Source organism: Pseudovibrio sp. Tun.PSC04-5.I4 (assembly GCF_900104145.1).
Taxonomy (GTDB): domain Bacteria; phylum Pseudomonadota; class Alphaproteobacteria; order Rhizobiales; family Stappiaceae; genus Pseudovibrio.
Map to the genome: position 1 here is coordinate 837,057 of NZ_FNLB01000006.1, position 230,686 is coordinate 1,067,742.

Annotated in this window: 205 protein-coding genes, 3 tRNA genes and 4 pseudogenes (2 of these 212 only partly in view); 124 read left to right on the top strand and 88 right to left on the bottom strand. The window is 49.4% G+C overall.

All coding sequences use genetic code 11. From position 1 onward, the window contains the following. The 3 genes in view from BLS62_RS08905 to BLS62_RS08915 are tightly spaced (at most 17 nt apart) and all read left to right on the top strand, a layout consistent with a single transcriptional unit that may run on beyond the window. Positions 1 to 619, top strand: the 3' portion of a protein-coding gene (locus BLS62_RS08905) for an ABC transporter permease (protein ID WP_093188658.1). The gene continues 377 nt to the left of window position 1, outside the view; the window shows 619 of its 996 coding nt (coding positions 378-996); the start codon falls outside the window, past its left edge; its stop codon occupies positions 617 to 619. Further along, the gene (locus BLS62_RS08910) at positions 616 to 1,788 is read left to right on the top strand and encodes an ABC transporter permease (RefSeq protein ID WP_093179548.1); all 1,173 of its coding nucleotides are present in this window, start codon (positions 616 to 618) and stop codon (positions 1,786 to 1,788) included. The genes BLS62_RS08905 and BLS62_RS08910 overlap by 4 nt, the downstream gene beginning before the upstream one ends. A gap of 17 nt (positions 1,789 to 1,805) precedes the next feature. Next, positions 1,806 to 2,399 (top strand): class I SAM-dependent methyltransferase, encoded by a 594-nt coding sequence (locus BLS62_RS08915; RefSeq protein WP_093179551.1) that lies wholly within the window; start codon positions 1,806 to 1,808, stop codon positions 2,397 to 2,399. On the opposite strand, the gene BLS62_RS08920 is transcribed toward BLS62_RS08915, so the two are convergent. From BLS62_RS08920 to BLS62_RS08940, 5 genes are read right to left on the bottom strand one after another with little or no spacing between them, the layout of a single operon-like run. Beyond that, complete coding sequence (locus tag BLS62_RS08920) at positions 2,383 to 3,231, bottom strand: polysaccharide deacetylase family protein (protein ID WP_208990765.1); 849 nt, start codon at positions 3,229 to 3,231, stop codon at positions 2,383 to 2,385. The genes BLS62_RS08915 and BLS62_RS08920 overlap by 17 nt on opposite strands. After that, positions 3,221 to 4,423, bottom strand: coding sequence for a glycosyltransferase family protein (locus BLS62_RS08925; protein WP_208990766.1), 1,203 nt, complete (start codon positions 4,421 to 4,423; stop codon positions 3,221 to 3,223). Before BLS62_RS08925 ends, BLS62_RS08920 begins: the two co-directional genes overlap by 11 nt. Then, a complete protein-coding gene (locus tag BLS62_RS08930; RefSeq protein ID WP_093179560.1) occupies positions 4,420 to 5,550 on the bottom strand; it encodes a glycosyltransferase family 4 protein in 1,131 nt (376 codons plus the stop codon). Before BLS62_RS08930 ends, BLS62_RS08925 begins: the two co-directional genes overlap by 4 nt. Continuing rightward, complete coding sequence (locus BLS62_RS08935) at positions 5,547 to 6,788, bottom strand: glycosyltransferase family 4 protein (RefSeq protein WP_093179563.1); 1,242 nt, start codon at positions 6,786 to 6,788, stop codon at positions 5,547 to 5,549. Before BLS62_RS08935 ends, BLS62_RS08930 begins: the two co-directional genes overlap by 4 nt. A gap of 2 nt (positions 6,789 to 6,790) precedes the next feature. Further along, on the bottom strand, positions 6,791 to 8,032 hold the full coding sequence (locus BLS62_RS08940; protein ID WP_208990767.1) for a glycosyltransferase family protein: 1,242 nt from the start codon (positions 8,030 to 8,032) through the stop codon (positions 6,791 to 6,793). Positions 8,033 to 8,290: 258 nt separating this feature from the next. Between BLS62_RS08940 and BLS62_RS08945 the strand changes: the two genes are divergently transcribed. The 8 genes from BLS62_RS08945 to ilvD all read left to right on the top strand — a co-directional run bounded on the left by BLS62_RS08945 (position 8,291) and on the right by ilvD (position 19,586). Beyond that, on the top strand, positions 8,291 to 10,882 hold the full coding sequence (locus BLS62_RS08945) for an ABC transporter ATP-binding protein/permease (RefSeq protein WP_093179566.1): 2,592 nt from the start codon (positions 8,291 to 8,293) through the stop codon (positions 10,880 to 10,882). A gap of 100 nt (positions 10,883 to 10,982) precedes the next feature. Then, on the top strand, positions 10,983 to 11,423 hold the full coding sequence (locus BLS62_RS08950) for a cyclic nucleotide-binding domain-containing protein (protein WP_208990768.1): 441 nt from the start codon (positions 10,983 to 10,985) through the stop codon (positions 11,421 to 11,423). Between the two features lie 13 nt (positions 11,424 to 11,436). Beyond that, positions 11,437 to 12,258, top strand: coding sequence for an MBL fold metallo-hydrolase (locus tag BLS62_RS08955; protein WP_093188665.1), 822 nt, complete (start codon positions 11,437 to 11,439; stop codon positions 12,256 to 12,258). A 93-nt stretch (positions 12,259 to 12,351) separates the two neighbouring features. After that, positions 12,352 to 13,821 carry an adenylate/guanylate cyclase domain-containing protein gene (locus BLS62_RS08960; protein WP_093179569.1) on the top strand — a complete coding sequence of 490 codons (1,470 nt, stop codon included), beginning with the start codon at positions 12,352 to 12,354 and terminating at the stop codon, positions 13,819 to 13,821. A gap of 111 nt (positions 13,822 to 13,932) precedes the next feature. After that, positions 13,933 to 14,700 (top strand): 3-hydroxyacyl-CoA dehydrogenase, encoded by a 768-nt coding sequence (locus BLS62_RS08965; RefSeq protein WP_093179572.1) that lies wholly within the window; start codon positions 13,933 to 13,935, stop codon positions 14,698 to 14,700. A 184-nt stretch (positions 14,701 to 14,884) separates the two neighbouring features. Then, positions 14,885 to 16,225 carry an NAD(P)/FAD-dependent oxidoreductase gene (locus BLS62_RS08970; RefSeq protein ID WP_093179575.1) on the top strand — a complete coding sequence of 447 codons (1,341 nt, stop codon included), beginning with the start codon at positions 14,885 to 14,887 and terminating at the stop codon, positions 16,223 to 16,225. An 18-nt stretch (positions 16,226 to 16,243) separates the two neighbouring features. Continuing rightward, a complete protein-coding gene (locus BLS62_RS08975) occupies positions 16,244 to 17,545 on the top strand; it encodes an NAD(P)/FAD-dependent oxidoreductase (RefSeq protein WP_093179578.1) in 1,302 nt (433 codons plus the stop codon). Positions 17,546 to 17,738: 193 nt separating this feature from the next. Further along, positions 17,739 to 19,586, top strand: coding sequence for a dihydroxy-acid dehydratase (gene ilvD, locus BLS62_RS08980; protein WP_093179581.1), 1,848 nt, complete (start codon positions 17,739 to 17,741; stop codon positions 19,584 to 19,586). A gap of 74 nt (positions 19,587 to 19,660) precedes the next feature. On the opposite strand, the gene BLS62_RS08985 is transcribed toward ilvD, so the two are convergent. The 11 genes from BLS62_RS08985 to BLS62_RS09035 form a co-directional block, all read right to left on the bottom strand. Further along, a complete protein-coding gene (locus BLS62_RS08985; RefSeq protein ID WP_093179584.1) occupies positions 19,661 to 20,485 on the bottom strand; it encodes an ABC transporter permease in 825 nt (274 codons plus the stop codon). Beyond that, positions 20,478 to 21,251, bottom strand: a complete 774-nt coding sequence (locus BLS62_RS08990; RefSeq protein ID WP_093179587.1) for an ABC transporter ATP-binding protein — start codon at positions 21,249 to 21,251, stop codon at positions 20,478 to 20,480. Before BLS62_RS08990 ends, BLS62_RS08985 begins: the two co-directional genes overlap by 8 nt. A 65-nt stretch (positions 21,252 to 21,316) precedes the next feature. Next, positions 21,317 to 22,336 (bottom strand): ABC transporter substrate-binding protein, encoded by a 1,020-nt coding sequence (locus BLS62_RS08995; RefSeq protein ID WP_093179590.1) that lies wholly within the window; start codon positions 22,334 to 22,336, stop codon positions 21,317 to 21,319. A 301-nt stretch (positions 22,337 to 22,637) separates the two neighbouring features. Continuing rightward, the gene (locus BLS62_RS09000; protein ID WP_093179593.1) at positions 22,638 to 24,806 is read right to left on the bottom strand and encodes an anthranilate synthase; all 2,169 of its coding nucleotides are present in this window, start codon (positions 24,804 to 24,806) and stop codon (positions 22,638 to 22,640) included. Positions 24,807 to 25,051: 245 nt separating this feature from the next. Next, positions 25,052 to 26,206, bottom strand: coding sequence for an acetylornithine deacetylase (argE, locus tag BLS62_RS09005; RefSeq protein WP_093179596.1), 1,155 nt, complete (start codon positions 26,204 to 26,206; stop codon positions 25,052 to 25,054). 72 nt (positions 26,207 to 26,278) lie between these two features. Further along, positions 26,279 to 27,211, bottom strand: a complete 933-nt coding sequence (locus BLS62_RS09010; protein ID WP_093179600.1) for an ROK family protein — start codon at positions 27,209 to 27,211, stop codon at positions 26,279 to 26,281. Positions 27,212 to 27,374: 163 nt separating this feature from the next. Next, positions 27,375 to 29,015: an ABC transporter ATP-binding protein gene (locus BLS62_RS09015; RefSeq protein ID WP_093179604.1), complete on the bottom strand. Its 1,641-nt coding sequence runs from the start codon at positions 29,013 to 29,015 to the stop codon at positions 27,375 to 27,377. Then, positions 29,015 to 29,899, bottom strand: coding sequence for an ABC transporter permease (locus BLS62_RS09020; RefSeq protein WP_093179607.1), 885 nt, complete (start codon positions 29,897 to 29,899; stop codon positions 29,015 to 29,017). The genes BLS62_RS09015 and BLS62_RS09020 overlap by 1 nt, the downstream gene beginning before the upstream one ends. After that, a complete protein-coding gene (locus BLS62_RS09025) occupies positions 29,896 to 30,843 on the bottom strand; it encodes an ABC transporter permease (RefSeq protein ID WP_093179610.1) in 948 nt (315 codons plus the stop codon). The genes BLS62_RS09020 and BLS62_RS09025 overlap by 4 nt, the downstream gene beginning before the upstream one ends. Positions 30,844 to 31,042: 199 nt before the next feature. Next, positions 31,043 to 32,554 carry an ABC transporter substrate-binding protein gene (locus tag BLS62_RS09030; RefSeq protein WP_093179614.1) on the bottom strand — a complete coding sequence of 504 codons (1,512 nt, stop codon included), beginning with the start codon at positions 32,552 to 32,554 and terminating at the stop codon, positions 31,043 to 31,045. Positions 32,555 to 32,571: 17 nt separating this feature from the next. Beyond that, positions 32,572 to 33,885, bottom strand: coding sequence for an acetylornithine deacetylase/succinyl-diaminopimelate desuccinylase family protein (locus BLS62_RS09035; RefSeq protein ID WP_093179617.1), 1,314 nt, complete (start codon positions 33,883 to 33,885; stop codon positions 32,572 to 32,574). 229 nt (positions 33,886 to 34,114) lie between these two features. Between BLS62_RS09035 and BLS62_RS09040 the strand changes: the two genes are divergently transcribed. Both BLS62_RS09040 and BLS62_RS09045 read left to right on the top strand, forming a co-directional pair. After that, positions 34,115 to 35,503: a mannose-1-phosphate guanylyltransferase/mannose-6-phosphate isomerase gene (locus BLS62_RS09040; protein ID WP_093179620.1), complete on the top strand. Its 1,389-nt coding sequence runs from the start codon at positions 34,115 to 34,117 to the stop codon at positions 35,501 to 35,503. A 117-nt stretch (positions 35,504 to 35,620) separates the two neighbouring features. Continuing rightward, on the top strand, positions 35,621 to 37,132 hold the full coding sequence (locus BLS62_RS09045; protein ID WP_093179623.1) for a phosphomannomutase/phosphoglucomutase: 1,512 nt from the start codon (positions 35,621 to 35,623) through the stop codon (positions 37,130 to 37,132). A gap of 209 nt (positions 37,133 to 37,341) precedes the next feature. Here BLS62_RS09045 and BLS62_RS09050 read toward each other — a convergent pair whose 3' ends face one another. Then, a complete protein-coding gene (locus BLS62_RS09050; RefSeq protein WP_093179627.1) occupies positions 37,342 to 38,067 on the bottom strand; it encodes a hypothetical protein in 726 nt (241 codons plus the stop codon). A gap of 109 nt (positions 38,068 to 38,176) precedes the next feature. Then, positions 38,177 to 39,067, bottom strand: coding sequence for a LysR family transcriptional regulator (locus BLS62_RS09055; RefSeq protein WP_093179631.1), 891 nt, complete (start codon positions 39,065 to 39,067; stop codon positions 38,177 to 38,179). Positions 39,068 to 39,260: 193 nt separating this feature from the next. Here BLS62_RS09055 and BLS62_RS09060 point away from each other — a divergent pair, with 193 nt between their 5' ends. Continuing rightward, positions 39,261 to 40,760: a CoA-acylating methylmalonate-semialdehyde dehydrogenase gene (locus BLS62_RS09060; RefSeq protein WP_093179633.1), complete on the top strand. Its 1,500-nt coding sequence runs from the start codon at positions 39,261 to 39,263 to the stop codon at positions 40,758 to 40,760. 57 nt (positions 40,761 to 40,817) lie between these two features. Here the strand turns inward: BLS62_RS09060 and BLS62_RS09065 are convergent, their stop codons facing one another. Continuing rightward, positions 40,818 to 41,318 (bottom strand): hypothetical protein, encoded by a 501-nt coding sequence (locus BLS62_RS09065; RefSeq protein WP_208990771.1) that lies wholly within the window; start codon positions 41,316 to 41,318, stop codon positions 40,818 to 40,820. A 452-nt stretch (positions 41,319 to 41,770) separates the two neighbouring features. Here BLS62_RS09065 and cydD point away from each other — a divergent pair, with 452 nt between their 5' ends. Both cydD and cydC read left to right on the top strand, forming a co-directional pair. Next, the gene (cydD, locus tag BLS62_RS09070) at positions 41,771 to 43,576 is read left to right on the top strand and encodes a thiol reductant ABC exporter subunit CydD (RefSeq protein WP_093179636.1); all 1,806 of its coding nucleotides are present in this window, start codon (positions 41,771 to 41,773) and stop codon (positions 43,574 to 43,576) included. After that, entirely contained in the window at positions 43,573 to 45,312 is a 1,740-nt protein-coding gene (cydC, locus tag BLS62_RS09075; RefSeq protein WP_093179638.1) for a thiol reductant ABC exporter subunit CydC, read from the top strand. Before cydD ends, cydC begins: the two co-directional genes overlap by 4 nt. A gap of 67 nt (positions 45,313 to 45,379) precedes the next feature. Here the strand turns inward: cydC and BLS62_RS09080 are convergent, their stop codons facing one another. Continuing rightward, on the bottom strand, positions 45,380 to 46,501 hold the full coding sequence (locus BLS62_RS09080; protein WP_093179641.1) for a saccharopine dehydrogenase family protein: 1,122 nt from the start codon (positions 46,499 to 46,501) through the stop codon (positions 45,380 to 45,382). A gap of 179 nt (positions 46,502 to 46,680) precedes the next feature. Then, a complete protein-coding gene (locus BLS62_RS09085; RefSeq protein ID WP_093179644.1) occupies positions 46,681 to 47,160 on the bottom strand; it encodes an Lrp/AsnC family transcriptional regulator in 480 nt (159 codons plus the stop codon). Between the two features lie 254 nt (positions 47,161 to 47,414). Between BLS62_RS09085 and BLS62_RS09090 the strand changes: the two genes are divergently transcribed. Further along, positions 47,415 to 48,371 (top strand): zinc ABC transporter substrate-binding protein ZnuA, encoded by a 957-nt coding sequence (locus tag BLS62_RS09090; RefSeq protein WP_093179646.1) that lies wholly within the window; start codon positions 47,415 to 47,417, stop codon positions 48,369 to 48,371. Between the two features lie 28 nt (positions 48,372 to 48,399). On the opposite strand, the gene BLS62_RS09095 is transcribed toward BLS62_RS09090, so the two are convergent. After that, a complete protein-coding gene (locus BLS62_RS09095; protein ID WP_093179649.1) occupies positions 48,400 to 48,900 on the bottom strand; it encodes a MarR family winged helix-turn-helix transcriptional regulator in 501 nt (166 codons plus the stop codon). Between the two features lie 149 nt (positions 48,901 to 49,049). Between BLS62_RS09095 and BLS62_RS09100 the strand changes: the two genes are divergently transcribed. Next, positions 49,050 to 49,928 (top strand): DMT family transporter, encoded by an 879-nt coding sequence (locus tag BLS62_RS09100; RefSeq protein ID WP_093179652.1) that lies wholly within the window; start codon positions 49,050 to 49,052, stop codon positions 49,926 to 49,928. A 14-nt stretch (positions 49,929 to 49,942) separates the two neighbouring features. Here BLS62_RS09100 and BLS62_RS09105 read toward each other — a convergent pair whose 3' ends face one another. The 5 genes and pseudogenes from BLS62_RS09105 to BLS62_RS09125 form a co-directional block, all read right to left on the bottom strand. Beyond that, positions 49,943 to 50,179, bottom strand: coding sequence for a hypothetical protein (locus tag BLS62_RS09105; RefSeq protein ID WP_093179655.1), 237 nt, complete (start codon positions 50,177 to 50,179; stop codon positions 49,943 to 49,945). 166 nt (positions 50,180 to 50,345) lie between these two features. Next, positions 50,346 to 50,492: pseudogene (locus tag BLS62_RS09110) on the bottom strand (crotonyl-CoA carboxylase/reductase); the annotation flags it as partial. 45 nt (positions 50,493 to 50,537) lie between these two features. Next, positions 50,538 to 51,572 carry an ABC transporter substrate-binding protein gene (locus BLS62_RS09115; RefSeq protein ID WP_093179660.1) on the bottom strand — a complete coding sequence of 345 codons (1,035 nt, stop codon included), beginning with the start codon at positions 51,570 to 51,572 and terminating at the stop codon, positions 50,538 to 50,540. A 306-nt stretch (positions 51,573 to 51,878) separates the two neighbouring features. Further along, positions 51,879 to 52,375, bottom strand: a pseudogene (locus BLS62_RS09120) (crotonyl-CoA carboxylase/reductase); the annotation flags it as partial. Between the two features lie 48 nt (positions 52,376 to 52,423). Further along, on the bottom strand, positions 52,424 to 52,660 hold the full coding sequence (locus BLS62_RS09125) for a hypothetical protein (protein ID WP_093179663.1): 237 nt from the start codon (positions 52,658 to 52,660) through the stop codon (positions 52,424 to 52,426). A 565-nt stretch (positions 52,661 to 53,225) separates the two neighbouring features. Between BLS62_RS09125 and BLS62_RS09130 the strand changes: the two genes are divergently transcribed. From BLS62_RS09130 to BLS62_RS09165, 7 genes are all read left to right on the top strand, one after another. Further along, positions 53,226 to 54,398, top strand: coding sequence for an amidohydrolase (locus tag BLS62_RS09130; RefSeq protein ID WP_244283569.1), 1,173 nt, complete (start codon positions 53,226 to 53,228; stop codon positions 54,396 to 54,398). Between the two features lie 32 nt (positions 54,399 to 54,430). Beyond that, complete coding sequence (locus tag BLS62_RS09135; protein WP_093179665.1) at positions 54,431 to 55,849, top strand: alanine/glycine:cation symporter family protein; 1,419 nt, start codon at positions 54,431 to 54,433, stop codon at positions 55,847 to 55,849. A gap of 284 nt (positions 55,850 to 56,133) precedes the next feature. Next, positions 56,134 to 56,832 (top strand): helix-turn-helix transcriptional regulator, encoded by a 699-nt coding sequence (locus BLS62_RS09140; protein WP_093179668.1) that lies wholly within the window; start codon positions 56,134 to 56,136, stop codon positions 56,830 to 56,832. A 6-nt stretch (positions 56,833 to 56,838) separates the two neighbouring features. Further along, positions 56,839 to 57,222 (top strand): RidA family protein, encoded by a 384-nt coding sequence (locus tag BLS62_RS09145; protein ID WP_093179670.1) that lies wholly within the window; start codon positions 56,839 to 56,841, stop codon positions 57,220 to 57,222. Positions 57,223 to 57,321: 99 nt separating this feature from the next. Beyond that, positions 57,322 to 58,503: a diaminopropionate ammonia-lyase gene (gene dpaL, locus BLS62_RS09150; protein ID WP_093179673.1), complete on the top strand. Its 1,182-nt coding sequence runs from the start codon at positions 57,322 to 57,324 to the stop codon at positions 58,501 to 58,503. Positions 58,504 to 59,227: 724 nt separating this feature from the next. Continuing rightward, complete coding sequence (gene dusA, locus BLS62_RS09160) at positions 59,228 to 60,274, top strand: tRNA dihydrouridine(20/20a) synthase DusA (RefSeq protein WP_093179678.1); 1,047 nt, start codon at positions 59,228 to 59,230, stop codon at positions 60,272 to 60,274. Positions 60,275 to 60,303: 29 nt separating this feature from the next. Then, positions 60,304 to 61,125, top strand: coding sequence for a sulfite exporter TauE/SafE family protein (locus tag BLS62_RS09165; protein WP_093179681.1), 822 nt, complete (start codon positions 60,304 to 60,306; stop codon positions 61,123 to 61,125). 73 nt (positions 61,126 to 61,198) lie between these two features. Here the strand turns inward: BLS62_RS09165 and BLS62_RS09170 are convergent, their stop codons facing one another. The 3 genes from BLS62_RS09170 to BLS62_RS09185 form a co-directional block, all read right to left on the bottom strand. Beyond that, positions 61,199 to 61,897 (bottom strand): retropepsin-like aspartic protease family protein, encoded by a 699-nt coding sequence (locus tag BLS62_RS09170; RefSeq protein ID WP_093179683.1) that lies wholly within the window; start codon positions 61,895 to 61,897, stop codon positions 61,199 to 61,201. A 246-nt stretch (positions 61,898 to 62,143) separates the two neighbouring features. Next, positions 62,144 to 63,316: an alpha/beta hydrolase gene (locus BLS62_RS09180; RefSeq protein ID WP_093179689.1), complete on the bottom strand. Its 1,173-nt coding sequence runs from the start codon at positions 63,314 to 63,316 to the stop codon at positions 62,144 to 62,146. Positions 63,317 to 63,443: 127 nt separating this feature from the next. After that, the gene (locus tag BLS62_RS09185) at positions 63,444 to 64,262 is read right to left on the bottom strand and encodes an adenosylcobinamide-GDP ribazoletransferase (RefSeq protein WP_093179691.1); all 819 of its coding nucleotides are present in this window, start codon (positions 64,260 to 64,262) and stop codon (positions 63,444 to 63,446) included. Between the two features lie 352 nt (positions 64,263 to 64,614). On the opposite strand from BLS62_RS09185, the gene cobT reads away from it, so the two are divergent. Continuing rightward, a complete protein-coding gene (cobT, locus tag BLS62_RS09190; RefSeq protein ID WP_093179693.1) occupies positions 64,615 to 65,643 on the top strand; it encodes a nicotinate-nucleotide--dimethylbenzimidazole phosphoribosyltransferase in 1,029 nt (342 codons plus the stop codon). A 220-nt stretch (positions 65,644 to 65,863) separates the two neighbouring features. Here cobT and BLS62_RS31660 read toward each other — a convergent pair whose 3' ends face one another. Together BLS62_RS31660 and BLS62_RS09200 are read right to left on the bottom strand one after the other, a co-directional pair. Further along, a complete protein-coding gene (locus BLS62_RS31660) occupies positions 65,864 to 66,220 on the bottom strand; it encodes a GFA family protein (RefSeq protein ID WP_208990772.1) in 357 nt (118 codons plus the stop codon). Positions 66,221 to 66,267: 47 nt separating this feature from the next. Beyond that, entirely contained in the window at positions 66,268 to 67,818 is a 1,551-nt protein-coding gene (locus tag BLS62_RS09200; protein WP_208990773.1) for a sensor histidine kinase, read from the bottom strand. A gap of 203 nt (positions 67,819 to 68,021) precedes the next feature. On the opposite strand from BLS62_RS09200, the gene BLS62_RS09205 reads away from it, so the two are divergent. The 3 genes from BLS62_RS09205 (at position 68,022) to BLS62_RS09215 (ending at position 70,008) form a co-directional block, all read left to right on the top strand. Beyond that, positions 68,022 to 68,666: a glutathione S-transferase family protein gene (locus BLS62_RS09205; RefSeq protein ID WP_093179695.1), complete on the top strand. Its 645-nt coding sequence runs from the start codon at positions 68,022 to 68,024 to the stop codon at positions 68,664 to 68,666. After that, on the top strand, positions 68,591 to 69,280 hold the full coding sequence (locus tag BLS62_RS09210; RefSeq protein WP_208990774.1) for a uracil-DNA glycosylase family protein: 690 nt from the start codon (positions 68,591 to 68,593) through the stop codon (positions 69,278 to 69,280). Before BLS62_RS09205 ends, BLS62_RS09210 begins: the two co-directional genes overlap by 76 nt. A gap of 239 nt (positions 69,281 to 69,519) precedes the next feature. Further along, positions 69,520 to 70,008: an Lrp/AsnC family transcriptional regulator gene (locus tag BLS62_RS09215; protein WP_208991138.1), complete on the top strand. Its 489-nt coding sequence runs from the start codon at positions 69,520 to 69,522 to the stop codon at positions 70,006 to 70,008. A 76-nt stretch (positions 70,009 to 70,084) separates the two neighbouring features. Here the strand turns inward: BLS62_RS09215 and BLS62_RS09220 are convergent, their stop codons facing one another. From BLS62_RS09220 to BLS62_RS09265, 10 genes are all read right to left on the bottom strand, one after another. Next, on the bottom strand, positions 70,085 to 70,966 hold the full coding sequence (locus tag BLS62_RS09220) for an NAD(P)-dependent oxidoreductase (protein WP_093179701.1): 882 nt from the start codon (positions 70,964 to 70,966) through the stop codon (positions 70,085 to 70,087). Between the two features lie 143 nt (positions 70,967 to 71,109). Continuing rightward, entirely contained in the window at positions 71,110 to 72,027 is a 918-nt protein-coding gene (locus tag BLS62_RS09225; RefSeq protein ID WP_093179704.1) for an ABC transporter permease, read from the bottom strand. Next, complete coding sequence (locus tag BLS62_RS09230; protein ID WP_093179707.1) at positions 72,024 to 72,734, bottom strand: ABC transporter permease; 711 nt, start codon at positions 72,732 to 72,734, stop codon at positions 72,024 to 72,026. Before BLS62_RS09230 ends, BLS62_RS09225 begins: the two co-directional genes overlap by 4 nt. A gap of 80 nt (positions 72,735 to 72,814) precedes the next feature. Next, complete coding sequence (locus BLS62_RS09235; protein WP_093179709.1) at positions 72,815 to 73,591, bottom strand: transporter substrate-binding domain-containing protein; 777 nt, start codon at positions 73,589 to 73,591, stop codon at positions 72,815 to 72,817. A gap of 255 nt (positions 73,592 to 73,846) precedes the next feature. Continuing rightward, positions 73,847 to 74,623, bottom strand: coding sequence for a transporter substrate-binding domain-containing protein (locus BLS62_RS09240; RefSeq protein ID WP_093188679.1), 777 nt, complete (start codon positions 74,621 to 74,623; stop codon positions 73,847 to 73,849). A gap of 432 nt (positions 74,624 to 75,055) precedes the next feature. Then, entirely contained in the window at positions 75,056 to 75,835 is a 780-nt protein-coding gene (locus BLS62_RS09245; protein WP_093179712.1) for a transporter substrate-binding domain-containing protein, read from the bottom strand. Between the two features lie 261 nt (positions 75,836 to 76,096). Further along, the gene (gene glp, locus BLS62_RS09250) at positions 76,097 to 77,341 is read right to left on the bottom strand and encodes a molybdopterin molybdotransferase MoeA (RefSeq protein ID WP_093179715.1); all 1,245 of its coding nucleotides are present in this window, start codon (positions 77,339 to 77,341) and stop codon (positions 76,097 to 76,099) included. A gap of 121 nt (positions 77,342 to 77,462) precedes the next feature. Next, positions 77,463 to 78,212, bottom strand: a complete 750-nt coding sequence (mobA, locus tag BLS62_RS09255) for a molybdenum cofactor guanylyltransferase MobA (protein ID WP_208990775.1) — start codon at positions 78,210 to 78,212, stop codon at positions 77,463 to 77,465. Positions 78,213 to 78,302: 90 nt separating this feature from the next. Beyond that, positions 78,303 to 78,761, bottom strand: coding sequence for a BLUF domain-containing protein (locus tag BLS62_RS09260; RefSeq protein WP_093179717.1), 459 nt, complete (start codon positions 78,759 to 78,761; stop codon positions 78,303 to 78,305). Positions 78,762 to 78,915: 154 nt separating this feature from the next. Continuing rightward, on the bottom strand, positions 78,916 to 80,850 hold the full coding sequence (locus tag BLS62_RS09265) for a bifunctional 2',3'-cyclic-nucleotide 2'-phosphodiesterase/3'-nucleotidase (RefSeq protein WP_093188686.1): 1,935 nt from the start codon (positions 80,848 to 80,850) through the stop codon (positions 78,916 to 78,918). Between the two features lie 657 nt (positions 80,851 to 81,507). Between BLS62_RS09265 and BLS62_RS09270 the strand changes: the two genes are divergently transcribed. The 3 genes from BLS62_RS09270 to BLS62_RS09280 all read left to right on the top strand — a co-directional run bounded on the left by BLS62_RS09270 (position 81,508) and on the right by BLS62_RS09280 (position 84,496). Next, positions 81,508 to 82,647 (top strand): Mrp/NBP35 family ATP-binding protein, encoded by a 1,140-nt coding sequence (locus BLS62_RS09270; protein ID WP_208991141.1) that lies wholly within the window; start codon positions 81,508 to 81,510, stop codon positions 82,645 to 82,647. Between the two features lie 148 nt (positions 82,648 to 82,795). Further along, a complete protein-coding gene (locus BLS62_RS09275) occupies positions 82,796 to 83,764 on the top strand; it encodes a DMT family transporter (RefSeq protein ID WP_093179723.1) in 969 nt (322 codons plus the stop codon). A 564-nt stretch (positions 83,765 to 84,328) separates the two neighbouring features. Next, positions 84,329 to 84,496 (top strand): Flp family type IVb pilin, encoded by a 168-nt coding sequence (locus BLS62_RS09280; RefSeq protein WP_093179726.1) that lies wholly within the window; start codon positions 84,329 to 84,331, stop codon positions 84,494 to 84,496. A gap of 80 nt (positions 84,497 to 84,576) precedes the next feature. On the opposite strand, the gene moaA is transcribed toward BLS62_RS09280, so the two are convergent. Then, positions 84,577 to 85,611 carry a GTP 3',8-cyclase MoaA gene (moaA, locus tag BLS62_RS09285; protein WP_093179729.1) on the bottom strand — a complete coding sequence of 345 codons (1,035 nt, stop codon included), beginning with the start codon at positions 85,609 to 85,611 and terminating at the stop codon, positions 84,577 to 84,579. A gap of 189 nt (positions 85,612 to 85,800) precedes the next feature. Here moaA and BLS62_RS09290 point away from each other — a divergent pair, with 189 nt between their 5' ends. Beyond that, positions 85,801 to 86,163: a gamma-butyrobetaine hydroxylase family protein gene (locus BLS62_RS09290; RefSeq protein WP_093179732.1), complete on the top strand. Its 363-nt coding sequence runs from the start codon at positions 85,801 to 85,803 to the stop codon at positions 86,161 to 86,163. Between the two features lie 29 nt (positions 86,164 to 86,192). On the opposite strand, the gene BLS62_RS09295 is transcribed toward BLS62_RS09290, so the two are convergent. The 7 genes from BLS62_RS09295 to BLS62_RS09325 form a co-directional block, all read right to left on the bottom strand. Then, positions 86,193 to 86,789, bottom strand: coding sequence for a L,D-transpeptidase (locus BLS62_RS09295; RefSeq protein ID WP_093179735.1), 597 nt, complete (start codon positions 86,787 to 86,789; stop codon positions 86,193 to 86,195). A 346-nt stretch (positions 86,790 to 87,135) separates the two neighbouring features. Further along, positions 87,136 to 88,770: a fumarate hydratase gene (locus BLS62_RS09300; RefSeq protein ID WP_093179738.1), complete on the bottom strand. Its 1,635-nt coding sequence runs from the start codon at positions 88,768 to 88,770 to the stop codon at positions 87,136 to 87,138. 184 nt (positions 88,771 to 88,954) lie between these two features. After that, a complete protein-coding gene (locus tag BLS62_RS09305) occupies positions 88,955 to 89,524 on the bottom strand; it encodes a YceI family protein (RefSeq protein WP_093179741.1) in 570 nt (189 codons plus the stop codon). 22 nt (positions 89,525 to 89,546) lie between these two features. Then, positions 89,547 to 90,116 (bottom strand): cytochrome b, encoded by a 570-nt coding sequence (locus tag BLS62_RS09310; protein ID WP_093179743.1) that lies wholly within the window; start codon positions 90,114 to 90,116, stop codon positions 89,547 to 89,549. Positions 90,117 to 90,216: 100 nt separating this feature from the next. Continuing rightward, the gene (locus tag BLS62_RS09315) at positions 90,217 to 90,795 is read right to left on the bottom strand and encodes a YceI family protein (protein ID WP_093179745.1); all 579 of its coding nucleotides are present in this window, start codon (positions 90,793 to 90,795) and stop codon (positions 90,217 to 90,219) included. 331 nt (positions 90,796 to 91,126) lie between these two features. Continuing rightward, entirely contained in the window at positions 91,127 to 91,630 is a 504-nt protein-coding gene (locus BLS62_RS09320) for a class I SAM-dependent methyltransferase (protein WP_093188689.1), read from the bottom strand. A 93-nt stretch (positions 91,631 to 91,723) separates the two neighbouring features. Beyond that, on the bottom strand, positions 91,724 to 92,272 hold the full coding sequence (locus tag BLS62_RS09325; protein ID WP_093179748.1) for a GNAT family N-acetyltransferase: 549 nt from the start codon (positions 92,270 to 92,272) through the stop codon (positions 91,724 to 91,726). A gap of 326 nt (positions 92,273 to 92,598) precedes the next feature. On the opposite strand from BLS62_RS09325, the gene BLS62_RS09330 reads away from it, so the two are divergent. Next, the gene (locus BLS62_RS09330; RefSeq protein WP_093179750.1) at positions 92,599 to 93,612 is read left to right on the top strand and encodes an Ldh family oxidoreductase; all 1,014 of its coding nucleotides are present in this window, start codon (positions 92,599 to 92,601) and stop codon (positions 93,610 to 93,612) included. A 1-nt stretch (position 93,613) separates the two neighbouring features. On the opposite strand, the gene BLS62_RS09335 is transcribed toward BLS62_RS09330, so the two are convergent. From BLS62_RS09335 to BLS62_RS09345, 3 genes are all read right to left on the bottom strand, one after another. Beyond that, entirely contained in the window at positions 93,614 to 98,020 is a 4,407-nt protein-coding gene (locus BLS62_RS09335) for a translocation/assembly module TamB domain-containing protein (protein WP_093179753.1), read from the bottom strand. Between the two features lie 52 nt (positions 98,021 to 98,072). Then, positions 98,073 to 100,016, bottom strand: coding sequence for an autotransporter assembly complex protein TamA (locus BLS62_RS09340; RefSeq protein ID WP_208990776.1), 1,944 nt, complete (start codon positions 100,014 to 100,016; stop codon positions 98,073 to 98,075). A 292-nt stretch (positions 100,017 to 100,308) separates the two neighbouring features. After that, complete coding sequence (locus BLS62_RS09345) at positions 100,309 to 101,625, bottom strand: UDP-glucose dehydrogenase family protein (RefSeq protein WP_093179759.1); 1,317 nt, start codon at positions 101,623 to 101,625, stop codon at positions 100,309 to 100,311. Between the two features lie 755 nt (positions 101,626 to 102,380). On the opposite strand from BLS62_RS09345, the gene BLS62_RS09350 reads away from it, so the two are divergent. Beyond that, a complete protein-coding gene (locus BLS62_RS09350; RefSeq protein ID WP_093179762.1) occupies positions 102,381 to 103,055 on the top strand; it encodes a response regulator transcription factor in 675 nt (224 codons plus the stop codon). Positions 103,056 to 103,118: 63 nt separating this feature from the next. Here the strand turns inward: BLS62_RS09350 and fliI are convergent, their stop codons facing one another. Genes fliI through BLS62_RS09370 form a run of 4 tightly spaced genes read right to left on the bottom strand, consistent with a single transcriptional unit; the run spans position 103,119 to position 106,653 of the window. Continuing rightward, a complete protein-coding gene (fliI, locus tag BLS62_RS09355) occupies positions 103,119 to 104,435 on the bottom strand; it encodes a flagellar protein export ATPase FliI (RefSeq protein ID WP_093179765.1) in 1,317 nt (438 codons plus the stop codon). Between the two features lie 18 nt (positions 104,436 to 104,453). Next, positions 104,454 to 105,152 carry a hypothetical protein gene (locus BLS62_RS09360; protein ID WP_093179770.1) on the bottom strand — a complete coding sequence of 233 codons (699 nt, stop codon included), beginning with the start codon at positions 105,150 to 105,152 and terminating at the stop codon, positions 104,454 to 104,456. Next, positions 105,152 to 105,877: a flagellar basal-body rod protein FlgF gene (gene flgF, locus BLS62_RS09365; protein ID WP_093179774.1), complete on the bottom strand. Its 726-nt coding sequence runs from the start codon at positions 105,875 to 105,877 to the stop codon at positions 105,152 to 105,154. The genes BLS62_RS09360 and flgF overlap by 1 nt, the downstream gene beginning before the upstream one ends. A 2-nt stretch (positions 105,878 to 105,879) precedes the next feature. Beyond that, the gene (locus BLS62_RS09370) at positions 105,880 to 106,653 is read right to left on the bottom strand and encodes a DUF1217 domain-containing protein (RefSeq protein WP_093179777.1); all 774 of its coding nucleotides are present in this window, start codon (positions 106,651 to 106,653) and stop codon (positions 105,880 to 105,882) included. A gap of 167 nt (positions 106,654 to 106,820) precedes the next feature. On the opposite strand from BLS62_RS09370, the gene motA reads away from it, so the two are divergent. The 39 genes and pseudogenes from motA to BLS62_RS09565 all read left to right on the top strand — a co-directional run bounded on the left by motA (position 106,821) and on the right by BLS62_RS09565 (position 138,642). Then, entirely contained in the window at positions 106,821 to 107,702 is an 882-nt protein-coding gene (gene motA, locus BLS62_RS09375) for a flagellar motor stator protein MotA (protein WP_093188692.1), read from the top strand. Then, positions 107,702 to 108,667: a flagellar motor switch protein FliM gene (locus BLS62_RS09380; protein WP_093179781.1), complete on the top strand. Its 966-nt coding sequence runs from the start codon at positions 107,702 to 107,704 to the stop codon at positions 108,665 to 108,667. The genes motA and BLS62_RS09380 overlap by 1 nt, the downstream gene beginning before the upstream one ends. Further along, positions 108,648 to 109,289, top strand: a complete 642-nt coding sequence (locus tag BLS62_RS09385) for a hypothetical protein (protein WP_093179784.1) — start codon at positions 108,648 to 108,650, stop codon at positions 109,287 to 109,289. The genes BLS62_RS09380 and BLS62_RS09385 overlap by 20 nt, the downstream gene beginning before the upstream one ends. Before the next feature lie 164 nt (positions 109,290 to 109,453). Beyond that, positions 109,454 to 109,708 (top strand): annotated as a pseudogene (gene fliN / locus BLS62_RS32820) (flagellar motor switch protein FliN); the annotation flags it as partial. A gap of 50 nt (positions 109,709 to 109,758) precedes the next feature. After that, a complete protein-coding gene (locus BLS62_RS09395) occupies positions 109,759 to 110,790 on the top strand; it encodes a flagellar motor switch protein FliG (protein ID WP_093179791.1) in 1,032 nt (343 codons plus the stop codon). A 56-nt stretch (positions 110,791 to 110,846) separates the two neighbouring features. After that, the gene (flhB, locus tag BLS62_RS09400) at positions 110,847 to 111,908 is read left to right on the top strand and encodes a flagellar biosynthesis protein FlhB (protein WP_093179794.1); all 1,062 of its coding nucleotides are present in this window, start codon (positions 110,847 to 110,849) and stop codon (positions 111,906 to 111,908) included. A gap of 41 nt (positions 111,909 to 111,949) precedes the next feature. After that, positions 111,950 to 112,405: a hypothetical protein gene (locus BLS62_RS09405; RefSeq protein ID WP_208990777.1), complete on the top strand. Its 456-nt coding sequence runs from the start codon at positions 111,950 to 111,952 to the stop codon at positions 112,403 to 112,405. 158 nt (positions 112,406 to 112,563) lie between these two features. Further along, entirely contained in the window at positions 112,564 to 112,944 is a 381-nt protein-coding gene (flgB, locus tag BLS62_RS09410; protein WP_093179797.1) for a flagellar basal body rod protein FlgB, read from the top strand. A 5-nt stretch (positions 112,945 to 112,949) separates the two neighbouring features. Next, complete coding sequence (gene flgC, locus BLS62_RS09415; RefSeq protein ID WP_093188698.1) at positions 112,950 to 113,369, top strand: flagellar basal body rod protein FlgC; 420 nt, start codon at positions 112,950 to 112,952, stop codon at positions 113,367 to 113,369. Next, on the top strand, positions 113,369 to 113,716 hold the full coding sequence (locus BLS62_RS09420; protein WP_093179800.1) for a flagellar hook-basal body complex protein FliE: 348 nt from the start codon (positions 113,369 to 113,371) through the stop codon (positions 113,714 to 113,716). The genes flgC and BLS62_RS09420 overlap by 1 nt, the downstream gene beginning before the upstream one ends. Positions 113,717 to 113,739: 23 nt before the next feature. Continuing rightward, positions 113,740 to 114,528, top strand: a complete 789-nt coding sequence (gene flgG, locus BLS62_RS09425; protein ID WP_093179803.1) for a flagellar basal-body rod protein FlgG — start codon at positions 113,740 to 113,742, stop codon at positions 114,526 to 114,528. Positions 114,529 to 114,603: 75 nt separating this feature from the next. Beyond that, positions 114,604 to 115,020, top strand: a complete 417-nt coding sequence (gene flgA, locus BLS62_RS09430; protein ID WP_208990778.1) for a flagellar basal body P-ring formation chaperone FlgA — start codon at positions 114,604 to 114,606, stop codon at positions 115,018 to 115,020. 70 nt (positions 115,021 to 115,090) lie between these two features. Beyond that, the gene (flgI, locus tag BLS62_RS09435; protein ID WP_244283631.1) at positions 115,091 to 116,152 is read left to right on the top strand and encodes a flagellar basal body P-ring protein FlgI; all 1,062 of its coding nucleotides are present in this window, start codon (positions 115,091 to 115,093) and stop codon (positions 116,150 to 116,152) included. 78 nt (positions 116,153 to 116,230) lie between these two features. Continuing rightward, on the top strand, positions 116,231 to 116,782 hold the full coding sequence (locus BLS62_RS09440) for a MotE family protein (RefSeq protein WP_093179807.1): 552 nt from the start codon (positions 116,231 to 116,233) through the stop codon (positions 116,780 to 116,782). Then, the gene (gene flgH, locus BLS62_RS09445) at positions 116,779 to 117,489 is read left to right on the top strand and encodes a flagellar basal body L-ring protein FlgH (protein WP_093179809.1); all 711 of its coding nucleotides are present in this window, start codon (positions 116,779 to 116,781) and stop codon (positions 117,487 to 117,489) included. The genes BLS62_RS09440 and flgH overlap by 4 nt, the downstream gene beginning before the upstream one ends. 11 nt (positions 117,490 to 117,500) lie before the next feature. After that, positions 117,501 to 117,995 (top strand): flagellar basal body-associated FliL family protein, encoded by a 495-nt coding sequence (locus tag BLS62_RS09450; protein WP_159436514.1) that lies wholly within the window; start codon positions 117,501 to 117,503, stop codon positions 117,993 to 117,995. Beyond that, positions 117,995 to 118,750: a flagellar type III secretion system pore protein FliP gene (gene fliP / locus BLS62_RS09455; protein WP_093179814.1), complete on the top strand. Its 756-nt coding sequence runs from the start codon at positions 117,995 to 117,997 to the stop codon at positions 118,748 to 118,750. The genes BLS62_RS09450 and fliP overlap by 1 nt, the downstream gene beginning before the upstream one ends. 193 nt (positions 118,751 to 118,943) lie before the next feature. Continuing rightward, positions 118,944 to 120,086 (top strand): flagellin N-terminal helical domain-containing protein, encoded by a 1,143-nt coding sequence (locus tag BLS62_RS09460; RefSeq protein WP_093179817.1) that lies wholly within the window; start codon positions 118,944 to 118,946, stop codon positions 120,084 to 120,086. A 196-nt stretch (positions 120,087 to 120,282) separates the two neighbouring features. Beyond that, positions 120,283 to 120,618 carry a hypothetical protein gene (locus tag BLS62_RS09465; RefSeq protein WP_093179820.1) on the top strand — a complete coding sequence of 112 codons (336 nt, stop codon included), beginning with the start codon at positions 120,283 to 120,285 and terminating at the stop codon, positions 120,616 to 120,618. A gap of 134 nt (positions 120,619 to 120,752) precedes the next feature. Continuing rightward, positions 120,753 to 122,450, top strand: a complete 1,698-nt coding sequence (fliF, locus tag BLS62_RS09470) for a flagellar basal-body MS-ring/collar protein FliF (protein ID WP_093179822.1) — start codon at positions 120,753 to 120,755, stop codon at positions 122,448 to 122,450. Next, positions 122,447 to 123,079 (top strand): FliH/SctL family protein, encoded by a 633-nt coding sequence (locus BLS62_RS09475; protein WP_093179825.1) that lies wholly within the window; start codon positions 122,447 to 122,449, stop codon positions 123,077 to 123,079. Before fliF ends, BLS62_RS09475 begins: the two co-directional genes overlap by 4 nt. A 5-nt stretch (positions 123,080 to 123,084) precedes the next feature. Next, positions 123,085 to 124,818, top strand: a complete 1,734-nt coding sequence (locus tag BLS62_RS09480) for a flagellar motor protein MotB (RefSeq protein ID WP_093179827.1) — start codon at positions 123,085 to 123,087, stop codon at positions 124,816 to 124,818. After that, the gene (locus tag BLS62_RS09485) at positions 124,818 to 126,059 is read left to right on the top strand and encodes a hypothetical protein (RefSeq protein WP_093179830.1); all 1,242 of its coding nucleotides are present in this window, start codon (positions 124,818 to 124,820) and stop codon (positions 126,057 to 126,059) included. Before BLS62_RS09480 ends, BLS62_RS09485 begins: the two co-directional genes overlap by 1 nt. After that, positions 126,056 to 127,432 carry a flagellar hook-length control protein FliK gene (locus tag BLS62_RS09490; protein WP_093179832.1) on the top strand — a complete coding sequence of 459 codons (1,377 nt, stop codon included), beginning with the start codon at positions 126,056 to 126,058 and terminating at the stop codon, positions 127,430 to 127,432. The genes BLS62_RS09485 and BLS62_RS09490 overlap by 4 nt, the downstream gene beginning before the upstream one ends. Before the next feature lie 4 nt (positions 127,433 to 127,436). Then, positions 127,437 to 127,964: a transglycosylase SLT domain-containing protein gene (locus tag BLS62_RS09495; RefSeq protein WP_244283632.1), complete on the top strand. Its 528-nt coding sequence runs from the start codon at positions 127,437 to 127,439 to the stop codon at positions 127,962 to 127,964. 89 nt (positions 127,965 to 128,053) lie between these two features. Further along, on the top strand, positions 128,054 to 129,289 hold the full coding sequence (locus BLS62_RS09500) for a flagellar hook protein FlgE (RefSeq protein WP_093179836.1): 1,236 nt from the start codon (positions 128,054 to 128,056) through the stop codon (positions 129,287 to 129,289). A gap of 11 nt (positions 129,290 to 129,300) precedes the next feature. Beyond that, a complete protein-coding gene (flgK, locus tag BLS62_RS09505) occupies positions 129,301 to 130,743 on the top strand; it encodes a flagellar hook-associated protein FlgK (protein WP_093179838.1) in 1,443 nt (480 codons plus the stop codon). A gap of 23 nt (positions 130,744 to 130,766) precedes the next feature. After that, positions 130,767 to 131,780, top strand: a complete 1,014-nt coding sequence (locus tag BLS62_RS09510) for a flagellar hook-associated family protein (RefSeq protein WP_208990781.1) — start codon at positions 130,767 to 130,769, stop codon at positions 131,778 to 131,780. A gap of 49 nt (positions 131,781 to 131,829) precedes the next feature. Then, positions 131,830 to 132,168: a flagellar biosynthesis regulator FlaF gene (gene flaF, locus BLS62_RS09515; RefSeq protein WP_244283571.1), complete on the top strand. Its 339-nt coding sequence runs from the start codon at positions 131,830 to 131,832 to the stop codon at positions 132,166 to 132,168. A 15-nt stretch (positions 132,169 to 132,183) separates the two neighbouring features. Continuing rightward, positions 132,184 to 132,609, top strand: a complete 426-nt coding sequence (locus BLS62_RS09520) for a flagellar biosynthesis repressor FlbT (protein WP_093179846.1) — start codon at positions 132,184 to 132,186, stop codon at positions 132,607 to 132,609. A 29-nt stretch (positions 132,610 to 132,638) separates the two neighbouring features. Next, the gene (gene flgD, locus BLS62_RS09525) at positions 132,639 to 133,118 is read left to right on the top strand and encodes a flagellar hook assembly protein FlgD (RefSeq protein WP_093179849.1); all 480 of its coding nucleotides are present in this window, start codon (positions 132,639 to 132,641) and stop codon (positions 133,116 to 133,118) included. Positions 133,119 to 133,136: 18 nt separating this feature from the next. Then, positions 133,137 to 133,403, top strand: coding sequence for a flagellar biosynthesis protein FliQ (fliQ, locus tag BLS62_RS09530; RefSeq protein ID WP_093179852.1), 267 nt, complete (start codon positions 133,137 to 133,139; stop codon positions 133,401 to 133,403). A 130-nt stretch (positions 133,404 to 133,533) separates the two neighbouring features. Continuing rightward, a complete protein-coding gene (gene flhA / locus BLS62_RS09535; RefSeq protein WP_093179854.1) occupies positions 133,534 to 135,615 on the top strand; it encodes a flagellar biosynthesis protein FlhA in 2,082 nt (693 codons plus the stop codon). Next, positions 135,612 to 136,367, top strand: coding sequence for a flagellar biosynthetic protein FliR (locus BLS62_RS09540; protein WP_208990783.1), 756 nt, complete (start codon positions 135,612 to 135,614; stop codon positions 136,365 to 136,367). Before flhA ends, BLS62_RS09540 begins: the two co-directional genes overlap by 4 nt. Positions 136,368 to 136,370: 3 nt before the next feature. Further along, positions 136,371 to 136,775 carry a hypothetical protein gene (locus BLS62_RS09545; protein WP_093179856.1) on the top strand — a complete coding sequence of 135 codons (405 nt, stop codon included), beginning with the start codon at positions 136,371 to 136,373 and terminating at the stop codon, positions 136,773 to 136,775. Positions 136,776 to 136,838: 63 nt separating this feature from the next. After that, entirely contained in the window at positions 136,839 to 137,336 is a 498-nt protein-coding gene (locus BLS62_RS09550; RefSeq protein WP_093179858.1) for a rod-binding protein, read from the top strand. Continuing rightward, a complete protein-coding gene (locus BLS62_RS09555) occupies positions 137,337 to 137,786 on the top strand; it encodes a hypothetical protein (RefSeq protein WP_093179860.1) in 450 nt (149 codons plus the stop codon). 6 nt (positions 137,787 to 137,792) lie between these two features. Continuing rightward, positions 137,793 to 138,281 carry a hypothetical protein gene (locus tag BLS62_RS09560; protein ID WP_093179862.1) on the top strand — a complete coding sequence of 163 codons (489 nt, stop codon included), beginning with the start codon at positions 137,793 to 137,795 and terminating at the stop codon, positions 138,279 to 138,281. 22 nt (positions 138,282 to 138,303) lie between these two features. Continuing rightward, entirely contained in the window at positions 138,304 to 138,642 is a 339-nt protein-coding gene (locus BLS62_RS09565; protein ID WP_093179864.1) for a hypothetical protein, read from the top strand. 50 nt (positions 138,643 to 138,692) lie between these two features. Here the strand turns inward: BLS62_RS09565 and BLS62_RS09570 are convergent, their stop codons facing one another. Together BLS62_RS09570 and BLS62_RS09575 are read right to left on the bottom strand one after the other, a co-directional pair. Next, entirely contained in the window at positions 138,693 to 139,373 is a 681-nt protein-coding gene (locus BLS62_RS09570) for a GntR family transcriptional regulator (RefSeq protein ID WP_093179866.1), read from the bottom strand. Positions 139,374 to 139,634: 261 nt separating this feature from the next. Then, the gene (locus tag BLS62_RS09575; protein ID WP_093179868.1) at positions 139,635 to 139,847 is read right to left on the bottom strand and encodes a SlyX family protein; all 213 of its coding nucleotides are present in this window, start codon (positions 139,845 to 139,847) and stop codon (positions 139,635 to 139,637) included. 363 nt (positions 139,848 to 140,210) lie between these two features. On the opposite strand from BLS62_RS09575, the gene BLS62_RS09580 reads away from it, so the two are divergent. The 8 genes and pseudogenes from BLS62_RS09580 (at position 140,211) to trpB (ending at position 149,941) form a co-directional block, all read left to right on the top strand. After that, positions 140,211 to 140,654, top strand: a complete 444-nt coding sequence (locus BLS62_RS09580; RefSeq protein WP_093179871.1) for a MerR family transcriptional regulator — start codon at positions 140,211 to 140,213, stop codon at positions 140,652 to 140,654. Positions 140,655 to 141,231: 577 nt separating this feature from the next. Continuing rightward, entirely contained in the window at positions 141,232 to 142,821 is a 1,590-nt protein-coding gene (locus tag BLS62_RS09585) for an ABC transporter substrate-binding protein (RefSeq protein ID WP_280141832.1), read from the top strand. A gap of 128 nt (positions 142,822 to 142,949) precedes the next feature. Further along, positions 142,950 to 143,960 (top strand): ABC transporter permease subunit, encoded by a 1,011-nt coding sequence (locus tag BLS62_RS09590; protein WP_093179873.1) that lies wholly within the window; start codon positions 142,950 to 142,952, stop codon positions 143,958 to 143,960. A gap of 3 nt (positions 143,961 to 143,963) precedes the next feature. Then, a complete protein-coding gene (locus BLS62_RS09595) occupies positions 143,964 to 144,863 on the top strand; it encodes an ABC transporter permease subunit (RefSeq protein WP_093179876.1) in 900 nt (299 codons plus the stop codon). A gap of 2 nt (positions 144,864 to 144,865) precedes the next feature. Further along, positions 144,866 to 145,708 carry an ABC transporter ATP-binding protein gene (locus BLS62_RS09600; RefSeq protein ID WP_093179878.1) on the top strand — a complete coding sequence of 281 codons (843 nt, stop codon included), beginning with the start codon at positions 144,866 to 144,868 and terminating at the stop codon, positions 145,706 to 145,708. Continuing rightward, positions 145,708 to 146,535, top strand: coding sequence for an ABC transporter ATP-binding protein (locus tag BLS62_RS09605; protein ID WP_093179881.1), 828 nt, complete (start codon positions 145,708 to 145,710; stop codon positions 146,533 to 146,535). The genes BLS62_RS09600 and BLS62_RS09605 overlap by 1 nt, the downstream gene beginning before the upstream one ends. A gap of 433 nt (positions 146,536 to 146,968) precedes the next feature. Next, positions 146,969 to 148,552, top strand: a pseudogene (locus BLS62_RS09610) (ABC transporter substrate-binding protein). A gap of 171 nt (positions 148,553 to 148,723) precedes the next feature. Continuing rightward, a complete protein-coding gene (gene trpB / locus BLS62_RS09615) occupies positions 148,724 to 149,941 on the top strand; it encodes a tryptophan synthase subunit beta (protein ID WP_093179883.1) in 1,218 nt (405 codons plus the stop codon). Between the two features lie 78 nt (positions 149,942 to 150,019). Here trpB and BLS62_RS09620 read toward each other — a convergent pair whose 3' ends face one another. The 4 genes from BLS62_RS09620 to BLS62_RS09635 all read right to left on the bottom strand — a co-directional run bounded on the left by BLS62_RS09620 (position 150,020) and on the right by BLS62_RS09635 (position 152,796). Beyond that, complete coding sequence (locus BLS62_RS09620; protein WP_093179885.1) at positions 150,020 to 150,202, bottom strand: hypothetical protein; 183 nt, start codon at positions 150,200 to 150,202, stop codon at positions 150,020 to 150,022. Positions 150,203 to 150,357: 155 nt separating this feature from the next. Then, a tRNA-Val gene (locus BLS62_RS09625) sits at positions 150,358 to 150,433 on the bottom strand. A 156-nt stretch (positions 150,434 to 150,589) separates the two neighbouring features. After that, positions 150,590 to 151,822 (bottom strand): MFS transporter, encoded by a 1,233-nt coding sequence (locus BLS62_RS09630; protein ID WP_208990784.1) that lies wholly within the window; start codon positions 151,820 to 151,822, stop codon positions 150,590 to 150,592. Positions 151,823 to 152,112: 290 nt separating this feature from the next. Then, positions 152,113 to 152,796: an HAD-IA family hydrolase gene (locus BLS62_RS09635; RefSeq protein ID WP_093179891.1), complete on the bottom strand. Its 684-nt coding sequence runs from the start codon at positions 152,794 to 152,796 to the stop codon at positions 152,113 to 152,115. Between the two features lie 240 nt (positions 152,797 to 153,036). On the opposite strand from BLS62_RS09635, the gene rpiA reads away from it, so the two are divergent. The 9 genes from rpiA (at position 153,037) to gltX (ending at position 163,654) form a co-directional block, all read left to right on the top strand. Further along, the gene (gene rpiA / locus BLS62_RS09640) at positions 153,037 to 153,726 is read left to right on the top strand and encodes a ribose-5-phosphate isomerase RpiA (RefSeq protein ID WP_093179894.1); all 690 of its coding nucleotides are present in this window, start codon (positions 153,037 to 153,039) and stop codon (positions 153,724 to 153,726) included. Between the two features lie 54 nt (positions 153,727 to 153,780). Beyond that, positions 153,781 to 154,296 carry a DUF2059 domain-containing protein gene (locus BLS62_RS09645; protein WP_093179896.1) on the top strand — a complete coding sequence of 172 codons (516 nt, stop codon included), beginning with the start codon at positions 153,781 to 153,783 and terminating at the stop codon, positions 154,294 to 154,296. Positions 154,297 to 154,455: 159 nt separating this feature from the next. Then, positions 154,456 to 155,835: a glutathione-disulfide reductase gene (gene gor, locus BLS62_RS09650; RefSeq protein ID WP_093179899.1), complete on the top strand. Its 1,380-nt coding sequence runs from the start codon at positions 154,456 to 154,458 to the stop codon at positions 155,833 to 155,835. 97 nt (positions 155,836 to 155,932) lie between these two features. Further along, positions 155,933 to 156,559: a gamma-glutamylcyclotransferase family protein gene (locus tag BLS62_RS09655; RefSeq protein ID WP_093188709.1), complete on the top strand. Its 627-nt coding sequence runs from the start codon at positions 155,933 to 155,935 to the stop codon at positions 156,557 to 156,559. 353 nt (positions 156,560 to 156,912) lie between these two features. Continuing rightward, on the top strand, positions 156,913 to 158,283 hold the full coding sequence (locus BLS62_RS09660; protein ID WP_093179902.1) for a class II 3-deoxy-7-phosphoheptulonate synthase: 1,371 nt from the start codon (positions 156,913 to 156,915) through the stop codon (positions 158,281 to 158,283). Between the two features lie 168 nt (positions 158,284 to 158,451). Then, the gene (locus BLS62_RS09665; protein ID WP_208990785.1) at positions 158,452 to 158,976 is read left to right on the top strand and encodes a response regulator; all 525 of its coding nucleotides are present in this window, start codon (positions 158,452 to 158,454) and stop codon (positions 158,974 to 158,976) included. Positions 158,977 to 159,131: 155 nt separating this feature from the next. Then, a complete protein-coding gene (locus tag BLS62_RS09670; RefSeq protein WP_093188715.1) occupies positions 159,132 to 160,799 on the top strand; it encodes an NAD+ synthase in 1,668 nt (555 codons plus the stop codon). 137 nt (positions 160,800 to 160,936) lie between these two features. Continuing rightward, positions 160,937 to 162,157 carry an MFS transporter gene (locus tag BLS62_RS09675; protein WP_093179904.1) on the top strand — a complete coding sequence of 407 codons (1,221 nt, stop codon included), beginning with the start codon at positions 160,937 to 160,939 and terminating at the stop codon, positions 162,155 to 162,157. Between the two features lie 132 nt (positions 162,158 to 162,289). Beyond that, positions 162,290 to 163,654, top strand: coding sequence for a glutamate--tRNA ligase (gene gltX / locus BLS62_RS09680; protein WP_093179907.1), 1,365 nt, complete (start codon positions 162,290 to 162,292; stop codon positions 163,652 to 163,654). On the opposite strand, the gene BLS62_RS09685 is transcribed toward gltX, so the two are convergent. Further along, entirely contained in the window at positions 163,617 to 164,687 is a 1,071-nt protein-coding gene (locus BLS62_RS09685; protein ID WP_093179909.1) for a DUF2865 domain-containing protein, read from the bottom strand. The genes gltX and BLS62_RS09685 overlap by 38 nt on opposite strands. Positions 164,688 to 164,958: 271 nt before the next feature. Here BLS62_RS09685 and BLS62_RS09690 point away from each other — a divergent pair, with 271 nt between their 5' ends. Further along, complete coding sequence (locus tag BLS62_RS09690) at positions 164,959 to 165,426, top strand: CreA family protein (RefSeq protein ID WP_208991145.1); 468 nt, start codon at positions 164,959 to 164,961, stop codon at positions 165,424 to 165,426. A 350-nt stretch (positions 165,427 to 165,776) separates the two neighbouring features. Here BLS62_RS09690 and BLS62_RS09695 read toward each other — a convergent pair whose 3' ends face one another. After that, the gene (locus BLS62_RS09695) at positions 165,777 to 167,669 is read right to left on the bottom strand and encodes a L,D-transpeptidase family protein (protein WP_093179913.1); all 1,893 of its coding nucleotides are present in this window, start codon (positions 167,667 to 167,669) and stop codon (positions 165,777 to 165,779) included. A 281-nt stretch (positions 167,670 to 167,950) separates the two neighbouring features. Here BLS62_RS09695 and cysS point away from each other — a divergent pair, with 281 nt between their 5' ends. The 3 genes from cysS to rarD all read left to right on the top strand — a co-directional run bounded on the left by cysS (position 167,951) and on the right by rarD (position 172,263). Then, positions 167,951 to 169,402, top strand: a complete 1,452-nt coding sequence (cysS, locus tag BLS62_RS09700) for a cysteine--tRNA ligase (protein WP_093179916.1) — start codon at positions 167,951 to 167,953, stop codon at positions 169,400 to 169,402. Between the two features lie 211 nt (positions 169,403 to 169,613). After that, entirely contained in the window at positions 169,614 to 171,218 is a 1,605-nt protein-coding gene (gene cimA / locus BLS62_RS09705) for a citramalate synthase (protein ID WP_093179919.1), read from the top strand. Positions 171,219 to 171,321: 103 nt separating this feature from the next. Beyond that, complete coding sequence (rarD, locus tag BLS62_RS09710; RefSeq protein WP_093179922.1) at positions 171,322 to 172,263, top strand: EamA family transporter RarD; 942 nt, start codon at positions 171,322 to 171,324, stop codon at positions 172,261 to 172,263. Between the two features lie 37 nt (positions 172,264 to 172,300). On the opposite strand, the gene BLS62_RS09715 is transcribed toward rarD, so the two are convergent. Then, entirely contained in the window at positions 172,301 to 172,891 is a 591-nt protein-coding gene (locus BLS62_RS09715; RefSeq protein ID WP_093179925.1) for an LOG family protein, read from the bottom strand. 251 nt (positions 172,892 to 173,142) lie between these two features. Between BLS62_RS09715 and BLS62_RS09720 the strand changes: the two genes are divergently transcribed. From BLS62_RS09720 to pssA, 4 genes are all read left to right on the top strand, one after another. Further along, positions 173,143 to 174,612 carry a LysM peptidoglycan-binding domain-containing protein gene (locus BLS62_RS09720; RefSeq protein WP_093179928.1) on the top strand — a complete coding sequence of 490 codons (1,470 nt, stop codon included), beginning with the start codon at positions 173,143 to 173,145 and terminating at the stop codon, positions 174,610 to 174,612. Positions 174,613 to 174,886: 274 nt separating this feature from the next. Next, positions 174,887 to 176,800, top strand: coding sequence for an ABCB family ABC transporter ATP-binding protein/permease (locus BLS62_RS09725; protein ID WP_208991146.1), 1,914 nt, complete (start codon positions 174,887 to 174,889; stop codon positions 176,798 to 176,800). Positions 176,801 to 176,948: 148 nt separating this feature from the next. Then, positions 176,949 to 177,659 (top strand): phosphatidylserine decarboxylase, encoded by a 711-nt coding sequence (locus BLS62_RS09730; protein ID WP_280141833.1) that lies wholly within the window; start codon positions 176,949 to 176,951, stop codon positions 177,657 to 177,659. Between the two features lie 11 nt (positions 177,660 to 177,670). Then, the gene (pssA, locus tag BLS62_RS09735; RefSeq protein WP_093179938.1) at positions 177,671 to 178,621 is read left to right on the top strand and encodes a CDP-diacylglycerol--serine O-phosphatidyltransferase; all 951 of its coding nucleotides are present in this window, start codon (positions 177,671 to 177,673) and stop codon (positions 178,619 to 178,621) included. Between the two features lie 339 nt (positions 178,622 to 178,960). Here the strand turns inward: pssA and BLS62_RS09745 are convergent, their stop codons facing one another. From BLS62_RS09745 to BLS62_RS09755, 3 genes are read right to left on the bottom strand one after another with little or no spacing between them, the layout of a single operon-like run. After that, the gene (locus BLS62_RS09745; protein WP_093179944.1) at positions 178,961 to 182,443 is read right to left on the bottom strand and encodes an efflux RND transporter permease subunit; all 3,483 of its coding nucleotides are present in this window, start codon (positions 182,441 to 182,443) and stop codon (positions 178,961 to 178,963) included. Beyond that, positions 182,440 to 183,543: an efflux RND transporter periplasmic adaptor subunit gene (locus tag BLS62_RS09750; RefSeq protein WP_093179947.1), complete on the bottom strand. Its 1,104-nt coding sequence runs from the start codon at positions 183,541 to 183,543 to the stop codon at positions 182,440 to 182,442. The genes BLS62_RS09745 and BLS62_RS09750 overlap by 4 nt, the downstream gene beginning before the upstream one ends. Before the next feature lie 25 nt (positions 183,544 to 183,568). Then, the gene (locus BLS62_RS09755; RefSeq protein ID WP_208990787.1) at positions 183,569 to 184,117 is read right to left on the bottom strand and encodes a PadR family transcriptional regulator; all 549 of its coding nucleotides are present in this window, start codon (positions 184,115 to 184,117) and stop codon (positions 183,569 to 183,571) included. Positions 184,118 to 184,533: 416 nt separating this feature from the next. Between BLS62_RS09755 and puuE the strand changes: the two genes are divergently transcribed. The 4 genes from puuE to BLS62_RS09775 all read left to right on the top strand — a co-directional run bounded on the left by puuE (position 184,534) and on the right by BLS62_RS09775 (position 191,330). After that, on the top strand, positions 184,534 to 185,439 hold the full coding sequence (puuE, locus tag BLS62_RS09760; protein ID WP_093179950.1) for an allantoinase PuuE: 906 nt from the start codon (positions 184,534 to 184,536) through the stop codon (positions 185,437 to 185,439). 316 nt (positions 185,440 to 185,755) lie between these two features. Beyond that, positions 185,756 to 186,490, top strand: coding sequence for a L,D-transpeptidase (locus tag BLS62_RS09765; protein WP_208990788.1), 735 nt, complete (start codon positions 185,756 to 185,758; stop codon positions 186,488 to 186,490). A 295-nt stretch (positions 186,491 to 186,785) separates the two neighbouring features. Further along, complete coding sequence (locus BLS62_RS09770; protein WP_093179953.1) at positions 186,786 to 188,147, top strand: efflux RND transporter periplasmic adaptor subunit; 1,362 nt, start codon at positions 186,786 to 186,788, stop codon at positions 188,145 to 188,147. Between the two features lie 24 nt (positions 188,148 to 188,171). After that, entirely contained in the window at positions 188,172 to 191,330 is a 3,159-nt protein-coding gene (locus BLS62_RS09775; RefSeq protein ID WP_093179956.1) for an efflux RND transporter permease subunit, read from the top strand. Between the two features lie 40 nt (positions 191,331 to 191,370). Here the strand turns inward: BLS62_RS09775 and BLS62_RS09780 are convergent, their stop codons facing one another. After that, complete coding sequence (locus BLS62_RS09780) at positions 191,371 to 191,718, bottom strand: hypothetical protein (protein ID WP_093179959.1); 348 nt, start codon at positions 191,716 to 191,718, stop codon at positions 191,371 to 191,373. Between the two features lie 238 nt (positions 191,719 to 191,956). On the opposite strand from BLS62_RS09780, the gene BLS62_RS09785 reads away from it, so the two are divergent. Beyond that, complete coding sequence (locus BLS62_RS09785; protein ID WP_208990789.1) at positions 191,957 to 192,187, top strand: hypothetical protein; 231 nt, start codon at positions 191,957 to 191,959, stop codon at positions 192,185 to 192,187. A gap of 107 nt (positions 192,188 to 192,294) precedes the next feature. Here the strand turns inward: BLS62_RS09785 and BLS62_RS09790 are convergent, their stop codons facing one another. Beyond that, a complete protein-coding gene (locus BLS62_RS09790) occupies positions 192,295 to 193,251 on the bottom strand; it encodes a nucleoside hydrolase (protein WP_093179962.1) in 957 nt (318 codons plus the stop codon). Positions 193,252 to 193,467: 216 nt separating this feature from the next. Here BLS62_RS09790 and BLS62_RS09795 point away from each other — a divergent pair, with 216 nt between their 5' ends. After that, complete coding sequence (locus BLS62_RS09795) at positions 193,468 to 194,499, top strand: DUF2817 domain-containing protein (RefSeq protein WP_093179965.1); 1,032 nt, start codon at positions 193,468 to 193,470, stop codon at positions 194,497 to 194,499. Here the strand turns inward: BLS62_RS09795 and BLS62_RS09800 are convergent, their stop codons facing one another. The 3 genes from BLS62_RS09800 to BLS62_RS09810 all read right to left on the bottom strand — a co-directional run bounded on the left by BLS62_RS09800 (position 194,500) and on the right by BLS62_RS09810 (position 195,583). Continuing rightward, positions 194,500 to 195,231, bottom strand: a complete 732-nt coding sequence (locus tag BLS62_RS09800) for an SDR family NAD(P)-dependent oxidoreductase (protein ID WP_093179968.1) — start codon at positions 195,229 to 195,231, stop codon at positions 194,500 to 194,502. 127 nt (positions 195,232 to 195,358) lie between these two features. Continuing rightward, a tRNA-Gln gene (locus BLS62_RS09805) sits at positions 195,359 to 195,432 on the bottom strand. 77 nt (positions 195,433 to 195,509) lie between these two features. Then, positions 195,510 to 195,583, bottom strand: a tRNA-Gln gene (locus BLS62_RS09810). Positions 195,584 to 196,115: 532 nt separating this feature from the next. On the opposite strand from BLS62_RS09810, the gene BLS62_RS09815 reads away from it, so the two are divergent. From BLS62_RS09815 to BLS62_RS09830, 4 genes are all read left to right on the top strand, one after another. Further along, on the top strand, positions 196,116 to 197,555 hold the full coding sequence (locus tag BLS62_RS09815) for a Ppx/GppA phosphatase family protein (RefSeq protein WP_244283634.1): 1,440 nt from the start codon (positions 196,116 to 196,118) through the stop codon (positions 197,553 to 197,555). Next, on the top strand, positions 197,552 to 198,256 hold the full coding sequence (locus BLS62_RS09820; RefSeq protein ID WP_093179975.1) for an RlmE family RNA methyltransferase: 705 nt from the start codon (positions 197,552 to 197,554) through the stop codon (positions 198,254 to 198,256). The genes BLS62_RS09815 and BLS62_RS09820 overlap by 4 nt, the downstream gene beginning before the upstream one ends. 318 nt (positions 198,257 to 198,574) lie before the next feature. After that, positions 198,575 to 200,077: an IMP dehydrogenase gene (gene guaB / locus BLS62_RS09825; protein WP_093179978.1), complete on the top strand. Its 1,503-nt coding sequence runs from the start codon at positions 198,575 to 198,577 to the stop codon at positions 200,075 to 200,077. Between the two features lie 349 nt (positions 200,078 to 200,426). Further along, positions 200,427 to 202,457: a methyl-accepting chemotaxis protein gene (locus BLS62_RS09830; RefSeq protein WP_093188723.1), complete on the top strand. Its 2,031-nt coding sequence runs from the start codon at positions 200,427 to 200,429 to the stop codon at positions 202,455 to 202,457. Between the two features lie 76 nt (positions 202,458 to 202,533). Here BLS62_RS09830 and BLS62_RS09835 read toward each other — a convergent pair whose 3' ends face one another. Then, complete coding sequence (locus BLS62_RS09835; RefSeq protein WP_208990790.1) at positions 202,534 to 202,872, bottom strand: hypothetical protein; 339 nt, start codon at positions 202,870 to 202,872, stop codon at positions 202,534 to 202,536. Positions 202,873 to 203,141: 269 nt separating this feature from the next. Between BLS62_RS09835 and BLS62_RS09840 the strand changes: the two genes are divergently transcribed. After that, a complete protein-coding gene (locus BLS62_RS09840; protein ID WP_093179980.1) occupies positions 203,142 to 204,434 on the top strand; it encodes an RsmB/NOP family class I SAM-dependent RNA methyltransferase in 1,293 nt (430 codons plus the stop codon). Positions 204,435 to 204,479: 45 nt separating this feature from the next. Here the strand turns inward: BLS62_RS09840 and BLS62_RS09845 are convergent, their stop codons facing one another. Continuing rightward, entirely contained in the window at positions 204,480 to 205,700 is a 1,221-nt protein-coding gene (locus BLS62_RS09845; protein WP_208990791.1) for a tetratricopeptide repeat protein, read from the bottom strand. A 310-nt stretch (positions 205,701 to 206,010) separates the two neighbouring features. Between BLS62_RS09845 and BLS62_RS09850 the strand changes: the two genes are divergently transcribed. From BLS62_RS09850 to BLS62_RS09860, 3 genes are all read left to right on the top strand, one after another. Beyond that, complete coding sequence (locus tag BLS62_RS09850; protein ID WP_093179983.1) at positions 206,011 to 206,505, top strand: MarR family winged helix-turn-helix transcriptional regulator; 495 nt, start codon at positions 206,011 to 206,013, stop codon at positions 206,503 to 206,505. Between the two features lie 114 nt (positions 206,506 to 206,619). Then, complete coding sequence (gene guaA, locus BLS62_RS09855) at positions 206,620 to 208,167, top strand: glutamine-hydrolyzing GMP synthase (RefSeq protein ID WP_093179986.1); 1,548 nt, start codon at positions 206,620 to 206,622, stop codon at positions 208,165 to 208,167. Positions 208,168 to 208,411: 244 nt separating this feature from the next. Next, positions 208,412 to 209,212: an FkbM family methyltransferase gene (locus BLS62_RS09860; RefSeq protein WP_093179989.1), complete on the top strand. Its 801-nt coding sequence runs from the start codon at positions 208,412 to 208,414 to the stop codon at positions 209,210 to 209,212. 69 nt (positions 209,213 to 209,281) lie between these two features. Here BLS62_RS09860 and BLS62_RS09865 read toward each other — a convergent pair whose 3' ends face one another. Beyond that, a complete protein-coding gene (locus BLS62_RS09865; RefSeq protein WP_208990792.1) occupies positions 209,282 to 209,557 on the bottom strand; it encodes a hypothetical protein in 276 nt (91 codons plus the stop codon). Between the two features lie 533 nt (positions 209,558 to 210,090). Between BLS62_RS09865 and BLS62_RS09875 the strand changes: the two genes are divergently transcribed. After that, entirely contained in the window at positions 210,091 to 210,729 is a 639-nt protein-coding gene (locus BLS62_RS09875) for a class I SAM-dependent methyltransferase (protein ID WP_093179995.1), read from the top strand. A 33-nt stretch (positions 210,730 to 210,762) separates the two neighbouring features. Here BLS62_RS09875 and BLS62_RS09880 read toward each other — a convergent pair whose 3' ends face one another. Together BLS62_RS09880 and BLS62_RS09885 are read right to left on the bottom strand one after the other, a co-directional pair. Further along, positions 210,763 to 211,104, bottom strand: a complete 342-nt coding sequence (locus BLS62_RS09880; protein ID WP_093179998.1) for a TraR/DksA family transcriptional regulator — start codon at positions 211,102 to 211,104, stop codon at positions 210,763 to 210,765. 101 nt (positions 211,105 to 211,205) lie between these two features. Further along, positions 211,206 to 211,514 (bottom strand): PilZ domain-containing protein, encoded by a 309-nt coding sequence (locus BLS62_RS09885; protein WP_093180001.1) that lies wholly within the window; start codon positions 211,512 to 211,514, stop codon positions 211,206 to 211,208. 279 nt (positions 211,515 to 211,793) lie between these two features. Between BLS62_RS09885 and BLS62_RS09890 the strand changes: the two genes are divergently transcribed. From BLS62_RS09890 to BLS62_RS09915, 6 genes are all read left to right on the top strand, one after another. Beyond that, positions 211,794 to 212,372 (top strand): NnrU family protein, encoded by a 579-nt coding sequence (locus BLS62_RS09890; protein WP_093180003.1) that lies wholly within the window; start codon positions 211,794 to 211,796, stop codon positions 212,370 to 212,372. Positions 212,373 to 212,683: 311 nt separating this feature from the next. Beyond that, entirely contained in the window at positions 212,684 to 213,262 is a 579-nt protein-coding gene (locus BLS62_RS09895) for an NnrU family protein (RefSeq protein ID WP_093180006.1), read from the top strand. Positions 213,263 to 213,491: 229 nt separating this feature from the next. Next, on the top strand, positions 213,492 to 214,166 hold the full coding sequence (locus tag BLS62_RS09900; protein WP_093180008.1) for a tetratricopeptide repeat protein: 675 nt from the start codon (positions 213,492 to 213,494) through the stop codon (positions 214,164 to 214,166). Continuing rightward, on the top strand, positions 214,163 to 215,509 hold the full coding sequence (locus tag BLS62_RS09905) for an outer membrane protein assembly factor BamB family protein (protein WP_093180011.1): 1,347 nt from the start codon (positions 214,163 to 214,165) through the stop codon (positions 215,507 to 215,509). Before BLS62_RS09900 ends, BLS62_RS09905 begins: the two co-directional genes overlap by 4 nt. 28 nt (positions 215,510 to 215,537) lie before the next feature. Beyond that, a complete protein-coding gene (gene der / locus BLS62_RS09910) occupies positions 215,538 to 216,944 on the top strand; it encodes a ribosome biogenesis GTPase Der (RefSeq protein WP_093180014.1) in 1,407 nt (468 codons plus the stop codon). Positions 216,945 to 217,239: 295 nt separating this feature from the next. Beyond that, positions 217,240 to 218,022 (top strand): inositol monophosphatase family protein, encoded by a 783-nt coding sequence (locus BLS62_RS09915; protein ID WP_093180017.1) that lies wholly within the window; start codon positions 217,240 to 217,242, stop codon positions 218,020 to 218,022. Between the two features lie 230 nt (positions 218,023 to 218,252). On the opposite strand, the gene BLS62_RS09920 is transcribed toward BLS62_RS09915, so the two are convergent. The 9 genes from BLS62_RS09920 to rpsF form a co-directional block, all read right to left on the bottom strand. Continuing rightward, positions 218,253 to 218,999 (bottom strand): SDR family NAD(P)-dependent oxidoreductase, encoded by a 747-nt coding sequence (locus BLS62_RS09920; protein ID WP_093180020.1) that lies wholly within the window; start codon positions 218,997 to 218,999, stop codon positions 218,253 to 218,255. Between the two features lie 5 nt (positions 219,000 to 219,004). Continuing rightward, complete coding sequence (purF, locus tag BLS62_RS09925) at positions 219,005 to 220,498, bottom strand: amidophosphoribosyltransferase (RefSeq protein ID WP_093180023.1); 1,494 nt, start codon at positions 220,496 to 220,498, stop codon at positions 219,005 to 219,007. 49 nt (positions 220,499 to 220,547) lie between these two features. Further along, positions 220,548 to 221,174, bottom strand: coding sequence for a CvpA family protein (locus BLS62_RS09930; RefSeq protein WP_093188729.1), 627 nt, complete (start codon positions 221,172 to 221,174; stop codon positions 220,548 to 220,550). 81 nt (positions 221,175 to 221,255) lie between these two features. Beyond that, a complete protein-coding gene (gene radA, locus BLS62_RS09935) occupies positions 221,256 to 222,659 on the bottom strand; it encodes a DNA repair protein RadA (RefSeq protein WP_093180026.1) in 1,404 nt (467 codons plus the stop codon). A gap of 33 nt (positions 222,660 to 222,692) precedes the next feature. Beyond that, positions 222,693 to 223,850, bottom strand: coding sequence for an alanine racemase (gene alr, locus BLS62_RS09940; protein WP_208990793.1), 1,158 nt, complete (start codon positions 223,848 to 223,850; stop codon positions 222,693 to 222,695). A 130-nt stretch (positions 223,851 to 223,980) separates the two neighbouring features. Beyond that, positions 223,981 to 225,468, bottom strand: coding sequence for a replicative DNA helicase (locus tag BLS62_RS09945; protein ID WP_093180028.1), 1,488 nt, complete (start codon positions 225,466 to 225,468; stop codon positions 223,981 to 223,983). 335 nt (positions 225,469 to 225,803) lie between these two features. Beyond that, on the bottom strand, positions 225,804 to 226,409 hold the full coding sequence (rplI, locus tag BLS62_RS09950) for a 50S ribosomal protein L9 (RefSeq protein ID WP_093180031.1): 606 nt from the start codon (positions 226,407 to 226,409) through the stop codon (positions 225,804 to 225,806). Between the two features lie 152 nt (positions 226,410 to 226,561). After that, positions 226,562 to 226,807, bottom strand: a complete 246-nt coding sequence (gene rpsR / locus BLS62_RS09955; RefSeq protein ID WP_093180034.1) for a 30S ribosomal protein S18 — start codon at positions 226,805 to 226,807, stop codon at positions 226,562 to 226,564. Positions 226,808 to 226,813: 6 nt separating this feature from the next. Further along, positions 226,814 to 227,266 carry a 30S ribosomal protein S6 gene (rpsF, locus tag BLS62_RS09960; RefSeq protein WP_093180037.1) on the bottom strand — a complete coding sequence of 151 codons (453 nt, stop codon included), beginning with the start codon at positions 227,264 to 227,266 and terminating at the stop codon, positions 226,814 to 226,816. Between the two features lie 513 nt (positions 227,267 to 227,779). Between rpsF and fabD the strand changes: the two genes are divergently transcribed. The 4 genes from fabD to fabF form a co-directional block, all read left to right on the top strand. Further along, complete coding sequence (gene fabD / locus BLS62_RS09965) at positions 227,780 to 228,733, top strand: ACP S-malonyltransferase (RefSeq protein WP_093180040.1); 954 nt, start codon at positions 227,780 to 227,782, stop codon at positions 228,731 to 228,733. Between the two features lie 115 nt (positions 228,734 to 228,848). Beyond that, complete coding sequence (gene fabG, locus BLS62_RS09970) at positions 228,849 to 229,586, top strand: 3-oxoacyl-[acyl-carrier-protein] reductase (protein WP_093180043.1); 738 nt, start codon at positions 228,849 to 228,851, stop codon at positions 229,584 to 229,586. Positions 229,587 to 229,863: 277 nt separating this feature from the next. Continuing rightward, complete coding sequence (locus BLS62_RS09975) at positions 229,864 to 230,100, top strand: acyl carrier protein (RefSeq protein ID WP_093180045.1); 237 nt, start codon at positions 229,864 to 229,866, stop codon at positions 230,098 to 230,100. A gap of 123 nt (positions 230,101 to 230,223) precedes the next feature. Continuing rightward, on the top strand, positions 230,224 to 230,686 hold the 5' portion of the coding sequence (fabF, locus tag BLS62_RS09980; RefSeq protein ID WP_093180048.1) for a beta-ketoacyl-ACP synthase II. Its footprint extends 803 nt past the window's final position; only the first 463 of its 1,266 coding nucleotides appear in the window; the start codon lies at positions 230,224 to 230,226; its stop codon lies off the right edge, out of view.

Below are 230,686 nucleotides of genomic sequence, written 5' to 3' on the forward strand. Positions count from 1 at the left end.
TCATCAATACTCTGTAGGAGATTATGGTTTTACGCTGGTCGGCTACCTCGGTCTTGCTACGCCTAACTTCCTGTTAGCATTGGTTTTAATGTATCTGGCAAATAGATGGTTTGGGCTGACGGTCGGGGGGATAATGCAAGAGCGCTACATAGACGAACCCATGAGCGGCGGCAAAGCAGCTTCCATTGTCGCGCATTTGGTCGTTCCGGTGATAGTAATAGGTACATCCGGCACAGCAGCGATGATACGTCGTTTGCGTGCAAACTTGTTGGACGAACTTTATAAACAATATGTGACCACTGCGCGCTCCAAAGGAATGCGAGAAAGCAAGCTGCTCGTCAAATACCCTTTGCGCGTTGCTCTCAATCCTTTCATCGCTGATATCGGCAATCTTATCCCCTCACTGGTCTCGGGCTCGGTGATCGTCTCGGTCGTCCTTAACCTCCCGACAGTAGGACCGGTTTTACTTGGTGCCTTGCAATCTCAGGATCAGTTTCTGGCAGGATTTATCCTCCTGTTCGTCTCCATTCTCACCTTGATAGGGATGTTGATATCCGATGTTCTACTGGGCTTCCTTGACCCACGCATTCGTCTTGGAAAAGAAGGGGCGAGACAATGAGCCCCAAGGACCGTGGTGACGACAAGGTCGAACATTACGTAAATCCAAAAGGGTTTAATCCCACGGATGTAGAGATCCTGACAAAGGCTCAGGAACGGTATTATCAGGCAGCGCAATGGAAGATCATCTGGTGGAAGTTTCGCAAACACAAACTAGCGGTTATCTCTGCTATCATATTGTTTTTCTTCTACCTTTGTGTGCCCTTTGCGGAAATGATAGCACCATACCCGGTAGCCAAGCGCAATGTAGACTACTTATATGCACCACCTCAGGCCATCCACTTCTTCCATGATGGAGCGCTGGTTGGCCCCTTCGTTTACGGCATCAATTCCTCAGTCGATTTGGAAAACCTGAAGTGGGTGTATGAGACCGACACATCGAAAGTCGAGAAACTCCGCTTCTTCTGTCTGGGAGAACCCTACAAGTTCTGGGCATTTATACCCGCAAGCTTCCACGTAATTTGCCCGGCCAAAGGGGGCACATTCTTTCTGGCAGGTACAGACCGGTTGGGGAGAGATCAATATTCCGGGCTGGTATATGGGGCCAGATTATCCCTGACTATTGGCTTGGTCGGGGTGAGTATCTCAATGTTCCTCGGTGTCCTTCTCGGGGGAATAGCTGGTTTTTTTGGCGGTTGGGTGGACAGTTCAATCCAAAGAGTGATTGAGATTATGCGATCCCTTCCGGAACTCCCGCTCTGGATGGCTTTGTCTGCGGCACTCCCTATCACGTGGTCGCCAGTCTGGATTTATTTCGGACTGACTGTGATTTTAGGGCTGCTGGATTGGCCAGGCCTTGCCCGTGCTGTGCGCTCTAAGTTGTTGTCTTTACGAGAAGAAGAGTACGCCAAGGCCGCAGCTCTTATGGGCGCCAGCCCAACCCGGATCATCTTCAGACATCTACTACCGGGGTTCACCAGCCATCTTGTAGCCTCCGCAACTCTGTCAGTTCCTGCCATGATCCTTGGAGAAACCGCTCTCTCGTTCCTCAACCTGGGACTGCGCCGGCCCGCGGTCTCTTGGGGGGTACTACTCAATGAGGCCCAGAACATTTCGGTGGTAACAATCTACCCTTGGCTGATGGCGCCGGTTATCCCTATTATCATCGTTGTCCTCGCTTTTAATTTCTTAGGCGATGGCCTAAGAGACGCGGCAGACCCTTACAAATAACGGGAGTACCTTGAGAAATGGAAGATACTTCCAGCAATTGGGATTGTGAATATCATGAAGGCCGTTGGCATTTTCTCAATGATATTAAGGAGGCCGCCCGTTACGGTATTCTCTCTGCATGGCTCAGCCAATGCGATGCGACGGATAAAGTGCTGGATGTCGGGTGCGGTGAAGCCATTTTCTATCATTATCTCAAGAGGTTAGGGCTTAAACATTATTGCGGTGTTGATCTTTCCGAAGCTGCTTTAGCAAGGGCGAAGGTTGACCCAAACCACGCAGAGCTCATTAAATCAGATCTTGAAAGTTACACCTGCAAACCCGATCAGCGATATTCTGCTATTATTTTCAATGAGGTACTCTATTTCTGCGAGAATCCTGAAACATTGCTGAAGAAGTATGCAAGCTACTTATCGAAAAACGGTGTGATCGCAATCTCAATGTATGCACCGGACCGGGAAACATCAGGCGCAAACAAGTCCATCAAAAAAGTATGGCAGGAAACTGATAATTCAAAACAATGGCGTGTACTGGATGATCTTGAATTGAAGTCTTCAGCGAAGAATGTCGGATGGAAACTGCGATTGGTCCAACCCATTAAGATATCTGATTAAATCTGTTCCACTCTTGTTCAAGAAGAGCACCAGAACTCAACCACTGTGCAGCTGGATGGGTTGTTGTTAACGAAAAAAATACCTCCAGAAACTCAGAGCATCCCTCTCCATGATCTAGATGGTGAGTGAGCAGACCTATTGGTTCGCAGGGATTGGTTCTTCGTCTGCACAGCTGTAAATCTAAACGTCGTGCTGCGGCGTCCCAACCAATAAATCTCTTATTTTTCTTCCACTTGATAATGTCCAGATGACTTTGCACCTGCGGTAAGTGAAAGGAACTTATCCAGGTAAAGGTTGAAAGCCCATATGGCCCCAACTCCCTTAGGAGGGGAATAGTTTCAGGTGCGATCCGGTTCCACGGAGGGACGAACAGGGGAATAAACTGATTGCCAAACAGCTCCTGCAAAATTGCCTGCCCATTAGCGAGTTCTTTTTCGATTTCTTGGATAGCTCTGCGTCGCCCGAACTCACTTGCCTTTTCTCCAAGAGCCTTGGATTGATAATTTTTGTGTTGCCAACCATGTTGGAGAATATTGATAAGGCTCATGTTTTCCAAACGCTGGGCAAGAGCTGCTGTTGCAAATTTAGGAATAACTGCCAGTGAAAGCGGAACTGAAAACTCAGCGGAAAACCCAAGTAACTCCTCCAATTCGGGGCTGGGTTCAATGGCATCGTCATCGCGCCACCAAAAAGAAATGGTCTGCTGTCGTTCATTAAACCAATTCAGATGGTCATTGAGAACACCCTCAAATTCCATTCTCGCTCTGGAAACGCTTGATTGAAAACCATCCGCCTGCATGGAACTAGAGCTGGGAGATGAATCAGAGATCACGTGAAATATTCCTCTCCCAAATAATGCCATGTGGTTCATTAATTTGAGGTTTTAATCCAAGGTCTTCTGCGAGGATTTGTGCCGATACCTCAGCTCCATTGAGGGCTGCATGAAGGTCTGAGGGAGCTAATGCCATCGCTTTTTGTGCTGCTTGAGCAAGAGTTTCCGGGGTCAATACATTTTCAGGAACGGCGACCACTCTGCCTCGTTTGAATAAACTAAGGGCCCGCTGGGTTTGTTCAGTCTCAGCAGCTTGCGCGAAAGGGACCAGCACAGCAGGGACGCCAGCCCGCAGGATATCGACAACAGTGTTGTAACCCGCCTGCGAAATAGAGAGTTTAGCTTTCTTGAGCAACGCAGGGAAATCTGGCCGTGCCCGTTCAACAATCATTTGTGCTGTTCTGTGGGATGCTAGGTGTTGGAACTGGTCCTCTGGATAGTCTTGTCCAACAAGTATCCGCCAGCGATCAGAAGACCCGATCGGCATGTGCGTATGAGTGGAGAGAGCGGCTTTTAAAAGGGCGGCTCCAACAGCCCCGCCACCGCAAGAGACTATAGTCTCATCCATCCCATCCGAAGAAGAGGATGAACTTTGACGATCATCACTGATGTAACCCGTATAGCGAACAAGTGAATTTACACGGTCAGCATACGGAAAGCTGTCTTCCATTGTGATGAGCTGAGGATCTGAATGGACCAGAATACGATCATAAAAAGCGGTGGCCTGTGAAGCCATCCATTCTTCTTTCCAGCTTGCATCCTTCCTAACGAGGATATCTCGAATGGAGCAGGTGATCCATGGCGGGGATAATTTGCTGCCTGCACATTCCAAAAGCCGTGTCATCTCGGCTGCAAACATTCTGCGCCCAAATGGGTAGGTTTCTGTTAGCAAAAGATCAAAATGTTCTGCAGAAAAGGCAGATAAAGTCGCAGAAATCCTCTGCTCCCACCAAACTGCATCAATTGGGTTATTGTACTCATCCAGCAGTACATCAAATCGTGCATTGGCAGCACGAACCACCGGGAGCTTTATAACCGTCAGCCCATCGCAATTAAGGGTATCGGGAATGTGGTTTCCTGTGGCTAACGTGACATCAAGGCCCATGCGGACAAGCGCTTTTGCAAGGGCAACCGCTCTGACGATATGCCCGGAACCAAGTAAATGTTGGACGTGGATGAATGCTTTCATCATGTCCCTCCGTGCATTCTCCGCTTGTATTGATGGTGCTCAACTGCGGCCTGCAATACTCTGTCCAAACCCTTCGCTCCTGTTGCTAAGCTATGGTTGTTACGGATGTTTTCAACGGCAGCCTGAGCCATATTCTGACGCTTATGGTTGTTTTTTATGAGTGACATGAGGTTTTGCGCCAGCGCAGAAGCATCGCCTTCATCTGAAAGCAACCCACTGGTTCCTTCCTCAACGATGTCCGGGACGCCGAAGACACGTCCTCCCACAACAGGCAGGCCGCAGGATTGCGCCTCCAAAAACACAAACCCAAAGGCTTCACGGACAGCAGGCCAGACAAATATGTCATGAGCGCGATATAGTCGTGGCATTTCCTGCCAGGGGATCAGACCTCGAAATTCTGTTCGGGATTTATCAAAAAGGGGTTCAATTTCAGCCCGAGCTGGTCCGTCGCCTGCAATGGTTAAGCGCCATGGCAAATCAGTGATTTGCTTCAGTGCAGCGGAAAGAACCATATAGGAGAACAACTTATCGCCTTCTCGCATCATTCCAGCGCATAACAGTCGGATGGTGCCATCAGCTGATCCCTTGGTCACACTATGATTCAGTTCGAATTTTGCTTCGTCCAGAAATGGCGGCAGAACGCTCAAAACATCAGCGTTGAGAACCTCTGAAAGGCATCGTGCATCAGAATTGGTGAGAGCAACGACCTGGCTGGCCTGAGACATAGCTGCATCAGCGGCATTAAATCCCAAGGCCCAGTTGCCTGACTGACGCTTTGGCGCACGGCTGGCCTCAACCACCACATAAGGGATGTTGAACTTGGCACACAGATACGGCCCAATCCAATCCGGAGCCTTATGGTAAAGGTGATAAGTGAGGAATATATCCGGCACCTCTCCACGTTTCATCCATTGGTCAGCTATGGTGTTTGCTTCTGACAGTGCCAGCTCTTTGACGTCCCTTGTGACATCCTCTCCACCTTCTGCTCGCCAGCTTCTGAAGGTTGAAGCCACCTCCACCTCATGCCCGGCGAGCTCAAGAGCTTGCACAATCAAACGCCCCATAGTGCGATCTCCGGAAGGAACCGGATCATCCAGAGGTTTCATCGGAGCGGTAAAGGCGACTCTCATGTGCAAGGCTCCAAATACGCATTGAACTTATCAGCAAGAAACTCAAGACCGGGTGATGCACTGAAGTTATGGTGCACGCTGTCAAATGCATTCTTCCCTATCCGCTCTCTATCTCCTACATTTGTGATGAGACCATGAAGAGCAGAGGTAAGCGCTGCTATGTCTTCACTTGGGCACAGTACGCCATTTTCCCCAGACTTAATGATCTCAGGAATTCCGGAAACATTGGTGGAAATGCACGGTAGAGACATTGCTTGCGCTTCCATAATAACGTTCGGCAATCCGTCTCGATCTCCTGTTTTGGAAACACGGCATGCCAATGCAAAGATGTCAGCTTGAGCCATCTTGTCCAACACCATGCGCCGTGGCTGCGGTCCCATCCAGTGTATGTGACCCTTCAGTCCCAGCTGAGTGCTTAGATCAGACAGTGATTGAGTAAGTTCACCTCCACCAATATGGGTCAGCTGCCAATTGAGGTCTTTGGGCAATTTGCTTAGGGCCTTCAACAAAACATCGTAGCCTTTTTTCTCCACCAGTCGTCCAACAGAAATAAGCTGAACGCTTTCTGCTCCCGTTCCGTTTCTCAACGTGGCAGGCTGTGCCGCGCTGGGAAATCCGCTAAAATCTAGACCATGATAAACAAGGTGGATTTTTTCTGGCTTTTGGCAAAGAGACTGAAGGTATTGCAAATTGGCTTGTGTACAAGTCACACCCCATTCCGCATCCTCAAGTTTGGTTGTAAGTTCCTGCGGGGCGGTGGTCCAGATGTCCTTGGCATGGGCAGAAAATGACCATTTTCGCCCAGAAAGTAAGGCCGCATAGCGTGCAACAGTGCAGGGACTGTGCAAGTAATGGGTGTGAATCCAGAGCACATCATCAGGCAATTCATGGGCCATGACACAAGCTTGGCCCCACCTGCGAAACTGCTCAGAGTTTTTCTTATGCTTCAAATCGGCTTCAAAACAGGCACGAGCAGTTGCGAAGGTTGGTTGATTTTCTGCCCACTTCATTGCTTGTTTTACGCGAGGCAGGTCGTCCTTCAGGTATTCCGTTAAGTATAAAAGTTCACTGGTGATCTTGCCGTGAACCTCATGCGTGTAGGGGTCGTAAGGGTGGCGGAGAGAAACGATAAGTTGTGGTATGCCTCGTTCTTGTAGCCCATACATTTCTTGGGCGATGAAGGTCTCAGAAAGGCGAGGGTAGCCCTTAACAACGACTGCAATACGTCCACGCGTCATAATCACCCCGTCCGACATGTATGATCTATGCCTTCAACTCTTGGTGTAGTCTTAGGAGGCAGCTGCCCTCCCAAGCCCAAAATTTCAGCGGTTCTCTGGTTGATCACATCCAACCCGCCCAGATAATTCTCAGAATGAGCATGAGATGGTGGAGAGATAAAGGGGAGATTTGCAAGAGCCTTGACCATTAGGTCTACGCTTGGATAGGCGTCAATCGGAAGCATCTGCACCAATCCGAGCCGCTGGGCTTGTTCTGCACGAATAGCTTGCTCTCGGCGAGGAACAATGCGCGGAACCAGAAGGGCGGGATTATCGAAGGATAAAATTTCACAGAAAGTATTGTAACCGCCCATGCCGACCACCGCAGTCGCTTGTACCATATATGGTTCAAGCTCTGGAGTGAAACGCAGCATCTCCACATCGCGTAAATGGGAAGCTCGCGTAGTGAAAGCATCTACATCCGCTTTGCTCATAAACGGGCCAAGCACAATGAGGGCGGGGAAAAGGGGCCGTAACCGAGCTTCATAAGCACGCATCACCCAATCAACCAGCTCAACGCCGTCACCTCCGCCTCCAGGTGTTACCAACACATAGGGCGCGCCATCAAAGGGAGCGGTGAAATCTTGCGCGGAACTTGGCAAAGTCCGCCGTAGATATCCAGTAAAGAGGGTCTTATCCATTACGGACTGGTCAAACCCTAACCCCTTCAGTGGGTTGCTCATGACTGAAGGTCCGTACACCCAAATTTCGTCATAAAGATCATTGACTGCTGGATAGGCTCGCTTACGCAGCCACTCTTCTTTCAACACCAGAGGATCATCCATTACATCGCGCAGACCTAAAACTAGTTGGGTCTTTTGCCCCTTGAGGTATTGAAGGGTCGGCAACACTTCTCCGCGTAAGCCCAAAGGTTCTTTGTCGACGATGAATATATCCGGCTTAAAGACCTTTGCTGTGTGTTCAATAATGGACGAGCGGATTGCTATGGTTTCATTGATGTCCAATTGAAGCGAGAGGGATGTGTATTCCCCGCTACGCAGTTTTATGACGCCGGGAATTCGGACAAAATCCACTCTGGAGCGAAACTCAAAGCTGCCAATGATGGGAGAGCCGGACAGGATCAGAACGGACATCTCCGCAAAAGAGCCAACCAGTGATTGAGCAATGGTTTGGCACCGTCGCAAGTGGCCCAAGCCAAATGTATCGTGGCTATAGATAAGTATTTTGGGCGAATTCACAGTCATGCGCTTCATGTTCCATCTGCTGCGCACGAACCCATATGCCAGACCCTATAAAAGATGACATTGGTAACCCGCAAATAGCCGCTTATTTGCCATTATGCGCATAACCTCAAACACCACCACCCCATAAAATTTAGGTAATACTGTCGCTTTATGCCGCTTTTTTAAGATCTGAAGCTTAGGGTCCCCTAGCGTCAGTTAAAGCTTAAATCGCATCGCCTCAGTTTGGGTCTGCCCTACCTGAGCCATATCGGAGTGGACATGGAAAAATCACTTTTCCAATTCATCTGGAAGAACTCGGCTCGGTATCAACTGGCGATTCTTCTCGTCACCTTATTGTCCTATCCGGTCAGTTACATCCTGCTGGATCTGCCTAAGACAATTACCAATGAAGCAATTCAAGGCAGTAATTTCCCGGTAGAATTTTTGGGGTACCAGCTCGGGCAAATTCAGTATTTGGCGGTGCTATGTATTTTGTTTTTGGTTCTTGTTGTTGTTAGCAACTGCATCAAACTCTACCTCAACATCTACAAAGGCCGACTGGGTGAACGGATGCTGCGCCAGTTGCGGTTTGAGCTGTTTCAACGCGTACTCCGCTTCCGCCTGCCTCATTTTAAGAAGGTCAGCTCCGGCGAAATCATACCAATGATTACTGCTGAGGTCGAGGACGTTGGTGGTTTTGTGGGTGAGGCGTTTGCTCTACCCGCCTATCAAGGTGGTCTGTTGGTTGTTCAGGTCGGCTTTATCTTCATGCAGGATCCACTTCTGGGGCTTGCCGCCATATCGCTGTATCCTATTCAGGGCTATATCATCCCGAAGCTTCAGCAGAAGGTGGTTCGCCTCTCGCGCCAGCGCGTTAAAAACGTGCGTGTGATAGCCGATAAAGTTGGCGAAACCATTTCTGGTATCTCTGAGATACATAGCAACGATACATCAGCCTGGCATTCTGCTGATCTCTCAGACCGTCTTTATCGCAATTTCCGTATCCGATTTGATATCTATAACCGCAAGTATTTCATTAAGTTCGTTAATAATTTTATGAACCAGCTCACCCCGTTTTTCTTCTACTTCATCGGCGGGTATCTGGTCATCAAAGGGCAGTTGAGTATTGGCGCACTGATTGCGGTCATAGCTGCTTATAAAGATCTGGCTGGCCCCTGGAAAGAACTGCTGCTTTACTACCAGATGACTGCGGATGTCTCAGTCAAATACCAAACGGTCGTTGAAAACTTCGATCCACCAGATCTCTATGAGAAACAACGTCTGCTTGATGATCAAGCACTTGCCTTCACCGGTCCTTTAGACATGGACAACCTCAGTTTTTCGGGCTCAGGCTCAGGACAGGAAATTCATGATGTTTCAATTCGGGTTGAAAAAGGCAAGCCGCTTGCTGTAACCGGTATTGATGGCTCAGGGCGTGCTGAGCTCCTGCAAATGGCAGCTGGTCTTCTCAGTCCGACATCTGGCTCTGTTAGCGTTAACAACTCAAACTTTGAAACTTTGGGAGAAGCAACGCTGGGCCGGCAAATAGCTTATGTCGGTGGGCATTTGCATGTCTGGACCGGGACGATCCGGGACAACTTGTTTTATGGCCTGCGCCATCGCCCGCAAGAAACCATAAAATATACTGGCAGTGAAATTGCCAAACGACAAACGCAACTGAAGGAAGCAGAGCTAACCCTCAGTCCTAGCTATGATCTAAAAGCGCGCTGGGATAATTATGAGCAGGCCAATTCGAGCTCCCTGCAAGAGCTGGAAGCCAAAGCCCTTGAGCTTTGTAAAGTAGCGGGTTTTTCGCGCGATCTGTATCTGCTGGGCGTCGAAACGGTCATTGATCAGCGCCATTTAAAGGAAATTAACGGCGGATTGATGCCCAAATTGGTTGAAGCGCGCAAAGCACTGCGGGAGAGTATTGAAGGCGATCCACGTCTCAAAAACCTGGTTGAGTTCTGGGATCCTGACAAATTCAATCTTTCAGCAAACCTCGCGCAAAACTTGTTTTTCGCAAGTCCCAAAGAGCAGTTCATGACCATTGAACGGGTGCCGCAAGACCCTCAAATACGAAGGTTTTTGAAAGCCACTGGGTTTGACATTCATCTGACAGATATAGGCCTGCAGATCGCAACCACGATGGTCGAATTGTTTGCTGATGTCAGTGCAGATAGTGACTTGCTCAACCGCTATTCTTTCATCAGCCGCGAAGATTTGCCGGAATTTGAACGTATTGTGCAAGATGCGCGAAACAAAAATCACACTAAACGTATCAAGGAGAATGACCGTGACCGTCTGATAGCACTGGCGTTGAAACTGGTCCCGGCAAAACATCGTCTGGGTGTCCTTGATGATGAAATGCAAGATAAGATTGTCGCGGCTCGCGCTCAGTTTATGGAGACAGTTGGAAAGGACAATGCCAGATTTGAGTTCTTTGATCCTGATACCTATTTGACCACTCTCAGCATCGAGGACAATCTTGTGTTTGGACACGCAAGGCTTGACCGCCGGGATGCACGTCAGAAAATACAACAAGTGTTGCAAGATTTAGTGCGCGAGCGGGATCTTATCGTACCTATCCGTCGTGCTGCATTTGATTTCCATGTGGGAGTGGCTGGCGCGAAGTTGTCGTCTCATCAACGTAGATTGGTATGCCTTGTTCGTGCCTTACTTAAAAATGCGTATATTTATGTGCTGGATGAAACTGCAAATAGTTTAAGTGAAACCGATAAGGCCTTGAGAGCTGACTTGCAGGAATTGCTGAGTGACAAAGTCCTGTTGTTTGGTGTCAATAATGAAACAGTGTCTGAGGAGTTTGAAAAAACGCTCCACCTGGAAAATGGGAGGGTTATCGAGAGGTAACCTATGGAACTATGGTGAGACAAAGGCGAATTGGTGTGAGATGTAACACAGTCTGGTGGAGCTCTATCAGGTATGGTCATCAAAGAATTGGGAGGGAAACGTGACAATTGATGCTGAAGTTCAAGCTTTAAGCCGGGTCCCTCTGTTCGCAGGGCTGGAGCCAAGTAAATTGCGCCTTCTGGCCTTCATAAGTGATCGTATGGAGTTTCAGGACGGGGAGCACCTGTGCCGTCAAGGAGACGACGGAGACAGCGCTTTTGTCGTGTTATCTGGAGAGGTTGCTGTGTTTGTTGATGAAAATGAGGTTGCGCGGGTAGGCCAATATGCCATCATAGGTGAAATTGCCATTTTGTGCGATGTGCCAAGAACTGCAACACTACGTTCTGTTGGCACTACTCATATATTGGCAATATCGAAAGATGATTTTCTGAAACTCATTGCAGAATTTCCGAAAGTCTCGCTAGAAATAATGCGTGTTTTGGCGTTGCGTTTGGAAAAAACGACTAGAGAGCTATCACAGGCTCGCCCAGCATCAACGTGAAAGGTTGGAAGACTTGAACGAGTTTTCTCTTAAAATTTGGGGTGTTCGTGGTTCAACAGCTGCTGCTGGTGCCGAAACACTTAGATATGGAGGGGAAACCACCTGTTTCGAAATACGGGCAGGGGATGCTCTTATTATGGTCGACTGTGGTTCCGGCGCCCGTAACCTTGGCCGCAAGATCATGAAAGGTCCCAACCGGGATATTGATCTCTTCTTCACGCACACGCATTTGGACCACATCTGCGGACTTCCTTTTTTTGAGCCCGCCTACGACCCTGATTTCAAAATCACCGCGATGGCAGGTCATTTCAAAGACCCTTGCTGTCTCCAAGAAATTATCTGTCGCATAATGTCTCCCCCGATATTTCCAGTTGGGGCGAATACACTTAGCGCTGTTTCCTTTAAAAGTTTCAAGGCTGGCGACACCCTGACGAAAGACAATGGGTTGATAATCAAAACCGTTGCGCTGAACCATCCGGGCGGCGCTTGCGGTTACCGGATGGAGTTCAATGGAAAGTCCATGTGCATCATCACGGATCACGAAATGGGGAACGCATCCTATGATGATGCTATCCAAGAGTTTATCCAGGATGCAGATGTTGTGATCCAAGACGGGATGTATACCCAAGCTGAATACACTAAGTATCAAGGCTGGGGACATTCCACATGGGAACATGTGGTCGGAATATGCCAGCGCGCCAACGTTAAAACGCCCGTGATTTTTCATCATGATCCACGGCGTACGGATGATGAACTAGATGAAATTGGTCTTGCCGCCCAGCAGATGCATCCACGCGCAATCGTGGCATCGGAAGGGATGGTCTTCAAGCCCTGAATCTTCTGTCACCCGTTCGCTCGTGATTGACCTGATGCAAAGCACGAGCAAACCGACGCCATCAAATAAGTGTGGCGTAATGGGAGACAAGTGGTGGCAGTTGGAAGTGGTCCAGAAAACTCCGATCCTTCAAATAATCGTGGCGCTGATCAAAAGCCTGCCGCGGATTTGAGTAAGAAGTTTCATGGAATCTCGTATGAGGACAAAACAAATCCCACATTATTTCAGCAAATAAAGAATGGTGTGCTTGGCCCCAAAGCCCCAGAGGGTGATCTTCCCCTCAGAGTCCGTAGAGAAATTGATCGGCAAGAAGCGGCATCAGAACGTCTAATAGGAATTGTACAACTCGGCGTCATTCTGTTCTTTGCCTTTTTGTATGCGCTTGCCCCCAGAGCCGAAGGCACTATGGGCTTTAATTTCGTGCCCTATGCCTTTTCGTTCTATCTGGTCTTCACCCTCATTCGCATCTACATTTCGTTCAAAATAACCCTGCCAGTCTGGTATCTCGTTTTGTCCATATTGATGGATGTGTCTTTACTGGTCGGGTTGATTTTCTCGTTCCACATTCAATACGCCCAGCATCCAACGTTTTACCTCAAAGCTCCAACCTTGATGTATTTGTTCCTGTTCATTTCTTTGAGAGCGCTGCGCTTTGATCCAAGATACGTTATTTTGACCGGGGTGTTTGGAGCGTTGGGTTGGCTGGGGCTCGTGTATTACGCATTGATGTATGAAGGGGGCTCAACACGGATCACCCGCAATTACATTGAATATCTGACAAGTGAGGCTGTTCTGATTGGCGCAGAGCTGGATAAGCTCATCATTATCCTATCTGTGACCGCGTTGTTGGCACTGTCGATTTACAGAGCGCGCCGGACATTTTTTGCAGCCATTCGTCAACAGAGTGCAGTAAAGGATCTCAGTCGCTTTTTTACGCCAGAAGTGGCCAATTCCATTGTTGAGTCAGAAAATCGCCTAAGAGCAGGGACGGGTGAAATCCGGGAGGTCGCTATCCTGTTGGTGGATATTCGCTCTTTCACCAAAACGGCTGCACAGTTGCCGCCTGAAACCACAATGCGTGTGCTCAGCCTTTATCAAAAGAAAGCTGCCAAGGCGATACTCGGAGAGGGCGGCAAAATCGATAAGTTCCTCGGAGATGGCATTCTCGCAACGTTCGGGGCCGTTTCAGATAGTGAAAGTTACGCCGCTGATGCGTTGAGAGCCGGAGTGGAGCTTGCTCACATACTGGAAGAAGAAAGCGCGGATCTGGAAGCTGCAGGCTGGCCTATGAAGTTTGAAATCGGGGTTGGTGTTGCGGCAGGCCCGGTCAGCGTTGGCGTGGTTGGAGTTCGGGACCGTCTGGAATTTACTGTCATTGGAGATGCCGTGAACCGTGCAGCAAAGCTGGAAGCGGCCAACAAGGTCCAAAAGACCCGGTTCCTGACAGATGGGGCAACATATTCAATGGCTCTACGACAAGGGTATAAGGGAAACATGCTAGAATTAAAGTCTGAGTGTGTTGCAGGAATCACCGGAAAAGTAGACCTTGTGGCCTTGGCATGAGAATGAGATTTCCCATGCCAACCCGTTGATAAGGCATTGAGCCTCTTTCTAAGTATTTGGCGGGAGCTTTGAAAGACGCGGGACACTCAAATTGAATCGGGATGGGATTCCATGCAACTTAATAGTGATATTGCAGCTGTCGTAACCGGTGGCTCATCTGGTCTTGGCGCTGCCACCGCACGTAAACTGGCGAGCCACGGTGTTAAAGTAACTTTGTTCGATATAAACGAAGAAGCAGGTCAGGCTGTCGCCGACGAAGTGGGCTGTCGCTTTGTGAAAGTGGACGTGACGAGTGATGAAAGCGTAACTGCAGGACTGGATGCCGCTGAAGCAGCGCACGGTCCGGCACGCATTCTCATCAACTGTGCTGGCATTGCGCCAGTTGCAAAAACCACTTCTCGTGGTGAGCCACACCCGATGGACATGTTCCAAAAGGTGATCAACGTGAATCTGGTTGGTACATTCCGTTGTACGACATTTGCAGCAACACGTATGGCAAAGCTTGATCCAATCACGGAAGACGGCGAACGCGGGGTGATTGTATCAACTGCATCCGTTGCAGCGTTTGACGGTCAGATCGGCCAAGTCGCTTATGCAGCGTCTAAAGGCGGCATTGCGGCTCTGACTTTGCCAGTCGCTCGTGATCTTTCAAAGTCTGGCATCCGCGTCATGACAGTCGCGCCTGGTATCTTTGAGACCCCAATGCTGCGCGGTCTGTCTCAGGAAGTTCAGGATTCACTCGGCCAGCAAGTTCCGTTCCCGTCCCGTTTGGGCCGTGGTGATGAATATGCACAACTGGTGGAAGTAATTCTTCAAAACCCAATGCTTAACGGCGAAACCATCCGTTTGGATGGCGCAATCCGCATGGCACCAAAATAATCTGATGCTTCGGCCTGAGGGGTACTTTTATCTCTCAGGCCATTTTTCTGCGTATTTCCAGAACCTACCAGAATGATCTAATCCAAAGGTCGACTAAGTGCTTAGGAAAGCGCTCGTGCGGTGATATCTTACTCCTGCTAGGTTTGCCGGATTGTTTCTGCAATTCTGATTCCTTGAGGCCAGCATGGCGACCTATACAAGTTCAACTCCACAACAGTTTTTTGGGCAATTACCAGAACAGACTGACGTCCTTATTATCGGTGGCGGTGTGATCGGCACCTGCACGGCTTATTGGCTGGCACAAAAAGGTGTGAGTGTCACGTTGTGTGAGAAGGGCCGCGTCGCTGGAGAACAATCCAGTCGCAACTGGGGCTGGATCCGCCAGCAAGGCAGAGATGCTGCCGAATTGCCGATCACCATGGAAAGCAATCGTCTCTGGAAACAGCTCACGGAAGAAACGGGCGAGGATCTTGGCTTCCGTCAGCAGGGCGTCTATTTCCTTGCTGAAAACGAAGAGGAACTCAAAAGCTATGAAGCTTTTCTGGAAATTGCCAAACAACATCAGCTGGATACTGAACTCTTAAGCGCAGAAGAAGTTTATGCGCAAATCCCGGGCCGCAAAGGCAAATGGGTTGGTGGAATGGTCACCCCAAGCGATGGCCGGGCTGAGCCGTGGGTAGCAGTTCCAGCTATTGGCCGTGCTGCGGAGCGCAATGGTGCAACAATTGTTGAAGAGTGTGCCGTCAGAACGTTGGAGTTTGAAGGTGGCAAACTCACCGGAGCTGTCACTGAAAAGGGCACAATCAAAGCTAATAGAGTGTTAATTGCAGCTGGCGCATGGTCCTCACTCTTTGCCCAAAACCTTGGCGTCTCCATGCCGCAACTATGTGTAAGGGCCACTGTAGCTGCAACACAGGTCGCTCCCGACATCTTTAAAGGCGACGCTGCGGATGGCACATTCGCTTTCCGCAAAAGAGAAGATGGTGGCTTCACCCTAGCTGTGAGTGATATTCATGATCACTACATTGGTAAGGACTCGTTCCGTCATCTTGCTAAATGGTTGCCAGCAGTGAAAGCGTCTTTCAAAGGCATTTCCTTTGGGCTGAACCCGCCGAAAAATTATCCGGATTCATGGGCTCATAGGCGTAGTTGGACTGGAGATGAAGTAACACCGTTCGAAAAGTGCCGTGTGCTTAACCCAGCACCAAACCCGCGCGCCATAAAACGTATTCAAGAGCGGCTCTACGACAGATTTCCGCAATTGCGGGGGCTAAAATTTGAGGAAACCTGGGCCGGTATGATTGATGCAATGCCGGATTTTGTACCAATCATGGATGAGGTCCCAACCCAGCAGGGTGTGTTTATCGCAACCGGTTTCTCCGGCCATGGCTTTGGTATAGGACCGGCAGCAGGTCGTATCATGGCGGATATGCTCATGGGTAAACCAGCAGGATATGATCTGACACGATTCAGGTATTCACGCTTCTCGGATGGCTCCAAAATTGAGCTCGGCCCCTTCATTTGATTTCATTGAGTTAGTCTAGTGATCTATACAGATAAAACACCACAGCAGTTCCATGGCGAACAGCCGCAAGAAACAGACGTGCTTATCATCGGTGGCGGCATTATTGGGGTGTGTACCGCGTACTACCTCGCAAAAAAGGGCGTAAACGTCACGCTTTGCGAGAAGGGCCGTGTTGCTGGCGAACAATCCAGCCGTAACTGGGGCTGGATTCGCCAACAAGGACGCGATGAACCAGAGATTCCTCTTTCCATAGAAGCGCGCCGTTTATGGGCGCAGCTCTGCGAAGAAACAGGAGAAGATCTGGGCTATCAAGCAAACGGTGTTTATTATCTGGCTGAAAAACCGGGTGATCTGGAGAGTTTCGAGACGTTTGTAAGCCTTGCTCAAAAATACGAGCTGGATACCTGCATGATCTCACGCGCTCAGGTACATGAGGATATTCAGGGCAAAGCCGGACGTTGGATTGGTGGTATGCACACGGCAAGTGATGGACGCGTCGAACCTGGGCAAGCCACCCTTGGTATCGCCAAAGCAGCCGAACGACTGGGCGCAGTCCTATGTGAGAATAACGCTGTTCGAACCTTGGTAAAAACTGGTGGTAAAATTACTGGCGCCGTTACTGAGCAAGGTGAAATCAAAGCGGCTCAAGTTGTTTTGGCAGGTGGAGCATGGTCCTCCCTGTTCGCATCCAACGCTGGCATTAAGCTGCCTCAGCTTTCCGTGGAGCTGACGGTAGCTGCCACACAAGCAGTGCCAGATATCTGCCCAGCCAACGCATCAGACAACACATTTGCACTTCGTAGACGTCAGGATGGCGGCTACACGGTTGCGCTAAAGAACAACCAAACCCATCATGTCGGTTTGGATTCCTTCAAGTTCTTGCGACAGTGGTTGCCAAATATGGCGGAGAATATGAAAGGCACCAGCGTTAAGCCGGCTGCTCCAAAGCATTATCCAGACCATTGGATGCAAAAGCGCAGCTGGAATGGGGATGAAACCTCTCCTTTTGAGAGAATGCGGGTTCTCAACTCAAAGCCCAACCAGAAAGAGCTGACTGCTCTGACAGCTGCCTTCGCAGATCGTTTCCCGCAATTAAAAGGCACCAAACTCCAAAGTGCGTGGGGCGGATTGATTGATGCTATGCCGGACTTTATGCCGGTGATTGATAAGGCTCCAAAACATGAAAACCTCCACATCGTAACAGGGTTCTCTGGTCATGGTTTTGGCATCGGCCCATCCGTTGGCCGGTTGATGGCAGATGTTCTGACGGGCAAACCTGCAGGTCATGACTTGTCCAGCTTTGCATTTGGTCGCTTTTAAAGTTTATTAGACTTGAGCCGCAAACAACAGACATGAGAGAAATGCTCAAGCTATCCAAAAGAAGAGAGGCGTACCCGTGGGTACTCTTTTCCCCTGCATTGGTGTAAGCTGAAGAAAAGTTGCCAAATTAACTCTTTAAAACTAGTTATGTAGCAACAATTAGATAACGCATATCGCCAGATCGGGGTTTCCAATGCCAAACTATCGTTCGCGCACTTCCACACATGGCCGCAATATGGCAGGCGCTCGCGGCCTGTGGCGGGCAACCGGTGTTAAAGAGGGTGACTTCGGCAAACCAATTATTGCTGTTGTAAATTCATTCACTCAGTTTGTGCCGGGTCATGTGCATTTGAAAGACCTTGGTCAGCTTGTCGCAAGAGAGATCGAGGCGGCAGGCGGTATTGCCAAAGAATTCAATACCATCGCTGTGGATGACGGCATCGCAATGGGGCATGATGGCATGCTCTATTCCTTGCCATCCCGCGAGCTGATTGCTGACTCCGTTGAATACATGGTCAACGCACATTGCGCCGATGCCATGGTGTGCATTTCCAACTGTGACAAGATCACTCCGGGTATGTTGATGGCCTCCCTGCGCCTCAATATCCCAACTGTGTTTGTATCTGGTGGACCTATGGAGGCCGGTAAGGTCGTTCTGGCCAACGGCGAAATGCGCAAGGTTGATCTTGTTGATGCCATGGTTGCTGCTGCTGATGATAACGTCTCCGATAGCGACGTTGAAGCCATCGAGCGCAGCGCTTGCCCGACTTGTGGGTCTTGTTCTGGCATGTTCACAGCCAACTCCATGAACTGCCTGATGGAAGCGCTGGGTCTGGCATTGCCGGGCAATGGTTCTACGCTCGCAACCCATGCCGACCGCAAACGCCTGTTTTTAGAGGCGGGTCATTTGATTGTTGATCTGGCAAAGCGCTACTACGAACAGAATGATGAAAATGTTTTGCCGCGGAACGTTGCCAACTTCAAAGCTTTTGAAAATGCGATGATCATGGATATCGCCATGGGCGGGTCCACCAATACAGTCTTGCATCTGCTGGCAGCAGCGCAGGAAGGTGAAGTGGACTTCACCATGGAAGACATTGATCGTCTTTCCCGCAGTGTTCCTGTTCTGTGTAAGGTTGCGCCATCTGTCGCTAACGTGCATATGGAAGACATCCACCGCGCTGGTGGCATCCTTGGTATTTTAGGCGAACTGGACCGCGCCGGTCTCATCGATACCTCGGCAAAGTCCGTCCATGCAAAAGATCTGGCCGACGCTCTTGAGCGCTGGGATATCAAACGCACAGACAGCAAAAGTGTTCGCGAGTTCTTCTCCGCAGCTCCCGGCGGTGTACCAACACAGGTCGCTTTTTCACAAAGCTCCCGTTATGCCGAGGGCGTGGATGATGACCGCGAAAACGGAGTTATCCGTTCCAAAGAACACGCATTCTCGCTGGATGGCGGTCTGGCTGTTCTTTACGGAAATCTCGCGGAAGATGGCTGTATCGTAAAAACAGCAGGGGTTGATGACAGCGTTCTTAAGTTCTCCGGTCCTGCCCGTATCTTTGAATCTCAGGATTCATCAGTAAGCGCGATCCTCACTGGCAAGGTGAAAGAGGGCGATATCGTTCTCATCCGTTATGAAGGTCCGCGCGGTGGTCCGGGTATGCAAGAAATGCTGTACCCAACCAGCTACCTCAAGTCCAAAGGGCTCGGCAAAGCTTGTGCGCTCATCACAGATGGTCGCTTCTCTGGTGGCTCTTCAGGCCTGTCTATTGGTCACGTCTCCCCAGAAGCAGCAGAAGGTGGCAACATCGGTCTGTTGGAAGAAGGCGACATAATCGACATCGACATTCCAAACCGCAAGATCGAAATCCGCGTGTCTGATGAAGTTCTCGCGACGCGTCGCGCGGCGATGGAAGCCAAAGGCAAAGACGCCTGGAAACCAGTTGAAAAGCGTAAACGCAAGGTCTCCACAGCACTGAAAGCTTATGCCGCGATGACAACCAGCGCAGCAAAAGGCGCGGTTAGGAAAGTCGACTAAGCATTCATTCTGCTATAGAATACAAAAAGGCTGCTCACAGGAGCGGCCTTTTTACATCGTGCCCATGAAAGCCTTTAGCCCCGCCAGCGCAGCAAAGACTTCTCTGCCCGCCCAATTAGCCAGCTCACGCAAAGGCCCAGCACAGAAAGCATAGCTACACCGGCAATCAGCTGGTCTGTTGCAAAAAGTGAACCTGCCATCAGCACATAAGCGCCAATGCCGTATTCTGCACCAATCATTTCAGCAGCAACCAACAAAATGATCGCTATGGAGGCTGAAATGCGTGTACCGGACAGAATTGCAGGGAGTGCGCCCGGCAGGATGATTTTCCAAACAATCGACGTCCATTTCATCCCGAACGACTGACCCATGCGGACCAAACCACGGTCCACATTGTCCACGCCGCCATAAGTCGCGATCACAGTGGGGAAGAAGGTACCAAACAAGATCGTGGCAACCTTTGAGCCTTCACCAATTCCAAACCAGATGATGAACAGCGGCAACAACGCGATCTTGGGTATGGGGAAGAAAGCAGAGGTCAGCGGCAACAAGCTGGACCGCGCCATGGAGAAGAGGCCGATCATCAGGCCAACAAAGATGCCAAGTGCTGTTCCAACGCTCCAACCTAAGATGAGGCGATACAAACTGGCACTCAAATGCTGCCAAAGACTACCGGAATTATACAGGTCTATGAAGGCATCAAGCGCTTCAGAAGGCGCAGGCAGAACAAGGTTGCTGATGATGCCATTGCGCGACCCAAACTCCCAGAACGCGACCAGCACAAAGAAAACCAGCGGTGCGACAAAGCGAACAGGTTGAGGTTTAAACCCACCACCACGAAACGGAACTTTTTTGCGTGGAACAGGTGTCTTCGTCACCACGGGTGTATCCTTAGACATCGACATTGGAAAGCTCCCTGTCAGCGGCAAGAGCCTCTTCGCGCATCATATGCCAGAGATTATGCTGGACCTCTTCAAGTTCAGCAGCACGGCTTGCACGTTCGTTCAGCGGTATATCGATAGAAACAATCGCACGAATTTTACCGGGCCTGCGGGACAGGACAATTACTTTGTGCCCAAGGCGTACGGCTTCCGCCAGATTATGCGTCACATAACAAGCTGAGAATTTTTCCCGGCTCCATAATTCAACCAGATCATCCATCAGCAGCTCGCGGGTCTGGCTATCCAATGCAGAAAGCGGCTCATCCATCAACAAAAAGGCAGGGCTTACCGCGAGCGCACGCGCAATAGCCACCCGTTGCTTCATGCCACCGGAAAGTTGGCGCGGCAGAGCATCATGGAATTCAGAAAGGTTGGTACGAGCCAAAACATCCTGAATAATCTCCTCACTGCGCGCTTTGCCAAGGCCATGATCTTCCAGCACCAGCGAGATGTTACCGGCAACAGAGCGCCAGGGCAGCAACGCAAAATCCTGAAAGATGTAGGTGAGGGGATTGAGAGAATTTTTGGGAGGTTCGCCCGCAATGTAAACGGCACCCTCTTCAGGTTGTTCCAATCCGCCCATTAAACGGAGAAGAGTGGATTTACCACAGCCGGAAGGGCCGATGATCACTGCGATCTCACCGGGCTCAAACACCAGAGAAATGTCTTTTAGAACCTCAACAGAGCCATAGGAATGGCAGAGGTTTTCTATAGAAATCTGCATTTAATCCAACCGGATTGCATGGGGAAGGCATTGCCCGAGAGGTTCGGGCAATGCGGAAGATTGGATTAGAGTGTTTCGACGAACTTTGTGTCAACAAGCTTGTCCAGCGTTACACCAGTGGGAACCAGATTTTCGCTTCTGAACCACTTCAGCTGATCCTCAATGCTTGCCATATTCAGCGCAGCACCTGCGTTCAGGCGCATAGCACCATTGCGGATAGAGGGAGCTGCTTTTTCAAAGGGACGATCAGCATAAACGTATTTGTGAATGAGTTTCACCATGTCTTCAGCTGCCGCATCACCTGCTGTTTTGTCAACAAGAGCTGCATTGAAATCTGCAACACCTTTTGAGTAAGCAGAAAGGAAAGTCTTCACCAGCTCAGGATTGTCTGTGGTGTTTTTGGTAGAGGTGAAGACCGTCGTGACCTGATAGTTTGGCACGTAGTCAGAAACTCTGCCGATCACTTCAATTTGAGGAGATTTGGAAAGACCTTTGGCAATGTGCGGTACAATGGACCACGCATCAATCTGACCGCTCTTGAGCGCACCAATAACCGCGCCAACCTTCTGGAGTGGACGGATCTTGATGTCTTTACGATCAAATCCTTCCTTATCAGCGATCTTGTGCGCCACGTAATGGAAGGAAGAACCAGCTGTCGTCACACCAAAGCTGTGACCCTTCAAATCCGCAGGGGATTTCATGCCAGCATCAAAGGCGGTTTTCGAGGCCAGAATCATCTGGCCATCAATGCCTTCTTCTTCCTGCAAAGCGCCGCCGATAACTTTCACAGCGCCTTTGTCTGCAAGGCTGATGAGACCGCCGGAAATTGCAGTCAACCCAAAGTCAACATCGCCAGAAGCGATCGCCATTGCTATAGGCTGTGCAGCTTGGAAGAACTTAAATTCTACTTCCAGACCAGCGTCTTTGAAATAACCTTTTTCAAATGCAACAAAGTTTGCAGCGTGAGACGTGAACCGCAGTGCACCCACTGTGATTTTCTCTGCTGCCAAAGCTGAAGAGGCAAATGTTCCGGTCAGAACCGTTGCACCCATCAAAACACCGCTTAAAATACCGCGTACTTTCATATCCATCCCCTCAAAACACCGGCAAACTATAAACTCACCAGCTTTTCATTCAATCTCGCGTAGATAAGTCTTTTACCGCAACCAAAGCCATTTCTGTCTTGCAATATTCTCAATGTTAACCTGCCTGCAAAAACACTGTGAGACCTGTTGTGCTCAAAAATGTGATTTTGGCGCCATATTGTGTCGTCACGGTGGTTTTTACTTACAAACGTGGATATTCCGCAAAAAGAAAGGCCAGAGTAGCTTTTGTCACTCTGGCCTCCCTATACGACTGATTGCTGAGTGAAACTAACTCAGAAGCTTATGTGTGGGCCTTTGCAATCAGCTTTGTCATCACATTCTCAATGATCTTGTGACCCGCATCCTGATCTAAAGACATGATAGATTCGGGATGGAACTGAACGGCACTGATTGGCTCACTCTTATGCTCAATTGCCATGATCACCCCGTCTTTGGTTTCTGAAGTCACCTCAAAACAATCTGGTAAGACATCTCGCTTTGCGAACAAGGAGTGGTAACGACCTACCGTAACAGGAGAGGCGAGGCCATCAAACAAGACCGAATTTGGATTGAAGGAAACCAGCGAAGGTTTACCATGCACTGGTACATCGAGCTGACCCAGCTCACCACCAAAGGCTTCCGTAAGAGCTTGAAGGCCCAGACACACACCAAACAGCGGTAGTTTGCGAGCACGAGCGCGTTCAATAGTTGCCTTGCAGTCAAAATCTGTCGGAGAACCCGGCCCCGGTGACAATACCACCAGATCAGGCAGCACACGGTCAAACACCTCATCAAGCACAGGACTGCGATAGGTCACAACCTCTGCCCCTGTTTGGCGGAAGTAGTTCGCCAGCGTATGCACAAAGCTGTCTTCATGGTCCACGAGCAGGATTTTCTTACCCTTACCCAGCTTGGCTTTTGGGGCTTGTTCGTCGGATTTTTGCGCAAGGCCAGCTTCCCGAATAGCCGTAATCATAGCCGATGCCTTCAGTTCGGTCTCGGCCTCTTCATCCTCGGGAACGCTATCATAAAGCAGCGTAGCCCCCGCACGGATCTGCGCCACTCCATCTTTGATGCGCACAGTACGAAGGGTCAGGCCCGTGTTCATGTCGCCGTTGAACAGCACAGCACCAATTGCACCGCCATACCATGCACGCGGGCTGCGCTCATGGTCCTCAATAAACTGCATAGCCCACCGCTTAGGTGCGCCGGTAACGGTCACAGCCCATGTATGAGACAGGAAGGCATCCAGCGCATCCTTGCCGTCCAAAAGTGTACCTTCAATGTGGTCAACCGTATGGATCAATCGGGAATACATCTCGATCTGGCGACGACCAATCACACGCACAGATTCCGGCACACAAATGCGGCTCTTATCGTTGCGGTCTACGTCAGAACACATGGTCAGCTCGGCTTCATCCTTGGCAGAATTCAGTAGCTTGCGGATCTGTGCTTCATCCTCAATCGCGTTTTTTCCACGGCGAATGGTGCCAGAGATCGGGCAAGTCTCAACCCGGCGACCACCCGTAATGCGAACATACATTTCTGGTGAAGCTCCAACCAAGTATTCGGAATGACCTAGGTTGATGAAGAAGGAATAAGGTGATGGATTGATCTGTTGCAATCGTCGGGAAACAGCGGACGGCGGATTGGTACAAGCCTCATAAAAAACTTGCCCAGGAACAGTCTCAAACAGATCACCGCGTTTGAAGTAATCTACCGCAGAGCGCACCAGATCAGCGTATTCACCCGGCTCATGGTCACCGCGTGCCGGTGTGCCCTCTGCTGCTTTGTAAGGTGTTTCCTCGCCATCACGAGGCAGGCCATCTGTGGTCTTTGTGTTGACCTCAAAATCGTATTCCAGCACATGGGCTTTGCGGCCATAGTGGTCAACAATCAAGATTTCATCCGGCAGAAACAGCACCATGTCCCGCTGGTCATCAGGACGGTCAAGCTTCTGGTTGATCGGCTCAAACTGGAACGTCAGATCATAACCAAAAGCGCCATAGAGGCCCAACTGATCATCATCACAAGAAAACAGATCAACCAACGCCCGTACAACTGAAAATGTGGAGGGTTGACGGGACCGTTCTTCCTCGGAAAAAGCGCGATCCGGTGTCTTGATTGTCAGGTCAATGCGATAATCATCGGCCTTGAACTCTGCAATATCTTCATGACCTTCAAGCGCATCCGTGACCGCTGGCATCAAAACTTTGCCGCGTTCATTCAAGGCTTGAATGGTGATCTTCCGGTCATTGGATTCCACCAGCAAAGGTGGGTTGACCAAGGCCATATCCCAACGGGTATAACGCCCCGGATATTCGTAGGAGGAAGAAAGAACGGCACCGCGCTGACGGTCCAGCCGGTCCATCCATTCGCTCGTACCAGCAGCATAATCAGCAACTCGGCTTTTGCGGCGGATCGTAATGCCGCCTTTGCTCTTATATGTCCGTTCTGCCGTGATCGGCATAGTCAATCCTCCGGGTCGTGTGCACCAAAATTCCGATGTTTGCGAGGCGTCAGATACAACAAAGCCGCCTGCGAGGAACGCGGCGGCTTGGATATTACAGGTCTGCAAGACATGCGTGATCAGCCACCGTTAACGGCGCCACCAACACTGCATATTTTGAGAGTGCATAGTCATCATGGCAGTTTCTTATCGCAACGAGAGGGGAGGTGCAACTGCTGAAAACAAATTGCACCCATTCCTCTTGCTTAGTTACAAGCGTGCTGGATCAAACGATCAAGGAAACCGTCACATTTATCCAGTTCAGATTTTTTGATGTACTCATCTGGCTTGTGCGCCTGTTCAATGGAACCTGGACCACAAACAACAGTTGGAACTTTGAGGATTTCCTGAACAAGCCCGGCTTCCGTGCCATACGCAACCTTTGCATGGTCATTTCGACCAGCCAGCTTCTTAGCCAGCACAGTTACATCTGCTTCAACTTCAGTGTCGAGGCCGGGAATCTCGGAGTAAGGCACAAATTCGATATTAGCCTTATCGTAGACCTTGCGCATTTCTGGCAACAGCTCTTCAAAGCCATAACGCTTAATCTCGTCCATACACGTCTGCAGGCTTTCTGTCGGCAGAACGCGGAATTCAAAGATAACTTCACAGTGCTCCGGCACGATGTTGAGCGCAGTCCCACCGCTCATCACGCCAGTATGGGCCGTGGAGTAAGGCAGATCGAACAGCTCGTCGCTTGGGCCAGCGGCCAGCTCACGCGCCATCTCTTCCAGCTTGGCAACAAGGCGTGCACCGTAATGAACGGCATTGACGCCCTGCGGAGCAAGGGAGGAGTGGCAGGAAAGTCCGGTAAAGATCGCCCGGTAAGAGGCTTTGGATTTGTGAGCAACAACAACCTGCATGTCAGTTGGTTCACCAACAAAACAAGCTTCTGCTTTAAAGCCTTCACCCGCAAGTTTGCGAAGAACGGGCTGAACACCGGTACAACCGGTTTCTTCATCGTATGAAAACATAAGATGAAACGGCTTGTTCAAAGGGGCTTTTAATATGTCAGGCACTTTGGCCAGCGAACAGGCAACAAAGCCCTTCATGTCACAGGAGCCACGCCCGTAAAGCAAGCCGTCTTCCTCACGTAGTGTGAAAGGATCTGTGGTCCAGTTTTGTCCTGCAACAGGCACAACATCAGTGTGGCCGGAAAGAATGTAACCGTTATCACCAGAGCCGCCAATCGTGGCAAACAAGCTCGCCTTCTCGCCGCTCTCATCGTAAAGCAGGGAAGAAGAGACACCCAGATCACTCAGGTACTCTTCCACCCACTTGATGAGAGGGAGATTTGATTTTGCGCTGACTGTGTCAAAGCTAACCAGCTTTGCAAGGACGTCTTGGCTCGTCATTGTCATGGGAAATTCTTTCGAAAAATCAGATTCGTGAAGTCCGACTATAGAAAGAGAATTCCATAAGGAAAAGTACGTTTACGAGCTTTCGTTGATATGACGTTGCGTTGTTTCGTCTTGTCCCCACAGCCATGCCGCACCGCGGACCCCGGAACTGTCTCCGTGTTTGGCTTTGCGAATGTCAAAGTCATAGCCATCTGAGAAAATGTAGGGCTTCATTGCCGCAGGAAGATCACGGTAGACTTCCTCCACATTGGACATGCCGCCAGCAAGCACGAAACAATCTGGATCAAGAATATTCGCAGCCATTGCCATCGCACGGCCAAGACGGCTTACATAGCGACGATAACTTGCGCTCGCGTCTTCATCCCCAGCGCGCATCAATTCAATGATCTCACGGCCTTTGAGCTTTTTGCCCGTTGCGTTCTCATAATCCCACTGGAAGCCGGTGCCAGAGCACAAAAGATCAATGGTGCCGTGGTGGCCTGTCCAGTTGAGAGGGCCGGGAAACTCACCGTCCTGCAACCAAGGCACAGTCACGTTGCCCCATTCACCTCCGATGCCATTGGCACCTTTGTGAGGACGACCATTGATTGCAATGCCGGAACCACAGCCAGTCCCAATAATGATACCATGAACGACACCACAGCCTGCGCCTGCGCCATCAATGGACTCAGAAACAGCCATGCAGTTCGCATCGTTTTGAATGCGCACTTCGCGGCCCAAAGCTTCAGAAAGATCTTTGTCCAGCGGTTTACCGTTCATCCATATAGAATTGGCATTTTTAACCAGACCGGTGCTGGGTGAAATTGATCCTGGAATACCAATACCAACAGTACCAACCTGCCCTGTTGCAGCTTCGGCATCTGCGACAAGACCCACAACCGCTTCTATACAGCCTTCGTAATCATTGTTTGGGGTCGGAACACGTTTGCGAAAGAGCTCTACACCTTCATTAGAAAGTGCGAGAAGTTCAATTTTAGTGCCACCCCAGTCAAGTCCAATACGCATGTCTCTGAAAATACTCCCATATCAAGCTTTGATGCTTGTCATCCTCTTGCCGCAAATATTACATAACTCAGCTGCGATGCACAGGTATCATCGCTCCTCGACGCATTAACCCGGAAAGAGCAACAGTAAATTAGCGTGCAATTTAAGCCTCAGGCAATTGCGCTCAATGCGTACCTTTAGAATTATTTTCTTCGTTTTTGCGGCGACGCAGCGCTTCATTCAGATCCGGTGCTGCAGAAACCAATGTGCGTGTGTAAGGATGCTTAGGTGCTGCAAACACCTCAGCCGTTGGCCCTTCTTCAACAATACGACCGGCGTTCATCACAATCACACGGTCGGTAATGGCCTGCACAACAGAAAGGTCGTGCGAGATAAACAGGTAAGCCATGCCAAGACGGTCACGTAAATCAGCAAACAAATCCAGTATTTGAGCGCGAATAGAGACGTCCAACGCTGAGACGGGTTCATCTGCCACAATGAGACTGGGACTCGTCACCAGCGCACGCGCAATGGCAATACGTTGTCGTTGCCCGCCAGAAAACTCGTGCGGATACTTACTAGCATCCGCTGTAGACAGTCCAACGCTCTCCAAAACCTCATGAACCCGCTTCTCACGCTGCTCACTACTGAGTTCCCGCCTCATCAGGTGAAGAGGTTCTCCAACCGTTCGACCAACTTTGTGGCGTGGATCAAAACTTCCATATGGGTCCTGAAAAACGGCCTGGATGCCGAGTTGTAAATCTTGGCGCTCTTTACGCGTGACAGAATAGGGGTCTTTGCCCAGAAACTGAATGCTGCCGGAATTGGGTTGCGTTAGTCCCAGAATAGCTCTTGCTAATGTGGATTTACCACAGCCGCTCTCACCCACAAGACCCATGCTTTGCCGAGGTGCGATGTTGAATGATACACGCTGAACTGCTTTGTGCCACTGACGGCGGTTGAAAATACTGGCGCGCGGCATCGGGTACTTACGAACTACATTACTCACTTTTAGTAGTGGTTGAGCAATTTCATCGACTGGCTCCTTGCGGCGCACCGGAACGTGGTTCGAGGCTTCAAACAGCCGTTTGGAATAAGGGTGAGACAGGTTCTCGAACAACCGGCGTGTTGGCCCACGCTCAACAATGACACCGTCTTTCATGATCGCCACATTGTCCGCCATTTCTGCGACAACAGCAAGGTCGTGAGAGATGAGCAAGAGTGCCATCTGTTCTTTGCGAACAATGTCTTTCAGCAAGTTTAATATTTGCGCCTGAATAGTCACATCAAGTGCGGTGGTTGGCTCATCTGCAATAAGGATCTGCGGCTTACAGGCAATTGCAATCGCAATAACGACACGTTGGCGCTGCCCGCCCGAAAGCTGGTGCGGGAAACGTTTCAGCAGCTCATATTCCAAGCCAAGTCCAACACGCTGGAGCACATCAATTGTCTGCTCCATAGCTTCCTTGCGGGAGAGCTTGAGATGCCAGCGCAACCCTTCAGAAACCTGATCCCCGATGGTGCGGGTCGGATTGAGTGCAGTCAGCGGCTCCTGAAACACCATAGAGATGTCGTTACCCCGAACACGGGTCATATGTTTGTCAGATGCACCCGTCAGGTTATTGCCATCAAACAACAATTCACCAATTTGGTTAGCCCCTTCTGGAAGTAACTGCATGGCCGCGAGCGCACTCATGGATTTTCCGGAGCCACTTTCTCCCACAAGGCCCAGTATCTGGCCTTTTTCAAGAGTGAAGCTCACGTTGCGCAATATGGCTTTTTTATTAATTGAGATGCACAGATCTCTGGCTGTGAAGACCGGCATTAAGCAACCCTCCGCCGCATTTTAGGATCAAGCAAATCGCGCAATCCATCACCAAGCAGATTGAACCCGAGTACGGAAAAAATGATTGCAAGACCCGGATAAAGCGCCAGTTGCGGTGCAAAGGCCACCATAGTTTGTGCCTCAAAGAGCATACGACCCCAACTCGCCATGGGAGGCTGCGTGCCAAGACCGAGATAGGACAACCCAGCCTCGGATAAAATGGCGAGTGACAGTTGAATGGTTGCCTGAACGATCAACAGGTTCGCAATGTTGGGAATGACATGCTCAAGTGTAATCAAAAAGGAGTTTTTCCCAGAAAGACGTGCAGCCAGCAGAAACTCACGCCCGGAAATACTCATGGCTCCGCCACGAGCGACCCGGGCAAAGACAGGAATATTGAAAATACCGATGGCAAGGATTGCATTGATTGTGCCCGGACCAAAAATCGCGGTGATGAGAACAGCAGACAAAAGCGAAGGAAAAGCGAAGATCAGATCGGTTGTCCGCATCACCAACTCTTCCAATAGTCCACGCTTCGCAGCTGCCAGCAAGCCAAGTGGAACACCAATAAGCATGCCAATGCTAACCGCGATCAGAGCAACGATAATGGACGTTCTGGCTCCAATCATCAGCATAGAGAAAATACCTCTGCCGTATTGGTCTGTTCCAAACCAGAAGTCACTGCTGGAGGGTTTTAGTCTGTTTGCAACGTTCAGAACGTCAATTGCATGCGGGGTCCAGAACAGCGACAAAACGCCTGCAATCAGGATAAGGCTTGCAAAAAAAGATCCTATAATGAAAGAGCGGCTGTGAAGCGCTTTTCTCCAAATGGAGACTTCATCGTAGTTTGTGGAGGTGGAATATTTAGCTAACTCGTCGTTCATGTGGGTTGTCTCAGTCTTGGGTCGATAGCTGCATAAGCAAGATCCACGAGGAATGTCACAGCAATGGTGATTGCTACTAAGAGCATCACACCACTTTTCACAACGATGAGATCTCGTTGCGTGATTCCCTGGAATATCAGCCGACCTAGACCGGGTAAGTAAAATGCGTTTTCGATAATGACTGTTCCAGCAATTAGGAATGAAAACTGCAAACCCATAATTGTCAGCACAGGGATGAGCGCATTACGGACACCATGGCGCCAGAGCGTTGCTTTGTTCGAAAGACCTTTTGCACGCGCGGTGCGAATGTAATCTTCGTGCAAGACGTCCAACAAGGAAGAACGCATGATCCGAGCCAGAATACTGGCTTGAGGCAAGGCAAGCGCGACAACCGGTAACAGCAAAGCTTGCAACGACCCAAAGAAGCTGGTCTCCCATCCGGGAAAGCCGCCGGATGGTAATACACGCAGGACAATCGCAAACACGTAAACCAACAGAATGGCAATCCAGAAATTGGGAATGGCAATGCCAATTTGAGCAAGTGACATGATGCCGGTGTCAACCGCGCGACCATGATAGCGAGCAGAGTAAACCCCTATGGGAATTGCAATGAGCGTTGAAAGTACTAAAGCGCCGGACGCAAGCGGGAGACTGACTTGAACCCGCTCGTAGATCAGTTCAGATACAGGTACAGAATAGGTGTAGCTAATTCCGAAGTCGCCATGAAACATGCCGATTACCCATTGGAAATAGCGGGTCGCAATGGGGGCATCAAGACCGAGCTCAGCACGCAAGGCTGCAAGCGTGTCAGCCTGAGCGTTGAGACCAAGCATGACTTCAGCCGGATCACCGGGAAGAACCTCTAACACAAGGAAGATGACAAGGCTCGCAGCGAACAGAGTTGTCAAAAGACCAAGAAGGCGAAGGAACGCGAACCAAAACATTCGACAAATCCGCTATGCCGATCAGGCCAGAACAGTGCAGGCCATAGGCAACAAAAAGTGTGAGAAGTACTGTTCGTACAGCTACAAAAACTTAAATTCGCTTAAACTAAATGCCTTAAAATAGCAATTGTGAAGGACTGCCAAGGCGGTCGCAGCAGCAGCCCCTGTGTATATATCTATGTGCAATCACTAGGTATTTTTAGTTATTTTCCCAATATACCTGTGATAAATCATTGGCTGGAGTTGGGGAGTTTAACCAAAGACCTTTTACATTGCTGTCCCAAACGCCGGTTTTTGCAAGTTGGAACAGGTAGACGTTGACCGCATCCTCAGAGATGATTTGTTGCGCTTGTTTTAACAACTCATACCTCTTTGCTTCTCCTGCTGTTTGGTTCAGTTCAGCAATCAATTTCTTGAAAGGCTCGCTCTTATAGTTGAAATAATATTGGTCTCTTGCGTATATGCCAATATCCATAGGTTCAACATGAGATACGATTGTAAAGTCGTAGTTGGTCTCTTTGAAGACTTCGGAAAGCCACTGCGCCCACTCAATTGGCACTATCTGTAGATCAATGCCAATCTTCTTCAGATCAGATGCAATCAACTCGCCGCCGCGACGGGCATATGTGGGCGGAGGAAGTTTTAATGTTGCTTTGAAGCCATCCGGATATCCAGCTTTTGTGAGTAACTCTTTGGCCTTGGCAGGATCATAAGGGTATAATCCCGTCAGATCGTTGTAAGCAGGGTGGTGCGGTGCAAAGTGCGTTCCGATTGGAGTTCCCAGTCCAAACATGGCTCCATCAATTATCGCTTGTTTGTCAATCGCGAGAGAAATAGCTTGACGAACCATTTTGTTCTTTAATGGCCCGCGCATGTTGTTCATAGCAAGGATGGTTTCACCTTCTGAAGTGCCAATTGCGACTTCAAAGCGTGGGTCCATTTCAAACTGAGCAATTGTTTCTGGTGCTGAGAAGCCCGGGAATGCATCCAGATCACCGGAAATTATAGCGGCAAAGGCAGCATTCGGGTCAGAGATGAACCGGAAGGCCGCTTTTTCTAACTTTGGTTGGTCACCCCAATACTCATCAAAGCGAGAGATGCGGATTTCTTGCCCCTTCAACCAACGGTCAAACTTGAAAGGCCCGGTGCCAATTGGTTTGGTCTTGTTGGTATCCGCAGAAGCTGGGGAAACGATCACAGCATCGCCCCACGCTAAGTTGTAAGCAAGATTGCCACTTGGTGCGCTGAGCACAATGTTGATGGTTTGCGGGTCGACAACAATAACCTTAGAGATATTGGCAAACAACGGCTTTTGCGCGTTCACACTGTTGTCTGCACGCGCACGGTCCAGTGAGAATTTTACATCTGCTGCCGAAAATGGAGAGCCGTCATGAAACGTGACACCGGTTTGTAAATGGAACAGGTAGGACAGCCCATCTTCGCTAGACTCCCATGACTTGGCGAGCGACGGTAAGACGCCTCCATCAGGCCCAATGCGTGTCAGGCCTTGATAAATGTTCTGATAAACCACTTCATCGATCGCGGCGGCAGCCCCAGCTGTTGCATCAAGATGCGGAGGCTCCAGCACCATACCAAGCGAGAGAGAGGATTTAGCCTCGGCAGATCCGTTAACACCTGTAAGTGCAACAAGAACGAGGGCCGCGCCTCCAGCAAGGCAAAGCAGCCGACCTTTTAATGACTTTGCATGCATTCCGTTCCGTCCTTGTTTTAAGAGTGCACGTGATCCGACAGTGTTCTTTTGACTGGCATTGCATCTGGCTCTGTTAGAAGAGAGTAGGCGGCGAGCGCCATAACCTTAGCGCTGTCGACAAGATCTTCAATTCCAACAAACTCGTCCGGTCTGTGCGCCATTTCAAGTATACCCGGGCCATACGCGATACAGTCTTGTAAATGGCCCAATCGTGTGATGTGCTTTTGATCATACGTACCCGGTGAAACAACATATGAAGCATCTTTGTGAAGCACGGCTTTTATTCCCTGTGCGACTGCTTGCGCAACTGCAGAGTCTTTTTCAGCCATCACGGGCAGAACTTCAAGCAGATCCTTAAGTTCGTATTCAAAGTTCCTACGTGTTTTACGCAGTTTCTCCAATATTTCAACCACCTCCGCCTTTACCTCTTCAAGTGACTCTTCAATAAGGAAGCGTCGGTCAAGGATTATACGGCAACTGTCGGCAACACAGGCAGAGGGTAAACCAGCATGGCCTTCCTCCTGCCCACCGTGCAGCGAGTTGATATTTAAAGTTGAAGACCGTGCGCCCGGTGGAATAACAGGCATTTGTGTCTGCTTTTTGCTTAACGCAGGGTAGAGTTCATCTTCCAACACACTCAGGAATGCGCTCATATGTCGTATGGCGCTATCCCCAAGAAAAGGCATGGAACCGTGGGCAATGGATCCGCGTGTTTCAATCTCGCTCCACCAAACACCTCTGTGGCCGAGGCAGATCTGATCTTTGTGAAGAGGTTCGGGAATAATAACATGGTCAACGCGTGGTTTGGAGAAATAGCCCCGCTCTGCCAGATAGGCGACACCGCCTAACCCGCCTGATTCCTCATCAACAGTGCCCGATATCTCAAGAGCACCACAGAAATCAGGGTAACATTCGATCAAGGCTTCTACTGCGATGATTGAAGCGGCAAGGCCACCTTTCATATCGCAGGAGCCACGACCGAATATTTTGCCATCTTTGATCTCTCCGCCAAACGGATCAACGGTCCACCCGTGTCCCACTTCAACAACATCAATATGGGAGTTGAAATGAACGCAAGGGCCGGGGCCTTTCCCCTCATACCTACAAATGACATTGATGCGAGGATATTTATCTGTGTCACCCGGCGCACGCTCGCCCCGCACATATTCAACGCTAAAGCCTTTACGTGAGAGGCGTTGACCAATGTATTGCGCGCAGGGTTGATACGCTTCACCCGGAGGATTAATGGTGGGAAAGGCAATTAGGTCTTGAGTAAGAGCTATTAGGTCCTGCAATTTACTCTCAACACGCTGCGTTAATTCGCGCCGCATACTCCCCCCAATTTAAATGCTTAAATGAACAAAGGAGTATGGTGGCGACTATAAATACAGCTGTGTACCCCCTAAAAATAAGGGGCATTTGGGGTGAGATGCTGTCTGTGGGAATGTGTGGAACACTGAAACTCCACGTGTTTTCAGGGTTTGTGCCAGCCGTAACTGAGTCTACCAATACCTTTAGTCTTTGTTTTGAAATGATCCTGAATATATGAGTAGCGATATTATGACCAAAATCACTCCTGTGATTCTGTCGGGTGGGTTTGGATCTCGCCTCTGGCCTTTGTCTCGCAGAGAGCGACCCAAGCAATTTTTGCCTATTTTCTCCGGGCAAAGCCTTTTCCAAAAAACATGCGAACGGGTCAGCTCAGATCTGTTTCGCCCGCCTCTGATCATTTCCAATCAGGATCATCGCTTCCTGATCGGCGAGCAAATGGCAGAGCTTGGCATCGATCCGCAGGCCATCGTTCTGGAGCCGTGTGGACGCAATACCGCAGCTCCAGCTGCTCTTGCAGCTCTCATGGCATTGGAAAGTGATGGGAACGCTTTGGTTCTGCTGCTGCCTTCAGATCATTTGATTGCGGATGATGGCGAGTTTATGTGCGCAGTAGAGGCCGCCAGAACAGCAGCTGAAAGCGGCAAAATCGTCACTTTTGGAATTGAGCCAAGCGATCCCAACACCGGGTACGGTTACATTAAGCTCTGCGATGGAGCAGAGCCGGTTCGTAAAGTGGAGAGGTTTGTCGAAAAGCCGGATTTAGCAACCGCTCAAACGTTTTTGGCAAACGGTAATTATCTCTGGAATGCCGGTATCTTTATGTATTCTGCCGCTACCATGCGCGATGCCTTCTTAAAACACGCACCGGATATTTGGGAAAATGTGGAAGCTGCCCATAAAAACGCACGCAAAGATTTGGACTTTCTCCGTTTGGATGAAGACGCATTTTCCCAAGTGCGCAGCATCTCCTTTGATTATGCCATTATGGAAAAGGAAGAGGATGTCGCTTGCGTCCCAACTGATCCCGGCTGGAGTGATCTGGGCTCATGGCCTGCAATTTGGGAGTCTATGGAAAAGAATGATGAGGGTAACTCCACTTTAGGAGAGGCCATCTTCGAACAGTCCAAAAATTGCCTCGTTTATTCTGAAGATGCACTCGTCAGCGTCGTTGGGTTGGAAGACGTGATGATCGTCAATACCAAGGATGCCCTTCTTGTTGCTGCAAAAGACAAAGCTCAGGATGTAAAGAAGATCGTTGAGCAACTGGATAAAGCCAACCGCCCTGAGACTGTACAACACCGGCGGGTATACCGGCCTTGGGGGTGGAGCGAGCGGATTTCAGAGGGTGAACGGTTCCGTGTTCAGTCAATGCTGATAAAGCCGGGCAAAGGCCTGACGTTACAACGCCACATCCACCGCGCAGAGCACTGGATAGTGGTCAGCGGAACGTTGGAAGTGACCATTGATGGAAAAGACGAGCTGATCTCGGAAAACCAGTCTGTCTTTGTTCCTCTCGGCGCACGGCACAAGATACAAAATCCGGGTAAAATCCCGGTTCGTATGATCGAAGTTCAGTCCGGCGCATATATTGCCGAGGACGACGTCCTACGGGTGTAGAAACCACTTTAGTAAATCCGCTTTGATTGAGAGTTTTATCTGAATTGAAACGTGGTTTGATAAAAGCTTCATCTCTGCTGTGTATCAGCAGTGCATGAGGTTTATGCAGGAGAAGATATGTCAGTTAAACCGGTCTCTCAGCTCACACCAAATACGTTGGCTTATGAAACGACACCGCTGGTCAAACCCACCGGTTTTCGCGAGTATGATGCACGCTGGCTCTTTGAAGAAGAGATTAACCTCATGGGCATTCAAGCTCTGGGGGAAGGGCTTGGCACACTTATTCATGAATTGGGTGTCCGTCCTGAGATCGTCACCGGTCATGACTATCGCGGCTATTCCTCATCCATCAAGATGACGCTCATCACCGGCTTGATGTCTGCAGGCATTAAAGTGCATGATATCGGCCTCGCCATGTCTCCAATGGCTTACTACGCCCAGTTCGATCTGGACGTACCATGTGTGGCAATGGTGACAGCCTCTCACAATGACAACGGCTGGACAGGCGTGAAGATGGGTGCAAACCGCCCACTGACATTCGGTCCAGAAGAAATGGGCCGCCTGAAAGAAATCGTTCTGGGCGGAGCCAGCAATTTGCGTGGTGGCGGAGCCTACAAATACCATCCTGACTTGGCAGACCGATACATAGCTGACCTGGCTGAGCGCGAAAAATTGAAACGCCCAATCAGAGCTGTTGTGGCATGTGGCAATGGTACGGCAGGCGCATTTGCGCCGCGTATTTTAGAAGCGATCGGCGTGGATGTTATTCCGCTGGATTGCGAGCTGGACCACACATTCCCGAATTACAATCCGAATCCAGAAGACATGAAGATGCTTCATGCCATTCGCGATAAAGTGCTGGAAACCGGCGCCGAAGTTGGCCTTGGCTTTGATGGCGATGGCGACCGCTGCGGTGTGGTTGATAATGAAGGGGAAGAGATCTTCGCAGATAAAGTCGGCGTCATGCTGGCCCGCGATATCTCCGCACTCCACCCAGAAAGTCAGTTCGTTGTTGATGTGAAATCAACCGGCCTCTACCACACAGATCCTGTGTTGAAGGCGAACGGTGCAAAGACGGATTACTTCAAAACCGGACACTCTTACATCAAACGCCGCGTAGCCGAGCTTGGTGCTGTTGCTGGCTTTGAAAAGTCGGGACATTACTTCTTCAACCCACCAATCGGTCGTGGTTATGATGATGGTGTGGTTTCAGCAATTGCTATTCTGGATATGATGGATCGCAATGCGGATAAGACCATGGCGGACCTACGCCGGGATCTTCCTAAAACATGGGGGTCGCCAACAATGGCGGCCAAATGTGCAGATGAGATCAAATACGATGTGGTTGATCGTGTTGTTGCCAGGTTCAAAGCGATGCATGCGGCAGGCGAAAAAGTCTCCGGCCACGACATCGCTGATCTGATCACCGTGAACGGCGTTCGTGTTGTTTGCGAAGATGGCACATGGGGCCTTGTCCGCGCATCCTCCAACAAACCGGAACTGGTAGTTGTGGTGGAAAGCCCAATCTCAGAGGCTCGCCTTCACGAGATGTTCAAGGCAATGGATGCAGTGCTCCATGAGAACTCAGAGGTTGGCGACTACAACCAAATGCTACCTGAACTCGCCTGATCACCATCACGAGATTTAGCTCAAAAGCGTCGGCCGTGTGCTGGCGCTTTTTTATATGCACCTGCAGGTATTTCTGGGCGGGAAAAATTTGGGGACGGGGCAAAATTTGAGGGAGAGGGCGAAACGTGGATCGCCGTTTAACAGCTATAAAATTCACACCTGCTGATCCGGTTGACGCCAAATTGACACGGGTGAAGGACCAGATCCTCTTAGTTGCCTGCAAAGTAGATCAGATCGACAAAATATCGACGCATGGGAGCTCCATGTGGAGCAGGTAAGGCTAGGATCTCATCAAAAAGGCGGACCTCGCTGTCACAGAGCTGCTCATCTGTTGGGTCTGCTGCGAAAACACGGCTAAGGGACTCCATGGAACAAACCTTCATCAGGGTCTCAAACCCGTCATTTGCAGGGAGGTAGAGGTCTGCATTGAAGGATGATTTCGGATTGCTGTCACTCGTTGTGACCTTCTTCTCGATTGTTTGACCTGTGAAAGCGACCCGTACACCGTCTTTAGCTGCTCGAATTCTAGCAGCAGCCAGCATCTCCAACAGAGCCTGCTCCTCCGCATTACTTTCGGCTTCAACCTGCTTGAGCTTGTCAGGCAGCAGGTGAGTTGCCCCAGAATATTCCTGAGCACAAACGAGCGGGTCAGTTGCAACCATCAGCTTGCGGGTCAGAGTGCGTTTCGCCTTCAAAACCTCAATGATGTCCTTATCTGCGGAATATTTCAGCAATGGGCGATAGGTGTGTAATCCACGATAATCCAGTTCTGTTGAAAGGCGGAGGTCATCTGCGCTGGGCAGTGTTTCATGAACACGCTCTGCCGCAAAACTTGTAATCGATAAATAACTGGCGAAATCTGAATTGGTCAGCGCTGAAGCACCACCCAGAACCATCAACGGAACGCAAACGTATTTAACAAACTTACCAATCATTTTGAGGTGCCCATTTGAAACAGGAAGTTAAGGAGAGATCCTCCAAATTATAGCTTATCAAACATAATTATTATAATGATATGCGGAAATATAACTGTTTTGCAGTAGCTTAGTTGTGGTTTCTAAATAACTCTTTTTCTTGCTTCACCAGATCACTGATGAAGTCAGAAACCGTTTTAATGCGCCGTAAATGCCGGGCGCTCTCATGGGTGACAAGATAGTAGCTTCGGGAAATACGCCGATGCGGTAGCACTGGAACAAAGTCATCACTCCCGTCCGCAATAAACCCGTGAAGGATCCCGATCCCACTTCCCGCACGCACAGCCTCAGTTTGTCCAAGCGCACTTGCGCACTCAAGACGGGATTGCCAATCCTTTGCAAACTCTGCGGAATAGTTGAGGGAAGGGGCGAAAATCAGATCATCGACATACCCAATCAGTCGGTGCTGTTTCAGCGCCTCTTCTGTCTCAGGTAGCCCATAACGCTCCACATAAGCGTGGGAGGCATAAAGACCGAGGGAGTAATCCGTCAGCTTTCGGCTCACCAATCGGCCATGTTCAGGTTGTCCTACAGTGACTGCCAGATCAGCCTCGCGCTTGGAGAGCGAAAACGCGCGGTGCAATGGCACCAGTTGCAAGGTCAGATCAGGATAACGCTCGTTCAACCTCCCTAGGCGGGGAGCGAGGAACGCAACCCCGAAGCCATCAGGAGCACCAATCCGTACTGCACCAGAAAGTTCAACATCTGTTCCACCAATCTCCGCACGCGCCGAAAGCATCTCGGTTTCCATGGACTCGGCAAATTCAAAGAAACGCTCGCCTTCACTGGTCAAAACACAGCCCGTTGTTCGGCGGTCAATCAACTTGGCTTGCAGGGCAGATTCCAGCGAGGAGATACGGCGGGCAACAGTGGCATGGTTCAAACCAAGGCGCTGGGCTGCTCCCAAAATCTGGCCAGAACGGGCAACCGCCAAAAATACTCTTGCATCATCCCAGTTCATGGTTTTTGATCTCCCCATTCTTGACGTAGCGCAGAATTGGTTATTCAATTTTCGCACAACGGTTTCGATTATTATCTCATTGATATGCGAAAAATATAGTTCATGCTAGGGCCATAGAGAAATTTGCTCATAGGTCGATTATGCATCGTCATACGAGCCGGAAAATCAAAATCGCTTAAGGGAGAACACCATCGTGGAAGAGATTGGTCATTTTATCAACGGCAAGCGCGTAGCAGGCAAGTCCGGCCGCTTTGGTGAAGTCTTCAACCCTGCAACGGGCGAAGTTCAGGCGAAAGTTGCGCTGGCAACTGCTGATGAACTGCGTGAAGCAGTAGAAATCGCAGAAAAAGCACAGCATGCATGGGGCGCAACCAACCCACAGCGCCGTGCCCGCGTTATGATGAAGTTCGTAGGCCTCCTGAACCGCGACATGGACAAGCTGGCAGAAACACTCTCCCGCGAACATGGTAAAACCATTCCCGATGCAAAAGGCGACGTCATCCGTGGTCTGGAAGTTGCTGAATTCTGCATCGGCGCACCGCACCTGATGAAGGGCGAGTACACCGAAGGCGCTGGACCAGGCATCGACATGTATTCCATGCGTCAGCCGCTTGGCGTTGTTGCTGGTATCACACCATTCAACTTCCCAGCGATGATCCCGATGTGGAAATTCTGTGTGGCTCTGGCTGCTGGTAACGCCTTCATCCTCAAACCATCCGAGCGCAACCCATCTGTACCGATCATGCTTGCTGAACTGATGCTTGAAGCTGGTCTGCCTGCAGGTGTTCTGAACGTTGTAAACGGCGACAAAGAATCTGTAGACGCTATCCTTGATGATCCAATCATCCAGGCTATTGGCTTTGTTGGCTCTACTGCAATTGCTGAATACGTTTACACCCGTGGTTGTGCCAACGGTAAGCGCGTACAGTGCTTCGGCGGCGCGAAAAACCACATGATCATCATGCCGGATGCGGATCTCGATCTGGCAGCAGACGCTCTGATCGGTGCTGGTTACGGCGCTGCTGGCGAACGTTGTATGGCGATCTCCGTAGCTGTTCCAGTTGGCGATGAAACTGCCGATCGTTTGATCGAAAAGCTTGCTCCACGCGTTGAAGGTCTGAAAGTTGGCCCTTACACAGCTGGTAACGATGTAGACTTCGGTCCAGTCATCACCGCACAGGCACTGCAGCGCATCAAAGGCCTTGTTGCCTCTGGTGTAGAGCAGGGCGCAAAACTTGTTGTTGATGGTCGTGATTTCAATCTGCAGGGGTATGAAAACGGCAACTTCATGGGCGGCTGTTTGTTCGATAACGTGACCAGAGACATGGACATCTACAAAGAAGAAATTTTTGGTCCTGTTCTTTCCGTGGTTCGTGCAAAAACCTATGAAGAAGCAATCGACCTGCCAATGAGCCACGAATACGGCAATGGTACCGCGATTTACACACGTGACGGTGATACTGCACGTGACTTCGCAAGCCGCATCAACATCGGCATGATTGGCGTGAATGTGCCGATCCCTGTGCCGCTTGCCTACCACTCTTTCGGTGGCTGGAAGCGGTCCGCATTTGGTGATCTGAACCAGCACGGCACAGACGGTTTCAAATTCTACACCCGTACCAAAACGGTTACAGCTCGCTGGCCTTCAGGTGTTAAAGAAGGTGCAGAATTCTCCATCCCAACCATGGACTAAGGGACTGAGATCTAGTTTTTTGAAAAAGGCGCTCTTCGGGGCGCCTTTTTTTGTTTCTTACAAGCGGCTACCAATCGGGTAGGCACAAGGGACAGCACCAACTGCACGGCAGGGTTGAAAATAACCGATTTCGCTGCTTGTTCCATCCTCCCACATCAGTTGAATGGCAAGTGCTTGCACCGTTCCACCTGGAAATTCGATCACATAAGGCTTGTGAATGCCTTGAGCTTCCAAGCGAAATGGATATTCAGGATCACATGCAGGAACTGGCATAGTTTTATCAAGATCCTTGGAATCAATGGAATACTTGATCTCTTTGAGCCTGCAACGCAGTGACATAATCGGAGAAAAATCGATAATTTGTCTGCCATCCAGCGCTTGAAACGTGATCCAGCCTTCGGGCTCAAGATCACTCGCCATGGTTTTGAACATTTCAAGCGGGGGAATCATGTCATCACGTTTCCCCGTAAATCCCTCTTTCTCAGAGGCAGATGCGGAAAAAACAACGGCAAGGCTACTTACGGCAATCAAGCCCGAGAAGATAAGGGAGCGTAACATCAAGGGTTCTCTCCTTTTTTATCGTTCTGCAGCAATATCAATCGGTTAGATTGAGTGGCGCTGGGTTATTCAAGAGAACAAGATGAACCTAGCGGCAAGCGGTTAAGATTCCCGAAAATCTGGGATACACTGAAGTAAATTGACTTTTGTCGTGGCATATCTTCGGTAAAACCCCTTAATACAACGGTAAGGCAAGGGGCCCGTGAGGGCAGAATGATCACCGGAACCAAGTACCTGTGCGCTTATGTCCCATACAATTGAGTGGTCTTCGCCTCTGAGTTTCTTGCGAATTACTAAAAGAATACAGTAATTCTAACTAGTATGTTGCACGAGTGGATCGGACGGTTCGGGACCTCTGCACCCGCAAGTGCCAGTAGCTGAAGAGGTTCTTCGGAAATTGGCAACTGATTATAGGCAGAATGCCCCGGCGAAGAGGGAACCGGTTTAACGGAATGACTGAAAATCTAGCAGACGTCACAGAGTTATCTGATGCAGATGTTGCGGAGGCAAGTACCTCCGGCAAGAAACGTGGCCGCAAAAAGTCAGCGGGTCAGGTGTGGTTGCAAGAAGCTGTTCGCCCGGAAATGAAACTGGTGAAACGCGGTGCCATGTTGCAAGGGGCCTCGGAGATCATGTGGGTCCCACAGGCGGCTTTGCTTGCATTGGCTATCGCAGGGCTGATTGATCCCCATGGTCCGGGTCTTGATCCGTTTTACGCAACTCTCTCTATTTTGATAATTGCCGTGATCCGCCATGTTCTGCGGGTCAAAGGTGGTGAGATTGCTGTTCGCGCAGCCTCCAAGGCGCGCCACAGGCTGGAAACCAGCTTGTTGAGCAACCTGACAGATCTCTCCCCATCCCACGAACTCCCCGCAAGTGGTAAGATCGCCTCCATCGCAGTGGAACATATTCAGGCCATTGGCCCGTACCTTGGCCGCTTCCTTCCAATTCAGGCGCGCCTTTCTCTCGTGCCTCTCGTTTTACTCACATCAGTTGCTTATGTCAGCTGGTTTGCGGCGCTTTGCCTGCTGTTGTTCGGCCCGCTGGTTCCGGTTTTCATGGCGATTGTCGGTATTCGCGCCAAGAAAGCCAGCGAGCGCCAACTTGGTGTGTTAGCTGATATGAGCGGTGTTCTGCTGGACCGTCTCAGAGGTTTGGAAACTCTGCGCCTGTTCGGGGCGGTGAAACGCTCGGAAGACGATATCCGCAAGCTCGGAGGAGAGTTCCGTCTCTCCACCATGCGTGTGCTGCGCATCGCGTTCCTTTCCAGCACTGCGTTGGAACTGTTCAGCGCCGCTGCCATTGCAATCACTGCGATCTATGTGGGCTTCTCGCTGCTGGGCGATTGGAGCTTTGGGGCTTACGGCTCTCCGCTCACGCTGGCCGGCGGCCTGTTTATGCTGATGATCGTACCGGAATACTTTGCGCCTTTGCGTGCGTACGCTGCCGCTTATCATGACCGTGCTGCTGGCATGGCTGCTGCTGATCATATCGTTGAACTGCAAAAACAACTGGAAAACGACAACAAACACGAGATCATTGGCACTGGTCTTGATGTGGTGCCGCTGCCTGTCTCTGGCGCGCTCATGATCAAAAATCTACATGTCACTCGTGGTCGCCGCACCATCCTCTCTGATGTCTCTTTGAGCATCAGTGAGCCGGAGCTTGTTGTTGTCAAAGGCCCAAGTGGGACAGGTAAATCCACTCTGATGGATTGCATTCTTGGCTTCCTGCCAGCAGAGCAGGGGCAAATCTCCTATGGCGGGCTACCGCTGTCCTCCTACGGCCTGACCAACTGGCAACAATCCATTTCCGTGCTCTCTCAAAATCCTGAACTGTTCCACGGCACGCTGCGCGCAAACCTGCGCCGTGCAGACAAAAACGCGGATGATGCTCAGCTGATAGACGCGCTGAAACTGGCAGCTGTTGATGAGCTACTCGTCAAAATTCCCAATGGTCTCTCCGGGCAAATCGGTGAAGATGGCAAAGGCCTGTCGCTTGGCGAACGTCGTCGTTTCGCGCTGGCAAGAGCTGCTCTGCGTACAGATGCAAGACTGATCATCGCTGACGAACCAACAGCCGATCTGGATGGCGTGACCGCACAAAAGGTTGTCGCAGCTCTCAAAAAACTGGCCCACAACAAGCCGGTTCTGGTCGCAACCCATGACCCACGCGTGGTCAGCTCCGCCGATCGCGTGCTGACGCTGAAAGACGGTGTTCTGATCGAACTGAACGAATGCGAAGGAGAACAGCAATGAGATCGTCCCTCCGCATCATCTGGCTTTTACAAAAAGAAGAACCGCTTGCCTTCTGGGGCGGTCTGGTCCTCGCCTTCCTCCCAGCCGCAGCAGGCATAGCGCTGTTGGCGGTCTCGGGTTATTTCATCACAGCAACCGCATTGGCTGGTCTTTCCGGGGGCGCAATCGCCTTCAACACCAGCTCCGCAGCTGGCAGCATCCGCCTCTATGCATCCGTCCGCATTTTTGGTCGTTACATTGAGCGCGTCATCACCCATGACGCGACCTTCCGTTTTCTCGCCAACCTGCGCTCCGGTGTGTTCCGAGGGCTTGTTGCCCGCGAAAGCAACGGAACCTTGAGCCAGCGCTCTGCAACAGCACTTTCCCGCGTGGTGAGTGATGTGGATCAGCTGGACGGCCTGTTCCTGCGCCTTGTAGTGCCTCTCGCATCTGCGGCCATCATCACAGGCCTGACACTGGTAATCCTCTGGCAATACTCGCCAGTAGCATCCATCGCTCTGGGCGCTATTCAGGCTGCTGGCCTGACCGTTTTGGCCAAATCAGGCGGTCACCGCAAAAAAGCACAGGCTCGCAAGCTCAATGCCGCTCGGGATGCGCTGCGTGTGCGTGTTTCTGATCTGGTTCGGGGTCGTCGTGATCTATCCGTCTTTGGCGGACTGGAACAACAACGCGCCGCTGCGCTGAAAGCTGTGGACCAGCTGGATGAAGCGCAAGAGCAGAGCGAACTGACAGACATGCGCAATCAGGCCGTCATCAGCACCATGAGTCAGGTGATGGTTGCGGTAACCTTCCTGTTTGCAGCCTATGCCTACCGGCAAGGCCAGATGGAACTGAAACACATTGCCCTGTTTGCCTTTGTAGCCATGGCACTGCCGGAGCTTCTGGTCTCGCTTGCCAACAGCGCAGGTAGCTGGAGCAAAATGTCAGGCGCTGCGGATCGCGTTCGCTCGCTACTGACTGTTGGGCAGGACAGTGAGGCGCTGCAAAACGCCAGAAGCAATTCAGAAACACCTGTGTTTGAAGCTGGCAAAGACGCCCTGCATCTTAAGAATATCGATTTCGCCTACACGCCCAAAGCGGCTCCAATCCTAAGCGGTGTGGATTTGGTTCTGCCAACAGGAAGCCGCACAGTGGTGATTGGTCCCAGCGGAGCTGGTAAATCCACGCTGGCAGCCATCGTTGCCCGCCTGCAAACGCCTCAAAACGGCTCTATCCAGATCGGCGGCGTCAATCTACCGGACCTAGCGGAAGATAAACTGCGCGCCGCACTAACAGTTGTTGGCCAGCGCACACAGATCTTCCACAGCACCATTGCTGACAACCTGCGGGTTGCACGAGAAGACGCGAGCGATGATGAACTCTGGGAAGCTTTGGACCATGCTGGCCTGAAAAAACTGGTCGAGAGCCGAAACGAAAAGCTGGAAACTCATCTGGGGGAAGGTGGTCTTGGCCTGTCTGGCGGCGAAGGTCGACGTCTGGCGCTCGCCCGTGCTTACCTGCGCAACCCGGAAATCTGGATTGCCGATGAGCTGACCGAAGGTCTGGACCACGCAACAGCTGATACGGTTCTGACCTCGTTCCGCGCAATGACACGCGGCAAGACCGTATTGATGGTGTCCCATCGTGCCAGCGAACTAGCCTGTGCTGACCGCGTTCTGGTCTTGGAAGACGGCAAGCTAAGCGAAGTCGCGCTGCCGCTGTCTGACGAGATCAAAGGCCGCTTGCGCGACGATTAAGCTATTCTGCATGATTATAAAAAAAGAGCGCAGTCCTCGATGAGAGGGCCGCGCTCTTTTTCGATAATTAGGCTGCCAATTGGTGACCGGATTTCTCGTGGTCAGAGCCATCATTATTGTAAAGGCCACCAAAACGGTTGGCGAGAAAGTCCGCCAAGCTGATGCTTTCTTGCGTCACAAAGCCTTTTGCCTGCAGCTTTCCAGTCATCATCAGATCCAGCGTGGCACAGATGCTGGCCGCTGTTGTAATCTGAATGCCGCTCCAATGTTTGCCATGGATCTCGCGATCATTGACCACATGGGAGAAGGATTTCTGCTGGAAGCGACCATCCTTCATGCCAGTTGCGGTGATGAAGATGAGAACGCGGTCCTGCATAGTGGCAGGAATGGCGTCTTCCATCACTTCCTTCAGGAGCTCCCGTTTGTTGATGAAACCAAGATCGTTCAGCAACAACTCCATGATGTCTTTATGACCCGGATAGCGGATGGAAAGATAACGCAGGCTCTGCACTTTGCCTTTCAAGGTTTCAGACAAAGACCCCAATCCGCCGGATGTGTTGAAAGCTTCATAGTCAACACCGTCCAGAGAGAAGTTCTGCAAGCCAGCCAACGGAGAGACCGTTGTCAGTTCGCCGTTTTCAATAGCAAGGCATGGATTACAATATTCATTGATCAACCCGTCCGTTGACCACGTGAGATTGTATTTCAATTTATTGGTTGGGTAACGAGGCAATGCCCCCACACGCAAATGTAGGTCTTCTAGACGATCAAACTGCTGCGCAAGGTCGTGTCCGGCAATGGAAACAAAACCGGGAGCAAGACCACACTGCGGGGCAAACGCTTTACTAGCGCCTTTGGCGATGCGCTCAACTTCAGCCGTGCTTGCCACATCCTCGGTCAAGTCAAGGTAATGACAATCCGCATCCCGTGCAGCCTGTGCAATCACAGGTGTCAGGAAGAATGGCGCAGCTGAAATGACAGCATCACATCCTTTTAGCGCTGCGGTTAGTTTACCAAGGTCGCTCACGTCCAGCGCCTCGGTGGTGACATGCGGCACGTCCAATGTAGAAAGTGCATCCACACTCTGGTCTAAAACCTTGATCTGGTAATCACCAGAGCCTTGTAACAATGCGGCGATCATTCCGCCGATCTTACCTGCGCCTACCACTGCAACATGATGTCGGTTCATATAAGCCCCTCCAGACTGGTTTTCGATTGACCTGAAGTCTACGTGAAAACACTGCCGGAGTTTATAGGGCAACTTGCCGAAATGACGTTTTATTCCGTCATTATGACGGTAACTGCGTCATAATGACAATAAAACTGTAAATATAACGATGCGTGCGTGTGGCACTCACAAGATTCGTGTCATTTTTCCAGGCTGTATGTGTTTTGCGGCATGAACGGGCGCTGGCGTTCAAACTTCTTTGTCAAAACGATAGAGGAGCGGGTGCGTTCCACACCGGGAATGGCTGCAATCTCATCCAGCACTGAATCCAGCTCCTCCAACCGATCCGGCTCTACAATCAGGCACAGATCAAACTCACCAGAGATGGTCAGACAACTGCGGATCTCAGGGTAGGATTCCAGCTGTGTGATCAGCTCGCGTGAGCGTTGCTGGGAGACGGAGAGCATAACCAGCGCCTGCACACGCTTTTCGTCCTGCTGATCACCCAAAATAGCGGTGTAGCCAATGATGATGCCCTTGCGCTCAAGACGGGCAATCCGCTCCTGAACAGTAGAGCGTGCTACGTCCAGACGACGGGCGATGGAAGAAACCGGCTCACGCGCATTCCCTTGCAAAATAGCAATCAGCTTGCGATCCAGTTCGTCCTTTATCTCGGCCATGAGTAGTCCCTATAATTTTTCGTCAATATAACAGCCCTCTCGGCGATTTGGCAGTACTTACCGGCAAAACCAACAAAAATAAGGGGCTATCTCCTTGCAGAACACACTGAATGTTAAACGAAAATGCAGATGTGAGGCTGGAGTTTTACCCTTAACCGGCAAAACCATAAAATTGCCGTTGCACGCGCCAAAACGTAACGTTATAAGATAACAAATCAAATGTAATAGTATAACACTTATGGTGTCGAACGAGTATGAAACATCTTTTCGGGTCAATGAGCGTGCTGGCTGTTCTTTGCAGCAGTTTGAGTGTTCCGGCATTTGCGCAAACGGAAGTCAAGGTGGTGGCGTCCATCAAGCCCATCCACTCCCTCGTTGCAAGCGTTATGGAAGGGGTCGGTACGCCGTCTCTTGTCGTGGATGGCGCTGGGTCTCCCCACACCTACAGTCTGCGCCCCTCTACTGCTCGCAAAATCGCGAATGCTGATGTGGTGTTCTGGGTTGGTCCGCAGATGGAGAGCTTTTTGGAAACGCCGCTGGAAAACCTGGCAGGGTCAGCAACTGTGGTTGATCTGAAAGAAGCCGACGGTCTGAAGCTGCTCCAGTTCCGCGAGGGCGGCAACTTCGAGGAACATGCTGGGGAGGAAGATCATGACGAACATGAGGACCACGACGAGCATGGGGATGACGCTTTTGACATGCATCTCTGGCTAGACCCGCAAAACGCACTGGCCATGCTGACTAAAATCGAGAAAACCCTCGCAAAAGCAGATCCGGCCAATGCGGCAAAATATGCGGCAAATGCTAAGGCGGAAGCTACAGAAATCAAGGCTCTCTCCGCCAAGCTGAAAGAAGATTTGAAACAGCATCAAGGCAAGTCGTTCGTCGTGTTCCACGATGCCTATCGTTACTTCGAAGAAGCCTTTGATCTCAAAGCTGTTGGCTCAGTCACAATCAGCCCGGAAGTACTGCCCGGAGCAAGGCGTCTTTCGCAGGTGCGCGGGAAACTGAAAAATCTTGGCGTGACCTGCGTCTTCTCTGAAGCACAGTTTAACCCCAGAATGGTGGAGGTGCTGAAAGAGGGGACAAACGTAAACACCGCTGAGCTGGACCCACTTGGATCAACACTGGAGGCCGGACCTCAGCTTTACACTCAGCTCCTCAAAGGCATGGGCACTGCTTTTAATGCCTGCCTCACCGAGCAGAGCTAATCTGCTGGTATAAATCTGGTCGCAGGCTCTACATCGTTCCGTCGTCTTCAAGCCTGCGGCTCCACCTCTCCAAAATACCTTCCAACATTTCTCTGTCCTCAGGGGGCAGAACCGCCAGCATTTCCGCTTCCATCTCAAAGTGCTTTGCGGCGGCTTGTTCCACCAATGACTTCCCTTTTTCTGTCAGATGAATCATCAGCGCCCGCCGATCCTCAGGGTTTGGCTTACGACACACCAAGCCCATCTTCTCAAGTTTATCCAACCGGCTTGTCATGGTGCCGGACGTCAGCATACTGGATTTGGAGAGCTCGGTAGGGCGCAGAGCAAATGGCTCCCCGCTACGGCGCAGTGTTGCCAGTACGTCAAAATCACCCGTGGCCAGCCCGAAACTACCAAAATTACCGGAAATGTCCTTGTTGATCATAATGTTGATCCGCATCATCCGCGCAAGAATATGCATCGGTGTGGCATCAACGTCTGGCACTTCTTTTTTCCATTGGCGAACAACCCGCGCAACATGATCTGTCATCTCAGTTCCCAGCAAACAAACAAAAACCGTGTGGTGCTCGTTATATTGCAGATGAATTACTTGAGATCAAGATACTTGACGAGCTTGCGTAGATACCCTAATGATCAGGAAATATTAGCTTGAACTCAAACTAACTCAGGTCAAAGTAAGTGTTCCTTCAACTGCGCACGGCGCTCACCCCGGCCATCTGGGGCACAACCTATGCCGTCACCACCCTATTGTTACCGGGGCAGGATCCGGTCTGGATGGTTGTCTATCGGCTTTTGCCTGCTGGTCTTTTACTGCTGATGTTTGCGCCGGGTCTGCTGTCCTCAAAATGGGCAAAGCGCGCCATGGTCATTGGGCTCACCAACCTTTCCATGATCTTCTTCGTGTTCATCGCAGCATTCCGCCTCCCAAGCGGCATGGCCGGAACGCTCATGGCAACACTACCGCTCCAAATCCTCTTCTACATCTGGATCCTACAAGGCAAAAAACCGGTTCCTCGGCAGCTAATGGCGTCAGTCATTGGCCTATTCGGTGTTAGCCTGCTGCTGCTCGGCGCGGTTGATCTGGACTGGATCGGTATCGGAGCTGCATTGGCTGCGTGTGTCAGCACGTTTACCGGTGTTTACTTGGGCAGCAAATGGGGGCGACCGGAGACCAGCATGGTCACCTATACCGGGTGGCATGTCACTCTGGGCGGCCTCTATGCACTGCCCATCGCTTTTCTGTTCGAGGGGGCAGCTCCAATGCCGGATTGGAATATGGCACTGGCCTTCTTCTGGATCGGAATTTTGGGAATGGGCTGGGCATCCGTGAACTGGCTCAACGGCATCGTGCAGCTCAAACCAACAACCATCGGTTTCTTGTCGCTGGTCAATCCGGTATCAGCCGTGCTCTGTGGTCAGTTGCTGGTTGGGGAACAGTTTGGCCTTCGCCAATGGGTCGGCATTACAATTGTGCTCGGCAGCATCGTCTTTGCGCTCAAAACACCATCCGCTGCGAAAGTTGCAGCCCAAGCAAAAGAAGTCACCGCAACCCCATAAAAGAGTAAGTTGTTTTAGCGCAGGTACGCGATATAAGCGTCCTGCGCTTTTTGCATGGCTTCAACTCTGTCGTTGACATCGCCTTTGCAAACCATACCGTTGTGATGCAGCTCCCACCGCCACGGCCTGCGAAAACCGTCCTTATCTTCCCGGTGAACCCGCATACTCATTTCAGTACTTAAAACGCCCGTTCCCACGCTGTGGTCTGGAACATTCTTCCAAAGTTGCCGCCAATGAAATTTCTTGGACATACTTCTAAAACACCCGATGTTCTTACTATGTTCTCATAATGAGTTGTTTCCCTTAATATTTTCTAAACAAGACGAAAAGGGCGGGTTGAACAGCCCCAAATACGGGTGTTCCAGAGGCAAATTTCATACATTAAAGGGAGGTGGCGATGACCAAGTCGTCGGTATGCATGCGGGGGTCAATAACGAACGTGTTCGCCTCAGAAGCTTGCTTTAAATGCGCAAGGAGAGAACCATGAATGCGTTTCTGGCACATCCATGCATAGCGGGCATCCATTGTCAGGTTAATGCTGGATGTACCTGCACAAAGGATCACGGGCAACACCCGTGATCCTTAAAATCAATTTTCTGAATTTAGAATTTACTGCGCGAGTGCAGCTTTAACCCGTTCTTGAACATCAGCGGAAACCCACTTTGTCCACATATCAGGGTTAGTCTTCAAAAACTCAATTGCAGCATCATCGGTAGTTCCATCAGTGTCCAGCATGTAGGCCAGTCCTTTAGAAACAACAGGGGCAGTCGTTTTGTAGTTGGTCAGGAACTCAACCAGCTGCGGAGCAAGAGCTTGGAATTCGCTGTTAACGTATACATGGGCTGCGGCCAAAGGATAAGCTACGGCTTCCTTAACCAGGCTTGCATCGTCTTCAGCATCCAGCGCGTCCCATACAGCTTTGTTGTATGCTGGCTCTTCAAGTTGCACCATCTCATCACCATACTTGCCCATTACCCAGGTAGGACCCCAGTAATAAAACACGATTGGTCTTTTGCGGCGCATATTTGAATCAATTGTGGCTGCCAATGCCGCACCAGTGCCAGGGCGGAAGTTTACGTAATCATCCAGCAAACCATAGGCGTTCAGCTTTTTGGTGTTGACTATCTCACAACCCCAACCAGCGATACAGTTATAGAAGCGGCCTTTACCTGGCTCTTCAGGGTCAGAAAAAACGTCTTTATACTTAGGAAGATCTGTAACAGACTTAAGGCCCTTGGCAGGCGCATTTTCGCCCTCAACCAGATATTTAGGCACATACCAAGCCTGAGTCACATTATCAAAGTTGATCCCCAGGTTAACATAGTCCCCTTTTGCCTCTCCTTTTGCTAACGCTTCACCCACGTTAACCGGCCAGGCTTCCATGAACACATCGATGTCGCCACGGGCCAAACCGTTGAGGAGCGGAATGGTTGATCCCGGAATGCTATCCGTTTCACAGCCATAACCGTTCTTAATGATGAAGCTGGCAACCGAATTACTAAAAGCGGTGGAATCAAGATCCACGCCAGCAAACACAACAGGACGATCAATTTCACAGGCAGGAGCGTCAGCAGCAGATGCTTCTATCGCACCAAACGGGAGAGCAAAGGCAAGAGTTGCAATTGCGAATTTGTAATTAAGCACAGAATGTCTCCTAGTTAAAACCTAGCTGCTATCTGGCCCGAATGAAAAACTGAGATATACAGCTTATCGTTCGGGCCAATTGCAGAGGGAATTAGTCAGCAAGTAAAATTAATCGAAATTAGACCTGCCAAATTTTCGCGAAACATAGATATTCTCATTCATTTGTCAATATAAATTATTTATAGTTAATGTTGTTCAGTAGAATAACTGAATTTATTATTACGCATAATCTAAGTAATAGTTGAGATATTATGTATTATACTCAAGTTTAATGTATAAAATTGCCTCAGTAAGTAAAATAAATTTTCAGTAAGTTAGTGTGTTGTGTTTACTGCATATGTTGATATTTCCGGCGTTCCCAATGCAAGGCGCATTGATGAGCACTGACATATTGCCCGGAGCATGTTGGTCCTTCCGCATATTCATGTGGGCCTGAATGATCTGACCCCCAAGCGAAGACTTTACTCAGGTACGGGTTAATCCGATGTTCAAGAACGAACTTGTTCGCCCCAGAGGCTCGCTTCAAATGCGCAAAGTGAGATCATTGAATTCGTTTCTGGAGCATCCACATAGCGGGCACCCATTATCAGGTTAAAGCCGGAGGTACCCGTACAGAAGACAACCATGCCGCTGCGTTTAGCAACAGGTATCGACACTGGGAGTGTTGCCTCACCTGAGTGTTCGAACACCATGCCAACATCATTACCCTTACCGGTAATATCCCAAATCGCCTTATCAAACTTGAGGGCCCTTTGGGTCCATTTGTCAAATTCAAGCCAGTTAACCTTTGGCAGCTGCACCCAACCATCAACTGCACACCAAAACCGAGAAAGGCTGAAACTGGAAACGATCTAGTGATCACTGCCAAAGGGCCAAAACATCGGACCTAACCCATATGAGCAGAAGAAGAGGAAGTAGGCGCCGATCATTCGAAACAGATCCAGCTTATAAAGAGCAAGGGCGGCCTCGTAGAACGCGGAAGCACTAAAAACCATAAGAACTAGTGCCAGCACCAGCCGTACACCAATAATGAGGATTTCTTTAAAAGCTGGACCGGAAGAAGCCGGTTGTGTCTTGCTGCTATCCATAGATCACGGGCCTTATTCGCATGGTTGGATATTTACACCCAAAGCTATCAGAGAGAGCCTTCACACTCACCCCACAATCTCGTGTTGGTGAGAAGGCTTTCCCCGCATTGGCTTTCAGCATCATCAGCCTATTTTGCCTCTTATCCTCATCGATAACTGAGAGTATGAAAAAAGTTCCTAATGCACATGTGTGAGATTAATTACACCTAATTATTAGGAGTTTCTCCTGTTTGCAGCGTTTTATCGAACTTCAATACCAAGGTCTGTGCAAGAGGATCAGCTTGCCCAACAACTAGGTGTTTTCATTTATGTGCGTAGGTATTTTGAGTTGAGAAGACGGCAAAAAGTCAAATATATATAACCAAATTTGCGAATAATCCCTCTATTTTACAATCAGCGTACGTTTCATTACATATTTTGAACTTATTTATGTTTATTTAAGTTATATAAAGTTGACCATTTATAGTTCAAGATGTTAAACGAAACTAACGAAATTGATAAAATGTTTTCGCAGATGGCTCGGGCATAACCAGGGGCAGTCACTCTGATCGGGATAACTAGGGAGTTGGAGAATTTGTCAAAAATAACAGATGAAACCAAGGAGGGTATGGTTGCTTGGAGGCACCATATTCATCGAAATCCTGAAACAGGGTTTGATGTACACAAAACAGCTCATTATGTTGCCGGTCTACTTGCTGGTTGGGGTATTGAAGTACACACAAAAGTTGGTGTTAGCGGCGTAGTCGGAGTCCTGAAAAAAGGTGACAGCGAGAAATCAATTGCCTTGCGCGCTGATTTAGATGCCCTGCCAATCCAGGAAATGAACCAGTTCGAGCATCGTTCTTGTGTTGACTCCAAAATGCACGGGTGTGGTCATGACGGCCATACTGCAATGCTTCTGGGTGCAGCTCAACACCTGGCGAAGCATGGTGATTTTGACGGAACCGTATACTTCATTTTCCAACCAGATGAAGAGTATGGCAAAGGCGCTTTATGCATGATCAAGGATGGTCTGTTTGAACGTTTCCCCGCTCAAGAAATTTACGGCATGCACAACGTGCCAGGTCTCGGCCTAGGGAAAATTACGCTTCGCCAGGGCGGGACAATGGCAAGTGAGACTTTATTTGAGATCAATATTGTGGGCAAAGGTGGTCACGCCTCTTCACCTCACCGCATAAACGACCCTGTGGTGATCGCAGCTCAAGTCATACAAAGTTTGCAAACGATAGTTTCGCGCTCTGTTGACCCTCTAGATGCGGTTGTTGTCTCTGTTACTGAAGTCATCACTGATGGTGCACGTAACGTCGTACCAACAAACATCTCCATTAAGGGCGATTACCGCACGTTTAGTGATGAAAACGTGGCGCTTGTAAAAAGGCGTATGGAAGAATTAGCTACCGGCATTTGCGCAGCATCGAATGCGGTTGGTGAAGTTAAAACATCGACTGAGTTCCTCGTTACTTTCAACGCGGAAGAACAGACCAAAGTAGCTACAGCAGCAGCGATTGCGACTGTTGGTGCTGAGAATGTTGAAACTAACTGTGCGCCGAAGAGCTTTTCTGAAGACTTTGCACACCTGCAGAGACAGGCGCCGGGTTGTTATGTATTTATTGGAAATGGCACTGAGGGCCAGTATGCAAACATGCTGCATAATCCAGAATACGACTTTAACGATCAGGCTCTGCAAGTTGGTGCTAGCTACTGGGTAGAGCTAGCCGAACAACGCTTAACAAAATAAACAAAAATTTACTGGATATACTGGAATATACCATGGAAATCATCCAATGGCTTAACTCAATTTTTTGGGGTTACTTAGTTGCATCTGTGCTGCTGGGCTCCGGAATCTACTTTGCAATTAAATTACAGCTACCACAGGTTCGCTATTTTAGCAGTCTCATTCGCAACCTTAAAGACGGACGCAAGTCTGATGGTGGCGTTTCTGGCTTCTCTGCGCTTTGTGCAGCATTAGGTGGCCAGGTCGGTACAGGCAGCCTCGTGGGCGTAGCTGCAGCTCTGGCTTCTGGTGGGCCAGGCGCGATCTTCTGGATGTGGATGACTGCCATCCTGGGTATGGGCGTTGCTTTCTGTGAAGCCATCCTTGCTCAGCTGTTCCGTAAGAGCAACGGAGATGGAACATACCGTGGCGGTCCAGCCTATTACATGTCTTACGGCATGAATAACAAGATACTAGCTATGTGTTTCTCAGCTAGTATCATCATCGGTATTGGTGTTTTCTATGTAATGATCCAGGGTAACTCAATTGCACTCGCTGCAACTGGTGTTATGGACATTAACCCAATTACTGGCGGTGTTATCCTCTGTGGACTTGTTGCTGCAGTAACCTTCGGTGGTATCAAGCGTCTTGCAGATGTGGCAACTTACCTTGTTCCCGCAATGGCGGCAATCTACATCTTGTTGACATTGTTCATCATTTTGTCCAACTTTACGATGATCGACGATGTATTCTTCCTGATTATCGAACAGGCGTTTAACTTTGACGCTGCTGCAGGTGGTGTTACAGGTTCTACAATCGTATTGGCATTCCGCTATGGTATTGCTCGCGGTCTGTTTTCCAATGATGCTGGTAACGGTACAGCACCAAGCATGCACGCAACTGCACAAGTTAAGCACCCTGTAAACCAGGGCATGTCTGCAATGCTGGGCGTATTCTTTACAACCATTATCGTATGTACATGTACTGCATTCACAATCCTGATCACAGGCGCTCTGGATTCAGGTGAATCAGGTATTCTTCTTACTCAGAAGACATTTGACATTGCGTTTGGCGACTTTGGCAAGTTTGTAGTGTTCGCAGCAATTTTCTTGTTCAGTTTCACAACACTGCTTGCTGATATTTACTACGGTGAGGTTAACCTTCAGTGGTTCTCTAATAAAAAATTCATCGTAACTGGATATCGCATACTAGCGTGTGGACTAATTATCATTAGTACGCTCATCCCTGTGTCTGCTTTGTGGGATCTAATCGATTTTGCTTCAGCATTCATGGTGTTCTTCAACGTTGTCGCACTTGTCTTCTTGCTTAAATACGTGAAATACGTTGTAGCAAACTACGACCGTCAGAAGAAAAATGGTGTTGAACTACCTGAATGGGATTACAACATCGATATTACGAAAGTAGAACTATCCGGTTCTGATATCGAAAGTAAACCTTCGGTACAAGCCTCCTAAAAAGAGAGCCCCGGGTTCTCCCGGGGCTCTGCCTTTGATGATCTACTAGCCACATCCCTACAAAGATTTCATCCAGCCACAAAAATTTTGGTTAACTAAATTAGATTTTGAGATCGAATGGTGCCATGAATAGTATTTCAGATATTTCAATCTGGCCAGAATAAGTGATGATTTGCATATTTCGTAATTACAAAAATGAACTTTGTATTATAAAATTTGAATTCAACAATACTAATTATTTCTTGGATAAACGCAGGTCCTAGAAGGAACTGAGAGAGAGTGACATGTTCGACCTTAAAGATCTCACAACCGTAGAAGGTCTCTTTGAAGACGATGATGATCGTCTGGCAAATTACTTTCGTATTGCGGAAACAGTAGCGGACCTAATCGGTCCTCACTGTGAGGTTGTGGTCCATTCTCTTAAGAACTTTGAGACGTCTGTTGCGAAGATCGTCAACGGGCATATGACCGGCAGGCAGGTGGGGTCTCCTATTACAGATATGGGGCTGCGGATGCTGCGTATCTATCAGGAAACCGGCAATCTGACGCCTAAGGCCTACTTCACGCACAATGCGGATGGTCAGCTGCTTAAGTCTGCAACGACTGTTATTTTGGGCACCTCCGGTAAGCCCATTGGGCTGTTTTGCCTAAACATCAATTTGTCGCTGCCCTTCTCGGAAATCATCAAGACATTTTCTCCAGACGCAGCTGAAGTTGCAGCTAAAATTACGCCGGAACGTTTCAGTCCGAATGCGACCGAAGTCATTTTGGGCGCACTGGAGCAAGCGGCCAAGGATGTTGCCGCCGATCCGTCTGTGACGCAGAAAGCCAAAAACAAAGCCATTACAAAACTGCTTCTTGAACAAGATATTTTCGAATTTAAAGAAGCGACTGTACTTGTTGCCGAAAACCTCGGGATTACGCGTCATGCGATCTACAAGTACATCCGAGAATCCAAACCACAGCTCACCAATAAAGAGTAAGTAAAAATGAAAAAAGTAATCCAAACTGAAAATGCACCTGCTGCCATCGGACCTTATTCTCAGGGCACTATCCTGGAAAATTTAGTTTTCACATCCGGTCAGCTGCCGCTGGATCCTGCAACAATGGCGTTTCCAGAAGGTGGCATCACCGAACAGGCTAAGATGTCTCTGGCAAACCTGAAAGCTGTATTGGAAGCGGCTGGTGCTGGCATTGATAGCGTTGTGAAAACAACATGCTTCCTTGCAAAAATGGAAGACTTTGCTGCCTTCAACGACGTTTACACCGAAGTCTTCGGTACACAATCAGCTCCAGCACGCTCTTGCATTCAGGCAGGCCGCTTGCCGAAAGATGCTTTGGTTGAAGTTGAAGCAATCGCTTACATCAAATAATCAGCCTTGCACTGTATTTGCCGCGGTCTGAGGGTATCCTCCCTTGCCTGATGACTGCGGCATCCCCCCACCCACACAAAAGCCGTTGAAGAGACCAAGATGCTTAAATCGCGTAGCAACCGTTTCCGTACGGGTGAAACCAGCCCCCTATTTACCGCTGAAATTGCCCAGAATGCGCGCAAGTTCCATAGCCAGATTGAAGGCTATGAGCCGACCCCTTTGACGAGCTTGCCGGCTTTGGCAGCTGCTCTGGGCGTGAAGGGTATTTATGTCAAGGATGAATCCTACCGTTTTGGCCTGAACGCGTTCAAAGTCCTTGGCGGCTCCTATGCGCTTGGACGTTTGCTCGCCAAAAAGCTGGATCTGGATATCTGCGAGATTGACCTGAAGACTGTCTCCGAGAAATTCGAAAAGCCGATGGTCTTCGCAACTGCGACAGCAGGCAACCACGGTACCGGTGTTGCTTGGGCGGCGCGTGCTATGGGTCAAAAAGCTGTTGTTTACATGCCGAAGGGGTCGCCTCAGGCGGCTGTGGAGCGCATTCGCGGTTTGGGTGCAGACTGCATTGTGACTGCAGTGAATTACGATAACACCGTTCGTATTGCCAACAAAACGGCAGAGGAAAACGGATGGGAGCTTGTGCAGGATACGGCTTGGGATGGGTATGAGGAAATTCCAACCTGGATTTCTCAGGGCTACATGACCATGGCTGGTGAAGCAGCCGACCAACTTGCCAAGCTGGATGTTTCCGTGCCGACCCATGTGATGTTGCAGGCCGGCGTTGGTGCTATGGCTGGCGGTGTATTGGGCTACCTTGCAGATGCTTATGGCTCGGACAAATTTACCTCTATAATCAGCGAACCGCGCACTGCTGATTGTCTTTACCGTTCTGTTTCCAGTGAAACTGGTGAAATGACGTCTGTTGAGGGAGATCTCTCCTCCATTATGGCTGGTCTTGCCTGTGGTGAGCCAAACCCAATCACATGGCCAATCCTGAGAGATTGCGGTGACCACTTTGCTTCAGCAACTGATAATGTTGCAGCAACCGGTATGCGCATTCTTGGCAACCCGCTCCACGGTGATGCTGCGATCACTGGTGGCGAATCCGGCGCCCTCAACATTGGGCTGCTGTATGCGCTGAAGTCTAAAGAAGAGTTTGCAGAGATTGCCAAGGAAATGGACCTTAGCAAAGAGTCCGTGGTTCTGATTTTTAATACTGAGGGGGATACCAACCCTGAGCGCTACAGAAAAATCGTCTGGGAAGGCGCTTTACCTCTTTAATCCCAGAGACACTAAACACCTCAAAGCAGGGCCTCGGCTCTGCTTTTTTTTTAGTAAATTTTACTTCTTGGAAAACCGAAACACTCCACAGTCCCAAGCGCACTATGTTTGCTGCCGAAAAAACGCCAAATAGGAAATAATATATGTTTGGAGGTTAGCGTCGCGTAGTCGAACAGTACCCAGGACTATGACCTCGGAGGTGCTTCCTGGTCTTGCCACGCTTGCGTTCCGGGCTTTAGGCAGCCTTTCGTTCGAAGGCCAAGGGACTTTTCCGATCTGGTGAAGAATGCCGCCGTCACCTACTCAGTTCTGCGATCGCATGTTGCTCTCGGATGGTCTCCAGAACTTGGGATTTTGTACGTCCAATGTTTTTGTTGTGATCTTCGATATATCGCTTTATTACGTCCCCTAGAGTCTTCGAGGGTTTTTGGGCGCGTTCTAGCCCCTCTGGAAGCGATAATTCGGTTTCTCGTTTGTTGAGCCATGTTTGGGCTGCCCGCTTGCGGGAAAAGACCTTACTCTCTCGGTGGACGATTTTACCCTTACGCTTGATTAGTATCTGTGCGCAATGTGAGGTGCTGCCGTCTTTGCGTGGTCTTGAGACTATGGTGCCCATCGGTACGAATTGCCTTTTTTCAGTACGAATTATTCGTACCACAAGGGCTGTGATAGTCAAGAATGAGCCGATAACGGTACGACTTGAGCAGGGTCTTAGGAATGTTAAATGACTGAAACAACTAAAAAACTCTATGATATCAATCAGTCGGTGTTTGCAGTCGCACCGATGCTTGATTGGACGGATCGGCATTGCCGGGCGTATCATCGAATGCTCTCAGACAAGTCTTTGCTGTATACCGAGATGGTCACCACTGGCGCCTTAATCCATGGCGACAAGGAACGACATCTGCGGTTCTCAAAGCAGGAGCAGCCGGTTGCCTGTCAGCTGGGCGGATCTGATCCCAAACTGCTAGCCGAGTGCGCCAAGATGGTTGAGGACTGGGGCTATGACGAGGTCAATCTCAACGTTGGCTGCCCGTCAGACCGTGTTCAGTCTGGCAAATTTGGTGCATGTCTCATGCTTGAGCCAAAGCTCGTTGCTGAGTGTATCGCTGCCATGAAGGATGTCGTCTCCATCCCGGTCACCACCAAATGCCGTATTGGTGTGGATGATCAGGACCCTGAAGAGGCGCTCAATGCATTGGCGGATAACGTCATTGCAGCAGGGACCGATGCGCTTTGGGTCCACGCCCGTAAAGCATGGCTGAAAGGCCTCAGCCCAAAAGAAAACCGTGATGTGCCGCCACTGGATTATGAGCTGGTGTACCGCTTGAAAGAGCGTCTGCCGAATGTCTTCATTGGCGTCAATGGCGGCGTTGCCACACTGGAAGAAACTGCCACGCATCTGGAAAAGCTGGACGGCGTTATGATGGGCCGCGCGGCCTATCAAAACCCGATGCTGCTGGCAGAAATAGACCGAGTTGTTTATGGCCAAGACAAAATTGCACTGACTCCGGTTGAAGCTATGGCGGCCTACCGTGCTTACATAGAGGACGAACTGACAGCTGGAACAAGACTGGCGTCTATTACGCGCCATATTTTGGGAACATACCAAGGCGTTCCCGGTGCCCGTCATTTCCGCCGTATTATGACGGTGGAAGCCAATAAGGCAGGCGCTGGCATTGAAGTGCTGGAGGAAGCACTTGCCGCCGTATCACATCATCAAAGCGTCATGCTGGCTGCACGAGAGCAGCAAGAGGGTGCGCTAACCTAATTTATCTTTGGAATTGAGGAGGGGGCAGCATGGACTTTATTTCAACGTCTATGCTGGGGTTCGCAGCTGCATTGATTGCATCTGGAGCGCTGGCAGGGTTTCTGGCTGGGTTATTTGGCATCGGGGGCGGTGCGATCCTCGTTCCCATTCTGGTCACCATCGTAACTGCCATTGGTGTGGACCCGGATGTGGTGGTCCATGTGTCCGTGGCAACATCCCTTGGTGTGATTGTTCCTACGTCTTTGCGTTCGTTTTTCGCCCATAAAAAGAAGGGCGCCGTTGATATGGCGTTGCTGAAGAGCTGGATCATACCGGTGCCCATCGGTGTTTTTCTGGCCTCCTACGTTGCTGCTTTGGTTTCCGGTGATACGCTCAAGGGCATCTTCACATTCATCGCGTTTGTGGTTGCCATGCGGATGCTGTTCAATCGCGAAAGCTGGAAGCTGGGCAAAGACATCCCGGGAAACCCAACGCGCGCGCTCATCGGCGTTTTGATCGGGTTCTTCTCCACCCTCATGGGAATTGGCGGGGGCGTTATGAACAACACATTCATGACCCTGTTTGGCCGTCCGATCCATCAGGCCGTGGCAACATCTTCTGGCGTGGGCATTCTTATTTCCATACCCGCAGTTTTCGGCATGATTGCAGCGGGTTGGGGCGTGCCGGACCTGCCGCCATTCTCCGTCGGCTATGTCAACCTGCTGGGCGTTGCGCTGATTATCCCAATCACTGTCTTTATGGCTCCATATGGCGCTCATTTTGCGCACAAACTGCCAAAGAGAAAGCTGGAGGTCGGCTTCGGTGTCTTTCTGCTGATCGTCTGCGCACGCTTCGCCTATAGCCTGCTGTAAACGCAGGAACTCCAATCAATAAAAGCCGCTGAGCATCTCTGTCCAGCGGCTTACAAATTAACGGCAATCTCTTTTAGCGCGGATTCAGTACCAGCTGGTTGCCTTCTACGCGCCAGCTGGCAAAAGTATTGAGCGCACTCATTCCCAGCAGACTGGTGGAGAGCATGTCTTCCTGCGCCACAAAGGCGGGCAGGTCTTGCAGCTTCCAGGAGCCGAGCCGCATATCATCCAGCCGTACACGCGCCACAAACCCCATGCCGTTGGCTGTAGAGACCGGCGTGCTAAAAGTCAGGTCTGCAGGATCAAGCCCCACTCGTTTCGCATCTCGGTAAGACAGAGTAATATGTGAGGCGCCTGTATCAACCAGCATATCAACACCAACACCGTCAACCTGCACTTCAATGACAAATTGATTGCCGATGCCTCGGGAGATCAAGACCTCACCATCTGGTGATTGCGTGACAGAGCCGGGGAGGAGTTCAGACATCACCCGGTCGCGCACAGTCATCAGCTCATAGCGGAACGAATAGCCGATGATCAGGAGCAGGCCTAGTCCGCCCCAAAACATAACAGCGCTGAACACTTGTTTGAGTGCAGGACGGCGGATGAAAACGCCCATAGCAATCACAATACCCATCGCTGCAAGGGCTACAATGCGCGGTCCATCCTCCTGGAATTTATCACCCAGAAAATCAGGCGTGCCAAGATATCCGGTTGTTACACCAAGCATCATAGCTCCAATGAGAATGACAAAACCTATTGTCCAGCGCATAAAGTGCTCTCCTCATCCAAGGCGCAAAAGGCCACTTTTCGCGCGGGCAACGCAGCTAAAACGCTGTGCTGCACCTGTGTAGACATTTGGCTCCAGCCCGTAATTTCTTCCAGCGACCGCCAGCAACTCACACATATCCTCTGAGCGTCATCCAGCTTACATTGTTTTAAACAGGGGCTGACGGGTGGTTCTGGCTGACCTGACAAATTTACATCCTTGCAGTATCAAATACTATCTTAAATTGGATTATCTTGGAGCGGCCCTTGCTCCTGGAGTTGTAATCACGATCTTGGCTGTATCGCTCAAAAATCCGGTGAAGCTGCGGCCTGCATTGGTCAGTCGCCCGCCAATGCCTTGTTTGTTTTGCTGGCTTTGTCCCTGTTCCAACGCCTGTTGCAGCTGAGGTCCAAACTGGACGATTTGTGCAAACTTAATATGGTTAGAGCTATCCTGACTTTCAACGTCTGTCAGGTCAACAACGACAATGCCAAGATCTGAGAGGGTCCGGTCGTTTTCAATGCCGCCAACACGCTCTTTTCCACCCGCAAGGCGCCGGGAGATTCGAAGCGCACGATCATCTCGGGAGACAATGGCGAAAATTGGATTTGCGCGGTAGCCCAGACCTATAATTGATTTTTTGAAGACATCAATATCAATGTCTGGAGACGCCATCACCACGGTAATTTTCTTGTTCTTCAAAATACCGGTGCCCTTGTGCTCCATCTGGCGCAGAGTTTCCAAAAGCAGCGAATTGCCAAGAGAGTGAGCAACAACAGTAACCCGGGTCGCGTTGGACCGGGAAAGCGTCAGCAATGTTTCTTCCAGTGCATCCCGCGCAAGGGTCACGCTGTTGGTGTCATAAATGTAGTCAGTCAGATTACCCGCCGAAGCCCATGTAAACAAAACCGGCAGGCCTTTTTGCTTACTATCTGACGCTATCTGAGCGAGACGAAAAACACCCTCGGAAAATCGCGTGTTATAGCCATGAATGAACAGCATGGCATTGCGGTCTTTGGGGGATCGGCGTGCAAGCTCCTGATTGATCTCCTGCCTGAATGCAGTAGACCCATCGATGTAGCTGGCCTTTCGCACAACAAAGTCACTCTCAGGATTTCCAGGAGGAGGGGACGGCCATTCGATCAAACCCGGCTTATGAGAAGGAGGAATGGAAATTGTGGCAGCTCCAAAGTCAATTTCTTCAGATCTCTTTGATGTATACAGCGCGTGGGGGCTATCTGCACGAGCTCGAGTGGTCGCAATGAGAATACGTATCTCACTTGTCCCGGAGGCCTCTTGCAGCGAGACCTGAAGCGCATCTGGCCCAGGGCGAGACGCGCACCCGACCAGACCAAAACTGGCTAAGACAACAAAAACCAGTGCCTTCAATGTGGAATGCGATACGCGCAAAGTCAGCCCCATGTGTTCTCCAAATGCAAACGGATCTCGAAAGATAATGCAGCAGGTTTGTACGCAAACAATGAGAAGAGAATAAAGCTAAAATGCTAGTAAAGGGTTGCCGTATCAGGACTTGCAAAAAACATTGGCTCTAAAGGGCGAGCGCGCCCAACAAAAAGCCGATAGAGCCGACTTGTTGCGCACTGCCCAAAACATCACCGGTAATACCCTTGATCTTCTGCCATGCAACAGCAGAAAGACCCCACACTAAAACTGCACTGACCACACACCCCATAACCATTTGCCAAAATCCCAAAGCAGTCAGACTGAAGGCAATGAGAGGGAGCGCAAAGCAGGTAGCCCAATAGGCAGCGATGTTTTGCGGGGCCCCAAACCGGCTGGAAAGCCCGCCCTGATAGGCAGCAGGCATCAGATGCCAGACCCACACCATGCAAAGCCGTCCAGCAGTTTCTGCGGCAAGGAAACCAAACGCCGCGCCAACACCGCCAAACCGGTCCAGCAAGCTTGCCAGCAACACCCAACGCAAGCTGAGAGAGAGGATGAGCGCACTTGCGCCAAAAGCACCAATGCGGCTGTCCTTCATAATCTCAAGGCGCCGCTCGGCGGTGTGCCCACCAAAAAAACCGTCAAACACATCAGCAAAACCATCCTCGTGCAAACAGCCTTGCACGGCGGCAGATGTTGCCACAGCAAGCAATGCCACGACGGAGGAAGGCAAAGCTGAGGGCGACAGGGCAACAAGTACGAAGAGACTTGGCAGTGAAATGATCACGCCAGCCAAAGGAATGCTGCGAGCGCTCAGTCGAAAATCTGGAGCTTTGTCCAACTGGTCATCGCGCCCCATTTGAGGAAGAGGGATGCGTGAGAGAAAGCGAACCAATCCGGCAACCTCGGCAAGAATACCGGTTGGTTCTGGTGCAGAATCTTCGTGGCGATGAGCATCTAACATGGGAGAATCTCTGTCTGTCGAAATAGGCACTAAAAATATCTGAATCTAGTTAGAACAACAATTTGTAGTTTGCAAAATACACAAAACACAAACAGTTGATAAGTCGCATTTGTATTCTGCCTCCAGTTGCTTATAGATCAGCACGAACAAAAACCGCAAAAGCCACATTTGCGGATTAGAGCGGACTCCCGAAAAGGAGGATTGGTTTTTGGATTGGAGTACGCAGGATGAAATGCGTAATCGGCAAAAATTGGGACCTCGTTTTTGGATAGGAGTACGCGAGAAAACATAGTGAAAGCTGTTTGTTCTGATCAGATCAGGCACGGCAGCTTGTAGCCTTTTGGAGAAACGTATGTCTCTAGCCACGTCAGCCCTACCATTCGACGATATTAAAAATCTGGTGGGGGCAATGCCCGGCCCAAGTCTTGAAGCCGTTGAAGCTGTCAGAAAACGCGATGCGCAGCTCACCAAGCCACTCGGCTCCCTTGGTCGTTTGGAGGAGCTGGTGGAATGGCTCGCAGCTTGGCAAGGCATGCCAGTTCCAAAAGTAACCCGCCCACTGGTCGCAGTGTTTGCGGCAAACCACGGCGTGGCAGATAAAGGCGTGTCTACATTTCCCAAGGAAGTGACGGCACAGATGGTGTCCAACTTCTCTGCCGGTGGTGCAGCTATCAACCAACTTTGCATTGCTTACGACCTTGGTCTGAAGGTGTTTGAACTCGCTCTGGAACTGCCAACTCCGGATATTTCCGAGGAAGACGCTTTTGACGAGTCCGAATGTGCAGCAACCATGGCATTTGGCATGGAAGCCATTTCCGGGGGCACAGATCTGCTGTGCATCGGCGAAATGGGCATTGCCAATACTACCGTTGCGGCTGCGATCTTCTACGCATTGTTTGGTGGCACAGCAGAAGAGTGGGTTGGCCCGGGCACCGGTGTTGCAGGCGACGCGCTGAAGAACAAAATTGCTGTTGTCGAAAAAGCCGTGCAGCGTATCGGCGGTGCTGGCAAGCTGGAGCCACTGGAAATTCTGCGCCGCATCGGCGGTCGAGAATTTGCAGCAATGGCTGGTGTTATTCTGGCAGCACGCATGCAGCAGGTCCCTGTGGTTATCGATGGCTTCGTGACATCCGCCGCAGCCGCCATCCTGTACAAAATGGATAGCACTGCTTTGGACCATTGCGTCTTCTCTCATGCCTCAGCTGAACCAGCACACCGCAAGGCTGTTGCTGAAATGGGCGGCAAGCCAATTCTGGATCTGGGGATGCGCCTTGGTGAAGGCTCTGGCGCAGCCATAGCAGCCGGCATCATCAAAGCCGCTGCTGCAACCCACGCCGGCATGACAACCTTTGCAGAAGCAGCTGTTGAAGGTCAGACCTGATAAAAACATCATAGCCCCTCCGGTCGTGGAAGGGGATAAGTTACAGCGTATCCCCGAAAAGTGGACGCCGGTTTTCGGATTAGGATACGCGCAAAAAAAAGGTTGCCTGACAAGAATAAGCCGGGCAGCCTTTTTGCATTTTTACAAAACCACGCAAAAAATGCAGGGTCCTTGCAAACCAACGCAAACTTCAACGCAAGCGCTGTTTTGACGAAATCATTTAGTCAAGAAAGCGCCAGGTATCCGCCCCATCAAAATGACGTACACGGATTTCCGAGACATCTTTAGCTGGCACAATGCGTGTGTTCACAGCCATCGTTTCCCCATCCGGGTCTGTTGGCGCCCAGTGCGTGGTGTTTCCGCAGGTTTTACAGGTGTGGAACTCCAGCGACTTATCGCCCCAAACATAGGCGAAAGTGGCATCCGGATCTTTTTCAATAGTCACGTTCTTGGGTGAACCATGCGCCCATACAGTTCCAAAACGCCGGCAAACAGAGCAGTTACACTCAGTAAGCCATTCAGGTTCTTCACGATATTCAAATTTAACTGCGCCGCAATGGCAAGAACCACGAAGCATAAAAATCAGTCCCCCAAGTATATAAAGTAACCCGGAAAACTAGACGCTTACCCAGCGCGAAGCAAGGGCTCCCTACTTTTGCGAGTGCTGGTGCCTGGCGTTTCAATTGGGTCAATATGGCGGAGGACGCGCTTAGGCGGCAACGTAATGGTCGCTTGCGTACCCTCACGCAGCTTGGAGGTGAGCTTAAAACTACCTTCGTGCATATGGGCAAGAGCCTGCACAATGGAAAGGCCAAGGCCAGTGCCTTGCTCAGCATCTTGAATGGCTTGCGTACCCTGTCCAAAGGCTTGCAATACAATGGGAATCTCTTCCTCCGGAATGCCAGCACCATTATCGCTGACGCAGATATACTGGCCGCCTTTTGCATCAGTTCCAACATGAATGGAGATCTCACCGTCAAGCGGCGTAAACTTGATTGCGTTTGTCAGGAGGTTCAACACCATCTGCCGCAACGCTTTTTCATCCGCCCAGACTTTGCTCAAGCCCTTCTCATAGGCCTCGTGGATCTCGATGTTCTTGGTCGCAGCCCGCATGTGCATCATGTGTTTACATGCCGCCGCCACATCGCGCAGACAAACAGGCTCCTCTTGCAACTCATAACGACCCGCCTCAATGCGAGACAGATCAAGGATCTCGTTGATGAGATTGAGCAGATGTTGCCCGGACTGATTGATATCATTGGAATAATCCAGATAAACCTTGCTGGCCATCGGGCCGAGAACTTCGTCTTTCATCACCTCGGAGAATCCAAGAATGGCGTTCAATGGCGTGCGAAGTTCATGACTCATCGTTGCAAGAAAACGGGTTTTGGCAAGGTTGGCTTCCTCAGCCCGTCGCCGAGCTTCTTGAGAAATCGCGTTGACCTGTTCCATCTCCGAGATCAGGTGATCCTTCTCCGCTCGATATTCTAAAAGCGTCAAGGCTGAGCTGTGGAGCTGTTTGCTGAGGATGTAAAAGAAACCCTGAGCCCCAATGGCCATAAACCCCATAGCGTAATGGGGCATGCTGTCATATTGCCAGAAACTGAAGATAAGAGCGGCTGTTATCGGAAGCGTCGCGGCCAGAAGCGCGCCCGGCAGGGGAGAGGATAACATGGTCGCCATGGCGATAACGATAAGCATGGTCGCAAACTGAAAGACACCGAACCCGTAATCCGTATTGTATCGTAAGTTGCTGATGAAAAAGATCGCCCAGACAATGCCATAGAGCATGTCACCAGCAAACAACTCCCTACGAATAGAGCGCAGATTACCCTCAATGCTCAGACTGTATTCCATGCGTTTCGTGGAGAGGATAATCAAAGAGTGTGCGAGCAACATGGCAATGAGCCAGGCCCCAACCACTTCAAGCGGAAGCCAGACGCTTGAGATGGTTGCTATGACAATTGCAATCATCGGCATGGCATAAGCAACCGACAATCGATTCTTCACAAACATCAAAATAAGATCTGCTTCAAAGCTGGGGCGCACACCCTCCACAGTACCAAGACGTTCACGGGCGTCCTTTACGGTACGTGCAACTTCACGCCGACGATTTGCACGTGCGTGATTAATCGTTGTCTTGTCCTTACTACTCTGCGACGATCTTGTGTTCATGTTTTTCGGCCTCTATGTGCCAATAGATTGATGGGATACTTGCCCTTTTGACCAGAATGAACATGATCTCTTAAGATTGCTCTGATTCATAAGGTTAATTTTTAGTATACTAGCAATTGGAAACTGTATGATGTCGCCCCATTTTGGGACAGTTTCTCCATTAGGTTGTCGGGGCAACAGCTCATACTTGCAGGGAGGCACCATTGAAACTTTATAGCCATCGCAAGGCTCCTAACCCTTTTCGAGTGAATTTATTTCTCGCTGAAAAGGGAATTAAGGTTAACACATCTTATGTAGATTTCATGAATGGCGAATTGAAGGCGGAGGAGTTTAAAACGATTAATCCGTTTCAGCGATTGCCCGTTCTAGTCATGGATGGTGGGACTGTGATTGCGGAGTCCTCCGCAATCTGCTGGTATTTTGAAGAGATGAATCCGATTAAGCCTCTTCATGGGCAAACAGCCAAGGAACGGGCGCTTATTGAAATGTGGAACCGCCGTGCTGACATGGGCTTGCTCACCCACATCGCGCATATTTTCCGCCACACCAATCCTGCTATGGCACTATTGGAGCAACCACAAATAGCTGAATGGGGTGAAGCGAACCGGGCCAAAGCGGTCGAGACTCTCGGATACTTTGATGCTCAATTGGAAAAGAGCCAGTTTGTTGCTGGTGACCGTTTTTCTGTTGCTGACATCACAACTTACACAGCCATGAACTTTGGCCGCGTTATTAGGCTGCATGTGCCTGAGGAACTTGTTAATCTACGTAGATGGTTTGTACAAATGACAAAAAGACCGGGTGTTCAGGCAGCTCTTCAGATCATGAAAGAGACCTCCAGCGCCTGAAGGATCGTATTACAGCTTGCCGCGTATGTGTTGAAACTCCCATTCGGCAGGCCTTGCCCCATCAACCCAGACCCGTTGTTGTGCTTTCAGCAACGGCACGAATAGCTATTTGCGGCCAGGCACCTGGCACGCGCGTTCACGCCTCCGGCAAGCCCTTCACAGACCCCTCAGGGGATCGTTTGAGGGATTGGATGGGGATTGATGAAGACCTGTTCTATGATGCCTCCAAACTTGCAATTATTCCCATGGGCTTTTGTTTTCCGGGGCTGGATTCCAAAGGTGGAGATAAGCCACCGCGCACGGAATGCAAACGGACATGGCATACTGAGGTTTTCAGTTCTATGCTACAAATTGAAACGCTGTTGGCAATAGGCGGCTACGCACAGGCCTATCACATGCCTGAGTTGACCAAGCCTCGGCTTTGGGAAACAATCGCTGACTTTCGCAATATCTGGGACCAGACCTGCGAGCGCCATGCAAAGGGCGAAGGCCCAAGAGTTCTCCCGCTCCCTCATCCCTCCTGGCGCAACAATGGACACATAAAAAAGAATTCTTGGTTTGAGAACGAACTGCTCCCAATCCTGAAAGAAGAGGTTGATCGCTTAATATACTAAGCGATTGGAGATTCTGATTTTATCATTCCAGTATAATGGGATTAGATTTCTTCATTTGAGAGATGCTGGAGTGTGATTGGAACTTATTTTCAATAGGTTTACCCAGCGTAGAATGAAAACCTATAATATGGCAAATAACTTAGCATTTGGAGCTGGAATAGGTTTCCACCACGCCCTATGCTTTCTGCAATGATTTTGCGCCGACCATGATAACGGGCGGGAGTTAGGGGTATAATATGATCGATAGGATCGACCGACGCATTCTGTCCATTCTTCAAGAAGATAGCACCATTCCAGTTGCAGAAATTGGCCGCCGCGTTGGCCTGTCTACAACCCCTTGCTGGCGCCGTATTCAAAAAATGGAAGAAGATGGCGTTATAACACGCCGTGTTGCTGTGCTTGACCCAAAGAAGGTGAACGCCAAGGTCACCGCCTTTGTCGCGATCACCACGAGTCAACATACAGATGATTGGCTACGCAAGTTTGCCGACGTGATCAGTGACTTTCCCGAGGTGGTGGAATTCTACCGAATGGCAGGGCAGGTTGATTACCTGCTGCGTGTTGCCGTGCCGGATATCGATGCCTATGATGATTTCTATAAGAGATTGATTTCGAAGGTTCAAATTTCCGATGTCTCTACATCATTCGCTATGGAACAGATCAAATACACAACTCAGCTGCCGCTATCCTACATTATCGCGGAGAAGCCAAAGAACAATTTGTCCTAGCTCCTCATCGGGAAAACGTTATTTTGAAAAGCCCCAAGCTCCGCTGAGCTGGGGCTTTTTTTAGTCACATAATCGCTTACTTCTTATCAGCGTTGTTGAGGCGAGCGATGAGACTGGATGTATCCCAGCGGTTACCGCCCATACCCTGAACTTCGCTGTAGAACTGATCGACGAGCGCTGTCACAGGCAGGCGTGCACCAACTTCATCAGCAGCCTGAAGGCAGATCTTGAGATCCTTGCGCATCCAGTCCACCGCAAAGCCATGTTCAAATTGACCATCGCGCATGGTTTCCCAACGATTTTCCATCTGCCACGATTGAGCTGCACCACCACGAACTGCTGAAATGGCTTTCTCAACATCGAGACCAGATTTCTGCGCGAAATGAATCGCTTCAGAAAGCCCCTGAACCAAACCGGCAATACAAATCTGGTTCACCATTTTGGTCATTTGACCAGAGCCAGCAGGCCCCATCAGACCAGCAAACTTTGCAAAGCAATCGATGAATGGTTTTGCACGATCAAAGGCTGCTTCTTGCCCGCCAATCATCACAGTCAGAACTCCGTTCTCAGCGCCCGCCTGACCACCGGAAACGGGAGCGTCGAGGAAGGAGAAGCCACCAGCCGTTGCAGCTTCATCCAGCTCGCGAGCCACCTGCGCAGATGCTGTGGTGTGGTCCACAAAAATGGAGCCTGCCTTCATGCTCTGAAATGCACCGTGCTCACCAATGGTGATTGAGCGCAGGTCATCATCATTCCCGACACAAGCGAAAACAAGATCACAGCCCTCAGCCGCCGCAGAAGGCGTCAAAGCATGTGATCCACCATATCGCTGCACCCAAGCTTCGGCTTTTGCAGTAGTCCGGTTGTAAACCGTAACGTCATGTCCACCCTTCGTGGCAAGGTAACCCGCCATTGGATAACCCATAACGCCCAAACCAATAAACGCGACCTTCGCCATCGGAATTTCCTTCATTCATGAATCAAAGCGCACCAACCCTAACAGCTTCATTGTGAGTTGCCATGCGAAACAACGAGATTTACCTACGAAAAAAGCGCAGGTGTTTTGACCTGCGCTTTTGAGTTTTTTTGAAGAATAGATGCCTAGCGTTTCAGGTGCCGTGTCAGTCTTGCCTCGAAGCGGTCCCACACCCGGCGCAGGATCTCAACCATTACCAGATAGGCAATCGCCGCCCAGACATAAGCCTGAAAATCGTAGGTGCGAGAAAAAGCGCGCCGTGTTTCACCCATGAGATCGTAGATGGTGATGATCGCAACAATTGCGGAGCCTTTGATCATCAGGATGATCTCGTTGCCATAAGGACGCAGAGAGACGATCAGCGCTTGCGGCAGAATGATTTTCCAGAATGTGACCCATTTTGGCAATCCAAGAGCAGAAGCAGCTTCCCATTGGCCTTTGGCAACATTTTGAATAGATCCACGCAGGATCTCAACCTGATACGCAGCAGTGTTCAGCGTAAAGGCGAGCACTGCACAGTTCCACGCATCGCGAAAGAACCACCAGATATCAATGGATTGTAACTGATCCCGGAAGGTGCCGGCGCCGTAGTAAATCAGGAAGACCTGTGCCAGCAAGGGCGTGCCGCGGAAGAAGTAGACATACCCGTAGGCAATGCCACCAAGGATCCGGCTCTTACTCATCCGCATGAAAGTCATAGGGATAGAAAGCAATACACCCAGCAGTATGGACGTTCCAACAAGCTGCATCGTGATGATGAAGCCGGAAATAAACTTGCCGCCGTATTTGATAAGGAACTTAGCATTGTGGGTGATTGAGACAGGCAAAATCCCGCCATCTGCAAACACCAGCGCAACATGGTTGGAATTCAGCAAAAACCAGAGAATGCCCAGTCCACTAATGATCCAGAGCGTGAGCCACGTTGTGCCTGCAATACGGGCAACGGTCCAATCACGAGAGGTTGGCAACGGTGGGGGCGCCTTGGCTTCAAGAGCTTTGTCTTGAACGAAATGGGCCGGAGTGCCTATCGATGCATCGCTCATCTGGAAGTCTCCCCACGTTTCGCCCAAGTGTCGAGGCGATTAATGCCTGTTGAAGAGATGATGGCCAGCACGAGATAAATCCCGCAGGCGACTGAGAAGAACAGGAATGGTTCTTTTGTTGTGCGGGCAGCCATATTGGAATAGCGGATAATATCAGCCAAACCGATAATGGAAACCAGCGAGGTTTCCTTGAGCAGGATGAGCCAAAGGTTGCTCAGAGCTGGTAATGCAAGGCGCACCAGTTGAGGCAAAATAATCAATCGCATCGTCTGCACATATCCAAGGCCTAAGGCATTTGCGCCTTCATACTGACCTTTGTTGATTGCGCGAAATGCTGAAAGAAAGGCCTCGGAAGCGTAAGAAGAAAACACCAATGATAAGGCAACCATGCCAGCAATAAATGCATTCACTTCAAAATAGAATTCGCCAAACAGGGCCAGAAATTGTTGGATTAGGATCTGGCCACCGTAATACACAAGGAACAATGTCAAAAGCTCAGGGAGTCCTCTGAAGATCGTTGTGTAAACATTCGCTGCAGCACGTAAAGAAGGCTCCTCAGACTTCTTTGCAAGCGCAAGCAAAAACCCAAACAACAAACCAAACGGAAGGCTTGCAGCAGCCAGAGAAACAGTCATGATAACGCCGCGCGCTATCTCGTCTCCCCAACCCATGTCCCCAAAAGACAGAAGCGTCAAAATCTCATTCATTACGGGGATTACCCCTATTCTTTTTTAGAACGGCGGAAAACCAGTTTCCGCCGTAGGATTGTTCAACAGCCTAACGCTTATCACTCACCATAAGCGTCAAAGTCGAAATACTTATCGTTGATCTCTTTGTACTTTCCATTCTCACGCAAAGCAATAACCGCTTTGGAGAATAGATCAGCCAAGTCTTGTGCGCCCGTACGAACGCCGACACCAACGCCTTCACCATGTATCTCTGGAATAGGTGACATGGTACCCAATAGTTTACAGCAGGCACCTTCCTCTGAATTCAACCAATCAGAAAGAACTACTACGTCATCAACTGCAGCATCCAGTCTACCACTTTCCAAATCGAGTTTATATTCATCAGCAGTAGGGTAAAGTGATACTTCCGATTTAGTCAGAACGTCTTCTGCAAACACTGCGTGCGTTGCCCCCACCTGTGCGCCCACCAGCGCGCCAGCCATTCCTTCAACGGTGGCTTCCGTGAACTTGCTGTCTTTTGGTACCACCACGGCTGGAGGTGTCTGGTAGTACTTTGCAGAGAAATCAATGCGTTCCTTGCGCTCAGGTGTAATGGACATGGATGCCATGATGACTTCGTATTTGCCAGCGACCAGACCCGGGATCAGACCATCCCAATCAACCGGCAACCATTCACATTCAACCTTAGCTTCCGCGCACAATGCGTTGCCAAGTTCAATCTCAAACCCAGCCAGCTCACCATCAGCAGTGGTGTAAGCAAATGGAGGGTAAGAGGCTTCAGTGCCAATGCGAACTTTCGTCCATTCTTTTGCCTGAATCTGCGTTGACGCAAGAAGTGCGAGAGCTGCCACTGAGGCAAAGCGCATGAAACCCATTTGTATTCCCCTTTAGAATTCTTGGCAGGGAACGTGTTTTCTGACCCCCTGCACAGCCGCGCGCATAATTGAATAAATATTGTCATATATCAACTCAATTGATCGTGTGTTGGAGGTGAAATGCGCAATTTATTCCAATTTGCGAGAAGAGAGTTCTCACTTTGATCAATTTAGTGAGATTTCCTTCTCCAAAATGGTGGTCAACAAACAGGTAAAAATTCCCAATTTACGATTCTGGGACGAGTTTTGAGTGATTTATTCCCCGAAAGCATCCTGAGAGAAATATTTGTCGTTAATTTTTGTGTAGGTGCCGTTTTCGCGGATTGCGAGGATTGCCTGAGAGAACCTATCCGCCAGTTCTTCCTGCCCTTTACGCACACCGACGCCAATGCCCTGACCGTGAAGCTCTGTTTGAATTGGCAAAGTACCGATGATCTTACAGCAGGAACCTGCTTCTGAATTGATCCAACCTTCCAGAGCACCCAGATCGTCAATGACGGCGTCCAGACGGCCATTTTCCAGATCGAGCTTGTATTCCTCGGAGGTCGGGTAAAGGGAAATATTGGAGTCAGTGTAAATTTCTTCAGCAACAACAGAATGTGTGGTGCCGCCCTGTGCACCAATCAAACGCCCACTCAAAGCGGCGACAGTGACTTCAGTGATCTCTGATCCCTTAGGGACGACAATGGTTGATGGCGTGTTGTAGTAGCTGCGGGAGAAGGAAATCCGCTCTAGGCGCTCTTCGGTAATGGACATGCTTGCAATGATCGCATCGTATTTTCCAGCAACAAGGCCCGGAATCATACCATCCCATTCCTGCGTCCCCCATTCACACTCCACTTTCATCTGCGCACAAAGAGCATTGCCAATCTCCACGTCGAAGCCAACCAAAACACCATCAGCGCCAGTGTAGTTAAAGGGAGGGTAGGCGCCTTCGGTGGCAACACGCAGCTTTGTGGCATCGCCAGCTTGGCTTGCTGAAACGGCAGAAATACTCAAAATGGCGGCAAGAGCCAAACGGGTGAAAGACATGCGTGCATCCTTGTTCTTAATTGGCAAAGTGGCGATCTGGAGGTTGCGCTTTGCATCTGTTGTCGGAAACACTAATAAAAATTATTGAGAGATCAACCGAAATAACGGTGACCCATGAAGGAAAATGCACTGTTCGCCGTTACTGTGAAGTGATATCCGCGATAATAACGGATACTGTGGAAAAAAATTCCCCTAGAGCGATAGTTACCGGTGAATTCTCACTTTTGATCAGGTGCAAAGAACGACTATGGAGATCCAGCTGTGAATCACCGGCTCACGCCATTTTGGCGGAGATGTGGCCTCCAATTTACCAAACTGGAAAGTTGACCTAGCATTCTGTCGGGGCAAAAAAATACCCCCGGACAGCAAAGCCACCCGAGGGTATAAAAATCAGTTCACTTTCAGCTACTTAAGCTGGAAGCATAGGATCTCTTATTCGCCGCCGTACACGTCGAACTTGAAGTACTTGTCGTTGATTTCTTTGTATTTGCCGTTTGCACGCAAAGCGGAGATGCCCTTGGTGAACATAGCTGCAAGCTCTTCATCGCCCTTACGAACGCCAATGCCTGCACCCTTGCCGTGGATTGCCTCAACAGACTCCATTGTGCCAAGGATCTTACAGCATGAACCCTGATCAGAACCGATCCACTGCTCAAGTGCCATCACATCATCAACAACAGCGTCTACACGGCCATTTTCAAGGTCCAGCTTGTACTCTTCTGCTGTTGGGTAAAGAGCAACGTCAGACCCGTTCAGGACTTCTTCAGCGAACTGAGAGTGAGTGGTGCTGCCCTGTGCGCCAAGACGAATACCTTTAAGGCCTTCTGGAGTTGCAGAAGCCAACTCGGAATCTTTGCGAACAGCGATTGCTGGTGGTGTGTTGTAGTACTTAGCAGAGAAGGCGATCTTTTCCATACGCTCTGGAGTAATGGACATGGATGCAAGGATCGTGTCGTACTTGCCAGCCACCAGACCTGGGATAATGCCATCCCAATCCTGAGTAACCCATGTACATTCAAGTTTCAGCTCGTCACAAAGAGCGTTACCAATTTCCACGTCAAAGCCGGTCAGAGTCCCGTCAGCGGTTGTGAAGTTGAACGGAGGGTAGGCGCCTTCGGTGCCCATACGAACCTTTGTCCAATCTTTCGCTTCCGCGCCAGAAACTGCTGCCAACGCAATTGCTGCTACTGCTGCCAAACGCATAATACGCATAGTATGTCCCCGAATTAATTATCTTGGCAGGGCTTCTTAAGGTAGGCGCCTGCATAACCGAGGCTTATGTTTCACTAAAAATATCCGTAGATCAACCTAGTTAGCAGGCATATTAGGCTAATTAATAGCAAACTGACGATGAAGCAGGGCAAGATCTTGCAATATTTCGCATGTTTTGGGGTGAAACTGTTAAATTCACAACTTGAGATCTAAACGTGGAAAAGACTCGCGCATGAGTCCAAAAAGCGCGAGTCCAAGAAATTAGTTGAGGCCAATTTCGTCGAAGCTGATGAAAGGCAGCAGGTCGCCTTTTTCAATAACTGTGACATCCTCAGTCAGTTCAATAAAGCCGTCGGCGAACGTGAGAGAAGACAAAAGCGCAGATCCATCACTGTGGTATTTGCTGAGTGAAACGTGTCCATCGGCAAAAATACGTCTCCCACGTAGGAACTCACGGCGTCCTTGTTTTCTGTTTTTTATCTCAAAACCAGCAGGGATGAACTGGCGTTGTGCAGGTTTGAACTCTGATCCCGCCAAAGCCTCAATAAGCGGACGGGCAAGGAATGCAAAGGCCACGGTTGCGGCAACTGGGTTGCCCGGCAAACCAATAAACACACAGCTTGGTAGCTCCCCAACCATAAACGGACGCCCCGGCTTAACAGCCAAATGCCAGAATGTTGTTTTGCCAAGCTTCGCCAGCGTCGCTGAGACAAAATCTTTATCACCACCACCAGCACCGCCAGATGTTAAAATAACATCACACTGCTTAGAAGCACGATCTAAGGCGTCTTCAACAACATCACGTTTATCCGCCAATATGCCGAGATCAATCAGATCCACCGGTAAATTAGCAAGCATGCCCCGCAAAAGAAAATGGTTGGCATCAAAAATCTGTCCGTCTTGTCGCTCTGTTCCAGGGCGGAGCAACTCGTTTCCAGTTGAAAAAACACCGATTTTGAGTGGCTTGTAGGTCTTGATTGCTCCAAGTCCAATGGACGCGATTGCAGCAACATCCTGCGGACGAAGAGTGGTACCGGCAGCAACGATTGGTGTGCCCTTGGTCTGATCCTCGCCTTTGCGGCGAATATTACAGCCTGAGGAGTAGCTTTTGGAAAGCGTAACACGCCGTTTACCTTCGCCAGCCTCCTCTATGCAGTCCTCTTGTGGAACCACAAAATCAGCCCCTACCGGAGTTGGAGCTCCAGTGAAAATACGAGCCGCTTCGCCCGGCTTCAACGCGCGCTCCGGTACAGACCCTGCAAAGATTTCCATCACAACCGGAAAGGTGGCCTCAGTATCTTCAGCAGAGCGGGGATAAACAGCATATCCATCCATAGCAGAGTTATCGAGCGGCGGGAGATCTCCTGTGGCAATGACATCCTTTGCGAGGACACGGCCATAAGCCTCATAAAGCGAGATCTCCTCAGTGCCAACTTTACAGGCAGCAAGTCCGCGAAGATGGCAAAGAGCTTCGTCAAAAGTAAGAAGAGGAGTTTTCGGGGTCATGCTCATTCCAGAACGGCAAGGGGGTCTACTGTCTTTATTCACTAAGATGGTCAAAGAGGATTTGGGAAAAATCAAAGATCTCACAGTCACCTAGCGTTTTCCCAAACGACTGTAAAGAAATCTAGGAAATGTGTGCAAGGGCCACCGGAATATCCTCAGGGCTGTTTATGTTAAAGAACGGATCAAGCCCACCTTGGACCTCAAATTCGATAATCTTTGGCGGGTAACTTTCAAAAAAACCGCGAAGGCTGCGACCTCCATCAAGAAGATAAGTCTTCAACGGATCAGCCAGAGCAACAGGCCACAGCCCGAATGTGTAGTGATCTCGCCCTGCGCTGGAACAAATGACCGGGTTAGGCAAGGCATCCTCAGCGTGTGCTTTGAGTGTGCCTGCAAGATCTTCAGGGAAAAACGGCGTATCCACTGCTGCTGTCATCACCCAGTGAGCGTCTTTCTCATTCTCCTGTGCCCAACAAAGAGCTGAATGAACGCCAGCTAATGGGCCAAGATGCCCACTCAGTTTGTCGGCAAGTAACGGAAGTTGAAGGCCCTCATGAAGGTCTCCAGGTTCATTCACACTCACGACGATCTGATGCAACTGGCTTTGAAGTCGAGTTACAACACGTTCCAGCAACGCGCTGCCCTCAAGCTCGATCAGCGCTTTGTCAGCGCCGCCCATGCGTCGCGATTTCCCACCGCAAAGAATGCAGCCAATAATGTCAGAGGTATCAGCGCTCATCATCAAGTATCTACCTGCAAAATCAAAACGAGTTTGGCGAGTTTTACTGGAATATGAGGAGGAGCGATAGAACAGTGTTGCAACTGCAACCCGCTTATTGGGGAGGAAAAACCAAGCACTAGAATCAAGCACACTCCCAAAGGCAATGGGGAGGAGAATTGCCTTTGGGAGTGCTTGGGAAAGGTGGCCAAAACCACCTTGGGGAGCTCAAATTGCGGAAAATCACATAAGGGCAACACGGTTGGTCAGATTGCTTTCGCTCATGCTCATGGAGAGCAGCAGCAAAAGCTCCATAACTTCCTCGCTACATGTCCTGTCTGGGTGAGCCAGCAGGCTGCCAATGAATTTGGGATACTGCTTGCCTGCATCATCGCGCAGATCGCAGAAGTGCATCCAGCAGCTGTGGAACAGTCTGTAATCCTGCTTCTGATTGGAAAGAACTGTCAGGTCGGAGTGGCGCTTGTCCTCTAGCACACACTCAAAGGTACGCTTTACTGAAGGCCAGGGGCCTTCCAGTAGCTGAAATACATGGGTGTCCGTGAGGATAAGAGCGCCTGTCACGCCTGCCATGGAGTTGATGCGTCTAATACGGCTCAGGGACCGCTCAACTTCATCATCAAGGCTATAACGAAGTGCAGGCCAATGAATGCGGCTGCGATAACATAATTGCGTAACACTCATTGTCAGCTCCTCCAGTTCATGGAAGCCTGACAGAAAATTCTTCTAAAATTGTAAAATACAACGTTTAAAACATTGATATGTATATATGTTTTCCTAAATAGAATAAGCGGAACACATGGTTCCGCTTATCCAAAATCAACTAAGGTGCTGAAGCTTAAAGTGTAATGCGGTACACTGCAAAGCCGTCTTTACCTTCGCCAGCGGCTTCAATCTGAACAGCTTTAACATCTTCGATGTGCTTTTCAGCAGCAGGACCAGTTTCAAACAGAACCGTTGTGTCTGGAACAGCCTTGAACTTCCAGTTTGCGTCCGCTGAAGGGTTAATGGTGCCCTGATCAAGAATGTAGCGAACAATCACGTCACGGTTTGTATCCGGGCCAACAAAGATGATCACATCGTCGTTGATACCAGGGAAATGACCACCACCGCCTGCGCGGTAGTTATTGGTCGCGACCACAAACTTCTGATCCATATCGATTGGCTTGCCTTCAAACTGAAGGTTCACAATACGTTTTGCATCAGGATGGGCCACCTTACCTTTGCCATCATACTTGGAAGGCTGGGTTAGGTCGATCTCGTAGGTTACGCCGTCCATAACGTCGAAGTTGTAAGACCGGAACTCTGGATCCAGAAGGAGCTGATCTTTTTTGCCTGCTTCGATCTGGTTGAACATGCCAGCAGACCGTTCAAGCCATTCCTTCACATCGCTGCCGGTGATCAACACAGCGCGTGTTGTGTTCGGGTAAAGGTAAAGGTCAGCTACGTTTTTAATGGCGATATCACCAGTCGGGACGTCGGTGTAATAGTCAGCACCACCACGACCACCAGCTTTAAAGGGAGCAGCAGCAGAAAGAACCGGCAGGCTTGCCCATTCAGTATCCTTGAGCATTTCCTTGGTGTACCAGGTCTGCGCTATGGAAACGATCTGTACTGATGGATCATCGGCAACCAGCGCAAAGTAGGAATGCAACGGAGCAGAGGTCTTGCCAACCGCACGGCGCACATAAGACAGGGTCTTTTTGTGATCTTCTTCTACGGCGGCCATCACGTCTTCATCGTTGGAAACGAGCGGTATCTTCTTGCGGCCTTCTTTGCGGTAGATGGACGGAACGTCAGTGGTGAAGTTGGCAATGCGCCAGCCATTGTTACCATCGCGCTCAATCATCAGGTCGATCACACCCAGATGTGAACCCCAGAAACCACCCATTGCAGCAGGTTTGCCCTGCAACGTGCCTTTAACAGCATCCACACCCGGAATGCCTTCAAAGTCAGGACCGGGGAAGACTTGGTGCTGGTGACCCGTGAACAAAGCATCAATGCCGTCCACACCAGCGATATGAAGTGCAGTGTTAGCTGAACCATCCTCATGAGAGCCGCCAGCAATACCACCATGAACCAGCGCGATGATGAGATCACATCCGCGCTCTTTCATTTCTGGAACCCATGAGCGAGCTGCATCAACCATGTCACGCGTGCTTGCTTTGCCAACAAGGTGACGGGAATCCCAGTTCATAATCATTGGCGGAACAAAACCAACAAAACCAACCTTGATGGTGTGCTCAACGCCGCCGCCATCTTTGATCTTCTTTTCAACGATCGTGTAAGGCTTCAGGAACAGGTCATCTTTACGGCCAGTGGAGGCAAGAGAGGTACCTTTGGCAACGTTGGAAGAGACAACCGGGAAGTTCGCGCCGGAAAGAACCTTCATCATGAAGTCCAGACCGTAGTTGAATTCGTGGTTGCCTAATGTGCCGGCATCGTAACCAAGTACGTTCATGCCCTTGATAACCGGGTGCACATCACCGTCTTGCATGCCGCGCTCATAGGCGATGTAATCACCCATTGGATTGCCCTGCAGGAAGTCACCATTGTCTACCAGCATGGAGTTGGTGGCTTCAGCGCGCAGCTTTTTGATGATGGACGCAGTCCGGGCAAGGCCAGCTGTATCCATAGGACGATCAGCGTAGTAATCGTATGGTGCAACGTGAACGTGAAGATCCGTTGTTTCCATCAAGCGCAGGTGCGCTGTGTTCTCTTTAGCAAGAACGGAATACGGATGTACCATGACAATGGCACCAGTAGCTGCCATGCCGCCGAGTACACTACGACGATTCATCAAAATAGGATTAGACACGATTGCCCCCTAGCCCGTGGAAGATGCAGAACAGTATTGTCAGCATGTATTTCGCCCGACCCTCCTGCCTCTGTATGCAGCAGCAAGAGGTTTCTTTAGGCCTTTAAATACCATGCATTATTCGCAATTTGTTGGACTAATGTATCAGGAGTATGAAAGCAGTTCCCCAAAACGTAAGGTCGATCCCTTAACTGTGGAGCTAATACCCAGAAGATGTTAGGTTTTATTCGCGATGAAATATTTTTCGTAATCCGCAAATATCTGTGAATTTATAGTGATGGGTTCAATTTTGCGTGAGCTCTCTTCAATAATTTAAAGTGATCATTTAACGCCAGCTTGTTATTGCGCAAAGGATTAAAGACAGCTCTGGTGAATTCTCTTGTTGCTCAATCTCTCTTGAGAGGTGTACCAAGTTGCAAAATAAAACACCGACAAAAGCTTGTACAAAATAATAGCAGGCATATTTGTTTTAAAGATCATTTTCTCCCGAACTCTGTGATCCAGAGTTTCAGCAGGGTGTGCACGATGGACAACGGCAAATCAAAAGGCCTGTGGGGGCGCCTGACTGGCGGTCTTTCATCCAATAAAAAACAAGAGGACAACAAGAAGGCTATGACAGGGCTGACACAGGAACGCGTTCTTGAGGTGCTTAAACAGGTAAAATCACCTGATGGTAAAAGCAATATTGTTGATCAGGATCTAGTCGCAGACTTATTCGTCTCAGACGGGCGCGTCGTTTTCTCCATCAAGGTTCCTGCAGAAAGAGCATCTGAGCTTGAAGGTTTGAGACAGGCAGCTGAAAAAGTTGTTTCTATACTTCCAGAAGCTGAAACAGTTCTGGTTGCATTAACGGCTGAAAAGCAGCCAGGCTCGCCCTCTGCAGCTCCAACCCCTGCTATGGCGAAAAAAACGCCACAGATGGGCGCTCCAAAACCAGCCAAGCTTGATGTTCCGGGCGTTCAGCACATTATCGCTGTCGCTTCGGGTAAAGGCGGTGTCGGCAAATCAACCACATCTGTCAATGTTGCCCTTGCGCTCTCTGCCATGGGCTTGAAGGTTGGCCTGCTGGATGCTGATATTTACGGCCCTTCCATTCCCAAACTGATGGGAGTTTCCGGTCAGCCAGAGGTTCTGGGAAATAAAATTATGAAGCCATTGGAAGCACATGGCATCAAGCTCATGTCCATGGGATTTTTGGTAGATGAAGAAACTGCCATGATCTGGCGTGGCCCAATGGTGGTTTCAGCTTTGAACCAGATGCTGCGTGAGGTTGCCTGGGGTGAGCTTGATGTTCTCATTGTCGACCTCCCACCTGGAACGGGCGATGTTCAACTTACAATGGCACAAAAAGTACCTCTGGCCGGTGCTCTCATAGTTTCAACACCTCAGGATCTGGCATTGCTAGATGCACGCCGTGGCATTGCTATGTTTGAGAAAGTTGCAATTCCTGTTTTGGGTGTGGTCGAAAACATGAGCCACTTCATTTGTCCCGATTGCGGTGGCAGACATGAAATCTTCGGCAATGGCGGCGCAAAAGCAGAAGCTAAGAAGATGGAAGTTCCATTCCTCGGAGAAGTACCGCTGACTATGGAAATTCGGGAGCAATCTGACACGGGTACACCGATCACCGTAAGTAATCCTGAAAGTGCTGTGTCAAAGGCCTATGGCTTAATTGCTGCAGGGCTGTGGCAAGGTGTGATCCAACCAAGTGGAGATGCTGCGCGCTCTGCCCCTCAGATTATCATCGAGTAGATCTAAAACCTCTGATATTTCAATGGAATTTTACTTAAGCGGCACAATGTCACCTCGTTGCATTGTGCCGCTCGCTCTATAGTGGCTCCAATACCTAAGACAGTTATTACTCTCGCGTACTCCCAAGTACTCGACCTTGATACGTCTCATGGACCTCAACACAATCTGGAGCCTTAAGCAAATGCTTGCCAAGGAGAATGGCCGCGCAATCGTGGCTATGTTTCTTTCAACTGCGTTTTTCATGTTCAATGACGCCTTGCTGAAATATACCGCCCAAACCATGCCCCTCGGACAAATTATTTTCCTCCGCGGTGTTGTCGCAACCTCCATTATGGCACTGTGGTGTTGGAGGTCTGGCGCATTTTTACAGGGACGCAAACTTCTCAATCCGGTTGTATTTGGTCGGTCTATACTGGAGATTATTGGCTCCTTTATGTATTTGACTGCTCTCACACAAATGCCAATCGCCAATGCAACAGCGATGCTGCAGGCAATGCCTTTGGCTGTTACAGCTGGTGCCGCGATGATTTACGGTGAAGTTGTTGGCTGGAGACGGTGGTCCGCAATCGCAGTCGGCTTTGCAGGTGTTATGCTGATCATTCGCCCAGGTATGGATGGGTTTGACGCATGGGCTTTGCTTGCTGTTGCAGCTGTTGTGTTTATGGCTCTGCGTGATTTGGTAACCAGATCCATGCCAAGGGGAATGCCGTCCTCTGGTGTTTGTTTTGTTGTTTGTGCCGCTGTTACGCTCATGGGCGCGGGAATGGGAGTAAACGAACACTGGATCGCAGTTGGTGCTGGCTACGTACTTCCGTTAGTAGGCTGCTCAGCCCTCCTGATCGGAGCATACTATTTCGCTATTGTCTCCACACGGGCAGGGGATATGAGCGTCGTTGCTCCTATGCGTTACACTGGATTGCTTTGGGCCACAGGCATCGGCGTCATAGTCTGGGGGCAAGTGCCAGATGCAATCACTATAACCGGTATGTTGGTCGTTGTTGGATCTGGCCTCTATACGGTTCATCGCGAGCGCATCAGGCAAAAACAGATCGCAGCGGTTGGACTTCAAACGGAGACACCGACCACACTACAAGATGCCTTGGCACTGGCCGAATAATCCATAAAACACAGAGGGCAGAGATCTTGGAGCTCTGTCCTGAACCTACCCAACAAATTTCAGGTGTGTGTTGGTTCAAAACGACCTTTCCAGACCGACAAACTGTTGCCAAGAGATGCAAATCAATTTGATTGCTGAGAAACTCCGAGCGTCAATCAGAAGCACAAAGTGTTTTTCTCCCAAACTCAATTTGGGTCGTAGCAACAGGAGTTTTCCTGTTTGAAGTGCTATCTCTCCTCTGCACTCAATCGAATCACCACTTGATGAGTTACCATCATATTTTACACCGTTAAAAATACCAATTATTCACTAAGGTTAACAAAAGGTTTTATGTTTAATCTTCATTTTATCAATTAAAAGAATTAATAATATCAATTGGTTGAATGAATCACGTGAAGAATGCAACTGATGCAGGCGCGCCGTTGGCATGTTTAAACAAAGAAACTCTAGTAAATGTAAATTCATAGACAAATTTGATTCATAAATTGGCAAGAACTGCGGACATAACTTGCACTAGTCCCGATGAGGGCTGGGGTTTCTAGGGTTCAAAACGGAGTTTAAAACATGTTCGCTAAGTTTTTTAAAGACGAGTCAGGCGCAACCGCAATCGAATACGGTATTCTGGCTGCTCTGATCGCAGTCGCTATTATTACCACAGTAGGTTTTGTCGGCGATGAGCTGGTCCTCGTATTTGTAGAAGTGCAAGAGGCACTTGCAGGTTTAACGCCATAAATAAAAAAAACCCCAGCTGCAGAGCAGCTGGGGTTCTCTTTTTTGATTACGATAAACAAATTACCTATGCACCATCAAAACTACCCGCCCGTCACACTCATATGTCGGGAAACGGGCACGCTCTTATTATCGCGATCTATAATAAAGTCGTGGCCCTTTGGCTTTCTTGCAATCGCGCTATCAATCGCTTCACAGAGCACTTCATTGCCCTCAGACGCGCGCAAGGCTGCCCGAAGATCCTTCTGATCATCCTGACCGAGACACATGTACAGTTGGCCCGTACAGGTCACACGCACGCGATTGCAGCTCTCACAGAAATTATGGGTCATCGGCGTAATAAACCCGAGACGACCGCCTGTTTCCTCTATCCGCATATACCGCGCTGGTCCGCCCGTCTTATACGGAATATCGGTAAGCGTAAATTTGGAGGAGAGTGTTTTACGAACATCGCTCAGCGGCAAGTATTGATCGTTCCGGTCCCCATCAATTTCGCCGAGCGGCATTGTCTCAATGAAGGTTAGATCATGCCCATGCGAGTGAGCCCACTCAAGCATTGGTATGAGCTCGTCCTCGTTGAAATTTTTGAGGGCAACAGCATTGAGTTTGACTTTTAGGCCAGCCTTTTGCGCAGCTTTTATCCCGTCATAAACTTTCTGGATATCACCCCAACGGGTCACGTCCTTAAACTTTACAGGGTCTAACGTATCCAAAGAGACGTTGATACGGCGAATACCAGCTGCATATAACTCCTCAGCAAAGCGTTCCAACTGCGTGCCATTGGTCGTGATTGTGAGTTCTTCCAGGGCTCCGCTCTCAAGATGGCGCGACAATCCACGAATGAAGCTCATAATGTTCTTGCGAACCAGAGGCTCTCCACCCGTCAGACGGATTTTTCGGACCCCCTTATCAATGAAGACAGAGCACAGACGATCAAGCTCCTCGAGAGACAGCACATCTTTTTTAGGGAGGAACGTCATGTGTTCAGACATGCAATAAACGCATCTGAGATCACAACGGTCAGTAACAGACACCCTAAGATAGGTTACAGCTCGACCAAATGGATCAATCAGCTCTGGGCGTACATTCTGTTGTTTGTCGCCGGCTTGCTGCCCCATGGAAACCTCCACAATACATACCTCAAACTTGTCTAATTTAACGATTCCAATGTAGTAGGTAAATGGTTAGCGTCAATGCATCAGACAAGACTTCTGGTGGATTTACCTATGAAAACATCATAGAACCACAGATAAAATTCACCAAGCATCAATACTGAGTTCCATGAACTTGGGCAAGGACTAAAATATATGACAGTTACTCCGTGGCCTACGCAAATTCACTTAAAAGATAAGGGAAAACAACTAGAAGTTACTTTTGACGAGAGCCGGACAGTGCGCTTTAGCTCAGAGTTTCTGAGAGTAATGTCCCCATCCGCTGAGGTTCAAGGACACAGTCCTGATCAAAGAAAAGTGATCAGCGGAAAGAAAGAGATCGCCATTATCAAGGTCGATCCAGTGGGCAATTACGCCATCAAGCTAACGTTTGACGATATGCACAACACTGGCATTTACACGTGGGCGTATTTTCTGGAACTTGAGGAGCAAAGAGATTTTCTTTGGAACCGATACTTGCAGGAACTTCAGGATCGTAATCTGACCCGGGAAGTGTAGGGCTGGCGGATACCAGCCCCATCACATTATTATCGAAGGACAACCACTTTGGTGCCAACGGAGACGTTGTTGTATAGATGGATCACGTCTTCATTTGCCATTCGAATACAGCCGGAGGACACAGCTGAACCGATCGTCCATGGTTCGTTGGATCCATGAATGCGGTAAATAGTGCTGCCGATATACATGGCGCGTGCACCAAGTGGATTATTAGGTCCACCCTTCATATAACGCGGAAGAGTACGGCCTTTGCGGCGTTCACGATCAATCATGACCTGCGGCGGCGTCCAACCCGGCCATTCCGCTTTACGTGAAATACGGTGTGTACCGGACCATTGGAAACCCGTGCGGCCAACGCCAACCCCATAAACCATCGCAGTGCCATCATTGCGAATGTGGTAAAGGCGACGGTCCTTGGTGCTGATAACCAACGTGTTAGGCCGATAGGAACCGTTGTAACGAACTTGCTTGCGTTGAATGGACGATTTTCCTTGGCGAGCGGAGCCGTAAGTAACCCATTTTTTGCTTTGTTGATCAAAGAACTTGCCAGAAGCCGCAGCATCCGCACTGGTTCCTGTAAAGAGTACCGCAACACAGAGTGCAACACTCGCGATAAGTATGCGCATTGAATAACCCCTGGAATATTGTTGTTTGTTTTATCTCGTTTGCATGAGGGAGTTTATGCAACGAGTAAGGGGACGCTCGCAGCTTTGAATGTCGAATATCTTAATTGTTGTGAGATGTAAGCCTGCAACCGGAGCTATATGCTTCTTATGGAAAAGAAATTCTCGCCGTTTTACTGGAAAGATAAATTACTTTGTCAGATACATTGTAGCGAACTAAAATAAAACACTAATCAAAAAACTTATGTTAGGACGAATGTTTCTAATTAAACTACATATTTCTGTAAATTTACTTCAAAATCAATAAAAAAGGGCGCCGCAGCGCCCTTAGGAAATTTATGGAGACGGGCTAACCCAGATTGAGCTCTTTAAAGAAGTCATTGCCCTTGTCATCGACGATAATAAAGGCTGGGAAGTCCTCAACCTCGATCTTCCAGATGGCTTCCATGCCGAGCTCTTCAAACTCAACCACTTCAACCTTTTTGATGCAATCTTGAGCCAAACGGGCAGCTGGGCCACCAATCGATCCAAGATAGAAGCCACCATGGGCCTGACACGCACGGCGGACCTGTGCAGAGCGATTGCCCTTGGCAAGCATCACCATCGACCCACCAGCTGCTTGGAACTGGTCTACATACGCATCCATGCGACCAGCTGTTGTTGGTCCAAAGGAACCTGATGGCATACCCTCAGGCGTCTTAGCGGGTCCTGCGTAGTAAACAGGATGGTTCTTGAAGTACTCCGGCAGGGGCTCTCCCGCGTCCAGACGGTCTCGCAGCTTGGAATGAGCCAGATCTCGGGCAACAATCAACGGGCCAGTCAAGGACAGTCGGGTCTTGGTTGGATGCCGTGTAAGTTCACCAAGGATCTCTGACATCGGGCGTGTCAGATCAATCTTCACCACATCGTCGGAAAGATTATCCTCTGTCACTTCCGGCATATATTTCTCTGGGTGACGTTCCAGTTCCTCAAGGAAAACACCCTCCTTGGTGATTTTGCCCATCGCCTGACGATCTGCACTACAGGAAACGCCAATGCCGATTGGCAAGGAGGCGCCATGACGCGGCAGACGAATAACCCGAACATCGTGACAGAAGTATTTGCCGCCGAACTGAGCGCCAACACCTGTCGCTTGAGTCAGTTTGTGGATCTCTTCTTCCATTTCCAGATCACGGAATGCATGACCGAGTTCCGAGCCTTCAGTGGGAAGCTCATCCAGATAACGTGCAGAAGCCAACTTAACGGACTTGAGGTTCATTTCCGCAGAGGTGCCGCCAATAACAATGGAGAGATGGTAAGGAGGACACGCTGCAGTTCCCAGAGTCAGGATTTTCTCTTTCAAGAACTCAATCAGGCGATCATGGGTTAGCAGGCTTGGTGTGCCCTGAAACAGGAAGGTCTTGTTGGCAGAACCACCACCTTTTGCCATGAACAGGAACTTATAAGCATCTTCACCTTCGCTATAGAGATCAATCTGCGCTGGCATATTGTTCTTGGTGTTTTTTTCCTCGAACATGGAAAGCGGGGCCAGCTGGGAGTAGCGAAGGTTCTTCTTAAAATATGCGTCCCTTGTGCCTTCACCCAATGCAGCCTCATCATTGCCATTGGTCCAGATCTTACGACCCTTTTTGCCCATGATGATGGCAGTCCCAGTATCCTGACACATCGGCAAAACGCCTGCAGCAGCAATGTTTGCGTTCTTGAGAAGGTCAAAAGCAACGAACTTATCGTTTTCGCTGGCTTCTGGATCATCAAGAATTTTGCGCAGTTGTTCCAGATGGGAAGAACGTAGGAGATGGTTGATGTCTTTAAAGGCTTCCTCTGCAAGGAGACGGAGACCTTCCTGCTCGACTTTCAGAACCTTTGTCCCGTCAAACTCGACTTCTGACACAAACTGATCGGTCAGTTTGCGGTAAGGAGTTTTATCTTTGCCCAGTGGAAATAACGTGGTGTGAACATACTCAGGGGTATCTGTTTCAGACATCTGTGGCAATCTCTGGCTGAAGAGGGTGCGCTTGGCGCGCTTCTGTGGTTTCTCGGCGTTTGTATATGCAAAAAGCCGGAGGGCAAAGCCTCCGGCGTTCAAATATTATCAAATTAAAGAGGAATGCGCCTAATTGACGAGAGACTTAATGGAAAACACAGGTCACTCGCTTTGAGGCAAACAATCAGCGACTTGCGTACAGGTCCAGCGTCACAACGACCTTGTCACTGACAGTGCTGTCTGGCACTCCGTCCCCGATTTTGAATTCATTGCGAAGGATATTGGCTTCACCTACGGCGTGAGCAGTGTCACCTTCAATCGTCAACGTAAAAGGAAGGAACACGGCAATTTTGATGCCCTTAAGCTCCAGAATACCTCCAGCTTCATAAAGGTCACCGCCAGCAGGCACGACATTATCAACCCGAAAGATTGCTTCTGGGTAGCCTGAAATATCCAACCATTGTTGACTGGTGATTGCACCGCCGACCTGACTGTCATCCGTTGTTACGCTACCAGTAATAACAGTTGCCTGGATCTTCGCCTTGTCGAGTTCTTCTTTATCAAACACGATCTTTGCATTCCATGTACCAAAGGTACCGGTAACGCTTTTGCCGTTGTTTTCAACTTCAAAACCAAGCGTACTCTTATTGCGATCGACTGACCATTCATCTGCAGAAGCTGTCGCAGCAGCTCCGGCCAAAATGAAGGACATCAAGAGAGTGGTTTTAATTAAGAGATTGCTCAATCGTTTCATGGTGTTCTCCAAATCCTCGACACTATGGTTTTGAGGATAGCATACGCTGTAAAACTTTGTCCTTGGATATGAAATGGTGCTTTAAAGCAGCTCCGACATGCGCTGCAATCACTGCAATAAACGCATAGGCGGCCCAACCGTGAACCTCAGTAAAGAAGGCAGACACATCGGCTTTTTGCCCCAAAAACTCAAAAGTTGGTAGGTGTGGAATCTGAAAGAGGTTAAAGAACACTGTCGGCAAACCAAGCGGACTGGTGGAGACCAGAAACCAACCAGTAAGCGGCATGAGAACCATAAGCGCGTAAAGGGAGAGGTGGCCAAGATGTGCAGCAGCTTGCTCCCACCAAGGCATTTCTGCTGGTAACGTAGGGGTAGCTCCCGAGAGCTTCCAAAGCAAGCGCAGGGTCACGAGCGTCAGAATAACAAACCCAATGGATTTATGAAGTTGGTAGAGTGTGTAGGTCGATGGTTCAAAAATCGGCAGCGTGACCATATACAGGCCGAAGCCCAACATGCCGATGATTAGGGTGGCTATGGTCCAGTGCAACGCGATTGCAACACTTCCATAAGCTGACCGGGTGTTTCTGATCATGGATAAGACCTCAGATCAAGAGGGAGGGACGCAATCCGCCCCTCCGTACCTTTAGAGCTGTACCTGCGGCTAATTTAAAGCACTGCGCAGGCCAGAAGCATTACTTAACAGTCGCTTCAAAGCTGATGTTGATGTTCACTTCGTCAGAAACGTAAGGAACAGCCATAGCCATGCCAAAGTCGGAGCGTTTCAGAGTAGTTGTCGCGTTCAGACCAACGGCTTTTTTCTTTGCCATTGGGTGTTCTGCCAGCTGGTTTACTACCACCTGCATAACTGTTGGTTTGGTGATGCCGCGAATGGTCAGATCACCGGTTACTTCCAACGTTTTCTCGCCTACTTGCTCAACCTTTGTAGATTTAAAGGTCGCTTTCGGGAATTTTTCAACGTCAAAGAAGTCAGCGCTCTTCAGGTGCGTGTCGCGAGCTTCCCAGAATGTGTTCATGGAGTTGACGTCGATTTCAACGTTTATGGTGGAGTTCGCAGGAGTTTCTTCGTCGATGACCAGAGTAGGGGTCCAGGTACCAAATCGTCCATCTGTAGTGGAATACCCAAGGTGGTTGTAGTTGAAGGCCAGGTTAGCGTGGGACATGTCAACGTCATAGGTGACAGGAGCAGCAACTGCTGCGGAAGCGAAAAGTGAGGCTGCGACTGCAAGTATTCCAAGGCGAACTGATTTCATAGTACTCTCCAAACTGTTGAACTATAGATAGTCAATCTTGGGCATACATTCATCATTAGCGTCGTAGATTGCAACTGAACGCATTGTTCAATGTGAGTGCACAATCACGGATATGTTAGCTATATTGCCTTATTTGGCGAGCATTGGTACTAAATCTGGAAAATACTACGGCAACAATGGGGCACCTGCAAAATCTGCGGGTGTATCAGTAAAATTACGAAGCTTTTTCATCACAAATTCGTGTGTGACTCGGTGTGTATAGGAGTAGTTAGGATGTTGTTTTCCGAGGGTTTGCTGGGAGGCAACTTTGCGAGTGCCCCCCGAACTGCTTTTATGGCTTGTACGTAAAGTAAATACCGTTCTTATCACGCAGTACTTCAAATTTTTCTTTTTTGATAGCGTCGCGAAGGTTTGGCAGAACACTTTTTCCATCGGCAAGCAGCAAATACCCACCAGGGCGTAAATATCCCATCATCCGTTGTAGGAGTTTGACGCGGGTGTTGTTGGCCAGCTCATGGAAAAACTGGTCTGCAATAATCGCATCAAGATCTTTGGGAGGAGTGTAGCCAAGAGCGTCTCCATGCACCACCTCAATTGGGAGGTGTTCCGCATCAACACGTTCCTGCAACTGGTCTAGACCAACCTTGGAGCTGTCCAGCGCGATCACGTTGTATCCGCGCTTTGCGAGGAAGAGCGCATCGCGTCCCTGACCAGCACCAAGGTCCAAAATGGTACCACTTTCAAAGTCCAGATTGGAAAACAAAGTGGTGAACTGCTTGGAAGTATGCCCAAAGAAATCTCGGGTCTTCGTGTAAATTTTATCGTACTTTTGCATGGCCCAGCCTGAATAAATCTTTGCACAAAGCATATACAGGATTGCAGAGGATGAACAAGCCCAACAGATATGGAAGCTGTCGGGTATCGTCATCTAAGACATTTTTTGCTTTAGAAAAACCGTAGGCTCACCATTGTAATAGCCTTGAGTGTATTCTTCAAAGCCAACACGTTGTGCCAAAGCCATACTGGCGGTATTTTCTGGGGCAATGATACAATGCGCCTCAGAAAACAGCTTGGCCTCCTTAAACCACTTGAGTGCCAGCTCTACGGCTTCTCGGCCATATCCACGCCCATGGAATTTTGGTGAAAGAACCCAGCCAGCCTCTGCAAAACCTTGAAGGCTTGGTGTTATCTGACGCTTAAAATCAGCAAAGCCGACATCACCAACCAATGTATTTGTTTCTTTGTCGATCACTGCCCAGTAGCCAAAGCCCAAAAGGCTCCAGTGGCCAGCATACTTAAGCAAACGCCCCCAGGTATCAGAACGACTGGAAGGCTTGCCAGAGATATAGCGAACCACATCAGGATGGGCCCACATCTCACAACTGAGTTCAAAATCAGAAGGTTGGTGCGCTCGCATAAGGAGGCGTTCACTTTCCAGCGTTGGAGCTGAAGTGCAGAGTTCTTTTTCAATAATCACAAAATTTCTCCAACAACAAAAAGGCCGAAATGAAAAACACCTCGGCCTTTCAGTGAAACTTATTTATATTAGAGGCCCAAACCACCGATACAGGAGTATTTGATGTTGATGTAGTCATCAATGTCTTAAGGTCGAAAAAGTTGGAATAAGAACATTCCACTTCACATCCGCGGTGGGCTTGAGTTTATGTAATCTATTGAGACTACAGGGTTAAAGTGGAAGATCACCATTCTCTCAAATGAGGGATAGCTCTCCACAGTTGTGTTTGAAACTAATATATGTCACGGAGCAGGTCTCTCTTAAACTCCGTAAATGACAGGCATCCGATGACAGACAAAGTACAACTCTCCCTTGCTGAAGCACGCCAGCTCACCATTGCTGCTCTGTCTGCCAACAAAACAGATCCCGCGAATGCTGAGATTGTGGCTGATGCCTTGGTGAATGCGGAAGCAGACGGTCAGGCTGGTCATGGGTTATCTCGTATTCCGTCCTACTCTGCCCAAACGCGCACAGGCAAAGTCGATGGGTTTGCAAAGCCTGTTGCGGAGATTGTTACACCTGTTGTTCAGCGCATTGATGCCAACTACGGGTTTGCTTATCCAGCCATCGAGCTTGCTCTGCCATTCCTCAAAGAGGCTTCCAGTAAAAACGGGATCGCATTAAGTGCTATTCGCCATTCTCATCATTTCGGACAGGCTGGCGTTCATTGTGAGCGCTTGGCAAAGGAGGGGATGATCGCCTTTGTCTTTGGGAATGCACCCAAAGCGATTGCTGCTTTTGGCGGCAAAAATCCTATGTTCGGAACCAACCCAATCGCGTTTGCAGCGCCTAACGGCAATGATGATCCTTTGGTTATTGATTTGGCTCTCTCACGTGTGGCGCGCGGTAAAGTCATGGCGGCTCAAAAAGCTGGCAAAAGTATTCCTGAAGGTTGGTCGCTTGATAAAAATGGGAAACCAACAACAGACGCAGATGCCGCGCTGGCCGGCACAATGATCCCGATTGGCGAAGCCAAAGGTGCAGCTCTGGCTATGATGATTGAAGTTATGGCCGCCGGGTTATGTGGCACTGCCTTTGGTTTTGAAGCTTCCAGCCTATTTACAGGCGAAGGAGATGCGCCAAACTTGGGGCAAGTCATTCTCGCGATCAATGTCGACTTGGTATCTGGAGGCGCCTTCGCGCAGCGTATGGCTACACTGGTGGCCGCAATGGATATGGAAGAGGGCGCTCGCTTACCGGGAACCTCCCGTTTGGCAGCGCGCGAGAAAGCACGACTGCATGGCATTGAAGTGCCAAAGCCGATCTATGAGGAAGCTGTCCGCCTGTCAAAAGGTGGGTAAGCTAGTCATATTCGCGTTCATAGTAAAAACCGGCTTTGGCATCACCATCAGAGCCGGATTCGCCGCGAAGCTTTAGATACTTGGTCACGTCAATATCTACCGCCGCTGCACTGTCTCCGGTGGTAGGTCCCTGTGTAACGCCAACATAGATCTTCTCACTCAAATACCCTCCAACAGACAGCTCCGGGTTTCCGTCAGCATCAAAATTCACGTCAATGTCGCTCATACCCAGCAAGTCGCGTAAAGCCGACAGAGGCCCTTCAGCATCGACACCTCCCGAGAGTGTGGCAACGGCACTGGCGAGGCTGGCCAGCTGAATAGGGGACAAATCATTCACCGATTGCCCGAAGAGCAGCTGGGAGAGGATTTCATCCTGCGGCAAACTGGGGTTGGAGGTGAAGGAAACGATTGGCATATCGGCAGGTCCGGTCACCAAAATAGTAACTTCTGTTGTTCCAGATGTTGAGGAGGCAGCAAAGTCAAGAAACGGAACGAGAGAACCACTAAAGGTTACGTTGCCGCGGCTCAAAGTCAGACGTTTGGTGAGAATATCAATGCGCCCTCGTACCAGTGAGAACGCTCCAACAGTCTGCACGTTGTTTGCTGTGCCACCAATGTTGAGCGACCCCCCAGCTTCCGCAGTCACGCCTCGCCCACGAATGAAGATCTTACCAGGCGCTTCCACATCAATATTCAGCCGTGCTTTTTCCATAGCGCTGGGTTCTGTATTTTTCTCAGTGGTAGGACGACCCTCATCCCGGGTAAGCACCTTTGCTTGATCAAGGATTGGTTTGGAGGCGTTAAGGTGGCGAACAATGACTGGATTGATTCCGGAATTAAAGGAGCTTGGGATCTCGATATCTGCTTGTTCAATACGCACCTTCCCTTCGATAGCAGGTGGTGCCCCTGCGTCTCCAAGCGAGCCATTAAGAGACAGATTGGCGTTGATCAAGGCCGTCACAAAGGTTCCATCAACATAGCGGCCATTATCAATGGTCAGGTCCAGTTGAGCTGGAAGAGCGCTGTCCAAACCCAAAGTCCCATCAACCTTTATAATCCCACCATTGCGGAACTTAGCCATGAGGGCGTTTATTTTTAACTCCTTGCGGGATGCTTCAAGAGTGCCCGTAAAACTATCCAGAGTCAGCCCGGTTGAAAGCTGAGTAATCTGCAAAGCCTCTGGTTTGACAACAGCTGCGATTTGCGGATCATTCAGACGACCTGAAACTGTGCCATCCAGCGTGAAACCACCACTGCCGCCTATATTCTGAGTAATGAGTTTGGCACTTACAACCTCCAATGGAACCGTTCCCCTTAGCCGCATCGCCAATGTTTGAGCATCACCGAGGTCAGCAGATCCCTCTGATGAGAGAGATAATCCAGAGCCATTTGTGACGGATGTTGTCTGGTTGAGTTTGTTCTGAGCAAAAGTGCCGGAGTTCTTAATTTGCAGCGGCAAGATGCCATTAGCTTTCAGTGGCTTTGCTGTGAGGTCGGCAACGTCCATCTGCCAATTGGCTTGAGGCGCATCAACAGTGCCGACAATTTTTGCAAAGCCGCTAAGTGTCCCACCAACCTCCAGAGACGGCACGAATACATTTGCGATGGAAAGCGGCAAGCGCTTCATCTGAGCTTCAATATCAAGCGCATCCCCCTCACTGCCAGAAACGACAAGAGAACCACTCCCCACAGTCAACTCAAAAGGCGTGACTGAACGGTGGTTCTTGCGAAGGACAAGTGTCGTCGGCTGGATCAGATCTGTCTGAATGCCTTTATAAGCACCTTTGAAAACGTTAAGTGTGAGTTTAAGTCCATCACTCAAAGCTTCAAGAGTTCCGCTGGTATCAACTCTATCGCTCTCGGTGTTAAGCAGCGCGGTCACCTCAAACGAAGTCGCCCTTAGGGTGTCTGTTTGCGTGCCAACAGGCTTGGCCTCAATAGACAAGCTGTTCAGCTCTACGCCCTCAACCTCCATGCTTTGCAGTTGAATGGAGGCATTTGCTGCAGGCATGGTGAAAGGGCTATCAATCCACCCTTCAGCCTTAAAAGACCCGATCGAGCTGTTTGCCAGACGCAATTTCTCACTGCTCAGGTTGAACTCCAGCTGGGTGTCACCGTTTTGTTGCCTGATCTCAATTTGTCCAACCGCGCGTCCTTCAAGCTCAGTTAATGCCAAAGGAGACAGGGTACTGAGATCTTTCGCGTTGATGTTGAGATGACCAATGAGTCCCTCTGGCAAGTTTTGAATATCGGCGGCACTGAGCGAACCGGCAATCTGATTGCCTCCCATGTTGATATCCAATATCGGGAGTGAGAGCTTGCCGTTTTCACTTAGAAGCGAAAGCTTGGCTTGCAACGCTTCCCCTTTAAGGCGTCCCTCTAAATCCACAGTTGCGGTGGGGGCAGTTGAAGACACATGCGCATCAATTGTAAGCTGAAGCTGTTCAACAGGGACGCCATCCATCTCAAGGCGGCTTGAACTGGCTTCCAGTTTCACATCGGGGGCATCAGCTGAACCTGAAACTTGCCCTTGCACACTAAGCCCGCCACTAACGCGAGGATCCAGCACACTCAACTTTGTAAGGTTGGTGGTAAATTGCCCCTCGACCTGACCATTTTCCAAACGCGCATTTGCCAAAATCTCACCTGCAGAGCTGCGAATGCTAAGGGCTTCAAGGTTGCCGTAGGATTTCAGGATATCATCAATGTTCAAGCTGGCTGTGGCACGCGCTGCGAACTGAGTCGGGGAGATAAGAACCCGGTCGGCAAGGTCATCTCCAATGCTTACTTTGTTGCTGCTCCCGCTAAAATCGATCTGCCCACTGTTCTTGGTGAGATCTGCATTAACGGAGAATTGTGTTGAGATTGACCCACTCAATTGTCGTTGAGCAAGGGTAGAGAAGGGGCTCAGGTCTGTGATGGTCAAGGACCCTTGAGTTTGTCCGTGAGTTGTCGTCACTTCTACATTACGCAGCTTTGCGGCAAACTCATTGCCCTCGACATGAAGCTGGGCCAGTTCAACCTTTTCTTGTTGAGGAAATAACGTGCCGGCAAATGACAGTCCTAGATGATCCGTAAGCCCTGCCATCCGGGGATCCTGTAAGATCAAACCATCTACATTTAGGGTCCCTGCAATTGGAACAGACATAAAGTCAGCTGCGAGATTAGCATTTTCACCACGAGCTGAAATTGAGATAGTATCAAGCTCTGCTTGATTGGTTTCTACTTTGCTTGACTGAGCGGTCAGATCCCAGCTGAGTTTATCGAGCGGGCCAGAGGCTGAAGCGGTGGTCGCTAAGGTGCCAAATCGAACAACCTGATCGCCAAACCGGAATTCCAAAGGCTGACCGGCTGTTTCAAGTGTCGTAACTTCAGCATTTGCGACAAGCACCTCACCTTCTGGCGAGTATTTGTTGTCGGCGTGAATTAGGAGTGTCCCAGTCGTGATTTTGGCACTGGATTCCAAGGGTATGAAACTCTGGTCAAGCTTAGCCGTCGCGACAAGGTTGGTCTCTCCCAAAAACGCTGATGAGATAGAAGGCGGCAGGAATTGAGCCAGCATACCCGTTAGATTTGTTGTGATTTCCTTGCGCTCACCCAGTTGCTGAATATTCACCTTGCCATCAACAGCCCGGTTACTATCAAGGTCCAGTTGCAGCGAGGCGGTCCAATTCGAAATCGGACCGCCACCATCTAGGCGCAACGCGAAGCTGGGCACATTGACGAGTTTCAGTGCATTGGCAATGAGCCCGTTAGGAGCTTCAAATATAGATGTTTTGAAATTTAGGGTCGACTCACTTGGATCCCAGTTGAATTCAGAAAAGGCAGTCCCTTGAACCTGCCCAAGACGTGTCAGGCGGAGTTGCCCTGAAATCTTAGCGGGTTCCGCTTGATAAGAAAGCAACCCATTCAGTTCCACTCGGGCAGGAACACCGGCAACAGCGCTAGCAACATCAATATCTCTGACCTGCAGTTTTTTGAGCGCGATTGAACGGAAAGGGAGGGAGAAAGACCCACCTGACGGCTCTACGGGCGTCTTTGCAGCACTTTCATCCTCAACAGGTAAACGTGCAACCGATAGTTTCCGAACGTCTATCTCGGTGATGACAAGGTTCCCAGTAAGCAGTTCAAGAGGAGCCCAGTTGAAAGTAAGTGAGTGTACCTCCAGCCAGCCCCCTTCAACATCAGCAATACTTACGCGTTCCAAAGAGAGATTACCTGACCAACTGAGGCGAGGTTCAACCACCTTAAGATCTGGAATGAAATAGGAGAGAGCATCGCCTGCGACCTGGCGACCAGCAGTAAAGCTGGTTGCAATCACAATCAGTACATAACACCCAACAACAAGCAGTAGCAAAGCTGCCAATAGCTTACCAATAAGTGTTGCTGTGTGGCGTAGCAGTTGCATAAGGTCTCCAGAATTCATCGCAATTTTCTACTGCGCGTAAACGTCGTACTGATTAGAATGCCTGACTTAATCCAACGTAGATTACAAACGGTGGGTCATTCTGTTCGGGTTCAAGTGGGACACCAATATCCAGACGCAATGGCCCGACTGGTGTAAAATACCTTAGTCCACCACCAACACCGATGCTGAATGGGTTATCAAAGCTAGGCAATTGGGTTTCAAAAGCAGCCCCTGCATCAATAAACCCAACCACACCGATGTTCTCAGTAATCCGTGTTCTAATTTCGCCATTGAACAAAATAAAGCTTCGGCCACCGATAACTTCACCGTTTAAGCGTGGACCAACATTTTTGTAGGCATATCCGCGGATAGTTCCACCGCCGCCCAAGAAGAACCGGCGTGATGCAGGTACATCTTGAACAGATGGAGCGACGATTGCGCCAGCAGAAACTCGACCAGCCAGCACAACCCTGTCAGTGCCGACAATTGGCAGGTAGCTGGAGATGGATCCTTGCGAAAAGAATATACCTTCATCTCCCCGCAGATCATAAGCTGGCTCAAAGAATACCTTTGCCTCAACACCACGGATTGGATTGAGCTTGTTGTTGCGCGTGTCATAAGTCAGTTCGGCAGGAATACTGATGAAAAAGTAATCATTGTCGCCAAAAACATCTCTCTCATTGGCGTAAAAAATCTCCCCGCCAGCTCTTCCACTCAATGTCTCGTCAAAATCCTTTTGAAGATAAGCGTCATAGCTGATGGATTGACTGCGGAAGTTGTCCGGGTTTTCCTGAACAGCTGCAAGGCTTGTCGAAAACGATGTTGTAGGATCGAAAATCCCAGGTTTTTCAAAAGTTACACGTGCGGAGTATTCAATTTGTTCGTTATCTACAGCAAGCAGTTGGCCAACTGTACCAGCGACTGAGAGACGTTCAGCTTTGCCGAACAAATTGCGATGACGCCAATAGCCTTCAACACCGACACCCTCGTTGCTGGAGTAATTGGCACCAAACCCAAATACTTTTCTTGGACGTTCCACCACGATTATTTCCAGTGGCAATTCACCGTCCGGCCCAACGCTATCAGCAGGTTGCATACGCACACTGGAAAAAACCTCCAGACCACGCACCCGGTTTTCAGCTTTAGAGAGGATTTTGGTATCCCATTGCGCTCCCTGCGGAATATCGGCGTATTGTTGAACAAATCCGGCGTCCATATTTTCTGTGCCGGAAACGGTTACCGGACCAAATTTGGCATAAGGGCCGCTGTCTATAACAAGTGTAACCTTGAGGGTCTGACTGGCATGGTTGGCAAGAAGAGACCGGTCGCCAACTTTTGCAAATGGATAGCCATTATCTTTTACTGCTTTGACGGCTCTGGCTTCCGCATTCAAAACCTTTGCTGAAAGCGCAGGATCCCCTTCAAGCAGGTCAGCAGACTGTGCAGCTGGCAATTGAAGACCTTGAGATGAGACTGGACCGCGATAGCTAAGAGTAGCCTCTCCAAAATGAAAAAGTGGGCCTCTGTCGACTTCTATATGGACGGGGACAGGGCGCTCAGTTATCTTTTCCAGATGCAGGACCGCTTGATTAAGCGGCATACCAGCAACCGAAATAGTGACGAGTGCTCCGTAATACCCGTCTTCATAAAGCTTGCCTATGAGGCGTTCAAAATCCTTGGTGGCACGGGCAAGAACACCACTTGTACCAGAGGGAAGTTGCTTGATGTCCTGAACCAGAAGACTTGCGGATTGAAGGTCGGATTCTGTATCTGAAACTTCTTCTGCACTTTCGCCCTTCACATGAAAATCAACAGTGTAGGGCGTCGGGTCAGGTATGCCTACGGAGCTATCCTCCGCACTCTCAGATTTTTCGCCCCACAGATGATAACCAAACAGTTCAAAAGCTTCGGTTCTTACGGAAATACAAAGTACCAGCGCGATTGCAAGCAAAGAGGCAGCGCAGAGCCTGCGCCATGCATGAAAGCATCGCGGCAATGTAGCTCTGTTAAAGTTCCAAAAATATATTTGCCTGCACTGCAACTATGAAAAGGCTCCCACAAACCTCTAGGGTGACCAGAGTAGGCGTAAGGCGGCCTGTTTTTAGCCACCGCAACCTACAAGAATCTCTCAGCTCTATGCCAAAAATTTCGCATGACCTGCTTGTTAAAAGCAAACCACAAATATCATCTCAACAAGATACGAAGAGCCGAGTTTAGATCACCTAAGATTATTATCTAATTAAAAATGTCACTTAGGAAAATTACTAAGTGACATATAGTTGGGTAGATCAGCCTTCTTCGTCCGGGCGACCAATGCAGGCGTAGGTAAAGTCATATTTGGCGACTTCGTCCCTACCGTAGATATTGCGCAAGTCCACAAGAACTGGCGTTGCCATTTCATCTTTCAGGCGTTTGAAATCCAACGCGCGGAAAGCATCCCATTCCGTGACAATCACAAGAGCATGCGCATCCTTGGAAATTTCATAAGCGTTGGTGCCAAAGGTAACGTCCTTCATCAGCTCAACGGCTGCATCCATACCTTCTGGGTCGTAGGCATGAATATCTGCGCCTTTATCCTGTAGGGCTTGCACAATGGAAAGGGCAGGGCTGTCGCGCATGTCATCGGTATTAGGTTTGAAGGTTAGGCCCAAAATCGCGATTTTCTTGCCACGCACGTCACCGCCTACGGCAGCTGCAACTTTTTTGGACATAGAACGTTTGCGCTGATCATTGATGGAGCAGGTGGTCTCAATCAGCCGCATAGGGCTCGAGTTATCCTGGGCTGTTTTTACCAGCGCAAGTGTATCCTTTGGAAAGCAGGACCCACCATAACCAGGGCCAGCATTTAAGAACTTAGAACCAATACGTTTATCCAAACCAATGCCGCGCGCGACATCCTGAACGTTTGCGCCGACAGCTTCACTTAGGTCAGCAATCTCGTTGATAAAGGTAATTTTCATCGCAAGGAATGCGTTGCCTGCGTACTTAATCAGCTCTGACGTGCGGCGACTAGTGAATACAAGCGGTGATTGATTGAGGTAGAGCGGCCTGTAAACTTCCGTCATAACGACCTTTGCACGGTCGCTAGACAGGCCGACAACAATCCGATCCGGTCTTTTGAAGTCGCTGATTGCGGCGCCCTCACGCAAAAACTCCGGATTAGAGACAACTTCAAAATCAGCATCTGGATTTGTATTACGAATAATACGCTCAACTTCATCACCTGTTCCAACTGGAACCGTCGATTTAGTCACAATAACCGTGAAGCCCTCGATGGACTGCGCAATCTCTTCTGCCGCAGCATAGACATAGCTTAGGTCAGCATGACCATCTCCGCGGCGAGAAGGTGTCCCAACCGCAATGAAAATGACGCTGGCCTTGCGCACAGCATCGGAAAACTCGGTTGTGAAGCTCAAGCGCCCAGCTTTTACATTGCTGGCAACCAGTTCTTCCAGCCCAGGTTCATAAATGGGAATCTGGCCGTTTATCAGCTTCTCAATTTTTTCTTCGGCTTTGTCGACGCAAATGACTTCATGACCAAAGTCTGCGAAACAGGTTCCGGAAACTAAGCCGACGTATCCGCTCCCAATTACTGAAATTATCATTTTATCTCCAGCATCAACTATTCAATATTAGGGATGCAAATATGTTCATTCATCGCGAAATTCAAGAGTACATTGCCTGTAATAAAACACAGCCCCCAGTAAGGCCTAAATCTCATAAAATTGCATGCTCGGGAATGGACCCAAGCAGACTATTGATAGGAGGGTGTCGTTGGTTTGTATCGAGTATTAGAGAGTATTACCCTGATATTTATCTAAAGTTATCCGGGAATACTGTTTTGTCGGATTGAAATTGATAAATCACCGTAAGAATTAGATGGTTAACGCCATAATTGAGATAAAATTACATTAGCTAATTCAATTGAACTATTAAGTAAAATTACGCTCCATTTCCAATGGTCTTGAGAGTTGTTTTGATTCTACTCCTTACAAGGACTACGACCAACTTAAAATTGTTGATAGTTTATCCCAAGGAATTTTCTCACAATCATCGGATGCAAATTGCATGATATTGAGATCAAAATAAGCACCTAGGCACTTCAATCTTTGAAAAAATATAGGTCAGTTTACTTCAAGTAAATTGCTGCAAAAAGGACAAAATGGCCAAAATCTGTCCCTGTATCAAATATTAATATAAAATTAGAGGTAAAATTTATTCTTATTTTCTATTATAAAGACTTGTGTTTCTATTTGGTTTTACTTGATTTAGACAATAAAAAACGTTCAAGATAAATTGACAGAGTGTGTTTCTCTGATTTACCTCCGATACATTCATTTGAGTGTGAATTGGTTGGGTTATGTATTTAATTGTTGATGAACAGCAGCTTGTAACTGATGGTTACGCGTCGGGATTCGAGCGTGAAGGCATTTCGACAAGTGGCTTTAGCCCCGATGATTTCCGGGATTGGTTAAATACTGCGCCAGATATTGAGTTTGAAGCAGTTGAGGCTATTTTAATTGGTGAGTTTGATGAACGGGAGAAATTTCCGCAGATTATTCGTCGTAGGTGCGCTCAGAAACCTGTGCTTGTTCTTAATAGTAATCCGGTTTTGGAACAGACACTAAAGTTGTTTGCAGCAGGTGTAGATGATGTTGTTCGTAAACCTGTTCACCCGCAAGAAATACTTGCGCGTGTGAGCGCGATTAAACGAAGAACAACAAACCAGGGCCTAAATGTCAAACTTGGAGATCTGACTGTCTACTTTGATGGGAAAGATCCGGAAATTATGGGGAAGACGTTACTGCTCCCTCGAAGAGAACGTCGCATTTTAGAATATCTTGCTCAAAACAATGGGCGACGTTTAACCAAAACGCAGATCTATAATTTTGTTTATGGAATATTTGAAAGCGAAGTTGATGAGAATGTGATCGAGAGTCACATTAGTAAGCTAAGAAAAAAACTGCGCGGTCAGATGGGGTATGATCCCATCGATTCAAAGCGTTACCTCGGTTATATTATAAACTCAATATGACAACAAAAAAGGGCTTAAAATATAGCCCTTTTTTGTTGTCATAATTTTTGGAACTGGTTCAGTTTAGAGAAGCTGAGCCAGTTCTGTAAATGCATCCTGGCTGGAGGGTGCTGCTAAATCTTGAACAAGGGCACTATAGATCTTCGGCGCAATTTCGATAGCTTGGTCCAAGACTGGATCTACGCCTGCTTTGTAGCCGCCCATCATTCGAAGGTCTTTTGTATCTTCAAATTTTGCAATCATTGCTTTCAATTTTGTGATGAGCTCGCGTTCCTGAGAAGACCAGCAGTTCTGAGCAAGTCGCGAAATTGAGGAAAGCACGTTTACCGCCGGATACCGGCCTTCTTCAGCTATGTGACGATCAAGTACAACATGTCCGTCGAGAAGTCCTCGGATATTGTCTGCAACAGGATCATTGTGGTCATCACCATCTACAAGAACAGAGAAAATAGCAGTCATCATGCCGCTTCCCTCTATCCCAGGGCCTGCGCGTTCCATCAGGAGAGGAAGTTCTGAGAAAACGCTAGGAGGATAGCCGCGAGAAAGAGCAGGCTCTCCAGCTGCTAGAGCCACGTCTCGTAAGGCGTGCGCATAACGGGTTACGCTATCTACGACGAGTAAAACAGACTGCCCTTGATCCCTGAAATGCTCGGCCACAGTAATTGCAGTTTTTGGGGCGAGGCGGCGCATCATTGGGCTTTCGTCACCTGTAGCGACGACGACGACCGACTTGGAAAGCTGATCTCCAAGCGTCTCCTCTACAAACTCCCTGACTTCACGTCCGCGTTCTCCAACCAACCCAATAACCACGGTATCGAATGAATTACTGCGCGCAATCATTGAAAGGAGCGTTGATTTTCCGACTCCTGAGCCAGCAAAGATCCCAAGCCTTTGTCCATGACAAAGTGGAGTGAACAGGTCCAATATCCGCACACCTGTCACTGCTGCATCTTTCACGCGTGCGCGGTGCACGGGAGGAGGAGGAGGGCGGTTGAAAGACGCCATGGCCGGTCCATCAGTCATAGGGCCAAGTCCATCAATTGGAGTGCCAAACGCATTAATGATACGCCCACGCCAACTGTTGTCAGGGTAGAAACTCAATTCTCCGCAACGCTTTACCTTTATGCCTATTCCTAGTTCAGAGCGTGAGGCATAAGGCTTGACAAGTACGCTGTCGGGTTCAATTCGAATAATCTCACCGAATTCCTCACCGCTACCGCTCTTGTAGGAAACTTGATCTCCGAGATTGACCCCGCCTGAAAGACCTTTAACCCTAAGATGATTAGGCGTGATCTCGCAAAGAGTGCCACTAACTTCAACTTTCCAGGTATTAGACGGAATCTGAGAGGTAAGATCTTGAATGCGATCAAGAGCAGTCATGTGTAACCTTATAGATAATTAGCTATTAGCGATTGTATTGCGATGCCGTTCTTGCAGTTTTCTTAACATGTCTTCCGGCAGTAGATTACGCGCGTCCAATGAGAGTTTGTCGACTTCAGGTAAACCAAAGGAAGCCGATTTAGCTTGTTCAGATGATGTGGTTGTGCCCTCGGTTTTTTTGTTGCCAGATAGTGCGTCCAAGAGCGTTTTTTCATTGCCGATAGCAAGGGGCTCGGCAGAAGCAACATTTCCAAACAGAGGAGGTATTTCTGTAGTTTTAACGGGAAGTATTGGGATGCCTCGTTGAATAGAACTCGTCATGTCAGGAGCCGAAACGATCTGCTTTCTGTTGATTTTTTGCTCGATGACATCAACTGAAACCGTACTCTTTTCCTGTGCAGCTGCAGCGTCCAAGACACCAGAGAGTTTCATCTCTGCCAAGTTTCCAGCAACTAAACCTGCCATACCAAGAGGGCCTGCGATCAGGCCGTATAACGAACTTCCTGCAACACGTGAGCGAACCGAGGCTTCATCACCCGTAATTTGACGGTAAAGTGTGTTTACGCCGGGAATATGCTGGAGAGGATTAATAATATCCAAAAGTTCACCAAGGCTAAAAGGCTTTGAACTTGAAGATGATTTTGCGGAACTGTGACCATTGGTTTTAGTATCACTCTCGGAGTTCGCTTGAATTGAACCAACCGGATTGATTGCCATTATCCACCTCCGAGTTTGCGAATTGTTTCCTGGCGAATGCTCTCAACGCTCTGCATCATGGAGTTTGTACTCTCAAACGCGCGCGTGATCGTGATTAGCTTTGTGATTTCCGAGATAGCATTGATGTTCGAGCCTTCGACATACCCCTGAGCGAAGCCATTTTCAGCAAAATCCAGAACGGGCTGAGCTTGTCTGTCTGGCACCACTCCAGAGTTGCCAGCTCGCGTAAGTTGAGCATTATCTGGGATTGAGAATAATCCCAATACTCCAACTTGGCTTCCGCCCTGGGAAATTGTTCCATCCTTGGAGATTTCTGGCGCACCACCGAGTGGGTCAAGGATAATGGGAGCATTGCCGCTGTCCAAAACGGGATTGCCTTCAATGCTTCTTAAGATCCCATCGATGCCAATTTGAAAACGACCATCCCGTGTATAGGCAATTCCATTGCCTGTTTGAATGCCAAGCCAACCTTTACCCTCAACAGCGACATCAAGAGAGTTGCCGGTCTGTTTGATGGAGCCTGCTTTTGTCGAAATATATTCCTTGCCGACAGACGAAAATGAAACGGAATCTTTACCGGGGCGTTTAACAAGGCTGTCGAATTTTACCTCGTCAGCGCGGTATCCTGCCGTTTCCATGTTGGCAACGTTTCTTGCAACTGTCTCGAGCCTGCGTTCAAGAGCCATTTGTCCAGAGAGAGAAATGTACAGAGAAGGGACTACCATGATCAGCCTCCGAACTTTATTGCATTCATTTGAGCTAAGGTGTTTGGATCGATTCCAAATCCGGCGGGCCCAAAGAGCTGAACAGAGGGCGAGATACTAATTCCATTTATGACATCATACAGGTTGACAAATTTTTCGATAAATTTGTCAAGTTTTTCAGGCTCTCGAAGGTTCTCGATTTTCAGCCTGCTCTCAATATACGCGGCCTGCCGGTCAATATCGGTTCCCACCAATTCATCGGGCATGCCAATGACAGTGCGAACGACTTCATACAGAGCCTGATCTCCCAGTATTTCAAAAGCTGAGACAATTTCAGGTATCTTTCTCTCAAAATAGAGAGCCAGGCGAACGCCATTGTTTTCAGAGCCTTCTTGCACCTCTAATGTCTGCTGGACGTACCTTTCGGTAATTCCACCTTGGGTCTTCGCAAAACTTGTTGTCGCGGACCCAAAACTTTCAAAGTCAAAAATTTCTGCGAATTCTTTATACCGCGGATCTACCAAGCTATTAGCATAGGAGTCTGGCTCGCTGACGCCTTCTTCCAATACCTTGCGCATCAATCCTTTAGCGTAGGACATGTCCTCCATGCCCATAGATTTCATCGCGTAATTAAAAATACGATCATCAGCTAAAAACTGCTCAATAGTTTCAATGCCTCTGATGTTGTCTAAGTAATACTTTGTTTCACGAGCATTCATTGGATCATTTGCTGTACGTTCTAGCGTTTGTTCCATATCGCGCGATAACATCGAATATCGTAAAGCAGTATCAAGCATAATTAACCCACTCGCTATTTATGCATTTAAAATGCGGGAGGTGGCTTGTCCGAAGCTGTAGGCCAAATCAGGGGCCTCTTAAAATTTTCAACACCAGTTTCAGACAAGTAAGCCCGGCTACCACAAAATATGAAGAGTGCTTGTCCGTTAGTTGTGTGGAGCGCAAGTTGAATATTTTAGTTGGCCTCGTGATCGTTATTGGATCCGTCATTGGTGGGTATGTGGCAATGGGTGGCTATATGAAGGTGCTATGGCAACCTTTTGAGCTGCTGATTATTGGAGGGGCCGCCTTTGGCACGTTTGTGGTAGCAAACACCTTCAAAACAATCAAAGATACTGGTCGCGGCATCCAGGAAGCTTTGATGAACGCAAAGCCCAAAAAACGCGACCATCTCGATACGCTAAGTGTGTTGTACGGTTTGATGCGCACCCTTCGTGCGAAAGGGCGTAATGATGTCGAGCAAATTATCGACAATCCTGCTGAGTCAGAGCTGTTCCAAAGGTTCCCTCTGGTTCTTGGGAATGCCTCGCTGACGAGTTTTATTTGTGACTATTTTCGTTTGATTGTGATCGGAAATGTGCGTCCACATGAAATCGAATCTTTGATGGATGAGGAACTGCACACGCTTGGTCGTGAGGAAATGAAGCCCTATCATGCCTTGAGTACAGTTGCTGAAACACTGCCTGCTTTAGGGATTGTCGCGGCGGTGTTGGGTATTGTAAAGGCAATGGGTGCAATTGATCAGGCCCCGGAAATTCTGGGTGGACTTATTGGTGCGGCACTTGTCGGTACATTTCTCGGTATTTTTCTCTCCTACGGTATCGTTAGTCCGATCGCTGTTATGGTTAAATCAGTCCGTGAGCAGCGCTACCGCCTGTATATTGAAGTAAAACAAACACTTCTCGCTTTTATGAATGGTGCTGCGCCTCAGATTGCGCTGGAGCATGGTCGTAAAACGGTCGGTGCCGATGATCGTCCATCTATCGATGAAGTCGAAGCCGAGACGATGAGTGCAGGGCCTGTGGTTTCAGCGGGAGGGGCAGCTTGATGGAGCCGCAAGAATCTGAAATGGGCGAAGAGTTGATGAGTGCGCAGAGCGCCAAACTCGATTTGCCTTCTCGTCTGTTGGATGCTGCGGGCCTTGGTGTCGATCGTTTGCCGATGTTGCATGTGGTCTTTGACCGTATGGCGCGTCAGTATATTGATACCCTTCGGCAGATGGCGGCCACAGCTCCGTATCTTGCCGTTCAGTCAGTGTCTAATGAGCGCATCGGAGATGCTCTGGAGCAATATGAGGATCGTGCCGTTGTCGCGGTTCTTCACGCTCAGGAATGGGACGCGCGTATTCTACTGGGCTTTGACCGGACCTTCATATTTTCGATGGTTGAAGTGCTGCTTGGTGGGGATGGCGAAGAGGAAGCTTTCCTTGAAGACCGCACCCTTACCAACGTAGAGCAACGCCTTGCTTACAGAATGTTTGAGGAAGCGGCGACTGCATTAGAGACAGCCTTTGAAGCTATTGCGGATACATCGTTGAAAGTCGAACGGTTGGAAAACCGCATGGAATTTGCGCAAACTGGTCGCAAGAGTAATCCGTGTGTTATCGCGAAAATGACAGCCGAAATTATCGGGCGTGAGGGTGAGATTTTCATCATCATTCCTCAATCGGTCTTGAATCCGCTCCGTGAAAATCTGACGCAAGTTCTTTCCGGTGAAGTCGCAGGTCGTGATACGCGCTGGACTAAGCAATTCCAGCAAGAAGTTCAACGTACTGAAGTTAAGCTCACTGCAATACTGGAAGAGCAACGTGTAACACTGGAAGAAATTGCACAGTACGAGGTTGGGTTGGTGCTGGAGTTGAATGCAACACCAAAAACCGCGGTCAAGTTAGAGTGTAACAGTCAGCCGTTATTTAACTGCCGTCTTGGTCAGGTTGCTGGGTCTTACACAGTACGTGTTGAAGAGTTGATTGAGCAGGAAGGGGAACTTCTAGATGATATCTTATCTAATTGATGGTTTTTTACTTTTAGCGCTTTTAATTACCACATGGCGTGTTGTTGTGATGTACCGGCAGTTGCAGAAATTGTCAGGCTATCACGAAGACTACCAGAGGATTTTTGATCAGACTTCAGAGGCTATGGACAATATTGGTCTGTCCTTGCAGGAGATCAGAGTTCGAGGAGAGGAGATCCTGACTAACCTGGGTCAGCGCATTGACGAAGCGCGTGAAACCACCGTCGATATCTCCGGTGTGATCCTGCAAGCGCAAACAGAAATGAAGGCGCTTCAGGAGCATATTGAATGGCTCAATAAACAGAGTGATGAAATCGGGATAAGTATGCAGGATGCGCCGGCTTTGCCAGGTGGTGATCGTGGAAATCGAAAAAAGACTATGCGCCCGACAAAAGTTAAACAAAAACCAGTGTCTTCTGTATCTGCAAATGCTGCAGCTTTGCTGCTGACGGGTGGTATTACCAAGCCCATGATTTCTGAAAACCAAGAGAATACAGCGGTATCTGCAATTGATAATCAAAACGTCAGAGTTCGAAAAGTTTCTTTCGGGCAGAGCGCCACATTCAGATCTGTAAGTGTAAAGGACGATGAAAGTCCTGTGAAGGAGAATGATCCGCAATGAGCAGCTCAAATGAAATGAGTGACGAAGCCCTCGCGTTGCAATGGGAAGCTGCTTCCTCTGAGGCAGATATGGACATGGACATGGAGGCGGCAATGTCTGCCACTCCATCTCAGCAAACCACGGCGGCTCCAGAAAGAGGCGTGAGTGATCAAAATGTTGACCGCAATCTCGATGCTGTTTTGGGCATCCCGGTGGACATGCAAGTGGTGCTTGGCTCTGCAACGATGCCCGTTGCAAGCTTGCTAAAACTCGGACGCGGTGCCGTTATTCCGCTCGATCACCGGGTAGGCGAGCCAGTTGATATCGTTGTGAATGGCCGTACTGTTGCTCGTGGTGAAATCGTGGTTGTTGAAGACGATAATTCACGGTTCGGCGTGTCGCTCACAGAGATTGTTGGCGCAAAAGGCAGTTATGCCTAACTGCACATAAATTGTGCTTGTTATAAATGTGTACCTGAGGCGCGTAGAGAATGAACAGTATTGTCCCTGCTGAAATGGGTGGCGTAATTTCCCGTAAGAATGGTCATCAAAAGGCAGCTGCTTTGTTGCTGGCTATGGGGAGTGATAAAGCTACTCGGGTGCTGAAGCATTTTGATCATGATGAGATGCGGATGATTATCCGCGCAGCAGCTGATTTGGGAACTGTTCCTGCAAGAGAACTTGATCTACTTATTGAAGAATTCATTGAGCTCTTCGCCGGTGGGGTCAATTTGTTTGGCACAGCCGAGGGGGCTGAAAACCTCCTGAAAGGCATTTTGCCTGAAGATCAGGTCGCCGAAATCATGTCTGACGTGATGGGCTATTCAAAGCGCTCTATTTGGGACAAAGTCTCTCAGATCTCGGAGCATGTTCTCTCTACGTACCTTCAAAAAGAGCATCCGCAAACGGCTGCGGTTATCCTTTCCAAAATATCGGCAAGCGGTGCTGCACGTGTGATCTCACAGATCCCACGAAGAAGACGTAACCAAATCGTGCGTCGCATGTTGACACTGAAGCCAATTGTTGAGGACGTCTTGGAAGAAGTGCAGAAAACTTTGCACGAAGATTTCATGGTAAACTTCGCAAGAACTGTTGGAACGGATGCGCACGTCCGTATGGCGGATATTCTCAATAAAATGGAACGAGATGATCTCGAAGATACCTTGAGTAACTTGAGAGAGGCTCTTCCAAAATCTGCAGAACAACTCTCTGGCTTGCTCTTCACCTTTGAAGATATTCAGAGTCTGGATCTGCGTACACGTACTGCTATCTTTGATGATGTAACGAGTGAAGTGATTACAGCTTCTCTTAAAGGGACTAATCCTGAGTTTAGACAGGCAATTCTGGCAAGTATGGCATCTCGTGCCCGCAGGATTGTGGAGAATGACCTCGCTTCTGGTGAGCCTATGGCACAGCGTGAAGTTATGGATGCGCGCCGAAGTATTACTGATCTGGCTCTTGAAAAGGCAAATGCCGGGGAGATCGATCTTGAGATTGGACGTGGAGAAGAGATCTACGTTTGATACTTGGTACATCTTCGTAATTTTGTCGTAAACTACCTTGAGAAGCAGCAGGTTTCATGTCTGAAGATCAAGATCCTGAGAGTAAAACCCAGGAACCCACAGAGAAGAAGGTTCGTGATGCTTTAGAAAAGGGCAATATGCCCGTTTCTAAAGAGGCATCTGTGCTTGCGTCTTTTCTAGCTTTACTGCTTATCTTCGCCTTTATCGCCGTGGATAAAGCGCAAAGATTGGTGCAGTTTCTGAGTTGGTTTCTGGATAATCCAGGAGAGATACATTTTGTCAGTTCTGCTGAGCCACTACAACTTATGACAGCTGTATCCATGGAGCTCGTCTGGTTTCTCGGACCAATTGTAGCTTTGTTGATTTCCTTCGGATTAGCGTCGGCGTTTATGCAAAATGCTCCGCAACTGGTATTTGATCGCATCGAACCTAAGCTCAGTAAAATCTCTCTGAAAAAGGGTCTGGGGCGACTGTTTAGTGTCAATGGTGCGATGGAGTTTGTAAAATCCCTATTCAAACTCATAACCGTAGTCGTTGTGGCAGCTACTGTCCTTAAATCACAACAGGCTGTTGCATTGACTACAATGTACAGTGACCCAAGCCAGTTACCTCATGTGATCCTATCAGTTGCTATGACGTTGCTGTCAGGGATCTGCATAGCGACGATATTCTTGGTCGGCTTCGATCTGGTCCTGTCTAGATTTCAATGGCGCAAGAACTTGCGTATGTCCCATCAGGAGCTGAAGGACGAATTCAAACAAGCTGAGGGTGATCCCCTGGTCAAAGCGCGGTTGCGGTCTTTGTCCCGAGATAGAGCACGCAAACGCATGATGTCCTCTGTCCAGGATGCAACTGTGGTTGTTGCCAATCCAACTCACTTTGCGATTGCGCTGTATTATGAGCGTGATGGGGATGTTGCCCCTAAAGTTGTAGCAAAGGGTCAGGATATAATTGCGCTCAAAATTAAAGAATTAGCGTACATACATGATGTTCCTGTTGTTGAAGATCGATCATTGGCGCGTTCCCTTTATGCTGCCGTAGAAATAGATCAAAGTATTCCAGAGGAATATTACAGGGCAGTTGCGGAAATTATTTCATATGTGTATTTAAAACGTTAGAGACTTATGAGTAGCATGAGGTTTTGCCAAAAGAGGGTGTTTTGTCTGCAGTAGCTAACTTGAAAGAAAGTAGTCTTCCGGAAAAAACTGAGGATGTTTTGCGGGAAGCGCTTATTGCTGAAGCGATGAAACCGATTGCAGCCGAATTGCGACTTTGCGACCTTTCATCTCTCGCGCGGCATATTCTATCAAATGAAGCTGCGAACCTCCAGGATTTGCTGGAATCTTCAACTGAACTTTATTTCAAGCCTGATGCTCTTACCTACGCTGGATCTTCGTCAATAGATTTAAACTGGAATGGGGACGTCACTGTCTGCTTGCAAATGAAATTTTCAGGTGGCGGTGTGAATGTCATGTTTCACCTGTTTTTATTGGCGCTTAACTCTGCTGTCGATGTAAGATTTATTGCATTTGAGCAGCCTTGCGAGGACCGACAGGAAAATACAAAACAGCTGGAAACGGCTCTTTTGGACGCGCGCGTAAGTATGAAAATATAATTTTAGTTATTTATTAACTTAAAATTTTAAGATAAATATTTGTACTTGACTTACTAAGTATTACTTTTTCTTATTCTCACTAATATTGATTTCGCCAGCTACAGACAAGATTTGGCTGTTAGGAAACTACTGCAAATTTTTGTGGTGGAGTGGAATTTTTGGAGCCTGTATATCTTTTCAGTTTGGCCTCGCGACAAAATTCTTGGTTGTCCGTTCGTCAGTCAACCATTTCCGAAAATATCGCGAATGTAGATACACCAGGTTTTGCTAGCAAGGATGTTGAGCCATTTAAGGATGTTCTTGACAAAACCAGTATGCAAATGGCTGCAACGCAATCTGGTCATATTAGTGAAACCGGGTCTAATTCTCGTCAGGTCCGTGTTGATGATAGTGAAGCTTGGCAAGTGACCGTTTCAGATAATTCGGTGTCGCTTGAGCAGGAGCTCATTAAAGCGGGGGAGGTCACCCGGCAGCACTCCCTTAATACACAGCTTGTCGGTTCTTTCTATAGCATGATGAAGTCTAGTCTCGGGAGATGATGAGTATGATTGATCCGCTTACAGCGTCGTTGCGAATTTCCTCTTCCGGTTTAAGAGTTCAATCTCAACGTATGCGCGTTGTTTCCGAGAACTTGGCAAACGTTCAGTCTACAGGTGATACACCGGGTGCTGCTCCATATCAGCGCAAAACGATTACCTTTCAAAGTGAAGTGGATCGTGCGTTGGACGCGAATATTGTCTCTGTCAAAAACATTGGCGCAGACAAGGGTGATTATCGGATTGAGTTTGATCCGTCGCATCCTGCCGCAGACGAAAACGGCAACGTGAAATACCCGAACGTGAATACGCTTATTGAGCTTGCAGATATGCGAGAAGCCTCTCGTTCTTATGAGGCTGGGCTCCAAATGATGGTGAAATCTCGAGAAATGATTACTCGTACAATCGATATGTTGAGGAGCCGGTAATGGTGGATTTTTCAGCGCTGGGTTCAGTGTCTCGTGTATCTACGTTTACCAGTGGTGTAAATGATGTCTCCTCCACCTCTCGTACTCGCCAGTACTTGGTTGGTGGTGCGCAAGGTGTGCAGGAAACTCAAGGTAGTTTTGCTGATACCATGGCCAATGTCGTGCGTGAAACTGCCGGTGATTTAAGAACGGCAGAAGCGACATCGGTCGCAGCAGTTCGCGGCGATGTTTCTGCACAAAAAGTCGTTGAGGCTGTAATGAAGGCTGAGCTTTCCTTGAAAAGTGCAGTTGCAGTGCGTGACAAGGTCGTCGAAGCCTATCAAGAATTCGCTCGCATGAGCATTTAAGTGTTTGAAGGAAAGTATCTCCCATGAAAGCTCTTGCAATTGCGGCGACGGGTATGTCGGCTCAGCAAAAAAATCTCGAAGTTATCGCCAATAACATCGCGAATATGAATACCACTGCCTTTAAGGCTTCCCGCGCTGAGTTTTCTGATTTGCTTTATCAGACAGATCGTGTTGCAGGGGTTTCAAATCGAGGTGGAGAAGCTTCTGTGCCGGAGGGCATTCAGCAAGGGCTTGGTGTTAAGACTGCCGCTGTTCGTAAGCTGAATGTCCAAGGGGCTTTACAGCAAACCAACAATGCGTTTGATCTCGCTATTGATGGCCAGGGCTGGTTTGAAATTAACGGACCAGATGGCGAGGCGCTTTACACACGTGCTGGCGCATTTAACGTAAATGGTGAAGGTTCGCTGGTTACGCTGGATGGCTATGAGGTTCAACCGGGTATTTCGGTGCCTGTCGAAGCTGTGAAGATTAGTATCAATGAAAGCGGCGAGGTATTTGCAACTTATGCAGATGGTAATCCAGCCACGAGCATTGGTCAGCTTAACCTGAATAGTTTTGTGAACGATGCTGGTTTGAAGGCTCTTGGTGGTAATTTGTTCCGCGAAACCATTGCCTCAGGCGCGCCAAATACCGGCATCGCAGGCGAGGGGTCTCTTGGTGTTATCCATCAGGGGTACCTTGAAGGTGCCAACGTTGATCCAGTTAAGGAAATTACTAGCTTGATCAGCGCTCAACGTGGGTATGAGATGAATTCCAAGGTGATTCAGGCGGCTGATGATATGGCCGGAACTGTTTCCAAGGGCATTCGCTAGGGCGCATATATGAGTGCTTCAAAGCCGATTTTTCGAATATTATTTTTTGTATGCTGTATGCCTTTGGTTTCAAACTTGGCTTTAGCTGCAGGTGGACGGGAAGTTGTTAAGCTTCCCGTGCCGGCCATGATGATTTATCCGGGCGACAAAATTGAAGCTGGAATGCTTCGACAGAATGGGTTTTTTAAAAGGTCGGTCGCCCAGTTGTCAGTCGTCAAGCGTATTGAGGACGTTATTGGCTTGGAAGCGCGCCGAACCCTATTTCCCGGAAAGCTCATTCCTAACAATGCAGTGCAGGATCCGATTGTTATTAAGCGTGGATCGTCTGTCCTATTGGTTTTTAGGGAAAACGGGTTGGAAATTCGCGTCATTGTAGAAGCTCAAGAATCTGGATCTGCCGGCGCAAACATCAGGGCGCGTAACCCTGATACCGGTTTAAGTGTTTTGGGCAAGGTGCAGGTAGATGGCTCTTTGCTTGCTGAAGGGGATTAATATCGTGCGTTGCTCTGTAGGTCATTCTCTGAAAGTTTTATGTTTTGTCTTTCTTGCGGTATTTGTAACTCTGGAAAGCGCATCGGCTCTCGTTCGCATTAAAGATATAGCTGATCTACGCGGAATGCGTTCCAATCAGCTGGTTGGCTATGGTATTGTCATCGGGTTGAATGGAACCGGCGATACTATGCGAAACTCTCCATTCACTGAGCAATCCTTACAATCCATGTTGGAGCGTATGGGAGTGAATGTTAGAGAATCTCGTCTTAGTTCCCGCAATGTTGCTGCCGTTGTCGTTACGGCTGAGCTGCCACCCTTTATTGGAAATGGTGCACGGATTGATATGTCCGTTGGGTCTCTTGGGGATGCTAAATCCCTCCAGGGCGGAACTCTGCTGGTAACGCCTCTGATGGGTGCGGACGGAAATGTCTACGCAGTTGGACAGGGATCTGTTTCGGTATCTGGTTTTAGTGCAGAAGGTGATGCCGCGAGTGTAACGCAAGGTGTTCCAACCTCTGGTTATGTCCCAAATGGTGCATTGATTGAAAAAACGCTCCCAGACTATTTCTCATCTTTGCCGCAGTTGGTGCTGGAGCTTAAAAATCCAGATTTCAAAACTGCGGTACGAATGACAGATGCTATCAATGCATTTTCTTTAAACCGATACGGCTTAAAGCTCGCCAGTGAGCTCGATTATCGATCTGTTCAGGTTCAGCGCCCCGCAGGTATTAGTTCTGTTCGGTTCATCTCCCAGATTGAAGGTTTGATGGTTCAGCCAGATAGCCCAGCAAGAGTGGTGGTGGACGAGAGAACCGGAACCGTCGTGATTGGCCAGAATGTGCGCATTTCGACTGTTGCTGTTACACATGGAAATCTGACAGTCCGTGTTTCTGAGCGTCCCGAAGTTTCTCAGCCGTCTCCTTTTTCTCAGCAAGGTGAAACAACGGTTGTGCCTCGGACTGACGTCGATGTTGTGCAGGAAGACGGTCAGCTTCAGCTTATTGGAGGCACCGATTTGCAAACGCTCGTCAGAGGGTTGAATCGGATTGGTCTCAAACCGAGCGGAATTATTGCGATTTTGCAGGCGATTAAGCAGGCAGGTGCTCTTCAGGCAACTTTGGTGGTCAAGTAGAACTGTTCCCTCAATGGACAAGCCACGGGCAAGCTTGTGGCGTCAATGTACCGCTAAACCTATTGGAACTGAGTTGTAATGCCCGTCCTTATGCTCTCTACGAAGAAATTTTCTCCTCTTATGTGCGCAGTGGCCTCTGTCGGCTTTTGTATGTTGCTTGCTACTGCGCAGGCACAGGATGCAGAGCCGGAAGTGGAGGACCTCACCACTGCTATCGAGCAAGCTAAGAATTACTGCGAAGCCGTGGCCGATCAGGCCAAAGAAGCGCGTATCGCTTGGCAGATGAGAGCTTTGTTTGATGTTGAACAACAGATGAAAGCGAAAATCGCAGAGCTGGATGTGAAAATTTCTGAATTGCGGAGCTGGGTGAAGCGGCGCGATGATATTTTGCGACGTGCCGAGGGGCATGTGGTTGATATTTATGCGAATATGCGCCCCGATGCAGCCGCTCTCCAGCTCACAGCGCTTGATGATGAGACTGCAATCTCAATTCTCCTGCAAATGAAAGCTCGAAAAGCAAGTTCTGTGCTTGCCGAGCTTGAAGCAGAGCGTGCGGCCTATCTCACGGATTTGATGGCAGAATTTACAACCCGAAAAGCGAATACTAAGAATTTGGGAGTGTCACAGTGAAGCGCGTTCTTATTTGTTTCCTTGCCGCTATTTCACTCGCCGGCTGCAATGCCATGAAGAATATTGGACAAGAGCCACAGTTGACACCGCTTGGGCAAGGGCTTCAGCCAAATGTTTCAAGTTTGCCTGCGACGCCGTCAAAAACCGGTGGGCGGGCCAATCGTGCTTATCACGGTCTTTGGACTGATGGGGAACAGGACTTCTTCCGCGATCCCAGAGCAAAACAGATTGGTGATGTTCTGACAGTTGCGATTAAAATCAACGACAAAGCCAAACTGGATAACTCTAGTGAGCGAAAGCGGAAATCTGAACGTTCTACCGGTTTAAAAGGAGCCTTTTCCTGGGCTGATGTTGATGCAGGGGAAGCGGGTGCAAGTTTTACCGGTTCCGGAGCAACCAGCAGTAAAGGCGAAGGTGCGATTGATCGTAGCGAAGAAATCGATCTATCAATTGCTGCAGTTGTAACCAAAGTTCTTGCAAATGGTAATCTGATTATCTCAGGGCAACAGGAAGTGCGTGTAAACTATGAAATTCGCGTTCTCTCTGTTGCTGGAATTGTCAGACCTGAAGATATCACTGGTCGGAATACTATACCCTACGACAAAATCGCTGAAGCGCGTGTGTCTTATGGTGGACGGGGTCGCGTGACAGAGATGCAGCAACCAAGTGTCGGTCAGCAACTTCTTGATATCATTAGTCCATTATGAAGGAGGAGACCATGGCTCTTCAATCGCGGCAAAATGTCTCCGAAAATTCCTGGAAGGGAATTATCTTCGCCGGACTTATTGTGACTGCCTGCGCCGGTGTCGGTGGAATGGCGATGGGGTCTGCCTTGGTAGATACGGTTCATAGTAAATATCTGGACGATCAGAAGACGACAAGTGGTGCTCTCATTAATCCGGAGTACACAAAAGGTAATCAGATCGTTGCTCTGAAGCCGATTGTAACGAACTTGCTTTCCTCTTCAAGTAACTGGATCCGTATCGAGGCATCTGTTGTATTGAAGAAAAGCGATGTCGAGGGACAAGATAACTCTTTGCTGATTAAGCAAGTTGAGCAAGACTTGTTACTCTATGCCAGAACCTTAGGTCCACGTCAGTTAGAAGGCACTCGCGGGCTGTTGCGTCTGCGCGACGATCTTAATGAGCGCGCTAAGATGCGGGGTGGGGAAATCCTACGAGAATTAGTCCTCGAATCTGTGGTCATACAATAATGCGTTGTCTTGCGTTTTTTACGGGTTTTATGAGTTTATTTGCGTTGTTATTGGTGTCACCAGCTTCAGCGCAGGATATAAATTTGAGTGACCTTTTGCCAGCTGGTCAAGCCTCTGCAAGTGGCCGCATAATCCAATATGTGATGGTTTTGACGGTGCTGTCTTTGGCGCCGGGAATCCTCATCATGGTGACCAGCTTTACTCGGTTTGTCGTCGCACTTTCTTTCCTACGCTCTGGTATTGGTCTGCAAACGACACCTGCAAACATTATCCTTATCTCGCTTGCGCTATTCATGACGTTTTACGTGATGGCACCAACATTTGACCAAGCGTGGAAAAATGGTTTGCAGCCCTTGATCAAAGAGCAGATCACGGAGGAGGTTGCTTATAAGGAAATGACAAAACCGTTTCGCAGTTTCATGCTCGATAATGTTCGTGAAAAAGATCTGGTCTTGTTTGATGATCTGGCTGTGAGTGCATTTGACTACAAAAAGGATGCGCCGATCGAGGAGCTGGATCTCAGAGTGCTGATCCCCGCCTTCTTGATATCGGAGTTGAGGCGCGGATTTGAGATTGGTTTTCTCATCGCCCTGCCATTTGTCGTCATTGATATGATCGTTGCGACGCTCACTATGTCGATGGGGATGATGATGCTTCCTCCAACGGTTATTTCTCTGCCCTTCAAAGTGCTTTTCTTTGTTCTGATAGATGGGTGGTATTTACTAACTGGTGGTCTGATACGATCCTTTACTTAGCCTTAACCAAAGAAAGCCCCAATCCGGGGCTTTTTTCTTGTCTAAGCAACAGAGTCAGTTTTACGCAAGTTTGATGAGGCAATCTTTAATCCTGTTACAGTCTTTGACTATTCAAAGTGCATGATGCAACTCTGTAGCTCCGGGAATTTATAATCCGGAATGTCCCAGTTTTTCTTATTTAGGGACAATAATTATGTCTTCTCTTTTGACGAATACCTCCGCAATGGTTGCTCTTCAGACTCTGAAGGGCATCAACGACAGCATGGCGACAACTCAGAACCGCATTTCTACAGGTATGCGCGTGAATGATGCGTCAGACAATGCTGCGTACTGGTCCATTGCAACAACCATGAAATCAGATAACAAAGCACTGAGCGCTGTTGAAGATGCGCTTGGTCTTGGTGCTGCGACTGTTGATGTTGCCTTTACTGCAATGGATAAAGCAGTTGATGTTGTTGATGAGATCAAAGCAAAACTCGTAACTGCGTCCGAACCTGGTGTTGATCGCGATAAAGTCCAGAAGGATATTTCTGCGCTTCAAAAGCAGTTGCAGACAATTGCAGGTTCTGCAACTTTTAACGGTGAAAACTGGCTTCAGCAGGATAGTAACGCAGCAAACTTCAATGCGACCAAAGAAGTTGTTGGCTCTTTTACGCGTGATAGTGCTGGTAACGTAAAGCTGGATAAAATCCAGATCGATACCACAGATATTACTCTGGTTGATACTGATCCTACCAATGAAGGTATCCTTGATAAGGATATGACTGCTGGTGGTGTTACTGGTACGTTTATTGCTGGTGTTGTTCCTGTTACTGCTGTTGCTGTTGTTCCACCTACTACTCCTGGTGGTACCGATGGTATTGCAGCAGTGGTCGGAGTGGTCGGAGTTGCTGCTACCTACACGGGTGGTACCACTTTTGAAGATAAAGTCATCGCGGCGATGCTTGAGGCAGACCCGTTTGTTGCGACAGTGGCAGCCGATACTACCCGCTTGGGCGGCACTAGCATTCTCGACTTTGACATTACTGACTTGACAGATTCCGTGGGTGATCTCGCGGTTCTTAGTGCTGTTATTGATGCAGTTGACACACAGCTTCAATCAATCACAGATGCTGCGACTAGCCTGGGTTCCGCTAAATCCCGTATCGAGATGCAGACCCAGTTCGTATCCGAACTTGGTGATGCGATCGATCGTGGTGTAGGCCAGTTGGTTGATGCTGACATGAACGAAGAGTCCACACGTTTGAAAGCTCTTCAGACACAGCAGCAGCTTGGTATTCAGGCTCTGTCTATTGCGAACTCCTCCTCTCAGAACATTCTCAGCCTCTTCCGTTAAGCCGGAAAGCTCTGAGAACTCTAGAGATTTTAAAGCCCCAGCAGATTGCTGGGGCTTTTCTTTGTTAATCGCATAAAATTTTAGATAAAATTGTATTAAGTCAGGTTTAGGCAAGTTCAAGATAATATATTTGCTCTCGAAGCAGCTTGAGTTGGTCCAGCTATTTGCTGGAATGTTGTGAGTGAGGCGGTGTTTTATGTTGGATATGCAAATTAATTTTTCAGCTCAGGCCGAAACTGAAAATATTCACTCAGAACAATTGCCATTGTGCTCCGGTAAAAGCCTTGAAGCTCTGACGTTTGCTTTAGGGGCGAATGAACGGTTTGGGGGCTTGGCCCTTGAATTGGTGAAAGGTGTGCTGTGTGAGCAAGGAAGATATCTACGGCGGTCTGACTGTCAGTCTCCTACGCTTGTGTCCATTACATCAATTGCGGAGCGGGCCAGTAAGCGTCTCCAAAGTCAGGCGGGAGGGGTGTCTCTTAATGGGCTGCCGTCCATTCAGCGTATTACGCATGCTGAAGTATTCCTCTAATTTATGAGGATGTTAGCGAAGCTGTCTCTAATTAACTGAGAAAACGCGGATTTTCATCTAATAGATATTCACATCACGTTCGCACAAGGTTGAAAAGCCAGAGTGACGCCATTGACACACCAGCAGAGGTCGCAATGGCAGTTCGCGAAAACGCTGAAAAAATTTATGGTAATCTGGCTGAGCTGGGCGTAAAGCGCCTGTTGGTGCTCGCATTTATTGGCATCTTTACGTTTGGTGCCATTGGGGCGGCGGCTTATATGCTGTCTCGCCCTGAGCAAGAAACCCTCTACGCAAATCTTGAGAGAGATGACGTCACTCAGATTGGGATGGCATTGCAAGCCAGTGGTGTTCCGTTTGACGTGAGTGCTGATGGCAAAGCTATTTCTGTCGGAGTAGGGGCAACAGCTCGTGCGCGTATGCTCTTGGCGGAGAAGGGGTTGCCACGCGGTTCTGGCGCTGGTTATGAGCTGTTTGATGAGATGGGCTCGCTTGGGCTCACATCCTTCATGCAGAACGTGACCAAAATTCGTGCGCTAGAGGGTGAAATTGCCCGCTCTATTCAAAGTATGCAAGGCGTTAAGGCAGCTCGCGTTCATCTGGTTCTACCAGAAAAAGCGACTTTCCGCCGTGAAAATCAAAAACCAACAGCATCCGTGTTGATTAGGGCTGAAGGTGTTCAGACGAACTCGGTTGCTCAGGCTATTCGTTACCTTGTTGCCGCTGCCGTTCCAGGTCTTACAGTTGAATCCGTGACTGTGTTGGATACGGAAGGGCAACTGCTTGCGGCAGGGGAGGATGGGCAAAGCGCGTCCACTGGCCGTAAGGCTGTCTTGGAAAAAGACCTTTCCAATCGCACAGAGAGTGCAATTCGCAGAGCGTTAGCGCCGTACCTTGGAGTGAGTAACTTTGAGGTGAGTGTATCTACAGCCGTGAATATGGACAATCAACGTGTTTCGGAAACCACTTACGATCCGGAAACGCGTGTTGAGCGGTCGTTCAGGGTGGTCCGTCAGAGTGAAACCTCTCAAAATGCAAGTCTTGAAAATCCGACGACTGTTGAGCAAAATCTTCCTGAAGAAGCGGTATCTTCACAAGGCGGTGAGCGCTCCTCTGAGGAAAATGAACGTCGTGAAGAGCTGACCAACTACGAGATTTCGTCCCGGACTGTTGAAACCATCTTTGATGATTATCGTATTCAACGCATGAGCATTGCTGTTCTCGTAAATCGTGATCGCCTTATTGATGAGCTTTCCAGACGCGCTGAAGGCCAAAAAGGGGATGCTATTGTCGATGGACAAGAGGTCAATCTACAGGAAAAAGTTGCGGAACTTGAAGAGATAATTGTGACCGCAGCCGGTGTGGATATTGAGCGTGGTGATAAGGTCTCCGTATCTGCGGTAAACTTCCTTCTCGCTGGTGATCAGCTTGCAGCAATCCCTGAACGGACTTGGCAAGACGTCTTGATCCGCAATATGGGCTCGGTTGTGAATGCTGGTGCAATCCTCATCGTAACCCTCATGATTATTTGGTTTGGTCTGCGTCCAGCTGTGGCGTTCCTAATACCTAAAAGTGAGGAGACTGTTGATGGTCTTCCCGCAGGCGCGAACTCCGATGGGTCCTCGGCGATCTATGATGGCGATGTGGTAGGGGAAAACGGTGAACTGCCTGATTACTCTAAAGGTGAGGGTGGCCGTGGTGGCGATGATGAATTCGATACGACCATTATAAACCGGAACAATCTCCGCAAGTTGGAGCGCGCTGTAGAGATGGATGACATGCAGGCTGCAATCATTCTGAAGCAGTGGATGTACAATCAGGAGCGTGCCGTATGACACGCGGCATAACCGATTGCCTGACTGACTTCACCACCGATACCGGCGTAACCACGCGAGATCTGCAGGACATGCAGGAAGTTATCTCCATGCTGCCAAAGGGTTATGGTGAGGGTGGTGATTGGGTCGGTCGTGTATTTGAAGCCTATGAAAACGGCTTTGCCGAAGGTGAAGAAGCAGCAAAAACTGGGGCAGAGGACCGCATCAAGAAGATGCGTGAAGAGCTTGAGGTTGAGTTGTCTGAAAGGGAGGCCGTCTTCAAAAGGGGAGAAGGTGAGAAGTTGGAACAGGCGTTTCAGCAATCCCTGGTTACGATTGAAAGCCGTCTTTCTCTCACCGTTGCCGAGATTCTTATTCCCTTCATCGAGGAGCGTGCGCGAGAAGCCGCCGTTTCTTCCTTGGTGCAAGTGTTGAGACGACAACTCTCTGAGTCCCCCGAGGCAATTGTCGAGGTATCTGGTTCCCAACAACTTTTTGATTTGTTTGGCACTAAAACCGGAGATCTTTCAAACACTATCAAGTTTTCTCAAAACTCCAGCACTGATCTTGAGTTGAAAGTATCCGCTATGAGGATTTCAACTGGTTTGACGGAATGGTGCGAGGAACTTCGTAATACGCTAGGAGAGTAACAGCCATGGCGTTGGAACCACAAGAACTGATCATTATTCGTCGGCGTAACGACGACATGGATACAGCACACAAAACTGGCGTGTGGAAGATTGCATACGCGGATTTTTCAACCGCGATGATGGCGTTTTTCCTACTGATGTGGTTGGTGAATGCCTCCGACCAATCATCGCAAGAAGGCATCGCCAGTTACTTCAATCCTATCAAGCTTGTGGATGCGACGACGAACCCAAAGGGTATTCGTGATCCAGATGAGACGGCAATGCCAACTGATAGCGATGAGGGTGTAGATCAGGGTAAGCCAATAGGGGCTGGCGGGACTGAGAAGAAAGGCCCGACCTCAGGCGGCGGTATTGATAAACCAGAACCAGTTTCTGATCGTGAAACCGGAGAAAATTCCGAGTTTGCAGGCGCCAATGCTGACAAAAATGGTGCTAAACCAACGTCTATTACCTCCCGAGATTTAGAGCGTGCTGCTCGTTATACTGAGGCGCAGCTCTTTGATAATCCATACGCAATTCTGGCAGCATTGGCTTCAGAAGCTGAGGCGTCCATTGAAACCGATGGCTCACCGGGAACGGGTGGATTAGGTAGTCTTGAAATGGCGAAGATGCCAGTCTTGTTCGCTCTCCCAAATCGCGACCCTAATGGTCAGGGGCTTGCTGATGGGACAAGTTTCAGGGATCCTTTTGATCCAGCTGGCTGGCAAAAAGATGAGTTGCCAGGAAATGCACCTCTCCTTGCTCAAATTCCAATCCTTGTTGAGAAGGAAGAGGGAATTGCAGCCAATGAATTGACCAAGGAGCAAATTATGCTCCTTGAGGAAGCGTCCGAGCTCGCTCGGGGTGGTAAAGTTCTCCCTGCTATTTCTGGCGAAAGCAAAAGTGAAAACTCAGTTCTTGTTGTTGGAAATGCCAAGGACAGTGAAGGTGAGCAGTATGCTGAGGGGGAAATTCTAAAGCAGCTTGCCATGGCTCAAGCAGAAGTATCGGGTGACGACGCTGTTATGACCAGATTGATGTTCGCTGAAGTTAAAGCATCCGCAAATGTGCCAGAAAATGATAATGGCCTTGAAGAAGCGCAGGATGCAAAGCAGGTCGCAGAGCCCAAAATCATTGAAGTTACGTCGACCAAGGTGATCTCAGAAAACCAGTTCGAAGATGCAAAGAAGACGGTTGAAGTTATCCATAATGAAGCCAGGACTGCCCCAATGGTCCCTGCAGCAAAACCTGCTGGGTTGCCTGAGCAGAAGAAGGCTGGTGAAGGTGAGGAAGACGGCGATGACAAGCAGCTTATATCCTTGGCAAATGCCGTAGGCGAGGCTCTTGAGGGCGTGAAGACCGGCGCAAGCATCGAGTTTACCCATTCGCAGGAAGGTGTTCTCATCCAAATTATGGACAATGATGATTTCGGGATGTTTGCTGTTGGCTCTTCTGAACCTCATCCGGCTGTTGTTAAAGCGATGGAGAAAATAGCGACCGCTCTTGAAAAGGAAAAAGGTGAGATCGTAATCCGTGGACACACCGACGCACGTCCCTTCAAATCCAAAAAGAACGACAACTGGCGTTTGTCGACTGCCAGAGCTCATATGGCATACTACATGCTTGTGCGTGGTGGATTAGACGAGAAACGCATTGTTGGCATCGAAGGGTATGCAGACCGCCGTCTTAAAAATAGCGAGAAGTCGTTTGCACCTCAAAATAGGCGCATCGAAATTATGCTCCTGAAGGAACAACCCTAATGGGAGCGTGCATCAAAAAGAAGTCAAGAGGGTCGCGTATCAGAGCAACTGCATTGGCAACGGCTTTGGTGTTGGGTGTTGTAACAAATGACTGTGGAGTTCAGCCTGTACAGGCACAAATGGTCTCCACAGCTGATCCTGACCTCATGGTGCTGGAACTGCAAATTCTTCAAGATGAGATCATCAAGGGTAACCTTGAAGCCTACAATCTTCTCCAACCTTCATTGATCGTCATTGGCAGGCGTTTTCTTCGCTTGGACCGGGAAATCTGGAAGCAGAAGAAACATGCACGCGCCGCTATTGCCTTTATGTTGAGTGGGGGCGCCGGGTCCATATTTCAAGAATTAGCGGTTCAAGGTGTTGAGTTTAATGCAGATCCGAACCTGTTCGCAGGGGCGATGGCATATTCCCAAGGCAACCGGAAGATGGCTAAGAGCCTACTGATCAAGGTTGACGCGCTTACGTTACCGGTTGCGATCGCAGGTCAGGTCGCTCTGGCTCAAGCCATCTTGATTTCAAATGAGGACCCGACCGCAGCGCAGCGTTACTTCGATTTGGCACGTTTGATGATGCCCGGTACTCTGGTTGAAGAAAGTGCACTCCGCCGGCAGGCTCCTATGGTTGCTGAGCTGGCGGATACGACGAAGTTTGAACGTTTGTCTCGCCGTTATCTATTTCAATACAGCGCCTCTGTTTTTGCTTCAGAATTTCGTGATACTGTTGCGGACGTAATCAGTGGCTCTAACTACCTGAAAAAAGAAGATGAATGGGATCGCGTATTCCAGCTTATCTCCGAGTTTGATGACAAATCCCAGCGAATCTTACTTCTGCGTTTGGCAAAGGCTGCCTTGATTTCCGGTAATACAGCCTTTGCTGTTAAGGGGAGCGAAGCCTTGTTGGAACTGGGTGCACAAGATTCAACGCAAGCCAACAAAGCCAACTTATTCCTGTCAGCTGCAAAAGCCTCAAGCGAGGGATGGGAAGAGGCGATCAAAGGACTGGTCGCCGTCAAGTCTTCTGACTTGAGTTCGGAAAATCAACTGCTCCAGACAGCAGCCATTGCGACGGCCAATACAGTTCGGGAATGGCCACAGCCAGATACAGATCTTGCATCAGAATTTGTTCCTTATGTCCCGCATATGGGATTGAAGGAGAGACTCCAAAATCCTGATGTCCTGGTTCCATTTGAAAACGCATTGAATGACGCAAATGATGCATTGAAAGAGGCCGAGTTCGAATGAATACAGCTCTTCCTAATATTGATCGCAGCGCAGCGGCCAATGCGCGTACGGATGCGCGCAAAGAAGCCGATGTCAATGAACGAGACAGCGGTTTTGAGAAAGTAATTGATAAGGTTCAGGGACAAAACAAAACGCCCGACCCGGTTAAAAAAGGTGCCGAGGATAAAGAAAAACCACAATCTGATGAGGGTAATGCTGATGGGATTAAGGAGCCTTCCGACAATACGAAGGCACTCAAAGATCTTATAAGGCAAGCATCGTCTACCCAGACAGCTGCGGATGCTAATAAGACTGATCCTGATACAGCAACTTCTGAAGATAGTGCAAAGGTTCTGGATGCAGAAAACGATCTTGCTCTAGATGAGGGGCCGATCACCCTACAAGTCGAGGAAGAGGGGTTGTATGCTAAGCTGAAAATGCAGCAAGTCATCAGCGGAACGTCTATTGGTACTGCGCAACTTTCTCAAAAAATGAGTGCTTTGGCTGGTGTGGTCAATGCCGCAAACCCTGTCCTGACGGTGGTAGATGGGAAGATGGCGCAGGTACTCAATGGATTGGGTACTAAGCTGACGAATCCTCAAAGTGATGCGAACACTCAAAAACAAGCTGGAATAAGCCTAAGTGAGTTAAAGGCTGGCCAAGCAACAGCATCTGTTGAAACCGTTGAGGCAGTGAACCTTCCCAAGACGAAGGCGGATGCTAACAATAGGCTCGCTGACACTCAGATGAAGTCGGGAATGTTGCAAGCCAAGCCTGATGCAGCTTCTGGTCAGAGTGGGTCTCCGGCGCAAACTGGAGGGGAAGTTAAGGTCGTGAGTGTAGAAACGCATTTGCCGCCTGCCACGGAAGTGGGGCGACCAGCGCTGCAAGTAGCCAGTGCTTTGAGCAAGCAGGTAAGTAGTGCAACCGCCCGAGCTGATGCCGCGCAGGATATTTCTGCACAAATTGCTCACCAGCAAAATGCAAAGCCAATCAAATCTCTTGAAATTCAACTTCGCCCGGACAATTTGGGTGTTGTGAGGGCGAACATTCAAATACGTGGCGGAGAGCTGGAAATATCACTGGTCACCAGCACTCCGGAAGCCGCTGAAATGTTGAAGGGTGATCGACAGGCATTAGCTCGTGTCCTGCAAGATGCAGGCTATCGCACAGAGGCCAGCAACATATCGATTACCTTTAAGGAAGAGGTGTCCGATCAGATGCGTCAGCCGGGTCAGAATCAGGAACGTTTTACTAAAAGCGGTGGGTCTGATGGTGAGGCTGGTGAAGGGTCCTCTGGCAATCCTTGGGAAGAAAATTCACAAACAGAGCATGCTGGGGCAGGTCAAGGTGAAGCTGATACCAAAGATCTTCGTGACGGCATCTATCTGTAGTCTGATGAGCGTCTCCGCCAATGCTGCGGGGACAAAAACTGCAATTCGGTTATGTGAGCGACAAATGCAGCAGGCGGCGCAAAAATACGATGTGCCGCTTGGGATACTTTATGCCGTTGGCCTGACTGAAACGGGCCGGAAAAATTCGCTGCATCCATATGCCCTAAACATCGCGGGAAAATCTTATTTTGCGAGCTCCGCAACAGAGGCTCTTGCTGTCATCAAGCGCTCGCGCAACCGAGGCGTAAAGCTTATCGATGTGGGGTGTATGCAGATCAATATCTACTATCACCTCAGTAAGTTTTCGAGTTTAAAGGCAATGTTAGATCCCTCGCAAAACGTTGACTACGCGGCACGATTTTTATCCGAGCTAAAGCAACGCGAAAAAACCTGGACCATGGCGGTTGCAAGATACCATGCCGGGCCAAATAATAATCCGGCTCAAAAGCGATACGTATGCCGCGTCATACGAAACATCGTGGCGTCAGGCTATGGGCGTTGGACGCCTAATTCATTAAAATTTTGCAAATAATTCAATAGGTTTCGGGTCAGGCTCAGACAAGATTAACAAGCTTAAGTAGCATCAGTTAATTTTGCATTTGTTGTAGCCAGGAGCAGACTATGGGCCTCTACGGAATTATGAATACCAGCGTGTCAGGTATGAACGCGCAGTCGAACAAGCTGTCAACTGTTGCTGACAATATCTCTAACGCAAATACCGTGGGCTACAAGCGCTATAAAACAGCATTTTCTTCCTTGGTAGGTGCTGGTGGCGGCGCTGGTCATGAATCTGGGATTGTAAATACAACCGTCGTTCAAAGTGTACGCCAACAAGGCGCCTTTAACTTCACGGCACGTGGAACAGATCTGGCTATCAACGGGAATGGTTTCTTCCAGGTGCAAGATCAGCAGGGCGGAACTTTTTACACGCGCGCCGGTGATTTTGTTCTCGACAAGAACGGCCAGATGGTTAACTCAGGTGGCTACAAATTGCTGTCGGCTGGTGGTACGCCCGTCAGCGTCGATTTGAATACACCCGTTTGGCAGGCTAGTACACAAGGCGAGCTGGGTGTGAATCTCCCGTCGAGTACCGCTAAGCGTCCTCCGGCTTCAGCCGTTGGTGTGATACCTGTTGTTCCTGCTCCAGGCTTGCCCTCAAACTTTGACTTCAAAACCTCTATCAGCACATACGATCAGAATGGTAATGCCGTCAAAGTCAACGTTGTGTATACGAAAATTGATCAAAATGTAGATGCGGCGGGTAAGGTTACTGACTCTACTTGGAAAGTTCAGGCTGTTGATGACAATGGCGTAAATGTCAGCGATCCCTTAACTGGTTTGGACTTGAAGTTTACAGGCGAAGGTAAGCTAGATCCAACATCACCAACTGACTTTCAACTGACGGTTCCGAATGGTGAAACACTTACACTCGACCTCAGTAAAACGGTTACTGCTGGTGACAAATTCAGCGTAAATAAAGTTGACGTGGATGGTTATAAGCCTTCAACCATTCAAACTGTGCGCATTGAATCTGATGGTCGCGTGTTCGGTGTTTATGGCAGCAGCGCGGAAAAACTTCTCGATCAAATTCAGATTGTGAACTTCTCCAATCCTGATGGACTGCAAGCGAAAAGCGGCAATATTTATTCTGCAACAGACGCTTCTGGCGATCCAGCGGTTGGCTTCCCCGGTGATAATGGATTTGGTGAGCTGTTTTCAGGCGCCGTTGAGGGTTCAAATGTCGATCTGGCGGCAGAACTTACTGAAATGGTTCAGGCGCAGCGCACCTACAGCGCAAACACGAAAGTGTTCAACGCAAGTTCCGAATTGCTCCAAGAGCTGAATAACTTACGTTAAGGGCGCGAAGCATGTCTCTAACTTCCGCAATGCTGACAGCGCAGTCTTCTATTACGGCGCGCGCCGCCGAAATGGCGATTGCCTCTCGCAATGTCGCCAATGTTAATAACCCGTCCTATACGCGGCTGGAACCCAGTGTGCGGAACATCGTTAGCGACACGGGAACGGTCGTTTATGTTTCTCACGCCTCGCGGATGGTCAATCAGGCGGCGTTCAAGGCAACGTTAGCAACCGGGAGCGCTGCGATTGCATCTGGCTCCTATGCTGCGATGTTGGATCAACTTAACCCGTCTGGCGTGGAGCCGTATGGGGCAAGTACCGCTGCTTCGGTTGGCACGTTAAATGAGAGCCTCATTGCTTATAGTAATGATCCATCAAATCAGGTGTTTGGACAATCGGTTATCAATAACGCAAATGCGATGGTTGAGAACCTGAAACAGTCATCTGAGAGCGTGAAGAATTCCCGGATGGAAGCGGACGCGGCAATGGGCCGTGCTGTTGATAATATCAATAAGATCCTCTCCGACATGGAGAGTGTGAATGATAAGATCGTATCAGGGACGGCCGCTGGTCGTGACGTAAACGGTCTTCTTGATCAGCGTGATGAGATGCTGAAGGTCCTTTCCGAAGAAATCGGAATTGACGTTCTTGATCAGGACAACAACGGTATCGCGATTTACACAGATAGCGGTGTCACTCTGTTTGAGAAAACAGGGCGTGAAGTCACGTTTGACCGTTCGTTGTCTTTGGCTTCTGGAGATGTGGGTAATAATGTTCTCGTAGATGGTGTAGCTGTCGCAGGGCCAGGGGCTACATCTCCTGTCTCAGGTGGTGCAATCGCAGGCTACGCAAAGATCCGGGATGACACCAGTGTAACAATGCAAACGCAGCTGGATGATGTCGCCAAAGCGCTTGTTGACGCCTTCATGGAATATGAGCCGACGCCCCTTACTGGATCAGCTGAAGGTCTGTTCACATTTGCGGCTGGTAGCGGTGACTTGGTCAGTCGTCTTAAGGTTCATGCTGCCGTTGATCCTGCTCAGGGAGGGGACGTTAAGTTGCTCCGTGATGGTGGTATTAATGGGGCGACCTACAAGTTCAATACTGCCGACAGTGCCGGTTACTCTGATTTGCTGATCAAGTATACTAATGAGCTCAACAAAGAGCGGGGCTTCGATCCTGCATCTGGTGTGAATGCTAATTCGACGCTAAAGGATTTCACCGCAAATACGGTGAGCTGGTTTAGTGCAGAACGTAAGGTCGCGACCGAAACCGCAACATTAAACGCGGCTGCATTCACGTCAAACGCTGAAACTCTCTCTAGTAAGACCGGTGTTAACATCGACACCGAAATGCAGCGTCTTCTTACGATTGAAAATGCGTACTCCGCTTCGGCGAGGCTAATGACAACCATTGATAGCATGTTCAAAGAACTGCTAAATGCAGTGAGGTAATGATGGTTTATTCGACGTCTTCAATGACCAGTTCTTTGCGCATGTCCAACTTTCTGGTCGAACAACGCGCCCGACTTGACAAAGCCGCCATTGAAAATGCGACAGGTAAGCACTCCGATATGGGGCTTGCACTGGGTGCTCAAACTGGAACAACGACTTCTTTCAGGTCAGAATACTCCCAACTTGAGAGCCAGTTGGACACAAATAAACAGCTCATAACCCGTTTAGACGTGACGAATACTGCGCTTACACTTATTACTGACAGTGCCTCTTCATTTCGTTCTGACTTGATTACACTTCGGGATAACAATGGAACACTAGATACATCATCGGTGCTGGCATTTACTGAGTTGGATAAACTGGTAACTGGTTTGAATTCCAATGTGGGCGGTGTCTACGTCTTTGGCGGAATTGATACGGGCAGTGCACCAGTTTCAGATTTCAAGTCCGGTCCAGAAGCCGCGATTGAGGCGGCATTTTTTGCAGAATTTGGACACGTAATAGATGATCCTCTCACGGCATCAATTTCGGTAGCTGCTTGGGAAACCTTTTTGGACGGTCCTTTTGCTGCTGAGTTCGACGATACCAACTGGGCTGCGAATTGGTCAGGTGCGACAGATGATACTATGACATCAACGATTGATGTCGGTGTTACAATTCCCGGCTCTGCATCGAGCAATGAGGATGCATACCGGAATTTGGCTCAGGGCTTGAGCATGGTTGCGGTTTTTGGAAAGCTTCCCCTCACTGAAGAAGTTGGTGAGGCTATTATGGATAGGGCCATAGAAAAGCTAAGTGTTGGTGTTGATCAAACGATCTCAATAACAGCCCAGAATGGGGCAATTAAAACCAATGTGGAGCGAACAAATACCAACATTGAGGCAAAGCAAAACGTACTCAATTTAAGAGTTAACGATCTGGAAAATGTTGATCCTAATCGTGCTGCAATCGAGTTGAGCCTGGCGCAAACTCAGTTGGAGGCGACCTATGCCATTACTGCCAAAATCCAAAACTTAAACATCATGAAGTACTTGTAGGTGCTCACAAACAGTGTTTAGAGCACTCTAGGAGATAGTTTTGTATCAAATGTCCTACGCAGAAGCGCTTGAGGATTCCTCTTACGATAGAAGAGGGCAGGAGCGAGAGGTATTTTCTCTTGTAATTGCTCAGTTGAATGCGGCTAAGGAGGCTGGTGTTGCTTCACCAGAAGCATCTCAAGCTCTGATGTCAGTGTATAGACTCTGGAGTATACTGATCGAGGATCTTGGAAACGCTGAAAATGCACTACCAGCGGAGCTTAGGGCAGATTTGATCTCGATTGGTCTTTGGTGCGTGAAACAAGCTGATCTAGTTCGGGCAGGCGAGTCAGATGACTTTCAGGGCCTGATCGAGATCAACGAAGTCGTTCGAAATGGTTTGGGCTAACGAGAGGAATATTGGATGCGTTTACACCTAAAGGCAGGTGAAAAAGTTTTCATCAATGGTGCGGTGCTTTCTTTTGAGCAAAAAACATCTGTGAATCTTTTGAATGACGCGAGTTTTCTTTTGGAAGCCTACGTTATGCAGCCAGAGGATACGACTACGCCTCTTCGTCAGCTGTATTTTTATATTCAAACAGCGCTTATCGATCCCAAAACAGAACTCGATAGTTTGCAGCGGGCCCTATTGATGTTGGCGTCTATCCGCAAGGTTGTCGAGAATGATGACATTCTGACTGGCCTTGAGGAGGTTGAAGGTAAGATCAAGAAGAGAAGGTATTTCGATGCCATCCGTGCGTTGAAAAAACTGTTCGAAATTGAATTGGCGATCTGGTCAGACAACCAGAACATGGGTGAGGGCGAAGCTGCCAGCGCTTCTGCTGCTTAATCCATTGTTGAGAACTGAAGGAAATTGACATGAGTGTTGCACCTGTTGCGGGAGCTGATGCTTCCCAAAAAAGTGAGCCGAAGTTTAAGCCACAGGGCAGTGAGCAGTCCTATCTGGATTACAATGCGTTCCTCATGCTTTTTATGGAATCTCTGAAGAGCCAGGATCCGACTGATCCCCTTAAAACAGCTGAGTATATGGGGCAGTTGGCGCAGTTCTCTGCTGTTGAGCAATCGACAAAGACCAACCAAAATCTGACTTCAATGTTGCAACAACAGTCTATCAATCAGGCGAATAACCTGATTGGCGCGACCATTAAGGTACCAAGTGCTGATGGGTCAGAAACTGCTACTGGTATTATCAAGTCTATTCAAATTCTGACTGACGGGTCTATTGCCACATTGGAAGATGGCACAAAAGTTGCGTTGGTACCTGGAATTGAGATCTCCCGACCTCCAGCAACGACGGATCCGAAAACTCCTCCTGCAGATGAGTCTACGGATGCCTAAGACTAAGGTTCTCGTGTAATGAATGAGGCAGACGCCTTAGATATCGTCCGTATGGCCATATGGACTGTGATTGCAGCGACGGGACCTGCCGTCGCTGCTGCAATGTGCGTTGGGTTGATTATCGCCTTGTTTCAAGCGCTCACCCAAATTCAGGAAATGACGCTAACGTTCATTCCTAAGATCGTGGTGATCTTTATATTTCTCGCCATGACTGGCCCGTATATCGGATCACAGATATTCACGTTCTCTGAGATGGTGTATGGGCGCATTGAGAATGGCTTTTAGATAAGCTCATTCACTAAGGAAGGGGATAGGTCTCAGTGCTCCCCTTCTAGGCCACCTTCACACAAGCTTACTTCTTCAATGTTTTAGCCAAAATGATGTAATGCGTGTACGGCCGAATTGAAGGATGAGAATGTCTCAAACAGCGACGGGCACAGCTGTTCCAAACAGCAAACGTGATATAGGCTTTGCAGTCGGGATTATCTTCATCCTGTCTGTCCTCTTTCTTCCTATGCCGACGTTTATCATTGACTTCGGTCTGGCAGTATCTGTGGCGCTTTCTGTTTTGATCCTGATGGTGTCTCTGTGGATTCAGAGGCCATTGGAGTTTTCTTCCTTCCCAACAATTCTCTTGATTGCCACCATGCTGCGACTGTCGCTCAATATCGCCACAACGCGTGTGATTCTGGCGAACGGTCATGAAGGCCCGTTGGCTGCCGGATATGTAATCAATGGGTTTTCCCAGTTCGTCATGAGCGGGGATTTTGTTATCGGTCTCATTGTCTTTTCCATTCTGGTCACTGTGAACTTCCTCGTTATCACCAAGGGTGCAAGCCGTATCGCTGAGGTTGGCGCACGGTTTACACTTGACGGTATTCCAGGCAAGCAGATGGCGATTGATGCCGATTTGTCTGCCGGCATGATTGACGACAAAGAAGCACAACACCGCAGAGCTGAATTGGAGGAGGAAAGCTCCTTCTTCGGTGCCATGGATGGTGCCTCCAAGTTCGTGCGTGGTGATGCCGTCGCTGGTTTGATCATTACGGTTGTAAACGTTTTGGGCGGCATCGTGATTGGTGTGACCCGCTACGATATGGATCTCGGTGAAGCTGCAGACGTCTTCACAAAACTGTCGGTCGGCGATGGTCTGGTTTCTCAGATCCCAGCTCTGATCGTATCCCTTGCTGCTGGCCTGCTTGTGTCCAAAGGCGGAACGCGAGGCTCTACTGATAAGGCCGTTCTGGGTCAGCTTGGGGGGTACCCGCGTGCTTTGGCTGTCGCCGCAACGCTCTTGTTGATACTTTCACTTCTGCCTGGGTTGCCGTTCTTGCCGTTTGTGATGCTCGGTGGTGTCTTGGGGTATTCCGCATACACTATCCCTAGAAAAAATGCGGAGACAAAAGCAGCGCAGGTCAAATTTGATCTTCAAAAGGTTGAGCAAGAAAAATCTGTCAAAAAAGAGTCAGTCAAAGACAGTCTCGAATTGCCAGAAATTGAACTGCGTCTTGGTAAGCAATTGACCGCACGTTTACTTGCAGCAAAACCGGAAATTGGCAACCGCATTAACAAAATGCGTAAGAAGTTTGCCGAGCAATATGGTTTCGTTGTTCCCGAAATTAAGGTGACTGACAACCTCAACCTGGAGCCTAAAAGCTACGAGTTCCGCATTCATGGAACAATTGTGGCCTCGCAGAACATCAATGTTGGTGAGTTGATGGTCATCGGCGGTAAACGTGGACTGCCAGCCTTGCCGGGGACAGAAACCCGTGAGCCAGCCTTTGGAATGCAGGCAATGTGGGTTCCAACTGCTTTTGAACATGAGGTTAAAAGGCAAGGCTATACAACGGTCGATAATCTGTCTGTTGTGCTGACGCATTTGTCTGAGGTGATCCGAAATAACCTTTCTCAGCTGCTGTCCTATAAGGATATGCGTAAGCTTTTAGATCGTCTTGATCCAGCTTACTCGCGCCTCATTGACGATATTTGCCCTCAACATATCTCCTTTTCCGGCTTGCAGGCCGTGCTAAAGCTCCTCCTTACTGAGCGCATGTCTATTCGAAATTTGTCGCTGATCATGGAAGCGATCGCAGAGATTGCACCACATGCCCGACGTCCTGAGCAAATCGCAGACCATGTCCGTATTCGAATGGCGACGCAGATCTGTGGTGATATCGCCGGCGATGGCAGCCTCAAAGTGCTTCGTCTTGGCAATCGCTGGGATCTGGCTTTCCATCAGGCCTTGAGACGAGACGCCAACGGTGAGGTGCTCGAGTTTGATATGGAACCGAAGCAGGTTGAAGAATTTGCGCGGGACAGTGCAGAGGTTATTCGCGAGCATATCTCCGCAGGTCAACGCTTTGCTGTGGTCGTTGCTCCAGAGGCACGCCAATACGTGCGTATGATCACGGAGCGAATGTTCCCCGCATTGCCAATCCTGTCCCATATGGAAGTGGCGCGCGGTGTTGATATTGAGGCGCTGGGAACAGTTTCGTGACCCTTGAAAACGCCCCAGATGCAATTCTTAGTGTTTTCGTAGTGTTTTGCCGCGTTGGGGCATGCCTAATGGCAATGCCTGGATTTTCGTCGCCGCGTGTGATGGTAAGGGTGAGATTGTTCATTGCAATTGCGGCAACACTCGCCATCTCGCCGCTTATTCTGGTGGTTGTCGAGCCAATAATTGCAGCCGCTCCGTTAGATGAGCTTCTTCGGATCATATTTGTAGAGCTGTTGATTGGTGTTCTCATCGCTACATTTGGACGTGCGTTCTTCGGGATGCTCCAAATGATGGTCGGAGCAGCAGCAAATGCGTCAAGCTTCAGCATGCCGATGTCCGTCGTTGAAGAATATCAACAACTCCCGCCTATGGCTGGGTTGGTCACGCTAACCGCGACTACCCTGCTCTTCATCTCGGGCGCGCATGCAGATGTGTTTGTTGCTTTGGCTCAAAGCTACCATGCGGTTCCTGTCGGAGGGGACTTCGTTCCTGGCGCGGCATTGGATCAGTTTTCTACTAAATTGATGCAAGGCATGGTTTTGGCGCTCAGAATCACCAGTCCGTTTTTGCTCTATGGTCTTATTGTGAACCTAACGCTGGGTTTGACCAACAGACTTATGCCCCAGATGGCTGTGTATTTTGTGGCCATTCCGGCGGTCATGATGGGCGGACTGTTCATCTTGTGGCAAGTCGTTTCAGAGTTGCTCCGGCTATTTTATGCCGGTCTGGGCGACTGGTTGGTGTTGCAGTAAGCCATGGATAAAGTACGCGTCACCCGCCTCAAGCGGATTATGAAAGTTCAGGAACAAAAAGAGCAGATGATCAAATATGACATTGCTGTTCTTGAGAGTGAGATCTTACAATTTGATGACGAAGGTAAGGAGCTCATAACGCACTGGGGGCAGCATGAGGGGCAGTTGCGTGAAATCATGAACAAAGCCATTTCACGACGTCTGGATACAAACAACCGCAATAAATCTTTGAAGGAAAAGCAGAGGACTGCGTTGTTGGATCAGCTTCTCGACCAAAAGCGCCAGACATCCATGACGGAAAAACACCACCAAAAAGCAGTTCTCTCCTTTGACCGTTCAGAAGAGAAAAAACTCTTGCAGGAAGTTGCAGAGCTGCATGCTGATCCAAAAAAGGTCAGGCCCAGATAAGACACAGAAACTAGGGTCTGTTCAATTATGAATGTCCCTTCTTTTTGACTATTGGGAGTGCTCATGTCCATTCAGCCTGTCAGCGACCTTATTCTGGACGTTATAAATCAAGCGGACCCAGCAAAGAGCAGAGGAGCAACTCGTGCTCTTAGTGCGCCGACTATCGTTTCTAAAGATTTACCGGTCTCAAGCCCATCTTGGGGGGTGTCCAACAGCTTCTCCAGATTTATGGCAGAAGCTGATAGCGCTTCTTCTACAGCGCAAAGCGAAGGGCAAGAAGGTGTAAAAGGCCTGACGTCCATGGGGAACCGCTATTCCCAAAAAATGGAGACTGCTGATTTGGGTGAAAAGCTTGAAAGTGCAGTGTTACAGACCTTCGTAAAGTCCATGCTGCCGAAAGAGCTGGAAACTGTCTATGGCGGTGGAACAGCAGGCTCTATGTGGAAAGGTCTTATGGCCGAGCAGCTTGCAAACCAACTTGCTAAATCTGGTTCTATAGGTTTGGCCGAGATGCTGATGCCTGACACCATTCGTCCAACGCTCCCAAAAGAAGAGGCATAGATGTCCGAGTTATCTGCGGCTGAGCATACACAGCTTATCCCACACGAAACCAAGCCGGTCGCTTCTAAGACGGATCATACCGACGCGGATGCATATGTTCTCCCGGAGGATTTTCTGGCGCTGTCAAAAAGCATTGCGCGAGTGGAAGTCCTGTTGGATGCCGAAAATGAAGCTCTCGTCGGGAACGGGAGTGTTGATCTGGAAGAAAGCGCCTATTTGAAGGGCAAAGCGATGCTTGAACTTGACCTAGCAGGCAAGATTGTTGGCCCTGCAAATCTGCCGAGTGAACTTGTTGTTCGGCTTCAGACCCTTCACGACAAGCTCGCATCCAACATGAAGCTGCTGTCCACACAATTAAATGCCGTCAAGGACGTCTCTGGCCTGTTGTCCCGCGTGATGAAAGAGCAAGATTCAGATGGTACGTACGAAGCTGTTGTTGGGAGCTGGTAGCCGCTTATGTTGAAAGTTCTTGTAACTGGTATCTGGATTTGCCTTGTCACGCTCGGTGCTGGATATTTTACCGCGCTTTACAAAGCGGACTTTGATCCATTGATGCAGAAGAATACGCATCTGGAGGGGTTGGATTATCAAAGTACACCATCCATCAACGTACCGGTTTTAGAAGATGGTAGAATCTACGGTTACATTATCGCTCAGTTTGTATTCACCGTAGATAGTGACATTTTGGAAAAACTGGCCGTTCCGCCCAATGCCTTTATTGTCGATGAAGCATTCCGCCTGATTTATAACAAGGCTGATAAAGAATTCGCTCAGCTCCAGAAAACTGACTTGAAGGAGCTGACAGATGAGGTGCGTGAACGGGTTAATAGCCGGTTTAAGGCCGAGATTGTACAGGATGTTCTGGTGCAGGAATTTACGTTCCATGTGCCTGCAAACCTGAAGGGAAACTTCAATGAGGACGCTGGAGAAACAGACGCCTCATGATGAGCAAGTGATGATTGATTAAATGGTTTGCCAATACAAAATATTACATCGAGCTGTAGGCGCAATTGATGCGCAGGACGAAGGGCGGGAACTCAGAGCAAACGCTATCGTGGTAATGCGCCCCGCAGCAGCTCCCCCATCCTATGAGATTCTTTATGCGCCTTTGACCTTGAAGCAGATGTCTATCGGCATGTACGTGGGCACGACCCCTCATGGAGAGGTTAGGTTACGTCTTTCAGGAATTTACGGAGCAAAGCGTCCGGTTATTAAGTCGGACCAGCCTTATCTGCTTTTGTTGGCTGCAAGCGGTCGAAATGCCCGCATTGATGAACTCAAGGCACAACCAAAGCCAGGTCAATAAAAAAGCGGAGCACATGCTCCGCCTTTTTTATTTTAAGTATTAAGGCGCTCTTATGCGCCTTTTTCTGCTTTCTCGGCTTGCATCACTGCAAAGCTGGTCAGGTGATCCATCATCTCAACAGTTGCTGCGTTAGCCTTCTCTGCGTCATTATTTGCAACAGCTTCAGCAAGTTTGTGATGGCGAATAGCTGAATCTTCAAGTTGTTCAGCGCCGCGGAAAGCGCTCCATGCACGGCGGCTCATCGTCTGTAGAGGCGCTACAGCGCGTGCTGTGAACGGGTTGCGTGATACAGCGCATAAAACTTCATCAAACACTTTGTCGGCACGTAAGTAGCCTTTGACATCACCAGCGCGAGCTTGTGCAAGGATCTCTTCGGCACATTGGTGCAAAGCTTCGCGTTCTTCTTCAGTGGCGCGCGCAACAGCAGAGGCAACAAGAAGTTGCTCCAGCGGCTTCCGCGTTTCCAGAACAAGCACGTATTCGGAGTTTTCGACCTCAGAAACAAAAAGGCCCTTACGTGGGCGAATAACAATCAAGCCTTCCGTTGAAAGGCGCTTGATAGCTTCGCGCACAGGGGTGCGGCCAATGCCGGTCCGTTCGCAAAGATCGCCTTCAGTCAGGGCCATGCCAGGGGCAAGGTCAAGGTTGACAATCAACTCTTCAATAAGGCGATATGCTTTGTCAGCGAGGCTCTCCTTTTTATGGGTAGCCAGAATCTGCTCAATAGCCATTGGTTTCTTTCTTATCCAGGCATTTTGTTCCCAGGTGCTCTACGTGTAAGTACAGCAGTGGCAGGCCTTATAGGCTTCGGAACAGAAAAATGTATTCTTCACTCTGTGACGTTGAGTGATTTACGAAGAACTGACCTGCGTTCAAACAACAGCAGACCGTTCATCTCTTAATATCAGGTTTCCCCGTACCTGAGTATACCTATCTTTGCTGATGTTCAGCAGGAAAATAGTTTCCTCATGGTTTAAAGAAGCCTCACATACTCAGTAATGAGGTGGCTTTTGATTGCCGGGAGCTTGGTCGACCAAATCCTGAAAATCCATCAGGTGGCTCTTCATCTGCCCCATAGCAGCAACAAGGCGATCAATGATCATTGCCTGATTGGAAACAACATCGTTGAGAGTTTCGATCGTCTGGTTCTGGTGTGTTACATGCACTTCCAGATCATCGACCCGCTCTTCAAGGGTTTTACTCATAATTTATCCTGTAAAGGCTCTGTGGGTGCAGGGGTGTTTTAATATCTCTGTCTTGTCAAGGGCGCTTGCTGACGCGACGCAATAATCCTTCAGAAACATGCAATAATATGAAGTTCTGTGGTGTTTCCAGGCGTTTTATCCCGCATTTATTTTCCGGCGTTCTTTGTTTTCCGCATTATTACCTATCTGGCTAATTGCGTTTTTCTCAATTTTCTGTTGCTTATCCTATAGGTAAAGTTTCTACACGATGCGTGAAGCCGTGAACACTAGGAGAATTTATTGACGAGAAACGTCCTGGGTGGCAGCGATTCACGCCTCCGTAAGGTAACGTCAATAACCAGTGCACGGCCCTAGGGGGGAATAATGAGTGACATTCTAAAAGGAACACCAAACCCTCTTGAAGAAGCGGAAAGAGAATCCGGGCGCGCTGATCAGGAATTGTTTGGGATTGGAGATCTTGCGGAAGAATTCGATATCTCAACCAGATCTATCCGGTTCTATGAGAGCAAAGACCTGCTTTCACCTCAACGTGTCAACGGCGTGCGTATCTATAATCGCAAAGACCGTGCTCGTTTAGCTCTTATTTTACGCGGCAAGGCTATTGGGTCTTCGCTATCAGAAATAAAGCATTTTCTCGACCTCTATGGTCAGCACGGCGAGGGGCACCAGCAGCAGTTGGAATATCTCGGTTCTCGTACTGGCGAAGTCTTGAAGGAGTTAAATGCGAGGCGAGAAGCTTTGGAAGTCACTATCTCTGAGATTCAATCCATACACAATGAATGTATGGCGAAGTTGGAGGAGCAATAGATATTCAGATTGAAGTAGGTGAGGCAATCGCCTCAAGTTCTTGTGTAACGTGTATTCTGGTGCACGCTACCAACTAGTGCTTTGATAGTGCTGTGGGAAACTCCTCTATCACACCGTTTTCACCTTAAGGTATAATTACCTAAGGACGGAGTTGTGGTAGTAATATCTACGTAATTTTAGGTAATTAAAAATGAATAATACAACCTGAGATGGACGAACTAGGTATTCATGCCAATTAGACATAGCTTTGGAAATTTTTAATTATTTCGGAAGTCATAAACGAAACTAAATACCTTAAAATCAACCTCTGAAGAATTAATCGCATTAAAGGTGTGAAACTGCGAAAACAGAATGCGTTGAGGGTGAGTAATCTCGTCGCGGAATAGCGATCATGCTTTCTGGCACAATCGAACTCGTAGGTGCCGTTGCCTCCGTAAAAAGGAACTGCACGTTGAGGCGATATTACCGTATTTCCCCGCGTTTAGAGGTTATTTTCTCAGAACGTAAAACCTGAATTTACAGAAACAAGCAGTGCGTAAGAACAACTGAACAAGCATAAAACGGAATGAGAATATCAATGTCCCTGAAAAAAAGTCTCTTGCTTGGTGGTAGCCTGTTCGCAGCAGTAATCGTTGCGGGACCAGTTATGGCAAAAACTCTCGTATATTGCTCCGAAGGGTCGCCTGAGGGCTTTACTCCAGCGCTTTATACGTCTGGTACTACATTTGATGCCAGCTCCCGCCAGATCTTCAACAAGCTCGTTGAATTTAAACCTGGCACCACAGAAGTTGCTCCCGCACTTGCTGAAAGCTGGGAAGTTTCTGAGGATGGAAAAGAATACACATTCTATCTGCGCAAGGGTGTAAAGTTCCACACAACCAAGTGGTTCACGCCAACTCGTGACTTGAATGCAGACGATGTGATCTTCTCGTTTGACCGACAGGGCAATAAAGAAAATCCATACCACAGCGTATCTGGCGGTACTTACGAGTACTTCAACGCGATGGGCATGCCTGACCTGATCGAAAGCATTGAAAAAGTTGACGATTATACCGTCAAGTTTAAGTTGAACCGTCCAGAAGCGCCAATGATTGCAAACCTTGCAATGGACTTTGCGTCTATCCAGTCAGCAGAATACGCAGACGCGATGATGGGCAGCAAAGATACGTTCGACCAGAAGCCAGTTGGCACTGGTCCTTTCCAGCTTGTTGGCTATCAGAAAGACGCTCTGATCCGTTTCAAAGCGAACCCGAATTACTGGAATGGTAAGGCTCCGCTTGACAACCTTGTCTTCGCGATTACCCCAGATGCATCAGTTCGTTATCAGAAACTGGCGGCTGGTGAATGTCATGTTATGGCATACCCAAATCCGGCTGATCTGGAAGCAATGTCAAACGATCCTAAAATCAACCTTCTGCAACAAGAAGGTCTGAATGTTGGCTACATGGCATACAACACCCAGCGGCCACCGTTTGATAATCCCAAGGTTCGGAAGGCTCTGAACTCTGCGATCAACAAGCAAGCGATTCTGGATACGGTTTTCCAGGGTGTTGGTCAGATCGCCAAAAACCCGATTCCACCGACAATGTGGTCTTACAACAATGAAATTGTTGATGATCCATACGATCCAGAGGCCGCCAAAGCCGCCCTTGAAGCTGAAGGCGTTAAAGACCTTAAGATGAAGCTGTGGGCTATGCCTGTACAGCGTCCATACAACCCGAACGCCCGCCGCATGGCTGAAGTTCTTCAGGCTGATTTTGCAAAAGTGGGTGTGGATGTTGAAATCGTAACTTATGAATGGGGTGAGTATCTTAAGCGCTCTTCCGACGTAAATCGCGATGGCGCTGTTCTGCTTGGTTGGACTGGTGACAATGGTGACCCGGATAACTTCCTGGGAGTTCTGCTTTCCTGTGATGCTGTAGGTGGGTCCAACCGCTCACAATGGTGTAACGCTGAGTTCGAAGACCTCATTGCCAAGGCAAAGCTGGTGACTGACGTAGATGAACGCGCGAGACTTTATGAGGAAGCTCAGGTAGTGTTTAAACGTGAAGCGCCTTGGGCAACTATTGCGCACTCACTTGTTTCTGAGCCGATCAGTGTTCGCGTCGAAAATTACAAGATTGACCCGTTTGGTGGTCACTACTTCTATGGTGTTGATCTGAAGTAGGAATAACTTTCCGCTGGACATTGTGTATCCCGGCGATGTATTCGCCGGGATACTTTTTTGGAAAAGGTCTTCCATGCCGTAGGTTGCTACTTACGGATAAACAATCCTCTGATTGGTGTGACTGAAGTATGCTTCGTCTCATATTTAAAAAACTAGGCCTGCTCATCCCAACATTTCTCGGGGTGACTTTGGTCGGGTTCTTCTCAATTCGCCAATTGCCAGGTGATCCTATTCTGCTTTTGGCAGGGGAACGCGGTGTTAGTCCTGAACGCTATCAGCAACTTCTGGTTCAGTTCGGTTATGATCAACCCGTATGGCAGCAATACATTTCCTATTTGGGCAATTTGTTACAAGGTGATCTGGGCACCTCCATCGTTACGAAACAGCCAGTTCTGACTGAATTCATGACGCTGTTTCCGGCGACTGTAGAGCTGTCTATCTGTGCAATTATCTTTGCGATTGTCATTGGTTTACCTGCGGGAATTATCGCAGCGGTAAAACGTGGCAAAGCGCTTGATTACTCCGTAATGACTACCGCATTAGTTGGCTATTCCATGCCAATCTTCTGGTGGGGCCTGCTGCTGATCATCTTTTTCTCAGGAACGTTGGGCTGGACACCGGTATCCGGGCGTCTCTCTCTGTTGTTCTGGATTGAACCTGTCACTGGCTTCATGCTGATTGATACCTTGCTCTCTGATGAGCCAGGTGCGTTTACATCTGCAGTCAGTCACTTGATTCTTCCAACGATTGTTCTGGGAACGATTCCTCTGGCTGTGATCGCGCGCCAGACCCGCTCTGCCATGCTGGAAGTTTTGGATGAAGACTATGTACGGACAGCCCGTGCAAAAGGTCTCTCCAGTTTCCGTGTGATTGGTATTCACGCATTACGCAATGCGCTGATTCCCGTCATCACAATCATTGGTCTTCAGATCGGTGTGATGTTCGCTGGCGCTATTTTGACAGAAACAATTTTCTCTTGGCCTGGCATCGGTAAATGGATGGTCGACAGTATTTTCCGTCGCGATTATCCCGCTGTGCAGGGTGGTCTATTGATGATTGCTGCAATCGTCATGATCGTAAACCTGATCGTTGACGTGCTTTACGGCCTCGTAAATCCAAAAATCCGGCACACGGAGTAACTGATGGCTGACGTGACACAAAATTCTGCGCCGGACACACGATTTGAATTGATCGTAAATTTCTGGCGCCACTTCCGCACCAACAAGGGTGCGGTGTTTGGGCTTTTCTTCTTCCTAGCCTTAGTCGTTATTGCTGTTCTGGCTCCAATTCTGGCGCCACATTCAGCGATTGAACAGTACCGGGATGCTCTGTTGGTTCCACCTGCATGGCAAGAAGGGGGAAGCTGGACCTATGTTTTGGGCACTGATGCAGTGGGCCGCGATGTTCTTTCGCGCCTGATTTACGGCAGCCAGATTTCACTTAGTATCGGTGTGATTGTGGTCTCCGTAGCACTGGTTGTTGGCGTCACCCTCGGTCTGGTTGCAGGTACTCTTGGCGGCTGGGTTGATACAGTTATCATGCGTATCATGGACGTTGTGCTGGCATTTCCATCCTTGCTACTTGCTCTGGTGCTGGTTGCAATCCTTGGTCCATCGCTGGTCAATGCGATGATAGCCATTGGTGTCGTCCAGTTGCCCTATTATGTGCGCCTGACAAGGGCCTCGGTTATCTCTGAGATGAGCCGTGAATACGTTATGGCTGCGCGCGTTTCAGGAGTAGGTACACTGCGCCTGATGTTCGTGACGGTGCTGCCAAACTGTATGGCGCCGCTGATCGTGCAAGCCGCATTGTCCTTTTCTACTGCAATCCTTGATGCCGCCGCACTTGGTTTTCTTGGCATGGGTGCGCAGCCGCCTCTACCGGAATGGGGTACAATGCTTGCTGAATCTCGTGAGTTCATTTTGCGCGCACCTTGGGTTGTTACTTTCCCGGGTGTTGCGATCCTGACAACAGTGCTCGCAATTAATTTGATCGGTGATGGACTGCGTGATGCACTCGATCCCAAGATGAAGAGGAGCTAAGGGTGGCCCTTCTTGAAATAGAAAACCTCACAGTCGAATTTGACACGGTTGAGGGACGTTTTCGCGCTTTGGATGGTGTGAGCTATTCCGTTGATGCGGCAGAAGTTCTCGCGGTTGTCGGCGAAAGTGGCTCCGGAAAGTCCGTTGCCATGCTGGCTGTTATGGGCTTGCTTGCCAATAACGGGCACATGTGGGCGGATAAGATGACCTTTGAAGGGCATGATCTTATGAACATGTCCAATAAGCAGCGCCGTAAGTTGATTGGCAAAGACATCTCCATGATTTTCCAGGAGCCTGTCGCCAGCCTCAATCCGTGCTTCACAGTTGGTGCTCAGATTGATGAGACCCTAAAAGAGCACACCAGCATGAGCCGCGGTCAGCGTAAAACCCGCGCGATCGAGCTGTTGGATTCTGTAGGTATGTCTGAGTCCAATAAGGCGTTGAAAAAATACCCGCACCAGATGTCCGGTGGCCAGTGTCAACGCGTGATGATCGCGATGGCTATTGCTTGTAAGCCGAAGCTTTTGATTGCGGATGAACCCACAACAGCGCTGGATGTAACCATTCAGAAGCAGATTCTGGATCTACTGCTCGACCTGCAGCATGAAATCGGCATGGGCTTGATCATGATCACCCACGATATGGCTGTGGTTGCTGAAACCGCTGATCGTGTGATTGTTCAGTACAAGGGCAAAAAGATGGAGGAGTCAGGTGTTCTGGACCTCTTTGAAAACCCGAAAAGCCCCTACACCAAAGCTCTGCTTTCAGCGCTTCCTGAAAACGCAACAGGTGATCGCTTGCCTACGGTCTCCGATTTTCACCTCGGTGATGAAGGAGCTGCATAATGGCTGATGATATCATTCTTGAAGCTCGTAATCTGGTGCGCGAATACCGCTCCAAAGAGGGTCTGTTCGGCAAGGTCAACGTGAACCGTGCGCTGAAAGGGATCAGCTTCAATCTGGAACGGGGCAAAACGCTTGCTGTGGTTGGTGAAAGTGGGTGCGGTAAATCTACACTTGCTCGCATCCTGACACTGATCGATCCAGCGACCTCTGGCGACTTGCTGGTAGAAGGCAAGAAGATCGACATCTCCAAGGAAAAGCTTTCTAAAGAGATGCGTTCCAAGGTCCAGATTGTTTTCCAGAACCCCTACGGCTCGCTCAATCCACGCCAACGTGTTGGTGACGTGTTGATGGAACCGTTGATGATCAACACGGACATGACACCGGCAGAGCGTCGCGATGCAGCGATGGAAATGCTGGTTAAGGTTGGTCTTGGTCCTGAGCACTTTAGCCGCTATCCGCACATGTTCTCAGGCGGTCAACGCCAACGTGTCGCGATTGGCCGTGCTTTGGTTCTGAGACCGTCGCTGCTTATTTTGGATGAGCCCGTTTCAGCTTTGGATCTGTCTGTTCAAGCGCAAATTCTGAACCTGCTGGCAGATCTCCAAGATGAGTTCAACCTCACCTACTTGTTTATCTCCCACGATTTGTCAGTTGTACGTTACATCGCGGACAAAGTGATGGTGATGTACTTCGGTGAAGTGGTTGAGTATGGCACGCGCGATGAGGTCTTCGGAAATCCTCAGCACGAATATACACGTACCTTGTTTAATGCGACTCCACAGGCAGATGTCGCCCATATCAAAGCACGTTTGGCTGCATCAAACTAAGTATCTGTAACCATTTAATCTCCAAGAAGGCGGTTCCCCTGCGGAATCGCCTTTTTTGTTATTTTACCAACTATTTTCCCAGTTCTGTGGAATGTTGAAACAATATATTTGATTTTTAAGCAATTAAGAGGAGATTTTACCAAAAAATACGTATAAGATAACATCGTTTACAGCTATTGCGCTGTGGGAGTACGCTTGGGAGGGCGACAATCACCGCATAAAGGGAGCTTATTAAGGCATCCTGTCTGCGGCTTGTCATTTTCCCAGATTATTCCAGCGGATGCAGCTTTCTTTGAAGGTGCGGGCAAGCTCTTAGGGGGGCTGAGTCAGTCACGTTGTAAATCCTATTAAAAGGGCTGCGTAAAGCGGCTTCGAATAATTGAGCAAAGGCGTTGGCTTTTGTATTCACTTTAGGTGATTGGGGACACGAGAAATGAAAAAATCAATTCTTATGGGCGGTGTATTTGCTACGGTATTGGCGTTTGCTGCGCCGGGCATGGCAAAGACCCTTGTTTACTGCTCAGAAGGTTCTCCTGAGGGCTTCACACCAGCTCTCTACACAGCAGGCACCACGTTTGATGCATCTTCCCGCCAGCTCTTCAACAAGCTTGTTGAGTTTGGGCGCGGCACAACAAGCATCGTTCCTGCGCTTGCTGAAAGCTGGGATGTGTCTGAAGATGGTAAGGAATATACGTTCCACCTTCGTAAAGGCGTGAAATTCCACACCACCAAAAACTTTGCTCCATCTCGCGACTTTAACGCAGATGACGTGATCTTCTCATTCGACCGTTAGGGCAACAAAGAAAACCCGTACTATGGCGTTTCTGGTGGTACCTATGAGTACTTCAACAGCATGTCCATGCCGGACCTCATTACCGAAATCGTCAAGGTCGACGACTACACCGTGAAGTTCATTCTGTCTCGCCCAGAAGCCCCGATGATCGCAAACCTTGCGATGGATTTTGCATCCATTCATTCCGCTGAATATGCGGACAAAATGATGGACAACAAAGATGCGTTCGACCAGAAACCAGTAGGCACTGGCCCGTTCCAGCTTGTTGGTTACCAAAAAGACGCTGTGATCCGCTATAAAGCCAATCCGGATTACTGGGCTGGCAAGGCGCCGATTGACAACCTTGTCTTCGCGATTACTCCAGATGCTTCCGTCCGCTATCAGAAGTTGAAAGCTGGCGAATGTCATGTCATGGCATATCCAAACCCAGCTGATATTGCAGCAATGAAGGACGATCCAGAGATCAACCTCATGCAGCGTGAAGGTCTGAATGTTGGCTACATGGCCTACAACACTCAGATGCCTCCGTTTGATAATGTGAAGGTCCGTAAGGCACTTAACTCTGCTATCAACAAACAGGCAATTCTGGATGCAGTGTTTCAGGGTGCTGGTAAAGCAGCAATCAACCCGATCCCGCCAACCATCTGGTCTTACAAGGCTGATCTGAAGGACGACGCTTACGATCCAGAAGCAGCAAAAGCCGTGCTGGAAGCTGAAGGCGTTAAAGACCTGAAGATGAAGATCTGGGCAATGCCTGTGCAGCGTCCATACAACCCGAATGCCCGTCGTATGGCAGAAGTTATTCAAGGTGACTTTGCTAAGATCGGTGTTGACGTGGAAATCGTCACTTACGAATGGGGTGAGTACCTCAAGCGCTCCAAAGACGTAGAGCGGGACGGTGCTGTTCTTCTCGGCTGGACCGGAGACAATGGTGATCCAGACAACTTCCTCGCGGTTCTTTTAGGGTGTGATGCAGTTGGTGCAGGTAACCGTGCTCAGTGGTGTAATGCTGAGTTTGAAAGCCTGATCCAGAAAGCGAAAATAACCTCCGGCCAAGCAGAACGTACCAAGCTTTACGAACAGGCTCAGGTTGTATTCAAACGGGAAGCTCCATGGGCAACCATCGCACACTCATTGGTTTCCGAGCCAGTCTCTGTAAACGTCAAAGACTACAAGGTTGATCCATTCGGTGGTCACATTTTCTACGGCGTTGATCTGAAGTAATTCAGAAAGATAGTGCATAGATACGAAAAGCCCCGGCATAAGTCGGGGCTTTTTGTTTTTCATCTGCATAAAACTGTGCCTAGCCAAATTGTCAGATGGATCGATGCCCCCTCGATAAAGTAGCATTCGTAAAAATTACAAGATCATTGTGAGCTGAGAGAGTGTGGATTTATGGGTAATTATCTTAAGGAATTTCCAACAAAAGATGGCTATTTTGGCGAATACGGTGGTGCATTCCTTCCGCCAGAGCTGGTGAGTCAATTTGAAGAAATCACGAAGGCTTATGAGAAGATCTCCGGCGATGCGACCTACATCAACGAGCTGCGTTACATCCGTAAGCACTTTCAAGGGCGCCCAACGCCGATCTCTCATGCACGTAACCTCTCCAATCGCATTGGCGGCGGCGCGAATATCTATTTGAAGCGTGAAGATCTGAACCATACAGGGGCACACAAGCTCAATCACTGCATGGCGGAAGCGCTCCTTGCCAAATACATGGGCAAGAAGAAGCTGATTGCCGAAACCGGAGCAGGGCAACACGGCGTGGCCCTTGCCACCGCAGCAGCCTATTTTGAGCTGGAGTGCGAAATCCACATGGGTGAGGTGGATATCGAGAAGGAGCATCCAAACGTTGTACGCATGCAGCTTCTCGGTGCCAAACTGGTGCCTGTTGGCTTTGGTGGACGGACGCTAAAGGAAGCGGTCGATTCAGCGTTCACCTCCTATATGGAGCAGGCAGATGAAGCTCTGTTCGCAATCGGCTCTGTTGTTGGCCCGCATCCATTCCCGCGAATGGTACGAGATTTCCAGCGAATTATTGGCATTGAAGCACGCGAGCAGTTCAATGAGATGACCGGCAATCTGCCAGACCACGCCGTTGCATGTGTTGGTGGCGGGTCAAATGCTATGGGACTGTTCTCAGGCTTTATCGAGGATAAATCAGTTAAGTTGCATGGTGTTGAACCGATGGGTAAAGGCCCAGAGCTTGGACAGCACGCGGCAACGATGACCTACGGCAAACCGGGGATGCTTCACGGCTTTAAATGCCGGGTTTTGGAAGATGCAGAAGGAAATCCGGCTCCAGTACACTCTATTGCATCGGGTTTGGATTACCCAGGTGTAGGGCCAGAGCACTCCTATCTACATGATATCGGTAAGGTGCATTACGGTTCAGCGACTGATGATGAAACGTTGCAGGCGTTCTGGGCACTGTCACGCTATGAGGGAATTATCCCAGCTCTGGAGAGCTCCCATGCCGTGGCTTACGCAATGAAGCTTGCAAAAGAATGTCCAGGAGAAACCATTCTAGTGAACTTGTCGGGACGTGGAGATAAAGATCTGGATTATGTTGCCGATAATTTCGGCACAGGTGATGATCTCAAAATCTAAAAGGTATTCGGTTGGCTTGGATTTAAATGAGCACAAGAGACTCAAACCATAGGAAAGGGAGCTTAGCTCCCTTTTTTCTTAGGATGTTCGGCTACGAATGGCGACATAAGATGTGTAGGAAATTCCACCTGCACCGGAGATAAACGCGGCCACATCACGTGCAGGCCCACCGTAAACAACTACCTGAAAAACAATGATCGCAAAGAAAAGCATCACAGAGGCGGCAAAGGTTTTGCCAACAAACAAAAACGCACGATTCATCTTGAAATTACCTTGGTTTGGCGATCAGCCTGAATACCTAAATATACATATGGGTCTATATGGGGAGGGAAAGCATAAGTGCAAGAAGGTAAAGTTGTACCCAATAAAAAAGCCTCCGCAAATACTCGGGAGACTTGAAATCCTCTAATGAGGAATGGTGGGCGATGAGAGACTCGAACTCCCGACATCTTCGGTGTAAACGAAGCGCTCTACCAACTGAGCTAATCGCCCCCGTAGGGTGGTACGCCGTGTGGCGTGAGGAGGTGTTTAGGCGGTTTGCTGTTTCCCCGCAAGTCCCCTTCATAACTTTTCCCAAAAGAATTGGCGAAAATTGGATATTTAGTACAGATCTGAGTGCTTACCGTTGTTTTAATTGAATTATTTGCCTCATCCCTCCTTTGGAGGCGCAATCCTCCGGTATCCTGCGTAAGCCAGAGCACTCATCATAACCGATCGTCTGGGAGAGGCACGGCGTACAAACTGCAACTTGGATACGTACAATCTGTAGGCCGTGAATAATGCTAGAGAGCCACTTAATGTGCTGAGCAAAATATCAGGTGTTTTGGACCCAAGAAGCGGCGAGATAACACTGATCGCGGTTGGGCCGGAAACACTGCCAACAGCCCAGATGAACAAAAGGTAAGTGGAAAGAGCAACACTGCTTTCCGGTTTTCGTTCAAACGCATGGGCGACGCAGATGGATTGTAATGGAAAGCTGAGGCCTCCAAGGAATAACAACACCACACCTAGTATTGCAAGAAGTTGGTAGTTCTTCAAAAAACCAGAGTTCCACCCTGCAAAGGGGTCTGCCACAAGAAATGTCAACATAATGGTTGTGATGAGCAGGGAGGAGCCCAGGATAATCCAGCGACGGTCAATGCGGTCAGAGAGTGAGCCGATAGGCCATTGGAAAAGCAGGCGCCCAATGTAAAGCATCGCGATCATAAGAGCTGTGGTGCTTCCACCAACACCAGCCTTGGAAAGAGAGAACGGTACAATGGTGAGGAGGCTGGTTACAATCGCGCCGGAACAAAACGAACCCAGAACAGCGACAGGGGACTGCGCCCAGATATCCTTAAGCTTGATGCGTTTGGATTTATAGGTTCGTGGTGGAACTGAATGCGTCATGCACAACATCACTACAGCAGCGAGTAAGACTGCACTCAGCAGTTCCATCATTTGCAGCGGAACCTCGCTGAATTGGGCCACGAAAATCTGGGAGAGAATGGCCATTGCGCCAATTAATATGGAGTTTGCCGAAAGGACACGCCCACGCACTTCATCTTTGATGGTCTCGTTCAGCCATGCATCCGATGTGGCAAATAAAACGGCGAACGCAGCCCCCATGAAGAAACGAAGAGCCGACCAGAGTATGATGCTTTCCGTATTCTTGAAGAGCAGCAACAGCAAAGCGGTGAGGCCAGCCGCTCCTGCAAAGGCGCGAATATGACCAATGCGGTTGATCATACGTACACCGCGCATGCACCCGGCCATAAAACCAAGGGAATAGGCCGCTGCGATGAAACCAGCCTCGGAGGCAGAACCTCCTACACCAGCAATTCGCAGGGGCAGCGTTGTCATAAGGGCAGAGCTGGCAAGTTGAGCCAGAGCGCTAGCCATAATGATCGCATACAGCGATATGAGCGAAGCTTTAACCATGCAGCATAGATCAGCGCCCGCAAAGGCGTTGCATCCCCGTTGTTAATGTTGATGTCGTGGGAAGATTATCTTTCCAACTGCATTAATGTTTCGCAGGGGAATGTGACCGGATTGCGCGAGAATTAAATCTAAGCGGTGATATTAGTATGAGCTTTACATGAGCTAAATACGACCAGTTTACGGCTCAAAATAAAACTGCCGCCAACTGATAAATCAATGGCGGCAGCAAAATTATTTATGATTTCGGTCGGTTAAGAAACAACGTTACCTGCACTAAGTTCTTTAATTGCAGCTTCCAGTTGATTGTAATGAGAAATTACAACATCAGGTCCAAGTTCGCGGACAGGAGTATCAGTGTAACCAAAGTCAACGGCAATCACGGGCAGGCCAGCGTTCCGGGCGGCGGTGATATCTGCGTTGGAATCTCCAACAAAGATAGAACCTGCGCGTGCGCCGCCCGCAATGTCGATAGCGCCAAAAACAGGCATCGCATCAGGCTTGTTCTTGGAAAAGGTGTCCCCACCAACCACAGCATCAAACAACTGGTCCATTTCCATGGCTTTCACCAAGGGCTTGGCAAGTTTTTCCAGTTTGTTTGTGCAAATAGCGGTTTTCCAGCCGGCTGCTCTAAGTCTTGCAACTGTTTCCAATGCCTCAGGGAAGGCAAAGGTGTGATCTGCAATATGGGTCTCGTAATGGCGAATGAACTTAACAAGGAGCGGCTGAAGAATTTCTTCGGTCGCTTCTACCTTGTTCGCCTCAAGTCCACGGCTTAGTAGGGATTTTACGCCAGCGCCTACCATTTTTCTTACCTTTTCAGGCTCAATGGCTTCAAATCCGGCTCCTACCAAGACATGATTCATCGACGCAGTAAGGTCTCCGATGGTCTCTAGGAGAGTCCCGTCAAGGTCAAAAACCAGAACTGGTGTTGTCATACTAAAACTCGTTTTTATTGAGAAAATCCGCGCCACATTATCTAATTTCACGGTGAAGTCAATTTACGGAGAAAACCTATAGGGAGTTGAGAGGATTGTAACTTGGCGGTACTCTCTCCTCATGATAATCAGCAGGGGTTATGTCAGAGTAGACCCGAGCACGGTAACTAGGCAAAATTGTTCTTATGAATTGAACAGTTTGCCAGAGTGCTTTTGGTCCGGGGAAGAGATATTAGTCAGATGGCAATGAGTTTGAAGGCACAAGCCGCAGCTGCAGCACTCAAGGAAGTTAAGCCCGGTATGAAACTGGGGATTGGTTCGGGATCAACCGTAAATGAAATGATCCACCTTCTGGCAAAGATGGTTGAGGACGGGTTCGAGATCATCGGTGTCCCGGCATCCTCCTATTCTCAGACCCTATGTGAAGAATTGGGCGTGCCGCTGACAACGCTGGATGAAACGCCTGTTCTGGATCTGGTTATTGATGGGGCCGATGAGATTGATCCGGCTTTGAACCTGATCAAAGGCGGCGGAGCTGCACTGCTTCGCGAGAAAATCATTGCGGCGGCATCTGGCCGCATGCTTGTGATCGCAGATGAGAGCAAAATTGTTGATACTCTCGGAAAGTTCCCACTTCCCGTGGAGGTTGTCCCTTTCGGGCTTGAGGCGACACGGCAGATGATGCAAAACAGCTTTGAAGCTGAAGGTTTGCAAGGCGAAATGATCCTGCGTATGGCAGGTGACAAGCGCCTTGTAACAGATAACAGCAATTACATTATTGATTGTCATTTAAAGGCAATCAGCGATCCGAAGTCACTGGCAAAACGCTTGGAAGTTATTCCAGGTGTCGTTGAACACGGGTTGTTTATTGATATGGCGGTACGGGCCTACGTGGCTGGTACTGATGATATTCGTGTCTTGGAACCTTGAAGCATCCTGTCACTTTCGACAGGATAGCTACTTATAATATGGGGGAGCCTTCATATGCTCGTTAAGTTCAAATCTGCTGCGATTGCTGGTGTTGCGTCACTGGTCGTTGCTGGTGTTCTTGTGGCCAGCCCGGTTATGGCGCAGGACAAAACTTTTTCTGAAAGCCACATTGCAGCAGCGCGTGCAGCGGTGAAAGCAACAAAGTCCATTGAAAGCTTTGATAATATCCTGCCTGACGTGGCAGAGCGCACTCGCACCCTCTTCATCCGCTCCAATCCGGCAATGAGCGCAGAGATTGATGTGGCTGTGAATGAATCAGCTGTTGAACTGATTCCACGTCGTAAAGAGCTGAATTATGTGATTTATGAAGTGTGGGCGCGCCGCTTTTCTGAGGAACAGCTGAACGAAATTGCGACCTTCTACAATTCAGAGACTGGTAAACGTATGGCTGATCTGTCCCGTACACTGACTGCATTGACCATTGGTGCTGCAAAACAGTGGAGTGATGTGATCAGTACAGATATGGTTTCGCTTTCTCGCCGCAAGCTGGATGCACTCTCGGCTCAGTAATCGATCACGAAATTGCAATCCAAAATGAACAGTTTGATCAGATGCGCCCCTTGAAATTTGGGCGCATCTGGCCCAAATCAATGCCTACGATTTTTAAAACCTATTCCAGTAACGAAATGTCGTTGCATTAGGTTCTATTGCAAACGAAAGTGGGCTGTAATGACTAATTTCGACTACGATCTCTTTGTTATTGGAGCAGGGTCTGGCGGCGTACGTGCAGCACGTATTGCAGCAGGCCACGGTGCCCGTGTTGGTATCGCAGAAGAATTCCGTTATGGCGGGACCTGTGTTATCCGTGGCTGTGTACCAAAAAAGCTCTTTGTATACGCTTCCAAATTTACTGAAGAATTTGCAAATGCGGATGGGTACGGCTGGAGCCTGAATGGCACGCCAACCTTCGACTTTGATAAGCTGGTCGAGAACAAAGACAAAGAAATTTCCCGTCTCGAAGGCGTCTATCGCCGTAATCTGGATAAATCCGGCGTTGAGCTGCACGATACCCGTGCTGTGATTGAAGGCCCTAATACGGTCCGTCTGCTCTCCACCAATCAAGTGATAACAGCCGGGCGCATTCTGGTGGCTGTTGGTGCAACGCCAAATGTTGATGCAGGCCTTGTTGGTTGCGAGCACACCATCACCTCCAACGAAGCCTTCCACCTTGCAACGTTTCCCAAGCGTATCGTCGTCGTTGGCGGTGGCTACATAGCTGTTGAATTTGCTGGTATCTTCAACGGTATGGGGTCTGAAACCACGCTGGCTTATCGCGGTGAAGAAATTTTGCGCGGGTTTGATATGGATGTCCGCACCGGTTTGCATGAGCAGATGGTAGAAAAAGGCATCACGGTCAAAACCAAAACGACGATTGCTTCCATTGTGAAACACGAGGGCGGCCTGACAATCACCACTCACGGCGGCGAAGTGATTGAAGCAGATCAAGTTCTTTATGCGATTGGGCGTCGTCCGAATACTGCTGGACTAGGTCTGGAAGACGCGGGCGTTGAGCTCGATAAAGCTGGTGCCATAGTTGTGTCTCCGCAAAGCCAGAGCTCGGTTGAGAGTATCTTTGCCGTCGGAGATGTGACCAACCGTGCGAACCTGACACCGGTTGCAATCCGTGAAGGTCATGCCTTTGCAGACAGCACCTACGGCGATAAGACATGGCATGTTGATCACTCTATGATCCCCACAGCTGTGTTCTCACAGCCTGAAATCGGCACTGCTGGGCTAACACAGGAAGAAGCTGAGGCACGATTCGATAACATCGACATTTACGCCTCCTCCTTCCGCCCGATGAAGAACTCGCTTTCAGGCAAGCCGGGCAAAATGCTCCTCAAAATGCTGGTGGACGCAGATACCGACAAAATTCTGGGCGTCCACATTATGGGGCCTGATTCTGGTGAACTCATCCAGATTATCGGTGTGACACTCTCCATGGGGGCAACCAAAGCGGATTATGACCGGACCATCGCAGTTCATCCAACTGCTGCAGAAGAGCTGGTGACAATGCGCGAACCAACGCAGCGCATTCGCAAGAACTAAACTTAAGTTGACTTTCAAAGAGCCGCTGGTTGTTGCTAGCGGTTCTTTTTTTCCATGTCGCAGTGACAGGGACACAGAGTTTTCGATAGGAACACCCGTGACTGACCTTTCTCAGGATCAAATTTGCTACTTCGGTTATGGCTCGTTGGTCAACGAGGAAACGTTACCCGCAGGCACAACTGTGATTGCTGGAGAACTGAGTGGTTGGAAACGCGAATGGCGTGGATGTTCAAAAGGCAAACAAGGCAACGGCAAAATGGCTGGAGTAGGGGTGTGCGCCTTGGGTGTCCGTGCTGAGGAAGGCTCGACCATTCGCGGTGCAATGGTTCTGGATAACAAGGCTAATTTGCCGGCTCTGGACAAACGGGAATGGCATTATTCTCGCAAAGCGTTGGAAACGGCAGCTTTCGCGCCTGACTGCGGACGAGACATGCCTGCGGATACGTTCCTCTACCAAGTGCAGCCGCAATTTGCGCATTGGGGAAATGAAGATCATCCAATTCTGCAAAGCTATGTAGATTGTGTGATGGCTGGCTTCCACCGCTTGTGGGGGGAGGAAGGGCTTAAACACTTTGTGGACACCACAGATGGTTGGAAACACGTTCCTGTCCTGCAAGATCGCGCCGACCCAATTTATCCAAGGGCTGTTGTGTTATCTGAAAACTTGATGGGTACGATTGACGACCTGCTGAAAACCGTTGGTGTTCAATACATTAACCGCTGAGAATGCGTGTAATTTGGCCTCGATATGAAGGTAGTGTGTAACTTTACACAAGTGTTGCAACTAGGCCTGATAGGTCAGGTTGAAACATCTAACTATCAAAAGACACTTTTCTGGAACATCTTGTCATGAATATCGAGAAAATTGATGGATTCTGACAGCTCAATTGGGTTTTGAGCTATCCTCAAGCTTCTCTGACAAAACAACGTATACGTACCCCTAGTCAGATAAACGGGCGGCGTGTATAAGCCTTTCTGGGCATTTGTCGAAAAAAAGAGAATTGCTCGGAGCAACAATGCTGCTGCATAAGACGTATTGGGCGCAACAGCAGCTTTCCGTATTAATGGAGTTTTAAAATGGCGGAGAAATGGACACCGGATTCTTGGCGGTCAAAACCGATCGTGCAGATGCCGGACTATCCAGATAAGGAAGCACTGGCAGACGTTGAAAGTCGCCTCGCAACTTATCCGCCGCTCGTGTTTGCAGGTGAGGCGCGCAAGTTGAAAGCGCAGCTCGCTGATGTTGCCGAGGGGCGTGGATTCCTCTTGCAAGGTGGTGATTGTGCGGAAAGCTTTGCAGAGCACCACGCTGATCACATCCGCGACTTTTTTAGAGCGTTCCTGCAAATGGCTGTTGCTCTCACATATGGAGCTCAGCAGCCAGTTGTAAAAGTTGGCCGTATCGCAGGCCAGTTTGCAAAGCCTCGTTCTTCCAATATTGAGAAGATTGATGGCGTCGAGCTGCCAAGTTACCGCGGTGATATCGTCAACGATATCAACTTCAACGCTAAATCACGTGTTCCTGATCCACACCGTCAGATTATGGCATATCGTCAGGCTGCTGCAACGCTCAACCTTCTGCGCGCATTCGCGCAAGGTGGCTTTGCAAACCTTGACCATGTGCACCAGTGGATGCTGGGCTTCGTAAAAGATAGCCCGCAGGCGCACCGTTACCAGGAAATGGCTGATCGGATTTCCGACAGCGTGTCCTTCATGCGTGCATGTGGTGTCGATCCAGATAACACCCCCCAGCTGCGCTCAACTGATTTTTTCACCAGCCACGAAGCTCTGCTTCTGGGCTATGAACAAGCGCTGACCCGCATCGATTCCACCACTGGCGAATGTTACGCAACTTCAGGGCACATGCTTTGGATTGGTGATCGTACACGTCAGTTGGATCATGCCCACGTTGAGTTCTTCCGCGGTATTAAAAACCCGATTGGTCTCAAATGTGGTCCGTCTCTGGCACCAGATGAACTGATCAAGCTGATCGACGTTCTGAACCCGGAAAACGAAGGTGGACGTCTGACGCTGATTACACGTTTTGGTCATGACAAAGTATTTGACCATTTGCCAGCAATGGTGCGTGCAGTTGAACGCGAAGGTAAGAAGGTTGTTTGGTCATGTGATCCAATGCATGGCAACACCATTACCGCCAACGGCTACAAGACACGCCCGTTTGAGCGTATTCTGAAGGAAGTTGAATCCTTCTTTGCCGTTCATCGTGCAGAAGGTACACATGCCGGCGGTGTTCATGTTGAAATGACAGGTCGCAACGTGACCGAATGCACAGGTGGTGCACGCGAACTCTCAGCTGAGCAGCTGGGTGATCGTTACCACACCCATTGTGATCCGCGTTTGAACGCTGATCAAGCTCTGGAACTGGCATTCACAATTGCGGAAAATCTTCGCAAAGAGTCCGATGACCGGGTTGCTGTAAATAGCTGACTTTAGGCATTTATATAAAATTTACGATAAGGGGCTGTACATTGTGCAGCCCCTTTCTTTTGTGCTAGACAATGTGTGCTAGACACATAAAATGTAATATCCTGTCTTCAAAATTTGTTTAATTGTCTGACGAGGGTGTAGCCCAACATCGTCCTCAGGGAGAGTTCTTTGCTTCAGAGTGCTTCACTTCTATCAGGATATTCAGTTCTCATCGTTGATGATAACAATTACATGCGCTCGATCTTGAGAACGATGGTTTCAGGATTTGGGGTTAGGTCCATTTTTGAGGCAGCAGATGGTGCTGATGCGATTGCAATTTTGTTGGATCGCCGACCTGATATCGTTTTGTGCGACTGGATCATGCATCCTATTGATGGAAACGATTTTCTTCGTATCTTGCGGCAAGATCAGGATACCGACATTGCCAAGACCCCGGTCATTGTGATCACCGCAGACTCGCGCCGGTCGGTTGTCGTTGCTGCACGCAATGCGGGTGTAAATTACTTTCTCGCAAAACCAGTCGCCCCAGCCATGCTTTATGACCGACTAAAGGCAATCATCATGCAAGGGGATGAACCTATTCAGGCCAGGGATATGGCGCAAATGCCTATGGGGACACGCATCCAGCAGCATTTGGATGTCATGGCAAAGGCCAAGGAATCCGGGAAACTGCGCAAAAAGAACGCGGAGTGATCTGCTGGTCTGTGAATCCTTTGCTTTGCATTTCAAGTATGCAGTAGATGACCTTTTCTCCCCGCAAAAAACGCTGTACATGAATTGCTAAGCTATTCAAGTTCAAGAAAACAGGGCCAGCCCTTCCACCCATTGCAACCTGTGAAGTTTATATGATGATTAAAGACCAGTTTCGCTTGGCTGTTGTCCAAGCCAACCCTTGCCTTGGCGATGTTTCTGCAAATGCCGATATAGTTCGACACCACCGTGGCGTAGCTGCAAAGCAAGGTGCCGATCTGGTCCTTTTTTCTGAGCTGTTTCTGGCCGGGTATCCGCCAGAGGATCTGGTGTTGAAGCCAGCCTTTGTGGAAGCATGCAAACGCGAACTGGATGTTCTGGCCAGCGAGACGGCTGATGGTGGTCCAGCACTGCTTGTTGGTCTGCCATGGGCGCAGGATGGCAATCTCTACAACGCTGTTGCATTGCTGGACAATGGCGTTGTTGAAGGAATTCGCTTCAAGGCTGATTTGCCAAACTATGGCGTATTTGACGAAAAACGCGTATTCGACGCTGGCCCGAATCCCGGCCCGATGAATTTTCGCGGTGTGCGCATTGGTGTTCCGATCTGTGAAGACACATGGGCTGATGAAGTTTGCGAATGTCTTGCGGAAACCGGGGCGGAAATGCTTCTGGTCCCAAATGGCTCTCCCTATTACCGCGACAAAAACGATGAGCGTATTCAAATCATGCTGGCGCGTGTGGTGGAAACCGGTTTGCCGCTTGTGTACTGCAATCAGATTGGCGGACAGGATGAACTCGTGTTTGATGGAGCATCTTTCGCACTCAATCACGATCGGTCACTGACGTTGCAACTCAGCCAGTTTGCCGAGGACATCGGTTATCTTGATTGGCAAAAAGATGCGGATCAGAACTGGGTCGCGCAAAAGAGTAAAATCGTTGCTCTGCCGGAGACGCAAGAAGCTGACTGGCTTGCGTGTGTTCTGGGCCTCAAAGACTACACCAATAAAAACCGCTTTCCAGGTGTGGTTCTCGGTCTGTCAGGTGGCATCGATAGCGCAATCTGTGCTGCCATGGCTGTGGATGCTTTAGGTGCAGATCGTGTTCACTGCATCATGCTGCCCTTTCGTTATACCTCTGATGAAAGCATCAAGGACGCGAAAGCCTGCGCAGATGCGTTAGGTGTGAGATACGACACCATTCCGATCTCTGACCCTGTCGAAGGCTTCCAGAAAACACTGGAGCACGTCTTCGCAGGCACTGAGAGCGGCATTACGGAAGAGAACCTTCAGTCCCGGTCCCGCGGTGTGATCCTCATGGCTGTCTCCAATAAGTTTGGTGCCATGGTCGTGACAACAGGCAACAAGTCAGAAATGTCTGTCGGCTATGCAACCCTGTACGGCGACATGAACGGTGGCTTTAACCCGATTAAAGACCTCTATAAAACCGAAGTTTACCGCCTGTCCGACTGGCGTAACAAAAATCACCCTGCTGGTGTCATGGGACCCGCAGGTGAGGTTATTCCAAACAATATCATCGTAAAGGCACCGACTGCGGAACTGCGTGAAAATCAGAAGGATCAGGACAGCTTGCCAGAATATGATGTTCTGGATGATATTCTGCATTGCCTCGTAGAAGAAGAATTCAGCCTTGACGAGATTGCCAGTCGCGGCCACTCTATGCAAACCATCCATCGAATCGAACACCTTCTGTACATCGCAGAGTATAAGCGTCGCCAAGCTGCTCCGGGCGTAAAAATCACGCTGAAGAACTTTGGCCGTGACAGACGTTACCCAATCACAAATAGATTTCGGGATCGAACCTAGATTAGACATGCTGCTCCCAACGTCTGCCTGAACATAAGGGCAGTACGAAGCAACGCATATCTGGACTTGATCTCGAGTATTCCGGCGAGCAAGGTTGCTTTGCCTGAATCAATTTCTTCGTTTCTTAGGTTAAGTCCATGAATTTATTCGAATTTCTTCAGCGCAACCTGCGCTGGGTCGCAGGCGGTTTTCTGCTTGGCTTTGGCTCGAGTTTTGGCCAGACATTCTTTATTGCTCAGTTTTCTTCTCAAATCAGAGAGACCTACAACCTTTCCCATGGCGATTTCGGATCCATTTATATGCTGGCCACACTGGCGAGTGCTGCAAGCATCATCTACCTGGGTAAAATCGTTGATTATTATCGACCTGTTGTTGTTGGTTGCATCGCAATTGTCATCCTTGCCGGATTCAGTTTCTTAATGAGTTGGCATAACTCGATAATATTATTGGGTGTTTCTCTCTTTGGATTACGTTTGTTTGGGCAAGGTTTGTTACCACACACCTCACAAACAGCCATGTCTCGGTGGTTCCATGGGTCGCGCGGTAAAGCACTTAGCCTTGCCTCATTCGGTAATATGGCTGGGGAAGCATTGTTGCCACTGGCCGCTGTAAGTCTCATGGCAACCGTGTCATGGAGGGGGCTGTGGTCCGGCGCTGGCATTACGCTTCTTGTCGTGTTCCTACCGCTTGCATACCTGACCTTGAAGAAAGACCGCACACCGGAAAATCCACTGACCTCATCCGGTGTGAGCGGGCCATCCGTTAGCTGGACACGAAAGCAAGCCATGGCAGACTGGCGGTTTTGGGTGGTGATGACCGCAGTGCTGGCTGTACCATTCTTAGTGACTGGGCTCATGTTCCATCAGGTCCCCTTCATGGAAGCAAAGGGTTGGGATAAAACTGCCATACCATCCTACTTACCGATCTACGCAGCAGCCGGTGCCGTGTTCTCAATTCTGGCAGGTATGCTGATTGACCGCTTCTCTGCTGTGTCCTTGCTCCCACTTTCTGTCTTGCCGCTTGGTGTTGCAGTACTGGTGTTTGCGTTTGCGGGGGAGGAGTACTTCCTCGCTATCGGCTTTACCATCCTCGCAATCACTGCGGGTTCATGGGGTGCCATCGCCTCTGCTGTTCTGGCAGAGTTATATGGCACGGCGCATCTGGGCTCTATCCGAGCAATCTACTCAGCAATGATGGTGTTTGCATCCGCACTGGCTCCCGGCCTGATGGGGGTTCTACTGGATCGTGGTATAGAGCTGGACACACAATTTGCATTCTCCAGCCTCTACTGTTTCGGTTTGGGCTTGGTGCTATTTTTGGTTAGACCTTATCTGCAACTGGTCCGGTCTCCAGCGTGAAGATGCATTGAGATGCTATCTCGTAGCTAATTACCCTATAAAATCCGCGTGTGCGGACCAATGGTTGGTTGACCCATACCTGCGGACGCGATACCCGAATGACAACCTATGAATCGACGAGAAGGCTCAGCCATGAGTGTTACGGTACGCTTCGCGCCATCACCAACTGGCCACATCCATATTGGGAATGTGCGCCCGGCGCTTTTCAACTACCTCTTTGCAAAAAAGCAGGGCGGCAATTTTGTCCTGCGTTACGACGATACTGACGTTCAGCGCTCAAAAGAAGAGTATGCAGAAGGTATTGCAGAAGATCTGAAATGGCTTGGTATCAACCCTGATCGCGTTGAAAAGCAATCTGCACGCTTCGCGCTCTACGATACTGCTGCCGCCAAGTTGAAAGACGCAGGCCTTCTCTACCCCTGTTATGAGACACCTGAAGAGCTAGAACGCCGCCGTAACCGCGCGCGCGCTCTTGGCCGTCCTCCGGTTTATGACCGTGCTGCTCTTAAACTGACAGACGAGCAGATTGCAGAGTATGCAGCAGCAGGCCGTAATCCTCATTGGCGCTTTAAACTGCCAAACCATGCAGCAGGTGATGTGTTTGCACCTGAAAGAACTGAAGTCCATTGGGATGATGTAATCCGTGGTCGTCAGACTGTTGATCTGGCGTCTTTGTCCGATCCGGTTTTGATCCGTGCGGATGGCACATACCTTTACACGCTGCCATCCATTGTTGATGATGCTGATATGGGCATTTCCCATGTGATCCGCGGCGAAGACCATATCGCTAACACCGGTGTTCAGATTGCAATCTTCAATGCACTGGATGCAAAAGTTCCAGAATTCGGCCACCATAACTTGCTCACAACAGCATCAGGCGAAGGGCTCTCCAAGCGCTCTGGCGCCCTGTCTATCCGCTCGCTACGTGCGGAAGGCTTTGAGCCAATGGCTGTTTGCTCGCTTGCAGTGTTAACTGGCACAAGCCATGCAGTTGAGCCTGCCAAAAACCTGGATGCACTTGCAGAAATGCTGGACTTCTCAGGCGTTTCCAAATCAGCTGCAAAGTTTGACCCTGATGACGTTGGACACCTAACTGCAAAACTCGTCCATGCCATGTCCTATGCAGAGGTTGCAGAGCATCTCAAGGAAGCTGGTATCACCGGTGGCGAAGAGTTCTGGCAGGCTGTACGTGAAAACTGTTCCACCGTCGGGGATGTATCCAAGTGGTGGACGTTGGTTACGGGTCCAGTCGCTTCAGACGTTGCTGAAGAAGATCAGGAGTTCATCACACAGGCGCTCGCATTGCTCCCTTCTGAACCTTGGGACACTGCGACATGGGGCGAATGGACCAAAGCCGTGAAGGGCGAAACTGGTCGCAAGGGCAAAGGCTTGTTTATGCCTTTGCGCAAAGCGATCACCGGTCAAGCACACGGCCCTGATCTGAAAGATATGCTACCGCTTATTGGTCGGGAAAAAACTTTGGCCCGACTTTCCTGATTGGTCCCTTGCGGGGTTCAACTTCGCGAGGAACAAATTTCTTCTGAACGATGAGAGGCTCGGAGGTTTCGCTCTGGGCCTCAATTGTATTCAGGTCCTGACGCAGCTCACCCTCAGATGGAATCGCCGGATAGGTAGGCGTTGCGCCCGGTGTTAAGTCCTGAAGTTGTCCGCTGCCAATACCTTGTTCCAGAGACGGGATACTTGGGGCCAGATCAAGACTATTGGATGCAGCTCCTGACCCATCACAGGTACACGCAGGGTCGTTGGTCTGGCGGAACACGTAGGCATTGGCCAAAGAGCTGTAGGGCTGGCCAGCAAGGGATCTCATTTGCGCCGGAGTTTCCTGAGGCACTTGGAATACAAACAATTCCGTATCCTGACCGGGGCAGAGCGCCTGACAGATTTCCGTATCCTCAGCCAAATCTCCGGCATTGGAGTTTGGATTGATCGGGAAGTAATAGCCATCGCATTTGCGCACACACATGGTTGCAAATTGCTGATCGCCAGAAGAGAAACCGGCTGTAGAACGTGGCTCCAGTTGCAAAGGCTGCCCACCGAGCTGTGCTGGGGGCGCTAACTGATCAGTTGGTTGCTGAACTTGCTGATCTGAACGGTCGGAACAGTTAAGATCCACCAGTGCTTGACGCACTTCGTTGAGACGGTCTTGAACGACACTGGAATAGAGTTCCTGCTGGCGCTGGCTATCAAGATACGTCAGATTCTCATTCATTTGTTGCAAGGAAGAGCTGAGCTGCTGACATTGCGGCGGACCTAATGAACCATCACAACTGAAACTGGTCATCTGTGATTGGACATTGCGGATATGGATGAGTTGCTCCTCATAGGCGGTCTGCCAGCTGTTGGAAGCACCTTCGCTCTCAACTTGTTCTGAGAGTTCGACGAATTCGGCTTCAAGTCGGTCACAGACCTGCGGGCGTGCAAGACTGCTCTCCACCCAGATGAGGGAGACTCCCAGCGAGAGTGCAAGTGCAGCAGTGGGTCTGGTAGGGAGAATTCTGAAAAGGTTCATAGCCCGCAATCGTAAGTTTAGTGAGACAGTTCATAGAGATAAGTTATTCTATGTCGTTAATGGGGCAAAACCAAAGGTTTATGAGAGGTTTTGTAAAAAACGCAGCGTATGTAGCTGGTAGTTGCCCAAAAGCATCTTATATTCATGCAGAACCATTTGATCCTGTAATTGAAATGTAGGTGGAGGAGAACTCTTGAAAGTTTCTGCGCTCGGAAAATCTGTCCTGAAAGCATTTGGCATTATCACAGTAGCAACAGGGCTGGCATTGGGTATGCTTGGAACAGTGGCGCAGGCGCAAGAGCCTGACCTCATTTTCAAAAAATCTACTGTTTGGAAGCTTCTAAGTCCTGATCATAAGCTGGCAACCTATGCGCTGGATGATCCGGAAGTTGAAGGAGTTGCCTGTCACTTCACCATTCCTGAAAAGGGGGGCTTTTCAGGTTGGCTTGGCCTTGAAGAAGAGACGTCAGACGTGTCCCTAGCCTGCCGTCAGGTTGGTCCAATCAAGTTCAAAAGTAAATTTGAGCAGGGCGATGAAGTTTACAGACAAAGCCGGTCTTTGTTCTTCAAAAAAATGCGAATTGTTCGTGGATGTGATGCAAAGCGGAACGTGCTGGTCTATCTGGTTTATTCCGACAAACTGGTTGAAGGTAGTCCGAAAAACTCGACTTCAACGGTTCCAATCATGCCATGGGGCGATCAAATGCCTGAGAAATGCGCTGACTACCTCGATGAGTAGAATCTTGATTTAGGATGAACTCATTTCATGCAAAACAAAGGCTGCGATGTACGCAGCCTTTGTTTTATCAGCATATCCGTAGAATTTTATAGGGCTCCGCAACAGTGGCCAGCAAATTCAAACAGAGTTCATAGACAAGTAAATGGCAAGAAGAAGAATGGGACTTGAGATTATGCTTGCCACAATTATAGCCCCCAGAGCATGCTTCAGCATATTCAACCCCCGCTTGAATTATGAAACTGAGCTATTCTCCAGATATATTAGCATGATTAATTAAAGTTTTCACTAATAACGAGGCCCGTTTGCGCGGATGTGGCAAACCGCGCGGCTCCTACAAAGTTAAAATTCGCCTATCGCATTGATACCATTTTTGTTTTTGAATCTTCTTGCTTTTGTTGCAGAGCGGTCAAAATTACCTTGTCCTGCTTATAAATATCCTGTCGAAACTGCAGAGCGCCGTTTTCATCTGCAAAAGCCGTATAGTAACGTAGATGAACGGGAACCTTTTCAGAAAGGTTCAACCGGACAGTTTTGCCGCGCGCACGCAGGCGTTCCATTTTAGTTCGGCTATAGCCGGAAGGAGCCAGTAGCACTTCCCCAAACGTAAAGGGGTCTTGTAATCGGATGCAGCCATGGCTGAATGCACGTTGATCCTTATTAAACAGGCGTTTGGAGGGAGTGTCGTGCAAATAAATATTATACTTGTTGGGGAACATGTATTTGACAGCTCCCAGAGCATTCTTGCGCCCGGCATCTTGGCGAAGTTGATACCCAAACTTGCGCTTAGTCACCGAATTCCAGTTCACTGTGGTTGGGTCAACGCGCTTACCGTTTTTGTAAATACGAATACCGCTCCCTGACAGGGCTGAGGAATTACGCTTCAGCTTTGGAAGATATTCATCGGTGGCAATAGACCACGGAACACCCCATGTCGGATTGATCTCGGCATAGGCAAATTTATCTGAGAACAAAGGTGTCGCATTACGCGGCTTGCCGACCACGCTTCGGGTTTCATAAAGGACGTTGGTGCCCTCCATAATCCGAACCATTTGCTCCGCAATATTCACTTTAACATAGCGACCATCGGGTAGGGGATCATCCCAACGCATCCGCTCCAAATTCACGAGGATCTGATTGCGGCGGTCTTCAAGAGACATATTGAGGGCAGCCCGCGTTTGCTTGCCAATAATACCATCCACCATCAGTCCATTGAGCTGCTGGAAAGCTTTGACAGCTTCAACCATGTTCCCATCATAAAGAGACGCGATCACTTCTGTCTCAGAGGTGTCGGTATAACCGGAATAGCGTGACATATAGCCCTCGGCCTTGAGGCGTTTCATCAACTGGGATACGCGTGGTCCAGTATCGCCAGGCCGTATACTAGGCCCATCCTCAATATAGACGGGGTAATTGGAGTTGATCGCTTTGTTGTAGAGGACCAACTGTTGCTGCAAAATCTCATAGGACGGTGCTTCGGGCTTCAGGTCCGCGATCAAGCGCTCAACAGATTGTGTCGCCTCCAGCTGAGAAAGCATTTCCTCAAGCGTTGGGACGTACGGGTTGATGTAGACCTTCTTCAAAACCTTGGAAGGGGCAACAACGCCACCTGCCATATGCGCACTATAAATTGCAAAGGTACGGGTCAGTTGCAGCTCAACCAACGCAATGTCTCCTAGCTCAGCACTGCCATTGGAGGCTTCCAGAACATCAATAACGGAGGCCAGCTGGCGTACACCATAAGCTTGTGGATCAAGGCCATGCTTCTCGGCTTGTCGCAACTCGTCAATCAGTTGGTAAGCCAGTGCTTTAAGCGATGTACCCGCAAACCAAACAGGCTCGAAATTGCGTAAATCATAGGCTTTGGCTAGCGCACTCAGTTGCTCATTCGTGAAGCCGGCACTTTGATAGGAACCATCATCGCTCAGCAGAGTTTTGATCATCTGCGCCAGTTCGGAAAGCTGTGCCTCCGCAGGCATTACATCCAGATCAACCGGGCTAGTTCCAGCTGGTGCATGTGTTATATTGGTAGGAACCTGCTCGATGCTCTCAGGGGGCTGAATGATTTCATCCACGCCAACAGGCGAGGTTAAATCACTAGATATCTCTGGTACATCAGTCTCGCTAAAATTGAGCGGATCAAGAAGATCTTGAGAAGCCGCCGCATTGCCGGTCGCGCTGGAAGGCGAGCTCAGTCCAAACATACCCAAAGCTAGAAGGGTGGCAAAGATACTCTTGTGAGACACGTGGCAGCTTCCCTGTATTTTCTCAGTGGTTCCCGTAGAATTGCATCTTCCTATGGAAATTTTGTTTTCAGTTTAGTTAGAAACTTTTGTAATCCGGGATCACTATGGCTTGACCTGTAAGCCACAATCAGCGAAAAGCAATCTATGAAAACGGCGATGCACACTTCTTCTTGCACCATTATTATTTGCAGCTAGCGACAACGCTGGCTGTGGCCGTTCTATCCTGCTTGTATTCTGCGTGAGATGAACGCCCGGCCAGCTGGCCAGGAGACGAACCAGATATGAGCGCGGACACCACCCAAGCCGATAAAGGGCTTCTGCTCACCAATACCTTGACCCGCACAAAAGAAAAATTTGTGCCAATAGACGCGTCTAGCGTGCGTATGTATGTGTGTGGTCCCACCGTCTATGACTACGCACATGTTGGCAATGCGCGTCCTGTTGTAATCTTTGATGTTTTGGCTCGTTTGCTGCGTCAACTCTACGGCAAACAGCATGTGACCTATGTGCGAAATGTCACAGATGTTGACGACAAAATTAACGAGCGTGCTGCGCGTGAAGGCACCACCATTCGTGAGCTGACCAACAGCACTGTTGCACAGTACCATGCAGATATGGCTGCGTTGGGCGCTGAGGCTCCCGATATTGAGCCGCGCGCGACCGAACATATTGAAGAAATGAAAACCATGATTGAGACGCTCGTCGACAAAGGCTTTGCCTATGTTGCTGAAGAGCATGTTCTCTTTCATGTTCCAAGCATGCCGGAATATGGCAAGCTGTCCAACCGGACCCTTGATGAGATGATTGCAGGCGCCCGCGTTGAAGTGGCCTCCTACAAAAAGGATCCAACGGATTTCGTCCTGTGGAAACCATCCAAGGAAAAAGAGCCGGGTTGGGACAGCCCATGTGATATTGCAACACCGGGTCGTCCGGGCTGGCATATCGAATGTTCTGCAATGTCAGAAAAGCATCTGGGCAAGGTCTTTGATATTCATGGCGGCGGCATCGATTTGACCTTCCCTCACCATGAAAACGAGATCGCTCAGTCCAGATGTGCTCATGGCACACATGCTATGGCCAACGTCTGGATGCACAACGGTTTCCTTCAGGTGGAAGGCGAAAAGATGTCCAAATCACTGGGCAACTTCTACACTGTTCACCAGCTTCTGGACACCTATGAGGGTGGCGGACGTAAATGGTCCGGTCAGGCAATTCGGTATGCACTGCTCCAGACACAATATCGCCAGCCGATCGACTTTACGTTCAAAAGCCTTGCAGAAGGCGAAAAGCAGCTCAAACGCTGGATTGAACTGCTGGATAAGAACGGAGTAACGGCATCTGATGAGGCTGCCCCAGAACAAAGTGTTCTGGAAGGGCTTCTTGATGATCTGAACACGCCTCGTGCATTTGCGGCTATGCACAAACTGGCACGTGAAGCGCGTGGCGGTGATGTTGCTGCTGCACAAGGGTTAGCTAATTCTATCAAATTCCTCGGCTTTGATCTTGTCTCGTTTTCACAAGCTCAGGAAGAAGAAAAAGCTGAATCTGAGGTCTCTCCAGAGGCGCAAGCGGAAGTTGAAGAGCTAATCGTAAAACGTCTGGAAGCGCGCAAAGCGAAAGATTTTGCTGAAAGTGATCGCATCCGCGATGAACTGGTCGCAAAAGGCATTATGCTCAAAGACATGAAGAACCAAGAGACAGGCGAATTCGAGACCACCTGGACTTGGCCTTAAGACAAACGATTTTGGGCGAGTAAGCAGTTACCACAAGAACGCTTGAAGTAAGCTCCATGGTTCTGTGGTCTCTAACCGTCTAGGATCGCAAAGGTTTCTCAGGGCGCATATATGTGCCCTGAGAGTACATGCGGAGTGCCGGAGGAGGGCATCTGCAAATTTGAGGGGAAGCCGGAGCACAGCTTTGGGCAATAAGTAGGGTAGGCATACTATGACGAAGGACCGTCTGTATCTTTTCGACACGACACTGCGGGATGGGGCTCAAACCTCCGGCATTGATTTCTCCGTGGACGAAAAAATTGCCGTTACTGACTTATTGGAAAGACTTGGCGTTGATTACATCGAGGGTGGATACCCCGGTGCAAATCCAACGGATACACAATTTTTCTCTGAAAAAAGAACAACAAAAGCCATCTTCACCGCATTTGGCATGACCAAACGGGCAGGTCGCTCCATTGGGAATGATCCTGGTGTGCAGATGGTTCTTCAATCCGCAGCAGATGCGACGTGTTACGTCGCTAAAAGCTGGGATTACCACGTTGATGTTGCCCTCAAATGCACCAATGAGGAGAACCTAGAGAGCATTGCGGACACCGTAAAAGCCACAGTCACCGCTGGCAAAGAAGCGTTGATTGACTGTGAGCACTTCTTTGATGGTTACAAGGCAAATCCAGAATATGCATTGGCATGTGCGCAGACAGCTTTTGAAGCTGGCGCGCGCTGGGTTGTTTTGTGTGACACCAATGGCGGCACACTTCCCTATGAAGTGACAGAGATCGTTGAAGCGGTGAAACAAGTGGTCCCGGGGTGCAATCTGGGCATTCACGCACACGATGATACCGGCCATGCCGTTGCAAATACACTTGCAGCTGTGGTGGCAGGTGTGCGTCAGGTTCAAGGTACGTTAAATGGGATTGGTGAACGGTGTGGCAACGCGAACCTGATCACGCTGATCCCGAACATGCTCCTCAAAAAACCATATAACGATATGGTTGAACTGGGAATTAAGGTTGAGGATTTAACGAAACTAACAGTAATATCAAGAAGTTTTGACGAAATTTTGAATCGATCTTCTAACGTTCATGCGCCTTATGTTGGTGCGAATGCCTTCGCAACCAAAGCTGGTATTCATGCTTCTGCGATCTTGAAAAACCCAGACACATACGAGCACATTCCACCAGAGATGGTTGGTAACCAGCGCCGCGTACTGGTCTCTGATCAGGCCGGTAAATCCAACTTGATGAATGAGTTGGGGCGCCTTGGTGTAGCCGCTGAAAAATCAGACCCACGGATTGATCGTCTGTTGACTGAGGTGAAGGAACTGGAAGCGCAAGGATTTGCCTATGAAGCCGCTGATGCATCCTTTGAACTTCTCGCCCGTCGCCGGCTGTATTCAGTGCCAGATTATTTTGACGTCCTCTCGTACCGCACAGGTGTAGAGCGCCGCTATAATGCGGTTGGTGAGCGTGTCACAGTCTCTGAAGCTGTGGTGAAGGTTGAAGTTGATGGCGAGCACTTCATGTCTGTTGCTGAAGGCAATGGTCCTGTGAATGCGCTAGATCTGGCGCTTCGCAAGGATCTCGGCAAATATCAAAGCACGATAGCTGACCTCGCCCTGATAGATTACAAGGTGCGCATTTTGAATGGTGGCACCAGCGCGATCACACGCGTTTTGATAGAAAGCCAGAATAGAAAAACCGGGAAGCGTTGGTTCACTGTCGGTGTTTCAGAAAACATCGTAGATGCCTCGTTCCAGGCCTTGGTTGATTCTGTGCGCTACTGCATTTTAAAAGCAGAACAGCTGGAAACAGTTTGAAAATAGATATGGTCGCCTATGCTGCCGCCATATGACTAAATAAGTTTTTTCTTCTTGGCGTCAGACCTTCTGACGCCAAATTAATTTGTAAATTGAGGATATTATGAGCCAGTCAGCTTTTGCGACTGACCAGCAAAGCGCGCGCGAAGCGTTTAAAGCTGGCTTAATTGCAGCCCTTTCGGCCTACTTTATGTGGGGCTTTGCGCCGATCTACTACAAATTCACAGCAGATATGCCGGCAATCATCGTGATCTGCTACCGGGTCATCGGCTCTGTATTGTTCCTTGGTTCATTTCTGGGAGTAGGGTCATTGAGGCGAGAGGTGTGGGGTATCATTTGTGACTTCTCACGGCTGAAATACCTTCTGATCTCGGCATCCTTCATCAGCGTCAATTGGACGATCTTCATCTGGGCCGTGGAAACTGGTCGTGTGTTGGATGCAAGCCTTGGCTACTTCATCAATCCGTTGGTGAGTGTGGGGCTGGGTGTGATCTTACTTTCCGAACGTCTCTCAAAAGCTCAGGTCGTTGCATTGGGTATCACCGTTGCAGCTGTCATCTATCAAACCATACAGGTCGGCGAGTTGCCATGGGTATCCGTGGCGTTGGCGTTGAGCTTTGCGTTTTATGGCTTTGTACGCAAAAGGACACCGGTCGGCGCTGTTGCCGGCCAGTTGGTGGAAGTTCTCATAGTGCTGCCCTTTGCTTTGATTAGTCTTTGGTACTTTGCTGTGGCTGGGTCGGGAGGCATCTATCCGGCTATTCCGCTAGAAGAACCCCTCTTTTTAGCACTTCTGCTGTTTACGGGTGTGATAACGGCTATCCCGCTGGTGGTATTTGCATATGCTGCTCGGCGCTTGCCAATGGTCTACATTGGCTTCCTGCAATACATAGCACCTTCAATCCACTTCATTTGCGCCATTTGGCTGTTCGGAGAAGAGCTATCCCAGGGAAGCCTTTTCGCCTTCGGTATGATCTGGTTCTCTCTGATTATCTTCTCTGTTGATGGCATTGTAACAAAGCGCAGACAAGTAAAGCTCGCCTGAAGCAATGGCCGCTGAATTCAATCAGCGGCCAGCCAGCCTACATATCCTTGAGGTCTGGATTCTCAACTTTGCAGCCTTCGATGGCTTTGCAGAGTATGTCGACACACTGGGAGACATCACTTGTGATCTCATAGGTGATGTCGCTGTCTGGCCGAATGAAACCCAACCCTCTCATGTGGTTCAGTAACTCCACCAGAGGTGTCCAGAACTGGTCAAGGTTGAGCAGCAGCATAGGCTTGTCGTGCCTGCCGAGCTGAGCCCAGGTTAGCATTTCCACGAGTTCTTCAAGTGTGCCGATGCCGCCGGGCAGAGCGATGAAGGCGTCTGCTTTCTCAAACATGGTGCGTTTTCGCTCATGCATGTCCTGCGTCACGATCAGTTCGTGCGCTCGTTCCAGCATGACTTCCCGGTCCTTCAGGAACTCAGGAATAACACCGGTGACTTCTCCGCCGTTTTCAATAACTGTGTTGGCAAGAGCGCCCATAAGGCCAATGGATCCACCGCCATAGATAAGGCGAATCTCTTTTTTGGCGAGCAACTCGCCCAATTGTATTGCCGCTTGCTCAAAAAGGGGCAAATTTCCCGCGTTTGAGCCGCAATATACGCAGATGCTTTTCAAGGTTTTCATGGGTATTCTGTCGCATTAGGCTAAGGTGATCGTCAAGCAAAAGACGTAGAATGAAGTTAACTTCACCAACATGCGCAACTTGCCTGATAGAGTGCACCTTGCTCCCCGGGTTAAACATGTATAACAAACACGATTAAAGTCTGTCTCTGTAACTTTGTGTTGAACAAAATAGGCGACCAGACAATATGATTAATATCTAAGCATGCCATGTCGAGCGGACATTGGCGTTGCTTGAGGAGCAATTGAGAACCATGTCGAAAACAGGGATGAACTTGTTGCTGACCGTTGCTGTAGTTGTTGCTGCGGGCGCAATAGGTGCAGGGGCGTACTACCTGAGCAAAGAAGAGACTTCAGTCGTTGCCGAAGCTGAAAAAGCTGTCGCAAAACTGCAGGCTGCTGCAAACGGTAAAGTACAGCTTAATTCGTCCAACTCTCAGAAAGAAAAAGCAGAAACTGCTCCTGAGGTGGACGTAAATGTGGATACCACGGCGGTGACCACAAGCAATGTCCCAAGCTTTGATGTGATGCGCGTGGAGCCATCAGGCGATGCGGTTGTTGCAGGTCAAGCTGAAGCAGGATCAATTATTGCCCTCATTTCTAATGGGGATGTCATCGGTAAGGGCATTGCAAACAATCGCGGTGAATTCGCTATTGTTCTCGAGCAGCCTCTAAAGCCAGGCGATCACGATGTGAGTCTGGAAGCCGTCAATCAGGAGACGCAAGAGAAGAGTGATTCCACTCAGCATATTGCAGTCTCAGTGCCTGAAGACAAGTCTGGTGAAGTTCTGGTTGTTCTGAATGAACCTGATGCTCCTTCAAAGATTTTGCAACTGCCAGAAACACCAGCTGTAGCTGAGCCAGTCATACTGGTGAAAAACGATAAGCCAAAATCTGAGGTTTCAGTTACCCCTCAGATGAAGACTGAGACTGCGATTCAAAATGAGACTGTGGCCGCAGACGTGAAAACAACTCCAGCTGCTGCCGAAAAGTCCATTGAGCAACCTGCAGCACCAGTTCAAGTTGCTGTTGAATCATCCACAGAGGCAGGCGTGCCAAAAGCAGCATCAGAAGTCGCAGTCGCAACAGAGCAAACTCCTGCTCCTGTTGAACAGCCAGTTGAAACCGCGATCGCCACTCCAAACACTGAACAAACCATCGCTGCAGTTGAACCTGTTGCGACGCAAGAATCTCAACTGGCCGTTAAAGCGGTTGAGAGTGAAAAAGGCAAAGTCTTTGTCGCTGGTGAAAGTGAGCCGGGCTCCCAAGTGCGCGTTTACGTTGGCAAAGAGTTGGTGGGTGAAGTCAAAACCAATACGGAAGGTCGCTGGCTTCTTGAAGCCGAAAAAGCTATCCCTGCTGGTGAAGTTGAGGTTCGTGCCGACAAGGTGGGAAGCATCGAAGGTAAAGTAGAAGCTCGTGCCGAGGTTGTCTTTACCAAAGGCGAGAACGATGTGATCATGATCCCAGTCCGCTTGGTAGCGGAAGGATCTGGCTCACGTGGCAGTTCTGCGACCGCTGGTATTGGTGAGTTGCCAAACGTAATTATCCGCCGCGGCGATAACCTTTGGAGCATCTCCCGCCGTTTGTACGGGCAGGGCACGCGCTATACGACAATTTATCAGGCAAACAACAAACAGATCCGAAATCCTGATCTGATTTACCCTGGGCAAGTGTTCATGCTGCCTGTTGCGGACCTGAATTGGAAAACAATTAATAACTGATCTAGATTCTTCTCTCTTAAAGTCCTATTTAAGAAGAGAAAGCTTTCCAGATCAAAATTTAGGAAAGCGCCGGATGGATAATCCGGCGCTTTCTCTGGTTTGCGATCCAAAAAATTGCGGCACAATGACCGTTTTCCAATCGGACAGCAAGCGATTTTGTAAATATCGTTAGCCTTCTGATTAATATTCCTAATTCGCTAAACCGTTCCAGTGTTCATCGGGACCTGCTGGGCAACAAGGCACAAGCATGACTGCAACAAAGAAAAAGCAGCAGGTGAATTCGCCACCTGTGTTGGATGCAGACGACAAAGGCCTGCTTCGTTCACTCAAAACTCTTTGGGTATATATGTGGCCTGAGGCAAGGCCAGATCTGAGAAAACGCGTTATCTGGGCTCTCGCAGCATTGATAGTCGCAAAGATCATAACTGTTTTCGCGCCCTACCTTTATGCTTGGGCAACAGACGCTTTGACCGCAAATGGTGTTCTTCCGGATTGGTTGCCGCCAATTCTGGTCGCACCAATCATGTTGGTCGTGGCCTACAATGTAGCCCGCACAATGGCTGTTGGCTTTAACCAGATAAGAGATGCAATCTTTTCAAGCGTTGGTCTTCATGCTGTTCGAGAACTCGCTAATCTCACATTTATGCATTTGCACGCGCTATCCTTGCGCTACCATCTCTCTCGCCGAACCGGTGGCTTAACACGTGTCATTGACCGCGGTGTGAAGGGTATTGAAGGCATCGTACGATTTACTATCTTGAGCGGCATTCCAACAGTCGTGGAATTTGCGATGATGGCCGCCGTCATCTGGTTCCAGTTCGGCGTTTGGTATGTTGTGGTGGTGGCACTAACAGTCTTCACATACGTGTATTACACGGTGGTTGCCTCGGATAAGCGTATTCAGATCCGCCGTGATATGAACAACGCTGACAATGATGCAAACTCTAAAGCTGTCGATAGCCTTCTCAATTTTGAAACCGTGAAGTACTTCGGCAACGAAGACATGGAGCGCGGACGTTTTGACAAAGCCATGCGCGGGTATGAGCGGGCCGCCATCAAAACATGGGTGACCCTGTCTTGGTTGAATTTTGGACAGGCTCTCATTCTTGGTGCCGGCGTGACAACCTGTATGGCTATGTCCGCAATGGCCATACAGCGCGGCGAGCAAAGCATTGGCGATTTCGTCATGATCAACGCGTTGCTGATGCAACTGTCTGTACCGTTGAACTTCATTGGCTTCATCTACCGTGAAATTCGTCAGGGTATTGCTGATCTGGAGGCGATGTTCTCTGTACTTGCAGTGGAACCTGAAATTCAGGATGACCCTCTGGCTGAAAATCTGAAGGTGAAGGAAGCCACCATCCGCTTTGAGGATGTGTATTTTTATTATGACGAAGATCGCCCGATCCTCAAAGGTGTCAATTTCGAAGTTCCAGCTGGAAGCACACTCGCGATTGTTGGCCCATCTGGTGCTGGCAAGTCTACCATCTCGCGTCTGTTGTTCAGGTTTTATGATGTAACATCAGGCCGTATCACCATTGATGGACGCGATGTTCGAGATGTCACACAGAAATCTCTTCGTAACAACATTGGCATGGTTCCGCAGGATACCGTTCTCTTTAATGACAATATTGGCTACAACATTCGCTATGGCCGGGTTGGTGCCAGTGATGAAGAAGTGAGAGAAGCAGCAAAACTGGCTCAGATCGACAGTTTCATTGAAGCGCTACCCGGCGGCTACCAAAGTGAAGTTGGCGAGCGAGGTCTGAAACTCTCAGGCGGAGAAAAACAACGTGTCGCCATTGCGCGAACCATTTTGAAAAGCCCACCAATTCTCATTTTAGATGAGGCAACCTCTGCTTTGGATACACATACAGAGCAGGAAATTCAGTCTGCGCTGGATCTGGTGTCCAAGGACCGAACCACATTGGTTATCGCACATAGGCTCTCAACGGTTGTGAATGCCGATCTGATCCTTGTGCTCAAAGCCGGGGAAGCTGTAGAGCAGGGCACTCATGCCGAATTGCTTGCTAAAAACGGCCTTTATGCATCCATGTGGAACCGTCAGCGCGAAGTCAGCGAAGCGGAAGCGCGTCTTGCTGAAATTCGTGAAAACGACGAAGGGTTCATCTCAAGGGGCAAAAGTGCTGAAGAAAGCGAAATCGAAGACCTAAACAAGAAAAAGTAGTGTGTTGAAGCCCGTGTAATGCGAGCAATCAGGGGAATCTCTGTTTAAACTCGTTACACTTGCTTGCGCTGATCTCTTTGAGTTGCTCTATGGGCAGAAATTTAACGTCTGAGGGGTTCAATAGCTGAATCCCTCAACTTTAACAAAGGTGGTAAAGATGTCTCTGGCGGACACGATTTCCAAGACGCTGGTTCCTATTCATAAAGAAGGTCACCCGTTTATTGCGATTGCCGCTGTGCTAACCATCATTCTGGGATGGTTCTGGTCGCCTCTATTCTGGATCGGCCTGTTCCTCACAGGATGGACTTGCTACTTTTTCCGCGACCCGCAACGCGTAACGCCAGTTAAAGAGGGACTAATTGTTTCCCCAGCAGATGGAACCGTCTGTCTTATGGGCGCTGTTATTCCTCCGCGTGAGCTGGACCTTGGCGATCAGCCTATGATGCGTGTGTGTATCTTTATGAACGTATTCAATTGCCATGTGAACCGGGCCCCTATGTCTGGGCAGATTACTCGCATGGCTTATAAGGCCGGTAAATTCCTCAATGCAGAGCTGGACAAAGCGAGTGAGCATAATGAACGCAACGGTCTGATCATCGAAAACGATACCGCTCGTATTGGTGTTGTGCAAATTGCAGGCCTCGTAGCACGCCGTATTGTTTGTTTCGTCAAAGAAGGCGAAAACATCTCAGCTGGTGATCGGTTTGGCCTTATTCGCTTTGGCTCCCGATTAGATGTATATCTGCCACTGGGAACCAAACCACAGGTCGCACTTGGCCAGACCATGATTGCTGGTGAAAGCATTCTGGCAAATTTAAAAGATGAAGAAGCAGGCGACGTCGTTGCCCGCGTTTCTTAAGGTAGTATAGCGTGTCTAATCCATTTCCTCCCTATGAACCGGGCGGTCAATCTGAGAATGAGAAAAAGGGGACCATGCGAAAGCGTATACCTCTTCGCATTGTCTTGCCGAATGTTGTCACCTTGCTGGCATTGTGTTCAGGGCTAACTGCAATCCGTATGGCCATGGAGGATCGGTGGGATCTGGCAATCGCTGCGATTTTTCTGGCAGCCATTTTGGACGCCTTAGATGGCCGTGTCGCTCGCATGCTCAAAGGAACATCAAAGTTTGGCGCGGAATTGGATTCGCTTGCTGACTTTGTGAACTTTGGTGTTGCTCCGGGCATCATACTTTATGCATGGATGTTGGAAGATGCCAGCTCATTGGGTTGGATTGCAGCACTTCTGTTTTCCATCTGCATGGCACTGCGTCTGGCGCGATTTAACGTGGCGCTGGATGATCCGAATAAAGCTAAGTGGACCAACAAGTTCTTTACTGGTGTTCCTGCTCCCGCAGGCGCGCTAACGGTTCTGCTGCCTATCTATCTGGAACGTTTGGGTGTGCCGCATTGGAACGAGTTGGCTTTGCCCGTTGCGCTTTACACCATGTTTATTGGCCTGTTGATGGTGAGTCAGCTGCCGACATATTCCGGTAAACAGGTTGGAACGCATATCCGCCGCGAATGGGTGTTGCCACTCTTTGTCATTGCGGTTGGCATTGTGGCCCTTGGTGCAAGCTACCCGTTTGAATGTCTTGCCTTTATCAGTACCGGCTACTTGGCATCTATCCCGTTTGCATGGCGGTCACATCGCGCCCATTGTAAGGCCGAGAAAGGATCCCATGCTGATTGTGATGTTGTCAGCACGGTTATTGAAGAGGAAAGCCTCTCTGAAACTGGCGGATCTCATAAGGCCAATCTGGAAAACCTAGATAAAGCCGGTGTGCCAGATAAACAAAAGCCTGCCAGCCAAGACAAAGACTAAGTATCCTGTAGGTGATTATCTAAAGGGCCGTGGTTTGTACCATGGCCCTTTTTTGTTGACCTTCGCATGAGGAGGAGGCAACCCAGCTCCCAGCTCCCAGCTCCCAGCTCCCAGCTCCCAGCTCCCAGCTCCCAGCTCCCAGCTCCCAGCTCCCAGCTCCCAGCTCCCAGCTCCCAGCTCCCAGCTCCCAGCTCCCAGCTCCCAGCTCCCAGCTCCCAGCTCCCAGCTCCCAGCTCCCAGCTCCCAGCTCCCAGCTCCCAGCTTCATTGAGTTGCTATAACCACAAAAAAGGGCTGCATGAGCAGCCCTTTGATTGTTTTTCCGGCTTATGTGCAAGGCTTATTCAGCTGCTTCAGAAACCTTCTTGATAGCATCTACCGGCTCATTGTCCTCAAACATTGGTTCCTTCAGATCGGCTAGGCCGCTTGCACCTGCATACTGATCGTTTGAATTACGCATAGTCCACCAGTGCATAATCGCTCGCCCAAGAGTGGAAAGATGCAGCGGCATGACCAGCGAGATCGGTATCACGATAAGGGTCAGCAATGTCGAGAAGGCGAGGCCGGAGATAACCGCTGTTGAAAGCTGTACCCACCAACTTGCCGTCACGCTACCGAATGTTGTGACCTGATTGGCAAAATCAAAACTGATCTGCGTTGCCATTGGAATGAGGCCCGCAATTGTCGTGATCGTTGTCAGCATCACTGGGCGAACACGCTGCGCACTGGTTCTGAGCGCCGCATCAATCGGATCTTGTCCATCCTCTCTGAAGCGGTTGTAAGTATCGATGAGAACGATAGCATTGTTCACCACAATACCTGCCAGTGCCACAATGCCCGTACCAGTCATGATGATAGAGAACTTCTGTCCTGTAACAATCATACCCAGCAACACACCAAAGACGCTCATCACCACAGTCGAGAGGGTCAGGAAGCTTTGATAAAAGCTGTTGTACTGGGTGAGCAAAATGATGAACATTAAGAACAGAGCGCCAATCAGTGCCTTCATCAGGAAGGCTTGTGATTTGGCTTGTTCTTCATTCGCACCGCGGAACTTGTAGAACACCCCATCAGGCCATGTCTGTGCGTCCAACCATTGTTTAATTTCCTTTTCCTTCTCGGTGATAAGGAAATCGTCCTGATTAACCCCTGCTTTTACATCCAGTGAAAACTGTCCGTCACGACGCGTAATGCTGGCTACTTTTTGCTTTGGAGTCCGTTTCATAAAGTTGGAAAGGGGAACCAGACCAAGGGGTGTCTGAAGTCTAAGTTCTTCGAACTTATCAAGAGTACGTTCTCGCTTTGGAAGGCGAACACGGATATCAACTTCATCCTCAGAGTCTGACGGGCGGTAGTCCCCAATCAAAACACCATTGGTAACCAGCTGAACCATAGCCCCAACAGCAGCAATATCAGCTTTATAACGAGCTGCTTTTTCGCGGTCGATAGTGAGCTCCCAATCAATACCCGGGATAGGACGGCTATCCTCCTGGTCGCGAAGACCTTCAACTGTATCCAAGTAATCTCGAATACGCGTAGTTGCAGCGACAGCAGCATCATAATCATTTGAGCTGATCTGAAGTTGAATGTCTTTACCTGTTGGTGGGCCGCCTTCAACCTTTCTGGATTCGGTTTTAATACCCGGTAACAGAGACGTTTTTGCGCGGATGCTGTTGAAAATATCCTGCGCAGGAAGACGACAGCAGAAGTCGGCAAACTCAATGTCGATGGAACCGATTAGATCAGCTGGAGCATTGTTGCCGCCGCCGCCACGGACACCTGCCGGGAAAGCTCTGGTAACTACATTCTGAATGCCCGGTTCGGTAAGGATGATCGCATCAACCTTTTGAACCAGCAAGAGAGCCTCGTTCGCAGACATGTTACCGCGTGCAGTCACATAAAACCGACCAGACTCAGGCTCTTCGTCGATGAAGAATTGAGTACCAGCGTTGTTGGCCATAAAACTGAACAAAATCACACCACAGATAATCACCATGGTTACGATTGTCAGGACACCAGCCCACCATTTGCGGACGAGCACTTCCAGAATACCTATGTAAACTCGAGTGATCCCCGTAAGTTTTGAGACTTCAAACCGACCAGCAGCAGAAAAAACTTTTGCAGCTGCTATCTCTTCAGTTTTGCGACGCTCAGCGCGTGCACGCGAATAGTTGAGGATCGGCCTGAAAAGTTTCAGGGCCGGGAAAAAGGCTGCAAAAAAGACAACAAGCCCGACAAGCTTGGACAAAGCTCCCAGAATAGCCACGAGGGGTGTGAGGGAAGAAGCGATTACGGCCAGTATTAGTGCCGTAAGACCAGCAAGAATGTACTCTCCATATTTGCCAAACATCGCAAACACATAAGCCAAAATGCCGCCGGTAACCGGTAAAAACACCATAGCCGTCAGGAGCGAACCCGACAGAATGATGATCACCATGATCGGCAAATAACTCATAAATTCGCCAGGAACACCGGGCCACATCAACATAGGCAGGAACGCTGCAAGAGTTGTCGCGGTAGACGAAACGATCGGCCAGAACATGAGCTTTGCAGCACGGATATATGCATCCCGTGGAGGCATGCCTTCGGCAGCCTTACGGTCAGCATACTCAACCATAACAATAGCACCATCAACCAGCATGCCGACGGTTAACACAAGACCGAACATAACCATCGTATTCACGGTCATGCCAAGACTGGTCAACGTAAGGAAGCCCAGCATAAAGGATGTCGGGATAGCTAGACCAACCAGTATGGCTGATCGCAGACCAAGTGCGGCAATGACAACGACCATAACGAGAAAAATTGCCGTCATGATGGAAGATTCAAGAGAGCTCAAGGTCTGGAAAATATTATCGGACTCATCCAGCATGTAGCTGACTGAGATCGTGCTCGGTAAATCCTTTGTAACTTCCTCTACCGTGGCGCGAACAGCTGCGTTGTTCTCGATAATATTTTCGCCAATGCGCTTAATTACATCCAGAGAAATGGCAGGTTGGCCATTCACCAATGTAAAAGTGCTTGGGTCTTTGAAAGTCCGTTTGATGGTTGCCACATCGCCAAGAGTGACAACACCTTCACCAAACTGTTTCACGGGCAACGAATACACATCATCGGCACCAAGAATGAGGCCGGGAACCTTGATGTTAAAACGACCTGCGCCGCCATCAATGAAACCAGCAGGAATGAGCTGGTTGTTCATTCTCAATGCATTGATCAACTCACTCTGGCTGATGGAATAGCTTTCCATCTTGAGCGTATCAATAACGACTTCCATCAACTCTTCGCGCTGACCGGTAAGCTCCACTTCTTTGACCGAAGCAATGGCCTCAATGGAATCTTTCAGACGCTGAGAAATCTTATAGAGAGTCCGTTCAGGAACATCGCCGGCAAGTGCGATTGTTATGGTTGGCTGAAGCGCCATATTGAAGGAGCTTACAGAAGGTTCGTTGGCGTCAGATGGAATTTTCGCCTTTGCCGTATCAACTTTTTCACGAACGTCCGTGAGGGCTTTGTCCTTATCAATACTGATATCAAACTCAAGCAAAATACCCACGTGGCCTTCAGAGGCAACTGTGGTGATCTCCTTGAGGCCTTCAAGCCCGCGAAGCTCAGTTTCCATTGGCTGGCCGATAAGGCGTGCGCCATCTTCAGGAGAAATACCTGACTGACCGATGGAAACATAAAATACCGGAACGTCAATATCTGGAGCGGCTTCTTTAGGAATGGCGATGTAGGACATAATGCCCGCAATCACCATGAAGACCATGAGAATGAAAACTGTTTTAGGGCGCTGAAGCACCCCTTCCAGCATAGATATCATTGTGAAATCTCCACGGTCTCAAAAACGGGCTGTACAATCCGTCCTTCGCTTACAAAATCCTGCCCGACTGTAATAACAGTCACTTCTTCCGGGAGGCCTTTAAGCCAGACACCCTGTGTATCTCCGCCAATAATCTCAATAGGGTAGAAGATAACTTTGTTGTCAGCATCAACACCGCGAAGACCAATGTTGCCATTGTCTGCCAGTGTCAAAATACCTGGAGAAAGGAAGTGCGCCAGCTCATCAGTGAGGCGAAGCTGCGTGCGAGTTGTGACGCCATCTCTGAGCTCGAAGTCAGGGTTTGGCAGTTCAACTTCAACACGGAAGGTACGGGTGTTAGGATCTGCAGAGCTGGCAATATAGCTCACTTTGCCTTCCACATTCTGGCCCGTAACGAGAGAAACCTCAGCGCTTTGACCAAGCTTAACAGATTGAATGTTAGATTCAGAAACAGCACCAATAGCAAGCATTGGATCAGGAGCCATGATCGTAGCACAAGCCTTGCCTATACCTAGCATGGCGCCGACTTCAGTCAGAGGCGTTTCAATGATGCCATCAATTGGAGCGCGAATATTTGTACGATCCAATTCGATCTCTGCTTCCTGCAATTGCGCTTTGGCAGCATCTCTTGCAGCTTTAAATCCTACAACACGGTTCGTTGCGGAAAAGCCCTTGTTGTTCAGCTTATTAGCGGCTTCATAGTCAATGTTTGCCTGAGCCAGAGCTGCATTTGCCTGCAAAACGCGCGCTTCTCTTGCGCCGCGTTCAATAGAGCAGAGCAAGTCGCCTTTACGTACAAACATGCCTTCACTCACAGGGCGTTTAAGAATAACGCCCGAAGTTTCAGCATGAACCTCAACACGGGTATCAGCCTGTGTGCGACCGCGCATTTCCAAATATGGAGTGCGCATGGTTGCTTTGAATGTTTTAACCTGAACAGCAAAAGGAACAGAGCCTTTTTCTTTTAACCGTTCTGCTGGCGGTGGTGTGCCATCATCACCATTGCTCTGACCCATCACAACAGATGTGCCGGTCGCCATCCAGAAACCGATTCCGGCTGTAAGCCCCAATGCCAGAATATGTGAAAATCGAATTGCCATTTTTCTCTCCGCCGATTTTGGGCGTCTATTCAGCAGCTTGAATATGGGAGGTGCGTTCACTTGCAACGCGCTCAAGTTTGCTTCGGTTCATTTTTAAAAAATTTAAGGATGCACTGAGTGTGGCTACGCCATAATCCATGGTCCATGCGGTGGCTGGATCACAACATTGCTCGAGTTGTACCTTCAAGGCCCCAATCTTGAATTCCAGATGTTCCACGCGGAGGTCGATTTCTCTTGAGATGAAATCAGCTCCTACCCATTTGCAATAACGGGCAAGAAGCAGGAACGGTGATCTAAACAGATCTTCAACGGGGGTCTGCGAAAGCTCTTCAACGAAAGCATCACGCCCGGTTTGTGTGATTGAATAGATCTTTCGGGAAGGTTTTCCAGGTGAGGTTTCTTCTCGCCAAGTGACAAGCCCTTCCTGTTCCATTTTAGCGAGCGATGGGTAAATTGACCCGTAGCTTGCCTCAATGTAATGGCTGAAGTGCCCTTCTTGAGCTGTCTTGCGAATTTCGTATCCAGTGGCATCCCCGCTGGACAATATGGCAAGACAAAATTTTCGCGTGCTCATTATTCACCACATGGCGTTGAGAGTAAAAAGTAAAAGTGAATTCCGAAATTCAGCTAAGATGCTGAATTTAATTGTTTTTTATCGAGATGAGGCAAAAGTATAATCTTTCCCGATATATATCCGCTCGATATATAAACTTATTTACTTAAACTTTGAAAAGCTGTCAAACGTAGAATTGTAACAAGGTGCGCTACGTCATCTCCCTTTCTACTCAAATTGTTTAAGACCAAAGAGATTTCAATAGGCCTCCATCAAATTTAGTAAAAAGGCTGTCATTTAATATGTTGTGCATCACAAGTTGCGTGATTTACGTTCTGTTTTTCCCGGTTATGCGCTGGATTTCGCACAATTCCACTTGTTTTGTCTTGCTGTTTTGAGGTGAACTGCCTGGGACTAATGTCTATTAAGGTATTTCAATGATGAATTATTCCCGTGATATGATTGGCTACGGCAAAACCCCGCCGGATCCCCAATGGCCAAACGACGCAAAAATCGCTCTTCAATTTGTCATCAACTATGAAGAGGGCGGTGAAAACAATATTCTTCATGGAGACGCCGGGTCCGAAGCTTTTTTGTCGGAGATTGTCGGTGCAGATTCCTGGTTAAACCAGCGACACATGAATATGGAGTCCATTTATGAGTATGGGTCTCGTGCTGGCTTCTGGCGTTTGTGGCGCTTGTTCACAAATCGCAATATGCCGGTAACATGTTATGGCGTTGCCACTGCGTTGGAAAGGAACCCCGACGTTGTTGCTGCTATGATGGAGGCAAACTGGGAAATTGCATCCCATGGCTTGAAGTGGATTGAATACAAAAACTTCTCAGTGGTGGAAGAACGCTGGCATATGGAACAAGCAATCCAGATCCATAAAGAAGTCACTGGCGAGCGCCCATTGGGGTGGTACACCGGACGAACATCAATCAATACACTGCCAATGATTATGGAAGAGGGTGGTTTCCTTTACAGCTCGGATAGTTACGCAGACGATCTTCCTTATTGGGTAGAGGGGCCTAAAGGGCCGCATCTCATCATTCCATACACGTTGGATACCAATGACATGCGCTTTGCGACAGCGCAGGGCTTCAACAGTGGTGATCAGTTTTATACATACCTCAAAGACAGCTTTGATACCCTTTATGAGGAGGGGCAAGACGGGTCACCTAAAATGATGTCGGTCGGACTTCATTGCCGCTTAGCCGGTAGGCCGGGACGGACAGCTGCCCTTGTTCGTTTTATGGATTATGTGGCGAGTAAGCCAGATGTTTGGATTCCGCGACGCATCGATATTGCAAATCATTGGCATGAACACCACAAGCCATAAACGTGCAAAACCAGCGTTCGAATAGGTGCGCCCTGTGTAAAGTGAGTGCGTAATGGTCTGGTGTGTAGAAAAGTCATTTTAATCTTGAACTGGCCGCAATACAGCCATTTGCACGCCTGAGATACTCACTATTGGCTCCTTTGAGCACGTCCTTTGAAACTATGTAGTGAATAATGCATAGGTTCAAATTGTCGTGACCACCTGTCTTCCTCAACTAGATATTGATAGAGACTAGTGACAAACGTAATTCGGCTGTGCGGTATGCTTATTGCAGCCTTATCGGCAATCTAATTTAAGGAACGATAATAGGGTGACCATGAGCTTTTTGAATGCTACTGCCGAGAAGGTTAGACATTGCGACAAGGTTAGTTTGTCCAGACGCGGATTTGTAATTGGATCTGCTGCTCTTGCATTAGCAGGGTGTCAAACAACAAATTCTCTAAAACCCGCAAAGCTAGCGGATCTTCGGCAGGATCCTTATTACAAAACAATCTACGGGCCAATTCCGGATGAAAAATTTCCGATTCCCGCTGTCAATCTGGCACAGATCAGCGATGGCAAATACCTGAGACAGGTCGTCAACTACCCAGGCAACGAACCGGGTGGTTCAATTGTTGTCGATCCGGGCAATCGCTTTTTGTACCTTGTCCGTGGTGATGGAACTGCAATGCGATACGGTGTTGGTGTTGGTCGTGCCGGTTTTGGATGGAACGGCGATGCGGTCATGCAGTACAAAAGGCAGTGGCCGCGCTGGACACCTCCTGCGGATATGATTGCGCGACAACCTGAGCTGGAAGAATTCCGCAATGGTATGGCTCCAGGGATCGAAAACCCGCTCGGCGCACGCGCGCTTTACCTGTTTAGTGACGGCAAAGATACGCTTTATCGCCTGCACGGAACCAACGAGCATTGGTCCATCGGCAAGAATGTATCCAGTGGCTGTATTCGCTTGCTCAATCAGGATGTGATTGATCTTTATAACCGCGTACCGAATGGGTCTCGCGTTATTGTTCGTCCTGCGGATAACCCGGTTGAACCTTTAAGCGTATAATCTGCTTAGGAAAACAACAAATGTGCAAGAAGGCCTGGTGTAATCATCAGGCCTTTTGTGTATCCGCCCTTGGATAACAGAGGGAATGTGTAACAACTTGTAGCAATCCGCTGTTTTAAAAAATGTCGTTACGTTTTTACAAACTTCAAAATGCACATGTCTCACAAAAGCAATGTAAAACACTCTCCTCTAAAGTGTTCCTTGAAGCATGCTTAAACCGCCAAGAGGCTCTCTATGAACTAGGTGAGTCTGAATAGCCAAAAGCACTGCAATATTGTGTAGGAGTAGGGTTTTAATGTCCCGTTCTTGGCAGGCTGTAAAAGTTGGTCTGATCGTCGCTGGTATCGGCGTGGCTGGTTTGTATGTTGGCAATCCAGTGCTGTTCTCAAAACCCGTTCCTATTTTGTCATCTGTTGGATTGACGCTCTGGCCTTCTGACGCTCCCCAAGTCGCAGTGCAGGGCTCGGCTCAAATGCGAGGTAAAGGTGGTAAGCGTGGTGGAGGCAACCAGCAAATTATTGCACGAGCACGTAATGTCACCACTGGTGTAACCGATACGTTTGTCAGAGCTATTGGCACAGGCCGCGCTATAAAAAAGACTGATCTTTTCCCTGAGAGTTCTGGCCGAATACTGTCGCTTCCATTCAAGGCGGGGGCAAATGTAACCAGAGGAGATATTGTTCTGCGTTTGGATGATGCGGAAGAAAAACTCTCCGTTAACCGGGCAAAGCTCGCCTTGAAGGATGCAGAAGACCAAGTATCTCGCTTCGAACAATTGATGTCTTCCCAGACTATTTCTAGTGTTCAATTGCAAAATGCGCGAACAGCCACCAGTCAGGCCCAATTGGATCTGAGTAAGGCAAACTTGGATTTGGACCGAAGGCAGGTCAAAGCGCCTTTCGACGGTATTTTAGGTATCGTTGATGTTGAGATTGGTGACTATGTTACTCAATCCTCCCGCATAACTGGATTGGATGACCGAACCAGCATCCTTGTCGAGTTTGTTGTACCTGAGCGCTTTGCCAATAAAGTCAAACGTGGAGACTTGGTTGAGTTGCGGACCGAAGCCATGCCCGGTCATGTGTTTAACGGCGAACTGACAGCGATGGAAAACCGTGTCAATTCAGATTCCCGAACCTTGAAGGTGCAGGCAACTGTTGCAAACCCAGATGATCTTCTACGGTCAGGTATTGCTTTTGATGCGCGCATTTTGTTGGAAGGCGACGAATGGCCATCCGTTCCCTCTATTGCACTGAAGTGGGATAGGACCGGACCTCATGTATGGCTCGCCAAAGGCGGACTGGCTCAGCGAGCCGACGTAACAGTTATTGAACGCAGTGCAGATCGTGTGCTTGTAGGAGGAGCCATAAAGCCGGGCGATATCGTTGTGACTGAAACGGTGCGTGATCTACGGCCCGGTACAAAGCTGGAACTTCAGGCGGAACCCGGATTTGACTTGGTTATGCCTGAGAATGCTGAGACACCTCTCGTCAGTGATGCCAAAGACAAGACTGACAAAGGCAAAGGAAGTGGCAATGGGAAGCGTAATGGCAAAAATGGCGCTCCTCAACAAGATCAAGATAGGCCAGAGAAAAAGGATGCCAAGTCCCAATCAAATAGCAGTTCGCAAACTGTCTCTGATCAAAATAAGTCCTAAGAGCTTTCTTCCTGAGGTACCCCAATGAACTCGGAAAACAAATCCAACAGGGAAAGTCATCTAAGCGGACTTTATGCCCTTTGTGTACGCCGTCCGGTTTTAGCAATCACACTTAACCTACTTATTATTGTTGCCGGTATTGCTGCCCTGATTGGGGTAGAAGTACGCGAAATGCCAAACGTTGACCGTCCCGTGGTCACCGTAACAACAACCTATTCCGGCGCTCCTCCAGAGGTAACTGACACTGAAATCACGAGTGTTTTGGAAAAGGCGATTTCCAGAACGTCAGGTATCGAATCTGTGTCCTCAAGCTCCAAATACGGACGGAGCCGCATCACAGTAGAATTCAACGATGGTGTTGATGTCAGCGAAGCGGCCAATGACATTCGTGATGCTGTCAGCGGAGCAGCACGCAACCTGCCAGAAGATGCCGATACGCCCGTCGTTGTAAAAGCTGATGCTGATGCCGATCCTGTCATGCGCCTTGTGGTGACATCGGATCAGATGCGGATAGAGGATCTTAGCAAGTACGTAGATGATGAGATCATAGATCGCATCACATCGGTGCCCGGTGTTGCAAGTGTCGATGTCTACGGTTCACAAACACCTGTATTTAAAATCGCAATTAACGTGCAGGCCATGTCGTCAAGAGGTCTGACACCTGACGACCTACGTAAAGTGCTATTGGAACTCGCCCTTGATACCTCTGGCGGGTCTTTGGAAACAGGGGATCAGGAACTCTTTGTTCGCGCAAATTCCGATGTGAAGACAGCCGAGCAAATCGGCATGGTCAAACTGAATAACATGACCAGAATTCGTGATATTGCTTTCGTAAGTTATGGTCCCGAAAGAGCGTCTTCGGGAGCATTTTATAATGGCAAACGTGCAGTTGGCATGGGCATTATTCGATCTGCAAACTCAAATACCATTGAGATCTCGAATAATGTACGTGATGAAATCGATCGTATGCAGGATCAACTGCCGAAAGACATTGAGATAAACGTCAGCAGCGATGATGCCACCTTCATTGGAGGTGCAATCAAAGAAGTTGTGTTTTCTCTGTTCCTGTCCACCAGCATCGTTGTTGGTGTAATGTTTCTGTTCCTCGGCTCCATTCGTGTGACGCTCATACCGGCTGTGACAGTGCCAGTTGCTCTTATCGGTGCCTTGGTGGGAATATGGCTGGCAGGCTTCTCCGCGAACGTTATTACGCTTCTGGCGTTGCTTCTTGCAACAGGTATGGTGGTTGATGATGCCATTGTGGTCTTGGAGAACATTTCCAAACGTGTTCATCGCGGCGAAGGGCCAAGAGCTGCGGCGATCTTGGGCACACGGGAAGTGTTCTTTGCTGTCATAACAACGACAGTGACCCTTGCTGCTGTCTTTATCCCAATTTCATTCCTGCCGGGAAGCGTCGGTAAACTGTTCTCTGAGTTTGGTTTTGTGCTGGCGATCAGCGTGATGCTGTCCTCATTTGTTGCGCTGACCCTTGCGCCAATGATGGCTTCGCGTTTGTTACGAACCAAAAGCTATGAGGACACACACAAACCCTCAGCAGTGTGGTCGGTTATCTCCGGTGTTGGGCTTGTTATAGAGCGGATCTATTCCAATAGTTTGGATTGGTCTTTGCGGCGTCCCTTCATTCTTCTGGGAGCAGCAACACTCTTTGTGCTGGTAGGGGCATCTCAATATACATCGCTGCCACAGCAACTTACCCCGACAGAGGACCGATCTGTCATCTTCATGATTGGCTCAACGCCTCAAGGTGCCAGTCTGGATTACACCGCTGGCAAAATGACTGAGCTGGAAGATATCGCCCAGAATTACGTTGATACCGGCGAAGCAAAAAGCATCATGAGTCTCATAGGCATGGGAGGGCAGGTCAATCGCGGTTTCCTCGTTATGGTCCTTCAGGATTGGGCCGATCGGGATCGCAAGCAGCAGCAGATTGTCAATGAACTTCAGCGCAAAACCTCACAGATCCCAGGACTTAAGGTGCGCGTGGCTCAGCCAAATACGCTGGGCATTCGCGGAGCTGGTCAGGGTTTGAGGTTTGCTGTGACGGGAACTAATTATGATGATCTGGCCAAAAGTGCTGATGAAATAGTTGAGCAAATGCAAGACCGTCTTGGCGATAATGTGGGCTTTGCATCTGTCTCCTATGAAACCACACAGCCTCAGCTCCTCGTAAGTGTCGACCGGGAACGGGCAAATGATCTTGGTCTCTCCTCTGATAGCATAGCGTCCAATCTGCGTATGCTGTTGGACGGCTCTCCTGTGGCTGATCTGTTCGTTGAGGATGACGGCATTCCCATGGTGATGGAGGCAGGGGGCTTACCTATGCGTTCCACACGGGATTTGGAGAATATCTTTGTCAAAAGCAGAGATGGCACCATGTTGCCAATATCCTCCATCGTTTCCATTGAGGAAGAAGCTGTTGCACCTAGCTTGACCCGTGAATCCCAGCAACGTGCTGTACCCGTTACCATTTCTCTCAATGATGGTTATGATTTGGCTCAGTCCATTTCAGATATGAAGGAGATTGCGGCTGAGGTCCTTCCCGAAGGCACCAACGTAACCCTTATGAGTGAGGCAGCGGTTCTGGAGAAAACCACCTCGAATGTCTACATGACGTTCCTATTTGCAATACTCGTCGTTTTTCTCGTTTTAGCTGCACAGTTTGAGAGTTTTATGAGTGCTTTTGTAATTCTGGCCACGGTTCCCTTCGGTATCTCGGCCGCGATTATCTCCATCGGGCTGACGGGAGGCTCCATCAATGTTTACTCCCAGATCGGGATTATTCTGCTGGTCGGCTTGATGGCGAAAAATGGCATTCTGATCGTCGAGTTTGCAAACACACTAAGAGAGGAAGGCAAGTCGGTCTTCGAGGCAATTCACGATGCCTGTCTGATACGGTTCCGTCCTGTCGTGATGACAGTGGTGTCCACGGTGTTAGGGGGAGTGCCATTGGTCATTGCCTTTGGCGCAGGCGCTGAGGCGCGTATTGAGATGGGGTGGGTTATTGTTGGAGGCTTGGGCTTTGCTACGCTGTCCACCTTGTTTGTAACACCTGCAGCCTATCTGTTGCTGATGCGGTTTACGACGCCGCGCAAAGTCAGCGAAGAAAAGTTGCACAGTGAGCTCGATAAAGCGCTGGGCAAGTCCTCAAACCCTGCGGAATAAAGTGTGTTCCCGATTAATGGAAAACTGCCCCAGCGAATTTTCAAGGGCAAGCCGAGATGATGACGATACTTGTATTGCCTTCTTCTCGGCACCTCTGTGCCAGATAGTAAATATCAAGTCGCAAAGTTATGAGATGGGAGTTCGCACCCGCCTCTGTCGTTTCGCTCAGGCGGTGACCGCAATCCTTGGAAAATTCCAGCTCAAAGAATGCCTCGCCCTGCGAGAAGTAGGAGAGCAACAAGTCCAAGTCCAGCGCTTCACTTCCCGCAGCGTCAACAATACGTGTTTCGCGCAGCTTGTCGCGCCACATCAACTCGTTGCAATTGTCGAGCAGGAGGTCGCAATCCACCAGTTTGATAAGCAGCTGATTTGCAGTTGAGCGATGCATAAGTCTCAATCCAGTCTCAGGTTCATTGGACCCTATTGTAAACCAAAGATCTGATTTCCCTTCAAAACCAAATGGTAAAATTGAAGAGAAGAGGGCTGTTATTTGCCCCTACGCCAGAGTTGAAATCAATATGCCCCTCAATTATCGCATAACTGAAAATAGAAACGTGCCGTACGGCTGACTGTGGTAAATCCTATACTTCACCAGCAGAACTATAGGGACTGCCACGGAGAGATAAATGCGATCACTTTGGTTGTTTGGACTGATCCTTGTTGGCGTGGTGAGCTTTGCAGCCTTAGCCGATACCAGTGGCTCTTTAGGCAGTCAACAGCTCATGGAAGTGAGTGGCCGGGCTGATGTGGCCAGCAGAGTCCCATTATTCCTTGCGCAGGCAATTGGCGTCAGCTGTAAAAGTGAAGTGTTTGATGTTCGGCTCACAAACATCGGCCAGCTGCATAGCAATCGATAAATTCGGGTCGCGCTGGCTGTTAGATAATACAAACCAATCAGCTTTTACCAAATAATACGCCTTAGATGCTGGCATCATTTATGACGCCAGCACCACAAAGTTGATGCTTATTTATTCTTCGCAAATGTCTGCATCATGATGTCTACAAACAGAGCTGCATTGGCATCAAAAGCCACTTTGCAGTTTACCGGCTTTGAACCGCGCCGGTTCTTATCGACAATGGTACGGCCTACAGTCAGTTCTCCGTGGATCTCAATGTCAACGGGATGCTCTTCCAGTGTAATCACATCACGCTGGATAAGGTGAGCAATACACAAAGCATCATGAACAGGGGCGCTGTGTTCAATATCCATGCGCTGGATCTTGTCATGAACACCAATGCGATGACCCGTTACAGCGGCCATCGCTTTGCCGGCTGGCGTGCCTAGTTCATCAAACTGGCGGCACTGCGTAGCTGTAATCAGTGCTTTATGGGTCGCATCAAGCGGCACCATGGTTAGGTTTTTAAAGCCAGCATTGAAAACGGTATAAGCTGCTTCTGGATCAGCCCAGATGTTGAATTCTGCGGCAGGCGTTATGTTGCCAACATCATGCCCACCGCCCATGAGGATAATTTCGGGGATGAGATCCACCAGCTTCGGTTCGGCAGTAAGGGCAGCAGCAATATTGGTCAGCGGAGCAACTGGAACCAGCGTAATAGGGTCAGTTGCATTGCGGTAAGTTTCAATGAGGTAGTCAACCGCGTGCTGCTGCTGTGCCTTCAAAGAGGTTTCGGGCAGCGGAAGGTGCTTGCCGTGAATTTTGGCAGTCAAGTCATTGACCGTGCGTGGTACGGGAAAATCATTACGAACCAGCGGCTTGGCGCAACCTTCGTAAACTGGAATATTCGGCTTGCCGATGTACTCCAGCACGCGCAGTGAATTATCAGTGCAGTAATACACCTCTGCATTTCCGTTGACGGTCGTAACGCCAATCAGGTCCAAATCTGCATGCAGCGCAGCCAGCATAATCGCGACGGCATCATCCGTTCCGGTGTCCACATCAAGTATCAGTTTTCTTGTCATTATTTGCTCCCAGAAAGCCAGAGGCTGCACCTCTTATGGGCTGCGGCCTCCGCTTGATATGTAAAGGCTCCTTTCCGCAGAACTGTTCAGCTTGGAAGGAACCCAGAAAAATAGCTTGGAAACAACAGACTAGATTATTCTTGTAAGGTCAATTAGGTGTGTAATGTAGCTGTCGATATATCACAGGTTCATCCTCTCAGGTCTGAAGAGTATTCTATGCCCGCAAATCCAATTTTTTCTGACGATTATTTTGAAGCCCAACAGCGCTTTGTAGATTTGGCTCAAGATCTGGGCTTTGAAATGGAAATCATCCCTCATCCGAGTTTTAAAACGGAAGAGGGGCCTGTTCAGATGAGCGTCGCTGTACAGGGCGGGCGGGCGTGTGAACATGTTGTTTTCGTGACCTCCGGTGTCCATGGCACAGAACTGACAGCAGGCTCTGGTATTCAGCTTGATTTGATGACACGTCATGCGCAAAACCTGCCTGAGAACACGAAACTTGTCTGGGTGCATGCGGTTAATCCAGCAGGGTGCGCTATTTTCACCAGAACGGATGAGAACAATGTCGACAACAATCGTAATTCTGTAGATTTTGGCGGTGAGCTGCCAACAAACCCAGATTACGAAGGGCTGCACGCGGCTATCTGTGCGCCGGCGATCTCAGGTCCTGAATGGGAGGCCGCTAACTCCGCGATAAGGGCCTACACCTTGGAAAATGGTGCCGGCGCTCTGACGCAAAAAGTCTTGAAGGGCCAGTACACAGTGCCAATGGGACTGTTCTATGGTGGTACGGAAACGTCATGGTCAACGAAGACCTTGAAGGAAATTATCGCCCGTTATGGAGCAGGAGCAAAGCAGGCCACCATCATTGACCTTCACACCGGTGTCGGGCCCAGTGGGTTCTGCGAGGTCATGGATTTAAGCTCTAAACCCGGCGAGCAAGCAGAATGGAGCCTGATTGGCGGGTTTATGTGCGATGCCATGGATGTGCTGGATCTGGAAAAGCCGGCCACAAAACTTATTCTGGAATTTGGAACTGTCCCATTTGAGCAAGTGCTAGACGCACATCGCCGCGATAATTGGCTTAAACGAAACAGAGCCACAGTTGCCCCAGAGCTGGCCGCGCAAATTCAGCAGGAACTGAAGGACGCACTGTTTGTTGATACACCTGACTGGTGTGAGGTGCTTTTGGAACAAAGCCGTGATGTGTTTGATCAATACGTTATGCGAGTGGAGCAGGCTGCCTAATCACGGCGCTATTTCAGTTCCGTCATAAGCAAAACACTTTCCGCTTTGGGATGCCTCCAAGTGTTCAAGCGCAGTCAGGATCATCCCGGCAGAATAGGAAGGCGAGAACAACTTGCCTTCCGGCACTGCGCGCTGAAATGGCTTGGACAGAGCGCTGTCCACGGTGCCGGGGTGGATGCCAACCAAGCAGGCCTCGGGATGACTTCTCCGCATTTCCACACTTGCGCATTTGATCAACATATTGAGCGCGGCCTTCGAGGCGCGATAAGAATACCATCCTCCCAAACGATTGTCAGAGATGCTTCCAACTCTTGCCGAGATCGCAGCAAAAACGGTTTTCCTGTCTTTGGAAAGTAATGGCAGAAAGTGCTTCATTATGATCGCTGGCAAAACCGTGTTTGCTTGATAAATCTCCTGCATGGCACTGGCCGACAAGCTACGGATCGTCTTTTCGGGTCGCGTACCCGAGCTATGCAATTGTCCCGTTGCAACAAAGACCAGATCCAGACCACCGCCGGATTTTAGGTTTTGCGCATCTGCAGCCAGTGACGTCTCATCATCGACATCCAATCCATGGTGGTGGACCAAGGGGGAGAGGGGTACCCGCTCTCTGGTCCGGGCAAAAGCAAAGATCTGTGCATCTGCATAGCGTTTCGCGCATTCAACAACGACTGCAGAGCCAATAGCTCCACTTGCACCGAAGATTGCAATTCGTTTAGGGGAATATGGCATAAGGGCGCCTTTGCTCTGAATGCATCATTGGCTGATTGTGTTCAGATGCATGAGAAGGCGTCAACTGGATCGCAACGCACTAGTAAACCTAGGAACGCAATAAACTCAACAATTTATCAGGAAAGATTGGCTGGGGATCCTGGACTCGAACCAGGACTAACGGAGTCAGAGTCCGTCGTTCTACCATTAAACTAATCCCCAGCAGAACAGTGCGAAAGATCTGAAGGTGACCTATGCAACTGAGGGTACTAACAGACTGTCTCAATAACTTGAGAAATTGGCTGGGGATCCTGGACTCGAACCAGGACTAACGGAGTCAGAGTCCGTCGTTCTACCATTAAACTAATCCCCAGCAATAACAGTGCGTTAGTTACTGCCAGACAACGAAGTATCGCAAGCGCTTCACATCGTTGGTGAAACGGCTTTTAGTTGTCGTGTCCAACCTTGTCAATGTGGTTCTGGCGAGTTTTAACAAAATCAGGGACCTAGGGCGAAAAAGGGGCTCCCGCTTGTGTATAAAGCGCTCAATTTATCAGGGATTCTCCTATATGTATCTGTGGTGACGTGCCAAGACGCGCGCACCCAGTTTGTGAAGGCTTTTGGTGTGCTTCTGAGGGGGAAGTTGGGCGCCGAAATTTAGGGCTGTACCAATCTAAAGCGCCGATTGCTGTTTGTCAGTAAACTGTTACAATGATGCCAACTTAAAATGACTTCAGCCCATAAGTGGATGCAATGGCATTCCGGGCTGCACAAAGGCACAGCACTTGAAGAAAACGGGTGAGCGGTCCTCCTCAGACGGATCGAGAACGCCCGGCGTCCCAGGGAGCCCCAAAAAGGGCAAACGGAAGCAACGCCACAGGAAGCGCAACGGTGGAGACGCTAAAATTGCGTCTTTGCTTTGCGCTGAGTCCGGCCATTCTGCAGGTTCTGCGGAAGAGGCGGGCAGTTCTCGTCCTGAAGGTGCCAAACGGCAGAGGAAGGCGCGACGCACAAAGCCCAATAGGGCTGAACGGCGCGCGCTTTTAAACCAGAAACTACATCCGCCCGTCGTCAATATTGATCCGGGCGGTACATCAGTAGAAGTTGTGCAACCTTCTCCTATGCCAAGGGATGAGGTCGGGAGGACTGTGCCTGCTCAAAGCCGATCCCGGTCGGCTGAGGAGGAAAAACAGCCTCGATCTTCTGAAGGACATCGGTCACACGACGATGATAGACACCGACATCCCACTGATAGCAGAGGGGATGGAACGCATCGGTTCCCGGACAGGCACAGGCAGCCAGATTCTGTGCACCAGGAGCTATATGCGGCGCTGGATCTTGGAACCAACAACTGTCGTTTGTTGATTGCTCGTCCTGAGCAACGCGGATTTCGCGTTGTCGATGCGTATTCGAAAATTGTACGCCTTGGAGAAGGGGTCGGTAAAAACCGGAAACTCTCCAATGACGCAATTTCGCGCGCCATCGAAGCGTTGCAGGTGTGCCAGCAAAAGATCACCGAGCGCGGCGCTCAGCGAGCGCGGCTCATCGCGACTGAAGCCTGCCGTGCAGCCGAAAACGGTGAAGAGTTCGTTGAGCGAGCAAAAAAGGAAGCAGGCCTTCAGCTGGAGATCGTAAGTCAGGAAACTGAGGCACGCCTCGCAGTTGCTGGCTGTGTCTCTCTGGTAGACCCAGAAGCCGACGGTGTTCTCTTATTCGACATCGGCGGCGGCTCCTCCGAGATTGTCTGGCTTGATTTGCGCAACAGGTACGGCGCGCGTGGTTTTGCGCTGACACGCTTTGTCAGAGCATGGACCTCCTTGCCGTTGGGTGTTGTTAATCTGGCCGAGCGTCATGGCGGGGTGGATGTCACGCCGGAGATGTTTGAGGTCATGGTTGCTGATGTCATGCAGCGGTTGGAGAGTTTTCCGCTTGGCAATGAGCTTTCCCGTGCTATAGAGCGCGGCAACGTGCATATGCTGGGAACATCCGGGACGGTGACCACGTTGGCTGGGGTTCATTTTGGCCTCAAGCGATATGATCGCCGCCGTGTTGATGGAGCATGGATGGAGCAGGAAGATGTTTCAGCCATGATTAACCAGCTTTTGAATATGTCCTACCAGGAGCGGGTTGATAACCCTTGTATTGGTGAGGACAGAGCCGATTTGGTGCTAGCAGGCTGTGCGATATTGGAAGGTATACGCCGCAGGTGGCCTTGTCAGCGTTTGCGTGTCGCTGATAGAGGACTGCGTGAAGGTATACTGATGGAGATGATGGCTGCAGACAAGGTCTGGAGCAACTCCTCCCATAGACGCCGCCGCACCCCGAGAAAGGAATACAATAGATGACCGGTAACTCGAGTGGTCGTGGAACAGGTGATCGTGGCATGTTTCAGCGCGTTAAAACCGCGCGTAAACGGTCTAACTCATCAACATTATGGCTTCAACGTCAGTTGAACGATCCGTATGTCCGCCGCGCAAAGGCAGATGGCTATCGTTCTCGTGCCGCCTACAAGCTTATCGAGATCAACGAGAAACACGAAATCCTGAAGCCAGGAATGCGTGTGGTTGATCTGGGATGTGCGCCAGGTGGCTGGAGTCAGTTGACCGCACCCATTGTTGGGTCAACGGATGAGCGTCCATTGGTGGTTGGGATTGACTATCTTGAAGTTGAGCCGATCCCCGGTGTTGTGATCTTGCAAAAAGATTTTCTGGATGATGATGCTCCAGATGCGCTGATGAGCGCACTCGGTGGGCATCGCCCTGATTTGGTGATGTCCGATATGGCGGCACCAACAACAGGCCATCGCCAGACAGATCACTTGCGAACCACATACCTGTTTGAGATCGCGATTGATTTTGCACGTAAAAACCTCAATCAAGGTGGTTGCTTCCTCTCAAAGGTGTTTGCCGGTGGTGCAGAAGCAAAAGCAATGATGGAGTTGAAAAAAGAATTCAAATCCATCATTCACGTTAAGCCGCCAGCGAGCCGGAAGGCGAGCCCCGAGATGTTTGTTCTGGCCAAGGGCTATCGCGGTAACGACACATAAGAATTGAGAAAAGGCTGGTTTCGACCAGCCTTTTTTATGCGCAAGTCTGGCTCATTCGCAAGGAAGAGGGCCTGGAATGCGAAGGCAGGTCTATGGATCCCCATTTCTGAAACGTAATTGATGATTGCGGTTGGTGAGACTAAGGCAACCTTAATGTCGGAATTCACACCGAAATATCAAAATGCCCCTTTCCAAATCTAAAAAGCCGTGGTAGTGACCCGCGTCAACTTCTCTATATTTTCAGGCAACTCTGCAGTCAAATCCACACCGCAGGGGGTGGATCAGAGTGATCTATTTTTACCCGAAGGGAACTTGGCAATGCCTACTTTTTACGAACCATCTTCAGGTCAGGAAGCTTTGACCTTTGATGACGTTCTGCTCCTTCCAGGGCATTCCGAGATCATGCCAGCTCAGGTCGACCTGCGCTCCCGCATCTCTCGCAATCTGCATTTGCACTTGCCGATTCTCTCTTCTGCAATGGACACTGTGACCGAAGGACGCCTTGCTATCGCAATGGCTCAGGCCGGTGGGTTGGGTATCATTCACAAAAACATGACCCATGAGCGTCAGGCTGAACATGTGCGTCAGGTGAAGAAATTTGAAAGCGGTATGGTCGTCAATCCATTGGTGATTGGCCCGGATGCATCGTTGAAAGATGCGCTCGACCTTATGGAAACGCATAAGATTTCCGGTATCCCTGTTGTTGAAAACGGCGGTCGGGGCGGCAACTCAGTTGGTCGTCTGGTTGGTATCCTTACAAACCGTGATGTTCGCTTTGCAACCAACCCGGACCAGCTGGTTTGCGAGCTGATGACCCGCGATAATCTAGTAACGGTTCGTGACAATGTTCATCAAGATGAAGCCAAGCGCTTGCTGCATCATCACCGTATTGAAAAGCTGCTGGTGGTAGATGACAACCAGTGTTGCACTGGTTTGATCACTGTAAAGGACATGGAAAAAGCCAAGCTCAATCCAAATTCCTCCAAGGATGAGCAGGGACGTCTTCTGGCCGGCGCTGCAACCGGTGTGGGTGAAGATGGAATGAGACGTGCGGAAGCTCTCATTGAAGCCCAAGTAGATCTATTGGTGGTCGACACTGCACACGGTCACTCACAGGCGGTGATTGATCAGGTTGCGTTGATCAAGAAGCGGTACCCGAATGTGGAGCTGGTGGCTGGTAACGTTGCCACACCTGCCGCAACAAAGGCGCTGATTGATGCAGGCGCCGATGCCGTAAAAGTTGGTATTGGGCCGGGATCTATCTGTACAACCCGTATCGTTGCTGGTGTTGGTGTTCCTCAGCTGACTGCGATTATGGATTGCGCTGAAGAAGCTGCAAAAGCAGGTGTTCCAATCATTGCCGATGGCGGTATCAAGTACTCTGGCGATATGGCAAAGGCTTTTGCTGGCGGCGCAGGCTCTTGCATGGTGGGCTCACTGCTTGCGGGCACCGAAGAGAGCCCAGGTGAAGTTTATCTCCATCAGGGCCGCTCCTACAAAGCCTACCGTGGCATGGGATCCGTAGGTGCTATGGCGCGCGGCTCGGCGGATCGTTACTTCCAAGCAGAAGTTTCCGACAAGCTCAAGCTGGTTCCGGAAGGCATTGAAGGTCAGGTTCCATACAAAGGACTTTTGTCCTCTGTATTGCACCAGCTGGCAGGCGGTGTTCGTGCTTCCATGGGTTACGTTGGCGCTCCTACTCTGGAAGAGTACAAAAAACGCGCAACCTTCGTGCGGATCTCCGGTGCGTCCTTGCGTGAAAACCACCCTCACGATGTTACGATCACACGCGAAAGTCCGAATTACCCCGGCGCAGTTTGAGCTCAGTTAGCTTCTAACGAGTTGTGACACATGAAACACAAAGGCTGCCTTGCGGATTGCATAGCAGCCTTTTTTTTAAGATTATGTACCATCTGACTACTTTTCGTATGATCTCTGCGCTTCCTTTAAATAAGTATCAAATAATTACCCTCTTTTTTTACTAAATAAATTATCGATTTGCGTATGTATTCTTCAAATTTTGATAAATCTAGGTGATTTTATCTATCTAAACAGGTGCGTCAATTTGATCTATGCATTACTTATATTTAAATATTAGCTATAAGTTGCAGTTGGTTTTTTTCTGTTATTCAGGTTGAGGGAAAATTGAACTAATTCAATGGGAAAAATCATGTCATTGCGTTTAAGAATATTCGCGGCTGCGAATATCGTATTTTTATTTGGCTTTGTTGCACTTATTGCAGTTGTTACAGTCCTAATGAATAATGCCTCTGAAAAGGCCGGAGAAGAGCAACTTTTGGAAAGCTCTCAAATCCAGGCTGAAATTGCTTACCGAGCCATTAGCGAAACCCAGACAGTCATTGCAAGCTATGCCGACCAAATTCAGCAGACCTTGCGCCGGGTTGAGCTGTCGCGTGATCAAATGGCTGAGATAACAAGAGATTTTTTAAAAGCGAATAAGTCGGTAGATGGGATGGTAATGATCCTGGAACCCGATCTATACGGTTTGGATGCAGGGAATAAGGGCAAGGGGTTCTCAAATGAGAACGGTCGTTTTGCACCTTACTTTTTCCGGAAGAATGGCAACGTAGGTTGGCGGCCAGCTCCAATCGAACACAAAAGTTCCAAAGATTGGTATGACGTTCCGCTTCGCAAGGGCGTTGATATGGTCACGGCTCCATATCCCTCCGATATTGACGGGGAAACGGTCATGACTGTCTCAGCATCGTCTACCTTGTTTGATGAGAGCGGCAAGGCAATGGGTATTGTCGGAGGTGATATTTACCTCAATGAGATCATCAGTAGTTTCGATACGACGCGTAAGTTTAAAAGCGGGTTTGTTGGATTGATAAGCGACAACAGTCGTTGGGTTGCAAACTCAAATTCAAGCCTGGAAGGCCAGGAAGTATCCTCCGCTGTTCAAAAACTCATTCGTACGGCGACTGCCGATGGTGTTGTCCAAAACCTGGGTGATATCAGCATGGCAGCTTATCCTGTCACGCTCCGCGATACCGATCAGACTTGGTTTGCTATCATCTCAGTAGATGATTCTGAGCTTCTTGCGGCGGCAAACGCGACTAGAAATGATGCAATCATCACAGCGCTAATCTGTTTACTATTGGGAACTGTTGTTCTCTGGTTTGTGGGAACTTCGATTGCCAAGCCAGTTGTTGGCTTAACAGCCCGTATGAACACGTTGACCAAAGGCGACGTAAAAAAACCTGTACCTTATACGGATCGCAAAGATGAAATCGGCCAAATGGCAAAGGCTCTGGAAGTTTTTGTCGGCAATGCGGTTGAGCGTTTGAAGCTTCAAAATGAATCTGAACAAGAACAGGAAGCACGTGTCCTTCGTCAAAAGCACATTGATGAGCTCATTACAGATTTTGATGAGACAATTCGTGAAAGCCTGACAACGGTTGCGGACAACTCCACAGAAATGGAGCAGTCAGCAAAGGCCTTGACTGATATTGCAGAGCACACAACAGATCGTTCTACAACAGCGGCAGCGTCTTCCGAGGAAGCGTCTACCAATGTACAAACGGTAGCGTCCGCAGCAGAGCAACTGGCAGCTTCAATTGAGGAGATCAGCAGACAGGTTGGTCAAACGCAGCGAGTTGTGGCTGATGCAACATCCACTGCGCAAATCACAAATGATAAAGTATCGAGCCTAGACAGCGCTGCGCAAAGAATTGGCGAAGTCGTCTCGCTCATTCAAGCCATTGCTGAGCAAACCAACCTACTTGCTCTGAACGCAACGATTGAAGCGGCTCGCGCCGGTGAAATGGGCAAGGGCTTTGCTGTGGTTGCCTCTGAGGTGAAAGAGCTTGCGAACCAAACCTCCAAGGCAACGGAAGAAATCTCCAGCCAGATCGTTGGTATTCAGAATTCTTCACAGGAAGCTGTTGGGGCTATTAATGCCATCACTAAAACCATGGCCGATGTGAATGACATCACAGCGACAATTGCTGCCGCAGTGGAGCAGCAGGGAGCGGCAACCACGGAGATCAGTGAGAACGTTCAGCAAGCAGCCATTGGCACACAGAACGTTGCAGAAAACATGGCGGGTGTGTCTTCCGCTGCTTCAGAAACCAGCGTCACTGCAGGCCAGGTGCTTTCATCCTCTCAAATTCTCAACAAGCAGGCGGATATGTTGCGCGATAACATTGCAAGCTTCTTACGGAATGTAAAAAGCGCGTAAGCTAGGCAAATTGAAAAATCAAAAAGGCTCGCCTTATTTATGAGGCGAGCCTTTTTACATTCAGAAATTGGTTCTGTTAAAGGCGTGTCTTCAGAGTGAAAAAACTCAAGGTACTAAGGTAGATAAGAATATAGACCACCGGGTAGTACCAGGAGCTGGATATGGAGAAAATTAGCTCCAATGCGCCCAAACCTCCAACGGTGAATAAAATTGAAAGCAGAACATCAGTTCCGAAAGCTCCAAATGCGAACACATAATGTTTGCGGCCCGGACTGAAGGATGTGCTTGCAGCGAAAGAGTTGGCAATTTGGTGCGCTTTTAAGAAGTAAAGAATTCCGCTGCCAAGAAATAGAATAGAAACCGGATAGGACATGATACGCAACACAAGGTTTTTTTGTTGTTGGGCCGAGGCCATTACGCTATTACATCTACGGTTTTAATAAAACTTGCCATGCGTCACGACGTAGCGCCTAAAAAGCCCCCTAATCACTAGCGTATCTGCGGGTGTTTGCGGATTTGAAACTGAGCCTGATGAAAGTGTTACAGGAAACTGTTGATGGCTACGCTGGGTTGTTTGCGTCTCGCGTGCTATGCACTATTGAAATGCTCTGCTGACTGGCATACACGCTGGCTAGACCTAACGATTAAATCGTTTAATTGACTTCATAGAATTAAGGATCATTCATGCGTGACGGTGGACGAATTGCGGCTGCAATCGAAGTGCTGGCGGAAATCAATGAGCGCCGCCGTCCGGTACAGGAAGCTCTGAAAGATTGGGGCAACAAACATAGATTTGCTGGATCCGGCGACCGCGTCGCGATTGGCAATCTTGTGTTTGATGCGCTGCGCCATAAGCTGTCTCATGCACAGGCAATGGGTTCTGAAGATGCACGTGCGCTTGTTCTAGCCACCTATATCTGGGGCTGGGGCAATGAGGTTGCTCAACTTGAGCAGGTGATGGAACTAGACCATCATGCGCCTGAGCCATTGAGTGATCTGGAGCGAAATGCGCTGTTGGAAAACTGTCAGGTTGAGGACGTAGAGTACGTTTCTGCAAATGTTCCAGAATGGCTCTGGTCTCACTTCCAAGATAATTTCGGCGATGAAGCACATGCAGTAGGGAAGTCCCTCTCAGAGCGTGCTCCAATTGATATGCGCGTGAACACGATTAAAAGCACGCAAGAAAAAGTGCTGAAACGCCTCGAGCATCTCAAAGCAGAAGCAAGTGGTTTGTCACCTGTTGGCGTTCGTTTGGCCCCGGTTGTTGGGTCTCGAAAATCGCCCCATGTTCAAGCCGAAGAGACCTTTAGAAAAGGCCGGTTTGAACTGCAGGACGAGGCATCGCAAATTGCCTCTATCCTCTCTGGTGCAAAACCGGGCGAGCAGGTCTTGGATCTCTGCGCTGGTGGCGGTGGCAAAAGCCTCGCGCTTGCTGCACAGATGGAAAACAAAGGCCAGATCTACGCCTACGATGCGCATAAAACCCGCCTCGCACCGCTGTATGACCGCATGGCTCGTGCAGGTGTCCGTAATATTCAGACCATCGATCCGCAAACCGGCTCTTTGGATGTGTGTTTTAAGAAAATGGATCGCGTGTTCGTCGATGCTCCATGTACAGGCACCGGCGTTTGGCGCCGTCGCCCGGATACAAAATGGCGTGTGACGGAAAGCGCGCTTAGTGGCCGTGTAGAAGATCAGGCGCAAGTTCTGGAAAGTGCCGTTCGTTTTGTGCGCTCCGGCGGTAAATTGATTTACGCGACGTGTTCATTGATACCAGCTGAAAACCAACTTCAGATCAAAGCATTTCTTGAAAAGAATAGTGATTTTAAGATCGTGGATCTGGAGCCTGTTTGGGAAGAGAACTTCGGTGCTGTAGCGGGACGTAAGCCATTGTTCAAAGATGGTGGGACAATAACCCTAACCCCGTATCATACAGACACGGATGGGTTCTTTATTGCCATGATGGAACGCGATTAAAAAATAGAGAAACAAAAAAGCCAGCATGAACCGCTGGCTTTTCTTTTATGAACGTTCTTCGCTCTCTTCGATTATGTCTTGATAATCTGGAGAGACTGTTTCGGCTACGCGTTGGCTAGGTGCATCCTCGGCAGAACTTGGCTGCTGGTCTGTAGCGTCATCCGCTCCAGAATAGGTCGTGTCAACGGCCAGTTCCATGGCCGGTTCTGATAGGTGCTCCTGCCCATTGGGCTGCGGGCGCTCATAACCTTGATTAGCCAGATACTCGATTTCTTTGATGCTAGCTGTCGTCGCAGCCCGTAAATCTTCTCGGCGAGAGATTGAGGTCAGGACATCGCGCGCAGCATCATTTGCCCCGGCGGAAGCAAGGGCTGCGCCTAATGCATTGCCAACCTGTTTGTTTCCTGGAGCCAGACGCCACGCCTCTGCAGCATGCAATACGCCGGCATAGATCAGTCCCATACGGCGTTTGCCAATGCTAAGGTGAAGTAGCGCTGCTGCATTGTCTGGTTCGCAGGCATGAGCCAGCTCAAAGCTTTCGACTGCACCGTTTACATTGTCTTCCAGAAAATAGGCATGCCCCATTGCAACCAGAACATCCACATTGCGCGGCTGTAAATCATGCGCACGGTTCAGGTAGTTATGCGCTTCCTCTGCCTTTTTTCGTTGGATCAGGACTTTAGCAAGGCCGACCAAAGCTGGCACATAGGAACTATCTGCCTTTAAAGCACTGAGATAGTTCAAAACAGCAGCTTCAGCTTTGGTGTCTGCACTCAAAGCATCCGCAAGGAGGGTTAGGGCAGGGGCACTTGTGGGAATTTGTTTAACTAGACGCCGTGCATAAGGTTCAGCTTCAAGGTGGACATGCATCTTAATGAGGATCGTCGCCAAGCCATAAAGCGCATTACGGTTTTGCGGTTCAGCTTCTACAACAGCCTCAAAGGCTTCTCTTGATTGTTCCAGGTAACCTAGCAATAAAAGCGCGTTACCCATATTGGCGCGCGCCGGCAGATGTTCTGGCTTCATAAACAGAACTTTGCGCAGGTGTGCAACGGCCTCCCGAAGGTCGCCATTGCGCAGCATAATTGTCGCCATGCGGAACAAGAGTTCAACATCATCTGGGTACCGGCCAACCAAGTCCTGATAGACCGGAATGACCTCCTCAAAGCGCTCTTCTTGTTCCATAAAGGATATTGCGTCTAATGCAGCGTTGATTCTCTCCTGCCGTGTCTCTGTTCCCGGCATTCCACGCAGCGTCTCTGTCATATTTTACGGACCCCCTTGTTGGGCAGTGCCGTCTGTAGCGCCGTCCCTGACGGAGCTGCTGACAGGCTATTCTGCGAATCAAAATCAAACCTATGCAGAGTAAAGCCTAAGCGCTTGGCAAATCAGCGTCAAAGGCGGAACCTGCTGGTGCGTGAGGAAGGCGTGGAAAGATCGTTTCTATCCCATCAAAACCACATTCAGGGGCTAGTGCCATGGAAAAATCACCAATATTCAAGTGAGCTTAACCATTTTCAGTCTTTGGTACTGACCAATGGTGAGAAGCTAGGCAATTTACTCAGGGCGAAGGATTATGGCGGATAAGTACCGTGCCAGCATTGTGACACAAGCGAACTTGTTTGAAGACGAACATAATGTCGAGCTGCTGAATTATCTGCCGCTGCGCATTATAGCAACAGGCCGCTTTATTGAGCGTCGTTTGTCAGATCACTTGCAAAAGAATTATGGCCTATCCTTGCCTGCGTGGTTGGTGCTCAGCGCGCTTGAACGGTTGGGGTCTGTCTCTGTGCGAGAATTAGGTCCGGTCATCGGCTTAGACACAGTTGCGGTTTCGCGGGCCGTAAAGCGGTTAAGTGAAGCTGACCTTATCAAAAAACAAGAGCATCCCAAGGATCGTCGTTTAGTGCGTTTAAATATCACTGAAGATGGACGAGTTGTTCTGCGTGCCCTTGAAGCCCAGCTTGAGAAGCTTGAGAAGAATTTGCTGCCTCAATTGGACGTTCAGGAACGCATCCGTCTTGGGCAAATGATGAGCTCGATCGAAGAGCACGAACAATCAATTCTCTGATAAATTAAAGCGTTTGCGAAAGCTCACAGATATTCAGGTGTTACTCTTTGCGTAACCGCCATTTTCCGCGGAATAGATCTTTCCAAATTGCAATGTTCAGAGTAGAAGCGGCCCATGACTGACCGCATCCTAATTATCGATTTTGGATCTCAGGTTACACAGCTGATAGCGCGCCGTGTTCGCGAGTCTGGTGTATACTCAGAGATCGTCCCGTTCCAGTCTGCAGAAGCTGCTTTTAAGGAAATGAATCCGAAGGCGGTGATCCTGTCAGGTGGTCCGGCATCCACGACTGAAATGGGGAGCCCACGTGCGCCCCAGATCATTTTTGACGCAGGCATTCCAGTGCTCGGCATTTGTTATGGTCAGCAGACCATGTGCGCCCAGCTTGGTGGTAAGGTATCCAGTTCTGACCACCGTGAATTTGGCCGTGCGTTTGTTTCCGTAGCAAAATCCTCTCCGCTGTTCGATGGTATTTGGCCCAATGAGTCAAAGCATCAGGTTTGGATGAGCCATGGAGATCGCGTCGAAGCTCTTCCTGAGGGCTTTGAGGTTATTGCAACGTCAGAGGGCGCTCCCTTTGCAGCTGTTGCAGATGAAAAGCGCAAATTCTACGCTGTGCAATTCCATCCCGAAGTGGTTCACACTCCAGATGGTGCAAAGCTCATTGAGAACTTCACGCACAAAATTGCAGGCTGTTCCGGCGACTGGACAATGGCGGAATACCGCCAGCAAGCCGTTGACGCGATCCGCCAGCAAGTGGGCGACAAAAAAGTTATTTGTGGCCTTTCTGGCGGTGTCGACAGCTCCGTTGCTGCCGTTTTGATCCACGAAGCGATTGGTGACCAGCTTACCTGTATCTATGTTGATCATGGCTTGATGCGTATGGGTGAAACGGAACAGGTTCTTTCCATGTTCCGTGATCACTACAGCATCCCGCTTGTTCATGTGGATGCAGCTGATCTCTTTATTGGTCAGTTGGAAGGCGAATCCGATCCCGAGACAAAACGCAAAACCATCGGTAGACTCTTCATCGAAGTTTTCGATGCAGAAGCGAAAAAGCTGGGTGGCGCGGAGTTCCTTGCTCAGGGAACGTTGTATCCAGATGTTATTGAAAGTGTCTCCTTCACCGGTGGCCCCTCAGTAACCATCAAGTCTCACCATAACGTTGGTGGCCTGCCAGAGCGCATGAACATGCAGCTTGTTGAGCCACTGCGTGAGCTGTTTAAAGATGAAGTGCGCGAACTTGGTCGTGAACTTGGTCTTCCAGACAGCTTCATAGGGCGTCATCCGTTCCCAGGGCCAGGTCTTGCGATCCGTTGTCCAGGCGGGATCAGCCGTGAAAAGCTGGATATCCTGCGTCAGGCTGATGCCATCTATCTGGATGAGATTCGCAAAGCTGGCCTTTACGATGCCATCTGGCAGGCATTTGCCGTTCTGCTTCCGGTTCAGACCGTTGGCGTGATGGGCGATAGCCGCACCTACGAGTTCGTTTGTGCTCTGCGCGCAGTGACCTCTGTAGATGGCATGACTGCCGACTTCTATCACTACGATATGGAATTCCTTGGACGGGCGGCGACCCGCATCATCAACGAAGTCCGCGGCATCAACCGCGTCGTTTATGATGTGACGTCCAAACCCCCGGGAACCATTGAGTGGGAATAAGCCGGCGGTAGGTACCTTTAGCCATAAATAGGGCGCTGTTCTGGCTTTCATTCTTGAGAGTCAGAACACTGCAACCGCAAAAAACCAATAGTGCTTGTTTTGAAATTTCCAGCAAGCTAGTTAAGTATCGAGCACTATAATTCTGTCTCTGAGCTGACGCCTACTAATGCTATGGTGTATAAAAATACGAAACTGAGTGGTCAGTGTTCTGCAGATAACAGAGCACTGACGGGAGAAGTTAAAATTGGGCGTGAAAGCTTCAGCTAAAAAGGCAGCGTTTGACCGTGGTTTGCTGTTGGGTAAACCTGCGAGCTCCGAGCAACTTAGTAACTTTGTCAGCAGGTTCCTTGATAATTATGTCGCTGTTGATTTAGTTAGAATTGGTGGATGCGGTGACGGTGGATACCTAGTTCCGAATGACCTTGAGGGGATTCGGTATTGTTTCTCTCCTGGAGTTGATTACACCGCCAGTTTCGAATCTGAACTGGCAAATGAATACGATGTAAAGTGCTTTATGGCTGATGCTAGTGTGTCAGAGCCCCCATCCCAAAATCCGGCATTTGATTTTGAAGCAAAATATATTGGGCCTAGGAATATAGGCGAGTTTATGACGTTATCGTCTTGGGTCACCAAGAAAGCATGCAATGACGACGAAATGCTTTTGCAAATGGATATTGAAGGCGCTGAATATGATGTATTTATTGAAACTGACATTGATATCTTAAAGAAATTTCGTTCCATGATTGTTGAATTTCATGGTTTAGATAGATTGTTTGACAGGAATTACATAAGTGTAATGACTGCAATATTTGAGAAGATCTACAAAGGCTTTTCAATTGCTCATGTGCATCCAAATAATTGTTGTGGAGTTGTTTCATTGGGAGGTATTGATGTTCCGAAGGTCGTCGAAATAACGTTCATTAGGAATGATCGAGTTCAGGCTTGTTCTTCTAATTTGCCAATTATTCTCCCTCACCAACTCGACGAACAAAATGTGGATTCCAAACCAGATATCAAAATGCCGCGAGAATGGTGGGGAAAGTAGTTAACTTTCATGAGGCGCTACTTTTCGCTGCAATATCTAAGGCCAAGCGATAACCCCTGAAATACGGTTTTATTGCCCGAATAATTTTGTGCATGTGATGCAGCGAAGGTCCGTGGGCTCGGTTATCAAGGGCTTTTGGAATATCTTCGCTGCACAGATAATATCAATATTCTTTTCTTTGATACGTCGTAATGTACTTTCAATATGTTGTAATTCATGGGCACGCTGATGGTCATTTTCTTGTACCATATCTTGCCGTTTTAGAATGTCTATCCGGGAAAGGTGATCAATCGACTGCTGATCCAGAGTGTCGGTCAAACGATCGCCTTCAGGTATTTCTACCAATTCAACAACTTCCGCTTTCCTGACCAAGTGGAATGGTTAAGCGTTTTGGGCTGCGTGTTATGCGGTCTGCTTTAGTGTAAAAAAATACTTTAAAAAGTATGAAGGTGCCATGCACTTTAGATTCCCTGATATTACATTCTCAGAACAAGTTTTGGCGAATTGTATGTTAGAACTGTTTGCTTTACCGCTTCTTGGCTTTGCCCGTTTCAGAAGCGGTAAAGGAGTGCGGTAAAATGACAACTCAGTAGTACATCCTAAGCTTTCATTTGGAATTTAACAGCTAAGCCGGGCGGCGACCCGCGCCGTTTATGATGTCACGTCCAAGCCTCCAGGAACCATTGAGTGGGAATAATAAAGCAACTCTTTAAGTTGTTTGAAGCGGCATTGATTTTCAGCGCCGCTTTTTTTTTATTTGAGACGTAGTATGTTGATTAAAAACTGAGCGTTAGCAGCCCCACTAAAACACGTGGAGTGCGCTTGCCAGTTCGCACCTGTACCTTCTGTGTCGTTCCTCATGAGAAGGCCTATTTGATATGGAATTGCCGGAAGCACTGCTGCAACTGAGTGATGATGAAAAAGGCTATCTGCTCCAACAAAGGACCGACTTGGTTAGCACTGATGATTTAGAAATGTTGCAACAGTTTCGAGTTCATCTGGCGCGGGCTGTTGAGCGAATGCGCGTTTTTTTGCCAGTCCTTGAAGGACGAGGGCGTTTTTTGGATATAGGTTGTGGTCTTGGGTTCGGCCTGCTGGCTCTAAAGGAAGTTTATGGGGGTGAACATTCATATTGCGGGTTGGACAAAAACGGTTTTGACGAAGAAATTCAGTATGGATTCAAAAAGAAGCCCGAAGTGTACAACGACTTAGAATGTATGCGAGCTGTCTTAGAGAAGAACGGCATCCCATCTGAAAATATCCAGAGCGTTGATATCTCTGCGCAGGAGTTTCCTGAAGGTCCGTTTGATGTTGTGAGTTCACACATTGCTTGGGGATGGCATTTCCCGGTTGCAGCCTACCTTGATCAGGTTGAAGCGGTCACAAGGCCGGGAACTGTAATTTATATGGATATCAGGCACGGGACGAATGGCGTTGCCGAGATGGCTAAACGGTTTCAACTCATTTGGGCAAATGAGAAGAAAAAAGGTGTCCGGACTATGTGGCGCGTAAACTAGGTTACGTCGCCGACGCGTCGTCTGCTGAGATAGCTATCCAAACAGCTTAGCGCAACTGATGCAGTTTAGCGCCGCTGGATCAACGCGAAGGCGCGCTTCCGGAATATCCTGACCGCATTCAAGACAAAACCCGAATTCATCCTCTGTGATGCGTTGAAGTGCACCATCGATGCGTTGGAGTTCTCGTGCGCGTTGGCGATCGTTTGCCTGTGCCATCGCTTGGCGTTGCAAGGCATCCATGCGGGAGATGCGGCCTACAGATTGTTGATCCAGTGCGACTGTTGCACGATCACCCATCGATATTTCCGCAAGTTCAGTCAGTTCTGCTTTTCGAGCTAAGAGCAGCGTCTTGGCTTCGTTGGGGCTGAGTGTCATGGTATCTCCTCCTGGAACAGGCGCCCGAGTAGTATGGGGGAGATATGAGATCGTACGCAAGCAAAACAAAACGCCCAGAATTGAGGGCGTTTATGAAGTAGTTAGATTTTCATGAGGCTGGAAACGGTTTCTTTCTCACCAACAAACTCCACACCGAGCGTGTCAGCTGTTCTCCAGCGCACCTCAGCTTTTACCCGTTGGCGTAAATGAACCAGATAGAGCATAAACTCATCTGGGATATCTATGGTGGTCTCAAGTTTTACACGAGCACCATAATCGGACAAGTCGCGGATGATACAATCAAAGATCATTGACTGGCTTGCAAAGACAATCCGTCCCTCTTTCAATGTGCGCCGACGATGAATGCGTCGACGATCAGCATTTTCTGCTGCACTGTCACTTTCGGACATAGAGTTTTTCCAAGCGCTGCTTCTGTTGGAGGATCCTTAGAGATATCGCAAACTAAGGACCTAGTCAGTTGACTATGATATGTGCAGAGGCACAACTAAGTAAGATTTAACGAGAAACCTACCATGAGCTCAAGAGCACACCCAAAAAGAATTGGGTAAATGTAGAAAAGACTTTACGTAGCAACTTACGAAGTTATTGATATTTCACAGTACATGGGCACAGTGCCCTCTACCGTGATATTGACTTCACCTTAAAATACAAAAATAAAGGTTCACGCGATGACGCTTCTGCTTGTCGGACTTTTCATCTTTCTGGGAATTCACGTCGTCCCATCCTTTCCAGGATTTCGTGATTCTATTGTGCAGCGCGTAGGACTAAATGCGTACCGAGGTATCTATTCGATAATCGTGCTGACTGGCCTGTTCGCAATGATTTATGGCTTTGTACTGGCGCGCCAGGAAGATCTGTTTCCACTCTACGTGACACCATTCTGGCTCCGGCATGTCGCGATGACGTTGCTCTTGCCAATCTTCATCCTGGCGTTTGCAAAGTTCATTCGCGGTAACATTGCCAGGTGGACCAAAGATCCTGTTATTCTCGCCGTTAAGATCTGGGCAATTTCTCATTTGCTGGTCAATGGTGAGCCGTATTCAGTTGCATTGTTTGGTGGGTTTCTGGTCTGGGCGATCTGGGCACGTATTTCCCTCAAAAAATATGATCGCAAAAACACAAAGGCAGAAGAGTTCCCCAACGCTCTGCGCAACGATATAATCAGCGTTGTTCTGGGAACCGTTCTTTACCTCCTCTTTGTTTGGAAGCTGCATACGCTTTTGATCGGCATGCCTATCTTGACCTGAATAGCCATGACTTCCCCTGCCTTGGCTAGGACAATCTGAAAAAGACGGAAAGCAGTTTGTGTGACCAAAAACACAAACTGCTTTTTATATTTTAAAACAGATGTTTAACTAGGTAATGTAAATTTTAACGCAAGATTGCAGCGCAATTTAACACTATAGTTCATAGGTAAAATACTGTACTGCTCTGGGCTCTTGCAAAATTCCGTCTTTTGGTTAACGACAGAGTTTAGCTGAGGAATAAATAGACCGAGATTGTTGCTTAGAGCTGCTTGGGCTGAAATAATCTATTAAAACAAGACAAGGGTCCTTCAATGACTATTTTAGTTTGCGGGCTGGCTTTATTTTTGGCCATCCATCTCGTCCCTTCATTTTCGGGATTTCGTCAAAAACTGGTAGAGCATCTGGGATTCAACGGCTACCGGGGGCTGTTCACGCTTGCTTCTTTTGCAGGCCTCATCGCGATTATCTACGGCTTTCAAGCTGCCTGGCTTGCTGATTATCTGCCACTCTACACGCCGCCAAATTGGGGGCGCCATGTTGCCATGTTCCTGATGCTTCCGGTTTTCCCATTTTTTGTGTCTGTGTACATGAAAGGGAATATCACCAGGATCATCAAGCACCCCATGATCAATGCAGTGAAACTGTGGGCTGTCGCGCATTTGTTTGCAAATGGAGAGCCGTATTCAGTTGCATTATTCGGCTCATTTTTGGTGTGGGCAGTCATTGTCAGAATTTCTCTTGCAAAACGGGATCGCGCTAACCCTCCATCCACAGATTACCCCAATGCAATTAGAAATGATGTGATCTCAGTTTTGGTGGGATTGGGCATTTATGGCCTGTTCGTGTGGAAACTACATGCAATTTTGATCGGTGTGCCAATCGTAGCTTGACCTTTTGCATGGCTTAAGGTTTCAAGGCGGATATCAAATTGTGGTCCCTGCTAATGTTTATTCCAGCAAATGTTGACAGGGAAAACTCTTCTCTTGCCCTAATTGTGCCACTAATCGGTTGAAAGAGGTAAGGAAAGAGGTTTGCCTGCGGCTCTCTAAGTTTTAATGTGACGCCGCCCATTGGGATACCACAAACCTAAGAATCGTTGCTGCGGGATCATTTAGAGATATGTCCGACGTTTTTCGCGAAGTTGATGAAGAAGTAAGAAGCGACCAGTATTCAAAACTTTGGAAGCGCTTTGCTCCATTTGTATACCTGACAGCCGGTCTTATTGTTGTAGGCACTGCTGGATACCGTGGTTACGAGTATTGGCAGACCAAGCAGTCTCAAGCTGCTGGAACTCAGTTTTTGGAAGCGGTGAAGCTTTCCAACGCTGGCGACTACGAACAATCCAAGGCAGCTTTTGCTGCAATGGATGGCAGTATCGGCGGTTATCCGATGTTGGCTAAGATGCGCATCGGCACTGAGCTGGCTTTGGAAGGTAACTCGGCGCAAGCTATCAAGGCTTTTGACGCTGTGGCCGCAGATAGCTCCACACCTCAGATTTACAAAGGTCTTGCAAACATTCGCGCCGCCTACCTGCTGCTCGATAACGGCAGCCTGGCTGATGTGAAAAAGCAGGTTGAAGTGCTGGCCGTTGCTGGTAACACATGGCGCTTTTCCGCGCTGGAAGTTTTGGGCGCTGCTGAATACAAGGCTGGTGATCTGGCCGCTGCAAGAGCTCGCTTTTCCGAAATTACAAGTGATGCAGAAGCGCCCTCCGATTTCTCCGGGCGCGCGCAAATATATCTTGAGCTGATTACCTCAGCTTTGGGCACAGACGAGAAGGGGACTAATAAGTGAGCGAGACCAAAGGAAAGTCTTGGAAGACTTTAATTGGAACCGGTGCTCTGGCACTGACGCTGGCTGGTTGCTCTTCTCTATCCAGTCTGAACCCATTTGGCGCGGACGATGAGTTTCTGGAGGGCGACCGTTTACCGCTCTACCAGGGAGCTACCAGTCCACAAGCAACTGGCGGGGCCGCTAAAATTGGCGCAGCCACCGGCGGTTCCACATGGCCAACAGCAGCTGGACCGAAAAACAACGATCCGGGCAACATCGCGATTAACGTTAGCGGCGGAGTGGCTTGGTCCTCCAATATCGGCAAAGTCCGCTCTCCGGGCTTCTTCGGTATGGGCTCCAGCAACCCGCGCACAGCAGCGCGTCCGGTCTCTGACGGCCAGCGCATCTACGTTTACAAGCCAGATGGCACGCTTGTCGCGTTGACCACAGCTGGAGCGAAGGTCTTCACAAAAGATCTCGGTCTTGAAGGCGAGAACGAAGTTGCAGCAGGTGGCGGCGTTGTGCTGGATGGCGATAAGATTTTTGTCGCCACCGCATACCGCAATGTTTTTGGGTTGGATAAGGGTGGCAACATCCTCTGGACTAAAAAACTTGAAACACCTGTCCGCGGTGCACCAGCAGCTGCCAATGGCAAAGTTATTGTTGTAACGCAGGACAATGAAGTGATCGCCCTCAACCAGACAGATGGTGAGCAGGCATGGTCCTTCGCAGGCATTGCAGAAAAAGCAGGCTTGCTGTCATCAGCAAATCCAGCAGTTTCTGGCAACACTGTTGTTGTTCCATTTTCCTCAGGTGAGGTAATGGCGCTTGACATTAACAGCGGTGAGCCTAAATGGATTGATACTGTTGCACGGTCCTTCCGTACCCGCGCTCTTTCTGGTCTGACAGATGTATCTGCAAGCCCTGTTATCGATGGCAATCAGGTTTTTGCCTCATCGGTAGCTGGTCGTACGCTTGCGATTTCTCTGCGTGACGGTGAGCGTCTGTGGGAAGCGGATTTTGGTGCCGTGCATACACCAGTGGTATCGGGTGGAACTCTGTTCCTGATCGGCTTGGATGATAAGTTGCACGCACTATCAGCCAAGACCGGCAACCTTATCTGGACAGCCAAGTTGCCTGCTGGCGAAAAAGACGTCAAAAACGTCAACTGGGCAGGTCCAATTCTGGCAAATGGCCAGCTGATCGCCGTGTCTAGCAACGGTTATCTTGCATCTGTGAATGCAAAAACCGGTCAGGCTTCCGCATCGCGGAAAGTGACAAGTGGCGTATTTGTATCACCAATTGTTGCTGGTGGACGTATGGTCGTCCTTACCAGTGACGGAGCGGTTGCGGCGCTGAACTAGCGCCGTAGACCTGACGAGGAGTATTCGCGTGACTGCGACAGTCGCCATTATTGGCAGACCGAATGTTGGCAAGTCAACGCTCTTCAATCGCCTAGTAGGCAAGCGCCTCGCGCTTGTTGATGATACCCCAGGTGTGACCCGTGACCGTCGGTCCGGTGATGCACGCTTGGGCGATCTGCGATTCAAGATCGTTGATACAGCTGGCTTGGAAGAAGCAGAGGCAGCAAGCCTCGAAGGGCGCATGCGCGCTCAAACAGAAGAAGCAATCCGGGACGCGGATGCATGCTTGTTTCTAATTGACGCACGCGCTGGCTTGACACCTTTGGATAAGCACTTTGCGAATCTTCTTCGCCGTGCCGATACACCTGTAATCCTGTGTGCCAACAAGGCCGAAGGCAAAGCAGGTGACGGCGGGCTTTATGATTCGTTTACGCTGGGTTTGGGCGATCCTATCGCTCTTTCAGCTGAACACGGAGAAGGCCTTTCCGACCTTTATGATTTTCTGCGCCCTATTGTAGATGCTGCAGAAGAAATGGAAGAGTCCAGCGAGTTCAGTGAAGCGCGCACGGATGTTGACGTAGAAGACGAAGAAATTGACGAGCCTGTTGGCACCGTTGAGCGTCCTCTGCGTTTGGCAGTTGTGGGCCGTCCGAACGCAGGCAAATCCACCCTCATCAACCAGATGTTGGGTGAAGAGCGCCTTTTGACCGGACCTGAAGCTGGCATCACCCGCGACAGTATTTCAGTTGATTGGATATGGCAGGATCACCACGTTAAAGTGTTTGATACTGCTGGTATCCGCAGAAAAGCTCGTGTGCAGGAAAAGCTCGAAAAGCTTTCTGTTGCCGATGCTCTGCGCGCGATCAAGTTTGCTGAAGTGGTTGTTGTTACGCTCGATGCAACGATTTCCTTTGAGAAGCAGGATCTTCAGATCATTGACCTGTGTGCCCGTGAAGGGCGTGCGCTGGTCATCGCTGTTAACAAGTGGGATCTGATTGAAGATCGCGATGGTGCGTGGGCTCATATCAAGGATTCGCAGGCGCATTACCTGAACCAGATCCGCGGTGTTGAGATTATCACTCTGTCCGGTATCAACGGTCAGGGCCTTGATAAGCTGATGCAGGCTATCTTCCGCGCCTACGGGATGTGGAACAAACGCGTTGGTACATCTGGTCTGAACCGTTGGCTCGAAGGTGTGTTGATCCACCATCCGCCGCCAGCCGTATCCGGGCGCCGGGTGCGTCTTCGTTTTATGACGCAGCCAAAAACACGTCCGCCGCATTTTATTGTGTTCAGTTCCAAGCCAGACAACCTGCCAGAAAGCTACACACGCTATCTGGTAAACGGTCTGCGCGAGCGTTTTGACATCAAAGGGACACCGATCCGCCTGAGCTACCGCAAAGGCGAGAATCCGTACCATAAGAAGAGACGCTAAAACCTCTTTGCAAACGTGGGTCTAGCCATTGGCTTAGAAATCGCAGTTTGTGTGAATTGAGAAAAAAGGGCAGCCGCACAGGTTGCCCTTTTTGCGTATATGTATTTAACCTATGAAATTGAGAGCGACAGGTTCTGAAATACTCGAAGAGTGCAACTCTGCATCAAGTGCTCTATCAGGCTCTTGATATTTTCTCCAAAGAGCCATGTACCGAGTGCTAACAAGTTGCAATTTCTTATGAATTAGCATTTATTTGCCATGTTATTTTGCGTTCTGCACCATACATAGGATTCCCATGTCACAAGACCGTTTTACTTTCGCCACCGCTTTGGTTAAGCGCGCTGGCGCGTTTGCGCACGAACATTTTCTTCGGTTGGACACGCTCAACATCGAGAGCAAAGGTCATCAGGATATGGTTTCAGAAGCGGATCGGGACACTGAAGTTCTGGTTCGGGATGCGATTGCGGCAGCCTTTCCTAAAGATACAATTGTCGGCGAAGAACACGCTCCCAAAGAAGGGACCTCTGAGTACACTTGGATCATCGATCCGATTGATGGCACTGCAAACTTCGTTTCAGGTATTCCCCAGTGGTGTGTCATCATCGCCTGCGTGAAGAGCGGCGAAAAACATATCGGTGTCATCTATGACCCATGTGCTGATGAATTGTTTGCCGCTAAAAAAGGCGGGGGTGCCACTCTCAACGGCGAGCCAATGTCTGCAAGCACAAGCAACTCGCTTTCCAATGGATCGCTCGGCCTTGGCTTTAGTGCTCGTGGCCGCCATCAAGCCGTGAAAGATGCTGTTGATTTGCTTCTGGATGAAGGCGGTATCTTCTTCCGTAACGCCTCTGGTGGTCTGATGCTGGCATATGCCGCTTCTGGACGCCTTATCGGGTACATAGAAGAGCATATGAACTCATGGGACTGCATGGCTGGTATGTTGCTGCTGGAAGAAGCTGGCGGTACGCTACAAGAGATCGACGTTCAGCACGCGATCATGAATGGTTGCAAGGTTGTTGCCGGCGGTGCTGATGTCTATGCGCAGATCAAAGCCGTAACCGACAAGGCGTTTATCTGATCATGAGCACTAAGGAGAGGTGAGGCTAAATGAATGCTGCCTTTCCAGCGATCTCTGATGAAGCCTGTAGGGCCCCTCAGGGGTGTTGATTACAAAAGGTTACGCCAAAACGCGAAATGATGCTCAGTGCGCTTGGTAAAGCCGTATAAGAGTATTCACGCCGTGTAATCGGCAGAAACAAAAAGCCCCGCTCAACAGGCGGGGCTTTTATTGATTTGGTCTTGTCTGACTTAACTCGTCAGCGGTACAAAATCCCGAATTTCTTTGCTCGGGAAATCAAACAGGCGCCCATTGTCTTCGCTGGTTGGCAAACTGAACTGCAAGATGTGCTCTGCAAGCTCAGCAGGATGCGGCAGCGTCATTGGATCTTCACCCGGCATTGCCTTTGCACGCATACCTGTGCGCATAGGGCCCGGATTGATCAACATGGACTTCACATTGGTCTTCTGCGTTTCATTCACATACGTCCGTACCAACGCTTCGAGAGCAGCTTTGGACATGGAGTATGGCCCCCAATAAGCGCGGCACTTATGCGGCGCGCCAGAGGTCATGAATACAGTACGACCAGCATCTGACTGACGCAGCAACGGGTCAAGCGAACGGATCAACCGCCAGTTGGCTGTTACGTTGATGGACATCACGTCGTCAAATTTCTTTGGATCGACATGTCCAAGCGGAGAAGTCGGGCCAAGAATACCAGCGTTGCCGACCAAAATGTCGAGCTTCTTCCAGCGTTCAAAAATTGCAGCGCCCAGACGGTCAATCGCGTCATAGTCGGTCAGGTCAAGCGGCACCAGCGTTGCAGAGCTGCCGACCTTCTGGATTTCGTCATCCAGCTCTTCCAAACCACCCACGGTGCGGGCAATCGCAATAATATGCGCGCCTTCTTCCGCAAGCTTTTGTGCTGCAAAGTAGCCAATGCCACGGGACGCTCCCGTGACAACAGCTACACGACCTTCAAGTCTTTTAGAACTCATTGAACTTAACCAGTTTCTACAAGGCGTGGAGCCTGACGAGTATCAACATCATCAGACAGATCAGTTAGGGGGGTTGGATAGTCCCCTGTAAAGCAGTGATCGGTGAACTGCGGGTTCTCGTTGTCGCGGCCATTCTCATAGCCCATAGCATTATAAACACCGTCAATGCTTAAGAACGCAAGAGAGTCTGCACCAATGTATTTGCGCATGCCTTCAAGGTCATATTTAGCAGCCAGCAGTTTTTCTCGCACGGGCGTATCAATGCCGTAAAAATCGGAGAACCGGATTGGTGGCGATGCGAGACGGAAGTGAACTTCCTTGGCACCTGCATCGCGGATCATCTGTACGATTTTCAAACTTGTTGTACCGCGCACAAGACTGTCATCCACCAGCACAACACGCTTGCCTTCAATCTGAGCCCGGTTGGCAGAGTGCTTCAGTTTGACGCCAAGTGTCCGGATATGCTGGGTTGGCTCAATAAAGGTCCGGCCCACATAGTGGTTACGGATGATGCCAAGCTCAAACGGAATACCGCTTTCACGCGCAAAGCCAAGAGCAGCAGGCACACCAGAATCTGGTATTGGAACCACAACATCGGCTTCTACGGCGCTTTCGCGAGCCAGAACACGGCCAAATTCTTTTCGAACGTTATAAACAGAATGACCGTTCAAAATGCTATCTGGACGAGAGAAGTAGATGTACTCAAAGATGTCAGGGCGAGCAGGGCGTTTGCCAAAGGGGAAGTAGCTCTCAATGCCGCCCGGAGTACAAACAACCACCTCACCATTTTCAACTTCACGAATGAACTTCGCGCCGATGATATCAAGGGCACAGGTCTCAGAAGCAAAAATTGGCGCACCGTTGAGGTCACCCAGAACCAATGGACGAATGCCAAACGGATCACGCGCACCAATCAGCTTTTTGCGAGTGAGTGCAACGAGCGAGTAAGCACCTTCCATCTGGCTGATAGCCTCGATGAAGCGGTCAACAATTTTAGGTTCGCGAGAACGGGCAACCAGCTGCAAAACCACTTCACTGTCAGAAGTAGACTGACAAATGGCGCCATCTTTGATCAGTTGGCGGCGCAAGGTCATTGCGTTTGTGAAGTTACCGTTGTGACAAACAGCAATGCCGCCGCCATCCAATTCAGCAAACAAAGGCTGTACATTGCGCAGTGCCGCTTCACCCGTTGTTGAGTAGCGCACATGCCCAATCGCGTAAGGGCCTTTCAGATTGCCAATGGTGTCCTGATCGGTGAAATGATCACCCACAAGGCCCATATGACGTTCTGAGCGGAACTGATCTCCGTCAAAAGTCACAATGCCCGCAGCTTCCTGCCCTCGGTGTTGGAGAGCATGAAGACCCAGCGCTGTAACCGTGGCCGCGTCAGAATGGCCGAGAATACCAAATACACCACATTCTTCATGCAGGGTATCGCCGTCAAAATCTGCCCGCGCATCTTCTAGGGCGTCAGAATTGTTTGATACACCACTGCTCATGGCATCACTCCTTGGTTCTTACTTGGGCCAATTGCCGAGAATTTATATCTTAGTTCCGGCCATTGCCGGATGCGGTTAATTGGTCAATTCCGCGCCGCTCACTTGGGGAGTAGCGGGCTTCTTCGTCACTTGAGGCGTCAGATGGGCTGCTGGCAGCGCCACTTTGCTTGCGGATCTGATCCAGAATAGCCCGTTCCGGGTCTTCTGGCAGGGCAGCAACAAGGCTTTGTCCGGTACTGACAAGCAGGTGACGAGACTTAGCTTCCATGATCCAGTTCGGTTGCTTTGGTTCTGGCACGAACCAGTTAAAGAACAGCACAGCAACAACCACAAGCAGGAAGCCACGTGCTGCGCCAAAAACGAAACCTAATGTACGGTCGAGCGCACCGATGCGGCTATCCAGAACGAAATCTGAGATCCGCATGGTGACGTAGCTCACCACAATCAAAGTCACTAGGAAAATAGCACCTGCGGCGATCGCTGTCGCCAAGGTGTCATTAGCGACATGCTGAAGCACAAATGGTTTCAGGCTACTGTAGAAATAGAAAGCGGCGACTGCTGCTGCGACCCAGGATGCAATGGAAAGTACCTCGCGTACAAACCCGCGAATCATTGCGAGGACGCCAGAGAACAACATTACGACGAGTAGAATTCCGTCTAAGAGTGTGATCGGCATCTGTCGACACATGTCCCTTGTTTGACTGGTAGGCCATCTTCACGTGGCACCAACCTGTTAAAATCAGCCTAGGGTAAACCCTTAAGCGTTTTCCGTTTTCTGTGCACTGACAGCAATGGTTGCTATCAGGTCTCCAAGTTCCTCAAGCCCTTTTACCTGGCCGAGCGCTTTGGAGCCTTCCTTCATATTCCCGTCAGGTATCACTGCCTGACTAAAACCGAGCTTGTGCGCTTCCTTTAATCGGGAAGCGGCCTGCGCTACTGGACGAACCGCACCAGACAGACTGATTTCGCCGAAATAGACGCATTCGAGGGGAAGAGCAACCCCACTAAGCGATGAGATCAGGGCTGCCGCCACGGCGAGGTCAGCTCCTGGCTCGTTAATTCTAAGTCCGCCAGCCACGTTTAAGTAAACATCATGTTGCGCGAACTTAACACCACAACGGGCTTCAAGCACGGCCAAAATCATGGAGAGGCGCGCGCTATCCCACCCGATCACGGCCCGGCGTGGCGTTCCAAGCGGAGAGGGAGCAACAAGCGCCTGCATCTCTACCAACAAAGGACGGGTGCCTTCTATCCCAGCAAACACGGCTGAACCTGGAGCCGTAGCACTGCGTTCACTCAAGAATAACGCGCTCGGGTTCTTGACTTCTCGCAGGCCCATATCTGACATTTCAAAGACGCCGATTTCATCGGTTGGTCCAAAACGGTTCTTCACGGCTCGCAAAATTCGGTACTGGTGTGCGCCATCGCCCTCAAAATAGAGCACCGCATCCACCATGTGTTCCACAACGCGAGGACCGGCGATCTGCCCATCTTTTGTGACGTGGCCAACAAGGACAACAGTGGTTCCGGTTTTTTTAGCAAAGCGGACCATCGCCTGAGCAGACGCACGTACCTGTGTAACAGTGCCGGGAGGCGAATCCGCCATCTCCGTCCAAAGCGTCTGGATACTGTCGAGGATAACCAGATGTGGACGCTCATCCCCTTTTTTGGCCTCAAGCGTTGCCAGAATGTCTTCAACGCTGGTCTCGGCGGCCAGTTGAACCGGAGCATCACGCAAACCAAGGCGATCAGCGCGCAGGCGAACCTGATCAACTGCTTCCTCGCCAGAGATGTAAATGATGTTGTGGCCCTGATAGGCAAGATGCGCGCTGGCTTGGGTCAAAAGAGTGGATTTACCGATACCCGGATCCCCACCAACCAAAAGCGCTGAACCCTTCACAAAACCACCACCGGTAACGCGGTCCAGTTCCGCAACACCTGTTACAATGCGCGGTGCTTCTTTTGTTTCACCGGAAAGCCCAACAAGAGGAACCACACGTCCCTTTGCGCGGGTCGCAGTTTTCGGACCTGCGCCAATGCCGCTTGCCTGTTGTTCTTCCTGAATGGTGTTCCATTCGCCACAACCTTCGCAGCGGCCAGCCCATTTGAGTGTGGTTGCCCCACACGTCTGACAGGTAAATGAAAGGGAGCGTTTCGCCATTTTTAATTCAGGATCCTGCCAGTGTTGGTAAGCCTAGCTTTTATAGTGGCGTGTATAGCGTGCTCCGAGGCTACACAGCAATTCATATGGAATGGTTTGGGCAAAGTTTGCCAGTTCATCCACGCTTACATGTGCCCCCATGACCTCAATGGTGGCTCCGCGTACAAGATGTTCTGTAGGAATGTCCGTCACATCCACCGCAACCATATCCATGGAAACACGCCCGAACAGAGGAGCGAAATGCCCTCCAATAAACACACGTGCACCGTTTGGGTTAGAATCAGAGTTCCCCACCAATCGGTGCAAGCCGTCTGCATAACCAATGTTTATGGTCGCAATCCGGCTTTTTCGCGATGTAACGCGAGAAGCCCCATAACCCACAGAATCTCCAGATGGGACATCCCTAAGGTTTATGATCTCAGCCCGAATATGCGCAACGGGTAACATTGGATTGGGCGTGTCAGGCGCAGGATTTCCGCCGTAAAGGGCGATCCCGGGACGAACCAAGTCGAATTGAAACTCCGGTCCCAAGAAAATACCGGCTGAATTGCTTAAGGATTTCCGCGCATCAGGAAACTGTTCGCATATGCGCAAAAACCGCTTTAGTTGCTTTCGATTCATTGGATGATCAGGCGTATCAGCACATGCAAGATGGCTCATGACCAGATCGACTGAGATTCCTGTGAGAGCCCTTGCAGATGCATTGAGTGAAATAGCATCACTGACAGCCATACCAAGGCGGTGCATGCCGGTGTCAAAATGCAAAGCAGCTCCAAGTTGCTGATTCTCCGCGCGCGCAAAAGAAGACCAATCGGCAACCTCTTCAAGACTACCTAAAACCGGTTTGAGATTGAAGTCGCGGTAAAGCTGTTCACGGCCATGGAAAAGGCCATTCAGGATAAAGATCTCCGCGAGGGGCAATTCTGCCCGCAGTTCGATACCTTCCTCAGGAAGAGCAACGAAAAAGACGCGTGCCCCAGCCTCAAAAAGTGCCCTGCCAGCCTCAGCTGCACCAAGCCCGTATGCACTGGCTTTAACAACAGCTGAACACGTACAACCATCTCCAACCCTGCCGTTGAGGTAACACCAATTTGCCCGCAAAGCAGTCAAGTCAATGGTCAGTTGAGCAGCTCCGCCAGCTATAATGGAAAATCGGTTTGGAGAAGGGGTGGCGGTATGTGTCACGTGCATGCCTTTAGATTCTTAAGATGCCCGACAGCCTACAGAAGATAGTGGCAATTAAAAAGCAAGACCCGGAGCACTACACAACTGATGCGCGTAACCCCGGGTCATAAAGCTTATCCAAAAGGATGAACCTGCGTTATTCCAACATCCGCTCAGGAACATGAGCGTCATCTGCAAGATCGGAGAAGCGAGTAAACTCGCCCTGGAACTGAAGATCGACAATACCAGTAGGACCGTGACGCTGCTTGGCGATGATAACTTCCGCCTTGCCGCGTATCTGTTCCATCTGAATTTTCCATTCTTCGGACTCAGGTGTTCCTTCCTGAGGTTCTTTTTTACCCATGTAGTACTCTTCGCGGTACACAAATAGGATCACATCCGCATCCTGCTCGATCGAGCCAGATTCACGAAGATCAGACATTTGCGGTCGCTTATCGTCTCGGTTTTCAACCTGACGAGAGAGCTGGGAAAGCGCGATAATCGGAACGTTCAGTTCCTTTGCCAACGCTTTAAGGTTGGTGGTGATCTCGGTAATTTCCTGTACGCGGTTGCCTTGGTTCTTGTTAGAACCGCTGAGCAGCTGAATATAGTCGACCACGAGTACGTCCAGCCCCTTTTGTCTCTTCAGCCGGCGGGCTTTGGAAACAAGAGACGCGATGGAAATACCACCAGTTTGATCCACATGCAGTGGAACGTGTTGCATATGCTGGGTTGCAGCAACAAGTTTTTCAAAATCAGCCTCATTGATGTCGCCGCGGCGAATCTTTGAGGAGGAAATTTCGGTTTGCTCGGAAATAATACGCGTCGCAAGCTGCTCGGCGCTCATTTCCAAGGAGAAGAAGCCAACAATGCCGCCGTTTACAGTCCGTAAAGAGCCATCAGGCGCTTCTTCAGTCTGGAAGTTCTGAGCAATGTTATAGGCGATGTTTGTTGCCAGCGAGGTTTTACCCATCGCAGGACGACCAGCAAGGATAACCAGATCTGAGGACTGTAAGCCCCCCATCAGTTTATCCAGATCCCGTAGACCGGTTGAAATACCTGAAAGCGCACCTTCTCGTTGGAAAGCTGCCGCCGCCATTTCAATCGTTTGTGTCAGAGCGCTGCCGAAATCCTGAAACCCACCATCAGACTTACCGGTTTCCGCCAGCTCAAACAGACGACGTTCAGCGTCATCAATCTGGGAGGAGGGTGGCATGTCGATCGGCGCGTCATAGGCGATGTTCACCATGTCTTCGCCAATGGTAATCAGGTTACGGCGGGTCGCAAGGTCGAAAATCGTTTTGCCGTAATCCTCTGCATTGATAACAGAGGTCGCATCGCCAGCAAGACGCAGAAGATATTGAGTTGCAGACAAGTCCGCAATCTTCTCGTCGGCTGGAAAGAATGTTTTGAGCGTAATAGGCGAGGCAATCTTGCCGGCCTTAATCAACGCTCCGCATTTATCATAGATATCCTTGTGGGGAGCTAAGAAAAAATGGCGTGCTTCTAGGAACTCCGAGACACGATAGTAGGTCTCGTTGTTTACCATGATGGCACCAAGAAGCTGGCGCTCTGCTTCGGCATTATGTGGAACCACTCGCATGGTCTCACTAGCCTTCTCTAATTTTTGGACTGTGCCCTTCATTGCGCCCCTCATGCCGCTTGGCAACTTGGTTACAGCTTAAACGCCGGCAGGAAAAGGGGCGGATGGCACCTTAAACCCAGTTCTTTAACAAATTAAAATCAGCGGGGAAAATTGCAGGTTGCCAATTGACAGCGGCCACTCTCCAAGCGTGAGGAAAGCTGAGAAATTTTATCTAAAATCAGCTGTATTCAGCGATTTTCGCTCCAACTACAATTATTAACTATGCGAATCTGGAGGGATAGAATCAAAGGAGTTTCTGCCGATTCTATCAGGGGGTGCGACAAAAAAAGGCAGGGTCTGAGACCCTGCCTTTTTTAAAGAGAACTGAAAAAAAATTATTCTTCAGTTTTTTCTTCAGTTTCTTCTTCTTCACCTTCAGCAGCTTCTTCAGAAGCAGCTTCGTCGCCTTCTTCCAACTCTTCGTCTTCGTCGAATTCAAAAGCGTCTGCTTCGCGACCGGTGAGGTCTTCACCAGCTTGCTGGCGCTGAGCTTCGTCAATAGAACGCGCAACATTGATGGAAACAACAACTTCCACTTCAGGGTGCAGCGTGATGACAACTTCATGCATGCCGATGGTTTTGATCGGGGAGCGCAAGGTAACCTGGGAACGCAGAGCGGAAAAACCGCCAGCAGTCAGGAGTTCTGAAATGTCGCGTGTTGCAACTGAACCGTAAAGCTGACCAGTTTCGCCAGCTGCGCGGATAACCGTGAAGGTGTTGCCAGCAAGCTTTTCGCCAACTGCAGCAGCTTCAGATTTGCGCTCAAGGTTACGTGCTTCAAGCTGTGAACGCTCGTTTTCGAAACGCTCAAGGTTTCCCTTGTTCGCACGAAGAGCTTTGCTCTGTGGCAGAAGGAAGTTACGTGCGTAACCGTCACGAACAGTAACGGTGTCGCCCATCTGACCAAGTTTAGCAACGCGTTCTAGAAGGATAATTTTCATGGAGCTTCTCCTATGCTGTCCTGCGATACAATGTGCCCGCAGTTAGAGAGAGCCGTCGGTATCTTCCGAGCAATCTCTCAACCAGGATTCTGGCGACGCCAGAATCACAAAAAAGGTCAGGACGCAAAGCATCCTGACCCAATAACCAAGTCTTACTTGATTACGAACGGCAGCAGGCCGAGGAAACGAGCGCGTTTGATGGCACGAGCCAGCTCACGCTGTTTCTTTGCGGAAACTGCGGTAATACGGGAAGGAACAATCTTGCCGCGCTCAGAAATGTAGCGCTGCAGAAGACGGATGTCCTTGTAGTCAATCTTCGGAGCATTTGAACCGGAGAATGGGCATGTTTTACGACGACGGAAAAATGGACGACGTCCTGCAGATGAAGATTCAGACATGTTCAATTACTCCGCTACTGGTGCTTCGGTACGACGAGGACCACGATCAGGGCGGTCACCACCACGATCAGGGCGATCGCCGCGATCTGGGCGAGGGCCACGATCAGGACGGTCACCGCGACGACGGTCGTCACGATCACGCTTCTGCATCATTGCGGACTGTTCTTCGTCCAGCGCGTCTACACGGATGGTCATGAAACGAAGAACGTCTTCGCTCAGGCCCATCAGACGTTCCATTTCAGCAACAGCCGCATGAGGAGCATCTACATTCATAAGAGTGTAGTGAGCCTTACGGTTCTTGTTGATACGGTAAGTCAGGGTGCGCAGACCCCAAGTTTCGATTTTGCCGACTTTGCCGCCGTTTTCTTCGATAACAGTTTTGTACTGTTCAACGAGGGCTTCAACCTGCTGAGTAGAAATGTCCTGACGTGCCAGGAACACGTGCTCATAGAGCGCCATGTGGATTACCTTTCTGAGTTATGTCATCCCAGTATCGGCGCAAAGCCCCTTCGTATGGCCCTCAGAAAAAGGCCCAGAAGATGTTCACACAAGAGCGGAGACACGGGAAGACGGATATCTTTCGACTCCTACAATCCGTAAGGATTGCCCTCCTTTAAGCCTCCAGCCTAATACTGGAAACGAGAAGCGCTTTATAGCCAATCCCCTGCAAAACACAAGCGGCATCAGCCAAATATACCTTTTTTCCAGGCGTAGTCTTGACATTGCCTCACTGAGACGGCTCATGTCGCCCGCAAGAACTAGTCAGGAACGTGGGTAATCCTCGGTTTCTTGGCTGTACTTTGAGGTGGTCGAGAGACTATCCGGAGTGCTACGTATTTTGGTGGTGGTCATAATTTGCACGTATTTACTGAATTATTAGCCGCCCCATCTTGGAATATTAAGTGGGCCACCCACCTTAGATAAAACCGGTCCATATATGACGCAACTGGAATGCGACGGAGCAATTTATAGATGACTATAGCCTTTACATTTCCCGGACAGGGTAGCCAAGCTGTAGGAATGGGTAAGGAGCTTGCCGACACGTTCCCGGAAGCGCGCGCTGTATTTGAAGAAGTTGATGCAGCTCTTGGTCAGTCTCTGACCAAAATCATGTGGGAAGGCCCTGCTGATGAGCTCACGCTGACAGCTAACACCCAGCCAGCTCTGATGGCTGTTAGCCTCGCAACCATGCGCGTGCTTGAGGCGAAAGGTGTTGACCTTTCAAAAACCGCCAGCTTTGTTGCCGGTCATTCCCTTGGCGAATACTCCGCATTGGCCGCTGCTGGCTCTTTAAGCATTGCTGATGCTGCGCGCTTGCTGCGTATCCGCGGCGATGCCATGCAAAAAGCCGTTCCAGTGGGTCAGGGCGCAATGGCAGCTCTGCTCGGTCTGGACTTTGAGCAGGCCATGGAAGTTGCTGAGGAAGCTGCGCAGGGGGAAGTTTGTCAGGCTGCGAGCGACAATGCGACTGGTCAGGTTGTTGTGTCTGGTCACAAGGCAGCTGTTGAACGCGCCTGTGAAATTGCAAAGGGCAAAGGGGCCCGTCGTGCGCTTATCCTTCCTGTATCTGCACCGTTCCATTGCTCACTGATGCAGCCAGCTGCAGACGCAATGGCAATAGCGCTTGCTGAAGTTGAAATCAAAGCGCCTGTTGTTCCCCTTGTTGTAAACGTTCTGGCAGCTCCGATTACGGACCCGGAAGAGATTCGCACTCGCCTCATCCAACAGGTCACTGGTACAGTACGCTGGCGCGAATCTGTAAGCTGGATGGCGGACAATGGTGTGACCACACTTATCGAGGTGGGCACGGGTAAAGTGCTAACCGGTATGGTGCGCCGTATTGTGAAGTCTCTGGAAGGCGCTGCAATTAACACTGCCGAAGATATCGATGCACTCGTTGCCCGTCTCGAAGGCGTTGAGAGCTAATACACAGGTTTTGGAGGACTCATAGAGCCGCAATTGGTTGTGCCTGTAGACGGGACCAACTTTTCCTCTCTATGAGCTTTCTTTAAAGATTTTTTTAGCCGAGGAGACAAACGGCATGTTCAATTTGGACGGAAAAAGCGCGCTTGTAACAGGTGCCACTGGTGGTATCGGCGAAGCGATCGCTCGTTCTCTTCATGCGCAGGGCGCAACGGTTACGCTTTCCGGTACACGTGAAGCGAAACTGGAAGCACTGGCTGCTGATCTGGGCGAACGCGTTCACATCAAAGCAGCGAACCTGTCTGATCGTGACAGCGTAGATGCACTTGTTCCAGCTGCTGAAGAGATGATGGGCGGTCTGGACATTCTGGTCAACAACGCTGGCATCACCCGCGACAACATCTTTATGCGTATGAAAGATGAAGAGTGGGATCAGGTGCTTGAAGTGAACCTGTCAGCAACGTTCCGCATTTGCCGCGCAGCAATCAAAGGTATGATGAAACGCCGTCATGGCCGTATCATCGGTATTACCTCTATTGTTGGGGTCACCGGTAACGCAGGTCAGGTAAACTACTCCGCAGCTAAAGCTGGCATGATTGGTATGTCCAAGTCTTTGGCGCAGGAAGTGGCTTCTCGTAAGATCACCGTTAACACAATTGCTCCAGGTTTTATTGCAACCGCAATGACCGATGAGTTGAATGACAAGCAGCGCGATTCGATCCTGGGCAACGTTCCAGCGGCTCGTTTGGGCACTGCAGAAGAAATTGCCAGCGCAGCTGTTTATCTTGCAAGTGACGAGGCCGCGTATGTTACCGGTCAGACACTGCACGTAAATGGCGGCATGGCGATGATTTAAGCACACAAACCCGCAGCGCGAACTCTCCATGAGTTCAAGGGGCATTCATCACTGGCGGACTGGTAAACCACAGCAGTTTGTGCTAGGAACCCGCCGATCAGATATGGCCTCTTGGAAAGAAGAGCGGAAAAGCTGCGGTTTTCTTTGGAAGCGGCTTAACATATAGGCCGTTGTGTCTTTTCAAAAGAACCAGAGTGTGCAACACGGGTGCCAAGTGATACCAAGGCCCCGCGTAGCGGACCGAAACACTACTTTGAAAACCAATTGAGGACTTAAAATGAGCAATGTTGCAGAACAGGTTAAGAAGATCGTTGTCGAACACCTCGGCGTAGAGGCAGACAAGGTCATTGAATCTGCAAGCTTCATCGACGATCTGGGCGCAGACAGCCTAGACACTGTTGAACTGGTTATGGCTTTTGAAGAAGCTTTTGGCGTTGAAATTCCAGATGATGCTGCTGAAACAATTCAGTCAGTTGGCGATGCTGTGAAGTTCATCGAATCCAAACAGGTTTAATCCTGTTTCAAAGCTAGGTACGCGGTGGGTCACTTGCACTCGCCGCGCCTGTTTTTGTTGCACGCCTGTCGCTGCGAACGACATTATAGGTAGCAACCCCCTCCTAATTAAAGTGCAGGAAATATGCGTCGAGTCGTTATCACAGGCATTGGCATGGTTAGCCCACTGGGCAGCAGTGCAGAAATCTCTTGGCAGCGAATTCTTGAAGGTAAGAGCGGTGCACGACGCATCGAAGGCTTCGAAATCGGGGATCTTAAGACAAAGATCGCCTGTCAGGTGCCTCTCGGCGACGGAACCGACGGGACCTTCAATCCTGATGAATACATGCTCCCAAAGGAACAGCGTAAAGTTGATGATTTTATCATTTATGCTGTAGCTGCTGCTCATCAAGCGCTGGCCGATGCGGACTGGAAACCGGAGACCGAAGAAGAGCAGAACCGTTCAGGTACGCTCATTGGGTCCGGAATTGGCGGCCTTCAGGGCATTGCCGAAACAGCTATTATGATGGAAGAGAAGGGGCCAAGCCGTGTTAGCCCATTCTTCATTCCAGGTCGTTTGATCAACCTTGCAAGCGGGTATGTGTCTA

What these genes read in the sequence shown, in the direction of transcription:
- BLS62_RS08910 (WP_093179548.1), top strand. Translation starts at nt 616, where the DNA reads ATGAGCCCCAAGGACCGTGGTGACGACAAGGTCGAACATTACGTAAAT.
- BLS62_RS08915 (WP_093179551.1), top strand. Translation starts at nt 1,806, where the DNA reads ATGGAAGATACTTCCAGCAATTGGGATTGTGAATATCATGAAGGCCGT.
- BLS62_RS08925 (WP_208990766.1), bottom strand. Translation starts at nt 4,423, where the DNA reads ATGATGAAAGCATTCATCCACGTCCAACATTTACTTGGTTCCGGGCAT.
- BLS62_RS08930 (WP_093179560.1), bottom strand. Translation starts at nt 5,550, where the DNA reads ATGAGAGTCGCCTTTACCGCTCCGATGAAACCTCTGGATGATCCGGTT.
- BLS62_RS08935 (WP_093179563.1), bottom strand. Translation starts at nt 6,788, where the DNA reads ATGACGCGTGGACGTATTGCAGTCGTTGTTAAGGGCTACCCTCGCCTT.
- BLS62_RS08940 (WP_208990767.1), bottom strand. Translation starts at nt 8,032, where the DNA reads ATGACTGTGAATTCGCCCAAAATACTTATCTATAGCCACGATACATTT.
- BLS62_RS08945 (WP_093179566.1), top strand. Translation starts at nt 8,291, where the DNA reads ATGGAAAAATCACTTTTCCAATTCATCTGGAAGAACTCGGCTCGGTAT.
- BLS62_RS08965 (WP_093179572.1), top strand. Translation starts at nt 13,933, where the DNA reads ATGCAACTTAATAGTGATATTGCAGCTGTCGTAACCGGTGGCTCATCT.
- BLS62_RS08970 (WP_093179575.1), top strand. Translation starts at nt 14,885, where the DNA reads ATGGCGACCTATACAAGTTCAACTCCACAACAGTTTTTTGGGCAATTA.
- ilvD (WP_093179581.1), top strand. Translation starts at nt 17,739, where the DNA reads ATGCCAAACTATCGTTCGCGCACTTCCACACATGGCCGCAATATGGCA.
- BLS62_RS08985 (WP_093179584.1), bottom strand. Translation starts at nt 20,485, where the DNA reads ATGTCTAAGGATACACCCGTGGTGACGAAGACACCTGTTCCACGCAAA.
- BLS62_RS08990 (WP_093179587.1), bottom strand. Translation starts at nt 21,251, where the DNA reads ATGCAGATTTCTATAGAAAACCTCTGCCATTCCTATGGCTCTGTTGAG.
- BLS62_RS08995 (WP_093179590.1), bottom strand. Translation starts at nt 22,336, where the DNA reads ATGAAAGTACGCGGTATTTTAAGCGGTGTTTTGATGGGTGCAACGGTT.
- BLS62_RS09000 (WP_093179593.1), bottom strand. Translation starts at nt 24,806, where the DNA reads ATGCCGATCACGGCAGAACGGACATATAAGAGCAAAGGCGGCATTACG.
- argE (WP_093179596.1), bottom strand. Translation starts at nt 26,206, where the DNA reads ATGACAATGACGAGCCAAGACGTCCTTGCAAAGCTGGTTAGCTTTGAC.
- BLS62_RS09010 (WP_093179600.1), bottom strand. Translation starts at nt 27,211, where the DNA reads ATGCGTATTGGACTTGACTGGGGTGGCACTAAAATTGAACTTCTCGCA.
- BLS62_RS09015 (WP_093179604.1), bottom strand. Translation starts at nt 29,015, where the DNA reads ATGCCGGTCTTCACAGCCAGAGATCTGTGCATCTCAATTAATAAAAAA.
- BLS62_RS09020 (WP_093179607.1), bottom strand. Translation starts at nt 29,899, where the DNA reads ATGAACGACGAGTTAGCTAAATATTCCACCTCCACAAACTACGATGAA.
- BLS62_RS09025 (WP_093179610.1), bottom strand. Translation starts at nt 30,843, where the DNA reads ATGTTTTGGTTCGCGTTCCTTCGCCTTCTTGGTCTTTTGACAACTCTG.
- BLS62_RS09030 (WP_093179614.1), bottom strand. Translation starts at nt 32,554, where the DNA reads ATGCATGCAAAGTCATTAAAAGGTCGGCTGCTTTGCCTTGCTGGAGGC.
- BLS62_RS09035 (WP_093179617.1), bottom strand. Translation starts at nt 33,885, where the DNA reads ATGCGGCGCGAATTAACGCAGCGTGTTGAGAGTAAATTGCAGGACCTA.
- BLS62_RS09040 (WP_093179620.1), top strand. Translation starts at nt 34,115, where the DNA reads ATGACCAAAATCACTCCTGTGATTCTGTCGGGTGGGTTTGGATCTCGC.
- BLS62_RS09045 (WP_093179623.1), top strand. Translation starts at nt 35,621, where the DNA reads ATGTCAGTTAAACCGGTCTCTCAGCTCACACCAAATACGTTGGCTTAT.
- BLS62_RS09050 (WP_093179627.1), bottom strand. Translation starts at nt 38,067, where the DNA reads ATGATTGGTAAGTTTGTTAAATACGTTTGCGTTCCGTTGATGGTTCTG.
- BLS62_RS09055 (WP_093179631.1), bottom strand. Translation starts at nt 39,067, where the DNA reads ATGAACTGGGATGATGCAAGAGTATTTTTGGCGGTTGCCCGTTCTGGC.
- BLS62_RS09065 (WP_208990771.1), bottom strand. Translation starts at nt 41,318, where the DNA reads ATGTTACGCTCCCTTATCTTCTCGGGCTTGATTGCCGTAAGTAGCCTT.
- cydD (WP_093179636.1), top strand. Translation starts at nt 41,771, where the DNA reads ATGACTGAAAATCTAGCAGACGTCACAGAGTTATCTGATGCAGATGTT.
- cydC (WP_093179638.1), top strand. Translation starts at nt 43,573, where the DNA reads ATGAGATCGTCCCTCCGCATCATCTGGCTTTTACAAAAAGAAGAACCG.
- BLS62_RS09080 (WP_093179641.1), bottom strand. Translation starts at nt 46,501, where the DNA reads ATGAACCGACATCATGTTGCAGTGGTAGGCGCAGGTAAGATCGGCGGA.
- BLS62_RS09085 (WP_093179644.1), bottom strand. Translation starts at nt 47,160, where the DNA reads ATGGCCGAGATAAAGGACGAACTGGATCGCAAGCTGATTGCTATTTTG.
- BLS62_RS09090 (WP_093179646.1), top strand. Translation starts at nt 47,415, where the DNA reads ATGAAACATCTTTTCGGGTCAATGAGCGTGCTGGCTGTTCTTTGCAGC.
- BLS62_RS09095 (WP_093179649.1), bottom strand. Translation starts at nt 48,900, where the DNA reads ATGACAGATCATGTTGCGCGGGTTGTTCGCCAATGGAAAAAAGAAGTG.
- BLS62_RS09105 (WP_093179655.1), bottom strand. Translation starts at nt 50,179, where the DNA reads ATGTCCAAGAAATTTCATTGGCGGCAACTTTGGAAGAATGTTCCAGAC.
- BLS62_RS09125 (WP_093179663.1), bottom strand. Translation starts at nt 52,660, where the DNA reads ATGGATAGCAGCAAGACACAACCGGCTTCTTCCGGTCCAGCTTTTAAA.
- BLS62_RS09135 (WP_093179665.1), top strand. Translation starts at nt 54,431, where the DNA reads ATGGAAATCATCCAATGGCTTAACTCAATTTTTTGGGGTTACTTAGTT.
- BLS62_RS09140 (WP_093179668.1), top strand. Translation starts at nt 56,134, where the DNA reads ATGTTCGACCTTAAAGATCTCACAACCGTAGAAGGTCTCTTTGAAGAC.
- BLS62_RS09145 (WP_093179670.1), top strand. Translation starts at nt 56,839, where the DNA reads ATGAAAAAAGTAATCCAAACTGAAAATGCACCTGCTGCCATCGGACCT.
- dpaL (WP_093179673.1), top strand. Translation starts at nt 57,322, where the DNA reads ATGCTTAAATCGCGTAGCAACCGTTTCCGTACGGGTGAAACCAGCCCC.
- dusA (WP_093179678.1), top strand. Translation starts at nt 59,228, where the DNA reads ATGACTGAAACAACTAAAAAACTCTATGATATCAATCAGTCGGTGTTT.
- BLS62_RS09165 (WP_093179681.1), top strand. Translation starts at nt 60,304, where the DNA reads ATGGACTTTATTTCAACGTCTATGCTGGGGTTCGCAGCTGCATTGATT.
- BLS62_RS09170 (WP_093179683.1), bottom strand. Translation starts at nt 61,897, where the DNA reads ATGCGCTGGACAATAGGTTTTGTCATTCTCATTGGAGCTATGATGCTT.
- BLS62_RS09180 (WP_093179689.1), bottom strand. Translation starts at nt 63,316, where the DNA reads ATGGGGCTGACTTTGCGCGTATCGCATTCCACATTGAAGGCACTGGTT.
- BLS62_RS09185 (WP_093179691.1), bottom strand. Translation starts at nt 64,262, where the DNA reads ATGTTAGATGCTCATCGCCACGAAGATTCTGCACCAGAACCAACCGGT.
- cobT (WP_093179693.1), top strand. Translation starts at nt 64,615, where the DNA reads ATGTCTCTAGCCACGTCAGCCCTACCATTCGACGATATTAAAAATCTG.
- BLS62_RS31660 (WP_208990772.1), bottom strand. Translation starts at nt 66,220, where the DNA reads ATGCTTCGTGGTTCTTGCCATTGCGGCGCAGTTAAATTTGAATATCGT.
- BLS62_RS09200 (WP_208990773.1), bottom strand. Translation starts at nt 67,818, where the DNA reads ATGAACACAAGATCGTCGCAGAGTAGTAAGGACAAGACAACGATTAAT.
- BLS62_RS09210 (WP_208990774.1), top strand. Translation starts at nt 68,591, where the DNA reads ATGGTTTGTACAAATGACAAAAAGACCGGGTGTTCAGGCAGCTCTTCA.
- BLS62_RS09220 (WP_093179701.1), bottom strand. Translation starts at nt 70,966, where the DNA reads ATGGCGAAGGTCGCGTTTATTGGTTTGGGCGTTATGGGTTATCCAATG.
- BLS62_RS09225 (WP_093179704.1), bottom strand. Translation starts at nt 72,027, where the DNA reads ATGAGCGATGCATCGATAGGCACTCCGGCCCATTTCGTTCAAGACAAA.
- BLS62_RS09230 (WP_093179707.1), bottom strand. Translation starts at nt 72,734, where the DNA reads ATGAATGAGATTTTGACGCTTCTGTCTTTTGGGGACATGGGTTGGGGA.
- BLS62_RS09235 (WP_093179709.1), bottom strand. Translation starts at nt 73,591, where the DNA reads ATGGGTTTCATGCGCTTTGCCTCAGTGGCAGCTCTCGCACTTCTTGCG.
- BLS62_RS09240 (WP_093188679.1), bottom strand. Translation starts at nt 74,623, where the DNA reads ATGTCTTTCACCCGTTTGGCTCTTGCCGCCATTTTGAGTATTTCTGCC.
- BLS62_RS09245 (WP_093179712.1), bottom strand. Translation starts at nt 75,835, where the DNA reads ATGCGTATTATGCGTTTGGCAGCAGTAGCAGCAATTGCGTTGGCAGCA.
- glp (WP_093179715.1), bottom strand. Translation starts at nt 77,341, where the DNA reads ATGACCCCGAAAACTCCTCTTCTTACTTTTGACGAAGCTCTTTGCCAT.
- BLS62_RS09260 (WP_093179717.1), bottom strand. Translation starts at nt 78,761, where the DNA reads ATGAGTGTTACGCAATTATGTTATCGCAGCCGCATTCATTGGCCTGCA.
- BLS62_RS09265 (WP_093188686.1), bottom strand. Translation starts at nt 80,850, where the DNA reads ATGGCAGCTACTGGTGCCATTGTCATGGTACATCCGTATTCCGTTCTT.
- BLS62_RS09270 (WP_208991141.1), top strand. Translation starts at nt 81,508, where the DNA reads ATGACAGGGCTGACACAGGAACGCGTTCTTGAGGTGCTTAAACAGGTA.
- BLS62_RS09275 (WP_093179723.1), top strand. Translation starts at nt 82,796, where the DNA reads ATGGACCTCAACACAATCTGGAGCCTTAAGCAAATGCTTGCCAAGGAG.
- BLS62_RS09280 (WP_093179726.1), top strand. Translation starts at nt 84,329, where the DNA reads ATGTTCGCTAAGTTTTTTAAAGACGAGTCAGGCGCAACCGCAATCGAA.
- moaA (WP_093179729.1), bottom strand. Translation starts at nt 85,611, where the DNA reads ATGGGGCAGCAAGCCGGCGACAAACAACAGAATGTACGCCCAGAGCTG.
- BLS62_RS09290 (WP_093179732.1), top strand. Translation starts at nt 85,801, where the DNA reads ATGACAGTTACTCCGTGGCCTACGCAAATTCACTTAAAAGATAAGGGA.
- BLS62_RS09295 (WP_093179735.1), bottom strand. Translation starts at nt 86,789, where the DNA reads ATGCGCATACTTATCGCGAGTGTTGCACTCTGTGTTGCGGTACTCTTT.
- BLS62_RS09300 (WP_093179738.1), bottom strand. Translation starts at nt 88,770, where the DNA reads ATGTCTGAAACAGATACCCCTGAGTATGTTCACACCACGTTATTTCCA.
- BLS62_RS09305 (WP_093179741.1), bottom strand. Translation starts at nt 89,524, where the DNA reads ATGAAACGATTGAGCAATCTCTTAATTAAAACCACTCTCTTGATGTCC.
- BLS62_RS09310 (WP_093179743.1), bottom strand. Translation starts at nt 90,116, where the DNA reads ATGATCAGAAACACCCGGTCAGCTTATGGAAGTGTTGCAATCGCGTTG.
- BLS62_RS09315 (WP_093179745.1), bottom strand. Translation starts at nt 90,795, where the DNA reads ATGAAATCAGTTCGCCTTGGAATACTTGCAGTCGCAGCCTCACTTTTC.
- BLS62_RS09320 (WP_093188689.1), bottom strand. Translation starts at nt 91,630, where the DNA reads ATGCAAAAGTACGATAAAATTTACACGAAGACCCGAGATTTCTTTGGG.
- BLS62_RS09330 (WP_093179750.1), top strand. Translation starts at nt 92,599, where the DNA reads ATGACAGACAAAGTACAACTCTCCCTTGCTGAAGCACGCCAGCTCACC.
- BLS62_RS09335 (WP_093179753.1), bottom strand. Translation starts at nt 98,020, where the DNA reads ATGCAACTGCTACGCCACACAGCAACACTTATTGGTAAGCTATTGGCA.
- BLS62_RS09345 (WP_093179759.1), bottom strand. Translation starts at nt 101,625, where the DNA reads ATGATAATTTCAGTAATTGGGAGCGGATACGTCGGCTTAGTTTCCGGA.
- BLS62_RS09350 (WP_093179762.1), top strand. Translation starts at nt 102,381, where the DNA reads ATGTATTTAATTGTTGATGAACAGCAGCTTGTAACTGATGGTTACGCG.
- fliI (WP_093179765.1), bottom strand. Translation starts at nt 104,435, where the DNA reads ATGACTGCTCTTGATCGCATTCAAGATCTTACCTCTCAGATTCCGTCT.
- BLS62_RS09360 (WP_093179770.1), bottom strand. Translation starts at nt 105,152, where the DNA reads ATGGCAATCAATCCGGTTGGTTCAATTCAAGCGAACTCCGAGAGTGAT.
- flgF (WP_093179774.1), bottom strand. Translation starts at nt 105,877, where the DNA reads ATGGTAGTCCCTTCTCTGTACATTTCTCTCTCTGGACAAATGGCTCTT.
- BLS62_RS09370 (WP_093179777.1), bottom strand. Translation starts at nt 106,653, where the DNA reads ATGCTTGATACTGCTTTACGATATTCGATGTTATCGCGCGATATGGAA.
- BLS62_RS09380 (WP_093179781.1), top strand. Translation starts at nt 107,702, where the DNA reads ATGGAGCCGCAAGAATCTGAAATGGGCGAAGAGTTGATGAGTGCGCAG.
- BLS62_RS09385 (WP_093179784.1), top strand. Translation starts at nt 108,648, where the DNA reads ATGATATCTTATCTAATTGATGGTTTTTTACTTTTAGCGCTTTTAATT.
- BLS62_RS09395 (WP_093179791.1), top strand. Translation starts at nt 109,759, where the DNA reads ATGAACAGTATTGTCCCTGCTGAAATGGGTGGCGTAATTTCCCGTAAG.
- flhB (WP_093179794.1), top strand. Translation starts at nt 110,847, where the DNA reads ATGTCTGAAGATCAAGATCCTGAGAGTAAAACCCAGGAACCCACAGAG.
- flgC (WP_093188698.1), top strand. Translation starts at nt 112,950, where the DNA reads ATGATTGATCCGCTTACAGCGTCGTTGCGAATTTCCTCTTCCGGTTTA.
- BLS62_RS09420 (WP_093179800.1), top strand. Translation starts at nt 113,369, where the DNA reads ATGGTGGATTTTTCAGCGCTGGGTTCAGTGTCTCGTGTATCTACGTTT.
- flgG (WP_093179803.1), top strand. Translation starts at nt 113,740, where the DNA reads ATGAAAGCTCTTGCAATTGCGGCGACGGGTATGTCGGCTCAGCAAAAA.
- BLS62_RS09440 (WP_093179807.1), top strand. Translation starts at nt 116,231, where the DNA reads ATGCCCGTCCTTATGCTCTCTACGAAGAAATTTTCTCCTCTTATGTGC.
- BLS62_RS09450 (WP_159436514.1), top strand. Translation starts at nt 117,501, where the DNA reads ATGGCTCTTCAATCGCGGCAAAATGTCTCCGAAAATTCCTGGAAGGGA.
- fliP (WP_093179814.1), top strand. Translation starts at nt 117,995, where the DNA reads ATGCGTTGTCTTGCGTTTTTTACGGGTTTTATGAGTTTATTTGCGTTG.
- BLS62_RS09460 (WP_093179817.1), top strand. Translation starts at nt 118,944, where the DNA reads ATGTCTTCTCTTTTGACGAATACCTCCGCAATGGTTGCTCTTCAGACT.
- BLS62_RS09465 (WP_093179820.1), top strand. Translation starts at nt 120,283, where the DNA reads ATGTTGGATATGCAAATTAATTTTTCAGCTCAGGCCGAAACTGAAAAT.
- fliF (WP_093179822.1), top strand. Translation starts at nt 120,753, where the DNA reads ATGGCAGTTCGCGAAAACGCTGAAAAAATTTATGGTAATCTGGCTGAG.
- BLS62_RS09475 (WP_093179825.1), top strand. Translation starts at nt 122,447, where the DNA reads ATGACACGCGGCATAACCGATTGCCTGACTGACTTCACCACCGATACC.
- BLS62_RS09480 (WP_093179827.1), top strand. Translation starts at nt 123,085, where the DNA reads ATGGCGTTGGAACCACAAGAACTGATCATTATTCGTCGGCGTAACGAC.
- BLS62_RS09485 (WP_093179830.1), top strand. Translation starts at nt 124,818, where the DNA reads ATGGGAGCGTGCATCAAAAAGAAGTCAAGAGGGTCGCGTATCAGAGCA.
- BLS62_RS09490 (WP_093179832.1), top strand. Translation starts at nt 126,056, where the DNA reads ATGAATACAGCTCTTCCTAATATTGATCGCAGCGCAGCGGCCAATGCG.
- BLS62_RS09495 (WP_244283632.1), top strand. Translation starts at nt 127,437, where the DNA reads ATGAGCGTCTCCGCCAATGCTGCGGGGACAAAAACTGCAATTCGGTTA.
- BLS62_RS09500 (WP_093179836.1), top strand. Translation starts at nt 128,054, where the DNA reads ATGGGCCTCTACGGAATTATGAATACCAGCGTGTCAGGTATGAACGCG.
- flgK (WP_093179838.1), top strand. Translation starts at nt 129,301, where the DNA reads ATGTCTCTAACTTCCGCAATGCTGACAGCGCAGTCTTCTATTACGGCG.
- BLS62_RS09510 (WP_208990781.1), top strand. Translation starts at nt 130,767, where the DNA reads ATGACCAGTTCTTTGCGCATGTCCAACTTTCTGGTCGAACAACGCGCC.
- flaF (WP_244283571.1), top strand. Translation starts at nt 131,830, where the DNA reads ATGTCCTACGCAGAAGCGCTTGAGGATTCCTCTTACGATAGAAGAGGG.
- BLS62_RS09520 (WP_093179846.1), top strand. Translation starts at nt 132,184, where the DNA reads ATGCGTTTACACCTAAAGGCAGGTGAAAAAGTTTTCATCAATGGTGCG.
- flgD (WP_093179849.1), top strand. Translation starts at nt 132,639, where the DNA reads ATGAGTGTTGCACCTGTTGCGGGAGCTGATGCTTCCCAAAAAAGTGAG.
- fliQ (WP_093179852.1), top strand. Translation starts at nt 133,137, where the DNA reads ATGAATGAGGCAGACGCCTTAGATATCGTCCGTATGGCCATATGGACT.
- flhA (WP_093179854.1), top strand. Translation starts at nt 133,534, where the DNA reads ATGTCTCAAACAGCGACGGGCACAGCTGTTCCAAACAGCAAACGTGAT.
- BLS62_RS09545 (WP_093179856.1), top strand. Translation starts at nt 136,371, where the DNA reads ATGGATAAAGTACGCGTCACCCGCCTCAAGCGGATTATGAAAGTTCAG.
- BLS62_RS09550 (WP_093179858.1), top strand. Translation starts at nt 136,839, where the DNA reads ATGTCCATTCAGCCTGTCAGCGACCTTATTCTGGACGTTATAAATCAA.
- BLS62_RS09555 (WP_093179860.1), top strand. Translation starts at nt 137,337, where the DNA reads ATGTCCGAGTTATCTGCGGCTGAGCATACACAGCTTATCCCACACGAA.
- BLS62_RS09560 (WP_093179862.1), top strand. Translation starts at nt 137,793, where the DNA reads ATGTTGAAAGTTCTTGTAACTGGTATCTGGATTTGCCTTGTCACGCTC.
- BLS62_RS09565 (WP_093179864.1), top strand. Translation starts at nt 138,304, where the DNA reads ATGGTTTGCCAATACAAAATATTACATCGAGCTGTAGGCGCAATTGAT.
- BLS62_RS09570 (WP_093179866.1), bottom strand. Translation starts at nt 139,373, where the DNA reads ATGGCTATTGAGCAGATTCTGGCTACCCATAAAAAGGAGAGCCTCGCT.
- BLS62_RS09575 (WP_093179868.1), bottom strand. Translation starts at nt 139,847, where the DNA reads ATGAGTAAAACCCTTGAAGAGCGGGTCGATGATCTGGAAGTGCATGTA.
- BLS62_RS09580 (WP_093179871.1), top strand. Translation starts at nt 140,211, where the DNA reads ATGAGTGACATTCTAAAAGGAACACCAAACCCTCTTGAAGAAGCGGAA.
- BLS62_RS09585 (WP_280141832.1), top strand. Translation starts at nt 141,232, where the DNA reads ATGTCCCTGAAAAAAAGTCTCTTGCTTGGTGGTAGCCTGTTCGCAGCA.
- BLS62_RS09590 (WP_093179873.1), top strand. Translation starts at nt 142,950, where the DNA reads ATGCTTCGTCTCATATTTAAAAAACTAGGCCTGCTCATCCCAACATTT.
- BLS62_RS09595 (WP_093179876.1), top strand. Translation starts at nt 143,964, where the DNA reads ATGGCTGACGTGACACAAAATTCTGCGCCGGACACACGATTTGAATTG.
- BLS62_RS09605 (WP_093179881.1), top strand. Translation starts at nt 145,708, where the DNA reads ATGGCTGATGATATCATTCTTGAAGCTCGTAATCTGGTGCGCGAATAC.
- trpB (WP_093179883.1), top strand. Translation starts at nt 148,724, where the DNA reads ATGGGTAATTATCTTAAGGAATTTCCAACAAAAGATGGCTATTTTGGC.
- BLS62_RS09620 (WP_093179885.1), bottom strand. Translation starts at nt 150,202, where the DNA reads ATGAATCGTGCGTTTTTGTTTGTTGGCAAAACCTTTGCCGCCTCTGTG.
- BLS62_RS09630 (WP_208990784.1), bottom strand. Translation starts at nt 151,822, where the DNA reads ATGGCTAGCGCTCTGGCTCAACTTGCCAGCTCTGCCCTTATGACAACG.
- BLS62_RS09635 (WP_093179891.1), bottom strand. Translation starts at nt 152,796, where the DNA reads ATGACAACACCAGTTCTGGTTTTTGACCTTGACGGGACTCTCCTAGAG.
- rpiA (WP_093179894.1), top strand. Translation starts at nt 153,037, where the DNA reads ATGGCAATGAGTTTGAAGGCACAAGCCGCAGCTGCAGCACTCAAGGAA.
- BLS62_RS09645 (WP_093179896.1), top strand. Translation starts at nt 153,781, where the DNA reads ATGCTCGTTAAGTTCAAATCTGCTGCGATTGCTGGTGTTGCGTCACTG.
- gor (WP_093179899.1), top strand. Translation starts at nt 154,456, where the DNA reads ATGACTAATTTCGACTACGATCTCTTTGTTATTGGAGCAGGGTCTGGC.
- BLS62_RS09660 (WP_093179902.1), top strand. Translation starts at nt 156,913, where the DNA reads ATGGCGGAGAAATGGACACCGGATTCTTGGCGGTCAAAACCGATCGTG.
- BLS62_RS09670 (WP_093188715.1), top strand. Translation starts at nt 159,132, where the DNA reads ATGATTAAAGACCAGTTTCGCTTGGCTGTTGTCCAAGCCAACCCTTGC.
- BLS62_RS09675 (WP_093179904.1), top strand. Translation starts at nt 160,937, where the DNA reads ATGAATTTATTCGAATTTCTTCAGCGCAACCTGCGCTGGGTCGCAGGC.
- gltX (WP_093179907.1), top strand. Translation starts at nt 162,290, where the DNA reads ATGAGTGTTACGGTACGCTTCGCGCCATCACCAACTGGCCACATCCAT.
- BLS62_RS09685 (WP_093179909.1), bottom strand. Translation starts at nt 164,687, where the DNA reads ATGAACCTTTTCAGAATTCTCCCTACCAGACCCACTGCTGCACTTGCA.
- BLS62_RS09690 (WP_208991145.1), top strand. Translation starts at nt 164,959, where the DNA reads ATGCTTGGAACAGTGGCGCAGGCGCAAGAGCCTGACCTCATTTTCAAA.
- cysS (WP_093179916.1), top strand. Translation starts at nt 167,951, where the DNA reads ATGAGCGCGGACACCACCCAAGCCGATAAAGGGCTTCTGCTCACCAAT.
- cimA (WP_093179919.1), top strand. Translation starts at nt 169,614, where the DNA reads ATGACGAAGGACCGTCTGTATCTTTTCGACACGACACTGCGGGATGGG.
- rarD (WP_093179922.1), top strand. Translation starts at nt 171,322, where the DNA reads ATGAGCCAGTCAGCTTTTGCGACTGACCAGCAAAGCGCGCGCGAAGCG.
- BLS62_RS09715 (WP_093179925.1), bottom strand. Translation starts at nt 172,891, where the DNA reads ATGAAAACCTTGAAAAGCATCTGCGTATATTGCGGCTCAAACGCGGGA.
- BLS62_RS09720 (WP_093179928.1), top strand. Translation starts at nt 173,143, where the DNA reads ATGTCGAAAACAGGGATGAACTTGTTGCTGACCGTTGCTGTAGTTGTT.
- BLS62_RS09745 (WP_093179944.1), bottom strand. Translation starts at nt 182,443, where the DNA reads ATGATATCTATGCTGGAAGGGGTGCTTCAGCGCCCTAAAACAGTTTTC.
- BLS62_RS09750 (WP_093179947.1), bottom strand. Translation starts at nt 183,543, where the DNA reads ATGGCAATTCGATTTTCACATATTCTGGCATTGGGGCTTACAGCCGGA.
- BLS62_RS09755 (WP_208990787.1), bottom strand. Translation starts at nt 184,117, where the DNA reads ATGAGCACGCGAAAATTTTGTCTTGCCATATTGTCCAGCGGGGATGCC.
- puuE (WP_093179950.1), top strand. Translation starts at nt 184,534, where the DNA reads ATGATGAATTATTCCCGTGATATGATTGGCTACGGCAAAACCCCGCCG.
- BLS62_RS09765 (WP_208990788.1), top strand. Translation starts at nt 185,756, where the DNA reads ATGAGCTTTTTGAATGCTACTGCCGAGAAGGTTAGACATTGCGACAAG.
- BLS62_RS09770 (WP_093179953.1), top strand. Translation starts at nt 186,786, where the DNA reads ATGTCCCGTTCTTGGCAGGCTGTAAAAGTTGGTCTGATCGTCGCTGGT.
- BLS62_RS09775 (WP_093179956.1), top strand. Translation starts at nt 188,172, where the DNA reads ATGAACTCGGAAAACAAATCCAACAGGGAAAGTCATCTAAGCGGACTT.
- BLS62_RS09780 (WP_093179959.1), bottom strand. Translation starts at nt 191,718, where the DNA reads ATGCATCGCTCAACTGCAAATCAGCTGCTTATCAAACTGGTGGATTGC.
- BLS62_RS09785 (WP_208990789.1), top strand. Translation starts at nt 191,957, where the DNA reads ATGCGATCACTTTGGTTGTTTGGACTGATCCTTGTTGGCGTGGTGAGC.
- BLS62_RS09790 (WP_093179962.1), bottom strand. Translation starts at nt 193,251, where the DNA reads ATGACAAGAAAACTGATACTTGATGTGGACACCGGAACGGATGATGCC.
- BLS62_RS09795 (WP_093179965.1), top strand. Translation starts at nt 193,468, where the DNA reads ATGCCCGCAAATCCAATTTTTTCTGACGATTATTTTGAAGCCCAACAG.
- BLS62_RS09800 (WP_093179968.1), bottom strand. Translation starts at nt 195,231, where the DNA reads ATGCCATATTCCCCTAAACGAATTGCAATCTTCGGTGCAAGTGGAGCT.
- BLS62_RS09820 (WP_093179975.1), top strand. Translation starts at nt 197,552, where the DNA reads ATGACCGGTAACTCGAGTGGTCGTGGAACAGGTGATCGTGGCATGTTT.
- guaB (WP_093179978.1), top strand. Translation starts at nt 198,575, where the DNA reads ATGCCTACTTTTTACGAACCATCTTCAGGTCAGGAAGCTTTGACCTTT.
- BLS62_RS09830 (WP_093188723.1), top strand. Translation starts at nt 200,427, where the DNA reads ATGTCATTGCGTTTAAGAATATTCGCGGCTGCGAATATCGTATTTTTA.
- BLS62_RS09835 (WP_208990790.1), bottom strand. Translation starts at nt 202,872, where the DNA reads ATGGCCTCGGCCCAACAACAAAAAAACCTTGTGTTGCGTATCATGTCC.
- BLS62_RS09840 (WP_093179980.1), top strand. Translation starts at nt 203,142, where the DNA reads ATGCGTGACGGTGGACGAATTGCGGCTGCAATCGAAGTGCTGGCGGAA.
- BLS62_RS09845 (WP_208990791.1), bottom strand. Translation starts at nt 205,700, where the DNA reads ATGACAGAGACGCTGCGTGGAATGCCGGGAACAGAGACACGGCAGGAG.
- BLS62_RS09850 (WP_093179983.1), top strand. Translation starts at nt 206,011, where the DNA reads ATGGCGGATAAGTACCGTGCCAGCATTGTGACACAAGCGAACTTGTTT.
- guaA (WP_093179986.1), top strand. Translation starts at nt 206,620, where the DNA reads ATGACTGACCGCATCCTAATTATCGATTTTGGATCTCAGGTTACACAG.
- BLS62_RS09875 (WP_093179995.1), top strand. Translation starts at nt 210,091, where the DNA reads ATGGAATTGCCGGAAGCACTGCTGCAACTGAGTGATGATGAAAAAGGC.
- BLS62_RS09880 (WP_093179998.1), bottom strand. Translation starts at nt 211,104, where the DNA reads ATGACACTCAGCCCCAACGAAGCCAAGACGCTGCTCTTAGCTCGAAAA.
- BLS62_RS09885 (WP_093180001.1), bottom strand. Translation starts at nt 211,514, where the DNA reads ATGTCCGAAAGTGACAGTGCAGCAGAAAATGCTGATCGTCGACGCATT.
- BLS62_RS09890 (WP_093180003.1), top strand. Translation starts at nt 211,794, where the DNA reads ATGACGCTTCTGCTTGTCGGACTTTTCATCTTTCTGGGAATTCACGTC.
- BLS62_RS09895 (WP_093180006.1), top strand. Translation starts at nt 212,684, where the DNA reads ATGACTATTTTAGTTTGCGGGCTGGCTTTATTTTTGGCCATCCATCTC.
- BLS62_RS09900 (WP_093180008.1), top strand. Translation starts at nt 213,492, where the DNA reads ATGTCCGACGTTTTTCGCGAAGTTGATGAAGAAGTAAGAAGCGACCAG.
- BLS62_RS09915 (WP_093180017.1), top strand. Translation starts at nt 217,240, where the DNA reads ATGTCACAAGACCGTTTTACTTTCGCCACCGCTTTGGTTAAGCGCGCT.
- BLS62_RS09920 (WP_093180020.1), bottom strand. Translation starts at nt 218,999, where the DNA reads ATGAGTTCTAAAAGACTTGAAGGTCGTGTAGCTGTTGTCACGGGAGCG.
- purF (WP_093180023.1), bottom strand. Translation starts at nt 220,498, where the DNA reads ATGAGCAGTGGTGTATCAAACAATTCTGACGCCCTAGAAGATGCGCGG.
- BLS62_RS09930 (WP_093188729.1), bottom strand. Translation starts at nt 221,174, where the DNA reads ATGCCGATCACACTCTTAGACGGAATTCTACTCGTCGTAATGTTGTTC.
- radA (WP_093180026.1), bottom strand. Translation starts at nt 222,659, where the DNA reads ATGGCGAAACGCTCCCTTTCATTTACCTGTCAGACGTGTGGGGCAACC.
- alr (WP_208990793.1), bottom strand. Translation starts at nt 223,850, where the DNA reads ATGCACGTGACACATACCGCCACCCCTTCTCCAAACCGATTTTCCATT.
- BLS62_RS09945 (WP_093180028.1), bottom strand. Translation starts at nt 225,468, where the DNA reads ATGAAGGGCACAGTCCAAAAATTAGAGAAGGCTAGTGAGACCATGCGA.
- rplI (WP_093180031.1), bottom strand. Translation starts at nt 226,409, where the DNA reads ATGAAAATTATCCTTCTAGAACGCGTTGCTAAACTTGGTCAGATGGGC.
- rpsR (WP_093180034.1), bottom strand. Translation starts at nt 226,807, where the DNA reads ATGTCTGAATCTTCATCTGCAGGACGTCGTCCATTTTTCCGTCGTCGT.
- rpsF (WP_093180037.1), bottom strand. Translation starts at nt 227,266, where the DNA reads ATGGCGCTCTATGAGCACGTGTTCCTGGCACGTCAGGACATTTCTACT.
- fabD (WP_093180040.1), top strand. Translation starts at nt 227,780, where the DNA reads ATGACTATAGCCTTTACATTTCCCGGACAGGGTAGCCAAGCTGTAGGA.
- fabG (WP_093180043.1), top strand. Translation starts at nt 228,849, where the DNA reads ATGTTCAATTTGGACGGAAAAAGCGCGCTTGTAACAGGTGCCACTGGT.
- BLS62_RS09975 (WP_093180045.1), top strand. Translation starts at nt 229,864, where the DNA reads ATGAGCAATGTTGCAGAACAGGTTAAGAAGATCGTTGTCGAACACCTC.